The 230686-nt window shown below is 39.9% G+C and carries 197 protein-coding genes, 1 other RNA gene and 6 pseudogenes (2 of these 204 only partly in view); 103 read left to right on the top strand and 101 right to left on the bottom strand.

The window, feature by feature from the left end:
- The 4 genes in view from G4Y78_RS09095 to G4Y78_RS09080 are tightly spaced (at most 43 nt apart) and all read left to right on the top strand, a layout consistent with a single transcriptional unit that may run on beyond the window.
- Positions 1–36, top strand: the final stretch of a protein-coding gene (locus tag G4Y78_RS09095) for a methylated-DNA--[protein]-cysteine S-methyltransferase (RefSeq protein WP_163832723.1). Its footprint begins 474 nt before the window's first position; 36 of the gene's 510 nt are visible here — the last part of the coding sequence; its start codon lies off the left edge, out of view; the stop codon is at positions 34–36.
- Between the two features lie 43 nt (positions 37–79).
- A complete protein-coding gene (locus G4Y78_RS09090) occupies positions 80–640 on the top strand; it encodes a hypothetical protein (protein ID WP_163832722.1) in 561 nt (186 codons plus the stop codon).
- A gap of 2 nt (positions 641–642) precedes the next feature.
- Positions 643–1107, top strand: a complete 465-nt coding sequence (locus tag G4Y78_RS09085) for an OsmC family protein (protein WP_163832721.1) — start codon at positions 643–645, stop codon at positions 1105–1107.
- Between the two features lie 31 nt (positions 1108–1138).
- Complete coding sequence (locus tag G4Y78_RS09080) at positions 1139–1873, top strand: ABC transporter permease (protein ID WP_163832720.1); 735 nt, start codon at positions 1139–1141, stop codon at positions 1871–1873.
- Positions 1874–1910: 37 nt separating this feature from the next.
- On the opposite strand, the gene G4Y78_RS09075 is transcribed toward G4Y78_RS09080, so the two are convergent.
- The 3 genes from G4Y78_RS09075 to G4Y78_RS09065 all read right to left on the bottom strand — a co-directional run bounded on the left by G4Y78_RS09075 (position 1911) and on the right by G4Y78_RS09065 (position 5628).
- Positions 1911–2753 (bottom strand): FHA domain-containing protein, encoded by an 843-nt coding sequence (locus G4Y78_RS09075; protein WP_163832719.1) that lies wholly within the window; start codon positions 2751–2753, stop codon positions 1911–1913.
- 362 nt (positions 2754–3115) lie between these two features.
- Positions 3116–4198, bottom strand: a complete 1083-nt coding sequence (locus G4Y78_RS09070) for a hypothetical protein (RefSeq protein ID WP_163832718.1) — start codon at positions 4196–4198, stop codon at positions 3116–3118.
- A 578-nt stretch (positions 4199–4776) separates the two neighbouring features.
- Complete coding sequence (locus G4Y78_RS09065; protein WP_163832717.1) at positions 4777–5628, bottom strand: coiled-coil domain-containing protein; 852 nt, start codon at positions 5626–5628, stop codon at positions 4777–4779.
- A 243-nt stretch (positions 5629–5871) separates the two neighbouring features.
- Between G4Y78_RS09065 and G4Y78_RS09060 the strand changes: the two genes are divergently transcribed.
- Together G4Y78_RS09060 and sodB are read left to right on the top strand one after the other, a co-directional pair.
- Positions 5872–6996, top strand: coding sequence for a saccharopine dehydrogenase family protein (locus tag G4Y78_RS09060; RefSeq protein ID WP_163832716.1), 1125 nt, complete (start codon positions 5872–5874; stop codon positions 6994–6996).
- A 293-nt stretch (positions 6997–7289) separates the two neighbouring features.
- Positions 7290–7871 carry a superoxide dismutase [Fe] gene (gene sodB / locus G4Y78_RS09055; protein ID WP_163832715.1) on the top strand — a complete coding sequence of 194 codons (582 nt, stop codon included), beginning with the start codon at positions 7290–7292 and terminating at the stop codon, positions 7869–7871.
- Between the two features lie 76 nt (positions 7872–7947).
- Here sodB and G4Y78_RS09050 read toward each other — a convergent pair whose 3' ends face one another.
- From G4Y78_RS09050 to G4Y78_RS09040, 3 genes are all read right to left on the bottom strand, one after another.
- Positions 7948–9054, bottom strand: a complete 1107-nt coding sequence (locus G4Y78_RS09050) for a YcjF family protein (RefSeq protein WP_163832714.1) — start codon at positions 9052–9054, stop codon at positions 7948–7950.
- A complete protein-coding gene (locus G4Y78_RS09045) occupies positions 9051–10448 on the bottom strand; it encodes a YcjX family GTP-binding protein (protein ID WP_163832713.1) in 1398 nt (465 codons plus the stop codon). The genes G4Y78_RS09050 and G4Y78_RS09045 overlap by 4 nt, the downstream gene beginning before the upstream one ends.
- Before the next feature lie 177 nt (positions 10449–10625).
- Positions 10626–11015 (bottom strand): hypothetical protein, encoded by a 390-nt coding sequence (locus G4Y78_RS09040; RefSeq protein ID WP_163832712.1) that lies wholly within the window; start codon positions 11013–11015, stop codon positions 10626–10628.
- 620 nt (positions 11016–11635) lie between these two features.
- Between G4Y78_RS09040 and G4Y78_RS09035 the strand changes: the two genes are divergently transcribed.
- The 8 genes from G4Y78_RS09035 (at position 11636) to G4Y78_RS09000 (ending at position 23612) form a co-directional block, all read left to right on the top strand.
- A complete protein-coding gene (locus tag G4Y78_RS09035; RefSeq protein WP_163832711.1) occupies positions 11636–11833 on the top strand; it encodes a DUF6316 family protein in 198 nt (65 codons plus the stop codon).
- A gap of 220 nt (positions 11834–12053) precedes the next feature.
- On the top strand, positions 12054–12293 hold the full coding sequence (locus tag G4Y78_RS09030) for a type 2 periplasmic-binding domain-containing protein (protein WP_408022082.1): 240 nt from the start codon (positions 12054–12056) through the stop codon (positions 12291–12293).
- Positions 12294–12567: 274 nt separating this feature from the next.
- Positions 12568–16617 carry a DUF4347 domain-containing protein gene (locus G4Y78_RS09025; protein WP_163832709.1) on the top strand — a complete coding sequence of 1350 codons (4050 nt, stop codon included), beginning with the start codon at positions 12568–12570 and terminating at the stop codon, positions 16615–16617.
- 77 nt (positions 16618–16694) lie between these two features.
- Entirely contained in the window at positions 16695–18188 is a 1494-nt protein-coding gene (locus G4Y78_RS09020) for a TolC family protein (RefSeq protein ID WP_163832708.1), read from the top strand.
- A 148-nt stretch (positions 18189–18336) separates the two neighbouring features.
- Positions 18337–19080 (top strand): efflux RND transporter periplasmic adaptor subunit, encoded by a 744-nt coding sequence (locus G4Y78_RS09015; RefSeq protein WP_163832707.1) that lies wholly within the window; start codon positions 18337–18339, stop codon positions 19078–19080.
- Positions 19077–20432 (top strand): efflux RND transporter periplasmic adaptor subunit, encoded by a 1356-nt coding sequence (locus tag G4Y78_RS09010; protein WP_163832706.1) that lies wholly within the window; start codon positions 19077–19079, stop codon positions 20430–20432. Before G4Y78_RS09015 ends, G4Y78_RS09010 begins: the two co-directional genes overlap by 4 nt.
- A 2-nt stretch (positions 20433–20434) precedes the next feature.
- The gene (locus G4Y78_RS09005; RefSeq protein WP_163832705.1) at positions 20435–22507 is read left to right on the top strand and encodes a hypothetical protein; all 2073 of its coding nucleotides are present in this window, start codon (positions 20435–20437) and stop codon (positions 22505–22507) included.
- 157 nt (positions 22508–22664) lie between these two features.
- Entirely contained in the window at positions 22665–23612 is a 948-nt protein-coding gene (locus G4Y78_RS09000) for an inverse autotransporter beta domain-containing protein (RefSeq protein ID WP_163832704.1), read from the top strand.
- Between the two features lie 140 nt (positions 23613–23752).
- On the opposite strand, the gene G4Y78_RS08995 is transcribed toward G4Y78_RS09000, so the two are convergent.
- The 3 genes from G4Y78_RS08995 to G4Y78_RS08985 form a co-directional block, all read right to left on the bottom strand.
- A complete protein-coding gene (locus G4Y78_RS08995) occupies positions 23753–24043 on the bottom strand; it encodes a MarR family winged helix-turn-helix transcriptional regulator (RefSeq protein WP_163832703.1) in 291 nt (96 codons plus the stop codon).
- 125 nt (positions 24044–24168) lie between these two features.
- Positions 24169–25359 carry a nicotinate phosphoribosyltransferase gene (pncB, locus tag G4Y78_RS08990; RefSeq protein ID WP_163832702.1) on the bottom strand — a complete coding sequence of 397 codons (1191 nt, stop codon included), beginning with the start codon at positions 25357–25359 and terminating at the stop codon, positions 24169–24171.
- A gap of 10 nt (positions 25360–25369) precedes the next feature.
- A complete protein-coding gene (locus tag G4Y78_RS08985) occupies positions 25370–26104 on the bottom strand; it encodes an isochorismatase family protein (protein ID WP_230425720.1) in 735 nt (244 codons plus the stop codon).
- Positions 26105–26455: 351 nt separating this feature from the next.
- Between G4Y78_RS08985 and G4Y78_RS08980 the strand changes: the two genes are divergently transcribed.
- On the top strand, positions 26456–27193 hold the full coding sequence (locus G4Y78_RS08980; RefSeq protein WP_163832701.1) for an NUDIX hydrolase: 738 nt from the start codon (positions 26456–26458) through the stop codon (positions 27191–27193).
- A 643-nt stretch (positions 27194–27836) separates the two neighbouring features.
- Entirely contained in the window at positions 27837–28244 is a 408-nt protein-coding gene (locus G4Y78_RS08975) for a DUF5329 family protein (protein WP_163832700.1), read from the top strand.
- Positions 28245–28338: 94 nt separating this feature from the next.
- On the opposite strand, the gene G4Y78_RS08970 is transcribed toward G4Y78_RS08975, so the two are convergent.
- The gene (locus G4Y78_RS08970; RefSeq protein ID WP_163832699.1) at positions 28339–30375 is read right to left on the bottom strand and encodes a neutral/alkaline ceramidase; all 2037 of its coding nucleotides are present in this window, start codon (positions 30373–30375) and stop codon (positions 28339–28341) included.
- A gap of 336 nt (positions 30376–30711) precedes the next feature.
- Between G4Y78_RS08970 and G4Y78_RS08965 the strand changes: the two genes are divergently transcribed.
- From G4Y78_RS08965 to G4Y78_RS08950, 4 genes are all read left to right on the top strand, one after another.
- A complete protein-coding gene (locus tag G4Y78_RS08965) occupies positions 30712–31437 on the top strand; it encodes a leucine-rich repeat domain-containing protein (RefSeq protein WP_163832698.1) in 726 nt (241 codons plus the stop codon).
- A gap of 95 nt (positions 31438–31532) precedes the next feature.
- Positions 31533–31889 carry a GFA family protein gene (locus G4Y78_RS08960; protein WP_163832697.1) on the top strand — a complete coding sequence of 119 codons (357 nt, stop codon included), beginning with the start codon at positions 31533–31535 and terminating at the stop codon, positions 31887–31889.
- Positions 31890–32132: 243 nt separating this feature from the next.
- On the top strand, positions 32133–33833 hold the full coding sequence (locus tag G4Y78_RS08955; protein WP_163832696.1) for a DUF885 family protein: 1701 nt from the start codon (positions 32133–32135) through the stop codon (positions 33831–33833).
- Between the two features lie 69 nt (positions 33834–33902).
- Complete coding sequence (locus G4Y78_RS08950) at positions 33903–34685, top strand: substrate-binding periplasmic protein (RefSeq protein WP_163832695.1); 783 nt, start codon at positions 33903–33905, stop codon at positions 34683–34685.
- Positions 34686–34690: 5 nt separating this feature from the next.
- Here the strand turns inward: G4Y78_RS08950 and moaA are convergent, their stop codons facing one another.
- The 6 genes from moaA to G4Y78_RS08920 form a co-directional block, all read right to left on the bottom strand.
- A complete protein-coding gene (gene moaA / locus G4Y78_RS08945; RefSeq protein WP_163832694.1) occupies positions 34691–35683 on the bottom strand; it encodes a GTP 3',8-cyclase MoaA in 993 nt (330 codons plus the stop codon).
- A 186-nt stretch (positions 35684–35869) separates the two neighbouring features.
- Positions 35870–37093, bottom strand: coding sequence for a molybdopterin molybdotransferase MoeA (locus G4Y78_RS08940; RefSeq protein WP_163832693.1), 1224 nt, complete (start codon positions 37091–37093; stop codon positions 35870–35872).
- A 113-nt stretch (positions 37094–37206) separates the two neighbouring features.
- On the bottom strand, positions 37207–37719 hold the full coding sequence (gene moaB / locus G4Y78_RS08935; protein ID WP_163832692.1) for a molybdenum cofactor biosynthesis protein B: 513 nt from the start codon (positions 37717–37719) through the stop codon (positions 37207–37209).
- A gap of 275 nt (positions 37720–37994) precedes the next feature.
- On the bottom strand, positions 37995–38603 hold the full coding sequence (locus G4Y78_RS08930; RefSeq protein ID WP_163832691.1) for a MarC family protein: 609 nt from the start codon (positions 38601–38603) through the stop codon (positions 37995–37997).
- A gap of 28 nt (positions 38604–38631) precedes the next feature.
- Complete coding sequence (locus G4Y78_RS08925; protein ID WP_163832690.1) at positions 38632–38967, bottom strand: phage holin family protein; 336 nt, start codon at positions 38965–38967, stop codon at positions 38632–38634.
- A 118-nt stretch (positions 38968–39085) separates the two neighbouring features.
- Positions 39086–40018 carry a helix-turn-helix domain-containing protein gene (locus G4Y78_RS08920; protein WP_163832689.1) on the bottom strand — a complete coding sequence of 311 codons (933 nt, stop codon included), beginning with the start codon at positions 40016–40018 and terminating at the stop codon, positions 39086–39088.
- A 141-nt stretch (positions 40019–40159) separates the two neighbouring features.
- Here G4Y78_RS08920 and G4Y78_RS08915 point away from each other — a divergent pair, with 141 nt between their 5' ends.
- A complete protein-coding gene (locus G4Y78_RS08915) occupies positions 40160–40567 on the top strand; it encodes a rhodanese-like domain-containing protein (RefSeq protein WP_163832688.1) in 408 nt (135 codons plus the stop codon).
- A 43-nt stretch (positions 40568–40610) separates the two neighbouring features.
- On the opposite strand, the gene G4Y78_RS08910 is transcribed toward G4Y78_RS08915, so the two are convergent.
- Positions 40611–41057, bottom strand: coding sequence for a cytochrome b (locus G4Y78_RS08910; protein WP_163832687.1), 447 nt, complete (start codon positions 41055–41057; stop codon positions 40611–40613).
- Between the two features lie 326 nt (positions 41058–41383).
- On the opposite strand from G4Y78_RS08910, the gene G4Y78_RS08905 reads away from it, so the two are divergent.
- Together G4Y78_RS08905 and G4Y78_RS08900 are read left to right on the top strand one after the other, a co-directional pair.
- Complete coding sequence (locus tag G4Y78_RS08905; RefSeq protein ID WP_163832686.1) at positions 41384–41848, top strand: GNAT family N-acetyltransferase; 465 nt, start codon at positions 41384–41386, stop codon at positions 41846–41848.
- Between the two features lie 91 nt (positions 41849–41939).
- Positions 41940–42578 carry a hypothetical protein gene (locus tag G4Y78_RS08900; RefSeq protein ID WP_163832685.1) on the top strand — a complete coding sequence of 213 codons (639 nt, stop codon included), beginning with the start codon at positions 41940–41942 and terminating at the stop codon, positions 42576–42578.
- Between the two features lie 54 nt (positions 42579–42632).
- Here the strand turns inward: G4Y78_RS08900 and G4Y78_RS08895 are convergent, their stop codons facing one another.
- Positions 42633–43274: a DUF2799 domain-containing protein gene (locus tag G4Y78_RS08895; protein WP_163832684.1), complete on the bottom strand. Its 642-nt coding sequence runs from the start codon at positions 43272–43274 to the stop codon at positions 42633–42635.
- A 255-nt stretch (positions 43275–43529) separates the two neighbouring features.
- The gene (locus tag G4Y78_RS08890) at positions 43530–45557 is read right to left on the bottom strand and encodes a methyl-accepting chemotaxis protein (RefSeq protein WP_163832683.1); all 2028 of its coding nucleotides are present in this window, start codon (positions 45555–45557) and stop codon (positions 43530–43532) included.
- 399 nt (positions 45558–45956) lie between these two features.
- Here G4Y78_RS08890 and G4Y78_RS08885 point away from each other — a divergent pair, with 399 nt between their 5' ends.
- From G4Y78_RS08885 to G4Y78_RS08870, 4 genes are all read left to right on the top strand, one after another.
- Positions 45957–46538 (top strand): acyloxyacyl hydrolase, encoded by a 582-nt coding sequence (locus G4Y78_RS08885; protein ID WP_222937670.1) that lies wholly within the window; start codon positions 45957–45959, stop codon positions 46536–46538.
- Positions 46539–46819: 281 nt separating this feature from the next.
- Positions 46820–47566: a hypothetical protein gene (locus tag G4Y78_RS08880; protein ID WP_163832682.1), complete on the top strand. Its 747-nt coding sequence runs from the start codon at positions 46820–46822 to the stop codon at positions 47564–47566.
- A gap of 93 nt (positions 47567–47659) precedes the next feature.
- Positions 47660–49114, top strand: a complete 1455-nt coding sequence (locus tag G4Y78_RS08875) for a S8 family peptidase (RefSeq protein WP_163832681.1) — start codon at positions 47660–47662, stop codon at positions 49112–49114.
- Positions 49115–49161: 47 nt separating this feature from the next.
- A complete protein-coding gene (locus tag G4Y78_RS08870; protein WP_163832680.1) occupies positions 49162–50688 on the top strand; it encodes a S8/S53 family peptidase in 1527 nt (508 codons plus the stop codon).
- A 146-nt stretch (positions 50689–50834) separates the two neighbouring features.
- On the opposite strand, the gene G4Y78_RS08865 is transcribed toward G4Y78_RS08870, so the two are convergent.
- The 4 genes from G4Y78_RS08865 to G4Y78_RS31335 all read right to left on the bottom strand — a co-directional run bounded on the left by G4Y78_RS08865 (position 50835) and on the right by G4Y78_RS31335 (position 54288).
- Positions 50835–52190, bottom strand: a complete 1356-nt coding sequence (locus tag G4Y78_RS08865; RefSeq protein WP_163832679.1) for a sensor histidine kinase — start codon at positions 52188–52190, stop codon at positions 50835–50837.
- A complete protein-coding gene (locus G4Y78_RS08860) occupies positions 52133–52792 on the bottom strand; it encodes a response regulator (protein WP_163832678.1) in 660 nt (219 codons plus the stop codon). The genes G4Y78_RS08865 and G4Y78_RS08860 overlap by 58 nt, the downstream gene beginning before the upstream one ends.
- Before the next feature lie 438 nt (positions 52793–53230).
- Complete coding sequence (locus G4Y78_RS31340; RefSeq protein WP_163836355.1) at positions 53231–53743, bottom strand: IS630 family transposase; 513 nt, start codon at positions 53741–53743, stop codon at positions 53231–53233.
- 38 nt (positions 53744–53781) lie between these two features.
- Complete coding sequence (locus tag G4Y78_RS31335) at positions 53782–54288, bottom strand: IS630 family transposase (RefSeq protein ID WP_163832145.1); 507 nt, start codon at positions 54286–54288, stop codon at positions 53782–53784.
- A 190-nt stretch (positions 54289–54478) separates the two neighbouring features.
- Between G4Y78_RS31335 and G4Y78_RS08845 the strand changes: the two genes are divergently transcribed.
- Entirely contained in the window at positions 54479–55345 is an 867-nt protein-coding gene (locus G4Y78_RS08845; protein ID WP_163832677.1) for an amidohydrolase family protein, read from the top strand.
- 78 nt (positions 55346–55423) lie between these two features.
- Here G4Y78_RS08845 and G4Y78_RS08840 read toward each other — a convergent pair whose 3' ends face one another.
- The 6 genes and pseudogenes from G4Y78_RS08840 to G4Y78_RS08820 all read right to left on the bottom strand — a co-directional run bounded on the left by G4Y78_RS08840 (position 55424) and on the right by G4Y78_RS08820 (position 62402).
- Positions 55424–55759, bottom strand: a complete 336-nt coding sequence (locus G4Y78_RS08840; RefSeq protein WP_163832676.1) for a VOC family protein — start codon at positions 55757–55759, stop codon at positions 55424–55426.
- Between the two features lie 21 nt (positions 55760–55780).
- Positions 55781–56110: pseudogene (locus G4Y78_RS30790) on the bottom strand (tRNA(His) guanylyltransferase Thg1 family protein); the annotation flags it as partial.
- A gap of 12 nt (positions 56111–56122) precedes the next feature.
- Positions 56123–56410 (bottom strand): annotated as a pseudogene (locus tag G4Y78_RS30785) (tRNA(His) guanylyltransferase Thg1 family protein); the annotation flags it as partial.
- A gap of 629 nt (positions 56411–57039) precedes the next feature.
- A complete protein-coding gene (locus G4Y78_RS08830; protein ID WP_163832675.1) occupies positions 57040–58185 on the bottom strand; it encodes an IS4 family transposase in 1146 nt (381 codons plus the stop codon).
- A gap of 593 nt (positions 58186–58778) precedes the next feature.
- Positions 58779–59954: a cation:proton antiporter gene (locus G4Y78_RS08825; protein WP_222937668.1), complete on the bottom strand. Its 1176-nt coding sequence runs from the start codon at positions 59952–59954 to the stop codon at positions 58779–58781.
- Positions 59955–59957: 3 nt separating this feature from the next.
- Entirely contained in the window at positions 59958–62402 is a 2445-nt protein-coding gene (locus G4Y78_RS08820; RefSeq protein ID WP_163832674.1) for a phosphoketolase family protein, read from the bottom strand.
- 201 nt (positions 62403–62603) lie between these two features.
- On the opposite strand from G4Y78_RS08820, the gene G4Y78_RS08815 reads away from it, so the two are divergent.
- The 6 genes from G4Y78_RS08815 (at position 62604) to G4Y78_RS08790 (ending at position 67871) form a co-directional block, all read left to right on the top strand.
- Complete coding sequence (locus G4Y78_RS08815) at positions 62604–63803, top strand: NnrS family protein (protein WP_163832673.1); 1200 nt, start codon at positions 62604–62606, stop codon at positions 63801–63803.
- Complete coding sequence (locus G4Y78_RS08810) at positions 63796–64065, top strand: hypothetical protein (RefSeq protein WP_230425718.1); 270 nt, start codon at positions 63796–63798, stop codon at positions 64063–64065. The genes G4Y78_RS08815 and G4Y78_RS08810 overlap by 8 nt, the downstream gene beginning before the upstream one ends.
- 155 nt (positions 64066–64220) lie before the next feature.
- Positions 64221–64457: a FeoA family protein gene (locus G4Y78_RS08805; RefSeq protein ID WP_163832672.1), complete on the top strand. Its 237-nt coding sequence runs from the start codon at positions 64221–64223 to the stop codon at positions 64455–64457.
- Positions 64457–66772 (top strand): Fe(2+) transporter permease subunit FeoB, encoded by a 2316-nt coding sequence (gene feoB, locus G4Y78_RS08800; RefSeq protein ID WP_163832671.1) that lies wholly within the window; start codon positions 64457–64459, stop codon positions 66770–66772. Before G4Y78_RS08805 ends, feoB begins: the two co-directional genes overlap by 1 nt.
- A gap of 3 nt (positions 66773–66775) precedes the next feature.
- A complete protein-coding gene (locus tag G4Y78_RS08795; protein ID WP_163832670.1) occupies positions 66776–66988 on the top strand; it encodes a FeoC-like transcriptional regulator in 213 nt (70 codons plus the stop codon).
- An 82-nt stretch (positions 66989–67070) separates the two neighbouring features.
- Positions 67071–67871, top strand: coding sequence for a substrate-binding periplasmic protein (locus tag G4Y78_RS08790; protein WP_163832669.1), 801 nt, complete (start codon positions 67071–67073; stop codon positions 67869–67871).
- Positions 67872–68029: 158 nt separating this feature from the next.
- On the opposite strand, the gene G4Y78_RS08785 is transcribed toward G4Y78_RS08790, so the two are convergent.
- A complete protein-coding gene (locus G4Y78_RS08785) occupies positions 68030–68821 on the bottom strand; it encodes an IS5 family transposase (protein WP_163832668.1) in 792 nt (263 codons plus the stop codon).
- Between the two features lie 209 nt (positions 68822–69030).
- On the opposite strand from G4Y78_RS08785, the gene G4Y78_RS08780 reads away from it, so the two are divergent.
- The 5 genes from G4Y78_RS08780 (at position 69031) to G4Y78_RS08760 (ending at position 74395) form a co-directional block, all read left to right on the top strand.
- The gene (locus G4Y78_RS08780; RefSeq protein WP_163832667.1) at positions 69031–69315 is read left to right on the top strand and encodes a hypothetical protein; all 285 of its coding nucleotides are present in this window, start codon (positions 69031–69033) and stop codon (positions 69313–69315) included.
- A 475-nt stretch (positions 69316–69790) separates the two neighbouring features.
- Positions 69791–69967 carry a hypothetical protein gene (locus tag G4Y78_RS08775; protein WP_163832666.1) on the top strand — a complete coding sequence of 59 codons (177 nt, stop codon included), beginning with the start codon at positions 69791–69793 and terminating at the stop codon, positions 69965–69967.
- Positions 69968–70048: 81 nt separating this feature from the next.
- A complete protein-coding gene (locus G4Y78_RS08770; protein WP_163832665.1) occupies positions 70049–72190 on the top strand; it encodes a peptidase domain-containing ABC transporter in 2142 nt (713 codons plus the stop codon).
- Entirely contained in the window at positions 72187–73119 is a 933-nt protein-coding gene (locus tag G4Y78_RS08765; RefSeq protein WP_163832664.1) for an LpxL/LpxP family acyltransferase, read from the top strand. Before G4Y78_RS08770 ends, G4Y78_RS08765 begins: the two co-directional genes overlap by 4 nt.
- A 16-nt stretch (positions 73120–73135) precedes the next feature.
- Complete coding sequence (locus G4Y78_RS08760) at positions 73136–74395, top strand: HlyD family secretion protein (protein ID WP_163832663.1); 1260 nt, start codon at positions 73136–73138, stop codon at positions 74393–74395.
- Between the two features lie 55 nt (positions 74396–74450).
- Here the strand turns inward: G4Y78_RS08760 and G4Y78_RS08755 are convergent, their stop codons facing one another.
- On the bottom strand, positions 74451–76244 hold the full coding sequence (locus G4Y78_RS08755) for a hypothetical protein (protein WP_163832662.1): 1794 nt from the start codon (positions 76242–76244) through the stop codon (positions 74451–74453).
- 307 nt (positions 76245–76551) lie between these two features.
- Here G4Y78_RS08755 and G4Y78_RS08750 point away from each other — a divergent pair, with 307 nt between their 5' ends.
- The 4 genes from G4Y78_RS08750 (at position 76552) to G4Y78_RS08735 (ending at position 80093) form a co-directional block, all read left to right on the top strand.
- Positions 76552–78267 (top strand): ribonucleoside triphosphate reductase, encoded by a 1716-nt coding sequence (locus tag G4Y78_RS08750; protein WP_163832661.1) that lies wholly within the window; start codon positions 76552–76554, stop codon positions 78265–78267.
- A gap of 13 nt (positions 78268–78280) precedes the next feature.
- Positions 78281–78448: an anaerobic ribonucleoside-triphosphate reductase gene (gene nrdD / locus G4Y78_RS31330; protein WP_163832660.1), complete on the top strand. Its 168-nt coding sequence runs from the start codon at positions 78281–78283 to the stop codon at positions 78446–78448.
- 7 nt (positions 78449–78455) lie between these two features.
- The gene (locus G4Y78_RS08740; RefSeq protein WP_163832659.1) at positions 78456–79148 is read left to right on the top strand and encodes an anaerobic ribonucleoside-triphosphate reductase activating protein; all 693 of its coding nucleotides are present in this window, start codon (positions 78456–78458) and stop codon (positions 79146–79148) included.
- Between the two features lie 216 nt (positions 79149–79364).
- Positions 79365–80093 (top strand): substrate-binding periplasmic protein, encoded by a 729-nt coding sequence (locus G4Y78_RS08735; RefSeq protein WP_163832658.1) that lies wholly within the window; start codon positions 79365–79367, stop codon positions 80091–80093.
- Here G4Y78_RS08735 and narL read toward each other — a convergent pair whose 3' ends face one another.
- Both narL and G4Y78_RS08725 read right to left on the bottom strand, forming a co-directional pair.
- On the bottom strand, positions 80094–80744 hold the full coding sequence (narL, locus tag G4Y78_RS08730) for a two-component system response regulator NarL (protein WP_163832657.1): 651 nt from the start codon (positions 80742–80744) through the stop codon (positions 80094–80096).
- Between the two features lie 3 nt (positions 80745–80747).
- Positions 80748–82592, bottom strand: a complete 1845-nt coding sequence (locus G4Y78_RS08725; protein WP_163832656.1) for a histidine kinase — start codon at positions 82590–82592, stop codon at positions 80748–80750.
- 347 nt (positions 82593–82939) lie between these two features.
- On the opposite strand from G4Y78_RS08725, the gene G4Y78_RS08720 reads away from it, so the two are divergent.
- The 7 genes from G4Y78_RS08720 to G4Y78_RS08690 all read left to right on the top strand — a co-directional run bounded on the left by G4Y78_RS08720 (position 82940) and on the right by G4Y78_RS08690 (position 93761).
- Positions 82940–84205: an MFS transporter gene (locus G4Y78_RS08720; protein WP_163832655.1), complete on the top strand. Its 1266-nt coding sequence runs from the start codon at positions 82940–82942 to the stop codon at positions 84203–84205.
- 12 nt (positions 84206–84217) lie between these two features.
- Positions 84218–85885, top strand: a complete 1668-nt coding sequence (locus tag G4Y78_RS08715) for an MFS transporter (protein ID WP_163832654.1) — start codon at positions 84218–84220, stop codon at positions 85883–85885.
- A gap of 293 nt (positions 85886–86178) precedes the next feature.
- Positions 86179–89940: a nitrate reductase subunit alpha gene (locus G4Y78_RS08710; RefSeq protein WP_163832653.1), complete on the top strand. Its 3762-nt coding sequence runs from the start codon at positions 86179–86181 to the stop codon at positions 89938–89940.
- A gap of 39 nt (positions 89941–89979) precedes the next feature.
- Positions 89980–91515, top strand: a complete 1536-nt coding sequence (narH, locus tag G4Y78_RS08705) for a nitrate reductase subunit beta (protein WP_163832652.1) — start codon at positions 89980–89982, stop codon at positions 91513–91515.
- A 3-nt stretch (positions 91516–91518) separates the two neighbouring features.
- A complete protein-coding gene (narJ, locus tag G4Y78_RS08700) occupies positions 91519–92256 on the top strand; it encodes a nitrate reductase molybdenum cofactor assembly chaperone (RefSeq protein WP_163832651.1) in 738 nt (245 codons plus the stop codon).
- Entirely contained in the window at positions 92253–92930 is a 678-nt protein-coding gene (narI, locus tag G4Y78_RS08695) for a respiratory nitrate reductase subunit gamma (RefSeq protein WP_163832650.1), read from the top strand. The genes narJ and narI overlap by 4 nt, the downstream gene beginning before the upstream one ends.
- 6 nt (positions 92931–92936) lie before the next feature.
- Positions 92937–93761, top strand: a complete 825-nt coding sequence (locus G4Y78_RS08690; RefSeq protein ID WP_163832649.1) for a peptidylprolyl isomerase — start codon at positions 92937–92939, stop codon at positions 93759–93761.
- A 66-nt stretch (positions 93762–93827) separates the two neighbouring features.
- Here G4Y78_RS08690 and G4Y78_RS08685 read toward each other — a convergent pair whose 3' ends face one another.
- Positions 93828–94226 (bottom strand): DUF2845 domain-containing protein, encoded by a 399-nt coding sequence (locus tag G4Y78_RS08685; protein ID WP_163832648.1) that lies wholly within the window; start codon positions 94224–94226, stop codon positions 93828–93830.
- A 366-nt stretch (positions 94227–94592) separates the two neighbouring features.
- Between G4Y78_RS08685 and G4Y78_RS08680 the strand changes: the two genes are divergently transcribed.
- The 3 genes from G4Y78_RS08680 to G4Y78_RS08670 all read left to right on the top strand — a co-directional run bounded on the left by G4Y78_RS08680 (position 94593) and on the right by G4Y78_RS08670 (position 97900).
- On the top strand, positions 94593–95057 hold the full coding sequence (locus G4Y78_RS08680) for a MarR family winged helix-turn-helix transcriptional regulator (protein WP_163832647.1): 465 nt from the start codon (positions 94593–94595) through the stop codon (positions 95055–95057).
- An 862-nt stretch (positions 95058–95919) separates the two neighbouring features.
- On the top strand, positions 95920–96684 hold the full coding sequence (locus G4Y78_RS08675) for an outer membrane beta-barrel protein (RefSeq protein ID WP_163832646.1): 765 nt from the start codon (positions 95920–95922) through the stop codon (positions 96682–96684).
- Positions 96685–96793: 109 nt separating this feature from the next.
- Positions 96794–97900, top strand: coding sequence for an FG-GAP repeat domain-containing protein (locus tag G4Y78_RS08670; protein WP_163832645.1), 1107 nt, complete (start codon positions 96794–96796; stop codon positions 97898–97900).
- A gap of 383 nt (positions 97901–98283) precedes the next feature.
- On the opposite strand, the gene blaOXA is transcribed toward G4Y78_RS08670, so the two are convergent.
- On the bottom strand, positions 98284–99066 hold the full coding sequence (gene blaOXA, locus G4Y78_RS08665) for a class D beta-lactamase (protein ID WP_163832644.1): 783 nt from the start codon (positions 99064–99066) through the stop codon (positions 98284–98286).
- Between the two features lie 281 nt (positions 99067–99347).
- The gene (locus G4Y78_RS08660; RefSeq protein ID WP_163832643.1) at positions 99348–99560 is read right to left on the bottom strand and encodes a YbjQ family protein; all 213 of its coding nucleotides are present in this window, start codon (positions 99558–99560) and stop codon (positions 99348–99350) included.
- Positions 99561–99821: 261 nt separating this feature from the next.
- On the opposite strand from G4Y78_RS08660, the gene G4Y78_RS08655 reads away from it, so the two are divergent.
- Both G4Y78_RS08655 and G4Y78_RS08650 read left to right on the top strand, forming a co-directional pair.
- Positions 99822–100319 carry a hypothetical protein gene (locus tag G4Y78_RS08655; protein WP_163832642.1) on the top strand — a complete coding sequence of 166 codons (498 nt, stop codon included), beginning with the start codon at positions 99822–99824 and terminating at the stop codon, positions 100317–100319.
- 300 nt (positions 100320–100619) lie between these two features.
- Positions 100620–101234 (top strand): PEP-CTERM sorting domain-containing protein, encoded by a 615-nt coding sequence (locus tag G4Y78_RS08650; protein ID WP_163832641.1) that lies wholly within the window; start codon positions 100620–100622, stop codon positions 101232–101234.
- A 79-nt stretch (positions 101235–101313) separates the two neighbouring features.
- On the opposite strand, the gene G4Y78_RS08645 is transcribed toward G4Y78_RS08650, so the two are convergent.
- The 4 genes from G4Y78_RS08645 to G4Y78_RS08630 form a co-directional block, all read right to left on the bottom strand.
- Positions 101314–102213: a MalM family protein gene (locus tag G4Y78_RS08645; protein WP_163832640.1), complete on the bottom strand. Its 900-nt coding sequence runs from the start codon at positions 102211–102213 to the stop codon at positions 101314–101316.
- 3 nt (positions 102214–102216) lie between these two features.
- Positions 102217–103512 carry a maltoporin gene (locus G4Y78_RS08640; RefSeq protein ID WP_163832639.1) on the bottom strand — a complete coding sequence of 432 codons (1296 nt, stop codon included), beginning with the start codon at positions 103510–103512 and terminating at the stop codon, positions 102217–102219.
- A gap of 196 nt (positions 103513–103708) precedes the next feature.
- On the bottom strand, positions 103709–104209 hold the full coding sequence (locus G4Y78_RS08635; RefSeq protein ID WP_163832638.1) for an RNA methyltransferase: 501 nt from the start codon (positions 104207–104209) through the stop codon (positions 103709–103711).
- 10 nt (positions 104210–104219) lie between these two features.
- Complete coding sequence (locus tag G4Y78_RS08630; RefSeq protein WP_163832637.1) at positions 104220–104675, bottom strand: Lrp/AsnC family transcriptional regulator; 456 nt, start codon at positions 104673–104675, stop codon at positions 104220–104222.
- A gap of 167 nt (positions 104676–104842) precedes the next feature.
- Here G4Y78_RS08630 and G4Y78_RS08625 point away from each other — a divergent pair, with 167 nt between their 5' ends.
- The 4 genes from G4Y78_RS08625 (at position 104843) to G4Y78_RS08610 (ending at position 108470) form a co-directional block, all read left to right on the top strand.
- Entirely contained in the window at positions 104843–106513 is a 1671-nt protein-coding gene (locus G4Y78_RS08625) for an aminotransferase class V-fold PLP-dependent enzyme (RefSeq protein ID WP_163832636.1), read from the top strand.
- A 9-nt stretch (positions 106514–106522) separates the two neighbouring features.
- Positions 106523–107296 (top strand): sulfite exporter TauE/SafE family protein, encoded by a 774-nt coding sequence (locus G4Y78_RS08620; protein ID WP_163832635.1) that lies wholly within the window; start codon positions 106523–106525, stop codon positions 107294–107296.
- Positions 107297–107313: 17 nt separating this feature from the next.
- Positions 107314–108006 carry an MBL fold metallo-hydrolase gene (locus tag G4Y78_RS08615; RefSeq protein ID WP_163832634.1) on the top strand — a complete coding sequence of 231 codons (693 nt, stop codon included), beginning with the start codon at positions 107314–107316 and terminating at the stop codon, positions 108004–108006.
- A gap of 254 nt (positions 108007–108260) precedes the next feature.
- Positions 108261–108470, top strand: coding sequence for a cold-shock protein (locus tag G4Y78_RS08610; protein WP_163832633.1), 210 nt, complete (start codon positions 108261–108263; stop codon positions 108468–108470).
- A 197-nt stretch (positions 108471–108667) separates the two neighbouring features.
- Here G4Y78_RS08610 and G4Y78_RS31525 read toward each other — a convergent pair whose 3' ends face one another.
- The 4 genes from G4Y78_RS31525 to bioA all read right to left on the bottom strand — a co-directional run bounded on the left by G4Y78_RS31525 (position 108668) and on the right by bioA (position 117681).
- On the bottom strand, positions 108668–111946 hold the full coding sequence (locus G4Y78_RS31525) for a glycosyl hydrolase family 18 protein (protein ID WP_163832632.1): 3279 nt from the start codon (positions 111944–111946) through the stop codon (positions 108668–108670).
- Positions 111947–112572: 626 nt separating this feature from the next.
- The gene (locus G4Y78_RS08600; RefSeq protein ID WP_163832631.1) at positions 112573–114552 is read right to left on the bottom strand and encodes a hypothetical protein; all 1980 of its coding nucleotides are present in this window, start codon (positions 114550–114552) and stop codon (positions 112573–112575) included.
- A 334-nt stretch (positions 114553–114886) separates the two neighbouring features.
- Positions 114887–116212 (bottom strand): Xaa-Pro dipeptidase, encoded by a 1326-nt coding sequence (gene pepQ / locus G4Y78_RS08595; RefSeq protein ID WP_163832630.1) that lies wholly within the window; start codon positions 116210–116212, stop codon positions 114887–114889.
- 179 nt (positions 116213–116391) lie between these two features.
- Positions 116392–117681 carry an adenosylmethionine--8-amino-7-oxononanoate transaminase gene (bioA, locus tag G4Y78_RS08590; RefSeq protein WP_163832629.1) on the bottom strand — a complete coding sequence of 430 codons (1290 nt, stop codon included), beginning with the start codon at positions 117679–117681 and terminating at the stop codon, positions 116392–116394.
- 162 nt (positions 117682–117843) lie between these two features.
- Between bioA and G4Y78_RS08585 the strand changes: the two genes are divergently transcribed.
- From G4Y78_RS08585 to G4Y78_RS08555, 7 genes are all read left to right on the top strand, one after another.
- The gene (locus G4Y78_RS08585; protein ID WP_163832628.1) at positions 117844–118695 is read left to right on the top strand and encodes a 6-pyruvoyl trahydropterin synthase family protein; all 852 of its coding nucleotides are present in this window, start codon (positions 117844–117846) and stop codon (positions 118693–118695) included.
- A gap of 230 nt (positions 118696–118925) precedes the next feature.
- A complete protein-coding gene (locus tag G4Y78_RS08580; protein ID WP_163832627.1) occupies positions 118926–120965 on the top strand; it encodes a putative bifunctional diguanylate cyclase/phosphodiesterase in 2040 nt (679 codons plus the stop codon).
- A 367-nt stretch (positions 120966–121332) separates the two neighbouring features.
- Positions 121333–122652, top strand: a complete 1320-nt coding sequence (locus G4Y78_RS08575) for an imelysin family protein (protein ID WP_163832626.1) — start codon at positions 121333–121335, stop codon at positions 122650–122652.
- 304 nt (positions 122653–122956) lie between these two features.
- Positions 122957–124381, top strand: coding sequence for a di-heme oxidoreductase family protein (locus tag G4Y78_RS08570; RefSeq protein WP_230425717.1), 1425 nt, complete (start codon positions 122957–122959; stop codon positions 124379–124381).
- 16 nt (positions 124382–124397) lie between these two features.
- A complete protein-coding gene (locus G4Y78_RS08565; protein ID WP_163832625.1) occupies positions 124398–125471 on the top strand; it encodes an imelysin family protein in 1074 nt (357 codons plus the stop codon).
- Positions 125458–126588: a DUF1513 domain-containing protein gene (locus G4Y78_RS08560; protein WP_222937667.1), complete on the top strand. Its 1131-nt coding sequence runs from the start codon at positions 125458–125460 to the stop codon at positions 126586–126588. Before G4Y78_RS08565 ends, G4Y78_RS08560 begins: the two co-directional genes overlap by 14 nt.
- A 105-nt stretch (positions 126589–126693) precedes the next feature.
- Positions 126694–128319, top strand: coding sequence for a methyl-accepting chemotaxis protein (locus G4Y78_RS08555; RefSeq protein ID WP_163832623.1), 1626 nt, complete (start codon positions 126694–126696; stop codon positions 128317–128319).
- 95 nt (positions 128320–128414) lie between these two features.
- On the opposite strand, the gene groL is transcribed toward G4Y78_RS08555, so the two are convergent.
- From groL to G4Y78_RS08535, 4 genes are all read right to left on the bottom strand, one after another.
- Positions 128415–130052 (bottom strand): chaperonin GroEL, encoded by a 1638-nt coding sequence (gene groL / locus G4Y78_RS08550; protein ID WP_163832622.1) that lies wholly within the window; start codon positions 130050–130052, stop codon positions 128415–128417.
- A 64-nt stretch (positions 130053–130116) separates the two neighbouring features.
- A complete protein-coding gene (locus tag G4Y78_RS08545; RefSeq protein WP_163832621.1) occupies positions 130117–130410 on the bottom strand; it encodes a co-chaperone GroES in 294 nt (97 codons plus the stop codon).
- Between the two features lie 408 nt (positions 130411–130818).
- Positions 130819–131286 (bottom strand): FxsA family protein, encoded by a 468-nt coding sequence (locus tag G4Y78_RS08540; protein WP_163832620.1) that lies wholly within the window; start codon positions 131284–131286, stop codon positions 130819–130821.
- Positions 131287–131463: 177 nt separating this feature from the next.
- The gene (locus G4Y78_RS08535) at positions 131464–132165 is read right to left on the bottom strand and encodes a HugZ family pyridoxamine 5'-phosphate oxidase (RefSeq protein ID WP_163832619.1); all 702 of its coding nucleotides are present in this window, start codon (positions 132163–132165) and stop codon (positions 131464–131466) included.
- A 109-nt stretch (positions 132166–132274) separates the two neighbouring features.
- On the opposite strand from G4Y78_RS08535, the gene G4Y78_RS08530 reads away from it, so the two are divergent.
- On the top strand, positions 132275–133036 hold the full coding sequence (locus tag G4Y78_RS08530) for an SDR family oxidoreductase (protein WP_163832618.1): 762 nt from the start codon (positions 132275–132277) through the stop codon (positions 133034–133036).
- Between the two features lie 294 nt (positions 133037–133330).
- On the opposite strand, the gene G4Y78_RS08525 is transcribed toward G4Y78_RS08530, so the two are convergent.
- Positions 133331–134350: a DUF481 domain-containing protein gene (locus G4Y78_RS08525; protein WP_163832617.1), complete on the bottom strand. Its 1020-nt coding sequence runs from the start codon at positions 134348–134350 to the stop codon at positions 133331–133333.
- Positions 134351–134661: 311 nt separating this feature from the next.
- On the opposite strand from G4Y78_RS08525, the gene G4Y78_RS08520 reads away from it, so the two are divergent.
- Both G4Y78_RS08520 and G4Y78_RS08515 read left to right on the top strand, forming a co-directional pair.
- Complete coding sequence (locus G4Y78_RS08520; RefSeq protein ID WP_163832616.1) at positions 134662–134973, top strand: MGMT family protein; 312 nt, start codon at positions 134662–134664, stop codon at positions 134971–134973.
- A gap of 63 nt (positions 134974–135036) precedes the next feature.
- The gene (locus G4Y78_RS08515) at positions 135037–136494 is read left to right on the top strand and encodes an AmpG family muropeptide MFS transporter (protein ID WP_230425716.1); all 1458 of its coding nucleotides are present in this window, start codon (positions 135037–135039) and stop codon (positions 136492–136494) included.
- Positions 136495–136606: 112 nt separating this feature from the next.
- On the opposite strand, the gene G4Y78_RS08510 is transcribed toward G4Y78_RS08515, so the two are convergent.
- Positions 136607–137089, bottom strand: coding sequence for a YajQ family cyclic di-GMP-binding protein (locus tag G4Y78_RS08510; RefSeq protein ID WP_187697956.1), 483 nt, complete (start codon positions 137087–137089; stop codon positions 136607–136609).
- A 295-nt stretch (positions 137090–137384) separates the two neighbouring features.
- On the opposite strand from G4Y78_RS08510, the gene G4Y78_RS08505 reads away from it, so the two are divergent.
- From G4Y78_RS08505 to G4Y78_RS08495, 3 genes are all read left to right on the top strand, one after another.
- Positions 137385–138386, top strand: coding sequence for a response regulator (locus G4Y78_RS08505; RefSeq protein ID WP_163832614.1), 1002 nt, complete (start codon positions 137385–137387; stop codon positions 138384–138386).
- A gap of 129 nt (positions 138387–138515) precedes the next feature.
- Positions 138516–139436, top strand: a complete 921-nt coding sequence (locus G4Y78_RS08500) for a ketopantoate reductase family protein (RefSeq protein ID WP_163832613.1) — start codon at positions 138516–138518, stop codon at positions 139434–139436.
- Between the two features lie 42 nt (positions 139437–139478).
- Positions 139479–141524, top strand: coding sequence for a sensor histidine kinase (locus G4Y78_RS08495; protein WP_163832612.1), 2046 nt, complete (start codon positions 139479–139481; stop codon positions 141522–141524).
- Here G4Y78_RS08495 and G4Y78_RS08490 read toward each other — a convergent pair whose 3' ends face one another.
- A complete protein-coding gene (locus tag G4Y78_RS08490; protein WP_163832611.1) occupies positions 141525–142421 on the bottom strand; it encodes a hypothetical protein in 897 nt (298 codons plus the stop codon).
- A gap of 237 nt (positions 142422–142658) precedes the next feature.
- Positions 142659–144998 (bottom strand): DUF1631 domain-containing protein, encoded by a 2340-nt coding sequence (locus G4Y78_RS08485; RefSeq protein WP_163832610.1) that lies wholly within the window; start codon positions 144996–144998, stop codon positions 142659–142661.
- A 513-nt stretch (positions 144999–145511) separates the two neighbouring features.
- On the opposite strand from G4Y78_RS08485, the gene G4Y78_RS08480 reads away from it, so the two are divergent.
- The 6 genes and pseudogenes from G4Y78_RS08480 to G4Y78_RS08455 form a co-directional block, all read left to right on the top strand.
- A complete protein-coding gene (locus tag G4Y78_RS08480; RefSeq protein WP_163832609.1) occupies positions 145512–146072 on the top strand; it encodes a retropepsin-like aspartic protease family protein in 561 nt (186 codons plus the stop codon).
- A gap of 54 nt (positions 146073–146126) precedes the next feature.
- The gene (gene nadC / locus G4Y78_RS08475; RefSeq protein ID WP_163832608.1) at positions 146127–146975 is read left to right on the top strand and encodes a carboxylating nicotinate-nucleotide diphosphorylase; all 849 of its coding nucleotides are present in this window, start codon (positions 146127–146129) and stop codon (positions 146973–146975) included.
- A 38-nt stretch (positions 146976–147013) separates the two neighbouring features.
- On the top strand, positions 147014–148036 hold the full coding sequence (gene galE, locus G4Y78_RS08470) for a UDP-glucose 4-epimerase GalE (protein WP_163832607.1): 1023 nt from the start codon (positions 147014–147016) through the stop codon (positions 148034–148036).
- Positions 148037–148213: 177 nt separating this feature from the next.
- A complete protein-coding gene (locus tag G4Y78_RS08465; RefSeq protein ID WP_329604955.1) occupies positions 148214–151123 on the top strand; it encodes a fused MFS/spermidine synthase in 2910 nt (969 codons plus the stop codon).
- A 191-nt stretch (positions 151124–151314) separates the two neighbouring features.
- Positions 151315–151518: pseudogene (locus G4Y78_RS08460) on the top strand (transposase); the annotation flags it as partial.
- Between the two features lie 204 nt (positions 151519–151722).
- Positions 151723–152099, top strand: a pseudogene (locus G4Y78_RS08455) (integrase core domain-containing protein); the annotation flags it as partial.
- An 892-nt stretch (positions 152100–152991) separates the two neighbouring features.
- On the opposite strand, the gene G4Y78_RS31520 reads toward G4Y78_RS08455, so the two are convergent.
- A complete protein-coding gene (locus G4Y78_RS31520) occupies positions 152992–153495 on the bottom strand; it encodes a pilin (RefSeq protein WP_329604954.1) in 504 nt (167 codons plus the stop codon).
- 269 nt (positions 153496–153764) lie between these two features.
- Here G4Y78_RS31520 and pilB point away from each other — a divergent pair, with 269 nt between their 5' ends.
- The 5 genes from pilB (at position 153765) to yacG (ending at position 158683) form a co-directional block, all read left to right on the top strand.
- Positions 153765–155459, top strand: coding sequence for a type IV-A pilus assembly ATPase PilB (gene pilB / locus G4Y78_RS08445; RefSeq protein ID WP_163832605.1), 1695 nt, complete (start codon positions 153765–153767; stop codon positions 155457–155459).
- Positions 155460–155704: 245 nt separating this feature from the next.
- On the top strand, positions 155705–156922 hold the full coding sequence (locus tag G4Y78_RS08440; RefSeq protein WP_163832604.1) for a type II secretion system F family protein: 1218 nt from the start codon (positions 155705–155707) through the stop codon (positions 156920–156922).
- 85 nt (positions 156923–157007) lie between these two features.
- Positions 157008–157889 (top strand): prepilin peptidase, encoded by an 882-nt coding sequence (locus G4Y78_RS08435; protein ID WP_163832603.1) that lies wholly within the window; start codon positions 157008–157010, stop codon positions 157887–157889.
- Positions 157879–158484 (top strand): dephospho-CoA kinase, encoded by a 606-nt coding sequence (gene coaE, locus G4Y78_RS08430; RefSeq protein WP_163832602.1) that lies wholly within the window; start codon positions 157879–157881, stop codon positions 158482–158484. Before G4Y78_RS08435 ends, coaE begins: the two co-directional genes overlap by 11 nt.
- A complete protein-coding gene (gene yacG, locus G4Y78_RS08425) occupies positions 158477–158683 on the top strand; it encodes a DNA gyrase inhibitor YacG (protein WP_222937666.1) in 207 nt (68 codons plus the stop codon). Before coaE ends, yacG begins: the two co-directional genes overlap by 8 nt.
- A 29-nt stretch (positions 158684–158712) precedes the next feature.
- On the opposite strand, the gene G4Y78_RS08420 is transcribed toward yacG, so the two are convergent.
- From G4Y78_RS08420 to rsmI, 22 genes are all read right to left on the bottom strand, one after another.
- Positions 158713–159678, bottom strand: coding sequence for a Nudix family hydrolase (locus G4Y78_RS08420; protein ID WP_163832601.1), 966 nt, complete (start codon positions 159676–159678; stop codon positions 158713–158715).
- A 17-nt stretch (positions 159679–159695) separates the two neighbouring features.
- On the bottom strand, positions 159696–160910 hold the full coding sequence (argJ, locus tag G4Y78_RS08415) for a bifunctional glutamate N-acetyltransferase/amino-acid acetyltransferase ArgJ (protein WP_163832600.1): 1215 nt from the start codon (positions 160908–160910) through the stop codon (positions 159696–159698).
- 91 nt (positions 160911–161001) lie between these two features.
- Positions 161002–163716, bottom strand: coding sequence for a preprotein translocase subunit SecA (gene secA / locus G4Y78_RS08410; RefSeq protein WP_163832599.1), 2715 nt, complete (start codon positions 163714–163716; stop codon positions 161002–161004).
- Positions 163717–163885: 169 nt separating this feature from the next.
- Positions 163886–164818, bottom strand: coding sequence for a M23 family metallopeptidase (locus G4Y78_RS08405; protein ID WP_163832598.1), 933 nt, complete (start codon positions 164816–164818; stop codon positions 163886–163888).
- Between the two features lie 788 nt (positions 164819–165606).
- A complete protein-coding gene (lpxC, locus tag G4Y78_RS08400; RefSeq protein ID WP_163832597.1) occupies positions 165607–166521 on the bottom strand; it encodes a UDP-3-O-acyl-N-acetylglucosamine deacetylase in 915 nt (304 codons plus the stop codon).
- A 107-nt stretch (positions 166522–166628) separates the two neighbouring features.
- Positions 166629–167792: a cell division protein FtsZ gene (ftsZ, locus tag G4Y78_RS08395; protein WP_163832596.1), complete on the bottom strand. Its 1164-nt coding sequence runs from the start codon at positions 167790–167792 to the stop codon at positions 166629–166631.
- Positions 167793–167860: 68 nt separating this feature from the next.
- Positions 167861–169099, bottom strand: a complete 1239-nt coding sequence (gene ftsA / locus G4Y78_RS08390) for a cell division protein FtsA (protein ID WP_163832595.1) — start codon at positions 169097–169099, stop codon at positions 167861–167863.
- Between the two features lie 176 nt (positions 169100–169275).
- Positions 169276–170091, bottom strand: a complete 816-nt coding sequence (locus G4Y78_RS08385) for a cell division protein FtsQ/DivIB (RefSeq protein ID WP_163832594.1) — start codon at positions 170089–170091, stop codon at positions 169276–169278.
- A gap of 14 nt (positions 170092–170105) precedes the next feature.
- Entirely contained in the window at positions 170106–171017 is a 912-nt protein-coding gene (locus tag G4Y78_RS08380; RefSeq protein ID WP_163832593.1) for a D-alanine--D-alanine ligase, read from the bottom strand.
- Entirely contained in the window at positions 171014–172489 is a 1476-nt protein-coding gene (gene murC / locus G4Y78_RS08375; protein ID WP_163832592.1) for a UDP-N-acetylmuramate--L-alanine ligase, read from the bottom strand. Before murC ends, G4Y78_RS08380 begins: the two co-directional genes overlap by 4 nt.
- Complete coding sequence (gene murG / locus G4Y78_RS08370) at positions 172482–173570, bottom strand: undecaprenyldiphospho-muramoylpentapeptide beta-N-acetylglucosaminyltransferase (protein WP_222937665.1); 1089 nt, start codon at positions 173568–173570, stop codon at positions 172482–172484. The genes murC and murG overlap by 8 nt, the downstream gene beginning before the upstream one ends.
- Entirely contained in the window at positions 173570–174730 is a 1161-nt protein-coding gene (gene ftsW / locus G4Y78_RS08365; protein ID WP_163832591.1) for a putative lipid II flippase FtsW, read from the bottom strand. The genes murG and ftsW overlap by 1 nt, the downstream gene beginning before the upstream one ends.
- Positions 174720–176084 (bottom strand): UDP-N-acetylmuramoyl-L-alanine--D-glutamate ligase, encoded by a 1365-nt coding sequence (gene murD, locus G4Y78_RS08360; protein WP_230425715.1) that lies wholly within the window; start codon positions 176082–176084, stop codon positions 174720–174722. Before murD ends, ftsW begins: the two co-directional genes overlap by 11 nt.
- A 244-nt stretch (positions 176085–176328) precedes the next feature.
- Entirely contained in the window at positions 176329–177408 is a 1080-nt protein-coding gene (mraY, locus tag G4Y78_RS08355; protein ID WP_163832590.1) for a phospho-N-acetylmuramoyl-pentapeptide-transferase, read from the bottom strand.
- Positions 177408–178793, bottom strand: coding sequence for a UDP-N-acetylmuramoyl-tripeptide--D-alanyl-D-alanine ligase (locus G4Y78_RS08350; RefSeq protein WP_163832589.1), 1386 nt, complete (start codon positions 178791–178793; stop codon positions 177408–177410). Before G4Y78_RS08350 ends, mraY begins: the two co-directional genes overlap by 1 nt.
- The gene (locus G4Y78_RS08345) at positions 178786–180312 is read right to left on the bottom strand and encodes a UDP-N-acetylmuramoyl-L-alanyl-D-glutamate--2,6-diaminopimelate ligase (RefSeq protein ID WP_163832588.1); all 1527 of its coding nucleotides are present in this window, start codon (positions 180310–180312) and stop codon (positions 178786–178788) included. Before G4Y78_RS08345 ends, G4Y78_RS08350 begins: the two co-directional genes overlap by 8 nt.
- Positions 180309–182021 carry a peptidoglycan D,D-transpeptidase FtsI family protein gene (locus G4Y78_RS08340; RefSeq protein WP_163832587.1) on the bottom strand — a complete coding sequence of 571 codons (1713 nt, stop codon included), beginning with the start codon at positions 182019–182021 and terminating at the stop codon, positions 180309–180311. Before G4Y78_RS08340 ends, G4Y78_RS08345 begins: the two co-directional genes overlap by 4 nt.
- Positions 182018–182299: a cell division protein FtsL gene (ftsL, locus tag G4Y78_RS08335; RefSeq protein ID WP_163832586.1), complete on the bottom strand. Its 282-nt coding sequence runs from the start codon at positions 182297–182299 to the stop codon at positions 182018–182020. Before ftsL ends, G4Y78_RS08340 begins: the two co-directional genes overlap by 4 nt.
- Before the next feature lie 35 nt (positions 182300–182334).
- A complete protein-coding gene (gene rsmH, locus G4Y78_RS08330; protein WP_163832585.1) occupies positions 182335–183270 on the bottom strand; it encodes a 16S rRNA (cytosine(1402)-N(4))-methyltransferase RsmH in 936 nt (311 codons plus the stop codon).
- A gap of 2 nt (positions 183271–183272) precedes the next feature.
- Complete coding sequence (gene mraZ, locus G4Y78_RS08325) at positions 183273–183728, bottom strand: division/cell wall cluster transcriptional repressor MraZ (protein WP_163832584.1); 456 nt, start codon at positions 183726–183728, stop codon at positions 183273–183275.
- A 358-nt stretch (positions 183729–184086) separates the two neighbouring features.
- Positions 184087–184482: RNase P RNA component class A (gene rnpB / locus G4Y78_RS08320), an RNA gene on the bottom strand.
- An 11-nt stretch (positions 184483–184493) separates the two neighbouring features.
- A complete protein-coding gene (gene rsmI, locus G4Y78_RS08315) occupies positions 184494–185366 on the bottom strand; it encodes a 16S rRNA (cytidine(1402)-2'-O)-methyltransferase (protein WP_163832583.1) in 873 nt (290 codons plus the stop codon).
- 478 nt (positions 185367–185844) lie between these two features.
- Here rsmI and G4Y78_RS08310 point away from each other — a divergent pair, with 478 nt between their 5' ends.
- The 4 genes from G4Y78_RS08310 to G4Y78_RS08295 all read left to right on the top strand — a co-directional run bounded on the left by G4Y78_RS08310 (position 185845) and on the right by G4Y78_RS08295 (position 189386).
- Positions 185845–187734 (top strand): penicillin-binding protein activator, encoded by a 1890-nt coding sequence (locus G4Y78_RS08310; protein WP_163832582.1) that lies wholly within the window; start codon positions 185845–185847, stop codon positions 187732–187734.
- Complete coding sequence (locus tag G4Y78_RS08305; RefSeq protein ID WP_163832581.1) at positions 187715–188092, top strand: YraN family protein; 378 nt, start codon at positions 187715–187717, stop codon at positions 188090–188092. The genes G4Y78_RS08310 and G4Y78_RS08305 overlap by 20 nt, the downstream gene beginning before the upstream one ends.
- 125 nt (positions 188093–188217) lie before the next feature.
- On the top strand, positions 188218–188811 hold the full coding sequence (locus G4Y78_RS08300; protein ID WP_163832580.1) for a phosphoheptose isomerase: 594 nt from the start codon (positions 188218–188220) through the stop codon (positions 188809–188811).
- On the top strand, positions 188808–189386 hold the full coding sequence (locus G4Y78_RS08295) for a BON domain-containing protein (RefSeq protein WP_163832579.1): 579 nt from the start codon (positions 188808–188810) through the stop codon (positions 189384–189386). The genes G4Y78_RS08300 and G4Y78_RS08295 overlap by 4 nt, the downstream gene beginning before the upstream one ends.
- Before the next feature lie 101 nt (positions 189387–189487).
- Here G4Y78_RS08295 and G4Y78_RS08290 read toward each other — a convergent pair whose 3' ends face one another.
- The 7 genes from G4Y78_RS08290 to rplM all read right to left on the bottom strand — a co-directional run bounded on the left by G4Y78_RS08290 (position 189488) and on the right by rplM (position 194597).
- Positions 189488–189901, bottom strand: a complete 414-nt coding sequence (locus tag G4Y78_RS08290) for a ClpXP protease specificity-enhancing factor (protein ID WP_329604953.1) — start codon at positions 189899–189901, stop codon at positions 189488–189490.
- A 108-nt stretch (positions 189902–190009) separates the two neighbouring features.
- Complete coding sequence (locus G4Y78_RS08285) at positions 190010–190642, bottom strand: glutathione S-transferase N-terminal domain-containing protein (protein WP_163836412.1); 633 nt, start codon at positions 190640–190642, stop codon at positions 190010–190012.
- 97 nt (positions 190643–190739) lie between these two features.
- Complete coding sequence (locus G4Y78_RS08280) at positions 190740–191513, bottom strand: cytochrome c1 (RefSeq protein ID WP_163832578.1); 774 nt, start codon at positions 191511–191513, stop codon at positions 190740–190742.
- The gene (locus G4Y78_RS08275; protein WP_163832577.1) at positions 191513–192724 is read right to left on the bottom strand and encodes a cytochrome b; all 1212 of its coding nucleotides are present in this window, start codon (positions 192722–192724) and stop codon (positions 191513–191515) included. Before G4Y78_RS08275 ends, G4Y78_RS08280 begins: the two co-directional genes overlap by 1 nt.
- Positions 192724–193320 carry a ubiquinol-cytochrome c reductase iron-sulfur subunit gene (petA, locus tag G4Y78_RS08270; protein ID WP_163832576.1) on the bottom strand — a complete coding sequence of 199 codons (597 nt, stop codon included), beginning with the start codon at positions 193318–193320 and terminating at the stop codon, positions 192724–192726. Before petA ends, G4Y78_RS08275 begins: the two co-directional genes overlap by 1 nt.
- A 440-nt stretch (positions 193321–193760) precedes the next feature.
- Positions 193761–194153 carry a 30S ribosomal protein S9 gene (gene rpsI / locus G4Y78_RS08265; protein WP_163832575.1) on the bottom strand — a complete coding sequence of 131 codons (393 nt, stop codon included), beginning with the start codon at positions 194151–194153 and terminating at the stop codon, positions 193761–193763.
- A 15-nt stretch (positions 194154–194168) separates the two neighbouring features.
- Positions 194169–194597 carry a 50S ribosomal protein L13 gene (gene rplM / locus G4Y78_RS08260; protein WP_163832574.1) on the bottom strand — a complete coding sequence of 143 codons (429 nt, stop codon included), beginning with the start codon at positions 194595–194597 and terminating at the stop codon, positions 194169–194171.
- 309 nt (positions 194598–194906) lie between these two features.
- Here rplM and G4Y78_RS08255 point away from each other — a divergent pair, with 309 nt between their 5' ends.
- Complete coding sequence (locus tag G4Y78_RS08255; protein WP_163832573.1) at positions 194907–195944, top strand: NADP(H)-dependent aldo-keto reductase; 1038 nt, start codon at positions 194907–194909, stop codon at positions 195942–195944.
- 103 nt (positions 195945–196047) lie between these two features.
- Here the strand turns inward: G4Y78_RS08255 and zapE are convergent, their stop codons facing one another.
- Positions 196048–197154: a cell division protein ZapE gene (zapE, locus tag G4Y78_RS08250; protein ID WP_163832572.1), complete on the bottom strand. Its 1107-nt coding sequence runs from the start codon at positions 197152–197154 to the stop codon at positions 196048–196050.
- 490 nt (positions 197155–197644) lie between these two features.
- Here zapE and G4Y78_RS08245 point away from each other — a divergent pair, with 490 nt between their 5' ends.
- On the top strand, positions 197645–198106 hold the full coding sequence (locus tag G4Y78_RS08245; protein ID WP_163832571.1) for a YhcB family protein: 462 nt from the start codon (positions 197645–197647) through the stop codon (positions 198104–198106).
- 112 nt (positions 198107–198218) lie between these two features.
- Here the strand turns inward: G4Y78_RS08245 and G4Y78_RS08240 are convergent, their stop codons facing one another.
- A complete protein-coding gene (locus G4Y78_RS08240) occupies positions 198219–198992 on the bottom strand; it encodes a substrate-binding periplasmic protein (protein ID WP_163832570.1) in 774 nt (257 codons plus the stop codon).
- Between the two features lie 137 nt (positions 198993–199129).
- Entirely contained in the window at positions 199130–200086 is a 957-nt protein-coding gene (gene trxB / locus G4Y78_RS08235; RefSeq protein ID WP_163832569.1) for a thioredoxin-disulfide reductase, read from the bottom strand.
- Positions 200087–200393: 307 nt separating this feature from the next.
- On the opposite strand from trxB, the gene cysZ reads away from it, so the two are divergent.
- The 4 genes from cysZ to G4Y78_RS08215 all read left to right on the top strand — a co-directional run bounded on the left by cysZ (position 200394) and on the right by G4Y78_RS08215 (position 204218).
- Positions 200394–201113 (top strand): sulfate transporter CysZ, encoded by a 720-nt coding sequence (gene cysZ / locus G4Y78_RS08230; protein ID WP_163832568.1) that lies wholly within the window; start codon positions 200394–200396, stop codon positions 201111–201113.
- Positions 201114–201270: 157 nt separating this feature from the next.
- On the top strand, positions 201271–201768 hold the full coding sequence (locus G4Y78_RS08225; RefSeq protein ID WP_163832567.1) for a hypothetical protein: 498 nt from the start codon (positions 201271–201273) through the stop codon (positions 201766–201768).
- An 89-nt stretch (positions 201769–201857) separates the two neighbouring features.
- The gene (locus G4Y78_RS08220; RefSeq protein ID WP_163830705.1) at positions 201858–202793 is read left to right on the top strand and encodes an IS1595 family transposase; all 936 of its coding nucleotides are present in this window, start codon (positions 201858–201860) and stop codon (positions 202791–202793) included.
- Between the two features lie 123 nt (positions 202794–202916).
- Positions 202917–204218, top strand: coding sequence for an IS701 family transposase (locus G4Y78_RS08215; protein WP_163831647.1), 1302 nt, complete (start codon positions 202917–202919; stop codon positions 204216–204218).
- A gap of 476 nt (positions 204219–204694) precedes the next feature.
- On the opposite strand, the gene G4Y78_RS08210 is transcribed toward G4Y78_RS08215, so the two are convergent.
- From G4Y78_RS08210 to G4Y78_RS08200, 3 genes are all read right to left on the bottom strand, one after another.
- Entirely contained in the window at positions 204695–205303 is a 609-nt protein-coding gene (locus G4Y78_RS08210; protein ID WP_222937664.1) for a Yip1 family protein, read from the bottom strand.
- Between the two features lie 111 nt (positions 205304–205414).
- Positions 205415–207913 (bottom strand): ABC transporter permease, encoded by a 2499-nt coding sequence (locus G4Y78_RS08205; RefSeq protein WP_163832566.1) that lies wholly within the window; start codon positions 207911–207913, stop codon positions 205415–205417.
- Positions 207906–208622, bottom strand: coding sequence for an ABC transporter ATP-binding protein (locus tag G4Y78_RS08200; protein WP_163832565.1), 717 nt, complete (start codon positions 208620–208622; stop codon positions 207906–207908). The genes G4Y78_RS08205 and G4Y78_RS08200 overlap by 8 nt, the downstream gene beginning before the upstream one ends.
- Between G4Y78_RS08200 and G4Y78_RS08195 the strand changes: the two genes are divergently transcribed.
- Complete coding sequence (locus G4Y78_RS08195) at positions 208621–209298, top strand: arylesterase (RefSeq protein ID WP_163832564.1); 678 nt, start codon at positions 208621–208623, stop codon at positions 209296–209298. The two genes, G4Y78_RS08200 and G4Y78_RS08195, sit on opposite strands and share 2 nt — an antisense overlap.
- A gap of 12 nt (positions 209299–209310) precedes the next feature.
- Here the strand turns inward: G4Y78_RS08195 and G4Y78_RS08190 are convergent, their stop codons facing one another.
- From G4Y78_RS08190 to G4Y78_RS08175, 4 genes and pseudogenes are all read right to left on the bottom strand, one after another.
- Positions 209311–209766 carry a response regulator gene (locus tag G4Y78_RS08190; protein ID WP_163832563.1) on the bottom strand — a complete coding sequence of 152 codons (456 nt, stop codon included), beginning with the start codon at positions 209764–209766 and terminating at the stop codon, positions 209311–209313.
- Positions 209711–210112 (bottom strand): sensor histidine kinase, encoded by a 402-nt coding sequence (locus G4Y78_RS08185; RefSeq protein WP_163832562.1) that lies wholly within the window; start codon positions 210110–210112, stop codon positions 209711–209713. Before G4Y78_RS08185 ends, G4Y78_RS08190 begins: the two co-directional genes overlap by 56 nt.
- Complete coding sequence (locus tag G4Y78_RS08180; protein WP_163832561.1) at positions 210113–212179, bottom strand: CHASE domain-containing protein; 2067 nt, start codon at positions 212177–212179, stop codon at positions 210113–210115. It lies immediately after the preceding gene.
- 80 nt (positions 212180–212259) lie between these two features.
- Positions 212260–213222: pseudogene (locus G4Y78_RS08175) on the bottom strand (IS630 family transposase); the annotation flags it as partial.
- A 43-nt stretch (positions 213223–213265) separates the two neighbouring features.
- On the opposite strand from G4Y78_RS08175, the gene G4Y78_RS08170 reads away from it, so the two are divergent.
- Positions 213266–214041 (top strand): IS5 family transposase gene (locus G4Y78_RS08170; RefSeq protein WP_163832560.1). Its coding sequence is split into 2 segments (ribosomal slippage): positions 213266–213581 and positions 213581–214041, totalling 777 coding nucleotides; the frame shifts between segments, so codons are not numbered across the junction.
- Between the two features lie 62 nt (positions 214042–214103).
- Here G4Y78_RS08170 and G4Y78_RS08165 read toward each other — a convergent pair.
- From G4Y78_RS08165 to G4Y78_RS08150, 5 genes and pseudogenes are all read right to left on the bottom strand, one after another.
- Positions 214104–214310 (bottom strand): hypothetical protein, encoded by a 207-nt coding sequence (locus tag G4Y78_RS08165; RefSeq protein ID WP_163832559.1) that lies wholly within the window; start codon positions 214308–214310, stop codon positions 214104–214106.
- 348 nt (positions 214311–214658) lie between these two features.
- Entirely contained in the window at positions 214659–215267 is a 609-nt protein-coding gene (locus G4Y78_RS08160) for a CheR family methyltransferase (RefSeq protein ID WP_222937663.1), read from the bottom strand.
- A gap of 99 nt (positions 215268–215366) precedes the next feature.
- Positions 215367–215456: pseudogene (locus tag G4Y78_RS31655) on the bottom strand (hypothetical protein); the annotation flags it as partial.
- Positions 215457–215596: 140 nt separating this feature from the next.
- Positions 215597–215746: a response regulator gene (locus G4Y78_RS08155; RefSeq protein WP_268935092.1), complete on the bottom strand. Its 150-nt coding sequence runs from the start codon at positions 215744–215746 to the stop codon at positions 215597–215599.
- A 42-nt stretch (positions 215747–215788) separates the two neighbouring features.
- On the bottom strand, positions 215789–216724 hold the full coding sequence (locus tag G4Y78_RS08150) for an IS1595 family transposase (RefSeq protein WP_163830705.1): 936 nt from the start codon (positions 216722–216724) through the stop codon (positions 215789–215791).
- A gap of 183 nt (positions 216725–216907) precedes the next feature.
- Here G4Y78_RS08150 and G4Y78_RS08145 point away from each other — a divergent pair, with 183 nt between their 5' ends.
- Both G4Y78_RS08145 and G4Y78_RS08140 read left to right on the top strand, forming a co-directional pair.
- The gene (locus G4Y78_RS08145; RefSeq protein WP_163832556.1) at positions 216908–217657 is read left to right on the top strand and encodes a sensor histidine kinase; all 750 of its coding nucleotides are present in this window, start codon (positions 216908–216910) and stop codon (positions 217655–217657) included.
- A gap of 28 nt (positions 217658–217685) precedes the next feature.
- Complete coding sequence (locus G4Y78_RS08140) at positions 217686–219482, top strand: two-component system response regulator (RefSeq protein ID WP_163832555.1); 1797 nt, start codon at positions 217686–217688, stop codon at positions 219480–219482.
- Between the two features lie 53 nt (positions 219483–219535).
- Here G4Y78_RS08140 and G4Y78_RS08135 read toward each other — a convergent pair whose 3' ends face one another.
- Entirely contained in the window at positions 219536–219997 is a 462-nt protein-coding gene (locus G4Y78_RS08135; protein WP_163832554.1) for an FKBP-type peptidyl-prolyl cis-trans isomerase, read from the bottom strand.
- Positions 219998–220787: 790 nt separating this feature from the next.
- Between G4Y78_RS08135 and G4Y78_RS08130 the strand changes: the two genes are divergently transcribed.
- A complete protein-coding gene (locus G4Y78_RS08130; RefSeq protein WP_163832553.1) occupies positions 220788–221114 on the top strand; it encodes a M23 family metallopeptidase in 327 nt (108 codons plus the stop codon).
- 109 nt (positions 221115–221223) lie between these two features.
- Here G4Y78_RS08130 and G4Y78_RS08125 read toward each other — a convergent pair whose 3' ends face one another.
- From G4Y78_RS08125 to G4Y78_RS08115, 3 genes are all read right to left on the bottom strand, one after another.
- A complete protein-coding gene (locus G4Y78_RS08125) occupies positions 221224–221865 on the bottom strand; it encodes a site-2 protease family protein (RefSeq protein WP_163832552.1) in 642 nt (213 codons plus the stop codon).
- A gap of 311 nt (positions 221866–222176) precedes the next feature.
- Entirely contained in the window at positions 222177–223022 is an 846-nt protein-coding gene (locus tag G4Y78_RS08120; protein WP_163832551.1) for a hypothetical protein, read from the bottom strand.
- Positions 223023–223108: 86 nt separating this feature from the next.
- Positions 223109–224377, bottom strand: coding sequence for a hypothetical protein (locus G4Y78_RS08115; protein ID WP_163832550.1), 1269 nt, complete (start codon positions 224375–224377; stop codon positions 223109–223111).
- A 554-nt stretch (positions 224378–224931) separates the two neighbouring features.
- Here G4Y78_RS08115 and G4Y78_RS08110 point away from each other — a divergent pair.
- From G4Y78_RS08110 to pta, 5 genes are all read left to right on the top strand, one after another.
- Positions 224932–226491, top strand: coding sequence for a hypothetical protein (locus G4Y78_RS08110; RefSeq protein WP_163832549.1), 1560 nt, complete (start codon positions 224932–224934; stop codon positions 226489–226491).
- Positions 226492–226841: 350 nt separating this feature from the next.
- Positions 226842–227834 carry a YHYH protein gene (locus G4Y78_RS08105; RefSeq protein WP_163832548.1) on the top strand — a complete coding sequence of 331 codons (993 nt, stop codon included), beginning with the start codon at positions 226842–226844 and terminating at the stop codon, positions 227832–227834.
- A 46-nt stretch (positions 227835–227880) separates the two neighbouring features.
- Positions 227881–228414, top strand: a complete 534-nt coding sequence (locus tag G4Y78_RS08100) for a DUF6702 family protein (RefSeq protein WP_163832547.1) — start codon at positions 227881–227883, stop codon at positions 228412–228414.
- A 357-nt stretch (positions 228415–228771) separates the two neighbouring features.
- Positions 228772–229986, top strand: a complete 1215-nt coding sequence (locus tag G4Y78_RS08095) for an acetate/propionate family kinase (protein WP_163832546.1) — start codon at positions 228772–228774, stop codon at positions 229984–229986.
- Positions 229987–229994: 8 nt separating this feature from the next.
- A protein-coding gene (pta, locus tag G4Y78_RS08090; RefSeq protein ID WP_163832545.1) for a phosphate acetyltransferase crosses the window boundary here: on the top strand, positions 229995–230686 show its 5' portion. The gene runs 1417 nt beyond the window's last position; 692 of the gene's 2109 nt are visible here — the first part of the coding sequence; its start codon is at positions 229995–229997; its stop codon lies off the right edge, out of view.

The following is a 230686-nucleotide window of genomic DNA, read 5'->3' as shown; positions in this document are numbered from 1 at the left end:
CAAAAACTATTATCCATAGAACAGCAGTGCAGTTAGTTCATATCAATCAGTCATTTTTTAGTGAAAATAGCGAAAGCATATGAGTATCACTCTCTACAATGATTTTGAGAATATAATACATACTTATATTCAAGCTAAAGATAAAAACCAGCCTTCCTTAATGAAGCAAGTCTTTTCCAGAGATGCCGTTCTGGAAATAAAAAACAAATCAGCTCATATTGAACTCCCTGCTATAACAACAGGCTTAAGTGCTATCACCGACACCTTGGTGACTAACTTCAACCAATCCTACGAAAATGTTTACACCTACTGTCTACTCAACTCATTTCAAAACGGGCAAAGTGATCTATCATGTCAATGGTTAGTAATCATGAGAGAAAAAGCCAGTAAAAAGCTTCGTGTAGGCTGTGGACGTTACGATTGGATAATTAACGATCACTTCTACACTCTAGCCAATAAACTAATCATCACTATTGAACACATGATTGTACTGCCAACAACTGAATCAACAACAATAACAAAATGGCAAGGTAATTTAGATTATCCTTTTACGGAGCCTAGTAGACTTCTAGAGAAAATGTCTGAATTAGAAGCACTTAGGAATATTAGCCAACCAACTGCCTGCTCAATAGGAGCCTGAAAATGTCTGAATATACAGCAACCATAAGATGGCAAAAAGCTGACGACGAAGACTACTTAGCTAATCAATATAGTCGTGCCCACACTTGGTCATTTGACGGAGGCCTCACCATACCTGCCTCCTCATCTCCCCATATTGTCCCATTGCCATACTCTGAGGAAGCAAATGTTGATCCTGAAGAAGCATTTGTCGCATCCTTATCAAGCTGCCACATGTTATTTTTCTTAGCTATAGCAGCTAAACGAAAGTTTATTATTAATGAATACGTAGATAATGCCATAGGTACGCTGGAAAAAGACACTGATGGCAGGATGGCAATGACAACAGTCATCTTACACCCCAAAATTAGCTTTGATGGTAGCAAGCCAACCCGACAAGAGTTAGAAGAAATACATCACTTATCACATGAAAAATGTTTTATTGCTAACTCAGTTAAAACAAAAGTGATAACTACAATTATTGAGTAATAGTATATTTAAAGACCACAAGTACAAACTAATGAAAGAGTCAATACAAATAATACCCTTTTCCAACCTAGCATTAGCGTTTATTCCTGTGGCGGCCGTCATTATAATTATTTGGAAATGGCAATTAAATTACAAAAATACTATATACGCCATTTGCCGCATGCTAACTCAGCTATTATTTATTGGTTACATTTTAACGTATATTTTTGCCAGCGATAGTGCTTTAATTGTTGGTTTGGTTCTCTTCGTAATGATAGCAGCTTCAAGCTGGATTGCTTTACGCACTCTATCAATTCCTCGCCAAACATTATATTTAATGTCCTTTATCTCAATTACCTTGGGTGGAGGAATAATCTTATTTTTTATCACTCAATTTATTTTGATACTACAACCTTGGTATTTACCTAATTATTTAATTCCTCTAGCAGGAATGGTGTTTGCTAATGCTATGAACAGCGTTAGCCTGGCAGGAGAAAGAATAGAAGCCGAGCTGAATAGAGGGTTATCCTATGAGGAGGCGCGCATTATCGCCTTTAAAACATCTTTGATTCCTATTACAAATTCATTGTTTGCAGTTGGACTAGTCTCTTTGCCTGGAATGATGACAGGGCAGATTCTATCAGGGGTTTCCCCCTTAATTGCAGTGCGTTATCAAATTATGGTGATGTGTATGCTGTTTGGTTCATCTGGTTTTACATCAGCGTTATTTCTTACCCTAATTAAGAACAAGCTAGCCACAATAACTGATACTGACACTAAACCATAAAAAATTACAAAATGGTGTATCAATTCGCAACACAGCACTAGTTAATCAAATTAAACCACCACAACAGTGTCATCAGAATAAGCAGTAAAGCCCCCCACCCCCAAAGCTTGAAACTAGTTGTATTGGATTTACTTGCATTGACCAACTCTTGTTGTTGCAAGTCATAATTCAACTGGTTAAGGGGCAAATAACCTGTATTAGTTTTATGGTAGTTCTGGGTGGTCATTGCCTCTGACTTTGCTCTCACTCGGGTTTTACTTTGATCCTCTGGTGGACCAATAACCACAAAGCTGAACTGATCAAATGTTATTAAGTCACCGGTACGAAGCCGACCTTCTGTAATTTGTTGATCATTTATAAAAGAGCCGTTAGCTGAAATCAGGTCTTTCACGAAAAGTAAGCCATCAACCAAATACAATTCCGCATGACGTCGGGATATATGCGGAGAGGGTAAACATAAATCACAGTCAGTAGCTCGCCCTACCAGCAACTGGTCAGTCACAGCAATCGTATTTTGAGCTAAATCATGATTAACAGGCTTAAGATACCAGCCCGTTACCTTTTTTACAGGATTATGTACAGGCGCCCTTACCTGCTTTGGATCAGAAATCAATAGTTCAGTAGCGCCTATGCGAATAGTATCACCCGCTTGTAATAAACGGTTTTTCAAGACAGGTTCATTATTAACGTAAGTATTTATCCCTCCCGTTAAATCGATTAATGTAGCCTGGTCCCCTTGAATAAAAATACTAATATGCTCGTCTGCAATAGTAGGATCTTTTACAATAAAGTCACAATCAACTCCATTCCCTACCACTACTTTATTGCCTACTAACCATATAGCTCCTTTTGCGCTGTGTTTATAGCCCAACTTCAGCATGTACAGTGTTTCCTGAAATGCAAATAATAAATATTCGCGTCACATTAATAGATAATCTGAGTATTTCCATTATGTTAGATATACATTTGTTTATTTATAGATAAAACCAAGGTTGAGCTTATCCCCATTAAAACGATTTTTTTCAAGGATATCTTACAAAATGTAGACTGGCTCTAAAAAAATTTATACCCTTCACTTTTACAATAATACCAACAAATGTAGAAACGCGAGCAAAAAAGTACACAACGGTATTGTCGCATATCTTTTTACAAAGCCACTAATAAGTCTGCCTAAATCCCAAAAAAATTAAATAACAGATAACGAAAGTTTATACAGACATCACAAACAAACCCCACTATTGTCTATTTAACAAGCAGCTTTAGGGTGTTTTTGCAAAATTCACTGGCCACCTTGTCAGTGTATTCCATTATTTGTTCGCGCTGTTTAAGTGTAGGCTTAACACTATTTTTTAGCGCATCCAGGGCTTCCAGCTGTAATAGTTTCACTTCACAGTAGGCACTGTTTTTAGTCAACTTACCTTCCAGTTGCTGGCTTGCAGAATCTACCAATACAAAGTCTACACGACTAGAAACCAAGTGAGGGCTAATATCAGCTTCCCTCTGCACAGCCGTTGCTGTGGTTAACGTTTTAGAGTGGTTAGCAAACTTCATATGCACTACCGCAGGTGATTCAACCAACGGTTGATCAGGAATAATCATGTAACCAACTTTAGGCAAGTGTTCATTTAACAGCCGGTTGATATAAGATAAATTATATGGGCTGTTATCCTCCAACAAATTCAAGTTATTTGACAATACCCAGCTTTTCATGACGCAGCCTGTCATGCCATGCTGCTCACGATTTGGGCATTTACTTTCAACACTCGTCACAAAGCGTACATGATATTTAAGGCTATTTTTAAGAGAAAGCAGTTTAAATTGTTGCTTCTCTTTCAACCAATTATGTAACAGTGTTGTTTGCTCTATGTCTGGAATGATTTCATTGGCTGAAGTCAACTTGAGAGCTGGTGTCAGTAGTCCTTTTTGTTGCCTGAAAGCGTTTAATAAACGAGGTTTAACGCTTTTTGGGATATGAAAATGTGCTTGAATGACCGGTTTTTGTAATAAGTTGCTGGCAACATTTTGTTTAATCTTCGCCCAGTCCGTGGCTGTTAATGGCAAGTCTGCCTGATTAGGTTGATAGAAGTTAAATAAATCATAGCTGTTACTAGTATCCAGCCACTTATTGGCCTGCTGGTAACGTTGATCATAAGCACCTAGCAGCTTATTGTAATCAGTTCCCTGGTAATCATAAGTTGCAGATAGTGTACTAAAAGAAGATTGTTGTTTTACACCTGGTTTTAGCGGCGAATTACTTGTACAAGCTGTTAACAACAGCACACTTAACAGTGGTACATGCAACAATAAAGGACAATTTAACTGCATAATGATAACTACTCTAGTTACACCCACTTAGGCAGGTACTTTGTATTTTTATATAAAGCTCGTTTTAGGTTAGCTGATAGGCTATTGTAAAATGTTTACTGCTATATTAAATGCTTACTAGATTAGTTAAAGCATCACTAAACAAGTTAATACATGAATTAATAATCAAATAACCTATTCTCAAGACTTACCCTGCTAATAATTTGTCTCAATTCAATGGATTATAGCTTTGTCATTTGCTTTTGGCGTGAACTAAACCAATTTATTACTATTGAACTATTAACAATATTGCCCAATATATAAAATAGTAGACACAATAAATGATAACCAGGTATCTATTATATATAACAAGATGGGGTACAAAAAAGAAAAGTGAAGGATAAAAAAAGCCCGGCGCTAGCAGGGCTTTTATACTTTTCGCGAATGATTTCTATACCATTGCTCTTCACCCCAGTCATTTAGTTTACTAAATGACTGGGGCTTCATCTCTCCATGACCTCGCTTAAATTATCCTTCGCTGTGAGTATATATCGTTTTATTTTTACACCTAAAAATGATTCATGATGGGTATATATTGATTACTTAAGCTTTTTCTTAATTTCAATTAGCTGGCTATTAACTTGTCGTCTAAATGCATCAATGGCTTTTAGTGTTTCTGCATGGGCTGCTACTTGTTTGACTAAGTCTGCCTGCTGGGCTTGATCCTGTTTGCCAACTAATTTCTGCTGGGCTGAAAGCGTTTCAACCGTTTGCTCTAACTGATTTAGCTGTTCTGTCAATACAGAGATTGCTGCTTCATTTGCTGGGTTCGGCTTTGACTGGTTACTAAGCTGTTTGGTCAGCTTGCTATTTGCTTTCTTTAACTGAGCTAACTCTGCCGCCAGTTTAGTTATTTGTGACTGGCTCGATTTATAATCCTTAGCAAGCTGCGTCACAGTACTCTCTTTGCCACCAAGTGATTTGGTTAGCTTGGCAATTGCCAGGGCATTTTTTTCAGTCGCTTGTTGGCTTGCCTCAATACTCGACTTGTTCCGTTTGTTCGCTAAATCCCACAACTTACGAATTTCGCTATGAGCCAGTGCCAGCTCCTTTTTCATTTTGACGCGCTCAGCTTCTCGTTTAGAGGCAGTCTTGGCTAAGTCTGCACCAGTTGCCGAAAGCTTACCTGTCACTTCATTTAAAATCGTCAGTGTTTTTTGCTGCGACTTCTTCAGGCTGGCATTTTCCTTCCTGAGCTTATCAATGGTTAAATAACCAAACCCTCCCATTGCCACAACTGTAATCACTAGCAGAAAAACCATAAATGCAAGTAATGGGCTAGACTTCTTCACAATAGTTTTTGGCCTACCATAGTGCCTGCTATCTATGTCATCATCTGCAATCGATACACTGGGTAAGTCATCGTAGTCATCGTATCGGTTATCAGTCATCGCAATACTTCTCGCCCTTTTTCATTGCCAGCCATTGTAGAATATTGACTACTATTCACCAATACCCTTTTATTATTTAAATTTCACCTGATTGCAGTTTAGCTATTTCACAAATTCCTTGATTAAGTTACTACAGCCGAATAGCCTACCACTTCCGAATCATACGCTATTGATAGATTCATGCAGGTTATTCACTAGCAGTATGCCAACTCTTTACCATGCCCGCTACGGGAGCCACTATGTATGCTTGAAAGCCAGACAGGAACAGTAAAAACCCAACTCTCTCCTAAATGGCTTATTTATGGTGCCAATGGCTATACTGGTCGGCTAATTGCCAAAGAAGCCGTGAAACAAGGGCTCGAGCCCATACTTGGGGGACGTAACGATCAAGAAATTGCCCCTTTAGCTATTGAATTAGGCCTATCTTACCGTATTTTTGACCTAACTGATCAGCAAATTGTGAACCAATCACTATCAGACATTGATCTTGTTGTACTTTGTGCTGGTCCATTTTCCACTACTAGCAGGCCAATTGTTTCTGCTTGCTTAAGCCAGGGTACCCATTACCTTGATATTACTGGTGAAATATCAGTATTTACAGCTATTTTTGAACAACACCAAGCCGCCAAGGAAGCTAATGTTGTACTATGTCCTGGTGTAGGATTTGATGTCATACCAACAGACTGCATCGCAGCCACCCTGAAAAATGCCTTGCCAGATGCGAACTACCTGGCCCTTGGTTTTGATAGCAATAGTCAATTAAGCCCCGGCACCATGAAAACAGCAATTGAAGGATTAAGGTCAGGCTGTAAAATTCGTGAAAATGGCATTATTAAAACTGTACCGCTCGGCTACCGACAACGCCAAATTGACTTTGGCAATGGCTTAAAACAAGCTGTAATAATCCCTTGGGGAGATGTCGCAACCGCTTACTTTTCAACCCATATTCCTAACATTGAGGTTTACATTCCTCTATCACCCCCTGGTATTCATCGACTACGTCGATTACGCTGGTATCGTCCTTTATTATCACTACCATTAGTACAGCGACTCTTAAAATATCAAGCTTCACGTAAATATCGAGGGCCATCAGAACAAGAGCGACTGCAAAGCAAAGTATCTGTTTGGGGAGAAGTGAAAAATGATCGCGGGGATATTAAGCATGCCTTTCTTACCACCCCCAATGGCTACCTATTGACAGTAGCCGGCACCTTATTAGCAGTACAACACCTGTTGCACTACCGTGGAGAAGGAGGTTACTTTACCCCATCCCAACTAATGGGCAGAAACACCATCGAAAGCTTGCCTGGCACTTCTAGAATCAAAGTCACTAGTGGTACATTCGAGATAAATGCACGAGCCTTATAAGCCCAATATTTCCTACGTTTGCTTTCCCCTATTAACCCTACTTTTTATACCATAGAAAAGGCATCACTTGAGTGCTATGATTTGCCTACTTCTGAAACCTGTAGGGTTAAATTCAAAGCAAGGCATGAGTAATATGCAACAGATTGGTCATACATATTTTTTACAGCAGACAACCGATGTAAAAATAAGCATGTAAAAGCGATGTCATAACATTGCCTTAGTTGAACTTATTGTCTATATAAGACATACCCTATTATTAAGCCTGATGAATAATATAAATGGAGTAACCTACAATGGCTATTGAATTGCCTGCTCTTCCTTATGAACGTGATGCCCTTGAGCCTCATATCTCAAAAGAAACCTTGGATTACCATTATGGTAAACACCATAATACTTATGTTGTGAAATTAAACGGCCTGATTGAAGGTACTGACTTTGCTGGCAAAGACTTAGAGTACATCGTTAAAAACTCTGAAGGTGGTGTTTTTAATAATGCAGCTCAAGTTTGGAATCACACTTTTTACTGGAACTGCTTAAGCCCCAATGGTGGTGGTGAGCCTACTGGTGAACTGGCTAATGCCATCATTGAAGCATTTGGCTCTTTTGCAGACTTCCAAGCACAACTGACTGATAAAGCCGTAAACAACTTCGGCTCTGGCTGGACCTGGTTAGTTAAAAACCAAGACGGTAGTTTGGAAATTGTTAACACCAACAACGCTGGCACGCCTTTAACAGGTAACCAAAAACCTTTATTAACTGTTGATGTATGGGAACATGCTTATTACATTGACTATCGCAATGTTCGCCCAGACTATTTAAAAGCCTTTTGGCAATTGGTCAACTGGGAGTTTGTGGCAGGCAACTTTGCAGGCTAAGCCAGTTCTCTCTAAAACAAAATGCTGGGGGCTTAATGCCTCCAACATTAAACCTTCTTTGCTAAAAACCATTTATTTATTCAGTATCTTGGTTAGCCCCTCTCATTTCATCATTTTTCTTACTTAATGACTGCTTATTGCCTGGCTTAACACTTGCCAGCAAGTTATCCATAAACTGCTGTTTTAAGTAAATCATTAACTGTCCATAAATACTTTTTAATCGAGGCTTTTGCTTAACGGAAAAAGGAATGGGTCGACACAAATTGATTGCCTGATAACCTAGTCTGGCGGTTAATAAGCCAGCTCCCATTCCCTGAGTGAATCGAGTTGAAACCCGACCTGCTAGTTCTGCTCCTAATAAATCCATACCAATATCCGCAATAAGTTCAGTGGCACCGGTATAAACCATGTTGCGAAATACCGTACGAATCAGAGAAATACGGCTCCAATAGCCTAGTTTAACGCCATAAACCTCACACAACTTATCGATCATTTTGATATTACGCCACCCCAAAATCAGCATATCAGTAATGGCCAGTGGGCTAATTGCCACTAATAATGCTGCTTCTGATGACCAGCGATATACCACCTGCTCAGCTTGGCTATCCAATGGCTTCAACACCATTTGGCTATATAGTGCAATTACCTCTGCATCATTGTGACTACTATTTACAGTACTAACCCACTGCTGATACCCATCAGTTGCCTGGTAACCACTCTGCTGACTTAGCCTTTTAGCAAAACGTATAGCTTCCCCCTGCTGTTCGCTTTGTTGTAAACGATTCGCCTTTCGCTGCCACTGTTGCAGTTTTTTTAGCTTGGATAAACTACGCAATTCACCAAATATCACCTTGCCAAAACAAGTCACTAATAGTACCAAACCTGCTGTATAGGTGACTGCTATCAAACGGCTCTGCTGCCACTGCTCAACTAAAAACCATGTCAATTCTGCTAAGGCACCAGCGCCTACCAACCCAGCAGCAATTAATAACCAACGTCCGGTCGGTGACTTTGTTGATCGAGGTGCCACCGGTAAAGCTTGCTCAATTGGCTGTTCTAGCTTCGGAGTAAACTGGTCAGCTGTAAAGTCCAAGCGTTGCTCGACTTTCTCGGATTGTTGTTGCTCAGCCAGTGGTTTGTCAAAATGAATAGCTTGATTTAATTGTTCATCTTGTTTGCTCATTGCAGTTTATCCCCCAATAAAAAATCCAATGCTTGATCCATCCTAATATGAGGGAGCGGTTGATTTAGTTGCTTGGCTGGAGGAAAAAACTCCACAAAACGAAACGGCTTTTTCTCCCAATAATCAGTTTTTGGCGGCGAGCTGGGTACTTCACCAGGAAACAATGTCAGTAAGCTTCGATCAGTTAATTGATGTCCTTCAATTGCCGGTATCTGCTTACCTTGATAATCACAGAAGCCAGCCTGCGTTGCTCTAATGGAAGCCAATGCCATTGATTCCACGGTAATACCATCAAACCGTACATGACGTTTAATACCCTGGACCAGCTCGGTTAATAAAGCCACCATATGTCCATGTTGATCAGGCGTCACATGGTCCGCCTTGGTTGCAACAAATAACAGCCGGTCTATTTTCGGTGAAAATAACCGAGTGAGAAAATTGCTTTTACCATAGTTAAAACTTTCAGCAATTTGTTCCAATGCCAGCTGTAAGTCATTAAAACTACCAGAGCCTGCATTTAATGGTTGTAAACAATCGGCCAATACAATCTGTCGGTCAACCTGAGCAAAGTGCTCTTTATAAAAACGTTTCACTACCTGATCACAATAGCTGTTATAACGACGGGTTAATTCTGCTAATAAGCATTCATTACTCACCTTATCTTGTGAAGTAACAGGAACTGGGAAAAAGTTTAATATAGGCGCACCTTTCATTTCACCAGGCAATAAAAAACGACCTGGCTGCAAAAAATGGAGTCCTAACTCTGTTCGGAACCGTTGAATAAGTGTTGTATATTGTTCAGCAAGCTCTCTAATAATGTGATCATCAGCAGCTTCAGTAAAACCCAATGCAGCTACACGGCCTAACCAATCACTGGCAAGTGCCTGTCTTGGTGACTGATTAAGTAATGCCCACTGTTGCTCACTCCAGCTAAGAAAACTTTGCTCTAGCATCGGCAAGTCCAACAACCACTCACCAGGATAGTCAATAATGTCTAATAGCAGAGTTACTGGTTCAGACAACCAACTGGATATCCCTGTAGCGGGTAAAAAACGCAGTGCTAGCCGTATTTCACTTAACCCTTTGGTTGGCTCAGGCCATTCTGGCGCCTCACCCGATAACGACTGTAACGCCAAGTCATAACGAAAACTGGCCACTTCCGGATGCGGCTGCTGGGCACGCCGTACGCCTAATAACCGGTCATCTTGAACAACCTCAAAAAAAGGCAACTGCTGACTATAACTCCCTTCTAAAAGCTGATTGACTAATGATGTAATAAAAGCAGTTTTGCCACTGCGGCTTAGCCCTGTTACCGCCAGGCGGAGGTGTCGATCTAAAGTACGCTTTAAAAGCTGCTGCCCTTGTTGTTGAATTCGCTGCCAATATCCAACCATAGATTACTGTTACCTGTTGTCTGCTACATTGTATAGCCTACCCTGGCAACACAGGAACGCAATGTTTATTATGAAATTAAATTAGAAAATCAAAGCTATTAACAACACAGTTGACGTCAAGGCCAGCTGTGTTGTTAAGCTTATTAGATATGGGAAGGGGTCACAGTAAACCTGGACTTATTGAATTTCAACCTTAAATACACTAACTTTCTTTCCAGGGGTATGAACTACTGCTTTCACTGGACAACGACCACGATTAGTATAGTTAAAATACCACTCCGTCATACGGTCGTCACCGCTCTTACCTACAGTTACTGCCTTATACCCAGGATTAGAACAACCTATTGACTTGTGAGGCCCCCAATTTACAAAACAGCCTCCATCAGTCACATAGCCTTGTTGATAAGCAGTGGTTCTACCACAAGTATCTGAAGTTTCACACGACAGCTTCCAGGTACCATAACAAGTTCTAGCCGAGCTTTCTGTTTCATCCAAAAAATCTGATGCATAAACAGTGGTTGCTGAAGCAAGCGCAACAACTGAGGATAATAGCATGTTTTTTAACATAACCTCTCCTTAGGTCTAGTCTTCTGCGAATAGCTTTTAAGCATAGCTGTTGAGCAGTTTTTTTCTTAAAAAAAGTCCTTCGCTTGAGTCTAGATTTTTTTATTTATTGATTTTTAAAAGACTCGCAATAACTTAGCTTATTAATACAATTTCATATAAACCAGGCTAAGTATTTTAAATATAAAGCACTAACAACTGCTTTCTCAGCAGCTCCTCAGAAAACTATCAAAAAAATCCATAGCCGTCTACTCGACTTATGTATTAAATATAAAAACGATCCACCCAGAAAGTAGGTGCTTACAAATTTTTGTTTATCTATATAAATACCAACCTAATTGTTAATTAAATTTCAGATATCACTTCTTTAACATCTAAACCAACGGCAATATTAAGTTTTACCTCCTAATCATTAAAAAGTAATCTTTTTCTCATATACAAATATTTTAAACAGAATAATTTACACTCTCTATTAAGCCAGACCTTGTTTACATTAAATATCAATCACTTAGTGATACTAGCCCAGATATTGCACCAAATAGCAAAGATTTTGGGCATTCTGACTAAATACTTTACTATGTGAAAGATTTTTAAAATAAAAGCAAGTTGAAAGAGGTGGTACTGTGCCATTATTTCGAAAAAATGAGGCTGACAATTTATTTGTTAAACACCACGGTCGATATTTACAAACACAAGATGGCTGGTATTTCTATACAAGAGAGGGTAAAACATTAGGTCCCTATGACTCTAAAGATCTGGCTATCGAGGGCTTAAATCAATACCTTGAATTTTTACCACAGGCCCATCCAGTTAATAGCTAGTGTGAAACTATTTTTTAGCAGAAGATACTTAGTCAAAGTCACTTTCTTGTATATCGGAGGGATAGTATTCATTATTTCAGCAATATCTAGTGAAATCAGCAAATACTCCCTTGCTACCATGATGGGACATACTCACTTTTTTCCATTCAAAACGCAGGAATTAACGACAATAGAAAGCGGGATCACAATGCTCGCGAATGGTAGAATTGATGGATACATTATGGAGCAAGACGCAGTAGATAGCTATATTCGAAAAAGTAGAATGACCAATATTCGCAGAGAGCTTTATTATCAATGGGAATCATCAGTTGTAATCCCAAAGGGAGACAAACAAAAAGAAATTGACAGTATTATTTCAAATGCATTGCGTAAACTCAAAGCAAATGGAACATTGCAAGCAATAACCCAAAAAATTCACCACCCGTATATAGAATGGCAGCCCAACGAAATAAGTTGGTAAATAGATGCATAGACATCTAATAACAGACTAACCCGACCAAGTAATGGATTATGAGGATTTAACACTCAGTTTGTCATAATTACTATTATTACCATAGCAGTTTTCGTTCATGCAGACTAATATATACATCGAGTATAGGGTTCCAAACCTTACAATCATCAAGTCTTATCAAAAATAAAACAAACTGTTTAGTCTACGTGGTTATAGTCTTTAATATCCGATGAACTATTCAGACTAGATGTAGTATAAATAGAAGTAGTATTTTGTATATTTTATGAAAAAAACTAATAAAAAAATTACAAATCAACTCCCTACATTTGATTTCAACCCATACATTGAGTTATTGGAACCCCGGCTGCTTTTTGATAGTGCAATGGCTGTTGAATTTGAGATTGCTAACGAAACTAATACAGAAGTTGAACCTAATGCCTTTCATCAAGAAGTAGAGCATCAAGCACTACTAGCTGCTCTGGAGCAAGTAAATCCAGAATTATCCACAACTGTTGCATTTGTAGATTTAAACCTGCAAAACGCCCAGGATATTATTAACTCATTAGACAACAATATCAGTGTTTACCCAATCCCCGCTAATCAAGATGGTCTAGAAACTATTAATACAGCACTATCCAATCACCATACTATAGAGGCTATTCATATTTTCAGTCATGGCAAACCCGGTGAATTAATCTTAGGTAATAGCACTGTAAATCAATTAACGATTAATCAGCTTTATACCGATCAATTTAAGTTGTTAGCCACCAAACTCAATGATACAGCAGATATATTCATTTATGGTTGCAATGTAGCAAGCTCCATTGTAGGGCAAAATACCATCGCTTTATTAGCCAAACTCACTGGCGCAGACATTGCTGCCTCTACAGATATTACTGGTGCTGCTACAAAAGGTGGCAACTGGCATCTGGAATATCAACTGGGTGAAATTAATCAACACCCATCCATTCTTCCCGCGCAATTTCGTCAACATTATGCACATACACTTGCTGCACCAGGCAATGTTGATGGGGGCAGCCTGACTACCTGGCTAAAAGCAGATGCAGGTGTTACTGAAGCTGGCAGCCTGGTGTCTGCATGGCAGGACCAAAGTGTTAATGGTGGTGATAATACGGTTGTTCAAGCCTTGGATGCTCAAAAGCCTACTTTGCTAAATAGTAATGATGCAAATGCAGCCAATTTTAATCCCGTTTTATTTTTTGATTCATCAGGGGCATCTGATGATTATTTAACAAAAACCATGGTCACCGGCACTGACCTGATCAGCGCTGCTAATAATACTATTTTTGCTGTAGTAAACGTTACATCAGTAGGTGTTGTCATACAGTGGGAGCAAATCAATGGTCTGTTTGGGGATAACCGAATAAGTATTGAATATGAAGCCCCTAACAACCCTCGTTTGGACTTTCCAACCGATGCAGTGACCAATAAAATTGTTAGTAATACTGTTTCAACTAATTACCATATTATCACAGGCGTTACGTCAGCTGCTTTAAATAGTTTATTTGTGGATGGTTTAGAAAAAGGTACCACTATTCCTACAGCAACAGCAGATCCAACACAATCTGGTACTTTAGCTGTAGGTACCTTTCCAGAGCTAATAGGTTTAGTGACCCCCACCATGAACCTGGCTGAAATTATTATTTACAATACCAACTTATCACTTGCTAATAAACAACAGGTAGAGTCGTATCTTGCTATTAAATACGGTACAACGCTTGATACAACGGATAGTGATGGCTCCATAATAGAAGGAGATTATAAATCTTCTGATGGTACAATCGTTTGGAATGCTATAAATAATGCAACATTTCATAATGATGTCGCCGGCCTAGGTCAAGATGACAATTCCGCCCTTGATCAAACCCAGTCACAATCAATTAATTCAGATAGCATCCTTACTGCTAGTGGCGCCTCTTCACAAGATAATGGTGACTTTTTTATTTGGGGTAATAATAATGGATCACTCACTGAAACCACTACTGATAAGCCGCTAGGCGTTAATCAACGAATTACCAGGGAATGGAAAGTACAGGAAACGGGTGATATTGGCACAGTTGACTTTTCTTTTGATCTAAGCACTATTGCTACTACCGGTACAGTAACTAGTGATTTTGGCTTATTAGTTGATACAGATGGGGATGGGGATTTTACTACAGGCACCGTCAACACTATTGCAGCAACTAGTTATGATGGCACTAATCTGACATTCGATAACCTCAACATAGCTAATGGTGATGTTTTTACAATTGCTTCGTCTCTCAATCAAGGCCCATCCATCAATAACATAGGAGGTGATAGCCAAACCTATAACCGCGAGGATGGCGCCCAACTCATTGATCAAGGTAATAATGCTAATATCGTGGATGTCGATAACGCAAATTTTAATGGCGGCAGTTTAACAGTACAATTTACCGCTGGTAATGACAATGCGGAAGATCAATTAGCCATTCGGTCCCAAGGTAATGGGGTTGGACAAATTGGTGTGGCAGGCAACACTGTCAGTTTTGGTGGTACTGCAATTGGCACCCTTTCAGGTGGCACAGGAGGGACTCCCCTGCAAATTAACTTCAATGCTAATGCCACACCTGCAGCCACCTCAGCCTTAGTCAAACAAATCAGTTACGAAAATATCGATACCAGCAACCCTACCGCCGGTAATCGCACGATTCAATATACGCTAAATGATGGCAATGGCGGCATTAGCCTCCCAGTACAAGCCTCTGTTAATGTCAATGGTACGCCAGTAATTAGTAGCCTTAATGGTGATAGCTTTACTTATAATCGCGGTGATGGTACCCAATTAATTGACCAAGGTAATAATGCTAATGTCGTGGATATCGATAATGCAAATTTTAATAGCGGCAATTTAACAGTACAATTTACCGCTGGTAATGACAATGCGGAAGATCAATTAGTCATTCGGTCCCAAGGCAATGGGATTGGACAAATTAGTGTGGCAGGCAACACTGTCAGTTTTGGTGGTACTGCTATTGGCACCCTTTCAGGTGGCACAGGAGGGATTCCCCTGCAAATTAACTTCAATGCTAATGCCACTCCTGCAGCCACCTCAGCCTTAGTCAAACAAATCAGTTACGAAAATACCGATACCAGCAACCCTACCGCCGGTAATCGCACGATTCAATATACACTGAATGATGGCAATGGTAGCAATAGTGTTCCAGCCCAAACCACAGTTAATGTCAATGGTACACCAATAATCAAGAATTTAAGTGGCGATAGTCAAATCTACTTAAAAGGCTCAGGTCTTCTTCCCATCGACACAAGGCAAAATGCTATTGTTGTAGACCCTGATAATGCTAATTTTTCAGGCGGTCGATTAACCGTACAACTATTAACAGGCAGCGATAAGCAAAATGACCAGCTAGTTATTCGTTCGACAGGCAATGATCTCAATCAAATCAAGATTTCAGGTAGTTCAATCAACTTTTCTGGGGTCACCATTGGCACTTTCATTGGTGGTAGCAAAAACATTCCTCTGACAATTAACTTAAATAATCAGGCTACACCAGCAGCTCTTTCCGCTTTAGTGCAAAATATTGCTTTTTCTAATAATGAAACTTTACCTTTACCAGGAAATCGTACTATTCAGTTTCAGTTAACCGATGGTAAGGGGGGATTCAGCCCCAGTATTAATGCTAATATTGAAGTCGCTAAAACAACTGCCCCCGCATTAGTCATTTCGACCCAAACGAAGCTGGACATTGATATTTTACCAGAAGAGCCTTTGAAAGAAGTAGATGAAGAATTAACAACTACTTCTACTGATGAGCAACAGCTACTGAACATTACCACTATCGTTAATCAACCTTTGATGCCAATAAACATAGTGAATGCAACCAAAGACTATCATTCCATTGGCCACCAAAATCCGGATACTACCCGCACAGCTAACAGTTTATTTAACAAAAGTCCAACCTCTGACCAGGAAATAATCCAACGCCCGGTTATCGTTGAGCTTGAAAAGTCTACTTTAAAAGCATCCGAATTTTTGATTGTTAGCTCTAAGGCTGACAGCAGAGGATTATTTGGCTCTTTGGAACATTCCAACCAATTGAAAGGCCAACAAGTGGTAGGTTACAATGCTCAACTAATAGATGGATCTGCTTTGCCCGTTTGGTTTCACTTTGATAATAATAAAGGTACATTTAACGGGTCACCACCTGCAGACGTAGATCAAATTTCATTAAAAATAAATGTTAAGCTAGCCAATGGTGATATTGTATTGCGAGAGGTCACTATTAATACTCATACTGGTGAAGTTCACTATCAGCAACAATCAGCGCAATAACAGCGCAAAATTTTTTCATTTAAATGCTATACTACAGTAGTAGATTAGATGTATTCATTATTGCTTGCTGCTATGAAATGAATAAAACTATTGCTGTATTTGTTATAGTGTTAATATTAAGTGGCTGTAGTATCCACCCTATCCCCATCACCCTCAAACAACACCAGCAGCGTTTAAGTCAAGACCAGTCAGCATTACAGGCGAATCAACAACCGTTAACTGCCCCCCTTGCTTTATCAGATGCAATGGCTAGAGCGATTCGTTACAACCTTAATCACCGCATTAATTTGTTACATGGGGCCCTTTCTGCTCAAGAGCTAACTACCGCCCGACTTGAGCTACTGCCAAAACTTACCGCACAAGCGGGTTATAACTATCGATCGAATATAAATGCGTCATCCAGTGAGTCAATCGAAACCGGAACTGAAACCCTAGAACCATCGACATCCACTGATCAAGAGATCACTGAAGCCAGCTTATCCTTCACCTGGAGTGTATTAGACTTTGGTTTATCTTATGTACGTGCTAAACAGCAAGCTGATCGTTATTTAATGGCCAAAGAGCACATTCGTAAAATTGCTCATCAAATTATGCTGGATGTGCGCTCTGCTTACTGGCGGACTGTCGCCCAACAGCGTCTTATGAAGTATATCGACAAGATTATGACTCAGGCGGAAAACGCTCTGAAAGACAGCGAAGTTATTCGTAAAAAAAGACTACAGTCACCTTATACTGCCCTGAGCTATCAACGAGATATTTTATTAATTATTCGTGAGCTGCATATTTTACGAAAAAACGTACTTCCAGCAAAAGCTGAGTTGGCTAAACTAATTAATGTACTACCAAGCAGTAATATTCAAGTGATAGAGCCTGCAGCGAATGCTATGTGGCTACCAGACCCGCCGATGACACTTAACGAATTTGAGCAATATGCATTGTTGCATCGACCAGAATTAATCAATGAAGTATACAAAGAGCGAATTACAGCTGCTGAAACCAAAGCTGCAATGTTGCAACTACTCCCCCATTTAAAATTACAAGCAGCTGGCCACTATAACAGTAATGATTTTTTAGTTAACCAACATTGGGGAGATATTGGATTTGATATCAGTTATAACCTATTAGGCACTTTCTCCCAGCTTAGTCGCCTAAAAACTGCAAAAGAAAAACAAAATATTATTCAACTTAACCGACTGGCCATGCACATGGCTGTATTATCCCAAGTACATATTTCCTGGCAGGCATACTATCAAGCTATTGATGAATTTAAAGCATCCAGTCATTTCAGTGAGATTGAGCAAAAAATTGTCCACCATGTTAGAGTCAATGCTAAAAAAAATCGACTGGGTAAAAATGAGTTATTAAGAGCTGAACTTAACCATTTACTTGGAAAATTAAGGCGAGATCTCAGTTATGCTGACGTACACAATACCTTTGGCCAATTATTAGTTGCTTCTGGTATTGACGTTTTACCTAAAACCGTTACAGATAATACCTTAGATGGTTGGGCTAGTAGTATAGAGCAAAAAATGCAAACCCTCGGCGACATATCCTTCGTAAACAACTTTTAGGATTTGTTGTTCGATGGTTTCCCCTAAAAAACCCTACGCTTAAGGTATAACATAATCACTGCGAACCCAATTAATTGAAAGCCAAATGTATATATTATTAACCTTCTCCATTGCAATGCTTATAACTGCAACAGGCCCCCAAATAAACATGCCACCCAACCCGGCTTTATCTACCACGACTGAAAACCTGGATTATCAGCAAAAATTACCCGACATAAATACACCTTTAGCACAACATTCCTTAATTAGAGGTATTATCAAATCTCAGCATCAAGTAGTGCTTTCTTCACAGATTGGTGGACAAATTATGCAGCTGCCGCTGAGTATCGGTAAAACTTTTCAGCAAGGTGATTTATTAATGACCCTGGATTGCCGCCATTATCAAGCAGAATATCAAGCAGCTAAGGCAAAATACCGAGCTAAATTAAAACATTATCAAAACAGCCAATCACTGCTGAAGCATAATGCCATTGGACAATTGGAAGTTGCCCTTGCCCAAGCAGAAGTGGACATTGCTAATACAAATATTACCAAAGCGAATATCAGCGTACAGGGCTGTGCCATAAAAGCGCCTTTTTCTGGCAAAGTAGCTCGCTTGCTAGCCCAACCTTATCAAAGCATTAAAGCTGGTGATGCTATTATAGAAGTAATCGATCATCAACATTTATCTGTGGAGTTGATTATTCCTGACAGTTTTTATTTTCAAGTCAAACCTTCCACATTACTTATTTTTCAGATTGATGATAGCCACCAGCAAATTCTCATCAGTATCACTCAAATTAGCCCCACAATTGATCCCGTTAGCCAGACTTATCGTGCATTTGCTCAGATTCGTAAGTACAACAACAAACAACTTGTTGTCGGTATGAGTGGAACTGCATTAATAAAATGAGTGATTTAAATATTGGCATTAAACAACCAAACACAAAATATATAACTAGTTTAACTCGACTAGTTAAACTTGAAAATCAGGTTCGCCAAGTAAAATCTATTAAAGCCCTACAATTTCTTATCGTTAACCATACCAATCAACTATTACTTTATGATCAAGCCTTCTTGGTTTTTTACCAACATTGCCAATGGAGGTTAGTAAGTATAGCTAATGCATCTGTTGTAGATGTTCATAGCCCCTTGGCTTGTACAATAAAAACCATCACTCACAATCATCCCAACTTTTTTAAAAAAACTGAACTTAACCCAAACATCAAACAACTTTTAAATACTAACAATATTAACAGTCAAAACTTAATAGTACCTCATGTACTTTATCAACCTATTTATTTACCAACGGGCAAGTTGGTTGGGGGATTATGGCTTGGCAGGACTAAAATAAAGTGGCAACCTTCTGAACAAAGGTTATTAAGTCATCTCACCACTATTTATGGACATGGTCTCCAAGCATTAGGTATCAAAGACAAACAGCTACTTTGGATAACCCCCAAAAAGGTAATTGTTTGTTGTATAATGTTGCTTCTTCTGTTTTGCTACCCTGTCAGCCTAACCATTACGGCACCTGCAGAAATTATTTCGCGAGCCCCCACAGTAATAAGCGCACCTATTAGTGGTGTAATTAAACAGCTATGGGTTACCCCTAATCAAACGGTAGTCACTCAACAAAAATTGTTTAGCTTCGAAACAACAGATCTTGCGAATCAATTTGCTATTAGCCAACAACAATTAAACCTAGCTTATACCCGTTATCATCAAGCTCTACAGGTGTCTTTAAAGCAGTCACTAACTGAAAATAATATTGCTCTTTATCAAGCTGAAGCGAAATTACGTTTAGCTGAATCAACATTTACCCAAGCTCAACTGGCTGAAGCAGAGGTAACAGCTACTCAGACAGGCATCGTACAATTTTCCTCCGTAAATGATTGGCAAGGTCGTCCTGTTGCAGTTGGCCAACAAGTGATGACGATTAGTGATCCCCATGATTTAATAGTTCATATCCATGTACCCGTAAAAGACTATACATTACTTCCAGATAACAGCAAAATTAAACTGTTCTTAGATGCAGCGCCACTCCAGCCATTACAAGCAACTTTACAGAAAGTCAGCTTTTCAGCCTCGCCTCACCCTATCGCAGGATTAAGCTACCAGCTTACCGCATCATTAAATGATTACCAAGGGATAGCCCAGATTGGCTTAAAAGGTACAGCCAAAGTGTACAGCACGTCAGTCTCATTATTTTACTATTTATTCAGGCGCCCCATTACAGCTATAAGACAGTTTCTGGGAGTATAGCTTTGCAACCAACCCGCTTGCGTCAAGATCTGCAGTTTTTCAACGGCCCAGTGGATATAAATGGCGCACCAACTTGGTCACTTTATGATCCAGCTAAAAACCAATATTTTCGCATTAGCTGGCGTATGTATAAAATTATCCAACACCTATCTAAACAAGTCTCATCGACTGCAATAACCTCTATTCTAAAAAACCTTAACGTTTCCACAACTGAAATTAACCAGGTAAAATCTTTTTTAATCAAACATCAACTTGTTACTCCTGTTAACGAGACATTTTCTCTTAGTAATAACAAGCCGTTCACTCAATTCTTCAAACATTATCTATGCTGGAAAATACCGCTTTGGCAGCCGGACCAGTTCATTCAAGCATTATTACCATTAGTAAAAAAGTGCCTATCCCCCTATTTATTTTATTGTTGGCTGATAATAACCATCATTGGAAGCTTCTGGATTTATAGGCAATGGGATGTTTTTATTAATAGTTTCTCTTATTTAAATCAACCTATTGGTGTACTTTTATTGATTGTTTGCTTACTATTTACCAAGCTCGCTCATGAGCTAGGTCATGCTTTTGCTGCTGCATACTATAAGTGCAGGACTAACTGTATCGGTATTGCCTTTATTTTATTATGGCCACGTTTTTACACAGATAGCAGTCACAGTTGGCGCTTGGTTAATCGCAATCAGCAAATTATTATCGATGGAGCTGGGGTATTAACTGAAGTTATGCTTGCTGGTTTAATGTTGTTTTTATGGCATTTTCTACCCGCAGGCCCTTTACAAAACTGTGCAGCCTTTATCGCAACTAGCGGGCTATTATTAACATTAATTATTAATTTAAACCCTTTTATGCGCTTTGATGGTTATTATATACTCTCTGACTGGTTAGCCATTGACAACTTGCAAACCAAAACCTTTATTTGCGGCAAATGGTATCTACGTAAACTCTGTTTAGGCTTAACCAAGCCTTGCCCCATTCAAGCTCCAATTACTACTATTCGATTACTGGTGGTATATGCCTGGTTAACTTGGCTTTTTCGATTAGTCGTGTTTTTTAGTATTGCTCTGCTAGTTTATGCATTTTTCTTTAAAACTTTAGGTATCGCACTATTTTTAGCAGAAGTTTACTGGTTAATTTTACGCCCCATTCTGCTTGAATTAAAACAGTGGTGGCAATTAAAGCAATTTATCCAAAAGCCGAACCAATGCTTGTTACCTATTGCTATTTTCTGTGCCTTATTAGTTTTACTCGGTTATCCTTTTAGTTGGTCTGAGCTTATTCCAGCACTCTATCTGCCACAACAAAATCAGCAGTTGTATGCATTTACTGCAGGAAGAGTCACTGCGATACATGCCAATCATCAACAACAGGTTACTTTAGGTGATCCGATACTCACTCTAGAAAACCCATTATTAAAACATCAAATCAATATTAGTCGATTAAAGATTAGCCATATAAAAGAGCAATTGCGCCAAACGACTAGCAATAGTCAGCAGTTGTATAACCGAGCCCTGATTTTAGAACAACTGACTCAAGCTAAACAACAGTTACAAGGCTTACTGCAAAAACAAGATTTATTAGTTTTAAAAGCCCCCTATACAGGAACACTCTACTGGCATTATCCTACCCCCAACATGGGTCAATGGGTAAACTCTGAATATGCTTTAGGTCAACTCATTACACCGAAACGTTCCTATTTGACTGGTTATAGTACAGCAACAATACGTAATCAGTTGAGTGAAACTAAGTCAGGGATATTTTACCCAGAAATACCTGAGCTACCACCAATAATGGTTAAACTAAATCAGGTAAGTACTATTAACTCACCTTTACTTGAGCAAACTTTTTTTCAGTCAATATTTGGTGGGTCCATCGCCGTACGAATAAATCAAAATAATCAAGCTATACCAGAGCAACCAATTTATCAGGTTACTTTTCAAGTGATTGATTATCCTCATTACCCTCCTCAAATGATTGCAGGTTCAGTAAAAATTGTGGGCAAAGCACAAAGTTTAATCACTCGGATTTATAATAGAGTGTTTGCTGTTTTAATTAGGGAATCTGGCCTGTGATACTGTCCGTTATTTGACCAAAAGCTTGTTTTTGACTAATGGTTTTATATTGTGTAGATTACGACAGTTTTTTAAATGGATGATTTAAATACTATAGTCTTCACTTCAACAAAATAAGTAGTGAGTAGGCTCAGAAGTAACCAAGCAGTTGGTAAATATGATTAAACAAAAAGCATTAATTGTCTTTAGTGTTAGTACTACTTTACTTTGTACTAATAGCTTTGCAGAGGAAGCAACTAATAAATGGGATGGCTGGTTATCAGGTGAGGGAGCCTATACCGACGATAGCTCATTTGGTGACTTCAATTCCTTTATTCCTGTAGTTCAAGATGACTCAAGCGTTTCATATTTAAATATTTTGGCGAAGGCCAAAGATGACTTCTCTGAAGCACAAGCAGGTTATGGTTACCGAGAAATCATTAATGAAGACTGGGCTGTTGGTGGCTACGGTTTTCTTGGCAATAAACGCACCGAACATAACAATGACTTTTATCAACTCAACTTTGGTGCTGAAGTCATTTCCTTCGACTGGGATTTTAGGTTTAATTTTTATATTCCCATAGGTGATAAAGAAAAAGAAGTCAGCAGAAATACAGCTACCAATCAAATTCGCAAGGAATTTGCTTATCATGGTGCAGATGTTGAGGTGGGTTATCGACTCCCCATTTGGGATGAGACTGACGATAACCAAATGCGCGTTTATGGTGGCAGCTATTATTTTGATGCAAATGGTGCCGAGCATATTGCTGGCGGTCGGGTCAGGCTGGAATACGATATCGCCAATATTGTCAGCAGTATCCCTGGTAGCAGCGTTACCTTAGGGGCGGAATACCAACACGACAATGTCAATAAAGAAACCAACGTTTTGACTGCTGCTTTTACAGTGCCGTTTGATTTTTTCAGAAGCAACAAACAAAGCCAATATAATCACTTAACCCCGCTGGAAAAACGTATGAGCAGAATTAGACCACAGCGAGTGGATGTGATTACCCATGTGGAAACGGCTCCGCTCACCACTTCTGCACCAGTGCCTGTTGAGCCTGAACCAGAACCATTACCAGATTTTCCAGAGCCTGAACCAGACCCATTACCAGAACTCCCATAGCCATTATCTGATGGAGAGGGCTGTGGTAGTGATGAGCTTCCCTAACCTATACCTATATTGAACAATGAATTAATCAGTAAATAATTAAAGCCCCATCATTAACGGGGCTTTTTTATCTGGCCTGAAGATTTCTACAGGCTCTACAGTTTTTTCAGAATGTTACGGCCTTTTGCTGTCAGATAAATAAGTTTAAACCTTTTATCTTTAGCATTTTGCTTTACGCGAATCAGCTGCTCGTCAGGGTTTCCTGCTCTACCCTCTTCTAATCGCCGAATCGTGGTGGCTACATTTTTTTCACCAACCTCCATTCGTTGAGCAATTTCAGAAACTGAGCTGCCTTCATTGTCACCAATAGCAGCTAAGGTAGCGAGGGTACGCACGGTAATGCGAGGGTATTTTAGTGACAGATTGATTACTTTTTTAGTGTTCATAATTGGCACTTCTATTACGAGTATAAGTACCAATAAGCATGGCATGAAATTGTACAATATCAAGATTTACAACCTAACTATTCAGTGCTGCCGTTTACACTGTTACTGATTCATTCTGCACTAGTTTAAACGGTAGGTCCGTTATAATGAAAAACCTGCTTTAAATACTCCACGTAGGTTGCATCTTGGCACATAATTTTGCCAGTACTGTCCGATAATTTCGCTACTGGCTGACCATTGCACTCAACCATTTTAATCACGATGTTTAGGCTTGGACAGCCTAAATCATTCGTTAAATTAGTCCCAATACCAAAACTGACATTTATTCTATTGGCAAAGTGCTGGTATATTTCAAGTGCTCGTGGAATGTCTAAACTATCACTGAAAATTAAGGTTTTACTTTTTGGGTTAATACCTAACCGCTCATAATGGGCGATTGCTTTTTCACCCCAGGTAATCGGATCTCCAGAATCCTGGCGAATCCCATCAAACAGTTTGGCAAAATACATGTCAAAGTCATGTAAAAATGCATCCATGCTAATCACATCTGTTAGCGCGACACCCAAGTCACCCCGATATTCTTTTACCCAAGCATCCAAAGCAGCCTTTTGACTATCGATTAGTCTCACCCCTAGTGCCTGATGGGCCTGTAGCCACTCATGAGCCATGGTCCCAATTGGCGACAATTCAAGCTCACGGGCAAAATCTACATTACTGGTACCCACTAAATATTCACCCAGCTCGTGCTTTAAAATATCAACAACCTCAAACTGCCATTCTCTGGAAAAACGACGGCGGGTACCAAACTCAGCCAAACTAAAACCTGACAAATCAACTTTCGTTGCAGCCTGCTTAATCATTTTTATTTTTTCATAAAGACGACGACGCCCTTCGTTATAGTCCACATCAGGATACTTATTACGTGCTACCACCTCACTGATGATAGCTAAAATATAAATTTCAAAATGGGTAATATGAACCCATGGCCCATGAATGGTAATCGCCAACTGGCCATCTTCAATAAATACTCTTACATGCTTAGGATTTAACCGGAATAAGCGCAAATAATCGACATAATCTTTTTTTATATACCGCAGTTGTTTTAAATAGCGCAGCTCATCTTCACGGAAATAGAGTTCAGATAAAGCCTCTACTTCATCCCGTATTTCATGAAGGTATGGCCTTAAGTCAAAGTCACTACGACATTTAAAGCACACAACAGCATCTGCCTCTGGATACTGATGCAGCATGGCCTGCTGCATAGTAAATTTGTATAAATCGGTATCCAAAGGGGTTTTAATAATTGATCGGGACATGGGCTATTCCTTACTGACTGATCTTAACTTGTGCCGCTGACTTTATAAGTAAAATGCCCGCTTTATGCATGTCATTAAGCGCTTCATTAATACTGTTTTCTGCAATTCCCCGACAAGCCGCCAGGTTAACAATCACCTGAAACTTAGCTTTGGCCAGCTGTAACGCAGTTGTTTTAACACAGTAATCCAAAGCTAACCCACCCACCAGCACAGTTCTGACCTTATGCACCAATAGGTATTCAATGACACCCGTGCTTTTAGTGTCGGTCAAATCGTGATAGCAAGCACCATAAGGATGCATATCTGGCTCAATTCCTTTCCAAACAAAAAAATCGTAGGCAGTTATTTCAGGCAGCCCTTCAATAAGTGTAAACCCTTTTGTCCCAGGTACGGCATGTAGGGGCCAATACACATCAACATTCTTGCCCTTTAACGGACTTAACGGTGGATGATTTTGATCAGCAACCCAAACTGCCTGAGGAGAGTGGGCATCTTTAGACCCTAAACGATATTGGGCTAATTCTGCCTGTTGGTTCAATTCTGCCACTATGTCAGTACCTTCTGGTACAGGCAGCTCATTAGGACAAACTGGTGTAAAGCAATTTTGTGCATCTACATCAAATGAAGCCACCGTATGCTTAGGGCCGACACTGATTACAGCGGTTGTCACAACGTTAGCATTGGCTTTAGTGGCAACCTGTTTCGCTTCTTTAGTGTCATTTTTAATCATGTCATATTCTACCATGACCCACCTTCTTAAAGAACCTAATTCATTAACATAGTGAATTAGGTTCCTTTTCAAGTCAAGCAACTTGTTACTTTTTGATCAAATTAAGCCCGATTGGTTTTAAAGGGTTAGGGCCTGTTAACACACAAATAACAAAAAGCGGCCATTATAATGAAATTAATCGCTGATGGCGTAAATTTGTGGCTATCGTAATGTTCAAGCCCCCATCAGCTTACGCATAGACCTTAAACAATTACTAGAGATGCTCTTTAACTTGCAGTAATCAAAATTGATGGTATAAACACAGCAGTATTGGTATTTCCATACTGAAACAGGTAGCAACATTGACAATAAGCCGTTTTAGACACGATGGTTGATCACTCTCAAGTTACAGAAGCCGAATATCTTGCTCAATACAATGTTCAAGATTTTGATGTGCCATTATGCACAGTGGATATAGTACCGTTTCGGTTTCACAACCACCGACTCCAAGTCTTAACCTGTTTACGCCACCAGCATCCAGAAAAGGAACAGTGGGCATTACCAGGTGGGTTTATTGATATCAGCAAAGATAATGACTTGGATGCAGCAGCTCAACGCAAATTGGTTGCAAAGATAGGTACAACCGCCCCTTACTTAGAGCAAGTACAAACAGTCGGTAATCAGCAACGAGACCCCCGAGGTTGGTCTATTACGGTGATGTACTATGCATTGTTTCCAGGTAGTGCAGTGAATCAGTCTCTGCTTCCTGATACTCGCTGGTTAAACTTACAAGGTAACACTATTGGGCATCCCTTGGCCTTTGACCATAACCAACTGATTTCTCTGGCATTAGAGCGTTTGCAAAATAAAGTGCAATATACTTCTTTACCTGTTTATTTATTGCCCGAGTGTTTCACTCTAGCAGATATCAGTGATGTATTTCTGGCTATTCTTGGCAAAACCCCCCCCATGCGATCAATTCGCAACCGTTTTTTAAATGAAGATTTATTAGAAGATACTGGTGAAAAACGCTATGGCAGTAACCGACCTGCTACCCTGTATCGGTTGAAAAAAACTGCTGTAGCACAGTTTTATAATAGGCTGTATCACACTACTCAGCCCTGAAGGAAATAAAACGAAAACTACCTAATTAAAAATGAAGCATCAATTTATTCAGTGTAAAAAACCAATCAATATACTGAATATGTAGCCTGTATATTAATAAATTAACATGGATAAAGCATTACAATAAAATAAAAAACGAAAGTACCAAAATTCATACACATCAGTTACTAACTCAACGTAACAGTTACCAAATAATAACCAAGTGCTTATCACAGAATAAACAACTCTTCCAGTTAAAGCTGTTTTAGGTTAATAACTGCACACAAATAACCTGTTTACTCTGGCATAATAAAAGCTAAGAAATACAGCAAAATTATTGTTTGAAGCTCATCTAATTCACACTGATAATAAGTTCATAGTCTATTCACTACGACTCGTCGTTATGGATAGAAATAGAAAAAACAATGTCAGTAAACACAAACATACAGATTAGCGATTGAAATATTTATCTCTAGGGTTGCAACAGCTATTTTTTTGTTAGTCATTTAAGTTTAATTTTATTTTTTAGTGGATCAATTCACAGAATCGCATAACTACTTATTTGATCTTTTCTAAACTAAAGGTGAAAATCAGCAACCTTTATAAACTGTGAATTAGGTTTAGTTGTGAGTATTAAATACACTGAATAGAGGGTGATCACATTATGTTCAACTTAGTCAATAAGCTATTACTCATGATAACTATGTTTAGCTTGACTATCCCAACGTTCAGCAATAGCCAGGCAGAGATGCCTAAGAATCAAGACCAGGCTTTAGGCTTGGAACAAAAACAAGAAGTGAAACACTTGCTTGAGTTTGTTAGAAACTCTGCCTGCACTATGATGCGTAATGGTGCTAGACATAGCTCTCTTGAAGCAGCGCAACATATTCAAAACAAATTTGACTATTTCAAAGAAGACATTCAAACCACAGAGCGCTTTATCCAACTAGCTGCTAGCCGAAGTACACTCACAGGTAAAGATTATCATGTGCTGTGTAAAGACCACCCCCCAATGTCCAGTAGGGAATGGCTAATGACTGAACTGCAAAGCTTCCGTAGCAATCAGCTCTAGTTCACTAGCTTCCTTTTCAGTTTTCTACTTTCAATTACCAGGGACCTAAAATTACCGCCCCTGGTTACATTTTAACTTCCCTTGCGTTGCCTTATTACTTCACCTTTCTTGTAAGTTTATTTGCAACCACTGCAAACTCACTTGAAGTACCTTGATAATCCAACAACTGATAAGTCCAATTCTTTTTGTATGTACCTTCGTGTCGGATACGATAACGTCCTGGTTGCTGATCAATAGGAATTTGCCAACTAATTGTTACTACTGAAGTCCCCCATAATGGATCTTTTCTCTGCCAATGATAACGGGTGCTCCAATCATTATCAGTAAAAACAGGCTGCCAAATTTGCTTATCATTTACCTGAACTAGTTGCTCCACAAATAAATAACTGCTTCCAGTTTTCAAATTATTTTTTGGATGACCGGCCCAAAAACTCACCTCTACTGTTTCACCGGATTGATATTGAGTTTTAACGTCTGTTACCCGATCCCCTATATGTTTAAAGAGTGGAGGCTGATCATAAACAACACCAGTTTGAAAGTTGAGTTGATGCGCAGCCAAATCTCTTGGTAATGGCTCATTTTCATGAGTAATATCTGAGCCCTCAACTAAAGATTGTGCCAGGCCAGCAAAGGCTTGGCGGTAAGCAGCTAGCGTCCAGGGACCAAAATGAGTAGACCCCCCTTCATAGTGCTGCTTATTATATTCTTCTTGGGTGGTTAAATAGCCTGCATAGGCATTGGCATAACCTGCTACTACCAGGTGTGAAAATAAGCTTTGTGCTTGTACACTAACTGTCGTTTTTAAGCGTCGTCCAGCCATAACTGTTACTTCGGCAGGCAAGCCTAATAAACCCAGCTGACCGATTCGCAATAAACTGACAGGTAAAACTTCCGGACTCCATGGAAACGGCTTAAAATTTCCCTGAGCTAGTAAAATAGGTTTAGGCGCCTGACAGCGCTTCAGTGCTGCAGATGGTTGGGTAAGCATCCAGGTAATTGCTTTCCAGAAAGGGTTTTCCTTTAATGCCCCTTCTTTAAATGAAAACGGTCCACGCCCATCTTCAGTCCCAGCCGCAAATGCATAGCCCAGTGCAGCAGTACAAGTTTCGCGTTGCTTACCATCAGTAAATTCAGGCAACACTTGTTGGTTAGCCATATTTACATAGCGATGACGAAACTCAACAGGCCCAGTTAACTGGATAGCAGCCGTTTTATAAAGAGACCACGCTTTGTTAAATTGTCGCTCCCCAATAATACGTGTATTAGCAAAAGCGTCTTTGGTTGGCCCTGTACCATCTAGTGCTAAATTAGGTGACATATCAGCAGCATTAGACTGGGCAAATGCTGCCACAAAGTCAACATCACCCACCTGCTGTTGTATTCTCTGCTCAAACAAATAAGCCGCATAACCTTTATTATCACCAGAAATTAATCTATTGGCATTTGACATGGAAACAGCGTGGGTAGGAAACCAAGATAATAAACCAATCGGCTTTCCTTGCCGTATAAATTTTAAAATAGTCATTTGCTGATCTTCTGCAGGAAAATATTCAGCGTCATGATTATTCAAATAAGCTTCTAAAGAACGATTTTTATTAGCTCCTGTCAATTTACCTTTATTCAACAAAATATAACCCGGTTTAAGTTGTTGGTCTGCTGCTAGAATAGCATCCGTAATACCATCTACCACTACCTGGAAATTTTCTTTAATAAAACCTTTGCTGGAGATGTTATATAACGCATAGTGAGAAAAGCCACCTGGCCCACTGTGAGTATGAGTGGCAGTAATTAGCAAATTCCTGTCGCTATAACGATTACCTAATTTTTGCCGCAGCTGCCGTACTACTGCTTGGGTTATGCCTTGAAAAACCATGCCAGCATCAATAGTCACTAAAGCAACCCTTTGTTGATCAAACCTGTCAGTGACTACAAATGCCCTAGCCCACAACCGTTGATGAATCCCTGCCGCCACTTGATCGGCTTTAGCATATCCTAACATCACCACTTCTGCTGCAGGTCCAGTAATATCTCTCTTGGCCTGCCCTATTAAATAATTATTGGCATACCCCCAGCTGGAAATTGAAATAAAAATTACACTTAGCGCGATACAAATCTGTATTAGTAGCTTCATTTAAACACCTTACTTGTCTTATTTTTGTTATTCCAATTAGTATTAGTAGATAAAGCCCCACTTTACCTACCTGGATTAGACTTATATCGCAAAAAGGAGGTAACTATCGAGCAAAACAATTAACACCCGATGTAATATTCGAGAAAAATTAAATAATAGATAAGAAATAACTGAAGGACTATTAACTGATAACTATCAATTCTTCCCATAATTTATTAATGGAGATGGATGCTTATTGAACTACTCTTGATAAAAGAATCTTGATGAAAGGCAATGCATACCTTATACAAAATATGATATTTACTCTTGGATATATTATACTAAAGGGATACTTTTATGAGCAACAAAATTTTAAAATTAGTTATATTTTTTAGTACCATATTTCTTACTTTATTATTTAAAAATATAAGTTTTGCCAACTCATCACAAAAATCCAACTTAAAATATGTTTCAGATATCAGGTTTAAAGATGAGTACTTTTACCGCTGTTTAGCTAAAAATGAAAAACAAGTTTTGAAAGAAATAGAGTTTATTGACTGTCCTAATATGAAAATCATGTATGCAGATGAAGTAGAGTACCTTCCAAATATTAAGAAAATAAACCTTGCTGAAAACCAAATACAACAACTGAATATTTCAAAGAACCCATTGTTAGAAGAGCTCAACCTTTCGGGAAATCAACTCTCCAAACTTGATCTAAGCAGTAACTCTAACATTAGAATACTGATGCTATCTAACAATAAACTGGATACCCTCAATACTATACATAATACTAAATTAGAAGAAATTACTATAGAAAGTAACATTCTTAAGAAGATTAATTTTTCAAATAATATTAAGCTAAGCCATATAGATATTTCCTCCAATAAAATTAGCGATCTTGATGTATCAAAAAACATCAACTTATCAACACTAAATGCCATAAATAATCGCATTACCACTTTAACGCTTCCTGAAGTTCATAAGTTCATTTTGGTAGAGGTAAATAACAATCCTCTCAATGAGGAAACAGTCAAAAAATTAAAAGGAATCCAGCTTTCTCAAGGGTCTGTTAGATTCTAAATGAGAAATGTTTCTGAAAGCAGGTAAATAGATTATGACATCAATACAAAAGTAGTTTAACTTATCCAAAATAAGTTAATTCTCAGGAGTTTACCATGTATCGTGGTGAGTGCCTTTGCGGTACCGTGATGTATCAAGTCAATACAGCAATATCAACCATAGAGTGTTGCCACTGCCAAACCTGCCGAAAAGCGCACTCATCTGCATTCGCCATAGGCGTAACAATTGACTCATCAAGCTTTGAATTCGTTAATGGAGAGGATTCACTTCAAGCATTTGAGTCATCCAACGGAAAATTCAGAGTATTTTGTAAGAAATGTGGCTCCCATATCTATGCTTATCGACCACAACAGCCAAAAACAATTAGGCTAAGAGCGGCAACTCTAAACACAGATTTAAATCAGTTTACCATTAAACATATTCATACAGAGAATAGGATCAAATTAAACTGACATATACAGCTAGTCTTCTATAAAAATGGCTATACCAAGTCCTGCATATCGGTGAACTTGACCATTATTGAACTCGTCACTTTCAATAATGCCCAGCTTCTATTTAAAAAATATTTAGTAAAACTGTCATACAACGCTCATAACTGGCTAAAATTCCACATTGCAAGTATTATATCCAAACAGCTTAAAATTACTGATAAAAGTATGTAAATAAGCACTTTCATACTCGCTAATGGAAAGTACATGGAACAATACCAAAGATTTGAAACAGATCTTATCAATTTTCTTGCCAGTGATCCTAATGAGTCATTATCGCTTGGTTTAGCTAAAAACCTCAACGATTTACCTGAGCCATCAATTGAAAACTGCTCTGCCAGGGCTAAACAGGCACAAAACTTAATCAACCAAATTAACCAATTAAAACAGACAACAACAGACTTCAATCAACTCACTGACTTACAGCTATCTGAGTTACATCTCAGTAAAATCGTGCATCGCTATCAACGTCGCTTTAATGGCAGGTTAGAAATTGCTCAACACCCAACGGCTGGCAACGACATTAGTGAGGGGATATTTACTTTATTTGTTGATGATCCCAGATCTGCCAGTGACCGCCTAGAAAACATTTCTTCCCGCATTGCGAATATCCCTACTTTTTTACATGGCATGTTAGCTCGCTTAGACACCCCAGTTAAACGCTGGCAATCAATTGATCTGGAAACCGTTGCAGTATTACCTACGCTGTTCAAAGCAATTACTGATTGGGCAACTGAGCAACAGTTTAGTGGTTTAAATGAGCTAAAAAAACACATTGCCCAAGCCGATACAGCTCTTAACCATTACCAGCGACAACTCAGCCAGTTGCCCACTACCGACCACTTTGCATTATCGGTAGGCGATGCCCAACAAGTAGTACATAACCATGGTATAGACTTATCCTTCAATGAATTAAAAACCCTTGCAGCTAACTTTCTTCATCGTACCCAAAAACAAATTGATGAACTCTCCCAAACCTTAATAAAAAAATATCAGTTACCCACTGAGACTACTCCAGAATCACTTCACCAATTTTTAAATAAGCATTATCAGGTTCAACTTACCAATAACGACCTCCATTCTATTATCGATATTTATAAACAAGAAAATCAAAAAATTATTAACTTCATTAACAAGCATGATTTATTTCCTATTTTCGCTGACCAGCAAATGTTAATTGAGCAAACGCCGAAGTTTTTAGAACCAGTCATTCCTGCTGGTGCTATGCGTTCTCCATTACCATTACGAGAAGGCACACGTACCAGTTTAATTCACCTGACTTTACGGGAAGATATAATTGATGAGCATAATATGCTGGGCATTCCTGTAATGATGATTCATGAAGGAATTCCTGGTCACCATTTACAACTAGCAACCAGCACAACCCATAGCAGCAAAATTCGCCGTATCATTTTTGCCCCAGAGCAAGCAGAAGGCTGGACCACTATGCTTGAAGACTATATGTTAGACATAGGATACATGGGTGACTTAACCGATGAAGCACGTTTTATTGCCAAGCGAGAGATCTGCCGAATCGGCGCCCGGGTGGCTATTGACCTGTTTTTCTTAACCGGAAACAAACAGTTTCTTGATGTCGGAATTCCCTTACAGACACCCACCAATGACCCTTTCAGCATAGCAGGTGAGCTCTTACAAAAAGTTACTGGTTTTACTGATGGACGGGTTCAAGCAGAATTAAACTGGTATTCGACTGAACGGGGTTACCCCATGTGTTATTTGGTTGGCAATCAATTGGTTTGGCAGCTAAAACAAGATTTTATAAAAAAACAGCAATCTACTTTGTCCGGCAACGCTTTAGATCGTGCTTTTCACCAGGCATTTTTAGCCACAGGCAATATGCCCGTTTCTATGGTAAGAGAGGTTTTTGCTCAGCAACAGCTGATCTAAAAGAAAGGGCACCCCTAATGCTCTATAATGTAGTGATAGTGGATTTATTACTATTCAGAGTATTCTACAATGTTAGCCTCAATCAAGCGGTTGTTGGTAAAAGGCTTTAGGCAACCGCTAAGTATAATTTTATTTGCAGCCGTTTTAATTACTCCTGCTGTAAGCAAAGAGCTTCGGTTTGCTGCTACAGAATGGCCACCCTATAGTGGTGCTAATTTAAAAGGAAATGGCTTTTCTCCTCAATTAATAAGATTAATCTATAGTCAGTACGATTATGAAATACAAATCATTATTTTACCTTGGGCTAGAGCTTTAAAAGGAACAGTAGAGGGTAGTTATGATGGATTATTAGATGCCTGGTACTCTGCTGAACGGGCTGAAAAAATGTTGTTTAGTAAGCCTTATATGAATAATCGCATTAAGTTTATAAAGCTCCGCAACAATGACATTACGTTTAATCAGCTGTCTGAGTTAAAACCTTACCAAATTGGTATAGTTCAGGATTATGCTTACAACAAGGCATTTGACACATCAACTGAGCTAACTAAAATACCAGAACGTACTTTTGTTATTAATTTTTATAAGTTGCTTCACTATAGAATTGATTTAACCTTGGAAGATGAACTGGTTGCACGCCACGAAATAAAAAAAATATCGCCACTTTTACTTAAAGAGGTTGATTTTTTACCAAAAGCTTTATCAGAAAATAAACTACATATCGCTTTTCCTAAAAAAAATGAGTCTCTGGTTGATATCTTTAACAGCAGCCTAGACGAAATACAACGAAATGGTTCTTTATTAAAACTTATGTTAGAACATGATTTTTTTGTTGAGCCCCACCCAACACTTTAATAGGGTTAACCCCCTGTCATATTCATAAACCTCACAAGCTGTACATCACCAGTAGGATCAAAATAGTGGCGTTCAGGCTTCAAGTCCATCGCCGTTATAATAGTTTCGCGTAATTTATCCTGCTCGCCCGGATAACGTCTAATAATATTTTTTAAATCAGCAGAATGCTCATTACCCAAACACAACAGAAGTTTACCTTCTGCCGTCACTCTTACTCGATTGCAATCACCGCAAAAATTATGGCTATGGGGGGATATAAAACCAATTTTGCTTTGGTAGCCCGGTATTTGCCAATAACGACTAGGTCCATTGGTTTCATAAGTAGAAGGGAATAACTCGTATTGTTGCTGAATAATTGTTCTAACTTCTTCACTGGTACACAATGTCAGTCCTCGGCTGTGCTCTGAAATAGCACCCAGCGGCATTTCTTCTATAAAGCTGATATCTAGGTTATTTGCCAATGCATAAGACAGTAGAGGTAAAACTTGATGCTGATTGCGTCCTTTCATTACGACCACATTCAATTTAATTCCTTCAATACCTGCTTGTTGCGCGGCATCAATTCCTGACAATACTTTTTCAATATTACCAGTACGGGTTAACTGTTTAAATTCAGTGGGATCAAGAGTATCCAAACTAATATTTATCCGTTTGATGCCTGCTTTAGCTAATGCTGTTGCATACTTAACTAGCTGAGAGCCATTAGAGGTAATTAACAGCTCTTCAAGGTTAGATAAAGCAGCTAACCGTTCAATTAACCAGATTACGTTATGGCGAATTAATGGTTCACCGCCAGTTAAACGAATTTTATTCACCCCAAGTGAAACGAATGTTTCCGCCACTTGAAGAATTTCTTCCAAGCCTAGAATCTTTTGTCTGGGTAAAAACGTCATATCTTCCGCCATGCAATATACACAGCGAAAGTCACAGCGGTCAGTTAGAGAAAAGCGTAAATAGGTAATCTTCCGGCCAAAACGATCAACTAATGGAGAATTCATTGTTATTACCTCTTCCACTCCATGATAGTAATGAGCAATCCATCGGTGTATAACTTATTTTTAAACCACGAAACACTCTCACCATCATTTTTTACCTATTTTACTGCATATTAGCAACTGCAATGATCAAGATTGTATGACGGAAGCGACCATCACTTACTTCTTTAATTACAAAGCTTATACTGATTAAATTAGCTCGCCAAATGGCCAATATTCGAGTAGATCACCTTGGTTGACTTCCGTATCAGCAGGCACCAGTGCCAACCCCGTAGCCCAGCTTGCCGACGACAACACCCCCGAACCTTGCTTAGGATAAGGGACAATGGTTAGCTCTCCCGCTTGAGGCTGTAGTTGTACTCTCAAATACTCAGCCCGACGCAGGTTTTTCTTTTTAGCGAAGCCAGCCTTAAATTGATAACTGGCAGGTTTTGTCTCATGTAAGCCTTGCATTTGTTGCAATACTGGACGAGCAACCATCAGGTAAGTGACTAATGAGGATATTGGGTTTCCAGGCAGGCCAAACACAGGCTTCTTATCTAATTGCCCATATAATAGCGGCTTACCAGGTTTGATTGCCAAACGCCATAAATGCACTGTACCGCACTCTTGAATAACGCCCTGAACATAGTCTTCCTCTCCTACAGAGACACCACCCGTCGTAATTATGGCGTCGGCTTGATGGCTTGCCTTTAATAAGGCCTGTTTAGTTGCATCATGCTGATCAGGGAGAATACCGCCATCCATCACCTTAAAGCCTGTTTGCTGTAATAGGCCTAACAAAGTGTAGCGGTTTGAGTTATAAATCTTACCCTCTGGTAATGGCTGGCCTGGTTCAATTAGCTCATCGCCCGTAGTAAACAGCGCGACTGTTAGCGGCTTATAAACCGGCACTTGCATCACCCCAACCGAAGCTAATAATCCTAGTTCCTGAGGCCTTAAGCGTTTGCCAGCAGCCACCACTTGCTGCCCTTCAGCAATATCTTCACCAGTATTACGAATATGTTGGCCAATTTGCCAGCCCGGCTGTACTTCAACATGGTCACCAGTTACTTTCACTTGCTCTTGGGGAATCACCAAGTCAACATTTTCCGGAATAAAAGCCCCAGTAAAAATTCTTGCTGCCATGCCCGAAGGCAGGATGCCCGGTTGATCTCCAGCAGCTACTCTCAAACCAACAGGAAGCCGGGTAGATTGATCCGTAGCCAAATCTTTAGCATTAAACCCGTAGCCATCCATCGCACTATTAGCTGCCGGCGGCACATTTAAGGTAGACAATTGATCTGCTGCTAATACTTTGTTTACAGCTTCAGCCAATGACAGCCATTCAACATCTGCCTTATGTTGCAAAGTTTCCTGAATTTGTACAATTGCCTGGCTAACTGTAATAAGATTATGCTCTGAGCAGCTCATTAACTATTTTCTCCACCGATTATGCTTGTTGCTTTTACCGGGCCCCAGAAGTTTTCTTACAGCCAGTGAAATCAAGGCCTCCAGTGTATAACCAATCAACCCAGATACTTACTTCATTTCGGCAACAAATGGCATACAAAGTTGCAAGGACGTGTTGTGCTATCCAGCTGGGGCTTAATAATTTTCTCCCAACCGGTCCTACAAGCTCCCGTTGATCCGGGCAGACAAAAGATAACGGTATGATTGGCTAATCCAGCCAGTGCGCGGGACTGAAGGGTTGAGGTACCAATCTCTTCCCAGGAAACCTGCCTAAACAACTCACCAAAGCCAGTCACTTCCTTATCAAACAATACGGCTACTGCCTCTGGTGTGCTATCACGGCCAGTAAACCCTGTACCACCTGTAATCACTACCACCTGTACTGTTTCATCATAAATCCATTGCGAAATAATGGCACGAACATGATAAATATCGTCTTTGATAATTTGCCTGTGCTTTAATTGATGGCCTGACTCCTGTAAAGCGCTAATCAAATACTGACCAGAAGTATCAGTAGACTCATCCCTGGTATCACTTACAGTAAGCACAGCAATATTGAGTGGAATAAAATCAGTATGTTGATGCACTTTTGTTAATCCTAATCCGAGAATAATTCAGCCTACCATCATAAATATATTTACGTAGGAATCAAAACGAAATGACTATTATCTATTACGACCTGTGTACCTATAACGATCTGTAATTGTCTTACTCTTGATGCGTTATGACTACTTTTTACAAATACCACTCACCTTTGTTTACAATTTCATGGATATCAGCTTACTTTCTCTCTTAGGGAATATATTGACCTTAGTCAATAATTACTCACCTATGAATATACTAGGGACTACCCACAGAGAGCCTATAGCTGAAAGTAAACTTGTACCCCTTCCAACACACTATTGGTTGCTACAGCAGCCAGTATTAGCCCCATTACCCGGCTAATAACACTCGCTCCAGAGGTACCAATAATTTTCTGAATAAAAGGAGCAACTAGCAGTAACAACAATGTTATGAGCATAATAAGTAACACAATACCAGTGGTTATCACTTGGTCGACGATTGAAAAGCGGTGATTATCAGTGAGTAATACCACCGCCATCATAGCACCAGGCGAAGCGATGGAAGGTATTGCCAAAGGAAAAATCGCACTATCAACACCCTTATCAACCATATGTAATTCTTCTTCTGGCTTACTTTCACCAAAAATCATCGACAGCGCAAAAACAAATAAAACGACTCCACCTGCCACCTGAAAAGCAGATAAAGGAATTGACATTGACTCTAGCAGTATTTCACCAGCAACAATAAAAAACAGCAAAACCAAAGAAGCAACGCCTACTGCAACTAAAGCAATTTTTCGGTTATGAGCAGCACTACCACTTGCCGTTACTGCCAAAAAAACAGGTAATGTTCCGATAGGATCAATCACAGCCCAAAGCAATACAAACTGCCGTATTAAATCCTCCAACTGAAACCCTCCTTTTGCTTACTCCTTGTTACATCACCCAGTTAATCAGCAAATTTAATATGGTTAACATAATGCTACCGACAATGGCAGGCAAAAATCCCCTTACCTTAATGCCTGGTACCAGCGCTGCGGTCAACTGTAGCATAAATGCATTAATTACCAGTAAAAATAACCCTAACGTAATAATAGTAATCGGAAAGGCTAAAAAGGAAATAACCGGCTTAATCACCGCATTACAGATACCTAAAACAATAGCACCGAAAAAGGCAGTACCAAAATTGTCAATTTCAACTCCCTTAACAAAATTAGCCACTACCAATAGAAAAATGGCAGTTAATAATAAGTGTACCAATATTGCTAACATTGCATTCTCTCGTTTTTTATACCCTTCACGAATGGCTATATAGATTACCTCCTTTGACTATAGTACTGCTCATAAATAGCCCCAGGAAAGCAATGCCACTCTTATTATAGAGCTACTTTTATAAAAATTGTGCCTGATATTGGCTAGGTGATATCCCTAGGTATTTTCTAAAGTAATGGCGTAAATTCATAGCATTACCAAACCCTACATTAAGCGCGATCTGCTCAATAGAAGCAGTACGTTGCTCTAACTGCTTTTGCGCCAAGGTTAACCGCTGTCGGTTAAGCCATTCTTTTGGGCTCATACCCAAGGCCAATTTGAAATGTCGATCAAAGCTTCGCCGTGACATGTTAGCTTGTTTAGCAAGGTCATTCACGGCTATTGGCAGATGTAAGTGCTCTACAGCCCAGTCCAGCGTGGCAGAAAAATGATTATGATGTTTGATAACAGGTGTTTCCACATACTGCGCTTGACCGCCACTACGATGAGGGGAAACCACCAAACGCCGCGCTACTTGATTAGCAATGTCATGACCAAAATCCTGACGGATCACTTCAATACCCAAATCAATTCCAGCGGCACTACCTGCCGAACAACCAATTTGGCCATCAAATGTATACAAGACATTGTCTTGAAAATGCACTTGCCCATAACGCTGTTGAAATAACTCAGCATAACGCCAATGCGTCGTTGCCCGCCTACCATTCAACAGCCCCAATTCAGCAAGCAAAAATGCTCCTGAACAAAACGATAATATTCGACCACCACTTTTATACTTGTTAGTTATTTGTTGCTTTATTAATGTGGGTACCTCCGTTTGCTGAACTGGCCAACCTGGGATAATCAAGGTGTGATAATCCAATAAACTCGTCACCGGCTTTGCTGTCACTAAAATACCACCAGTCGCAGATACCGGACTACGATCAAAAGTGACCACTTCCGCTTGATACCACTGCTGATATTCTGGCCGGGATAAGGCAAACAGCTCAATGGCGCAACCAAACTCAAAGGTAGCCAACCCCGGATAGGCCAAAATCGCTACTGTACACACTTTTACTTGCCATCAGTTAAATCACTTGGCTTAAAGTTAACGCATATTGTCTTTTAAGCCAATTTAAATTGGGGCTCCCACTGCATAAGATATATACCAAAACCCATGATATAGATTTATCAATTCCCCAGGAGCAATAACATGTCGTCAGTAGTATCTAGAACACCTGCAGCGCCCAGCTATCAAGCATTAGCCCATTTTCAGCATTTGCTACAGTATGAAACTGATTGTTGGGATGTTCACCACGCAATAACCAACCACCAACAAGATTTTGTGTTATTGGATGTGAGAGGTGAAGAAGCATTTAACCAAGGACATATTGCAGGCGCTATTAATCTACCTCATTGGAAAATAAAATCAGAATTAATCAACCAATTTCCTAAAAATACTCTATTTATTGTTTATTGTGCTGGCCCTCATTGTAATGCGACTGAAAAAGCGGCCGTGCGCCTGGCCGAGTTAAAACGCCCAGTTAAGAAAATGATTGGTGGTATTTGTGGTTGGATTGATGAGGGATTCATTTTGACAAGCTACATAAACCAGCTGTAGTAAAATATACTCACTATAGCTGGCATTTCACACATTCCACTTATTATTTATTTACGCCAATCATTCTATACATAGTATTGTCCTTTTTAACCAGCTGATGCCAAAGCGCTCCAACAATATGTATAGCTAAAATTGCAACCATTAAATAGCCGGCAAAGAAGTGGGCCTCTTTGGAAAAACCAGCCCAAAAACTATTCATAGGCCTCTCAGCTGGAGGGACACTTTCAATTAATGAGAATTCAAAGAAAGGCAAACCATAACCACCTGCTGCAGATGCAATAATGCCTGAAATAGGCATCACTATCGTACAAGCTAATAACGTATAGTGCGCTAATTTAGCTAATATAACCTGTATTGACTGGTCATTATTTAAAGGCTTTGGAAATCCTTCTTTTATTCGCCAAATAACCCTTAACACCGCAATAAATAACGCCAATACACCAACTGACTTATGCCAGGAATACCAGCCAAAGTCTTCGAAAGTAGTCATATATACCGGATGACAATAAAAAAATCATCACAGCTGCGACAATCCAATGCAATAAAATAGTGGTTGTTCCCAGCTTGTCAATACGTGGAACTGGTTGATTTGACGTAGGCATAGAGTACAGCTCTCCTCAACAGAGTGATATTGTTATTCAAACTTAGTTGATAGACTAACTTGCATTCCTGATGTTAAGCTGACTTTCTAAAATATTTTATTTTGTTTAAAGTACCTATTTATACTATTTTAGCAAACTAAACTCTTGTTTGAATATCCTTGTTAATGGGATAGACCATTCCAAACCACCTGATAACATATAAGAGAGAAAAATTATGGTTACACTTCGCCCAATGAAACAATATGAATTTACTATATTTTTTGAAAATGAAGTAAAAGAATTTGCTGAGTGGATGACAAAAGCCTACAAGTTACCACCTAAAAGAGCCTTGGATATCGCCAAAGAGCAACTTTCATATAAGTATAAAGATGGCATCAATACAAAAAACCAATATATTTATACAATTGAAGATAAACATCAACAAAAAATAGGGGTTGTCTCTTATTCTATTCAGAAGGATGAGCAATCTGCCTGGCTTGATACTATAGAAATAGATCAACCTCATCGGCAACAAGGTTATGGCAAACAAGTACTGGCTTTAATTGAGAGCAAGATAAAGCAACATCATGTAAACCATATAATACTACACGTTTACAAAAATAATAAAATTGCCCAAACACTTTATAAAAATAGCGGCTATCAGATTGTAAGTCATATAATGACTAAGCAGCTTTCTTGATGACTATAACAAAAAGCCTTTTTACGCTATTCATAAGCCAACAAATTGAATAGACTACGTTAGTTTACTTCATTATAAGTGATGCAATAAAGTGTTAAAAAAATCCTTTCTGACTATTAGTCTTATACTTACTACCACAGCATGTAGTGAGTCAACAAATTCCACTCGTACTATCTGCCTTAATCAAGAACATATTTGCAACCAAGTAGCGATTAAAAAAGAGTGGCCAAAAACCAATGTTAGCCAAGGCTTTCAGTATAAATGGAAAGACCTCCAGCTTGTACTTCCCTCAAGCTTCCAATCTGTACGTCAAATCCATGACTCTATATTACTGGAGTATCCAGTAAATACCTCATTAAAAATAACTCCTCTTATTTTGCTCAAACCACCTCATTCGCCAGAAAATCACCATATCAAATACAATCCAGTGCCACGGAATCAATTTCAAGTAGAATTTCAATTTACACTCAACGATTTACCAGAAACAATTAATAGTTCTATAGAAGAAGCCTCATGGGAAAATGGCTTGTTTGGAAAAATACTAAATGCAGACCAAAACAAATGGTTTTATGCAAAAGATGGCATTCATGCGTACGTTTATCAACATCACAAGCACCATCACATAGTGATTATCACCTATAATAAATACCCTCAGTACGCTTTAGAATTAATTCTAAAAGGAAAATCTGTAGCAGTAGAAAATATAGTTGCCAACATAAACACTAAATAAACACTTATTTTAACATTCCCCACTTATAGTTCATGACTCATCCCAATTGAGCATTTACCAACTATCTCTAAAACGCAGTGAATTATACTGTTGTTTTGACCAGCGCTCATCACTTTCCAGCTGATAGATTTTATGTTGTAACTGTTGCTTGTTATACCGGATATTATTTAAATCTTGCAATATTTCAGCCCGCCGCGCGGATGTCAACCCATCTTTTACCAGCTCACGCTCTTTTTTATTAATCTTTTCATCAAATTCTTCTAATTCAGAGCTTGCACGCCTTAAATCATCTTGAATATTTTTCCACTCTCTTTTCGCCTGATAGATTTGTTTCCCTCGGTTATACCCAGCTAAAAAGTTAGCTTCTAATGGATAAGGGCAAACACCCTTATACCTATTACCTTCAACACCTTCTTGAAAACCATTTGCCTCAGTACAATATCTATCAAGCCCAGAACGATGACCTAAACGATAGTTGTCTAAATCAGGTCTAACCCCATATTCAGCACAGTCTTGTCGATAGTCTCCAATTCTAGATGGAGGCCGCCCATCAGCACCATCTGCATAACCAACTGTATACCAGTCTGCTGTCAAGCACTCTTCTCTAGACATAACACTGCAAGCGGTAAGACTAATAAGCAAAGTGGGTATACCAGCAGCTTTAATAAGCTTTATCAGACACCAATTCATATTCATGTACATCTACTGATTAAGACTCATATATAGATAACTATTGAATCTTATAACATTGAAGACCTTTTTAAAATAAAATAACCATTGTAATAATACGTATAGGGCCGCTATAGTCTGAGTATTACAAAAGCAGCAAATGTAAAAAAAGTAAAGATGATTGACAAGACAGTTATTTTACAAAAATCAACGTATACTCATATAAGCCAGCTGTGCCAGATATAAATTGGCTCAAATGATTTACTGTAATACCACCAATAATCAACCAAACTTAAAGCCAGAAACAATATCTTCAATATTTTTACTGCGGATATGTACAGAATTAGCACTTTCAGCAACACGTTTTGCACTAGATACTAAATTTGATGCCGATTGATTAACTGAGTCTATATGCGAATTAATATCAGCTGCTGTAGATGCTTGAATGTTCGCAGCCTCGGCAACTTTTTGGAATGCTGCAGCCACTTGATTTGTAGCCTCAGTCACCTTTTGTAATGCATCACCTGTATTACGGGTTCTCTCTTCACTGGTCGCGGCATCACTTGATGAAGCCTCCATCACCTTAACCGCATCTTCAGCTATTTGCTGTAAGTTTAAAATAGACTGACTAATTTCATTCGTCGCCTCTTGGGTTCTTGTTGCCAGGGTACGAACCTCTTCAGCGACAACTGCAAAGCCTTGCCCCTGCTCTCCTGCTCTGGCGGCTTCAATCGCGGCATTCAGTGCTAATAAGTTGGTTTGCTCTGCTACCTCTCTAATCACATGTATCACATTACTGATATTGTTAGCACTGTTAGCCAATTGGATAATCTGTTGGGCAGCATCATTAATTTGCTCAGCCAAACGATGACTTACATTAGCTGTTTCAATAGACTGCTGTGAGCTTTCTTCAACAGAGTGATAGACATTTTGAACATGGTGCGATGTTTCATCTGCAAGCTCTAGCATCGACTGTGCCGAATCAGTACTATGCCTAACAAGCTCTACAATATGACTAATCCTCTGCTTTTGGTCATTCCCTGATTGCTGATTAGTATCTGACTCTTGATCAAGTGCCTGAGCCGTTTGGTTTAACACAACAGCTTCATCAGCCAGTGCCTTCACTTTCTGACGTAATAAGTTCATCGCTCGGCCTGTTGCATTAATGGCTTCAGAGAGCTCATCCTGGCCTGTTGCTTCCAATTGAATATTTAGTTGGCCTAACTCTAGTGAGTTTGCAGCATAAAGTAATTTATTTATAGCTAAGCGTGTATTAATTTGATAACAAACTAATAAATATAGTGCAGACAGCATAGTTACACTAAATACAGTAATTACCATATTACGTTTGTTTTGCGTTTCAGCTAAGTGTTGTCTAGCACCTTCCACAAATAGCTCTTCAATTAGGAGGTAAAAATCCATTTGAGCTTTTATTGCGGTAGAACCATTATTAAAAAAATCTTCTACTGCAATTGATGGGCTGTCATTTTTTAGTAGTTCACTTCTGCTGGTTAATATAAAATCGTTCACCACTTTTGATAACTGGTTAGAATAAGGTTCTATGCGTTTTTGATAGCTATCAGAGTAATTCCCTAATGCTGTAATCTGTGCGACAACTTTTTTATAGGTTTCTTCCATAACTTCAGTAAGCCGGGTTACCTCAATAAATAACTCAGGGGTAAATTGGCCTTTAGCAGCAACTAAACTCCCTTTACCACGAAGTTTTCCTGTTGTTTCAAACAATAGAGGTAACTGATATACAAAAATATCCATGGCTAAAAAAGTATTTAATTTAGGGTCAAGAATAAGACCACTATCTGTAGCAATGGTATCGACAATAATAGATATACGATTGATCCAATCTGAATGTTGAGAAAAGGCCTTGTTAGCTGGTACATTCATGGATAAATGATCAACCATCGACTTCCAATCATGAAAAATAGAGCTAAGCTCACGAGAAATTTTTGGATACCCTTTATCATTTGCCACTTTAATTGCATGTTGAAATGCTTGTTCAAGTTTATTTCTAATGTTAGGAAGGTCATCCGCTGCAAGTTCACTACCAGCCAGCCAAGCAACTGTTTTACCCCTATGTTCAGCAGCAATAAGCTGCAAAGGATGCACAGCAGCAATAAGCTGCTGCCCCTGTAACTCAGCCTCCCATACACGGATATCTTGATTATGTGTAGCCACAAGTTGCCAAAAAGCATATACAATAGGAAAAGCTAACAAGCCCAAAATTAACTGAAACTTTTGTGTCAAACGCAGTTTAGCAATGAGTCTTTGGCCAAAATACCAAAAGTTTACCATGAGAACTTCCTTGTTCTTTATATATTCAAGTACTTAAACACAAGAATGAATAGTTCCTTTTTCAATATTCCTGTTATATAGCATTGGTAGCTTATAAAAAAAATCTAGCTAACTTGTTTAGTGTAGTAAAGCTTTAGGAAAGTGTAGTGCATCAAAAATTAAATCCATGCTAAAAGCTGTTTTACATAAAAATAAATTAAACACATGTATTTAAAGTTTTATTAAGAATAATCAAACACAACCAATAACAACCCAACACATTAATAAAAAAATCAGACTAAGATAATATAGATATAAGTCACAACTCATAGTAAAGAAACTGTAAAGCTACTTTATTATCAATAATATATACCTACAATTCCTACTGTATTTTTTCAGAATAAATAAAGGCCATTTCCGATGAGATTTCAGCTTTACTCAACAGCCTTACTTATTACTCACTGTTTAACAAACACAGCTCTCGCTGAGTCTAAAACCAACAATCCAATGTTTGGCGATAAAGAAAATCAAATCATGGTACACGGTGGCATGAGTTTTCGTGGCAAAGGGTTTGAAAAACTTTACTTTGGAGGTATTTCCTATAGTCAACCTGATACATTCTTTCGTTTACCAGCAAGAAATAATCTTGAATTAGGTATATTCCGAGGAAAAAACTCAAAAAATGATCCTACTAATAAAAGTTTTAAAGATAATGTAGACTTAAGTCAGTATGACCTGAACATGTTTGGCATATCGAAAGATGTAGCACTACTTAGCGGAAAAAATACTTACCTCACTGTTGGTTTAGGCGCTTATATTAAAGATAATGACACCAACCGCATAGGTTCTAAATTCACCTTTGGGGAACGGTTAGCGGTAGGCTATCGTTTTGATAGTGGTATTGCACTAGAACTTTACGCAAGACACTTTTCTAATGGTTCACTAACAAAGGAAAACAGTGGACAAAATTTTGCTGGCCTAAGTGTTGGTTATACATTCTAATTCAAACAATAATTTTTCCTATGAAAATCAATCTCTCCAAATAATACCTCTAAGCCCATTTTAAAAATGGGCTTTTTTTTAACATTTCCCCTTTATAACCAGCACTTAGCTCAACCTAACAAATTAGTTTTAAGTTAGCTCACCAACATCACATTAGAATGTAAAGATAAAACTTACAAACCTAAAAATGCAAAATAAACCAACATATTAACTAACCACATAATTAAAATAATTTGCACTAACAAATCATAGAACACCTCTAATAAAATTAAGGATAAAATATGAAACTTAATAAACTAGCTTTTATAGCTACTACCCTTGCTTTTAGTTCACTAAGCCAGGCCAACGGTAATTTTGATAGTGACTCTTGCTATCAATCAGGTAAAGGCTCTTCCAAATGTAGTACTTCAGCTAGCTGGAATAGCTCTAACAAACATTCATCAAAAAAAATCAGTTCAAATAAAACAAACCGCTGGAATAACAAAAATACAAGTAATGATGACTGGTTTGATAATTCATGGTCTACAAATAATTGGCCTAGTAGTAACTGGCCTAAACCTAATTGGCCAACAGATAATAGTTGGCCTACTGATAACAACTGGCCTTCACCTGGCGATGCAAACTCTAAAACTAAATTATGTCAATCTATTCAAAAAATAGATAAGCTCACTAATTGGAAAACCACAGGTACAGCAAAGCTTGCTGAGGCCAAGCCCAGTACTTTATGTGAAGATAAAAATGAGTTTCATTTAACTAACACTTATGCGAGTGGTGGAGAGCTTCAATATCAATTAAAAGAAGATGGTAACTATCAGCTAGAAATGGTAGTCCATGGCGTTAACAACCAAAAAACAACTGTCAACGTATATGCTTGTGGTAGCACCAGCCGCATTACTGTTTCAGGCGGCAATTCAACGGGTAGAGTCAATAGCAGTGTATATAACAGCTGTGGCAATATTCGTATTTTTGCTGATGATCCTGCAAGTACGATTGTTATTGATAAGTTGAAAGTGAGTAAAAATAGTTAATTAATCCAACAACTACATATATGAGAAGTATTGATCATATATCTATAATCAACTTCAATTAAATAATATCCACCCAACCTTAAAGAGCTATTTATGAAGTATTATTTATTATCAAGTTTAAGCCTTGCTATTTTTGTTTCCTGTAATGCCCTAGCAACTGAAAATACAGAAGACTCCAACAAACTCAGTCCCAAAACAATTAATAAAACAAGCTTTAACTCAAACAGCAAATTTAATTACCCTAACATCTCAGGACAGCTTAAACGAAAGCTGGAAACAACCAATAAAAATATAGCGATAAAAATTTCCATCAAGCTTTCAGACAATTTAATAAATAGTGATGATACAAACTTTGAAAATGAAGCAAAAGCTGTTTTAAACAATGCAGGGATACAATATAGTAATTTTAATATGGTTGGAACATCGCCATTATTTACAATAGAAATTACATATGAAGATATCATTAAGCTAAGCAATTCTTCCAAAGATATTTATATAGAAGAGGTTTCACTTAATACAGGAAATTTATCAAAAAAAAATAGAGGATATCGTACTTCTTTTACCCAAAGTGACTATAATGGACATACAAGATTCAAAGACCTTACTGGAAAGGGAATTACTGTAGCTGTTATTGATTCAGGCGTAGCCAATGTCCCGCAGCTGCCTAATGTTTCTCACTATTGCTTTTCTAAGCATATAGATCAGAAGGGGGAGCCGTCCAATTGTCCACAAAACTACCCAAATGAAGGAGGTAGTGCTCGTACCATAGATGGTAAACAAGATACTCATGGTACACATGTAGCAGGCATCATTGCGGCGAAACCTCTCAAGGGAGGTGCTCCTGCTGGAATGGCCTATAATGCTAACATTGTCAACTTACGCTCTTTACATAAAAACGGCAATGGATCAACTTTTGACACTATTGAAGCATTAAATAAAATTACATCAGATATTCCTGATGTGGATATCGTTAATATGAGTTTAGGTAGTAGTAGTTATGCTTCAGAAAATTGTGATGGCATGTTATCAGGACATCTAGCTGATTATAAAAAAGCAATTGATAATCTAGCAAAAAAAGGGGTAAAAATTGTTGTCGCTTCTGGTAATGATTACCAAAAAGGATACGTTGGATTTCCATCTTGTCTTCAAAACGTAATTTCTGTTGGTGCTGTCTACCCAACATCAGGAACAGATGACTATACAAATGAGACCTACAATAGTGGAAATGTGACAGACTATACCAATCTATCTAAGCATGTAACAGTATTAGCTCCAGGCCATAATATCGAATCAACAAATGCAAATTATGATGAAGCTGATCCTAATTCTTTGAAATTAAAGATCTCTGGCACTTCTATGGCAGCTCCTTACGTTTCAGCATGTATTGCCAGAATGCTAGAGAGAAACCCAAAATTATCAACCACTGAAATAAAAGATATTTTTAAATATTCAGTCAAACAAGGAAGCAAGAAGAACGACTACGATATTAGTAGACCTATGCTAAATTGTGATGATGCACTATTACTAACTCCTTCTTCTAGAACTTAGATCCTAAATAATACCATTAATCTTAAGTATACATTCTGGAATATAATATGAAGCCAGCCATAAAACTCAGCACTATTTTTTTTATAGCATTAAACTGCACTCACTTAAAAGCAATTACTGTAGATGAAGTCAAAAAAGAGCTGTCACCAAATTTAAACAAATATGGCAAAACAATAATTAATGATATCGCCCAATCAAGTGATTATAACAATGAGCTTTACAAAGTATGGATTAAAGTTGATTTCAATCTTCCTGATAAAGAAAAAATAGAGCTAATTAAACTAATAAGTAGCAACTATCGAATTGGTTTGAATTATGAAAAACATATAAAGGATTCTATTTATCGTGAGTATATGGCTCTTGACATTGACACACTAAAAAAACTTGCAAATCATCCAAATATATTGAATATAAATGCAAGCCCAGAAGGAAGAAATATAAAAGTAGCTGTTTTTACTACAGGAATACCGAGCAACCGCTCTGAACTAGCGCATGTCAATGAACATTGCTTACTTCCACTTTATGATAGGGAAGGTTTTGACCCAGATTATGATGATGGTTTGTATGAGCCAGAAGATAAAAAATATCAAAAGAAATCTTCATGTCCATCTGGATCAAGTCGTCAATCTGGTAAGGGAGCTGCATATAGCATTGATGATGCTAGCTACATGGGAGCAGAGATAGTGAGCAGTATCGCAGCCAAAAAATACAAATCAGGTAGTAAAAAAGAATCAAACGCTAAAATTGGCAGCGCCTATCTTAGCGATATAAACGTGTATAACGTACACCACACCAATTATAGACCAAATAATTTACATGGAAGTGAATTAGGCTCTGATGGTGGCACTTATGACTGGCTAGGTATTAAAGAAGGTTTATTAGAGTATGTAAATAATCCAAATAAAAAGGTGGACATTATTTATTTACCCAGCTTGTATTATAGGGGTGTTAAGGGTAGTGATTGCTCTGGACATTCTGTGGTTCAAAATAGTGAAAACACCTTCTTTCAAATAAGACAAGCCATTAATGATCTGATAGCCCGTGGTGTGGTAGTCATTACTCCTACTGGTAATAAGGGCTATACAGGGCAAACTGCTTTCCCTGCGTGTTTACCTGAGACAATATCAGTTACGGCCCACTCTCCAGTTGATGTTTCTAGCTCTGTGATAGATAACTTTGACCTTTATGCTTATCCTACAGTAGGAACATGGCTTAATAGTCCTTATACTGAGAATGTACCCATGTATTTTTCCAATATAAGTAAAAGTACAACTATCTCAGCAGAAGGATTTTTTATATCGAGGGAACCTATAACAAATGACCTATATCCAGAGCGAATAATTTCTAGAGGTAGTCATAACTATCAAGCTGTATCAACTCATGTAGCAGCCGCAAAAACTCTCTCTTGCATAGCCAAATTAAAGGAAATAGAACCTTCTCTTAACCAGCAGGCTATCAAAAATTATCTCACTAAAAATAGTAATGGATATACCTATAAGCCAGGTGATACCCTAAATCCTGTACCACTACTTAATTGTGATGCAGCAATCGACGACTTATTAAGTCGTTATTAAAAACTAGCTAATAAAATATATTCATGCCTCCTATTTGAAGGAGGCATTTCTCTTATACCTGTTCCATTCCTCTATAGGAAGTTAGCAAAAACTATATTGACGAAAGGCTCTTTACATTCCTCATATTTTTCTTTACATAAAGATGATCAACTTCCTTGGATTTGAATATTTTTAAATGAAACTGTCACTTTTAATCCTCCTAACAGACTCTTATCAAGAATTATATTTCCTTCATAACGCAATGCAACTTCTTTGACAATACTCAACCCAAGTCCTGCTCCTTCAGAGTTTTTCCCAGGAACCCGATAAAAACGATGTAATAATTTTTCCCGGTACTTTGCCTCAACTCCTGGTCCAGCATCTTCAACAGTTACAGTGACTGTATCACCATGAGCTTCACAAGTTATCATCACTTTTACTTGTTCATTGTCAGGTGAAACCCCATAAAGTAATGCATTTTCAACTAGGTTTTTACACACCATTTCCATTGCCAACGGGTCTGCATAAACAAGCAGAGAGGTTAAACCGTCCATTTGACAGTCACACCGATCATGATCAATTGCCAGATCAACAATCACTTGACGAAACAACTCACAAAGGTCAAATTTTTCACATTGATTAGCTAATGCACCTGCATTATTACTTTTTGCCAAGCTCAGAAACTGATTCGCTACACGAACAACTCGCAATGCGGCAGCACTTACTTTCTGAAAATTAGTATTTATTTCCTTATTTATAAACCCTAAGCTTTGTATTTGGGAAACTAATGCCGTTACAGGTGTTCTTAACTCGTGAGTACAGGTATCCAGAAACTGCCTTTCTTTTAATAACTGAGCATTCATATTACTCATCAATTGATTAATCGCTTGAACTAGTGGTAATAGCTCTTTGCTCATTGTTGTTTCTGAAAAAGGTGTTAACTTATCTACAGACACACTAGAAACTTTCTCTGCTAACGTATTTAATGGTTGCAGTCCTGAACGAACGGCGTAATTCATTGCCCACATAGCTAAGCCGAAAATAATCAATAAAGGTAAAAAAATTAATATGATTAACCCTCGAACGGCATGCTTTCGTTCAGCATCCTTTAACCCCACTAACACACAAGTACCTTTTTTACACAGGGTACTGATCACCCATTTGTTTCCATTTATTTTGGTAACATACGTCTGCTGCTGTGTTGGCTTAGGAAAGGTGACTTCTCCTTGTTGAAAGACTAATTGGTTATCGCGCCACCCTAATAATAACACACAAGACTGGCTAGGCAGTTGTAAATATTTTTCATTTTGCATTAAAACCAGCTCTACCCAGCTACGAGCCATTGATTGAGTTTGATCCTGAAAAAATTCCATGGTTTTATGCCAGGCCAAACTTTTAGCAAAATAAACAGCAATAAACCAAGTAATGGTAAGCACCAGACCAATTCTAATTAATAATCGGTGCTTTACTGTCTTGGTATTAAATAACCGATTCCACGCATTGTCTTGATTAACTTGGGCCATAAGTGTTTTCTCAACTGCGAAACATAAACTTCTATGGTGTTTTCTTCAATATCCTGATCCCAGCGATAAAGAGCATCAATAATCTGCTGCTTGGTTTTCACTCGCCCCTGGGATTCTAATAAATACTGAAGCAACCGAAACTGGCGTAAAGGGATTGTGACCAATTGCTGATTCAGCAAAACCTGCATTTGCCCAGGGTCCAACGTTAGTTGACCATACTCAATAACCGCAGCAGCCCTGCCCATCCTTCGTCTCAATAATGCTCTGATACGAGCAATTAACTCATCCATATCAAAGGGTTTGATCAAATAATCATCAGCACCACTATCTAAACCAACTACCCTATCCCTTGGTTCATCTCTAGCGGTTAATACCAGTACTGGTAATTCCAAACCTTGGTGACGTAGGTCTCGTAATAGCTTTAAGCCATCACCATCAGGTAAACCCAAGTCTAAGACAAGCAAGCCTATTTCTTGATCAGCTAGTGCCAATTTTGCCTTTTCAATAGAGGACACATGTTCCATTTGTAACGCGACTTTACTTACCCCTCGAGCAATTGCATCCGCAATCATTAAATCGTCTTCAACCAACAATATTTTCATTACGTAACCCATTTATACAACGATGAGTTTAAATATTTCATCAAATTACCAAATTCTTACTATTGCCAAATAACGTCAGGGATTTCAGCATCTAACAGACACATTATGATTACTAAAGCTGACGCAATTCTGATTTATGATAGGTTTGTATCCAGTTCAGGTAGTTTTCAGGAACAAATACACTATTGTGAGGACAATAACAATACCAATATCTGCTCAGTTGTTATTCATTTACAAACTCTTTACATTGAGATCGGAAGTAAAATGTACTCTATATTGAGTGTCATAATGACAATCTGATCAGTAAAAGTACTGATCTTTTACCTACCATTATTTTGTTGCGATAACCTATTTTGATCTACCTTTTAACATGGCTTTAGTAATGAAGTTGAAATTGTTGTTTAAGTTTTTATCCATTAGTTATACCAATCCTGTTTATTAGCTTGTTAAAACAGCCCAACATCTGGAGCACAAGCTTTTAATGTTATTTTTCTTATTCACAAATACATTCCATGCCTCACAACAAGACTCAACAATATCATTGAAATTTTTAAAACAACGATTTGCCAGTGAATCTTCTCTCAGTTTTTCCCATATCCGCTCTACCGGGTTAAGCTCTGGGGAAACGGGTGGTAAATTTAATAGCGTGATATTCGCAGGTATTTCTAGGCGATGAGTCGTATGCCATGCCGCTTGATCAACGATAACCAGTCCGTGTCTTCCCTTAGAAATGGCTTTTGAAATTTCTGTTAAGTGCAACCTCATTGCTTCTGTGTTAGCAATAGGTAATACAAGAGCCACTCCTCTATCTTTAGCAGGACACACAGCGCCAAAGAGATAAGCTGACTCAAACTGTTGTTGCTTTACCACTCGTGGACGCGTACCTTTCTCTGCCCAAATACGCGTACAGGTATTTTGCTGACCCACTCTGGCTTCATCTTGAAACCAAATATCAACTTTATCTGGAGAAACGCATGAGGGAAGTACTTTTAAGGCCTCTTTTTCAAAGTTTTTTTAAATGCTTGCTGTTTATCTGGGCGATGATTAGGATGTTTAGATCTTGATGTAATCCAAGAAAGTCCTGCTTTATGCAATACTTCATAAATACTACTTAAGCTGTAGTCTATATTAAATTGTTCCAGCAGCAACTGTTGTATGTCTTTACCCTGAACTCTACCGCCTTGACGATGGTTTTGTAAGGTAATAACCGCTGCTTTAAATTCATTATATTGTGAAGGACAAAGAAACGGTTTTTTTCCTCTACCGGGTTGTTCATAAAGTCCTTCAAGGCCATCTCGTCTAAAACGGTTGAGCCAGTCCTGAATGGTATTGTTTGATTTCCTTAATGCTCGTGCTATTTCAGTTTGAGACCAACCTGCTTGTAAATGAGCCATCGCTAATAAGCGAAGCCGTGTTCTTGGATGTGGTTCTCTGTTCAGTAAGGCATCAAAGTCGTAGTCATACAATTCATCTGGAATAGAAGCAATCCTTGCCATTATTAAATTCCTAGTCAAATTAAGTGAAATACTGTGACCAGGTATTTTACAGATTATTTACCACGATTGGTATTACTTCCTATCCATTAGCCACCAATTAGGTGCTTATGAAGGGCATATTAATGATGCAGAAGTTCACCTTGTCGGTTTTTTTGGCAAATCCCATGGTGTTGAAACACTAATAGGAAGCATGAACAAATCAAACATTGAACAAGCATATGTAATGGGTATGCCTGTTATCAAAAAGTGGGATGCAGCAGAACCGAACAAACCAAGATCAACTTTTAGTGACGATGCCCCCCTTTATTATTATTCGCGTACTGACGAAATCCTTGCAAGAGAAATTGAAACATTACCTAAGGAAGATCAACTACGCTTACACCCCTTCCTTAGTGGGTTTAACCCAACAGACTTACATGCTGCTGAACAGATTGAACAAGAACTAAAATGGCGACCAGGTTTCTGGAAAGGAATTGGTGAGATACTCACTCGGCATGATAGTTTAACAGCATTAACCACTGGAGAAAGAGCTAGAGCCAACCACCCTGCCCTAATGAAAATCTATCAACTAGCAGCACGTTATAAATTACCTGTTATACTTCACTCTAATATAACCTCTACCAAAGAAAAAAAACCTATTTACTTACCAGAGCTTGAAGAAGCTATTAAGTCCAATCCCAAAACCTACTTTATATGGGCCCATGCTGGTGTCAGCACCACATTGGTAGAAAATCAATCAATTGAGTTTGTTTTAACAGAACTACGACGCATGCTAACTGAATACCCTAATCTTTATGTATTAGCTTCCTGGCAGCTTTTAGACTTGATGCTAGAGGACAATAAACCTAATAAACAATGGATAAAATTAATTACGGATTACCCAAGCCATTTTATGATTGGATCTGATGTTGTTAATCAATTTAATATTCAAAATAAAATTTTAAATAGATGGCAACCCATTCTTGATGCACTGCCTAAAAAAGTGGCTAAAGCAGTGGCTGTGACTAACATGCAAACTATAGTAAATAATAAGCGTACTTTCAGTGTAAAAAATTAAGGGTACCCAAATTTATAGTCAACGCCTTTCACCCAGTTCATGCTTGGGTGAGAGGCCTAAACCACCACGCCAAATATTTTATATCCCCTCTTCAGCAATTGAACGATCAACTTGCAAAAACTCGATAGGCGCGCCATTATCTTCAATAAATGCGACTATTACACCAGGACTAGGGCTATTCGGTTCAATGATCACATTCTTATCCTTAATTGCTTCATAAATATCCTCCACTTCAAAGGCAACATGAGGCAATGTTTTAACAATTTCCGGGTAAGGTGCATCTTCTTCATACCTCACCCATTCAATGCCGTAAGGGTTTTTACCATAACCACTCACATACATTTTTAAATGCTTTAAGTGAATTTCATCTTTTAATGGCTCTTTAGTGGGTATACCCAAGTGGTGGTATTTCATATATTTTCTTTACTTCCTTTTTTATTCTGAATTCTGCACCAACGTACAAACAAAATCACTATACATGTCTTTCATTGGCAATTTATAATCTACTTTCAGTCGCTTTCTAGTTGCTAATACCATCTCTTTTGTTAATGGATTAACCGCTGTTTTTTCATAGGTTTCCCAGTAGATTCCCACACCTCTTTTCTGCCAGCTTGGTAACTCATTAAAATTAATACCTCTTTGAAAGAGAAACTCGTTTTTCTCTGCAACAGACATGTTACAAAAAGTTGCGGCCGCAGTTTTAGGCTTTATTCCTTCTTTTCTTAACAACCAGTAGCAATGAGCGTTCAATGCATTCCGGTGAGCATCTTCGTTACGTCACCTGAAATAGTCAACCACTAGTTGTCTAGCAGGCAATTGACAGATTCGGCAGTCAAATACTCCATGATCACCCAGCAACAAACTAAACTTAGCACTGGCCTCACCTGCCAGTACAGAGTTTAACTTTCGTTCTTTTCTTTGAAAGGTATTTTCATTTAAATCAAACAACAGTGAAATTTCATCACTCTGCGTATAACCATAAATAATTTTAAAGCCACAATCCATTAAATGTTGAACAGTCTCAACCATCCCATCTCGAAAACGAGTGTCGTATGGTGCTTCAAAGCCATGGGTATCCTTTCCAAATTCAACCTTAAATGGGTCTTATAGAACTGCTGAAGAAAAAATGAAGACTTACCAGAAGCCTGCAAACCAATAAAAATGATACCTTCCATATAGCTTTTCTTTCTCTCATATACCCTTTGCTCGCAAAAGTATAGCCAAAAAAAAAGCCCTCTCAATTCATCAACTGGGAGGGCTTTTAGTACGTCTTATGACTGATCAAATCACATACACACCAACCCTCTCAGCACAAATTGAGTGTGAGTGGTGATAATTGTTGATTGAAAGAATAGTTAAATTGATCATCTCGAAATCATATAAAGCTTTTGTTAAACATGTCAATAGGTTCTGTCTATTTAGATAACCGTAGCATAATGTCACGAGTAAGTAATATTAACCATTGATCAACATTCGTTCTATTAGCTCCCCTCTTCACAAGGCCTGTAACCTATTTTGATATAAGCAGTGTCTGCTATAAACTGAGATCACATAAACCAGATGAAATAATGTTTCAATACTAACTTTAACCTATTACATTATCTGCAGTAAGTAGAATGAAGAACAGTTTTTGGCAAACTTAACTGCTTGGGCTTTATATATAATCACTATCAGATATCACTGCTGTCCCACATTTACAGCATCCTCATTTGCTTATGATCATCTGTATTATTCGGTGGTGAGGGTGTAAATAATGCTTTAAGCTCTCTACGCTCAAACAAAGTGAGTTGTATGAGTCGAGCTATTTGAGTGATCGATAGTGTTATTCCATGAGAAAATTTTAGATAAGCGACGAGCAAATAAGCACACATGGCTACCCATATCTGGGTTAACACGGCATTTTTAGAGGTACCGACAAACGATTTTATCTTTAGGTTTTGCTTTATCCACTTAAAAAATAGCTCTATTTTCCAGCGTTCTTTGTAAATAGCTGCAATGGTGCTGGCTGCGAGCTTACTATTATTAGTTAAAAAGTAATATTGGTTGCCAGTCTCTGGGCATTTAAAACCGATACGACGTAAATGACCTTTATAAACAGCCCCTTGTTGGCTAGTCAACTGAATGTGCTGATCAGAAGTGACTGTACTGCTATTGTCGGTAGGCTGGCGCTTTAGTACACGGTATTTGGCTTGCTTTTTTAGTCGGGTTACAAAGAAGATTCCTTGCTCATTTAAAGTATTAAACCAGCGATAATCAGTGTAGCCACGGTCTACAGCAAGAATACTCCCCTTGGGGAGATCAAGGCTGCGTGCTATCTGTATTTCATGACATTTCCCTTCAGTAATACTCATAAATGCAGGCAAGTAGCCATTATGATCAAACCCAACATGTAACTTGATAGCACCTTTACTTTTTCGAAAATCTGCCCAAGGAAACATGGATAAACACAAGTCGATCACTGATGCATCAAGAGAATACAATGGATTTTTAAAACGAAACTTATGCCCTGGCCGATGATGATGACATTTATTTAATAGCTTATAAAACAAGGCTTCATAAAGCGTAGCGGGTTGCTGTTCATTGACACGGGCCAAACTACTTCTGGTGATATTTCCAATACCATGGTGATAGCGTTTATGCTGCTGAATCGATAGGTGATCAATGATGTCACGCAAACTATTGCGACCTGAGAGCTGACCAAATAATAGCGCAACAAACTGCCCCCACCGAGTCATTTTACGTAGCCGTTGACCCGTATGATGCTGATTGGCTAGTGATTCAAACTCATGTCTAGAAAGCAACTGAAGTATTTGGTGCAAGATTGTGTTACGATGAGCCAAGGCTTAAATCCTCTGGTTTTGCAGTGTTTGGTTGCACTCTCATTGTAACAACTTATGGGGACTTAAGCCTTTTTTGTTTCAATCTTATGGGACAGCAGTGATCAGATATAAACTCTACAAAACCTTCAATACTTTTATTCAGCAATTTTTTTCCAGTGACAAGCGACTCATGAATAATACTTGATCGACCTTTATTCCTTTTTTATTAATCAAACTATAGCAGCCTTTTGATAAGTCATCTGTCTTATCACTTATATTGAGCAACATAATACTGAATATTTTTAAGTATAAAATTCAACCGACCAAGCATGATTCAAGATCCTATTTTATCTGGAGTAGCATAAGCCATTAGTATAAAGACTATTCTTTTTCAAATAAGAAACATCATAAAATGTTACGCTTATGCAATATTGCAGTGTAACCAGTAAATATATCTATAAAGTTAATACACGATTAAAATACGTTTAATAAGACAATGACAAAAAACTTAATTCAGGCTTTGACAATCAGATAAATTGTTACCAAATTTCATGGTAGCAATTAAAAAATTATTTCTAAGTCTCTCCACCGATAGTTATACAACTTCAAGGAAATTAATAATCACCTTTATACATTCGGCCAATCCCTATTCGGGTAAAAATCGGCCCGATGATTTCAAACACAATCGTACCTGCAATGGTTAGTTGCAATAAAGACTCACCTATTTCAGGAAAATGTTGTTTGGCTAATAGAGCTAATCCTAATGCTACTCCTGCTTGTGGCAGTAAAGACAAACCGATCCACATCGATTGTTGGGGGATAAAGGCAAAGGGCTTGCCTCCCAGCCAGCTGCCTATTAAACGCCCTAATATCCTTAATATTAAGTAAGCAACTCCAAGTACACCTATATTTGCAAGTTCTGAAACATCAAATGAAGCGCCAGCTAATATGAAAAACAGCACCATAAAAGGCCACTCAATTTCTTCAATAGCATGGAATGGCCTAGTGTGGTGGTGGGCTAGGTTTGCTACTGTTGCTCCCATTACAATAGCAGCTAGCAAATAAGACACATTTAACCACTGGGCAATACCACCACATAAAAACACCATACCTAATGCTTCTATTAAAGTAGGTTCCCCAGATTTTATCCTCCCAGTTAAAAAAGCCATAGGAATGCCTAATAGAGCACCTATGACAAATGCTCCACCTAAATCCCAAAGGGCATGCATTACAATATCAAGTATCTGCGGATTACCTGAAACTGACTGACATAACACTAAAATAAAACTAAAGAGTAATAATCCCCAAGCATCATCAATCGCTACAACGCCAAGTAATACTTGAATTATTTTGCCCTTAGCTTTTGCTTCTTTAACTACCTCACTCACTGCAGCAGGATCTGTCGCAGTTGCAACACCTGCGACTAATAAAGCAAAAATTAATCCTGAATTTAACAGCCACATACCAATGAATACAATTATTGCCGTAATCAAAGTGACAACTGAAGATATAATCAGTACTTCCCTACCATTTTCCTTTAAAAACCGGCCTGCTAATTTTTCTCCCAATAAAAATCCTACCATTAACAATGCAATATTCGTTACTAATGGAAACCAGTCTTGCGTAAAGGGAGGTAACAATGCCAGTCCAGAAGGCCCTACCAGCAACCCAAATACTAATAATAAAGTTACTCGAGGCAGGTGAGTTTTACGGCCAATAACGTCAGTTATTAGCCCAAGTAAAAACAGAATACCTAATACCGCTAAATGGTTATCAAGTATGGACATCATATGTTACTGATAAGGTTTATCAATAATTGCATAAGGGTCACCCCCCCCTGTTACCGCTTGAATTTCCTTTTCTGACAAAATATCCAACGGGTTTAGTGATGCAGTCTTAGCAGTCTGGTATAAAATATGTGCCCAAGTTGTTTTATTGGCATAAAGCATCCCGCCTAGATCCAAAGTACCACCTTGGTTGATATAGCCTACAGCAGCTGTCTGTTTAGGCCCTAAATCCAGTTGCCGCATAATACCAAGATAGACTTCTGGTCGACCATGGCAAACAAACACTCTTGTCTTAATAGTATCTGGAAACAAATTATCCATCACCTCTTCAACTACTAACTGCTCAGCTTCAGCCTTATCTCTTGCTACTCTAAATCGACCTGGCTCAATAATATAAATAAGTGAATGGGGTATCTCTCGCTCTTTTAATCGGTCACTGGCTTTTAATGCCTCAGCCAACTGATAAGCACCCACCGCGACTAATTGAATTGATGCCTCTGTAGCTCCTCTTACTAATATTGCACCATCTTCAAGCAGTTTTATCGATTGATCTTTAGGTAATAAAATAGGTACCGGTAATTTAGGTAATGTCGCCAACCAAATTTGTCCATAGCTCGCATAGGTTGATTGCATTGTGGCTAAAGCACTATTCCAGTCACAAGGGAACAACACCCTTACCATATCAGTCATTTCACCCATCAACGCTTCAGATAAAGTTGGATCTTGATGGGACTGTTCATTTTTACCATTTTCCCAAACATGGGAAGTGAGTAAAACAGGCACACTTAACCAATTCGCAGGTTGGTGCGCCTCTTTTTGATGTCTCGCAAAAATAATTGCTTGACGAAGAGCACCCAACATTTTCACTGCAAAAGCTTCATAAGACACTACCAAATTAATCCCTTGTTGGTTTGCTAATACGGCACTTACCACAGCTTCTTCATTAAGCGCCGTAATCACCTTTCCATCCACTGCTTCAGCAACACCTCGCTCAGGTTGGGTCACACGATGCTTAAGCCAGTCCAGGGTTTGATTCATTTGGTTACTTCTTAACTCATCTGGGTTACCTACCCTCACGCGCAAATGGGGATTCTCTTTTACTAATAGCGTAAAGCCTTCATCCCACCCAGCCATAGGAGAACAATTATTATACAGTTCTTGTTTCCAATTAAGTGGCGGGCAGTTTACCCTGCTTTTTTCTGCAGATTGTTTTACCCTATTTTCTTTAGGACGACCTGCCTGGTTATGATTATTAACCAATTTAACCGCGCTTTTCAGAGCATCAGTAGACACCCACAGTTTTTTTGCACCTTGGTTAAATGCTATTAACGCTTCTGCTGACTTAGCAGGATTTTCTTGTAAAGGCGTACCATGCGCAGCATTCGTACCTGCACCTGGAAAACCATAACCTTTGATTGTCTCTGCAATCACATACGGCAGTTTTATCGGGTAATGCTGTTTACCTTGCTTTACGGCTTCCGCCCGTGCTTGTAAACGATTTTCCATTTCAAAGATTGCCCACACAAAGGCAGCAGGGTCAGTGCCATCAATCACCACAGGATCAAAATAATTTAAAGCTAAGTGCTGTTTAAACCATTCAGAACCACCAGATTGACTCATCGTGGTACGCTGATCTATACGACGACCGTTGGCAATCATAATCGGTGTAACCAAGCCAGTATCCTCAGCTCGCCACCACCTAGGCGCCCAATCACTCCCCCGTTGTTCTTCAAATGCACCATCACTTAAAAAAGCCACTAAACGCTCATCAGGCATTGGTTGATGAACATAATACAAGCCTGCAAAGCCTAAATAGCCTCCTTCAATGGTTGCACCAGCTGTATGTACATTAACGTGACTACCCAATGGTGAAACGGGCTTTCCCTGTTGATTAACTAGATAACTGTAAAAATCCCTTACAAAGCGGGTTAATCCTTGCTCAGACCAATTATAACGTTCTTTGTGGACATCAGTTGTATTTTCTAATAGCAAATTCACCGCATCAATTGCTGCTACACAGTGGCCTTGTCCCATTAGCCATTGCCGAGTAATACCTGTTAATGCATTTACCCCCATATAGCCCATATAACCAGGCACCATATTGAGTGATCCCCCAGTATGGCCTTGAGGTTGCCGTTTAAAATCCGCAGCGGTTAACTCTCTACCATCTAAGAAGACATTTTTGGTATATGTCATGTGGACAACTAACCACATTGCTGCACAGGTCAATTTATCCAACGCAGCTAATTGTTGATAGGCCTCAGCTTTATTGGTAATGATTCCTTCTGTTACCAATAGACAAACCAATTCATAAATTCGTAATTGCGTTTGAGCACTATGCATAATGACACCATAACCTGCCGCCCAATTAGCAAAGTCTTCATCATTACTGCGAATAATTGAAGCACGCTGTTCAATAAGGATTTCATCTTGTACCGTTGTAACTGTCATAAAAACGCTATTCCCAATATAATTTGTGCACCTAACTACAAAAAACTTTATTTAAAACAAGCATATAAACTGAATACTTCGCTAATACTGATGTGAATCAATGAACCTTGTTAATTTATCCTCTATGCCAATCATAGATTATTGTTATTAATGTTTAAGTTAGTAACAATAAAGTGCTCAACAAGGAAAGACTGTATTCGTATGGCTTTAGCTACACTAAATAGTCAGCAATCGAACCAACCTCGCTTTGCCTTATTCAACTTGGGCTTTCGTCCTTTCTTTCTGGGGGCTGCCATTTATGCTGTTACCTCCATTACCATATGGCTAGGGACTTATGGATTGGGTTGGTCACTCACCTCTTCTACTATTAGCCCAATGGTCTGGCATGCCCATGAAATGATTTTTGGTTACAGCTTAGCTGTTATTGCAGGCTTTTTATTAACCGCCGTAAAAAATTGGACAAATACTCAAACTGTCTATGGCGTTAAACTAGCACTATTATTTAGTTGTTGGGTGGTTCCACGTATTGCTATTTTATTTGAGCAAGGATTATTAATTGCTGCAATAATGGATACCCTATTCATACTGTTATTAATTCTCTGTGTAATAGCGCCTGTTGTTAAAGCAAAACAATGGAAACAAACAGGGATTATGGCCAAACTTTTATTAATGGGTGTTGCAAATACACTCTTTTATCTCGGTGTGTTTGGCATTCTAGAATCAGGTATTCACTGGGGAAATTATACTGGCTTATACCTTATCATTGGTTTGATATTGACTATGGGCCGTAGAGTTATCCCTTTTTTCATTGAACGTGGGGTTTGCTATCCAGTCACTTTAAAAAATCACCTTTGGCTTGATATTAGTTCATTGGTAATTTTTTTATTATTTTTTATTACCACCGTTTTCACTCACTACACAATTATCGCTGCCTGGTTGGCTGCAATATTGTTTGTTATTCATTTAGCTCGAATTACTGGCTGGTATACCAAGGGAATATGGCGTAAACCCTTATTATGGAGTTTATACTTGGCTTATGCGTTCATTATTGTTGGCTTTTTATTGTTTTCACTTAGTGGCTATCATTATGTGTCATTTTTTCTAGCCATTCATAGTATGGCCTTTGGCGGCATTGGTCTGGTTACACTGAGTATGATGAGTCGTGTTTCCCTTGGTCATACAGGTAGAAATGTTCAACAGCCACCTAAACTGGTAGGAGCTGCCTGCATTATCTTAGCAATTGGTGGTGTAATCAGGGTATTTTTACCCATCTTGGATATGAGCCACTATTTAAATTGGATTGTATTATCACAGTTATGTTGGATCACCGCTTTCGTCATCTTTCTTATTATTTACACGCCAATATTAGTTAAACCCAGGGTTGATCATCAGTTTGGTTAAGAAGCAGTCCACACCTGTCGCTATGCAAAACTTGGTCAACCAGATCAGATCAGCTGTCCCCTTTGATACTCCTGAGTCAGTATTATGTACCGGCACTTGTCATGGTTGCGCTAAAAAACTCCTGGAATTTCTTGCCTGTGAACTGGATGACTGGGAATCACGCTTACAATCTGGGCAAATCCCTACCCTTGGAGAAATAGATCGCCTGGCAAAAACTAGCAAAAAAATCTACCGGGCATTACAAAAAAATAACTTGGTATGAGCCACTGCTTAGCCAATAACTGTTATTGTAACTTATCTCAGCATTTTCAACCCATAAGAAAAATAAGAATCAGTTGCATTTACAATGACTTGAATCAATACAGACCATTCATCTCAACGATAAGCTGTTGAAAACTAAACTAATCCCCTAACGCTATGCAAGATACACTTAAAAACTTACAGGTCGGTGAAAGTGGGCATGTCACAACGATTAGTAATACTAACCCAGGTTACCGCCGCCAATTATTAACCATGGGAATCACCCCAGGCACTACTATTACCGTTGCTCGAATAGCACCTTTAGGCGACCCTATTGAAATTACTGTACGCGGTTACAAACTAAGCCTTCGTCGAAATGAAGCTGATGTAGTACAGGTGGAGAAGTTATCCTGATGTCTTTATCAACAGTCTGTTTAGTCGGTAATCCTAATTGTGGTAAAACCTCATTATTTAATTCTTTAACAGGCTCAAAACAAAAGATAGGTAACTGGCCAGGAGTAACAGTTGAAAAAAAGACAGGGTATTTTCAACATAACCAACAAACCATCCAAGTAGTGGATTTACCCGGCCTCTACTCTTTAGATAATGTCGAAAATACAGCAATTGATGAACAAGTCACCCTGGACTATTTATTAACTGATTCCTCTTCACTCATCATCAATATTATCGATGCAGTCCATTTACAACACAGTTTATATTTAACCTTGCAGTTACTTGAACTAGGCAAACCCATGATCATTGTCCTCAATATGATGGACAAACTTACAGCGACTAAGCAAACAATCGCAGTCAAGCAATTAGCACAACGATTAAAATGCCCAGTGGTGCCAATCGTGGCAAAACAGGCAAAAGGGCTACCCAAGCTGAGAGAACTAGTAGCCAAAACTCTACAAAAACCTGCCATCCCTCTACCTCCACAGCCTTATAACAGTTTAATTCGCCAGGCACTTTTACAACTAAGTGAAGACAGTCAAACCTCTATTTCACAATGGCAAGCTATTAATTTACTTGAAAAAGATGAAAACAGCCTCCTTTTTTCAGCATATAAAAACCCCCACCTTGCTTGGATAACCTCATTACAACAATGGGCTAAAGAACAAGCGACCAACATAACTCAGCAAATGGGCGAAGACTTAGATATTCTTATTGCCAATGATCGGTATCAGTTTATCAGTCAAATTACTCAACATGTAGTGTCTAGTGAAGCCTGTAGCTTCACTCCGTTAACTGAAAAAATTGATAATATTGTTCTTAACCGCCTACTAGGAATACCGATATTTTTAGCCATCATGTATTTAATGTTTATGTTTAGCATTAATATCGGCAGTGCTTTTATTGAATTTTTTGATATTACGGCAGGAGCCCTCTTTATTGATACTCCTGCTTATTGGCTTGCACAAATTAACGCACCAAACTGGCTCATTACTCTAGTAGCCAATGGCATCGGTAGTGGTATTCAAACAGTTGCCACCTTTATTCCCATTATCGGTTGTTTATTTTTATTTTTAGCCTTATTGGAAGACTCTGGTTACATGGCCAGAGTTGCCTTTATTATGGATAAAGTCATGGGATGGGTTGGCTTACCAGGCAAATCATTTGTTCCTATGTTGATTGGCTTTGGTTGTAATGTACCTGCTGTAATGGCAACCCGAACATTAGAAAGCCAACGAGACCGATTATTAACCATTTGCATGACCCCTTTTATGTCTTGTGGTGCCCGGTTACCTGTCTACGCATTGTTTGCCGTTGCCTTTTTTCCTGATAATGGCCAAAACATTGTATTTATTTTATATCTTACTGGTATTTTGCTTGCCATTATCACAGGCATAATAATGAAGCATACTCTGCTACCAGGGAAATCCAGCCCCTTTATTTTAGAGTTGCCCGATTATCATCTCCCCACTTTAAAAGCGATTCTTATTCATACCTGGAGTCGTCTGAAAGGGTTTATTGCCAGAGCAGGCAAGGTGATTATCGTGATGGTAGCGTTATTAAGTATTCTAAATAGCTTGGGAACCAATGCAACCTTTAATAACGAAAATACCGAACAATCATTACTCTCTATAACGGGTAAAGCATTAACCCCTTTGTTTACCCCGATGGGAATTACCCAAGAAAACTGGCCAGCCACAGTAGGAATTTTCACCGGCGTATTTGCCAAAGAAGCGGTAGTTGGAACCCTCGACACCATGTACAGTCAGTTAAATACCGTTGCTCCCCAGACTAACCAGCAAGCGCTCGAGTTTTGGAAAACTATTTATTTAGCTATATCCACTATTCCTGCCAACTTGGCAGAATTAGCTGATGGCTGGCAAGACCCTTTCGGTATGAGTATTGACGAAATCAATAATCAACAAACGGTTGCCACAGAACACACATTTTCAACCATTTACCAGTTATTTGGCTCATCACATGCTGCATTTGCCTATGTATTGTTTATCTTACTTTATACTCCCTGCCTGGCTACTTTAGGAGCTATTTTTCGTGAAGCCAATGCTTGCTGGATGTGGTTAGTCGCTAGCTGGACCTTGGCTATTGCCTATACCACTGCTACTGTATATTACCAACTAGCGACTTTATCCAAGCACCCTGGTTATTCAATCAGCTGGGTTATCACTTTGCTTGGGTTATGGATTATTGTGCTTATTTTGTTAAGGCGACGAGCCAACAAACAGCCCTTTATTAACCATAAAATTGCGAGTGCTTAAGCCATGTTATTAGAACTACGTGATTTTATTAAAACTCAACAGTCTGTTTCCCTCACGACGCTAACCAGGCACTTCAACACCCCAGCACAGGTTATTGAAGCGATGCTAGTCCACTGGGAACGTAAAAATGTGATCATCAAGCAAAACCCCAAACAGTGCAATAAACGCTGCAATGGCTGTAATATTCAAGTTGACACTATTTATTGCTATTGCTGATGGATAAGAGCTAAACAACCACTATACACCAAGCCTTTTGCTAATCTTAAAGCAAGACTTTTTCAGTAAATAGGCTACTCCTTTGAAAGCAAAGCTTTACCTTATAGCACTAGTACTTATAACAAGTGCTACGTATAGTAAATTATGGGCTTGTAAAACTCTACGCTTAGCGACTGGGGAGTGGCCACCTTATGTATCTCAAGATTTGAAACACTATGGCTTTATTAGCTTGGTTGTAGCTGAGGCCTTCAAGTTAGCCAGTAATGACTTGATAACCGTCGAGTTTCAATTTTTCCCCTGGCAACGTGGGCTCATGCTGGCCAAACAAGGAAAGTTTCATGGCGCTTCTTTCTGGGGGAAAAGTGCTGAAAGAGAGCAGTCTTTTTACTACTCTAACTCCCTATTCACTGCACCATATGTATTCTGGCACCTGAAGTCATTCAAATTTAATTGGCAGCAGGTAGATGATTTAAAACCTTATAAAATAGGTGGGTTGATTGGAGCTAATTATGGTGATGCATTCCAGCAAGCTGAGTCTGCAGGGCAATTGATTGTTGAACGAACTCCAACAGAACCACCCAACTTTATGAAATTACTTCAAGGCCGTATCCAACTTTATCCCTTGGATAGAGAAGTGGGCTATTCCATTTTAAGCAAGCTTTATCAGCCAGAACAGGCTAGAAAAATTGTATACCATCCCACGCCTCTCATTAACCCAAGCTATTACTTATTGATTAATAAAAAAACAAAAAAAGCCAAAAAAATAATAACTGCATTTAATATTGGATTAGCCCAATTAAAACAAAGTGGACGCTATGAAGAGTTATTTAAGCTATCAAGACAAGGATATTTTAATTTATCCTCTAATAAACTTTCAAAATAAAACTCTATCATCACTGGTATTTATAAAAAAATAATCAGCATCTATATCAAACTGTGCTCTTATCCTATTCATGTGTAAAAATGTGTAAATATTCAGGATTCACGTTGAGTTTATTCAGCCTCCATATTATTGTTCAGAAGGTGTTTTAAAATAAAAGCTTAAGCGATTCTCCTGACTAAAATATGTAACATGGCGATCTGTATCATTGCTTCACTATTTTTTGTTAGAACCTCATAGTCTTTAGCATGTCGTCTATAGTTAATTAGCCAAGAAAAAGTACGCTCAACCACCCAGCGCTGTTTAATAACATTGAATCCTTTACCTGCCCTTTCAACCACCTCTAGAATAATTTCTCGAGTAGCTTGATGAAAGTCTTTAACCCAATCAATAATAGGCGTGCCAGAATAACCGCTATCCAGCCAAATTTTGAGTAAACTCGTCATGCCTTTTGCAACATAGCCCTTAAGTAGCTGTTTTAATCCCTCTCGCTCACCAACGGCAGCTGAAGTCACTACAACACAGATAATAATACCAAGCGTATCAACTAAAATATGACGTTTGCGACCTTTTACTTTTTTACCACCATCAAAACCAACATGAATACCTTGCGTATGAGTTTTAATACTTTGACTATCAATACAACCTGCACTGGGATCGGCTTTTCTTCCTACTTTTTCACGATAGCATTTCCTGAAGGTATCCATAATGGTTTCCCAAACCCCCTGCTGGCTCCAGGAATTAAAATAACCGTATACTGTCTGCCAACAGCCAAAGTCTTTAGGCACCATTCGCCACTGACAGCCAGTTGTTAGGACATAAAGCAAGCCATTCATGATTAGGCGTCTATTAACGGGTGGTCTGCCTCTATTGCCAGGTTGCCATTTGGATGCAGGTAATACAGGGCTCAGTATTTCCCATTGTGTATCAGTTAAATCTGTTGGATAATCCATTTAGGCTCTTTTTATTGTTTATCTTTGATTTTTGCGAAACCAATAATAAACAGTAAGGGAGCCTATTCCTATAGGCCCGCCGTACGAGTAACCCCTTGGTAGTTATCTCTTACAATACAACTTTGTATGCATTCACTCTTTTTAAAACACCTTCTCAGCCATTCAATATCATGTAAGCCTTTACTAGCATAGAGTGCAGATTATAAAAGATGAGTAAGCGATTTTTTGAAGTGATTGGTTTTGTAATACTGTTCAATATATTGCTTGGACTAATAATTGGATTAGTCACATTAACCATCAGCTCTAACATTATTGGAATAGTTCTCACTGCTGCAGGTGTAGCAGCCTTACTATATTTAATAGTCAACTATGAATCATTGCTAAAAAATCTGATCAAAGAGCAATTTTCCAAGCTGATAGCACGCCAACAGATTATCTCAAAATCGTTTAATAACTTTGATACTAATAAAACTGACGCACTCTCATTTCAATAACACAGATTACCGCCACATACTACACCTTTATTAAACCTTTACTGCAATCACTCCAACAATTTATATAATTAAAAAATAAGGGCGCCTCTTATATACCTCTTTAATTATTATTTCGTTCGCTCTATTTCTTGTTACGTCTTTATTCGCATTCTTCAATAGTTAACATTCAACATTAAGAAAAACCTTGTAAAAATTCACTTCAGCCTTGATTAGTTGTTCAATATATTTGTATCAGCTAATAAATAGCCGTCAAAATAATTAACAAAAACACATTGATTGAGTTTGCATAACTTTGTAAACAAAATCACTGTTTGTTCTGCTCAACCTGATATTCTTGATGAGCGTCATAGATGTTTTTTCCAAAAAGCAATATTTGACGCATATCACCTTTAATATTAGCAGTTAATAAAAATAAGGGCTTCATCTAGTTAAAAATTTTAGTTATATGTAAGCCCACTACATATGGAGATTGTCCATGCAAAAAAATACTACTAAAAAAGAAACACTTTCTTTAGAAGAAACTAAAAATATCCGTGGCGGCGTTGATCTTGGCCCTGTTACTCAAGTCGCTACTAGTATTTTAACTGGCATTGGTGGCGCATTCGCTGCAATTGAAAACGCGGTCATTAGTGCTTCTAAAGTTAAGTCATAACTTCAAAAGCACTTATATCTGCCTCTCATATGTGATAGGCAGATATATCAAAGACCACTACTTGCTACTTTTTGAATCATAATGCAGTCTCAAAAAATAAACCGACAGCGTAAAATTCCAGTCATTCTGCAGGAAGAAATCACTGAATGTGGGCTGGCCTGCATGGCGATGATTACCAGTGGTTTTGGTCAAAAAACGTCGTTACGCTATTTACGCAAACACTACCCTCCTTCCGCCGAATCCGGCCATAGTATATACAATTTAGTGCAAGTGGCTGGTGAGCTAAGCTTAAGAGCTTTCCCTATACGATTTGATATTAATGCAGTAGATACCCTTAACCTGCCCTGTATATTACACTGGGGGCAAAACCACTTCGTGGTTTTAGAAAAAGTCAGTAGTGATGCTATTACAATCATTGACCCAGCACTGGGACGCCGTACCCTTTACCGGGAAGATTATCTCGACTACCTTAGCGGCTATGCTATAGAGTTAATTCCAGATGTAAACTTTGGTCAACAGACACTATTTGAAGAACGCGGTTTACTGTTAAGCGATTTTTTTAAGTATATCAAAGGCATTCCCGCTTCATTTTTTATTATTTTTGCCACCGGCATAACCTTACAGGCACTCGGGTTATTAACCCCCTTTTATATCCAGCTCACCGTTGATGAAGCCATCAGTAAGGCAGATACGGATGTCGTTTACCTACTTTCCATAGTTTTTGGTTTGATCTTTCTATATGAAGTGGTATTTAAGTACCTAAATGCTAATTTAATCAGTTACTTCTCCAATAGCCTAAACAGAAAAGTTAAAGGCAATATTGTTGCTTACTTACTGCGTCTGCCTATTGACTATTTCTCTGTCAGAACTTCAGGCGACATCATTTCCCGAGTCAATTCTGCAGAGCAAGTCACTAATTACATTGCTGGCAGTTTAGCGACTTCTGTGGCTTTAATAATCGGTGCTGTAATCAGTTTAGTGTTGATGCTCTATTACAGCCCAATGCTTTCTGGGCTGATTTTTATTGCCATGACAATCTTTGCTTGTTCTCGTTACTTCTTTCATAAACCTTTGAAACAGGCTGCAGCAGAAGCTATTAACAAAAAAGCCAGTTCCGATGCTTATCTGATAGAAAATTTAAGTAATATCCATTCAATTAAATTTGGCGCCGGTGAAATTGAAAGAACCACTCTTTGGAAAAACAACTTTCTCAATTATATTATTGCTAACCGCCAACAAGAGAAAGTCAAGATTGTCTTTGATGTGCTCAGTAAGTTCTGCCTAAATATTGAACAAATGACAATTATTCTTGTTGGCAGCCTATTAGTGATTAAAGGCAAGCTGACTGTTGGGGAACTTTACGCTTTTATTCAGTTTAAGTTTGTTTTTGCAGAAAATACCTTCAAGGTATTGGATGTTATTCTAGACAAAGAAGTGATGAAAGTTCACTTGGAGCGTATTTACGATATTGTTTCTCAACCCAATGAAAACCAACGCTTGGATAATAAGCCCAAAGTTTACATTGAAAAGCCAAATACCATTGAAATTCGTAATTTAAGCTATGCTCCCAAAGGTGAAGAAGAGCCTATCTTAAAAAATGTCAGCCTGAATATAAGTGCCGGTGAAATTATTGGCATTGTTGGGCAAACAGGTAGTGGCAAAACAACACTGCTGAATATTATTGCCAGCTTATACAAGCCGTCAGCCAATAGTGTCTTTATTAATCAGGCTGATATGACCCAGTTGAATATCAATGAATATCGTCAACGCATCGGAATTGTCACCCAACATGATCAACTGTTTCGTGGCACTATTATTGATAATATCTGTGCTTTTGCTGGTGAAGTGGATGATCAACGTTTAGAGTGGTGTGCCAAAGTTGCAGAAGTACATAATGATATTATGCAGTTTGCCTTTGGTTATCGCACCGTAATTGGCGAAAATGCAGGCTTTTTATCAGCCGGTCAGAAACAACGGCTATTGATTGCCAGAATGCTATACAAAAACCCCGATATTTTGCTGTTAGATGAATTTACTTCCCATTTAGACCGGGTAACGGCCGCAAAAGTATTTAATAATATCAAGCAGCTAAAACGCACCACGATCATCGTCACTCATGACTTCAAGTTATTACCAGGGGTAGACCGTATTTTCCTCATGCGCAAAGGTCACCTTTTCCATGATGCCATCAAAGATAGCAAGCGAAAGGCAATCAAGCCATGAGAAACTGGTATACCCGATTTGCCTTATTATTACTTTTTATTGCAGCTTATACCTTACCCTATCGCTGGGTAATCGTAGTTGCCGGCTGGTTTGGCAGGCAATCGACGCTATTTGCCAGAGCGGATATCAATAATCAGCACCAAAATTTTCGGTTACTGCTCAAGCAAGAAAGCGATGTTGCTTATGCTCATGCCGTTGGCTTCTTTGAAAACCAATATAAACTGGTTGCTTGCTTTTTCCTCTGTTGCCGCGTTGGATTAAAACGCTGGTTAAATTTTGTTAACAAACGCATTAGCGTCACAAATGTAGAGCCACTGAAAAGGCTATTGGCACAATCACAAAATGCTATCTTATTACCCTTTCATTTCGGCGATTTTATTAGTCTATGTTCAGTGATTTGGCCACTATTACCCCCTGAATATGAACTAATTATTTTACGGGGTGCACATACCACAGGATTAAGCTTTAACTGGATTAATAAACTGATCAATATTCACCAATTAAGCGTCAGTATTCTTTCAGCAACTGATAGCCAAGATTTAAAGCAGCTCCTTAGAAAACTACGGAAACAGCAAGTAGTGGTCATTATTTATGGTGATCTCAGTGGCGCATTTGGCACAGCTCAGGAAACTCGTTTTTTTGGTAAAAAAGCCCGCTTTGCTGTTGGCGCCCTAAAAATTGCATACCAAACCCAATGCCCACTATTACCGATTGAACTCTGGGGGAATGCCTTCGAACTTCACAAGAAACCCTATTTGCAGATTAAACCGCCTTTTTATGTAAGGAAAAAACCAAGTATAGAAGGGCAACAAGTTTATCTTAATGCGATTGTACGAATGCTAGAGCAGTCTATTCGGGCAAGACCTAGCGAATGGATGAACTGGCAACAAGTGGGCACCTATTTTCAACCCACGAAGTTAGCCCAATAAGATCAGTTGTAAGATTATGAAGAAAACAAAAGGAAGATTTGTCACTCACGATAAAACTATCGAGCATGTACTGGATGGCAATATCAGTGTACCTGTGAGTATCAAGCTATTTTCTCTTGTTTGCTTTTCAGTGCTTTTCATTACGATTATTGTTCTGGTTTCCTTTCAATACGCCCCAGGGGAAACAGTAACAGGCTATTTGGAACCAGAAAAAGGCCTGATTAAAGTAAAATCGCCCTATTCAGGACAAGTCGATGACATTTTTATCAAGCTAGGTGATAAAGTGTCTAAAGGAACCCCCCTGTTTTCAATCCTTAATGAAAACATTGATACCAACCAAGTGTCGTTTCAACAACAGAATGTACAGTTGCAAAATCAACAAAAACAAACTCTCACCAAACAAATCAGCCAACTTGATGAAGAAATCATCATTGAAAAGAAAATCAACCAATCCACTAACAGGCGGTTAAAAAATGACAAGTCTTCCTTAGTAACAAAGTTAGCCCTACAAAAACAGCTTATTCATAAATTAACCAAACATGTCACTCGCTTAAAGAAACTAGCCAAAACTAAAATTGTTTCAGAGAAAGTATTGGATGATGCAGAAATTCGCTTATTTCAAGCCAAACAACAACAGTTGGAACTGACTGATAACTTACAGCAAGTTAATCTTGAAATTGAAAACCACCAAGAAGACTTCCAACGTAAAAAAATCCAAATAGAAAAGCAACGAGCAGAATTAAAAATTCAACTGAATAATATTCAACGCCAGGCCAATGACTATAACAGCAACCGGAAAAAAGTTGTTACTGCCCGCACCTCAGGGATTATTCAAAAGATCAATGTTGTACAAGGCTCAACCATTCTACCATCAGAGCAAATTGCTGTCGAAATTCAGCCTGAAAACAGCAAGGGTTTAAAAGCAGTACTTTATATTCCCTCTCCACGAGTAGGTATTGCCCGAGAAGGCCAACCGGTCAGGGTATTAGTTGATGCTTATCCAGTAGAAAAATTCGGTACACTCAAAGGTATTGTTACCCAGCTTTCCAATGTGGCTTCCTATGCAAAAGAGAGTAATATTAAACTCGATGATCGATTAATTTATTATCGGGCAGAAGTGGATATCGATAAGCAATATATGCAACTCCATGACAAACAATATCCACTCCGTCCAGGGCTGACTTTAAGTGCCGATCTGATTCAAGAACAACGCACCCTTATGGAGTGGATATTTGAACCTCTTTATCGGATTAAAAAGCGTCTATTAAGTAGCTAATGGTCTATGCGTAACATTGTTACCCAGCGTTACGCATGCACCACTAGCCTTCGCTTCATTTATATCTATAAACTATCCGACCTGCTCTTTCAGTAAGTCGATTAATACCCCCAGTAATACCTTTTTTATTTGGGCTGGTTTTAAAGTTGCGCACACTCCCTTCCTCTAACCCCAGCTGTTTATCAAGCAACTTTTCTAAAGCCTTGCGCTTCAGCATAACAAAACCAAACCGAATAGCTGATTTATTTTTTAGTTTACGAGAAATCTTTAGTAGCCGGTCTGCTAGTTCAACCCGAAACAATAAAGCATTCTTATCAAGTTGTTGGCTTTTTCCTTCAGTTATTAATAGTTCATTCAGTTTATCAGTCTGTTCATACATAATTTTAATGCTACTGATAATATCGTTTTTGCGATTGTAGTGAATAGTGTGCTGCCAATCGGAAGAACGCGCTACAAACGCCCACCATTTTGCCCTGAATTTCTGAAAGGACAGTTTGACCTTACCTGATTGACTGTCATCGGCAGGCATATAATCACGCCAACTGATCTGACGATTTTCCAGCCGTTCAAGCAGGCTAATGGCTTTACCTGTATCTGAAACTGCTTTATAACCAGTTAATGCCGAGCTTAAATCTTTAACAGTATCGACATATTGACCCAGACGATTTACATAACTCTGATAGTGCATTAATTGCTCTCTAAGCTGCTTTATTCCGTCCTTAGTCGCCAAATGGGTTTGTTGCTGATCTAATGATTCCCGACATTTACTTAGTTCAATTTTTAACGCTTGTAAGTCTCGTATTTTATAATCGACGGGATGATTACGAAAATGGTTATCTGCTTTGGTAGCAATTTGCTGAATTGCCTGCTCAAACAAACCACCTCGGCTAATCGCTGCGACTTGCTTTTGATAAGTTTCCAGGCGTTGAAGTAACTGGCGAAGCAGTAGTGTCTCATGCTCAATCACTTCAGCAGCCCGCTGGGTATTCGCTCGAATTCTTAACTGGCTATGATAAGATTTAGTTGCTGTGGTTTCAGTAAAAGGATTATCGTGTGGTTTAAACAAAACACGGTATTTTTTGGTGGTATTATTTTTTTCTGAGCCGATAACATCTACATACTTGATCAATGTATTAATAACTACCTGATCCCCTTTTAATAGCAGTTTAGTTAGCATAGATTTGTTTGAGTTATGGGATTTTTCTTCCGTAATAGTGTCATACCCCACTAGCCTATTCAAATAATTGGCTAAACCCTGTACAGTGTTAGGGAAAGGTTCTTTTACCTTAATTCTGCCGTCCTCAATAATAAGAGCCCCCTCAGGCATTTGTCCCTGAAGCTTATTAAATACAGCTAAATGTTTTGGAGAAGCCCATTTGCCATTAACAGGCCTTTGTTCATTACCTGTTTTAGCAAAATAACCGACAGGGTCTTTGGGCAAACGTCTTAACTTGGATTTAATCTCCCATTTTCCATAATGTAAAACATAATTATTCAGTACCGTTTCCAGGTGCTGTTTAATTAGCTCTCTTCCCTGCTCATCAATGGCGACGCCATGATCATCTATAATACAACTACTTACTAACTGTTGTGCATCACTTGTGGCAGCCACCAGTTCAGTATTGACTGCATCCAACCCAGTCAGCATATGCTGTTGTGGAGGGTAATGAACTTGCTGTTGAAATAGCCGTTGTGCCGCCGCAGACTCATTCAACTGGATAACATTTTCCTGAGGCGCTTGGTCAACTGGTTGATTGGCAGATGATGAAGGTAACTGCTCCAAACCATCCACACTGGAACCTGAGTCGATAGAACCGTTGCCTAAGTAACTACTGAGAGAATTTGTCATGGTTTACTTCCCATACCAATGGCAGACACCCTTATCATAACCAATAGTGGTGAGTACTAATCTACTAAAAAAGGCTGTTCTATTTTATACCCTCTTATTCCTGCCTTTTTCATATCTTATGACTAATTACTATTCGGCCAGCTTTGCTGAGCCACATGGATAACTTCTATATCAGGTGTAGTACTTCCTTCTTTAAGTAGTAACCCACTAAAGCTTTGACTTAAGTCAAATACAATAAATGGTATAAATATCTATATAACCATACTATATATAGTATACATCACTCATTGTTTAGCAGTTAAAAATCATGTTAAGTACAAATACTGTCGAATCCCTACCACTCTTGGATATACACCACACCTACCAGGAATATTTGACCAAGCAAGACTGGCGGATCAAAGCCAATGCTAACCAAGGTTATTCTTTAGGTGGTCTGATTTTAAACACTTCAGGCAAAATGACTGCCCACTACTGGCTCTACAGCCTTTACCCCGAAGCAGTGAGAAGTGCACATATCAATGCTGACTTTCACATTCACGACCTAGACATGTTGGGTGGTTATTGTGCTGGCTGGTCATTACGCCAACTGTTGTACGAAGGGTTTAATGGAGTCGCGGGTAAAGTGGAGTCAGCACCACCCAAACACATATCAACAGCACTGGGGCAAATTGTTAACTTTTTAGGTACTTTGCAAAACGAATGGGCTGGTGCACAAGCTTTCAGTTCATTTGATACTTATCTAGCGCCATATATTCGTAAAGATCAACTAAATTACCAACAAGTTAAACAGCTGATACAGGAGTTTATTTATAACCTCAATATTCCTTCACGCTGGGGTACCCAAACTCCCTTTACTAATTTAACGTTTGATTGGACCTGTCCTACAGATCTGCAAACACAAATTCCTATTATTGCAGGTGAAGAGCAGCCTTTTAGCTATGGTGAGCTTAGCAACGAAATGGCTATGATCAATCAAGCCTTTATTGAGGTAATGACCGAAGGAGATGATAAAGGTCGAGTGTTTACCTTTCCTATCCCTACTTACAATATTACCCCTGACTTCGACTGGGAATCCGAAAATACTGAGCGCTTATTTGCTATGACCGCTCGATATGGCTTGCCTTATTTTCAAAATTTTTTAAATTCCGACCTAAAACCTCATATGGTACGCTCCATGTGCTGCCGCTTACAACTCGACGTACGAGAGCTGCTAAAAAGAGGCAATGGGTTATTTGGCTCTGCGGAACAAACTGGCTCATTGGGCGTGGTTACTATTAATTGTGCCCGGCTGGGTTATTTACATAAAGGCGACAAACAAGCTTTATTTCAACAGTTAGATTACTTATTAAATACTGCCAAAGAAAGCCTGGAAATTAAACGTCATGTAGTACAACAACTGATGGATGAAGGCTTATACCCTTATACCAAACGCTATTTAGGGACCTTACGGAATCATTTTGCTACTATTGGGGTCAACGGTATAAACGAAATGGTTCGTAATTTTAGTAATGATCAGGAAGATATTACCACCAACCAAGGCCAGCAGTTAGCCTCAGAGTTACTGGCTCATATCAAAACTAAAATTGTTGAATTTCAACAGCAAACAGGGCAACTCTATAACCTGGAAGCCACTCCAGCAGAAGGCACTGCCTATCGCTTTGCCAAAGAAGACCAAAAACGGTTTACCGATATTATTCAGTGTGGGCCTGCCGATGCTCCCTACTATACCAACTCCAGTCAATTACCCGTGGGTTACACCGATGACCCATTTTTAGCCTTGGAGATGCAGGAACCACTTCAACGAGCTTATACCGGCGGGACCGTACTACACCTTTATATGGCCGAGCCTATTTCCAGCAGTATCAGTTGTCGTAAATTGGTTAAAGCTGCGTTAAGCAACTTTAAAGTCCCTTATATTACGATTACCCCTACTTTTTCTATTTGCCCTGTGCATGGTTATTTACCAGGCGAACACGAGTTTTGTCCAAAGTGCGATCAAGCAATTATCGCCAATGATCTTTAATAAGGAGCAATTAATGGCCAAACAAACTTTAAACAATCATCCAAAAAGACAACGCTGCGAAGTCTGGACCCGGGTAATGGGCTACCATCGCCCCACTGTCGCTTTCAACCCAGGTAAATTATCTGAACACAATGACAGATGCTTTTTTATAGAAGACAAAGAAAACATACGCAAAACGTAGGGTAACAATGAAAGCAATTCAAATAGGGGGAATAACCCCCCTTACCACCATTGATTTTCCCGACCATTTGGCAACAGTGCTATATTGCCAAGGTTGTAATTTACGCTGTCAGTATTGTCATAATCCAGAGTTAATTAAAATCTGTTCTGGAGCCTATCAATGGCTGGCTATTCAACATTTTTTAACACGACGAGTGAATTTAGTTGAAGCAATCGTTTTCAGTGGTGGTGAACCATTAATTCAACCAGGGTTAGTCGAGGCTATACAATGGTGCAAACAACAGGGGTTTAAAGTAGGGTTACATACCAGTGGTAGTCTCCCTAAACATTTTAAAGCTATTTTACCGCAACTGGACTGGGTGGGTTTTGACTATAAAGCACCTCCCTCGGTCGCGACAGTTATTACTGGTAACCGAGCTTACTATAAAAAATGCTTAAGTAGTTTAAATAGCCTATTGCAATCGAACATACCTTATGAAATTAGAACCACCATTAATTGCCAGCTATTGTCCCCTGACCAACTACTTTCAATAGCTGTCACTTTAGCCTCATACAAGGTTAAGCACTGGATATTACAGTCCTTTAGACCGGGCAATATTCTCAACACTGAACTTAACCAGAAAAGTCACTATTATCATTTAGAACAGCTATTACCTGACATAAAACAATATGTTGCTAACACACAGATCCGTTATTATTAAATAATGAAATATAATCTGCACTGTATCGAATAGATAAATTTAATAAGGCGATACAAGGTGACTCCCCATCTATAATCGCACATGATAGCGAGTTCAATGGCTATTGGTTCAGTAAACCTGGCATGAATTAAAAGAAATCTGCTGTTGTCTATTCAAATAAAGTTAGCTAATATTTATGTATGGCCTATTTATTCTAAAAGGGTATACATTTTTGCAATGAAATTCTTTGCTTTCTTTATTATTGCCTTGTACCAACCTACATTACTGGCAGAAAGCATTGATATCATTGTAGAAAACTATCCACCCTACGCTTACAAAGAAAATGGGAAATTTACTGGGCTATCGACAGATATAACTCAACATATACTTAAAGATTCTGGTATCAAAGTCAAATCGTGGGCATTTGCCCCTTGGAAACGAGCATTTCTATTAGCCACTGAAAAGCCGGGTACATTACTTTATACGGTCGTTCGAAAGCCGAATCGAGAAAAACTGTTTCATTGGATTGGTCCTATCAGTGATCGAAACATTTACATTTACAAACTCAAGAAAAGGCAAGATATTAAAGCTTCATCACTTGAAGAGATTAAATCGAAAGGCTATACCATTGGAACAGTAATTGGTACAGCAGCAACAGAACAACTAAAAAGTGAGGGGCTAAACGTTACAGAAACTGTCAACTACGAACAAACTGTACATATGATACTGTTAGGTAGAACAGATCTCGTCGTTTTTTTAGAATATTCACTTGCTTTTTTAGCTAAACAAGCTGGTAGCAATTATGCTGAATTTGAGAAAATACTTTTATTAGACGGTTCTAAAAAATACTATATCGTTATCCAAAAAAATACTGATCCCAATATTGTTGAAAGGCTTCAGCAGTCTTTTGATAAACTAAAGAGTAGTGGCACACTCACTGAGATCCAAAGACAATACTTACAATAATCAACTTATCCGGTTCTCCACTAACCACACAGCTGCCTCAACCCGAGACTTCATATTCAGCTTGCTTAATACTCTTTTAACATGCACTTTCACTGTTCCTTCTGATATCTTTAGCTTACGAGCAATCAGTTTATTACTTTGTCCTGCGGCAATTAGTTTTAGTACCTGTTTTTCCCTACTGGTCAAATCATTAATATTGGCTTTATGTATGGTTGACTTATGCCGTATTGCAGAAGCAAGAATATTAGTGAGCTCTGGACTAATCGCCATTTGGCCAGTTAATGCCTGGCGCAACTGCTCAACAATCTGCTCAGGCTCCATATCCTTTAATAGATAACCATCAGCCCCCCATTTAAAAGCCTCAACTACATCTTCCTGAGCATCAGAAACAGTAAACATCAGGATACGTGCATCTATATCTGCTGCCCGTAAAGCCTTTAAGGTATCAATCCCACTGAAGCCAGGCATATTCAAGTCTAATAAAATTAAATCTGGTTCATACTGCTGAGCCAATTCGACAGCTTGTTTTCCATCACCGCATTCCGCTACGGGGTTAAAATCAACTTCTAACTCCAACAACTGAATTAACCCCTTACGTAACATTGGGTGGTCATCAATAATAATGATGTCGCTCACTACCATATCGCTCATATTTTATACTAACTCACCTAATTCTTGTTGGTTTCTAGTTGTCTGTTGTGGAGTAAACTCAACTTTAACTTCTGTACCACCCTCAGTAGAACGCCTTAAAGTTAAAACCCCTTGCAAACTGTTAGCTCGCTCTTGAATAATAATTAGCCCGTAGTGATTAGGCTTTTCTGTGTTCAAATCAATGCCGATCCCATCATCTACAATAGCCAGCTCCACCTGACCATTAGCCGTTTCCGAAAGGTATACAGTCACCCTACTTGCATTGGAATGCCTGATCGCGTTGGATAAGGCTTCTCTCGCAATCTGTAAACAATGAATTTCTTCATGTGCTGTTAAATGACTTTGCTGCAGTTGATAATCCAAGTGCAACGTGATGTGTGTTTGTTGTTGATATTCCTCTATTGTACCTTTCAACGCTTGCTCAAGCCCTGGCGCATCTATTTTTAAACGGAATGTGCTGAGTAGCTCCCGCAAATGACGATAAGCAGAATTTAGCCCTTGCTGTATTTCATTAATTGTCTTTTCCAACACATCAGGATCTGCCTGTGCACTTATTAGTTTCCGTAACCGAGCAACCTGTAATTTTTGGTAGGACAAAGACTGAGCTAGCGAGTCATGTAACTCACGGGCAATCACCGCACGTTCATTCATCATTGCCAGCCTGGCCTTTTGCTCAATAAACTGATTATGGTTACAAGCTGTTGCGACCATATCAGTAAATGCTTGTAACAACTGCAATTGCCAATCAGTAATGGAGGTGTTCACTTCTGTTTCGACTAATAGCTCTCCATAACAATCAACCTTATTTTTTATTGCAAGGCTAATTAATTGAGACTGCTTTAAATCACCTTGTATTTCCCTTCTTTCTTGACATCCTTCACAATCGGGCAACTGACAAAATGGTGGTCGTTTATTTTGGTCAGAAGATAATAATTGATTAAATGGTTCACTTTTAGTTAATTCCAAACAAGTAGATATTCGTTTTAAACCTGTTACCTGTTGTAAACGTTCCAAGCATTTAACCAAACTGGTTTGGATTTCCTGTGGAAAGTCATTCAGCCAACGACTAGTTTCATATAGGGTTTCCAGCACTCGATTGGTTCTTTGTAATGTTGCTGTTTTTTGTTCTACCCGCTGTTCCAGCTCACTATTTAACTGAGTAAGATGATCTAGCATCTGGTTAAAAGTATTGCTGAGTAATCCTAGTTCATCAGCACTTTGATAAGGAGAACGCTGCTCAAAATCACCATCCCTTATCGCACTGGCCGTTTGCACCAGCTCTTTTAAAGGAGCCATTAGTCGTGTATGTAAATTATACATGGCAATAAAAATAACTAATAAAGTTAAGAATAAAGTAACAACTTGAATAGCTCTTAAGGTGTAAATTTTTGTTTCAGAGACAACTTCTAAGTGTTTTACCAGCTCATCAATACCATTAACAAAACTTTCCACCTGCTGAAAATGAATAAATGCTAAATCTGAAGAAAGACTTGTTAGCAATTGTGGCTTTAAGCTTTGCCAACGGTTTACAACCCGTTGATAACTATTATCAACTTGATCATCTAATTGACTGGTAACAACATGTTGTAATATAGGGTTGAATAGGCGCTGCTCAAAATTATTAATCGCTTGCTTAATTGTTGCTGGTGGCTCTTTTCGTTGTAATAAGGTGACAATACGATAACTTTGCATGCGAAGCGATCCTGATAAATTTATTGCAAAGCTGTCTCCTTCAGCTGAATCAGCAATAATGACTGAACTAATCATACTTACCAAACCTAAGGTGACGACTGCGGCAAAAGCCACTCCAACTCGGGTTAATAAGCTATATTGTTTTTTTTCAACCATAGTAATTATCTAATTCAGACTTAAGTGAAATTAACTATATCTCAAATCACCAATTTTTTTATGCCAAACATAATTAATGAGAATCATTTTTATTAATCCAGCCATACTATGTAACCCCGCAAGCATACCTCTAAAGAGACTATACTGCTGCCTTTAGCCCCTTCTATTTCAATAAAAAATAAAAAATTCTTATTTTTCAATATATTATACTAAACTGCTAGCATACCTCTAAATAGGTATTTATTGTTGTTTGACAACTATCCACAAAAACAACTATTGACCGAGATCAACTATAGTTCCATTAACCTCCCCTAACTTCAGGGTATGCAGTCGTAAAGGAGGTTAATATGCTTAGCCATACCCAAAAGCAATGGTCGGTCCTTTCCATGAACACCGTGGCCTTTGCAGCAAATTTTGCTGTATGGACCATGTTCTCTATCATTGGAATAAAAATCAAACAGGAACTGAATTTATCAGATACTGAGTTTGGTATTTTAGTTGCTACCCCTATTCTTACTGGCTCTATTACCCGTTTACCTCTCGGAATAATGACTGATCGCTTTGGTGGCCGGATTGTCTTTTTTATTCACATGTTGTTGGTTGCCATACCAACTTATGGTTTAGCTTTTGCCTCTGAATATTGGCAGTACCTTGTCATTGGTTTATTTGTTGGCTTAGCAGGTGGCTCTTTTGCTATTGGTATCGCTTATACCTCAGCCTGGTTTGAAAAAGACCGACAAGGCACAGCCATGGGGATTTTTGGTGCAGGCAATGCCGGTGCAGCCATTACTAACTTAGTGGCTCCAATGATTGTTGTTGCACTTGGCTGGAGGGCTGTACCTCAGATTTATTCTGTTGCAATGGTCATCATGGCAGTGATTTTTTGGTTTTTTACCTTTAATGATCCCGCCCATGAAGAACGAAAAAAATCAGGCAAACATATCTCATTAGCTGCTCAGCTAGCCCCATTAAAAGAAATTAGGGTTTGGCGGTTTGGTCTTTACTACTACTTTGTTTTTGGTGGGTTTGTCGCCTTAGCACTATGGTTACCAAAATACTATGTTGGTGAATATGAGTTAGACTTAAAAACTGCTTCATTTATTACCATGTTATTTACCTTACCATCAGGTGTTATTCGTGCCTTAGGCGGCTGGTTATCTGATAAATTTGGTGCACGATCAATAAATTGGGCCGTTTTCTGGGTATCACTGGTTTGTTTATTCTTTATATCTTACCCACAAACTACCATGATTATTCACGGTATTGAGGGAGATGTGCACTTTAAAGTGGGCCTTAATATCTGGGTATTTACTGTCTTAGTCTTCCTGATAGGTATCGCCCAAGGTATCGGTAAAGCCTCTGTTTATCGCATTATCCACGATTATTATCCAGCTAATATGGGGTCAGTCGGTGGCATGGTAGGTGTTATTGGCGGCTTAGGCGGCTTTACTTTACCCATTATTTTCGGCATTGCAAATGATTGGATCGGCGTACGCAGTTCTTGTTTTATGGTGTTATTCGGTATTGTCGCCATTTGCATGATTTTAATGAATATTGCCATTCGCAAGCTACGAAAAGCAGAAGGTTTAGAACTAGACGAAAGTGTTTATTAATAGGAGCACGACATGTCAGAGACTATTCATACATCCAACCCTACCCCAGCTGCTGCTTCTAAGAGTGCAGATATTACTAACTGGGATGTTGAAAATACAGAGTTCTGGGAGTCCAAAGGTAAAAAAATTGCTAACCGAAACCTATGGATTTCTATTCCCAGTTTATTATGTGGTTTTGCCGTATGGCTGTACTGGGGAATTATTACCGTTCAAATGCTAAACCTGGGATTTCCATTTGAGAAATCAGAGCTATTTACATTAATGGCTATTGCCGGATTAACAGGTGCTACTTTACGTATTCCTTCCAGCTTTTTTATTCGCCTAGCAGGAGGAAGAAATACTATTTTCTTTACTACTGCCTTATTAATGATTCCTGCCTTTGGTACTGGAATAGCCCTGCAATCAAAGGATACACCACTTTGGGTATTTCAGTTACTTGCCCTATTATCAGGATTTGGCGGCGGCAACTTTGCCTCATCCATGTCAAATATCAGTTACTTTTTCCCAAAAAAAATGCAAGGGTTAGCCCTTGGCCTTAATGCAGGGTTAGGTAATTTTGGCGTTACCACCATGCAAATCCTAGTACCCTTAATGATGACGTTTGGGGTATTTGGAGCATTGGGTGGTGATTCAATGACTCTACAAAACACCTCTGGTACATTAATTGGCAAAATTCCAGCCGGTTCCGAAACTTGGATTCAAAATGCGGGTTTTGTTTGGCTATTATTTTTAATCCCTCTTGCCTTTGCCGGTTGGTTTGGTATGAACAATATCCGGACTCCAGAAGTTTCTCCGGATATAGGCTCACCCTTTAAAGCTTTCTCTATTATCACCTGCATGCTGTTGGTTGGTTTTATTACTGCCATCATAGGCTTATGGTTACTGCTACCAGAAAGAGCTAATGGTTCTGGCTTTAACGTGCCAAAAGAAATTGTATTGGTGATCGTGATTGCATCAACCGTATTTTTACTCAAACTATTTCCAGGTGATATCAAACAGAATCTCACTCGTCAGTACCAAATTTTTGGTCATCAGCATACTTGGGTAATGAGTGTTATCTACACCATGACCTTTGGTTCTTTTATTGGATTTTCTGCAGCCTTTCCATTAGCCATTAAAGTAATTTTTGGTTACTCCCATATAGCAGGGGCAGATGGAGTCTTAACCCATGATACAGTTAACCCTAATGGTCCTTCAGCATTAATGTATGCATGGATGGGTCCATTTATTGGTGCATTAATTCGTCCAGTTGGCGGTTGGATTGCTGATAAAGTCGGTGGCGCATTAGTTACCCAAGTTGTGTCTGTTGTGATGGTATTGAGCGCGTTAGGTGTTGCTTATTATATGAAAGCCGCTTATGCCTCAGCCACACCAGAAGAATATTTTGTACCTTTCTTTCTGCTATTCTTAGTGTTATTTGCCGCTACCGGTATTGGCAATGGCTCCACCTTCCGCACCATTGCAATGGTATTTAATAAAGAACAAGCTGGCCCCGTTTTGGGCTGGACTTCTGCAGTGGCTGCTTATGGTGCATTTTATATTCCTAAGGTATTTGGGGAACAAATTAAAGCAACTACACCAGAGTACGCTTTATATGGGTTCGCGGCTTTTTATGGCTTATGTATTCTGATTAATTGGTGGTTTTATTTAAGGCCCGGAGCTGAACATAAAAACCCATAAGACAGTACATAGATTGTATTTATGGTTAACTCTATGAAAACAGTGAACAGAAGTGGATTAAGTGTCAGATATGGAATAATAGGGTATTTCTCTGCCACTCTTGAAGGGCCATCCATGCCCTATCAAGGGCTAAAAAGACACCTTTGTCTTACTTAGCTACGAAAGACCCTATCACTCCATATCCATTAACATCTACAAACCCTTCTACAGGTGATAAGAAAAAACTAGAGTTTAACCATAACTGTGAATGCCTGAATAGTAGAAATAAGTTTGGCTACTATGGAGATAATAAAATGAGTCTCTTACTTGATAGACTACAGTTCTTTAAGAAAAAAATCGGTGAGTTTTCTGATGGGCATGGTGAAACCACCAATGAAAGCCGTGCCTGGGAAAACAGTTATCGTCGTCGCTGGCAGCACGATAAAATTGTCCGCTCAACGCATGGTGTTAATTGTACAGGCTCCTGCAGTTGGAAAATTTATGTAAAAGATGGCTTGGTGACCTGGGAAACCCAACAAACTGACTACCCAAGAACCCGCCCAGATTTACCTAATCATGAGCCCCGTGGTTGTCCTCGTGGTGCCAGCTTTAGTTGGTATATTTACAGTGCCAACCGACTTAAATACCCTAAAGTACGTAAGCCATTATTAAAACTATGGCGGGAAGCAAGGAAAACTCTACAGCCGGTTGCTGCCTGGGAATCCATAGTTTCTGCCCCAGAAAAAACCAAACAATATAAAACAAAACGGGGCATGGGTGGGTTTGTTCGCTCATCTTGGGATGAAGTCAACGAAATTATTGCAGCAGCTAATGTCCATACCGCTAAAAAATACGGCCCTGACCGTATTATTGGTTTCTCTCCCATTCCTGCCATGTCAATGGTCTCTTATGCAGCTGGCTCACGCTACCTGTCGTTAATTGGTGGCGTTTGCATGAGCTTTTATGACTGGTACTGTGATTTACCTCCGTCATCACCTATGACTTGGGGTGAACAAACCGACGTACCGGAATCAGCTGATTGGTATAATTCCAATTACATTATTGCCTGGGGTTCCAACGTTCCACAAACTCGTACCCCTGATGCTCACTTTTTTACAGAAGTTCGTTATAAAGGCGCTAAAACCGTTAGCATTACCCCAGATTACTCCGAAGTAGCCAAATTAACCGATATTTGGTTAAATCCAAAACAAGGGACTGATGCAGCATTAGGAATGGCCTTTGGTCATGTTATTTTAAAAGAGTTTCATCTTGATAAACCTAGTGAATACTTTACTGATTATATTCGTCGTTATTCTGATATGCCCATGTTGGTATTATTAGAAGAGTATGAAGGCAAAATCCTAAAACCTACCCGTTTTTTAAGAGCATCTGATCTTGTCGACAATCTAGATCAGGATAATAATCCTGAATGGAAAACCATTGCCTTTGATGAGAATACGAATAAGTTAGTGTCACCACAAGGCAGTATTGGCTATCGCTGGGGAGAACAAGGCAAATGGAATTTAGAAAATAAAGAGGGCAAATCAGGAAAAGAGGCTAAACTGCAACTTTCTCTTATCGATGGAACGAAGAATACCGTTGATGTGGCCTTTCCCCATTTTGCCGCCGATGAAAGCAATGAATATTGGAACTATTGTGAACATGATGAAATTTTAGCCCGTAAATTACCTTATAAAGAAATAAAACTAGCTGATGGCAAAAAAGCCAAGGTAGCAACTGTATTTGATTTAACCATTGCCAATTATGGTATTGACCGTGGCTTGGGTGGTGACAATGTTGCTGCCAGTTATGATGATGACATTCCTTTCACCCCAGCTTGGCAAGAAAAAATCACTGGTGTTTCACGAGAAAAAGTTATTCAAGTGGCCAGGGAATTTGCTGATAACGCCGATAAAACCAAAGGCCGTTCAATGGTCATTGTTGGCGCTGCGATGAACCACTGGTATCACATGGATATGAATTACCGTAGTTTGATTAATATGCTCATTATGTGCGGTTGTGTGGGTCAAACTGGCGGAGGTTGGGCACATTATGTAGGTCAGGAAAAATTACGTCCACAAACTGGCTGGCAACCACTCGCCTTTGGCTTAGATTGGAGTCGTCCTCCTCGCCATATGAACTCCACCTCTTTTTTCTATAATCACAGTTCGCAATGGCGTCACGAAAAAGTTAGCATCCATGAAGTACTCTCACCGTTGGTTGATCATAGCCAATGGCCAGAGCATATGTTGGATTACAACATTAAATCAGAGCGGATGGGTTGGTTACCCAGTGCACCACAATTAAATAAAAACCCACTGGAAATTACCAAAGAGGCAGTAAAAGCAGGTAAAGATCCTAAAGATTATTTAGTGGAGCAGCTTAAATCCGGCAATATTCGTTTTGCAGCAGAACAACCTGATAATCCTAATAACTTCCCTCGCTGTTTATTTGTCTGGCGTTCTAATTTATTGGGATCTTCAGGTAAAGGCCATGAATATATGCTGAAGTATTTATTAGGTACCAAAAATGGCGTATTAAATGAAGACAATGCCACTCGTGATGGCATTATTCCTAAAGAAATTGACTTTGAAAAACAAGGTGTTGAAGGCAAATTAGATTTGGTAACAACTCTTGATTTCAGGATGTCTTCAACTGCCTTATATTCCGATATTGTTTTACCTACCGCTACTTGGTATGAAAAAGACGATTTAAATACCTCCGATATGCACCCCTTTATTCACCCTTTATCAAAAGCTGTGGATCCTGCCTGGGAAGCACGCTCTGATTGGGATATTTATAAAGGCATTGCAAAAGCCTTCTCTCAAGTGGCTGAAGGTGAACTTGGGGTAGAAAAAGATATTGTTACCGTGCCAACATTACATGACACTCCAGGAGAACTTGCTCAGCCATTTGAAGTAAAAGACTGGAAAAAAGGCGAGTGCGATCTAATCCCAGGTAAAACTGCACCCAATATGGTAGTGGTTGAACGGGATTATCCAAATACCTATAAAAAGTTCACATCACTTGGTCCTTTGTTAGAAAAAGCTGGGAATGGTGGTAAAGGTATTAGTTGGAATACTGAGGAAGAAGTCGAATTACTTCGGCAATTAAATTACAGCGTAAACGAAGAAGGTGTCAGCAGAGGCCAGCCACAAATTAATACAGCAGTTGATGCTGCAGAAATTATTTTAAGCTTAGCGCCAGAAACCAATGGTAATGTAGCAGTAAAAGCCTGGGATGCCCTTGGTCAAGTGACAGGACGTAACCATAGACACTTAGCGGAACCCAAGCATGAGGAAAAAATCCGCTTTAGGGATGTACAAGCACAACCCAGAAAAATTATTTCTTCGCCTACCTGGTCTGGCTTGGAATCTGAGCATGTGAGTTATAACGCAGGTTATACTAATGTGCATGAATTAATTCCCTGGCGCACCATTACTGGACGACAACAGTTTTACCAAGACCACCTCTGGATGCAGGCTTTTGGCGAGCAAATGGTTTCTTATCGCCCCCCCATTTGCACCAAAACTGTCGACTTTGTAAAAGGCAAACATACCAATGGTCATAAAGAGATTGTGCTAAATTGGATCACCCCTCACCAAAAATGGGGGATTCACAGTACCTACTCTGACAATTTAATTATGCTTACCTTAAATCGAGGTGGCCCGATTATTTGGCTAAGTGAATTAGATGCTGCAGATGCTGGTATCGAAGACAATGACTGGGTAGAAGTATTTAATGCCAATGGTGCTATTGCTTGTCGAGCGGTGGTATCCCAACGGGTAAAACAAGGCATGGTGATGATGTATCACGCGCAGGAGCGGATTGTGAATGTACCCGGCTCTGAAGTCACAGGCACTCGTGGTGGTCACCATAATTCTGTTACCCGGGTGGTACTTAAACCCACCCATATGATTGGTGGCTACGCCCAACAGTCCTATGGTTTTAATTATTACGGCACCGTCGGCTGTAACCGAGATGAGTTTGTAGTGGTCAGAAAAATGGCAAAAGTAGATTGGCTGGATGGCCCAACAGGGCATGAATTACCGCAACCACTGCCTACAAAAATATGACAATACCAATAGCCTGAAGATGTGTGAGGAGCACCTAAAATGAAAATACGCGCACAAGTTGGTATGGTATTAAATCTGGATAAATGCATTGGCTGCCATACCTGCTCAATTACTTGTAAAAATGTTTGGACTTCTCGAGAAGGCATGGAATATGCCTGGTTCAATAACGTCGAAACTAAGCCAGGAGTGGGCTACCCCAAAGAATGGGAAAATCAGGAAAAATGGAAAGGTGGCTGGACTCGTAAAGCGGATGGCACCATTGAGCCCAAAATTGGTGGTAAATTTCGTATTCTTGCGAATATTTTTGCTAACCCTGATTTACCTGAAATTGATGATTATTACGAACCATTTGATTTTGACTACCAACATTTACACACAGCACCACTAGGTGATCATCAACCCACTGCTCGCCCCCGGTCTTTAATTAGCGGCGAGCGCATGGAAAAGATCGAATGGGGGCCTAACTGGGAAGAAATTCTAGGGACTGAGTTTAGAAAGCGCTCAAAAGATAAAAACTTCGATAATATCCAAAAAGAAATTTATGGGCAGTACGAAAATACCTTTATGATGTATTTGCCCAGACTCTGCGAACATTGCCTTAACCCAGCCTGTGTCGCTTCATGCCCTTCTGGTGCTATATATAAACGGGAAGAAGATGGTATTGTGTTAATAGACCAGGACAAGTGTCGTGGTTGGCGGATGTGTATTTCTGGCTGCCCTTATAAAAAAATCTATTTCAATTGGAAAAGCGGTAAATCAGAAAAATGTATTTTCTGCTACCCCCGGATTGAATCAGGAATGCCTACCGTCTGTTCTGAAACCTGCGTTGGACGAATTCGTTATTTAGGTGTTTTACTTTATGATGCCGATAAAATTAAAGAAGCAGCCAGTGCACCTTTAGAACAAGACCTTTACCAAAAACAGCTGGATATTTTCTTAGATCCATGTGATCCAGAAGTCATTAAACAGGCAAAGCTTGATGGTATTGAAGACTCTGTATTAGAGGCTGCACAGCTATCTCCTGTTTATAAATTAGCGGTTGATTGGAAGCTGGCTCTACCTTTACATCCAGAATATCGTACCTTACCCATGGTTTGGTATGTTCCTCCCTTAAGCCCAATTCAACATGCAGCTGAAGCTGGACATATTGGTATGAATGGAATTATTCCAGATGTTGCTAGCTTAAGAATTCCCGTTCGTTATATATCCAACATGCTTACTGCCGGTGACGACAAACCTGTTTTACTTGCACTAAAACGTTTGCTGGCAATGCGGGCATTCAAACGTAGCCAACTTGTTGATCAACAAGTTGATCAAGCCGTGCTGGATGAAGTTGGTTTAACCGTTGCTCAGGTAGAAGACATGTACCGTTATCTGGCAATTGCTAACTATGAAGACCGTTATGTCATCCCAACAGGCCATCGCGAGTCTGCAGTAGAAGATACTTATGGTTACCGTTCTGGCTGTGGCTTCTCTTTTGGTGATGGCTGTCAAAGTAATTCTGGCGTTAGCCTGTTTGGTGGCAAACAAAATGACCAGCGTAATATCATTCAAACTGTAAAAATTGAGGGGTAACGAATGAAAATATTAAAGGTTATTTCATTACTGCTTGATTATCCTTCAACTGAATTACAACAAGGACGAGGTGAGCTTGCTGAAGCCATTGAGCATGATCAGGAATTAAATCCAAAAAACAAAACTGTTTTGATCGATGTGCTAAATCACCTAACCACCACGGATTTAATGGACCGGCAAGAAGAATATGTTGGTTTATTTGACCGAGGCCGTGCTGTTTCGCTGCTATTATTTGAACATGTTCATGGTGAATCCCGTGACCGTGGTCAAGCGATGGTCGATTTAATGGAGCTTTATAAAGAACAAGGCTTTCATATCAGAGTTCGGGAATTACCCGATTATTTGCCACTTTTTCTTGAATTTTTAACTCATCAAGATCAAACCTCTATACAACAGCAACTAACCAATATTGCGCCAATTTTAGCTGTTTTAAAAGTGCGCCTAGCTCAACGTGAGAGCATTTATTCCCGTTGCTTTGAAGTATTACTTGAGCTTGCAGATGTCAAGGTTGATTTAAGCGACCTGCAAAAACAAGTGGCAAATGAAGAGCCTGATTATACTCCCGAGGCCATTGATAAGGTATGGGAAGAAGAGCAAGTGACCTTTGGTTTAGAAGGCAACAGTTGCAACCTTAGTACTAAACCTAAAAAAGCCAAGGAGGAACTGCCAACTCCCATCCATTTTGTAACCAATCCCTCTTCTCGCAATACCACTAACAGTAATAGGGGAGCAAGATCATGACTATCAATTTATTGTTATTTGGCATCTATCCCTATGTCGCGTTAGCCATTTGCTTGATAGGCAGTTGGGCACGCTTTGATTTATCCCAATATACTTGGAAAGCAGGCTCAAGCCAGATGTTGCGAAAGAAAAATATGCGCCTTGCCAGTAACCTGTTCCATGTAGGCGTTATTTTTATTTTGCTCGGCCATGTGGTTGGTTTGTTAACACCAGAGTCAGTTTATCACCATGTTATTTCTACCCCTGCTAAACAATTATTAGCTATGGTATCTGGTGGTATATTCGGCATCTTATGCTTCGTAGGGTTAACTATGTTAATCCACCGCCGTTTAACTGACTCCAGAATTAAAGCTAATACCAGTAAATCTGATTTATTAGTGTTAGTTGTTTTATGGGTACAGCTAGTATTAGGTTTAATTTCAATTCTGGTGTCCTCTCAGCATATGGATGGTTCAGTGATGGTGTTATTGGCTAACTGGGCACAATATATTATTACTCTGCAACCAGCCGCTGCGGCCGCCTCAATATCACCAGTGAGTATTATTTATAAGCTGCATGTGTTCTTGGGAATGACATTATTTATATTGTTCCCATTCACACGGCTTGTACATATTATCAGTGCCCCCGTGTGGTATATCGGTAGGTGTTATCAGGTAGTCAGGCAAAAAGGATAATTTACTATGAATCAACCAGCCTGCTCTCATGCTTCACAACAAACAGCTCCCATTACAATTAATCCTGTTTTCGTCAATGGAGAAGAAATATCAGAACAGGAAATAGCACAGGAAGTACAATATCATCCAGCAGATAATCCTGAAGAAGCTGTGTATTTAGCAACCCAAGCTTTAGTAATAAAACTATTACTTAATCAACAAATAAAAAAACAGCAACTGCCTATAGAACATCGGACCGAAGAGTCTGAAGAAGAAGCCGCTATACGCACATTATTAGAACAAGAAGTAGATATCCCCACTGCTTCAGAACAAGAGTGCAAACAAATCTATGCTACTAACCCAGAACGGTTTACCAGCCCCCCTGTCATAGCGGTTAAACATATTTTATTAGCAGCACCACCAGAAGATACCCCCGCAAGAATGGAAGCTAAACAACAAGCAGAAAAAATAATTAAAGAACTGACTAAAGAACCCGCTCTTTTCAATGAACTTGCTTTATTCCACTCAGCTTGTCCATCTAAAGAGTCTGGCGGTGACTTAGGACAAATTAGTAAAGGGCAAACTACTCCAGAATTTGAACGCCAAGTATTTAAACTAGCACCAGGGCTATCACCTCGACCTATTGAAACGCGTTATGGATATCATGTAGTTTGGGTAACAGCAAAAGCAGAAGGACAGCAGCTACCTTATGAGCAAGTTGAAGCTAAAATCAAAAGCTATTTGCAAACTAAAGTGAGATTAAGGGCTATTCAGCAATATCTGGCGATATTGATGACTGAGGCAGATATAAAGGGGATTACTATTAAGCTAGAGGACTCTGGTTTACTATAGAAAAGTTACTACAGACAAGAAAAAGAATAAGCTATACCTTTGTAAAAAAGTATAGCTTTAACATGATTAGTTGGCTCGCTCACCCGTTTCTATGGAGTCAATTTTGCCTTCCTTAAAAGTGACTATTCTAAGAAACTTGTTACGGCCTGGGTTATAGGTCCACTTTTCTACATTGATAAGCCGGGTAATTTCTCTACTGGCACCATGAGCATTTACACCATTGTATTGCTGATTATGTCTATAAATATCACTGTTTACTTTCTCAGAAACGGTATAGCTGTGATCTTCTTTCAACATAGGCTCACCGCAAGTCAGCAATACCTTTGCTTTTGAATCCCCAGTAGAAACCAATCGATTTTTACAGCGCATACTATCTGCATAAGTATTTACCGAAACAGAAAGTATTAACACCGAAATTAAAGCGGCAAACGTCTTTAGAAATGTAGTGTTTGCTTTAATAATCATACCTGTTAACCATATAAGTCTTTCTATATCCAGCGCAAAGTTGCTTTTAGAGAAAGCGGTTGAGCGACAGCTAAAACACTCAATATCCAGAGAGTGACTGATACCCAAGCTTAAAACATGGCTTAGGATATAGATTGGTTTATAAACAAATGTAGTTTACCAACCACTATACTGACTTCAACACCACCTGGCAAACTCTAACCACTAGGCCTTTACAGAATCTTTACATTGTAACGTGTCATACAATATCTCATCTGATATAGGCAAGGCTCAAGAGATTGTAAGCAAACAAGCCAATTGCTATTGGCATCCCAACATTAGTCTCACATATAATGGGATAAAGGTTTAATTGACATAGGTAACTATATGCCCACTACCAAGCAACCCTACTCAGCAGATGACAGTATGGGATATTTTATTCATCGCCTTTCAAAAGTGATGCAAAGACGCTTCGAAGTGTTATTAGAAGAATCAGGCTCAGAGATTACTATACAAATGTGGGTAATCTTATCTGCCATTGGCAAACATAATGCTGCTATTCCATCACAAATAGCAGATAAAACAGGTATCGACCGTACAGCAACAGCTCGATCCCTAACCAAAATGGAGAAACTAAAGTTAATATCACGAAAGCCCTCTCAAGAAGATGGCCGTTCATCTCAAGTCCGCTTAACTAAAAAGGGTGAGAATGCTTTAGAAATCGCGGCATATTGCTCACAGAAAACTAATGAGTATTTTTTAGAAAAACTTACTCATCGAGAACATGATTCTCTTAAGAAAATTGTTTCCAAACTTTTATCAGGTGAAAAAGGAGATATCTCTTACAACTAAGAGATAACTTTAAATGTAAATACCTATGAGTTTATAAAATATATCTATACCATTAAGTGCTTTTATGTAAGAAGCCTGAAATATAAAAAATTAAATACTTATCAAAAAAACCTCTTGCTATATCAACTGCCACATAGATAAAACTAAATAGGTATAACAAGAGGACCAAATACCCTTAAAATACTGAACCTGCACAATAGTTTTCATTCAATTCATGTATTCTAGATCAAACAAAAACTAAACGCACCTGATTAAGATGATAAGCATAGTACTCAATATAGTTTACAACGTCAACTATATTCTTATAGTATGCTAAGAAGTTAGCAAATACACTAACACAGAATGGCAGCTATACTCTAAAAAAAACAGTACAACACACAAATACAAGTGCTTTATAGCTCTAGCTTCACAATTAATAAGTAGTTTTCCTTATCTTATCATACATTTGGTTGACATAGTCAATCAAATAAGAGTAAATATCCACACCTATTATCTTAATTCAAAAGAAAAACAGTTGTTTAAAAATTTAGTTTCACTTAAGCATAGCCAACGAAAGATAACAAAACCTTTTTCTATCAAGGTTTAATCTGGATTCCTTTGTCGATAAACATCTATTTAATAACTAATGTGTATACATTAAAAAAATTCCTTCACCTCGACTACTCGGCCGCAAGCAACCGAGTTTACGCCGACATGATTGACCTTCGGTCAAACGGAATTTTTACAGTTACACTCGGGAGCAAGCTCCCGAGATATCTTTCTTTATAAAATAGATCGGTTGTAAAAATAAAAAAGAGGAATCCCAATTAAGCCTTTATATATACAAAAAAGTTGTAAATAGCTGTACTAACATGAGGTAACTATGAAAAAAACGGTTTTAGCTGCCATTATTGCCAGCACGGTAGCAGCACCAGCTTTTGCTGAAGATAGTTTAAATCCATTTGCTGATGAAAAAAGTGGGTTTTATTTAGGAATTGGGGCTGGTAAGTCTAGTTATGACGCTTATGAAGATATAGATAGAAGCACTAAAGAATCACTATCAAATGCAAGTAAACTAATTCACAATGGAGGAGACAATATACAAACACAATATGGAACAAAAAGTTCTAATGAGAGTAATCTAGGAAAAATATTTTTAGGATATCGAGTAAATAAATATTTTGGTGTTGAGTTAGATTACAATAAATTCTCCAATGCTGATTATAAATATAATGGCTCTAGTAAATACAATGGTATAGATGGCGAACTTAATGGGAAAGTAACAAGCAAACTTAAAGGAATAGGTGTTAAAGCTATTGGATTTTATCCTCTTAACAGAAGTATTGATCTTAAAGCAAGTGTAGGAGTGATGAAGTGGAAAATTAATGAAAAAGGCAGCACAAACTATTCTGGAGTATTAAAAAACGAAATTATTCAAGACCAGTTTGATTTACCAGATGCTAACGGTCACAGTGAAAACAAAAGCGGTAATAGTCTAACCCTAGGCTTAGGTGTAAACTACAATATTACTAACAACGTCACCTTTGGTCTACAATGGGAGCGCATCAAGGATGTTGGCCATAAAGACTTGGCTTTTGGTGAAACAGATATTGATACTTATACATTATCTGCTCAATATAATTTTTAATACCTATAACTACTAACTCACTTCATAACTAACTACTACCCCCGTGGCTTGGCCTCTTTTGGGGCCCTTTTTATTACTATTAGATCAACTATATTTATAGAAGATATAAATGAAAAATAAACTCACTCAAGCTATTCGAACTTCTATTTTAGCCAGTATATGTACTGTTAGTGCTGTTTCATTTGCATCTGAAGATAATATAAACATAGATGCAAAAAAATTGTTTACTGAAGTAGGTACTTTCACTGCCCCAAAAAGCGAATATAGCTATTATTATCGTGACCTGGATGGTGATGGGGCAATAGAACAGCTAGAAATTAATCATTGGAAAGGTTCATTTGGTACTAATGGAATTAGTAACTTAGGTTTTGGTTACGCCGGAAGTGATGATGCTCTTACATATGTTATATTACAAGATATCAATAACGATGGATTAACAGATATTGTAGGTATAGGCAATAAAGGCGTTACCTCTATTTTAAACCATGGCTCAAATTTTATTGGCAATAACACTGTATTAACAAAGTTTAAAGGAAACTTAAAAAACAGCGCAGACTACTTAAAATTAGCCGATATCGATAATGATGGCAGTGACGACATTATCTTCTTCTATAAAGATAATATTTATTTAATTGAAGGAGATAATGGCTCTTTTAGTACTAAGTGGAAGAAGATATCAGGAAAATTTAACATCTCAAAATACAAGCACATTGAAATAGCCGATGTAAATTATGATGGATATCCTGACCTGGTGGGTTTGAATAACAAAACGGTTGATGTAGCAATAAACTCCCAGTCTAATGGTTTCCAGGCAGTAGCTTCATGGTTACATAGCAAAGCACCTAATAAAGAGCCTTTCAGTATAAAAGTTGTCGATATCAACCAAGATGGCTATGCTGACCTAATTACCTTTCATCAAGTTGGGATTGTTAACGTTGCTGAAAATATGAGTGGATATAGCTTTAATCTGTACAAACAGATTGCAACAAAGTTTTATGGATACAGGCAGCAATCAGTTGCTGACGTAAACAATGATGGCAAATCCGACATTGTAGGTTTAGCTACTAATAAAGAAGGAAAAAGTATATTAATGGTAGCATTAAATTCAGCGAAAGGATTTGGTAATACACAATTTTATTATGCTCCAATTAAAGATTTTGCAGAGTATGATTTAAAATTAAAGCAATATCCATTAAGAACCTCTAAAAATAAATAATTTTTATACAGGCACAAGGATTGTGCGCTTTTTAATTTACTCTCTTCATGCTAACCAAAGTTATTGCAAACAAGCATACCCTGCGTGAATAATCTTTAGGATCTGTTGTCGTCACAGAGGACCATGGGTAATGGGAATATAGCTTATGCGATGGTATGGGCACCACTAATCAGAGCAATGCCGGAACTGAGAAGTATTAAACTATCTGTTTCCCAAACATTTATAAAGCACATAAGTTCCTGGCAAGTCTGCTGTACTGGGCTCATCGCGTGATGGCCCTAGCACTTTTTATTTCAGTGAATGCTGCTATCGCTGGCTTCACAGTAGTAAGCTAAACCTCCTGAAAACCATTCACCTTACCTATAGAGTTAAAAATAAAATAACTAAAATATTATCTTTTTCCCCAACAATACCTCTTTGGTTATTGATTTTCTTATTGAGGCCTGTTTCATTTCAGTCATTTCAATATTCATAGCAAAAAACCAAGGACCAGACTTTGTTTCAACAAACCCTATAAACCAGCCTACTTGTTGTATAGAGTTATTTGCCCAGCCAGTTTTACCATAAAGGGTATAATTAGGCTTTTTCTCTACCACCATTATATTCTTGAGCGTTTCTATATCCTGTTTAGGATAAGGTAGTTTTTCGTCATAAATTCTTTTCACTAAATCAATTTGCTGTTGGGCTGTAACTCGTAATTCGCCATCCAACCAAAATCGTTGAACATTAGGACCTGTTTTTTTGTTACCATAATTTACTTTATTAAAGTGTTCTAAATATGTTTTGTTACCCACTTGTTTAGCAATTTGCTGATAACACCAAACACAGGAGTATGACAGAGCAGACTTCAATGTTTGATCTTTATTCCACATATCCCATCCCTTGTCTTTACTATCCCATTTAAAGACAGTATTTTTAGTAATAACACCTTCTTTTAGACCAATTAGTGTATTGAGCAACTTAAAAGTAGAAGCTGGCAAGAACTCTTGCTCACTACGTTTTTGATTGTAAATATACTGCTGAGAACCATCATAAGAAGAAATGATCATCGTCCCTTTTGCAGAATACTTATCAAAAGTTTCTTTAATAAGCTCATCATCTTTTGCATGGGAAAATAGTGATGTAAACACCAGTGTAGCAGACAGTAATGCAGATATTTTTTTCATATACCACCTATAATATTATAAAAAACGAATACATCTCCTAAGGCTACCGTTAGCCCACTAAAAAAATAGAAAACCCTTCATTTATAATGAATAGCGTATAAATAAGAGATCCTCTAAGGAGCAGTGAAAATCTTACGCTGTATAATGCAATGAGTAAATAAACCAAAAATGGTCAATTATGGCAAAATATGACTTAAAGAACTTACCAAACACTGCACGTCATAAGTAATTATACCTACACAAATCGATAACAGACTAGCGTATAAAAATAGTATCTAACGTTAGTGCCAATATCCTTTCACCTGCGAAAAATCAATACTAAATGGTTCAATTACCTTTACTGCTTTTCCTGAACCATGAGGTGCAGCCCAAGACCATCCTGAAGGTTGATACCATATCCTCACGTCTACAACAGCATTTGCACCTAGATCTCTCGCTGCATCAGCAAAAGACTGAAATACTTTACGGGAAGAGCCATACCATGCTTTGCCCACTTCAACTTGAGCTATTACTTCATATTGTGTACCAACAGGTAAGCTTTCTTTTGTAATAAATATTTTTTTATTATGCGATTGATACTTTTAGTGAAATCTTTACGTTTCCTCAGCATGAAACTAGTTGTCTAGACCTATTAAGCTTATATAATATTATTTCCCAATTTATATACCATTTTATGACTGATTATACAGTGAAACCACCTCATGTTTGACTGTCCTTTCGTAATCTAACTTATATAATCTTTGGCACGGAAAAATATGAAAATTTATATTAAAACAGGGAGTCAGTTTGCACTGACAACCAAACATAATAATAACAAGCTATCTAAGCTAGAGCTGCTTCATCCTGTCAATAACCTCTTTGAAAAAACATTGAAAAAATCAATTTTTCATCGCCGCTCTCCTGAGCTAAGCCTGGTTTGTCTGGCTTTAAAACGATATAAAATGGCAAGGAATGCTATTTATTATAGTAGTAATAGCGTTGGTTTAGTTAATACCTCAAAATCAAAAAGTACACACCTATATGCGAACACTACTACAGACAATAAGCTTATAAAAAGCCTGCAATTAAAAAAAGACCTTGAGCCTATTGTTGAGTTAACCCGATTACAGGCTGCTCTTGATATCTGGCAACAGACACAACCCAAAGAAGTAAAACAGCGTGGTTGTTTACTGAATGAAATGCCAAAAGAAATCCAAATCCATTTCAGTAATCATTTAGAAAAAAGGTTACTAATCAACCAACTAACAATGTAGATAAACAGGCTAACATAAGCGTTAAAAACGAATGTTATTTATTTTTACACGCCTTCTTACTTATGAATAAGTTAACTAAATCACATTTATTAATTTATATTTAACCACATCACATAATAAGCCAAATGCAGCTCACATTAAACAAGATGAAATAAAAATCTTCTACTTTATGAGGGTTTACACTACAGCTTGAGTTTATTATTTAAAGTGTACAACAGTAGCAGGTTATGTAACATTGGCACGTTTCGTGTATAGGGCAAGTGACTCTTTAATATCCATAAAATGTAGTAGGTCTCTTCCATGAAGTCCATGAAAAAAGCGCTTAGTGTACTAGCTCTATCTCTTGCTAGTGCTACTTCTGCTACTGCAGGTTTACTTTCTATCGAAGGTGGCCAGGTTGGAACCTTACCAGGTAATCACAACCCAAGTGGCGGTATTACTCAACCTGGTTTACAGGTTACTTATGGCGGCAACCTAAAAGCTAATAGCAATGTTAATCTTACTTACGAGTTTCTAGGGTCTGAAGCATCCTTTGAAAACATATTCCTAACAATCAATGGACAAAGCTTTAACAACAAACAGTCTCAAGCAGGACAACAGATCATTGACTCAATGCTGCAAGGAAACTGGTTAAACTTTAGCTTTAAAACACCTCATGCAACTGTAGCTAACGGCAATAACAACGGTAGAAATAATCTCAAAGGAGATTTGCTAAAACCTTCTTTCTTCTTAGCTGCAGCTGGAGAGAATAGCTTTTATATTGGTTTAAACGATGATGGTGGCGCAATAGACTATGATTTCGATGATATGGTCTTAAAAGTAACAGCTACCAAAACACCTACACCTGTACCAGTGCCTGGTACAGTAGCCCTAATTGGTCTAGGTTTACTTGCATTATGTAAACGCCGCAGCTAAACCGCTCTTTATATAAACTTGTACCCACTGTATTTTTTAGCCCACTTTTTCGTGGGCTTTTTTTGTTTGTTAAGCATTTTTATTGTTTTGGTACAACTCGCTCAATAAAGTACTGCCTTATATCTTTAAGACCAAGTCGTTCGGCTTCCTCCACTAAACTTAATGCTTTGCCTACCTCACCTTGATTTAGTGCGTTTTTGACAGCCTCTTTAAAATATTGGTGGGTCTGTGGCAACACCTCCTGCTTAGTTTCTAATTGATCAACAGCTTGATTAGCTTGCCGAAAACTAAAGGCTGGTATATAAGACCGCTTTTCGTAAAAGCTACGCTCCTCTTCTTCGACTGACAACTCAAGATTTCCCACTGGTGAGTGCCAGGCTATTGGATCTGGTATCTCTGGAGGTTGGTTATAGTGGGCTTTTGCAAATGCTTTTGCTGGATGCACTAAAGTTGTTTTACCCTGCATTTGAGCTAAGGTAGAGAAAATCACTAAATAAGTTTCATTGTTAGGGTTACCAGGCTGACTTCGATCTACCCGAAACATGCCGTCAATACTATCTGGCTTAAACCCCCAAGCTGGGCGATAAATAAAATCATCTGTTGAGAGAATTCGTGTTATACGAAACTCACTGTCTAACAACATCACTGAGGGTTCAAATACCGTTTGATTAGCTTTACTAAATAACTTTATTTGCAGTGACCGCTGGGTATCTGGCAATTTAAATGCAGCTATATAGCTTTTCCCTGAATTAAATTCAAATACTACTGAGTGACTGTTGATTATGACTTCAGTTGTTTGATTTACCAACAACGGCTTAATAGGCAAACTTGCAAAGGTAGTACAACAGGATTTTTGGGCCTTCAATTCTGCAATAGCATTAGACACCTGCTGCAGGGTTATATTATCAGAGGCTTTTCCAGCATAACTTAACAATAATGCTAACAAACCGGCTGTGACTGTAAGCCATTTATTAATCATTAATTACCACCAAACCTCTACTTGAAACCCAACTGTTGTTCCATCATCGTCACCATCATCAATTGACTCACTAGCAGCATTGTACTTATCACCATCCCATTTGGCATAAGTAAAAAAAGCACGTAAAACTGGCCGTGCCCAAAAGCTACTACCAGCTGACCATTGCTGAGCCAGGGTAATTTTCGTTAGATCAACTGTATCCAAGCTGCTATCTTCTGGCTTGACTCGATCATAACCCAGCTCAACTGCCGTACTCATAATTTCGGTCCATTTATAAGCCGGTCGAACCCCCAATGACAACCAGGTTTGCCCCCTGTCACCTGCTAGGTCTTTCTTTTCTATTAGAGCAACATACATCCCTTCTATATTCTGGGAAAAATTCACAACCCCTTGGTTCACTAGCCGATACATTTTGCCATTATCCGCTCGGCTACCATTGTGACCACTGCCTACCATCCCATCAGTCGCATATTGGATTGCCAGTTTATTAAACCCTCCAAACCAGTCTGACTGGGTATGTTGAGCCGTAAATAAATAGCCTTTTTGATTATCAAAATTTAAATCTTGCTGGCGATCAGTTAAATTGGCTTGCCCATAATCTACTCCTAACTCAAGCGAACCACCTTCATTCACTTTTAACCCGGCCAAACGTATATCAAAAGTATCATTGGCTACATTTGTGCCCGACTGTGCCCCTTCTGAAACATAGTCTTCATCAGTATTCCGTACCCAAGCCAGAGATAATTTACCAATACCGACATCCACACCTTCTATACCCACGCCAGGCCCAGACACATCCCAATAATAATAATCATTAATATGAATATCATGGCGCTGATAATAACGTTTGCCTGCCCAGATATTAGCACCAGGCAATGAATCAATCAGATTTTCACCAATCACATACATCTGTCGTATTGATGACTCACCATCTCCTACATCATCACTACCATCTAGCACTTCATAGTCATTAGCTTGCTGTGACACATAAGCAAGCATGGTATCGACATAAAAACGTTTTTCACCTTCCTTGTATAATTCCTGCCCTAACCCAATTTCTACGTAAGTTTCGCACTCATTACCTAATCGATATTTAGCTGGGGCACTTCTTGCTTTAAAACAAGCTTGATCACCACCACCTAAGGTTGTACCAATTCCTGAACGAATATACCCATGAAAATCAACCGCTATAGCATCTCCAGTCACTAAGACAAGCATTGATGAAATAAGCCAAGGAGAGTAAGAAAAAAATGACTTAAACTGAGTAATAAAAAAAGTATGTTGTTTTTTGCTTAACATGAAAGAGGCACCTTAACAGCATCCTGCCGAATAATAAGCACCCACTACAAATAAAGAGAGCTATTGTCGGTCACATATTTGCTTTGCAATATCCGTATTTTTTATTTCACCTAACAACACAAGTAGTGTATTAAGATTTTCGGATTAAGTCACCATAATATCTTCATAACCCAAAGAACTGAAAACATTTGAGAATTTAAGCCAGTGTTTGAAACTCATCATTTTCAATTACCACAGGTGACTGCCCCCGCTTCAGCTCATACATAGCAATAGATGCCGATACAGCCACATTTAAACTCCCTACTGGGCCATACTGAGGGATTGTCACAGTACTACGGCACTGAATGATAAAATCAGCTGGTAATCCATCAGCCTCATTACCCAGAATTAATGCAGTTTTTTCTGGAAACGTAAACTGATTTAATAATGATGCACCTTCAGCAATTTCTATAGCGACAGGTGTATAATTTCTAGTTTCAAGCCATGCAAACAAGTCATTAGGATCTGGCACATGAACAATTTCTGCTTGCTTCTCTAATTTTCTGGAAAAGGATTGACTACCTTTTTTAAATTGCCAGGGTAATTCATGACCAATAAATACAACCTCTTTCCCGTCATGCGCTACGTGGCTACGAATTATCATCCCTACATTTTGCGGGCTTTTTAATGAATGTAAAACAGTACAAAACTCAAACATCTTTAAAAGTCTACAGATAATCCAATGGTAACTTAGTAGTATGCTTCATGGTTTCCATTACAAAGCTGGCACTTACATCATATAAGTCTGCCTTAATCAAAGCTTTATATAGCTGATCATAACCAGCCATATCAGTAATTACTGCTTTAATTAAATAATCTAAATCACCACTAGTACGATATACCTCTAATACTTCGGGGAGGCTGTTCACTACTTTGCGAAATTGATCAGACCACTTTTCGTTGTGCTTATTAGTTCGTACTGCAATGTATGCAGTTAAAGGTAAATTGACTTGCTCTTGGCTCAATAAAGCAACCCGGCTACGAATGACACCATCTTGCTCAAGCTTTTGGATTCTTCGCCAACACGCGGTTTTAGATAGTGCTACCCGCTCCGCTATTTCCCCAACTGGTAACGTGGCATCTTGCTGTAATATTTCTAATATGGCCTTATCAAACTTATCCATTGTTCACAAATCAAACACACAAAAAGAACATAGTTTCATTAAAACAGTTATACGTGAAACTTTATCCTACCAAAGCCGAAAATGTATAGCAATTTAGCAACAATATTCAGGCCATTCAGAACTATAATTTATATACTAAGAAGATAAAGGAATGAAAGGGTAGTCTTATGCAGCAACTGATCGACAACATCCGCCAAAGTGTCATTGGTGAACACCACCCCATTGAAACTCCATTTGGACAAAAGCCATTGGTTTATGCTGATTATACTGCTTCAGGCCGGGCTTTGGGCATGATCGAACAGTTTATCCAACATCAAGTACTCCCCTTTTATGCCAATACTCATACCGAAACCTCATTCACTGGCCGTCAAACCACTGCCTTAAGGGAACAAGCCAAACAAATTATCCGTCAGTCAGTTAATGGCCAGGAAGAAGATCAAATTATTTTTTGTGGCTCCGGTGCTACTGCAGCTATCCATAAGTTGATTGATATCCTTAACTTACGCTTACCCGCCAATTTAGATGAGCAATATCAATTGCTAGAACAAATTCCACCCAATGAACGTCCAGTGGTGTTTATTGGCCCCTATGAGCATCACTCTAATGAGCTGCCCTGGCGAGAAAGCATTGCTGAGCTGGTTTCCATCCCCCTTGATAAAAACGGTCAGATTGACCTGGATGCATTAGTCAGCGAATTGGAGAAATATTCTGCTCGTCCACTGAAAATCGGTAGTTTTTCCGCAGCCTCCAATGTCACTGGAATTAAAACCAATGTAGATACCATCTCCCGCCTATTACATAAATACGGTGCCTACAGCCTCTGGGATTACGCTGCTGCTGCACCTTATGTCGCGATTGATATGACAGGTGAGAAAACTAATGAAGGCGACAGCAGCAAAGACGCCGTATTTATTTCACCCCATAAATTTATTGGAGGCCCAGGCACCCCTGGTATTCTCATCGTCAAAAAACACTTGTTAACTAATCGGGTACCAGCAGTTCCTGGAGGTGGCACCGTTGTGTATGTTACCCCTGAAGATCACCGTTTTATTGACAACCCTGAGCGACGAGAAGAAGGTGGTACCCCTGCGATAGTGGAATCAATTCGTGCAGGTTTGGTCTTCAAACTACAACAAACCGTTGGCACGAAAGAAATAGAAACACGCGAACATCATTTTATAGAACAAGCCATTCAACGCTGGCAGCAACATGAATCCATTGAAATTTTGGGTAATCCTGATGCTCCTCGGTTATCGATAGTTTCTTTACAAATTAAGTGGCAAGAAAAATATTTACATTACGGCTTTGTTGTTGCCTTGTTAAATGATTTATTTGGCATTCAAGCCCGCGGTGGTTGTTCCTGTGCTGGACCTTATGGACACTCCTTACTTGGTATGGACATGTCGTATAGCAAAGCCTTAGAAGCAGAACTTGTAAATGGCCAAATGATTTTAAGGCCAGGTTGGGTAAGACTGAATTTCAACTACTTTATCGACCAAGCAACTTTTGATTATATTGTTCGTGCAGTAGAGTTAATTGCCAGTCATGGTTGGCGCCTGCTGTCTTATTATCAGTTTGACGGTAAGTCAGGGGTATGGCTATACCAAGGCCAAAAGCCACATCTATTAGTGACTTTAGATGACATTGACTTTAGTGTGTCAAAGCCACATCCCAAACAACCTACTTGTCCAGTTAAACTAACAGATTGTTTGAGCATAGCCGAAGTAGCGCTCACTATACCTCATCAAGCTGCTGAGCAATACACCCTCGAATTACCAGCGAGTGCCGAAAAGTTACGCTGGTTTGCGCTGCCTCAAGATGCAACTCAACAACGTTAAGGGCTACCTGTGACACTAGCCATTATTGTCGGTATTTTAGTAGGATTCATGCTAGGTCTAACAGGTGCAGGCGGCTCCATTTTTGCTGTGCCGCTATTTATTTTAGTGCTTAGCTTATCCCCTAATGATGCCATGGGGATTGCCTTAGGTGCAGTGAGTATCAGTGCAATTGTTGGTATTTTAGCGAAGCTAAACAAGAGACAAATTGCATGGAAGCCCGCCACCATTCTTATCACTACTGGTATGACATTAGCTCCCCTTGGTCGCTGGCTTGGTAGCTTAATAGATCAGCGTTTACTATTAACAGGTTTCATATTACTGGCTAGTTATATTGCTATTCGCATGTGGCAGCTACCCAAAGAAGATTCCAGCCAAGCGCCAGGCACTCACCTAAAATTAACCAATAAGTCAGCTAACAAACAATCATTACTACTATTATTGGCAGGTGCGGGAGCCGGCTTTTTATCTGGGTTATTTGGAGTCGGGGGCGGTTTTCTGAATGTACCTATTCTCAACGTGCTTACTGGCTTAAGTATGCGACGCGCCATTGATACATCGTTGATAGTAATTGCTCTCGTGAGCGCTACAGGCTTTATATTCCATGTTAACTGGATTGCCAAAGTACCTACTGAATTACTGATGATAGTTACAGGTGGCAGTGTTATTGGCATTTTTATTGGCACCGTATTAACTCAGCGTATTGCTACCCAGCAGCTACAAAGATTTTTCGCTGTATCAGTTCTTGGGCTGATGGCGCTTTCAGTGCCAAAGATTTTAAGTTAAGTGAAAGGGGCAAACTTATGTTATTTCGTCAACTCTTCGATGAAGCAACCTGGACTTATTCTTACCTGCTAGCTGAATCAGAAGGCGGCAAAGCACTATTAATCGACCCAGTAAGAGAAAAGGTTCCACAGTATCAACAGCTTGTCAGTGAATTAGAATTACAGCTGGTTTATGCTATTGATACACACGTTCATGCAGATCATATAACAGCACTGGGTAAACTTCGCGAGCTATATCAATGTGAGACTACTTTTGGCGATCAAGCGCCAGTCCAATGTGCAAGTCGTAGAGTTAAAGATGGAGAGATTATTGCTCTAGGCCACCTTCAGTTAAAAGCTATTTATACCCCAGGCCATACAGACGACTCCTATTGTTTTTTATTAACTAGCGAAAAACCACAGATGTTGTTTACGGGTGATACCTTATTAATCAGAGGAACTGGCCGAACCGACTTTCAACAAGGCGATGCTCGCCAGCAATATGATAGCTTATTTAATAAATTACTTAAGCTACCTGCAGATACGTTGGTTTATCCTGGCCATGATTACAAAGGCATGACAGTGAGTACCATCGGAGAAGAAAAGCGCTTTAACCCACGCCTACAAGTCAATAGTGCTGAGGAGTATTGTCGAATTATGGATAATTTGAACTTGCCCAATCCAAAGCTAATGGATGTGGCAGTACCTGCTAATTTAGGCTGTGGATTATAGAGTCTGTTGATCTTTATAATTAATCTTGCGATGAAATAAATAAAAAACATTGACTTGTCAATAGGGTTGTTTATAATTCATTCAGCTTGAAAGTACGGCGTTAATTTATGTTCAATGTTCACGATGTTCCTTTTGTAGTGCCTCGTTAGTTTGTCATAAGTCACACCTAAATTTCTCTGCTACACCGTCTTATGCTCACTCCCCTGGATTGTGTATAAGAATTTAGTTTAATTGTTTAAAGAAAGATCCAAATTATGTCTGATAGAAAAAACGGCACTGTAAAATGGTTTAACGAATCAAAAGGTTTTGGTTTTTTAGAGCAACAATCTGGTCCTGACGTTTTTGTACACTACAGTGCAATTCAAACACCAGGTTTTAAAGTGCTGGCTGAAGGCCAACAAGTTGAGTTCACTGTAACTCAAGGTCCTAAAGGCCCACAGGCTGAGAACGTAGTTCCTTTATAAGCTACAGCTTATAACTGATACTGCTTTCAGGGTAGTGCACCAGCACTACCCTACAGACCCCGTCTATCTTTTTATCCCACTACTCGTAATCCAAGCTAGCCAACCACGGCTTTCTTCTCCTAAATCACTTTTCTTGACAACACCATAAAAAAGCCAGCAACCATGGTGCTGACTTTTTAAATATAAGCGAATAGTATTTAGTGACTACTAACGTTACCGCTATTCAATCCCTGATGTAATGACTGCAGCAAGGTCCCTTGTTGATCATCCTGACCTAAGTGCCAAAACATCACCCCTGCTAGTTTCTCCTGCCTGATGTAGTTAGTTTTATATTTCATTGACTCCTGATCATCATAAGTTACAAACAGGTTATGTTTGACATTATGCAGCCAAGGGGCTTTCGCTTCAGAATGAAAGTGCCGCTTATAGCCATAGTCGCCTGCTAACATTTTTTTAATATCAGCATAAGTGGCTATCCGTGGCTCATTACGTTCAACACACTTATCACACCCTACTAACCATGTTGGGTCACCTCTGTATGGATCACCTTTTTGGGTATTAAAGGTTTGATACAACCCATAATTATCTGTTCCCGTTTTTCTAAAGGCTCGACCATAAAAAGGCACCCCCATAACTACCTTATTACGTGGCACTTTCATGATTAAGTGCTGCTTCACTGCCGCATCCGCAGTTAAAGCAAAAGGGCTGGGAAATAGTTTCTTTATTTCTTCCCAAGATTTGGGTGGATTAAACTGTACTTCACGTAATGCATTGTAAAACTTAGGCTCACCTTTGCTACCATATAAATGGGCATGAAAGTTGGTTTTGGTCACCCCCTGCCAAGGTCCGTTAAAGTCATAGGTCATTAGATTGATATAATCTAACGGCTCTACCACTTTATCTAGCAAGTGGTAGTAACGAGACATAAAAAAGGCACCACCTGCTCCAGCAATGGTTAGCTGATAATCAGCTGCCTGGCTAGTTTGTTCTACCTGATCAATCTGTTTGCGAAACTCTTTCAATAAAGCAACAAAGTTATTTGCATCTTGCTTTCTTGGATATTCCCAGTCTAAATCGATACCATCAAACCCATGTTTTTTCATGAATGCAATACAGGATTTGGCTAACTTCGTTCTGGCTGCCGGGGTACTCGCTGCATCTCTAAACCGATTCGATGTAGGACTGGCATCATTGGAAAATGCCCAGCCACCCACTGAAAACATCAATTTTAAATTGGCATTGTATTGCTTGAGATTAGTCAACAACTGAAATACTTCTGCTGACTTCTGCTCATTGGCTCCCTGTAATAAATCACACTGGCCTTGTTCATTAATACCAATAAACGCATAGTTGATATGAGTAAGCATTTTAGCCTTTTCTGGTGAAATATTACTCACAGGAAAGTCTACCGCTGGATATTTATTAATTTCATCAGGCTCTAACATGTAGTAACCAATTACAGCGTATTTACCACTATTATTAGGCGAGCCATCATCAGGATTAGGCTTGTCTGGATCTGGTTTATCCGGATCAGGTTTGTCAGGATCTGGATTGGGTTTGTCTCCATCAACCCGTTTCCAAGGTCCCCATTGATCTTTACCTGGCTCATCCCCTTTGGTCCACCATTTTGCCTCATAGATAACATGGTTATATTTGACTTGGCTCCCTTTTACATAGATAGCTGTCGGATTCCAGTCTTTGACGTCACCAGTATCGGGTTTATCAGGAATTGGGTTGGGATGATCATTGTCGTCAGGCTTATCATTATCATTTGGGTTTGGTTTAGGATTAGGTGTTGGCTTGTCGTCACCAGGCTTACTACCGAGTAATTTCCAAGGTCCCCACTGACCTTTACCTGGCTCATTGCCTTCGGTCCACCATTTCGCCTGATAGGTTTTGCCCTGATAACGAACCTTATCACCTGCCCAATAAGCTGTCTCTGCATCCCATTCTGCTATGGCATCACCATCTGGATCAGGCGTAGGCGGTTTGGGCTTGTCATTATCACCTGGATCGGGGGCTGGGTTTGGTTTGTCGTCATCTCCAGGGTCTGGTGTCGGGGTAGGTGGCTCAGGGTTATCAGGATTTGGTTTGGGGGGCTCGGGTGGCTGACCATCAGAATTTAACCCCGCATGCATAGCATCGAGAATCTGACCATTATCCGCATCAATTTCCCAGGCAAATAACCCTTTTAATTGTTTACTTAAGGCATAAGCCCCTTTGGCTTTAACTGAGCGCGGATTGTCATAAGTAATTAAAGTACCATTTTCAGCATTCCATACATAAGGGGCTTGGGCTTTTTCATCATAGTAATATTTAAAGCCATTAGTTCCTTGACCATTTACACCACCCAAGTAGTATTTCTCAATTCCTTTATAATCAATAACACCATTTTCCCAGGTGCCTTGCTGTGTATTTTGAGGTAATGGTCCACCACCTTTACCTGTAAATGGGTTATCGGGAAGCCCACCGGCAATGCCTTTCCAGCCCCTGCCATACATGGCTACGCCCATTACAAGTTTATTGGCAGGAAAGCCCGCTTTGATAATATTATTGATGGCATCATGAGCATTGTATTGCGGTATTTTTTCATGATCTGCTGCATAAATACCAGCATGATGTCCCAAGGTATTATCCCAGCCCCCATAAAAGTCATAGGTCATGGTAAATACATAATCCATATACTGAGACACTTGGGAGTAGTCTATGCTAGCAATTTTTTTAGGGCCTGATGAGACGGCAGCTGTTAACAAATATTTTCGCCCGGTTTGCTGGCCTAACTTATCCAAGGCCATTCGCAACTCCTGCATTAACATAGTAAACCCCTGTTTGTCTTCTGGTTTACCTAAGTCAGGGTTGGCTCCTGGCTGACCAGGAAATTCCCAGTCGATATCCAAACCATCAAAAAAATCATATTGTTTGATAAAGTCGATTGCTGACTGAACAAACTTAGCACGCTTTTGTGAGTCGTTAGCTAAATAATAAAAAGGGTCAGATAACGTCCACCCACCAAGTGAAGGTAAAATTTTAATATGCGGATTAGCCGCTTTCATTTTAGCCAGCTGGTTAAAGTTACCTTTGACTGGTTGATCCCATTTATCACCTGGATAACTTTTTTCCAACGCAGCAAAACGATCATGAATGGTAACCGTATAGTCTTCTTGATCACTACACTCTCTTTGTAGTGCACTAAAACCTTGGGGATTCGCTTTTTTTAATGACTCATTAGGGCCACAAACAGCAATAAAACCATATAATATATGGGTCAGCTTTTCTGCAGGTATATCCTTAACATGGAAGTTTCGGCCATAAATTCCCCATTCAGCAAAATAGGCCGCTATTACTTTGTCATCTGCAACATTATTCTCTGTAATAGGGGTGGCAAAAGATGTATCAGCCAAAGACATACCTAAACCAAGGGTAATACCTAAGCTCAGCGTCTTTGGCAACAAATGCCGGAAAGACAGGCTATTCATTGATGCCTCCGTCAACTTAACTGTTAAATAAAAAAATGTTTAGGCTTTGGAATGCAGCTAAAAAAATACTATTTTGGTAATACCAATTAAGGGAGCAACTCAAAAGCAACTCCAAAAATATTCATAGATAAAATGAATTCAAAAAATAATAGAATACAGTTCTAGTTAATCCTAAAACCACTCAGTTAAAAGAATACCGTTCATATATCCTTCGTGAATGAGCTTTTGGGTTTGTTGTCATCACCCTTGACCACCATGGACGGTGGATATCAGCTAGTACTTTTATTTCAGTTAGCGCGGCTATCACTAGCTCCACAGTAGTAAGCTAGCTCCTTACCAACCCTTCGCTTTGAATATAATTCAATATTCATTCAAATTCGGTTAGGCTTATACTTTACAATTTACTTAAGTAAGAATTAAAAAAATACTAAAATAAACCCTTAAAAAAACAACGAATTACTTACCGTAATTTAATACAGTTTATGTAAAGCATAGTCCTGATTTAAGCGTAGCAAAAGAAACTAATCTTCCATCGATATAGTTCACATATTTCCGTGAATAATAAACGACAAAAGAAGTAAATATTTAAAAAGGAGAACTCTAACAATACCAATTAAAAGCCAAATTTAATCAACATCACTAGTAATTGAATTAATGATCAACTCAACCTTACGGCTTTTAGGCAAAGCGTCAGACAAAGGAGTCAACATCAGTTGTAATGGAAAATCAGCTTCATTATGTAAAGCAGCTGATAAAAATTTTCGTGATAGGGTTATAGATCCTTTTTGATTATGGCCTTTTTTGGTTTCAAATAAAACGCCATTTGGAGTCCAATTAATAGCATGGGTTAATCGACTGGCTTGCCAGTTATATAAGCTTTGCTTGCCTTTTAATGCTGATTTTTGCTGTAGCCAATAACGGGTAACGACACCATCTGTTGTATCTTGGCAACTATTAGCGCAACTCATAGTAAAACCAAAACCTCTGGTTTTATCCTTATTTTGGAGGCCAATGGAAAATTGGCTGTTGGCCAACAGATTACTAATTTGAGTAGTTGTTTTAATTTGTAGCTGACCAGACTCAAAGTCGTCAACTGACTCAACGCCACCGGCTTGCCACTTCCCATTTTGATAATTTAATACCAAATGTAATCTACCACGTTGATCGACAAAAACATTTTCCGGCGCCCAACGCCCATCTTTTGATGAGTCTTGCAACGGCCCTTGTTTAATCTGCCACTCTCGACCAGCAAAAAACAGTTTATTATTATCTGTATATTCAATATTAATTCTAGCGGACTGATGATGATTAAGCTCCAATTTGGCAGATGAGAGAGTAGCTCGATAAATTTTACCTTGATAGAGATAGTCACTGGCCGTAAGCCAATAATTACCCGGTGCAATGTTGGTTAAACTATCCTGGCCAACCGATAACTTCCGCGTTACAGGCTCCCCACCAGAGATAGGATTTAAAATAAGTGTCGCTTTCGCCCCAATAGGTAACCCTGCCACCTCAGTAGCAACAGCAAGCTCACCTGTTGGCTCGGAGGACTGTTGAAAAGTTAACACAAACTGCTGAACACCATCTTTACCAGCGGTAAATTCAAATGGCTTTTCTCTGCTAGCGCTGGGTTCATACTGATAAGGCCAGTGCTTAATAGGGTTAAACCATAACCGGTAACGGTGTCCAACCACTAAGTTGTTCAGTTGTTGGCTTTTTCCCCACTGTAACACCAGCTGCCTGGGGTGCTCACCATGAGTAACATCTTGAATATAAGCAACCAGAGGCTCTTCATCACCCGCTACTTCAGCAGGTGTAACCAGTTGCATTACTGTTGTATAAACAGGCTCATCATAGTGAATTTTTACTACAGTAGCTGACTTTCTATTGGTTAAACGAATGGTTTGCTTAGCCATACCAGGGAAGTCACCTACCTGCTCAGTATGAATGGTATATTCACCATAGGGTAACTGATCCAGGATAAACTTCTGTCCCCAGTCAACCGCCACTCGTTTTTCAAAGTCGCCAGCACCTTTTACAGTCACTACCGCAGGTAACTGCTTAACTTCAGGGGCTGGTGCTTTAGGTGCTCTAAAGATCAGTTGGCCATGTTGATAGCTGGTCTGCTGATCTTTGTCTGACAAAAAAATGATAGCTTTTGCTGATGACTGGCCTAGCTTAGCTTGCGACTCAAACTTTAGTATCAAAGACAAGGTGGAGCCAGGATGTAATTCTGTATTCAGCTTTTGGTTTTCACTAAATGCCAACACCAGTTGGTTTTTGTACTGCCCGCCCATTCGCTCAGAAACCAACACCCGACGATCAGGCATAGAAATAGGAAAAAAGCTCCCGGTAACCTCAATGACCCGATAAGGTGTGGCAAACTCAACTAAGGCATTGGTTAAATCAACTGTTTGTTTAGAATGGTTAGTAATCAATAAACGACCGGTCGCCTGCTCATCTTCATGGTGCTGAATTGAAATCACCGAAGCATATAGGCCAGAAGCAACTGTACCAGGCTTTTCTGCAACTGTTGCTGCCAGCACAGATACTGCACTTAGCGAAATAGCAGTTGTTGTTAAGCTTAGCCAAGCCCCAGTGTTCAATGATTATCCCCCACATGTTTTAAGTCGCTCGATTACGAGTCACTATGTTATACTCACACGAAAGAATACGACGACAATAAAGTCAAAAAATCTTTCACGAAGAGCAGGCAAGTTTTTGATTGTTAAGGATTCTACTACAATTGCCTACTAAGAAACACGGCTTACTTCGAGAAATGCATTTTTTAACATGAACGTTTTTTTGACGTTTTCAACTGGTTTATTCGAATTTAATGTTTTTTCCACTAATTTCAAAAAATACAACATTTACTTTTTGATAACCAAGACCATTTAAACGCCTATTTCTTAACTAGGGCCTGTTAACAGGCCCTAGCTCTCACTCGATTGCCGCAAATGCTTGTCGGGTAATATTATTAACGCCTTGCTGCTTAACAATAACTGTATCTTCTATTCTCACCCCGCCATACGGCTTAAGTTCATTAACAACAGACCAGTTGATCATTTTTTGTTGAACAGGCGATAGCTGCCCCAATAGTAAGTCGATAAAATAGATACCAGGCTCAATGGTGAACGCCATATTTTCTGCAATAGGTCTTTGCAGTCTTAAAAAAGGATAGTCAGGATGTGGATTGAGCTGAGTACCCTGTTCATCCTGCTGCCAACCACCGACATCATGGGTTTGAATCCCGATTAAGTGCCCTAAACCATGAGGGAAAAAGGTACGGGTTAACTGCTGTTCATAACAGGAGTCAGCTGTTGTATTAACAATTTCCAACTCAGTTAAAATAACTGCAATTTGTTGATGCATTTGATCATGCAAGGCTGCATAGTCCAACCCGGTTTTTATTTGCTGGATAATCCATTGCTGAGCTTGGTCAAGTTGTTTAATTAATTGGTTAAATTTCCCTGACTGAACTGCACTCGTTGTACGGGTAATATCAGCAATATAACCTGAAAAACAAGCACCTGCGTCCACTAATAAAGACAAATATTGTGCAGGTCGTGTCGACTGGTAATGGTCATAATGCAGAATTGCACCATGTTCATTTAAGGCCACAATATTATTATAAGGTGCATGCGACTCTTGATGGCCACAGGCAGACAAAAATGCTAAATGAATATCAAGTTCTGGCTGCTGTTGCTGAAAAGCAGTAATAGCTGCCTGATGGCCTTTTGCAGCAATTTGATTAGCCTGCGCTAAGCATTGTTGCTCATACGCCGTTTTATAAGCTCTGTGATAGCTAAGGTAGTTTACCAACTTCTCTGGATTAGTCTGTCCTATCCCCCATTTGTCGGCTAACTGGGTTTCTTCACCAATAAAAGCAAACTTTTCGAGATTATTGGGTAAAACACTTTTAATGACTTCAACCGCATCAATCACTGTTATATTAAAGCTATCCACCCAATAACCAGTAGGCGCTTCGGGAGTAACATGCCAGAAGTCTTGAGGCATAAAGTAAATAAGCTGTGGTTTTTCTCCTGGTTGAAACACCACAGCAGAATGGGGTTGAGTCAATAATGGCACCCACCATTTAAAGAATGGATTTGCCTTAAATGGATAGTACGTATCATCCAGGAATGCGCGTTTAGGTGCTCCCGAAAAAATGATTACGCCATCAACAAGAGATAATGCCATTGCTTTTTCAAAAAACTGGCTCACCTGTTCAATATGATTCTCATAAAGCTGTTGCCAATCAGTCATTTTGTCACTCACTATATTGGAGGCTGTCGCAAAACTACTGTGCTTGCAAATATTGCGTTAAAAAATAGGCTCAAAATGCTCATTTATTAAGTATAAACTCTGCTTTTTCACCGATTTTTATCTTGTCCTTGCTTCGCTCATATCCTTTTGCAACACCCTCAGTGTTTTTATTTTTACGTTTACACTTTATTAAGTTTGCTAACTACCTGATAAATTGCCTTACACAACAACTGACAATCTTCTTGCTCCATTATATAAGGGGGCATAATATAAACCAGCTTGCCAAAAGGCCGTACCCAAACTCCAGCCTCTACAAATAACGGTTGAATAACTTTCATATCAACAGGCTGGGCAAGCTCTACTACCCCAATAGCGCCTAAAACCCGTACATCGACCACATTGGCAAACGCTCGGCAAGGAGCGAGGGAAGCTTCCATGGTAGCGGCTAATTGCACCACTTGTGCTTGCCAGTGTCCTAGCTGCAATAACTGCAAGCTTGCCGAGGCGACTGAGCAAGCCAGTGGATTCGCCATAAAAGTCGGCCCATGCATTAATACACCATGACTGGAAATGGTATGAGCCACCTGTTGAGTACATAAAGTGGCAGCTAAAGTCATGTAACCACCCGTTAATGCTTTACCAACACACATAATGTCAGGACTAGTATCAGCATACTCACAGGCGAATAATTTACCCGATCGACCAAACCCAGTGGCAATCTCATCCAAAATTAACAGTACCTGATATTCATCACACAGCTCTCTGACGCGTTTTAAATAGGCTGGCGAATAAAAGCGCATACCCCCTGCATTTTGTACAATCGGCTCTAAAATCACCGCAGCAATGGCCTGGTGATGCTGTTCCAGCGTCGCTTTAAACTCTGCAATGTAATCTTCTTGCCAATTTTCATGAAAACCACATTGTGGTGCTTCAACAAAGTAGTTATCCAGTAACATCCCTGCAAAATGTTCATGCATACCCTCAGGGTCACAAACAGACATTGGGGCAAAAGTATCGCCGTGATAGCCTTTTTTAACAGTCAATAAACGCTTTTTCTTTGGCTGACCAGCCGCTACCCAATACTGGATGGCCATCTTAATCGCCACTTCTACCGACACCGAGCCAGAATCCGCAAAAAAGACTTGCTGTAAAGGCTCTGGAGTCATATCTATCAACTGTTTAGCTAGCTGAATAGCTGGTTGATGAGTAATCCCACCAAACATCACATGAGCCATCTTTTCTAGCTGCTGTTGCAACGCGTGATTCAACACAGGGTGGTTATAGCCATGAATAGCCGACCACCAGGAAGCCATACCATCAATCAACTGACGCCCGTCAGCCAAGGTTAAACGAACCCCATCAGCCCTGGTAACAGGATACATTTCATAGCAGTTGGTCATTGACGTGTACGGATGCCAGATATGTTGGCGATCAAAGTCCAGGTCTTCAGCTGTCAGGGTATCAACCATAAAACACACTCGAGATTAATCAATGCTTATAAAATCAAAGCTCATGCCAGATTGTTCACCACTTTATGAAATATTCGAGAGTGCAACAACCTCCAAAATGGCGATGTCGACATTACGACAGTACAATACACACAATGATGTGTTCCCTAAGAAGGAAGTAAAATGCCTGCTTTATTTGTTAAGCAACTAACCGTTATCGACTTTTCCTACTACTGCCCTACTAGAGGTTTAGTTGGTGAAAGCTGGCTGGTAGATGTCATCCTTGATGGCCAGTTGAATGAAGAAGGAATGGTGTTTGATTTTGGCCAGGTAAAAAAGACAATTAAACAAACAATTGATGACTTTGTTGACCATAAATTACTAGTACCCGGTACCCACCCAGCTATTAATATTGCAGCTGAACACGGACGCATGAATGTTACTTTGTCCACAGAAAGCCGCGGTAAAATTACTTGCGATGCCCCCAGTAGTGCAATTATTACCATTGATACCCATGAAATTTCACCCATCAGTGTCACGCCTGTAATAGAGCAACATTTAAAACAAGTCTTACCTGATAATGTTGATAATATTACTTTGAAATTATATCCAGAGACTATTGATGGCCCCTTTTACCATTACAGTCATGGTTTGAAAAAGCATAAAGGCTGCTGCCAGCGCATCGCGCATGGCCACCGCTCAGCGATTCAAATTTATCGAAATAACAAACCAGATTCACGCCTTGAGGAAGACTACGCTAACCAATTTCGCGATATATATATTGGTACTAAAGAAGATATTACAGGCGAGTTTATCGATAATGACATAGCTTATTTTAAGTTTGCTTATACCGCTCAACAAGGTTATTTTGAGCTCATTATTAGCCAACCTCACTGTTATCTTATCGATACCGATAGTACTGTTGAACTGATTGCCCAACATATTGCATCCACTATTAAAACAGCCTATCCAAACGATAAAATTACTGTTCATGCCTTTGAAGGATTTAAAAAAGGCGCTATAGCAGAGTTTTAAAATTCTGCAACTTAAATAGCCATTATTATGGCTATTTAACAAAATTTTATTGATAATTGCAGCTTCCAGCCAACGTTAATAAAAGCTAATATTCACTGTATTTATTAGATCGAAGAAAAAAACTTATTTATTTCTAAGCCGAATAAAAAACATTTTTGACGAATATTAAAACTTTTCTCATACTGGTAGGGTAAAAGCACTCATAGACCTTATAACCTGGGGAAGTCAATTTGGCTATAGCTAAACAGAACAGGTTATCAGTCAAACTGTTGCGGGTCGTTTTACTCTCCGCATGCTTGGTTGGACTTGTATTAAGTTTTGCTCAAATTGTATATGACGCCTATAGCGCCGATGAAGCCATCGATACCTCTGCCTATGCAATGCTCGCTATGGTTAGAGATCCCGCTATCCAGGCGGTGTACAGCTTAGACAAGGAAATGGCTTCTCAAGTGGTTGAGGGATTATTTGAGAACAACTCTATTCGCTATGCAGCCATTGGCCACCCCGATGAACCAATGCTAGCGGAAAAAAGTCGCCCATTGATCGACACTCCCTACCGCTGGCTTACCGATAAAATTTTTAACAAAGAGCGTACATACAAAGTTAACTTATTTGGTCGGCTACCTTACAGTGAGTATTACGGCGATTTGATTATTACCATCGATACAGCACGAAGCGGCTCCGAATTTGTCAATCGTTCTATCATCATCTTTACTTCAGGGTTATTGCGGGCCATTGCAATGGCCACAGTGCTCTATCTCATTTATACCTGGCTACTAACTAAGCCCTTAACTCGAATCATTGATAACTTATCCAGAATCAACCCAGATCAGCCCGGCCAAAAACAGATCCCTATGTTGCCAGGCAATGAAAGTAATGAGTTAGGCCTATGGATTCGAACAGCCAACCAATTGCTAGACTCTATTGACCGTAATAACACCAAGAGGCAAAAGGCAGAAGCCCATGTATTGCGGTTGGCCCAATATGACTTTTTGACCGGATTACCTAACCGAGTCATGTTACAAAAAGAGTTACAACAAATTCTGCAAGAAGCCAGCGCCCGCAATAAGTCAGTAGCAGTGCTTTGTTGTGGCATTGATGATTTCAAAGGGGTTAACGAGCAATTTACCTATAAAGTCGGTGACCATATTTTGATGGCGCTTGCTGATCGCCTACGAAATCAGCACCACAAAGTTAAAGCAGTGGGACGACTGGGCGGGGATCAATTTGCCATCATTCAGGATGATATCGACCAACCCTATGAGGCCGCTGAACTCGCTCAACAAATCCTCAATGACCTTGAAGAACCCTTTGTCATTAACAACATTCCTATCTCAATCCGTTCAACCATGGGGATTACCCTCTACCCTGAAGATGGCAATAATCCTGAAAAATTACTACAAAAAGCTGAACAAACCATGACTTTAGCCAAAGCTCGCAGCCAGAATCGCTTCCAGTTTTATATTGCGAGTGTTGATACTGAAATGCGGGTACGCCGTCAGTTAGAAAAAGACCTACAAAAAGCCTTGGAAAACGAAGAGCTACACCTCGTCTTCCAACCCCAAGTGTCTTACCTAACTGGACGAGTTGCAGGTGCTGAGGCATTAATTAGATGGATACACCCAGATAAAGGATTTATTTCACCTGACCTGTTTATTCCCTTAGCCGAAAAAAGCAATACCATTATTGATATTGGTGAATGGGTATTAAACCAGGCTTGCCAACAGCTAAGTAACTGGCATCAACAGGGGTTTGAAGATTTCCGGATAGCCGTTAACCTATCCGCCGTGCAACTTCGCCATGAAAAAATCGAGACCCTAATTGCAGATACTATCCAAAAAAATAATATCCCGCCCCACTGTTTGGAATTAGAAGTGACTGAAACCGGCATTATGGAAGACCTTTCCATGGCTGCAGCTAAACTCAACAGCATCAAACGTTCAGGAGTGATGATTGCCATTGATGACTTTGGAACTGGCTATTCATCACTAAGTTACCTGAAAAAACTTCCCTTCGACAAAATCAAAATCGATAAAAGCTTTGTTCAGGATGTCTTAGAAGACGAAGAAAATGCCACGATTGTTCGAGCCATTATTCAACTAAGCAAGAGCTTAAATCTCAGTGTTATTGCAGAGGGTGTTGAAACTGTTGAGCAGGAAGCCTACATCATTGAGCAAGGCTGTCAGGAAGGTCAAGGTTATTATTACAGTAAACCCGTATCTGAAGAACAGTTTCAACAGTTCATAAAAAAAAACTACAAAGCAGCTTAACCCACATTGAGGCCAGCCCTCAGTAGCCATTTTGACTAGCTAATAGTAATTATTTGTAATAAGCCCACTATTATTTATTACCCGTTAATATAGTATTCTGTCACTCGTCAGGATATTTGGTATCCGATGAAATATTCTGGTAGCACCATCCCTTCACTTTTAACTGATAAGTATTATCATTATAATCAGCAATCTTATTCAACTTACCGTAAAGATCGCAACACGCAAGTTGGATAAATGAACACAAATTTAAGTCATTACTATTTTTAGTCATGGCTGGTTATGGCCATCAAATGTTGCAATGCAAATAACATCAGCAGGCCCTAACACTAAATACGCAAAGTCCATACGTTAGGAGTAAAAGTAAATGCAGTCAGCAGGTTTTGCCCGTCATCTATTAGCTTGCGCTTTAGCCAGTGTTACCCTGGTTTCTTATGCAAACGCCAATCAACCTCAAGCAACTACTGCCGTATCAACAGCCTCTATTTCAACTAAAGTGCAAGCTACACCAGCAGCTGTGGTTAAACACTATGCTGATATTGCCTATGCAAACTATTTTGACAGCTTGACTACAGCTAAAGCATTACAACAAGCCATTGATGCATTTCTTAACTCACCTTCTGAAGTTAATTTAACTAAAGCCAAGCAAGCCTGGCTTGCCGCACGTGTTCCTTACCAGCAAACTGAAGTATTTCGTTTTGGCAATGCCATTGTTGATGACTGGGAAGGTCAAGTAAATGCCTGGCCTTTAGATGAAGGTTTAGTTGATTATGTTGATAGCAGCTATGAGCATGAATTAGGCAATGAAGGCGCCAAAGCCAATATCATCGCCAACACCACTTTAAAAATCGGCAATAACTCACTAGATGTAAGCAAGTTGACGCCTAAATTATTAGCTGACTTAAACGAGTTAGGTGGTTCAGAAGCCAACGTGGCTAGCGGCTACCACGCCATTGAATTTCTGTTATGGGGTCAGGATTTAAATGGCACCAATGCCGGTGCGGGTAAACGCCCTGCTACTGACTATGCCAAAGGAAAACCGTGTACTAACGGTAATTGTGAGCGTCGTGGCCAATACCTAAAAGTCGCCGCTCAACTCTTAGTCGATGATCTGGAAACCATGGTCAAACAATGGGCTCCGGATGCCGCCAATAATTATCGTCAACAATTACTAAGTAACAAACCAGAAGATGGTTTGCGTAAAATGTTTTTTGGTATGGGTAGTTTAGCCTTAGGTGAATTAGCTGGTGAGCGAATCAAAGTGGCTTTAGAAGCTAATTCTCCAGAAGATGAGCATGACTGTTTCAGTGATAACACTCATAATTCCCACTATTACAATGGACTCGGCGTAAAAAATATTTATTTTGGTGAATACAAGCGAGTTGATGGCTCAGTATTAACAGGCCCAAGCTTAGCTGACCTGGTTAAACAAAAAGATACTAATAAAGCAAAAGCAATCGCCAGTGCATTTAGTAAAACAGAGCAAGCACTCCAAGCAATGGTCGATTCTGCTAATAATGGTGTAGCTTTTGACCAGTTAATTGCAGCCAACAACAAAGAAGGCAACAAAATCCCACAAAATGCCATTAAAGCCTTGGTTGCAGAAACATCAGCTATTGAAATGGCAGCCAACTTAGTAGGAATCAGCAACTTGAGCCCTGATACAGCGGATCATGAGTTTAAATAATTGTTAATTAGCTACAGAGTATCCTGCTAGATCATCTCGAAAGGTTGTTAAAAATAAGTCTAGGAATAACAGGCTATTCATCGCCTGTTATTTCATATTTGCTAACTTTGCAACAACCTTAACTTTTTAGTTAGGAAGCTCTGATACATCTACAAGCAAAGCAATGGCTAAAAATTTAATCTTAAAAACAACTACTCATTGACCGCCTGAAAAAATATAATCCCTCAAACATAGAGCTAAAACGCACTCATAGGCGTTGTTACAACATATTCCATTATTTTGTTTTATTTTTAGGAAGTTTTTGATGATTAAGCCTATGGGAAAACTACTCAAAACATTAGTCGCCTGCTTTTTTGTGTTGCCTGCATTTGCCGATGATAGTGAGAAAGTAGCAGCGCAAAAAAACAAAGCCCTATCCGGTGGTACTGCCACAGTATTTAATACGACACATAACGCATTCTCCCTTCCCTCTGCCAATATGCCGCTGAGCCGCAAGTTGGATTTTAGTGTCGGTAATAGTTTTTTTCGCAACCCTTGGGTGATTGCCCCATCAACCACTACCGCACGCGATGGTTTAGGTCCTGTTTTTAACACCAATGGTTGTCAAAACTGCCATATTAAAGATGGTCGAGGTCATCCTCCTGCTAACCTAGAAGATGTTGCCGTGTCCTTACTCGTCAGGCTCAGCGTTCCAGCCAAAACTACAGAAGAAAAACAACAACTAAAATATTCGGGAGTAATCCCTGAGCCAACCTACGGTGGTCAACTCCAAGATTTTGGGGTGCCGGGAGTACCCGAAGAAGGTAAGGTGAATATTGAGTATACACCTGTCACCGTCAAGTTTGCTGATGGAGAAACCGTCACTTTACGCAAGCCTAACTTAACAATTACAGGGCTTAACTACGGCCCCATGCAAAAAGACACATTATTCTCTGCCCGGGTAGCCCCTCCAATGATTGGCTTAGGTTTATTAGAAGCTATTTCAGCCGCTGATATTCTGGCCAATGCAGACCCCGAGGATAGTAACAATGACGGTATTTCCGGCAAAGCCAATCAGGTCTGGGACAAAGCCAAAGAAAAAACTGTCTTAGGCCGGTTTGGCTGGAAAGCAGGACAACCATCACTGATGCAACAAAATGCTGCCGCATTTAATGGTGACATTGGTATTACTTCTAAGCTTTTTCCAGCCACTGACTGCACTGCAAAACAAACCACCTGTCAAAAAGCGGCAACGGGCGGCAACCCGGAAGTGGAAGATAAAATTTTGAAGTTTGTTGAGTTTTACTCACAAAACTTAGCAGTACCTGCTCGCCGTAACCTAAATGACCCTATGGTAAAAAAAGGTGAAAGGTTATTCGAGCAAGCTCAGTGCAGCAGTTGCCATATTACTCAGTTTAAAACGCCTGAACTGAAAAACCAACCAGAGCAGTCTAACCAAGTTATTCATCCATACGCTGACTTATTACTTCATGATATGGGGGAAGGGTTGGCTGATCATCGCCCAGAGTTTTTAGCCAGTGGCAAAGAATGGCGTACACCACCCTTGTGGGGTATTGGCTTGACCCAAGCCGTAAATGGCCATACCCAGTTTTTACATGATGGTCGAGCCCGTAACCTGCTGGAAGCCATTCTCTGGCACGGTGGCGAAGCTGAGCCGGCTAAGCAGCAGGTACTCAAAATGGCCAAACAAGATCGACAAGCATTAATCGCATTTCTCAATTCACTGTAATTTTTAAGATACCGATATGAACTTTACACAACGTTCTTCTGTCTTAACAAAAACCTACCTCCTAACAACATTGCTCATTGCCTCTAGTAACAGCTATTGGCTGAGCAATGTGGCCTCAGCCGAATCCCCTCCACCGCCAACAACCAACAGTTTGCATCAACAGGTATCCGGGCTTTACCAGCAACTTGCTAATGCAGCTAATTATTTCGAGCAATCAACACAACAGTTGTGCCAGTCACCTTCAACAGCAAAGTTAGCAACAGCTCAGAGGCATTGGCGACAATTGATGAATAGCTGGATGGCTGCTGAAGTGATTAATTTTGGCCCAGTCCAGCAAGATAATATGGCTTGGCGGTTCCAATTTTGGCCAGACAAAAAAAACCTGATCAAGCGTAAAGTGGAAGGTTTTTTAACTGCTCATCCACAGCCTAAAACTATTACTCCTACAGCGATCAAAGAGTCTAGTGTGTTAGTGCAAGGGTTAAGCGCTGGTGAATACTTATTGTTTGACCCACAACTGACATCTAACCAACAAGTCACCCAGAGTCTTCAACACTGTCAGATGCTAACGAGTATTAGCGCCAATTTACTCGCTAATAGCAAACTACTTGAACAACGCTGGCAAGTTGAAACAATAACCACTAAGCAATCCACAGAAGATAATATCAGTCAATTACTGAATGGTATTGCCACACTCATTGAGCGCAGTCATAAAAAGTTGGTTATGCCGTTGGGCAAACAAAAAGCTAATCCTTATTTTGCAGAGTCTTGGCGTAGTCAGCATTCAATCGAAAACATCAAAAGCAACCTGGTTAGCATTGAACAACTCTACCAGGTCCAACTAAAACCACTGCTGTTGAAAAAAGACCAAGGACAAGTGTTAGCACAGCAAATCGATCAGCAGTTCAGTCTTACCTTTAAGCAGCTTGATCAATTTAAACAACCGCTTTTTATGTTACTAAAACAGCAGCAGTTAAACCTACCGACTCAACTAGCTAAAGATCTAAAGCAGCTACAACAACTGCTCGGCCAACAATTACCCGACAAGTTAGGGGTAATCATTAGCTTTAATGCTAATGATGGAGATTAACTTTATGAACCGGCGACAGTTTCTGATAAATATAATTGCAGGCAGTACCGGTTTAGCCACAAACCAGTTCAGCTGGGCTAACAGCACACCTCCGCTTTTGGTCAGTGCTTATAAAGACCGCACCAATCACTATGGAGTAGCAGGCTTTTTACCAACATCAAACCAGCCGCTATGGCAATTACCACTGCCCGCCAGAGCCCATGCCATCAGCAGCCATTCAGTCAAACCTTTGATTGCTGTTTTTGACCGCCGTCCTGGCCAACGGGTGCATATTGTTGATTGGCAACAAGGCAAGCTCATTGCCACTATCAAAGCAACTGCCAACCGCCATTTTTATGGCCATGGTGTCTTTAGCCAGGATGGTAAGCAGCTATTTTGTTCGGAGAATAATTGGCAGCAAGGTACTGGTGTTATTGGCATTTATGACACCCAACGATTTACCCGCTTAGGTGAAATGGCCAGCGGTGGTATTGGCCCCCATGAGCTTGTGCTTCACCCTAATGGAAATACCCTAGTGGTAGCGAATGGTGGGATTCTTACCCGTCCAGAAAGTGGCAGAAAAAAACTAAACTTGGATGCTATGGCCCCCAATTTAAGCCATATCAATATCAAAACCGGTGAGTTAGTTGACCAGCAAACCTTTGTCCACCATCAGTTGAGCATTCGCCACCTGGCTATTTCTCAGCGTGGACAAGTCGTTGCCGGTATGCAGTATCAAGGCGACCAGTCTGACATAGAGCCTTTGGTCGCCTCCCAAATAGCTCAAGGCTCTCCTCTGAAATCAATGGCAAGTGATGAGCTGGCCTGGCTACAAATGAATCAATATACCGCCAGTGTCTGCATTCTTGATCATGCTGATACTGTAATAGTTACCTGCCCACGAGCAAACCGAGTAATTAGTTGGCAACTCAGTACCAGAAAATTAAAGAGCAGCCTTAATGTCTCAGATGCGGCTGGGGTTGTCGCAACAGCTCTGGATCAATGCGCGATCACAACAGGGCTAGGTCAATTACACATCATGCAATGCCAACAAGGCTCACTGTCCCCCCTATCCTTACAGCGCTTTTCTCACCTTGCATGGGATAATCATCTAGCGACTGCCAAAGCCCAGACTTAACTTGAGAGCACCAGTGAGGCCTCGTGCTTCACTGATTTTTAGTCACTTAATTGTAATTTCATCTACACTTAAACCAGTTAGCAACTCAGCTGTTGAGGTGACGTAATGGAGTGGCTAAAACAAAGTTTAGCGGTAAAAATCTTTTCATTATTTGTTGTTGGTTTAGTTTTAATTTTTGCTGTTTCTGAGTGGGGCTTTATCAGATATAACTCTGCTGTTAACCAACACCAAACGTTACTTAATCAAGATTTTAATAATGCACTTACTATCACCCAAATTAACCTTGAATTTAAAAAGCAAGTTCAGGAATGGAAAAATGTTTTAATTCGCGGTAGTGACTCAAACCAACTTAATAAATATTGGGGAAGCTTTGAAGCTCAGGAGAAAAAAATAACCGCAATGCTTGAAGGCCTTAAGCAAAGTGTTAAGGATACAGAAACCCTTACTGCGCTTGAAAACTTCAGTACTAAATACCAGGAAATGTCCCAAAAATACCGACAAGGAAAAGACACCTTTACCCAATCTAATTTTGATATCAATAAAGGGGACAAAAGTGTTAGTGGTGTTGACCGGGCACCTTCCCAACTGCTAGGAGAGGCAGCCACTCGTTTAACCGCGTTGGCAACAGAAGAAGCTGTTAAAGCAAAAGCAAACAGCGACAAAATCAGTATCACTGCCACCTTGTCTATGGTTTCTATTTTAATTTTGGTTGGAGTAGCACTAGGCTTTATGCTCCACCACTTTCTGGTGAAGCCCACCCGACAAATCATCAACCACATCAGCAATGTCAGCCAGGGTGAATTATCTGCAGAACTTGAGTTATATCGAGAAGATGAGCTGGGGAAATTAGCCACAGCCGCCAACCAATTACAGGCATCACTCAAAGCTACAGTCACTAATTTAAAAAATGCCTTAAGCAGCCTGTCTTTATCTTCCTCTGAACTGGTCCAGATTTCATCAGGAATTAACAAAGGCATCCAGGAACAGCACTCAAGAACCGACCAAGTAGCAACGGCAATGAATCAGATGACTGCTACTGCTAATGAAGTTGCCCAACATGCTCAAGGAGCAGCAACAGCTGCCAGTCAAGCAGACGAGTCTGCACAAGAAAGTATGACCGTTATGGAAGGTACCATTAAAACCATTGAAAGCATGTCCCAAGAAATAGCCAATGCTTCTGAAGTTATCCAAAAACTCGAAGAAGACACCAAAAGTATTGGTACTGTTTTAGATGTTATTCGTGGTATAGCTGAGCAAACCAATTTGCTGGCACTTAATGCTGCTATTGAAGCAGCTCGAGCGGGTGATCAAGGACGGGGATTTGCCGTAGTAGCAGATGAGGTTCGTACCCTGGCACAACGTACCCAGCAATCAACCGCGGAAATACAAGGCATTATTGAAAATGTTCAGGTAGGTGCCCATCATGCCGTAGAAGCCATCGAACGTGGTAGAACCCAGACCGACTTAGGGGTTGAAAGGGTAGCTCAGGCTGGAGATGCATTAAAAAACATCACTCATGCAGTGGAAGAAATACGCGATATGAACCACCAGATTGCAACCGCAGCAGAAGAGCAAACCTCAGTTGCTGAAGATATAACTCAGAATATTCACGAAATAACTACTATTGCCTCTTCAAATAGTGATCAAGCAGAAAAAACCGCACAAACCAGTGCAGCACTAGAAGACTTGGCTAATGAGCTAGAGAAAATTGTTAGCACATTAGGTCAGTAAACGTTTTTTCCTTGTTTCACCCATAAAAAAACCCCTCAGTTGAGGGGTTTTTTAGCATTAAATGCTTAGAGTATAGCTTGGCTGGATAGCCGGCATTACATCATGCCGCCCATTCCACCCATGCCACCGCCCATGCCGCCCATATCAGGAGCAGCTTTTTCTTCTGGGATTTCAGCAACCATTGCTTCAGTCGTAATCATCAGACCAGCAACAGAAGCAGCCGCTTGTAAAGCAGCACGAGTGACTTTAGCAGGGTCAAGGATACCCATATCGATCATATCACCGTACTCACTAGTCGCAGCGTTATAACCATAGTTACCTTCACCTTGCTTCACTTTGTCTACAACCACTGAGCCTTCATCACCAGCGTTTTCCGCGATTTGGCGAATTGGAGACTCTAAAGCACGCAGAGCTAAGGCGATACCTTGGTTTTGGTCTTCATTGTCACCTTTCACAGAAATGCCTTGTAGGGCACGAATCAATGCAACACCACCACCCGCAACAACACCTTCTTCTACTGCAGCACGAGTAGCGTGTAACGCATCTTCAACACGTGCTTTCTTCTCTTTCATTTCTATTTCAGTTGCAGCACCTACTTTAATGACAGCAACACCACCAGCAAGCTTAGCTACGCGTTCTTGCAGTTTTTCTTTGTCATAATCAGAAGTAGATTGCTCGATCTCTGCACGAATTTGCTCAACACGCGCTTGAATATCAGCAGCAGCACCAGCACCATCAACAACAGTCGTATCTTCTTTAGTAATAGTGATACGCTTAGCTTGACCTAAGTCGTCCAACGTAGCGCCTTCTAAAGACAGGCCTACTTCTTCAGAAATAACCGTACCACCAGTCAAAATAGCGATATCTTGCAACATAGCTTTACGACGATCACCGAAACCTGGTGCTTTAACCGCAGCTACTTTAACAATACCACGCATATTGTTAACCACTAATGTTGCTAATGCTTCACCTTCAACATCTTCGGCAACAATTAATAATGGCTTAGAGGCTTTAGCAACCGCTTCTAACACTGGTAGAAGATCACGGATGTTAGAAATTTTCTTGTCAACCAATAAAATGTATGGGCTTTCAAGCTCAGCACTCATGCCTTCTTGGTTGTTAATGAAGTAAGGTGATAGGTAACCGCGATCGAACTGCATACCTTCAACAACATCCAGTTCGTTTTCTAAACCACTGCCTTCTTCTACAGTAATTACACCTTCTTTACCTACTTTTTCCATTGCTTGAGCAATGATTTCACCTACTTGCTCATCAGCGTTAGCAGAAATAGTACCTACTTGAGCAATAGATTTTGATGTTTCACAAGGAATAGAAGCAGCTTGTAGCTTTTCAACAACAGCTGTTACTGCTTTATCAATTCCACGCTTCAGGTCCATCGGGTTCATGCCTGCAGCAACAGACTTCAAACCTTCGTTAACAATAGACTGAGCCAATACAGTTGCAGTGGTAGTACCGTCACCAGCTCTGTCATTTGCCTGGGACGCTACCTCTTTGACCATTTGCGCGCCCATGTTTTCGAACTTGTCTTTCAGATCAATTTCTTTAGCAACGGAAACACCATCTTTAGTAATGGTTGGCGCACCGAAAGACTTTTCGATAATTACATTACGACCTTTTGGCCCTAAAGTAGCTTTAACCGCATCGGCTAATTTGTTAACACCTTGCAACATGCGCTGACGGGCGTCATCACTGAAAACGACTTCTTTTGCCATGTTAATATCCTTACTTTGAACTCAATTATCTGTTTAAGAAAGCGGGTAGTAATTTAAAAAAGGCTTAGCCTTCTAACACACCATAAATTTCGCTTTCATTCATGATGATCAGCTCTTCGCCGTCAATTTTTACTGTGTTGCTTCCAGCGTACTGACCAAAAACGACCTTGTCGCCAACCTTAACACTTAAAGGACGCACTTCGCCGTTATCTAAAACTCTACCCTCACCAATAGCAACAACTTCGCCTTGGTTAGGCTTTTCAGCAGCAGTACCTGGTAACACAATGCCGCCAGAAGTAGTAGTTTCTTCTTCTTGACGACGTACGACAACGCGATCGTGTAATGGACGGATTTTCATTGATCACTCTCCAATGTTTTTCAATTCGCCGAGTGTTGCTCAACTATCGTATAAATCTGCACAGCATAATCAGCTTATTGCTATGCGGCTTTCCCAAAGAAAGCAGCTAAAATGACTCAGTCATTTGTAGAATGCGCCTTACCTTTTGAAAGCAGGCCATACTATGACTGACATCAAACTTTCGTGTGAAGGAAGATGGGGTTGCACCAAAAATTTTTCAACACCCCTTAGCAAAATTTTTTTAGTTTTTTTCTACTTGGCCTTTATTAATCGGCATTCACTTTGGCTAGATAAAAACCAAGGCAACGTTTGATTAAAAAACGATAAGGAAAATAAAACAGGAATGGTCTGAGTGAAGGGGCATACCTCGAATACTGTATTAAGCAGTATTCGAGTGAAATGGCGAGGTTATTTATTCAGCTTATGCCAATCATCTTCTCGCTTAAATTCTCCGTCAATAATATCAGGGTCATTATTAGACGACATACCAGCAGAAAAATGTACAGAAGCATTCAGGTTATGGGCTTTCAAGCCCTTTTTAATCGCTTGTTTTATCAGCCACTGACGAGGCCATGGCAACAAACAGCAAAAACCAAAAGCATCGGTAACAAACCCAGGTGTTAACAGCAAAGCACCACCCATTGCTAACACTAAACCTTCAAGCATTTCTTGTGCAGGCATTTGGCCAACCTGCATTTTTTGTTGGGCATGCCTTAACGTTGACAAGCCTTGCTGCCGCAATAATTGCAAACCAATCACTGCTGTTAACAGTACCAGCCCTATTGTTGGCCATGCGCCGATCACTTCTCCTACCTTTATCAGCACATACATTTCCACTATGGGGACAACAACAAAAATCAACAATAGGGGGCGCATCAATTTATCTCCTTCAGGAAAATCAACAGCAACCTGAAAAATAGCATTAGCTATTAGACTCTCCTGGCAAGTTTACATTCGCACATTCAGTTAATTACTGATAACAAGATGAAGGCAAATCCGACAAATTTCAACCCCTTACATGTAATAATTCTGTAAGTTAATTAAATACCACCATCAGTGTGCCAGTGCCACCAACTGTTGCCTAACTTGCTGAGGTGTATCCACTGTTTCAGCAAAAGGAATCCGTACAATTTTATCTGTAATTCTTAAATTAAAACCTTCACTATCAATACCCGCCATTTGTGGTGTAATACCTTCTGGCAACTTAATATCGGCTTTTTGGCAATAAGTTTCCATAGCTTTCGTGTGATCCTGGTTCATATGCTGCACCATGCCCTGCTCTACTTCTCCAAAAAAAGGATTCGACTTAATAAGCAGCTCTGGCTCCAACCAGTAAATTTCACCAAATCCACCAATAAAACGGGCTCGAACCAGCTCTATCACATAAAAATCAAAGTCATGGGTTTGGTGATATCCTCTCGCTTGCGGAAAGAATGCATAGTAACGCTCAGCCAGTAATGGATCATTTACCTGATAGGCATCACCCACCCAGGTTAATCGCGCACCTGTTTGAATATCATCAATATCTGCTTCCGTCACTGTCAACGAAACTTTATTATCAGCCTCTATATTTTTGGTATGCTGAGCAATACGACTAATCAACATTACTAAATGCCCCTTACCATCCAAACAATAGGGCACGACCGAGCCAAAGGGATAGCCAGGCAACGACAGTGACTGGGTAGCCAATACCCCATGATATTGGTTGAGTAACAGTTGCCTTGCGGCTTTAGCGGCTTGTTCTTTTTTACTCATTTTGCAAAACCAGTTGTATAACCAAAAACTATTATAATCAATTAAAGAATAATAATCATTCTCACCTAAAGAAGCTACTCATGCTTCCTACTAAGCTAGGAGTTAATAAATGGAAATTACTAATAAAGTCATCATTATTACTGGGGCCGCTCAAGGGTTGGGACGTGCTATGGCTGAACGCTTTGCCAAACACCAAGCTCAATTGGCTTTGGTAGACCTCAACGAAGATAAATTAACCGAGACTGTAGCCCATTGCCAGGCTTTTGGTGCTAAAGCCAGTTCATTTATCGCAAACGTTGCTGATGAAACCTCAGTTGAAGACTTATTTGAGCAAATCAGCCATCATTTCGGGGGGATCGACGCTCTGATTAATAATGCAGGTATTTTACGTGACCGAATGTTAGTAAAAGTTAAAGATGGCAAAATTGTCAATAAAATGAGCTTAGCTGAATGGCAAAGTGTTATTGATGTAAACCTGACTGGGTTATTTTTATGTGGCCGTGAATGTGCTACGAAGATGATTGAAAAGCAGCGGCCTGGAGTCATTATCAATATTTCAAGCATTGCTCGGGCAGGCAATATTGGTCAAACCAACTATGCAGCAGCCAAAGCTGGAGCGGTTTCTCTAACTGTGACCTGGGCAAAAGAGCTGGCTCGTTATGGCATTCGCTGTGCGGCAATTGCCCCTGGCTTTATAGGTACAGAAATGACCGCTAGTATGAAGCCCGAAGCACTAGAGCGTATGACCTCACAAATCCCATTAGGACGGATGGGCACTCCTGATGAAATTGCTCAAGCAGCAGAATTTATTCTACAGAATGATTATTTTTCGGGGAGAGTGGTAGAAGTAGACGGCGCCTTCCGCCTTTAGTCCTCTTCTTGAATAGCTGTTAGGCTATGTTGTTTTCACTCTTCACCCCAGTCACTTATTACAATAAGCTCCTGGGGCTTCATCGCTCAACGCCTTGCCTAACAACTCTTCAATTTGAGGATAAGCATTATAATAAAATATATGAGGGGGATTTAATGAAGAGCTACTCAAAACAACTTCAAGCAGTCTACCCAAATGTTAGCAGATATGGAGTAACAGACTATTCTGTCGCTCCATATCAAACACTAGAGTTATTTTTAACTCCTTTTTTGACAGTCTCTAGGAAGGCTGTCACTACCACTTATACCCTACCCCAAAGGAGAAGGTGCTGTCTTTCTTATGCTTACCTTCTGCTGGGTAGTTATCGTAGTCGTACTCATATTGCAGTACTGTTGAGATGTTATAAGGCAGGCTGTATTCAAAGCCTGTTTCACTCTCAAAGCGAAAGTTTTTGCTGGACTCTTTAGGGATAAACATTTCGTGATTATGGAAAAACGACAGTTTGTCAAAAAACACCATTTCTTTGCTGTAGTCGAGAGCCCAACGGAACACCTCAAACTCTTTTACTCCTTCATCCCGGTACTTTTCACGAATATGGTTAATACCACCTTCAACAGAAAGGTGGTGTAATGGTGTATTAAAAAACTCATAACCCAAACCAATACCAGCTGAGAGACGCTCATTCAGCTCCTTGATACCGTCTTCTTCATACCCCAGGTTGGTAGTAAAGTACCAGTGCTGATTGTAAAAGTAGTCATAGCTGTAGTCAGCTTGCAGCTTGTCTTCTACTACATGCTCCTTTTTAGTCGTGCGGTCTGTTTCCAGCCCTACATTATGACGATGAACACCATGAACAAAGCTTAAGTCAGCATCAAAGTTCAGTTCTTCTGACTCCGTATTACCATCTTTTAACTCAAGAAACGCGTAGGTTTTTCCAGAAAAACGCCAAGGCTTTTCTTTATCCTCTTTAGGGTAAAACTGGCTAATTCCGTTTAAAGCAGCAAACTCAATTACTTCGCCGTCATCCTGCTTAACATGATAAAGCGCACCTTCACTGGCAAGTTTGCCATGAACCACATCACCGGAACGCGTTACAATCGTCATTGGTTTTTTGGTTTTGATGGCTTTTACCTTAGTCCAGTCCAACTGAATACTGGCATAGGGCGTTTTAATAACTAATACCTCCTGGTCGAGATACTTAATTTTTCCAGAGATTTTGTCACCATTGGACAATGTCAGCGTATCTGCAGCAGCAGGCAAGCAGAGAAACATAAGGCAGGTGTAGACTATTTGTTTTATTAACCTTGACATCATACGATCACAGGAACTTCTTACAAAAGGCCAACAGATGCTGGCAAGTTAATAACTACGGGTTTAAATATGCTTGGCTTGAATAATTAATACTTACTTAAAGAAAATGAGTACGGTTAGATGCATGCATAGGTGAATAATTCAATTTGAAAAAAAGTTTGTCGTCGCTATGATGACAGCTATTTGAGGTTAACAACTATTTATTTGCTTCAACTAATTTATTTCAACCTGAGCAAATAACCATTTTAGTCATCAGTTAGTATCAACCCCTATTAACCACCACAACTTAAGTTATAACCACAATAGAAGCAGCAATGGATCCAACAAAAAATGCCCGAATTTGGCAAGTTATCAGCTTAATACCTAAAGGCCGTGTTGCTACTTATGGCCAGGTTGCCAGAATGGCTGGCTTACCCAATCATGCACGCATGGTAGGTAGTGTATTAAAGCAACTCCCCAATGGTTCTGGACTACCTTGGCACCGGGTAATTAATAGCAAAGGCTGCTTATCATTTCCGCGAGATAGTAAACAGTTCTCAATACAAAAAGAAAAACTTGAGGCCGAAGGAGTTACTTTCGATAACCAAAAAGTATCACTACAAAAGTTTCAATGGCAGGGTGAATGATATCAAGTTATACCACTCTAACAAGCATTCACAAACTAAATGCTATTGGTGTCATACTCACCAATGCAAAACTTAACGCTGAGAAAAAAATACATGCAGGCCACTCTATCCAAACTTCTGGCAACCTTAGCTATCTACAGCCAGCGTCGGGTAATTACGATGCTATTTTTAGGCTTTTCAGCCGGGCTTCCTTTTATGTTGATTTTCTCTTCCCTATCTTTTTGGTTACGGGAAGCAGGCATTGATCGCGCCTCTATTACGCTGCTAAGTCTGACTGGACTAGCATTTGCCTTTAAGTTTCTGTGGTCTCCCCTTGTTGATAAATTAGCCATTCCCACATTAGGCAAAATATGCGGCCAACGTCGTAGCTGGTTATTATTAAGCCAATTCACCATTCTGTCGTGCTTCCTGTTAATGGCCTTACAAGATCCCTTAACCAACTCAGAAGACACGTTAAAGCTAATGGCACTACTGGCCGTTATTGCTGCATTTAGTGCAGCCACCCAAGATATTGTGATTGATGCGTATCGAATAGAAATGGCTGAGCCTGAGCTACAAGGAGCAATGGCAGCCATGTATATTGGCGGTTACCGAGTAGCCATCATTACAGGTGGTGCTGGAGCTCTCTGGCTGGCGACCTGGTTTTCAGGTGATCAAACTGGCTATCAGCTTACTGCATGGCAAAGTACTTACTTTGTAATGGGAAGCCTGATGCTAGTGGGCGTACTAACCACATTATTGATGCCAGAGCCCAAGCGGCTGATTAGCCAGGCTACCTTAGATATGGAGCATAAAGGAGCAGCTGTTATCGCTAAAAACTTTCCTGAGCACCATATAATTAGCCGTTTAGTGACCTTTATATATGTGGGAATAGTTTGCCCCATCTGGGACTTTATTAAACGCTATCGCTGGCAAGCGGTAGTGATTTTATTACTAATCGGCAGCTATCGTATAGCTGATATTGTTATGGGTGTGATCGCTAATGTTTTTTATGTGGACATGGGATTCACCAAGTCTGAAGTCGCGACTATCTCAAAAGTCTACGGCGTAATTATGACTCTAGTGGGGGCAGCTTTAGGTGGTTTTATCACGAAATACATTGGGGTAATTAAAGTGCTATTTATCGGCGCTTTTATGTCAGCCATAACCAACTTATTGTTCGCTGCTTTAGCCCATATTGGCCATGACACAACCTTCTTGATCTTTACTATTAGCTTGGACAACTTAAGTAGCGGTCTTGCCCAGGTTGCTTTTATTGCTTATTTATCCAGCTTGACCAATGTGTCTTATTCTGCCACTCAATATGCCCTGTTTAGCTCATTAATGCTGTTATTTCCGAAGCTAATTGGAGGGGGCTCTGGCTGGATAGTCAACCAAATTGGCTACTCACACTTCTTTATTTTTACTGCCATTTTAGGTATTCCAGTGCTGGTGTTAATTATTATTGCTGGAAGAGTTATTCCACCAAAGAACAGCAATGATCAGCAAGTAGACTCAAAAAACTCCTTGCCCATACCCTAGCGATCGGCAATTTCTCTCGTCAGTTTGGTGTTTTCATGAGAGGTAGTTACAGTAACTACCTTCTCTTCATAAAGTGCTACTGACTAGTTGATATAGACCCGCTGAGTTTATACTAGTCTCTAAAATTATTGTACTGTAGTGGCATATCCAAGTCTGCTTCTTTTAATAAGCCTATAGCCTCTTGCAAGTCATCACGCTTCTTACCTGTAACCCTGACTTTATCCCCCTGTACTGAAGGTTGTACTTTCAGTTTCGCATCTTTAATGAGCTTAACGACTTTCTTAGCAAGTTCTTTATCTAGCCCTTCTTGCACATTGGCTTCCTGTTTGACAAGCTTGCCTGACCCATAAAAGTCGTTCACTTCCAGACACTTAACATCAATACCCCGCTTGATCAGCTTACTTTTTAGCATCTCCAGCATTTGCTGCAACTGAAAGTCAGCTTCTGCTGTCAGTTGGATTTGTTTTTCCGTTAAACTAAAACTTGCCTCTACTCCACGAAAGTCATAACGGCTTTCCAGCTCACGGTTGGCTTGGTCAACCGCATTTGTTAACTCATGACGATCCACTTCAGAAACAATGTCAAAAGAAGGCATAAACTCTCCCAGCACTATAATAAAATTAAAGGAATCTTAGAAACGGCTAGTGTAGTGTCTTTTGATACGACGGGTGAAGAGGGCTAAGCACATTTAAGTAGCGATGCAGCTGTTTTTGTCAAGCCCCTTTAAGCCAGAATTTTGATTAAGTTCTAAATCGTCGCTTCAGACAACACATTACACTAACAACTTGTTGTATATTTGACAGATATTGCCAGCAGTTATTATAACTTAATTTTAGGTTAGTCTGTTTTATACTAGCCACTCACTTAATAAACAATACTACAGGACCATAATGGCGAATCTTAATGTACCAATAATGGTTGTTGATGATGCTAAGTTCAGTAGCGTAATGATTGGCCGCACCTTAAAAGGCGCAGGCTTTCGGGACATCCGATTCGCTAGTAGTGCAAATGAAGCTCTGGTTCAACTACAAAAACGTCCTGCCAGCATTTTAGTGGCTGACTGGCTAATGCCTGAAATGGATGGTTTACAGCTTACACAGCAGGTTCGAGAATTAGACAAACGTTTGCATCACTTCACTTACGTTATTTTATTAACCGCGAAAGAAGGAGTGAAAGCGCTAGCAGAAGCATTTGACCGAGGAGTTGATGATTTTATTAATAAATCGGTAATGAATGATCAGCTTTTACCAAGAATATTTGCAGCTGATCGAACAGCACATATGCAAAATAAGTTGCTGGAAGAAAATAAACTCTTAGTTGATAACCTCCAGCAACTCGAAAAACATAGCCTTACCGATCACTTAACAGGCATTGGCAACTTGCGTTTTTGTCTACAGCACCTAGGGGAAGCTATTCGTCATGTGGAGTCGCGGGACGCTTCTGCTTGCTTACTGATAGTTGCTTTGCAAAATGCCAAGCAAATTGAGCAACAACGGGGATTGGCTATTTATAATGAAGTGGCCAAAGGTGTTGCTCGACGCTTACAGCAGTTAATCAGACCACTGGATATTATTACGCGCACTGGCGATGATCAGTTTTCAATTATTACTACCCATTTGCATGATGAGCAGTACACCCCCAAAAGTTTTCGCCGTATCTACGAAGGGCTTAACCTAAAAGCGTTTAAATCATCAGTTGGCTATATTTCCATTAAAGCGGCAATGAGTATGTGCATACTAACAAACACACCACCACTCCCCACTGCAGAGCAATTGTTAGTGGTTACTCGAAAAATGCTGGCTAAATCGTTTGAAACAGGCTTAATTACTGCTACTCAGTGGAGTCCTGGCATGTTAAAGAAAAAACCACCCCAAAGTGAGCCAACCTCCTAGTCTAAACCGTTCATTAAACAACAAATGTTTTTTATCTAAGGCTATGAATTCATGGCCTTCAACATTTTATCTCCGTTATAATTTGCATTGTTTATTTTTTGTTGTTGCTAACCATATAACGATAAAAAGATGACTCATCCCCTCAATGAACACCCCTGGTATATCCTTGGCGCAGGTGCCATTGGTTGTTTACTGGCTAGTCAGCTGGCTAAAAATAATTGTCCAACCCAGTTGATTGTCAAACAGGCAACGGTTAAAACAGCTACCATCCATTATCAGCAGCTTGATACTCAATTTACTTGTCATATTCCTACTATTGATTGCCGCTCGCTCACCAATAATATTCACAAATTAATTGTTACCACTAAGGCTTACGATGCACTACCTGCAGTTCAAACCATTGCTCACTTATTAGCACCCCATGCGCAGATTATTTTGTTGCAAAATGGTTTAGGTTCCCAACAAGCCATTGCTCAATCCTTACCCCACCTGCAGGTTGCCGTTGGCTCAGTGACTCATGGCTGCTTCTTGACTGCGCCATTTCAGCTGGTGCATGCCGGTATTGGCCAGATTGTCATCGGGGAACTTAGCCCTCAACTAAATAACCGACAACCTTTCAGTCAATTTCATCAGTTAACTGAACTGCCCCTAAATATTCACTGGACAACCAACCCACTCACTACAATTTGGGAAAAAGTAGCCATTAATAGTGCCATTAATGGCCTGACAGCACTTTATCAATGTAAAAATGGTGAATTATGGCGCCAAACTGAAATACGCCAGCAAGTTATCAACCTATGTTTAGAAACGGCGATCTTATTAAAGCAGCTAAAAGTTCCATTATCCGATAAACTGGAAAACTTAGTAAAAAAAGTTATTTTACAAACAGCTAATAATAATTCATCTACATTACAGGACGTAAGGGCAGGGAAAACCACTGAGTTAAGCTACATTAATGGTTATATTATTGAAAAAGCCCAGTCAATGGGAATTAATTTACTCCATCACCAGCAGCTTATTCGCACCTTAAAGGAAAAAGGCTACATTTAATAATAAACCTTCTACGCAAGGTATTTGTTAAATTATCAACATATGACAGCTTCAGTATCAGGATATCTCTCCAGCCTGCCAATTAGCCGCAAGCTATTGCTGCTGCTGCTAAGTGTTATCATCTCTATTGCCTTTGTGGCCAGTATTACACTAGTGTTAACCACTTATTTAATATCAAGAGATTATATTGTTCCCCATAATGTCACGACCACTAGCAAACTGCTGACTAACCCCTTATTAATTTCCCAAATTCAACGTGAGCCGGACTTAGCTCGTCATTTATTACAACATTTAAGTCAATTTGATTATATTGAGTCAATCAGCTTCTACGATGAAAGTGGTAAGTTATTAATCTCATTTCCCGATGAACAACACAAATCAGAAGACAGTATTACCTCTATTACTCTTGAACCTTCTTCTTACATTGAAAAAATTCACCTAGACAGCGGTCAGCAACTTACCTTGGAAATAAAAGCAAATCATTCTTTGCCTGAAATGTTATTCCTGGCTATGAAAGTAGCCATTTTGATCATTATGATTTTTGCTGTATTGATTATGTTGTTTGTGACTGGGGTTATCCGTCAGGTGATTACCAAGCCAGTACTTCACCTGATTAAGCTGGCCCATACCGTATCCATTGAAGAAAATTACTCAGTACGTGCCACCAAGTTTCATAATGATGAGCTGGGTATTTTGGCTACTGCCTTTAATACTATGCTCAACCGTATAGAAGCTCGTGACCAGCTACTACGCAAAGCGCGCGATGAGGCTGAGCAAGCGAGTATGAAAGCACAATCAATGGCCTTGGAAACCCAGCGCACCAATAAAAAACTGGAGCTTGAAGTACAAGTACGTACTCACATTGAACAAAAGCTGACGGCTTTACAGAAATACCTCAATAATATTATTAACTCAATGCCTTCGGCGTTGATCGCCATTAACACCAACAAACAAATTCAACAATGGAATGAAGAAGCTGCTGCATTGTTTAATATAAAAGGAAATCAGGCACTACAGCGACCTATTCAAGAACTGTCGAGTATTTTGGCTGAGCACGAACCTGAAATCGATAAAGCCTTAAGCCACCAAACCGTAGAAACAGTCGAACGGGTTCCCCTAACCCATCATAATGAGGAAAACTATTTTGATCTGGTGATTTACCCTTTGTGTGGTGAAGAGCACCAAGGGGCTGTGATTCGACTGGATAATATAACCCAGCGTATTCAGTTAGAAGACACAATGGTTCAAACTGAAAAAATGCTCTCTGTGGGTGGCCTAGCTGCTGGCATGGCCCATGAAATTAACAATCCTCTAGGTGGTATTATTCAAGGTGTGCAGAATATTTTACGGCGCATATCCCCTACCCTTGCCAAAAATAAAGAAGAAGCAGAAAAATTACAATTGGATATCCAACAATTGTATACCTACATGGAGCAACGGGGCATTATTCGCTTTTTGGGGAACATTAAAGATGCAGGTACCCGAGCCTCCAAGATTGTTCAGAATATGCTGCAGTTCAGCCGACGTAGTTCCAGAACCTTATCTCCTACCGATCTAAGCGAACTCATTAACCGCACCATCGAAATTGCCCACAGTGATTTAGATATTAAACATGGGCTTGAGTTAGAGCAGATTCATATTATTACCAACTTGGATGATACCCTGGTTAGCGTGCCCTGTATTGCTAATGAGCTTGAGCAAGTGCTACTCAACCTAATTAAAAATGCAGCCCAGGCAGTTAATCAACGGGAAGAGACAAAGTGGAATGGCAAAATAATTATCACCAGTAAAAAAACTGCCACTCATGCGGTCATAAAAGTTGAAGATAATGGCATTGGAATGGATAACGCTACGCGCAAACGAATCTTTGAACCATTTTTTACTACCAAAGAGGTAGGCATTGGCACAGGACTAGGATTATCAGTGTCGTACTTTATTATCACCAATAATCATAAAGGGCAGCTTCATGTGAAGTCTGCTGCCGGGATAGGTACAGAGTTTATTATCAGCTTACCTTTAAAGCCCAACCTGATCCCCCCACCAGCAACAAATAAGTCAAAAGCTGTGGAAGCCACCCTACGGGATTAGCTAGGTAAGCAAGGTCACTAATGCAATAGTAGCCCCCCAGATAACCACCGTCCGGTTTAACAAACCTCGCACTGCCATTAGCTCGTCTGCAGCCATTTGCTGCTGCTCAGCTGTATCAGTGGTTTGTTTAAATTCCTCCATATCTAACGGAATAGCTAGTGCTTGTAAGCCGGTACGAACTACAATTTCTCCAGTTGGTTCCGCCCATTGCCGCCAGCTATGCTGGCACTCATGATAAGCTTTGGTGAAGTTTCCAGCCAAAGTAAATGACCAGGCCAATACCCGAGCAGGGAACCACTCAATGATATACTTTAAATCCCAGGCGACATGAGCTGATGCCAACTTAGAGCCATCATGCTGCTGCCGATATACCAGATAAAGCTCATTTAAACGGTAAATAAGAGCCGCGACAGGCCCCAGCACGATAAACCAAAACACAACTGTAAACAGCTGCTCCATTACTTGATAAAACACTAGTTGTCTAATTTGTTGATATTGGTGACTCCATTCATCTCGTAAATCTTTACTTAACTTAGGAAACAGCTCTTGTGCACGAATAAAAACAGTCTCAGCATTGGCAACCTTTAATGAAGCAACATAAAGGTCAAGGCTATTTAAATATCCTTCTCGGCCCAACGAGTAAACGAGCAAAATGACACTAACAAATAACATCGGAAAGCCCAGCCAAGCTTCATCCGCTTCACTGACTAACCAGGCAACAATAGCAGTAGGGATTAATAGTGTAATAATCCAAATCCATTCAGCCCCTAACTTGTGTTGTAATTTAGTTTCAATGAATTCCACCAGCTTGTTGAACCAATTATCATGCTGAATTAATTTACGACTATCAGCCATGAAGAAAATAGCAACACCTACACATAAAGAAATGAATAACATAGTTAATCACCAGGGTTATTGTGATTAGGCTCAAGAATAGAGAGCAGCTAGGTACTAAAAGCAGAGTATATATGATCCAGCCTGAAGATTTCACTGGATATCAAAGATTACAGATATTATGGCTGGTTTACTTTATCGAAAAGGAGTGGTCTACAAAATAGCCGGAATTATACAATAGTATCGAGAAGTATTGTTCAAAATTAACTAACGAGGTCCAACAGGAAAGGTCGGCAGTTATTAGTTTTTCTTCATTTGTCTCAGGTTGCCAATCACTGACTCTAATGCCCGATCAAACAGCAAATTATCATCAAGCAAGTTAACATTACCATGGTCAATATCTAACGCCAGTTCTAATCGGGTTTTCTCCGCCACTTTCATTCCAGTGCGGTTAACAAAAATGTACTTATCAGCCGGCTTGATAAACGCAGCTAGTTTGGCACGGAATTTATTATCCTCATTAAGACCAAACTCAACCCAATTACCTACCTTTAAGCTAGCCACTGTACTTAAGCTTGCTTCACTAACCGCTGGTTCATTATCAGTGGTTGCCTGCTCAGTAATATTATTCTCATCAGTTGCAGCTTTCACCTCTACTTGTTGAGGCTGCGTATCAACTAACTCTGCTTGGTTATTTAATTGAGGCTTTAGTTCAACCTCTGCAGGAGTATGGGGTTCTTCTGGTACAGGTTCTACTACTGGCTGCTCAGTGATTACAACTTCAGCGGAAGTAGGTTTAGCTTCTGGTTTAACCTGTCTTAAACTTTGCACATGTAGGTTTTGTAACTGTTTAAAGAGTTGTCTCTGCTTGTAAGGATCAAATGAAATTTCGATTAAACAATCCCTTAACTGTCGCATTAAGGGTGGAACCATTTGTAATAGTTTCTTTCTATCTTCGATATCTGTATGGGGCTGCACACTCCAAATTAAATCATCCATTGTAGCAATGGCATTTTGCCAGGCTTGAGACTGCTCCCCTTCTTTCAAATAGGCAATAAAAAGTACATTAGTCCAGCCTTCTTGTAACAACTCAATCACTACCTCTGGTAACTGTTGATTTGCCAATCGATTTTGGATTTCTTGCGTAGCCAGCTGCTTAGCCTGATCAGTTTTTGCCTTGCCTTCTTCAGCATCCTTAATTCGCTGTTCAACTAACAATGCTCGACGCTGCTCTTTTTGCACAAAAGCAGTAAAGTCTGACAAGGATTCATCAAACAGCTCTATGTTAACTTCAAAATCGTGCAATAGCTTTTGTACGACCTCTTCTATTTTGTCGAATAGTTTTTGCTGGGCAGCATTATCTTTCTCATCACAGCCCAGTGCAGCAGAAGCCATTTCATTCAACAGACGACGGGCTGGGTGAGAGGCTTTACAAAATAAAGCCTTATCAAGAATAGCAACTTTCAATAATGGAATCTGTAAACGGCTGATAACAGCTTTGTATTGATTGGGTAGGTTACGATCATCCAAAATAAACTCAAACAGCATTGATACCAAGTTAATGACATCCTGGTCGACCTGACCAATAGTTTTATTTTGATCATAACTTTTTAACAGATTTTCCAGTGCTGTTCTTATATCGACCTGTGTGGCTGGCTGACTGGGACCTGGTAACTGCCCAATTGCCGGCTGATGCTGAATTTGAGAGAGCATCCCCATTAAATCCGGCTGACTCACTGCAGGCAGATTACTTCCCGCTCCTTGACCGAATTGTGGCATTGATAATTGAGCAGCTGATAATAAATCTTGAAGGGCTGAAAAGGCTTCCTGTGCTGCTTGAGTCTCCGCTGCTGTTTGCTCCCTACTCACTGCACCTTGATTTAAATTGTCTTGGCTTTCACCTGACTTTCTATAAATGGGTGCTCGGCGGTTTTGTGCAGGAGGACGACTTGTCAACTGAGGCATTACCCCAGCCTCCTTGAGCAGCTGATTAGCCTCACCATAGACTTTATCAACAGCCCCTAATACATATTTCTCAAATAAACGAAAAACAATTAGCTTAACTTTTATATCTATATCTAGCTGTTTAGTTGCTTGAACAAATGCTTTACAAAGCTTTTCAGGGCCAACAGGATTGGCTTTATCATTGATATTTTGAGGTAATAAGCTATCAATTCGTGTAGTTAAGTGCATTAGCTGCATGCCATGATCGCGATTAACCACCTTTGATACCATCGTATCAATGGCAACCGTTTCTTCGAGGTCCTCATTGTTTACTATCGACAGAGCATCAAAAGAGAGTTCATCTAACTCAACATGGCTGGTTTGTTTTGGGGAAGCTACTAGCTCATTAAAGTTTTGCTTATAGGCTTCAAAAAAGGAAGCTTCTAGTGCCTTGCGCTTCAGTCGTACTTCGCGCATGGCTTCAAAGTAAATATTCTGTTCGGTGTTAGAGGCGGCACGATCGGCCATTTCAAACAGAGTATCATCTGCATTTTCAAACAGATTACGAATGCAAGATCGAAGATGATGAAGGCAGTGTTCACAGACTTTGATTAACGGTGCTGAAAGGCGAGTGGCTGGTTTCACGGAATTTGTATTTTTCGATGATAAGCGAACAACCTTCGAATCTTCCTGCATTAGCTATTTCTCCGCATTTGCCCGACTCTACTTACTTTACTGTCATTCAGTCGAGATGACTATCCTGCTTAAATAACAGATAGCTGGAACTATCATACAACTGTATGAGAAATAGTGCCATTAATTTAGTGAAAGCTATCAAGGTTATTATAGTAATTTCAACACAATAAATAGTTATTAAAAGCAGCAATATGAGATTAGTGTCACAGTATTTTACAGCTATCAAAAATACCTTTAGTACCAGTCTTCGTGGGGTACAGATAAGAGGTTACAGGTGGGTGAAGTGGTATAATTCTCCACTAATATAAGAAGAATTATTTCAATTACTTATTTTGCAAACGCATAACTATTCCAAAATTGTCTATTTATAGCCAAAGCGAATAGTTTTTAGCGGCAACAACAAACCCAAAAAGTTACTTGCGAAGCGTATATGCCGTTGGCTCTATTACTCACGGTTTGTTTGCCAATAATGTTAGTATTACTAGTGCTATTAGATATTTAAGTAACGCTAATATGAGTAACCCTCAAGAATCCCAAAACCATCAAGAGGCAGAGGCAGTTTCCACCTCAACCATCGGGCGCAGTATGTTAATTGCGGCCTGGGTTACGGCTCTACTGCTGTTAACTTTTTATTTTGGTAACTGGGAAAAACAACAGCATAACCCTAACCAAATACCTGTTACCCAAATCAATCAAGATGGTAGTCAAGAAGTCAGGTTGACCCGAAACCGTTATGGCCACTACGTAACAAATGGCTTTATAAATGACAGTGAAGTCCAGTTTTTCTTAGATACTGGTGCAACCAATGTGGTTATTCCTGAGACAATTGCCAATAACCTTAACTTACCCAAATTGGCTAGCCATAAAGCAGAAACTGCCAATGGCACAGTAAATGTGTTTGTTACCCGATTAGCTAGTCTTACAATTGGCAACATTCGCTTCTTTGATGTAGAAGCTAGTATCAACCCCCACATGGAAGGTGATGAGATCCTGCTGGGAATGAGTGCATTACGCCAGTTAGACTTCAGCCAACAAGGAAACCAGTTGATCCTTAAGCTCCCCGAGAAAAATTAGATATACTTGGCACCAACCTTGGCAAACCTTAACCCTAGAGTATTGAAGGCAAGAATGATTGACCCAGTCACCCTAAAACAAGCTGTTGAATATAATGTCAAACAAGCACTTACTGAAGATGTTGGTAGTGGAGATATCACAGCACAACTGATTCCAACAACAACCCAAGCCACCGCTTATGTTATCTCCCGTGAAACTGCTGTCATATGTGGCCAAGCATGGGTAAATGAAGTGTTTAAACAAGTAAACCCAAGTTTACTTATTGATTGGTTGGTTGATGAAGGCCAACATGTTACTGCTAATCAAAAGCTATTTAGCATCACCGGTTGTGCTCAAACCATTCTGACCGCAGAGCGCACCGCTCTAAACTTTTTACAAACCCTGTCAGGCACAGCCACCCTTTGCCATGAATATGCTAAGCAAGTTAAGCACACGCAAGTTAAATTATTAGACACTCGCAAAACTATACCAGGCCTGCGCATTGCTCAAAAATATGCAGTAACCCAAGGTGGCTGTTATAACCATCGTATTGGCTTATATGATGCCTATCTAATTAAAGAAAACCATATTAATGCCTGCGGCTCCATTACCAATGCAGTCAGCCAGGCTAAACAACTTAACCCCAATAAACCTGTCGAAGTGGAAGTGGAAAACTTTGCAGAGTTAGAAGAAGCGCTAGCTGCAGGAACTGATATCATCATGCTAGATAACTTCTCTCTTGAGCAACTCACCCAAGCAGTTGAGTTTGTCAAAGGAAGAGCTAAGCTAGAAGCTTCTGGTAGTATCAACAAAGAAACTTTAGTAGAAGTAGCCAGCACTGGTGTTGACTATATTTCTATAGGAGCACTCACCAAAGATTGCCGGGCTATCGATTTATCTATGCGATTTGAAAACACACTCTAATGATTAAGCTTACTAAATAATTTTTATTGGATGTAAATATGCAGAAAATTTTAGTAACAGGTGGAGCAGGCTACATAGGTAGTCATACCTGTGTTGAATTATTAAATAAAGGCTATGAAGTTGTTGTTGTAGATAACTTATCCAATAGCCACCCAGAGTCATTAGAGCGAGTTCAGAAAATATGCAACAAACCACTGATTTTTCATAAAATCGATATTCTTGATACTGAAGCCTTAGAACAAGTATTCAAACAACATCAGTTTTATGCAGTCATCCATTTTGCAGGGCTAAAATCTGTTGGTGAATCTTCTGAAATCCCATTGTTTTACTATGAAAACAATGTGACAGGCACCATAAAACTATGTCAAATGATGCAAGCCCATCAAGTCAAAAACTTAGTATTCAGCTCATCCGCTACCGTATACGGCAACCCAGCCAGCTTACCTATTTCTGAAGACTTCCCATTATCAGCCACCAACCCCTATGGCCGCTCTAAATTAATGGTTGAAGATATTTTAAGAGACCATCATCAAGCTGATAATCGCTGGAATATCGCCCTGCTCCGCTATTTTAATCCAGTAGGCGCTCATGAATCCGGTTTAATTGGTGAAGATCCCAATGGCATCCCCAATAACCTAATGCCATATATCTCACAAGTCGCTATTGGAAAGCGCAAACAGCTCAACGTATTTGGTAATGACTACAATACCCCCGACGGCACTGGCGTAAGAGACTACATTCATGTAGTAGACCTGGCTAAAGGCCATGTTAAAGCCATCGAAAAAATGGCTGATAAGCCAGGCTGCCAAGCCTATAACCTGGGAGTAGGCAACGGATACAGTGTATTAGAAATGGTAGAAGCCTTCGCCAAAATTAGCGGTAAACCCATCCCCTACAAAATTACCGATCGCCGCCCCGGCGACATAGACGCTTGTTACGCCAACCCAACATTCGCCAAGCACGAACTTAAATGGGAAGCCACAAAAACACTTGAAGACATGATCAACGACACATGGCGCTGGCAAAAGAAGAACCCGGAGGGGTACTCAAGCAAAAAGTGATATTAAGTTGTAGTAGGACACTACGCTTAAACTAACAATTATTTACCAAAAAATGACAATAAAAGCTTCATAAAAATAATATAAGAGAAGCCCTTCAAGGAACCAAAAGAAACCTAACACTTCTCTTATATCTCCTCTATGGTTAAAGGTGCCGTCTAATAAAAAGCTGAGACCGGGATGAGCACCTTAGCAATCAATCAACGTATTATTTTTAGTGAAACCACAAATAGAAATACACTAATATTTGTTTTTTTTCTATCCGGTTTTGCAGGCCTGATCTATGAATCCATCTGGACTCAGTATTTAAAGCTATTTTTAGGTCATGCAGCTTATGCACAAACTTTAGTTTTAATTATTTTTATGGGAGGCATGGCACTTGGTGCTTGGCTAACCAGTAAATACCTACATAAATTCAAAAACTTATTTTTAGCATATGCAATTATTGAAGCAATTGTCGGTATTTTTGCATTAGTATTTCATAATATTTATGTAGCCAGCACTGATTTTGCTTACAATACTGTCATGCCTTTCTTAGGAAGCAGTGGACCAATTGAAGCCTTCAAATGGAGCTTAGCCACTCTATTAATCCTTCCTCAAACTATTTTATTAGGCAGCACATTCCCTTTAATGAGTGCTGGTTTTATCCACTACTTTCCAGAAAAGAAAGGCCATTCTCTATCTATCTTATACTTTTCCAATAGTTTTGGTGCAGCTATTGGTGTTTTAGTTGCCGGGTTTTATTTAGTCCGCACTGTTGGCCTACCCGGTACATTGTTAACAGCAGGGCTGATTAATTTTGCTGTAGCACTTGTCTCCTGGATAACCAGCAAACAATTTGCAGATGAAAATATTCAACTTACCCATCTAGCCAAACAAGAAATAGTTACTCATAAAACACTTAAAATTTTACTTATCGTCGCAGCCGTCACTGGCGCCGCTTCTTTTATGTATGAAGTCGCCTGGATTCGGATGCTAAGTATGGTGTTAGGCAGTTCAGTTCACTCATTTGAACTAATGTTGAGTGCTTTTATATTGGGATTAGCCATCGGTGGTTTTTGGATTAGAAATAAAATCAGCAAAATAGCCAATCCAATTCAATGGCTAGGCTATATCCAAATAATCATGGGAATATTAGCCGCCCTAACAATCACTTTCTATAACTACACTTTCGATTTTATGGCCTTTACCATGCAGGCCTTACAACGTACCGAGCCCGGTTACATTTATTTTAACCTAATCAGTCATTTTATTTGCTTAGTAATGATGCTACCTGCCACTATCTGTGCAGGAATGACTCTTCCACTGATTACCTATATTTTACTAGATAAAGGCTATAACGAACGTGCAATTGGTTGGGTATATGCGACCAATACTGTTGGCTCTATAGTAGGCGTAACTCTAGCAGTACAACTTATTATGCCTTTATTAGGTCTAAAAAACCTAATCATCTCTGGTAGTATACTCGATATTTTTATAGGACTAGTATTATTAAGCTTATTAACTAAAACAGCTATTTATAAAAAAGCATTGATTATTATTTTACCACTTTCACTTTCAGCACTCAATTTTGATCAATTAAAAATGGCTTCTGGTGTATTTAGGACAGGAAAACTATATCAGCAAGAAAAGTCGAACGTAGTTTTTCACAGAGATGGTAAAACAGCCACTATATCTGTCATTGAACAAATTAATGAGCACATTGAAAAGAAAGTTATAACAACCAATGGAAAGCCAGACGCAGCTATAGATGGCCAGACAAAACAAGCGTCTACTGATGAGTACACAATGATCCTTGCTGCAGCCATTCCTATGGCATTAGTTAAAAACCCAAAAAAAGTGGCTGTTATTGGTATGGGGTCAGGTTTAACATCTCATGTTTTCTTATCTAATAGCTCCATTGAAAAAGTTGAGACGATTGAAATTGAGCCTACCATGATCGAAGGCGCTAAAGAGTTTTATGAAAGGAACCATTTAGTCTATGACGATCCACGAAGTAAAATATATATTGATGATGCAAAAACATTCTTTACTACAAGACAAAAAAAATATGACATCATCATGTCAGAACCATCAAACCCATGGGTCAGCGGTGTTGCAAGCTTATTTACAGAAGAATATTACCAGCTTATCACTGAGTTTCTATCTAAAAAAGGTATTTTTGCTCAGTGGCTACAAGCTTATGAAATTAATTCAGAGCTAACTTATAGCATTCTATCTGCTATCGACAAAACCTTTAAAGACTATACTATTTACTCAACCAACCTAGGAGATATTTTAATTATTGCTCATCACAATTCAATGGCCCACCAATATTATACAGACATCTATAGTGAGGTTAATGTAGCTAAAGAGTTAAGCCGAATTAACCATACTTCACTTGAGGACATAAAAATCCACTTAGTATCTAATAAAAAGATAATGCACAGTATTATTCAGACAAACAAGATAAAACCAAACTCTGATTTCTTTCCAATTATTCAAGAGTCTGCTGACAAGCACAGATTTTTAGGATACTCGTCAATACCATTAATAAGATCAACCTTGAGCCATATTTTCCAGGATGTGTTAAACAACAAAATTAATATCAAAAAAATAAACAAAAAAAGTAAGTTTTTTATAACCATAGAAGCAAAGAAAGTTGAAGACCTATTAACATCACACCCCCTAGAACCACTCAATATAATTAATAAAACAAAAGCCTGTAATAATCAAGAAGTAAATTCAGTGTGGAATACCCAAGTATTGACAGCTTTCAATAAAATATCATGGGCACCCAACGAAAATATACAAGAAATAAACAACAACACTTTCAAACTACCATGCCCCAGAAAAAAAACTGACAACATAAACAATTATATTGAAAGCATAATTTTAAAAAAACACCATAAAACAATAAAAGAAGTAGAACGGTTTACAAAATTAAATAAAAAAATTTCACTACCAATGCGAATCTCTTATTTAAATGCACTAATTAGAACAAAACAATACCAAGGTGCTTTAATTGAGATTGATGCAATAAAGGCCAAAAGCACAAATAACATCCAGATAGACTACTTAGACTCCTTATTAAAATTAAGTAATCTATAGTGAATCAAATCTAGGGTTTAGTCAGATATCAATCACTTAATAGTCGGCTAAAATCGTTATTTCTATATAATACACCAAATGCCGTGTTACCAAAAAGCAACCTCCTGTGATTTCAGTAATGGCAATCTAGTAAAGATAGGAAAAAGCCGAATTATTCAACAGAATTTAAAGTTGATTCAGCAAACCTGTTCATTTACCAAGGTTACAGTACCAAAGAAACCGCAGAAGCAGTGGGTATCAGTGAGTCAGCCATTCGCAAATGGGTAAATAAACTCCAACAAGAAAAGCAGGGCATTACACCAAAAGTAAAAGCGCTAACGTCTGAACAGCAATATATTCAGGCTTTAGAAACAAAGATTAAACGTCTGGAACGGGAAAAAGATATACTAAAAAAAGCTACCGCTCTCTCAATGTCGGACTTATCATGGATTTATTTTCTCGGCGAATTGTTGGCTGGTATATAGCTAGTAGTCTAACAATAAAGTTTTTTCACCTTGACTTATGCTGTATCTCTAAGAAAGAGCCTGTATATCAAAGCAGACAGGCATCACCTGTTGCCTTGAGTAGTGAAAGAACTTTTTGGTTGAAGCACTAGCTGTATGAATACAGACTTAATTTGCAAAGCGATGACTAAAGCCATTTATTTACGACAGCCGAAGGTCGGCTTAGTGTTTCATAGTGATAGAGGATCACAGTATACAAGTCAGCCATTTCAACATTTATTAAAAAAGCACCGGATACGATCTTCAATGGAAGACGTGGTGCTTGTTGGGATAATGCAGTAGTAAAGCGATTTTTTGGTAGTTTAAAGCACGACTGGATTTTGAAAACAGAGCAACCTACTCGCCAGCATATAAGACAAGATGTTACTGCATATATGAAATATTATAATCTGGAACGTTTGCATACGGCTAATGAAAAAATGTCTCCAGTCAACTTTGAACAGTCTCAGAGAAAAGTGTTCGGTTTAGTTTGACCAGAACAATCTACATATGGTAGTGCTTTTAGGACAGCTCCAAATAATCAAATACCTCATTATCAGCACTAAGTTCATTGAAATTAGAAGGTCAGCAGTTAAGAGGCAATGATAAAGCGGTTATTTTAATTACCACCTGAAAACGTAAAAAATTTAGTCAATATTTAATGGAAAAACTTTTGCTGAGTTAAGGATGAGCGTAATTATAGAGCTATTACTACTTAAAAGTGTCTACAGTATTACCCAAGGAAGATCAGTGCAACTAACCTCCCCCACCAAGACTCATTTAGGTAGAAATTGATTTGAACGATACTGGTTAGCTAGTGGTATATCTAAAAAGCAATTTTAAGTATTTAGTGCAAGACTATGTTACGATGAGCCAAGACTTAAATTCTCTGGTTTTGCAGTGTTTGGTTGCACCTTTATTGTAATAACTTATGTGGATTTAATATTTTTTCAATCTTATGCAACAGTAGCAATTTACAGTATTTCCCAACATTTAAAGATCCGGCTAACTTAATAAAGTTAACGGAATTTTAGTGAAAATAAAGATCCCCGGGGCAAGCCCTTTCGCTTACGCTCAACTTCGCTCTGCGAAGCGGGGTATTTTGGTTAGATGAATACCGTCCTCCCTTTTACGCCGCAAGCGGCGGGGAATAGAACCCGAAGAGATTTAAAAAAACACCAAAAAAATTTTAAGCTTGTTTAGTTTGTATAAATAGTTACAGGCAAAATAGTTAGCAAATTAATTACAACTTATTAAGTTTCTGGTTAACTATATTTTATCAGTGCCTGTGCATCCAGAGCCCTACCCTATAGACAAGTTAAATTTAATAAAAAATTAAGGAAGCTTTAAAATAAAGCTTCCTTAAGTAAGGTTTTTGTATAAATTTTATGGCCGACAATTAGAAGGTCTATATTTGGCTTCTAAATCACCGCCTGTACAAGTCCAGGTCACAGCACCAGCAGGTGGAGTACCTGCTGCAAGAGCAGCACCATTAGACTTTGGCTCTAAAATTATAGTCTTACCAGCACCACCAGCTGCGGCAGTATATGTAATTGTAATTGTTCCATTGGTTGCATCGACAGCCAAACCAGTCACATTGTCAGTTGCAGCAGGTGCTGTCCAACCAGCTGATAAGCTTTTATTCGCTGATGCTGCATTTTCCGCTACAGCCAACTTTGCTGAAGAAGCAAGCGATAGGCCTTCTGTAACCCTTGATCTAACTGTATAGTCTTGATAAGCAGGTATCGCTACTGCTGCCAATATTCCTATGATTGCAACCACAATCATTAACTCAATAAGGGTAAAACCCTGCTGTTGTTGTTTAATGTGTTTCATGTGACCTAACTCCGTTGTGTTTAAGGTATGTAAAATTAAATAGTCACTTTCCATGCCAACTCTTTAGTTATGCTTAATGCCTAAGCATTTGTAAGCCCTAAAACTAATTTATAGCATCAATTTAATTTTTTGCTTGATAAGTTATTTGATTAAACCACACCCAATTAATGGTCACTAACTGACCTTTTTGGTCAGCTGTTGCTATATAACTTTTTTGCTACCTTATTCTTTCAGTAGGAAAAGCTGGTGGTTTCACTCTATACTTGGTTCGATCTAACCGATATATTTTCGATAGTTGTAGCCTAAGTAAGCGATTATAAAAGATGATTCTAACGGGACTAGCTAAACGTTTAGTTGATGATAACCTGCTCAGTCATGATCAGGCGAGCCAGGCATTTCAAGAAGCTTCTAAACAAAAAATTCCTTTTGTTACCCATTTGGTTCAGGCTGATCTTGTTCAGTCAAAGGATATTGCCCGGCTTGCTGCGGAAGAGTTTGGCTCCCCTTTAATGGATATAGATTGCTTTGATTTTGAGCAAGCCCCTAAAGAGCTCGTCAATGAAAAACTGATTAGAAAACACCATACCCTCCCCTTGTTGAAACGGGGCAATCGCCTATTTGTTGCTGTTTCTGACCCAACTAACCTCAATGCATTAGATGAAATCCGTTTTAATACAGGGTTAAATATTGATGCAGTATTAGTTCAAGAGGACAAGCTCTCAGCTGCAATTGAGCGTTTTTTAGAAAGCGCTGATGACGCTTTAAGTGATTTATCCGATGAAGATTTAGATGCACTAGAAATATCAGCTGGTGACGAAGAACAAGAGACCGCGGGCGGTGATGAAGCTGATGATGCACCTGTTGTCCGATTTGTTAATAAGATGCTGTTAAGCGCCATTAAAGGTGGCTCTTCAGACCTACACTTTGAGCCCTATGAAAAAAGCTATCGCGTTCGCTTTAGGACAGATGGTGTACTACATGAAACCGCGAGACCCCCCATTACTTTAGCCCCTCGTATTTCTTCCCGCTTAAAAATTATGTCTGCTATGGATATCTCTGAGCGGCGTAAGCCACAGGACGGCCGGATTAAAATGAAATTATCTAAAACAAAAGCTATCGACTTTCGGGTGAATACCTGTCCTACCTTATGGGGTGAAAAGATTGTATTACGAATTCTTGACCCAACCAGTGCCCAAATGGGGATTGATAGCCTAGGTTATGAAGAAGAACAAAAAGACATGTATATGGAAGCTTTACATCAACCCCAAGGCATGATTTTAGTTACCGGACCAACAGGAAGTGGTAAAACCGTTTCGCTTTATACTGGGCTTAATATTCTAAATACTGTCGAACGCAATATTTCTACTGCTGAAGACCCTGTCGAAATAAACTTGGAAGGCATCAACCAAGTTAACGTTAACCCCAAGCAAGGAATGGATTTTGCCCAAGCACTGCGAGCATTCTTAAGACAGGACCCTGATATTATCATGGTAGGTGAGATTCGAGACTTAGAGACCGCTAGTATTGCCATCAAAGCAGCTCAAACGGGTCACATGGTAATGTCCACTCTACATACCAATAGTGCTGCTGAAACCCTAACACGCTTATTAAACATGGGAGTACCAGCTTTTAACCTAGCTACTACCGTCAATTTAATTATTGCCCAGCGTTTAGCACGACGACTATGTAGTAACTGCAAGGTTAAAATGGACATTCCTAAAACAGCTCTACTTCATGAAGGCTTCACGGAAGAACAGGCACAAACAGCTCAATTATATGGCCCCAAGCCAAAAGGTTGTGAAAAGTGCAATAATGGCTATAAAGGGAGGTTGGGTATTTATGAAGTAGTGAGAATTACACAAGGACTTTCAAAAATTATTATGGAAGAAGGCAATTCCATTGAAATAGCTGAACAGGCACAAAAGGAAGGCTTCAATAACTTACGTACATCCGGATTGCTAAAGGCATTACAAGGGTTAACTAGCCTGGAAGAAGTGAATCGAGTGACCAAAGATTAGTCGTGCTAGAAGAGTAAAGGTGTTTTATTAAGCAAAAACCTTAATTATTTGAACAAGTTAGCATTATAACTGGTTGTTTCTAACAGATTTAACGTGCATGCGTTACACTTATTCTGTGATACAACTAAAAAGGTACTTTTTGATTTAGATGACCCAACAGTTGTTAAACTGAAAAGTACCTTAGTTATAAACCCATAATGCTCGGTAGCGGGCCTACCCAAGGAATCTGATAGTCAGGTAATCCAATGGCTACAAAAGCAGTTAAACCCAGCGCTTTCGCCTGGGAAGGTAAAGACAAAAAAGGTCGTAAAACCAAAGGGGAGATCCAAGGCGCCAGTATTGCCATGGTCAAGGCAGAGCTGCGTAAGCAGGGGATCAATCCAACCAAGGTTAAGAAAAAAGCCATTAGCCTTGGCGGTAAAGGTAAAAAGATCAAGCCGATGGATATTGCTGTCTTTACCCGTCAGCTTGCCACCATGATGAAAGCAGGTGTACCGCTAATTCAGTCGTTTGAGATTACCGCCGATGGCTGTGAAAATAGCAATATGCGAGACTTGGTTAACGATGTTAAAAATGACGTCGCTGGGGGTAGTAGCTTGGCTGAAGCCTTAAGAAAACGTCCTAAATATTTTGATGATTTATATTGCAGCCTAGTGGCATCTGGTGAGCAATCAGGCGCACTGGAAAACTTACTAGATAGAATTGCTACTTATAAAGAAAAAACGGAATCACTAAAAGCCAAAATCAAAAAAGCCATGACCTATCCAATTGCTGTAGTCGTTGTGGCAGTAGTTGTGACAGCTATTCTATTGATCAAAGTAGTACCTCAATTCCAGGAAGTTTTCTCAGGTTTTGGCGCTGACTTACCAGCCTTTACTATGTTTGTAATTGAGATTTCTGAATTCTTACAAGCCTACTGGCTCTACTTTTTAATTGGTATTGGTGTAATTATTTTTGCTTCTAGCAAAGCACTAGAGAAATCTAAAGGACTACGTGATGGTAGAGACCGGTTTGTGCTAAAAGTTCCGATTGTTGGTGATATTATTGATAAATCGGCTGTTGCCCGTTATGCCAGAACCCTCTCTACAACCTTTGCGGCAGGTGTGCCTTTAGTGGATGCCCTTGACTCTGTAGCAGGTGCTGCAGGTAATATAGTTTATTATGATGCAGCTAGGCAGATTAAAGAAGATATCTCTTCTGGCCAACAATTACAGTTTGCCATGAAAAACACTGGAGTATTCCCTAACTTAGCAGTCCAAATGGTAGGAATTGGCGAAGAATCTGGTGCCCTTGATGAGATGCTAGACAAAGTGGCAAGTCATTATGAAGAGGAGGTGGATAATATGGTTGATAATCTCACCAGTTTAATGGAGCCAATGATTATGTCTGTATTAGGCGTTTTGGTAGGTGGCCTTATTGTGGCTATGTACTTACCTATTTTCCAATTGGGTTCTGTTGTTTAAAAGCCTACTTCTTTTACGTTTATCACTTTTGCTATGATAAGGGCAGTTTAAACACTGCCCTTTTATTATCTGGTATTTTCTTTAAATGAATATAATTGATTACTTAGCCAGTAGTCCTGCTGCTTTTATTATAGTCTCACTTGTTTTTGGTCTGATTGTTGGCAGCTTTTTAAATGTCGTTATTTTACGACTCCCCACCATGATGAAACGGGACTGGCAAACGCAGTGTTGTGAGTTGCTTGAACAAACACCACCTACCTTTGAGCCTACTAAATTTAATTTAATTTTCCCTCACTCCCATTGCCCTAAGTGTCAAACCCCCGTGAAAGCCTGGCATAATATACCCATTTTGAGCTATATCCTGTTAAAGGGAAAATGCGCTAACTGCCAAGCCTCCATATCTATTCGCTACCCCATTATAGAGTTCGTCACTGGTTTGCTAGCTGTGGCTGCTGCTTATTACTATGGCTTTAGCTGGCAAATGATAGCAGTTAGCAGCTTATTTTTTGCCATGGTAGTACTCACCATGATTGACCTGGATGAGCAGTTACTACCTGATAGTATTACCTTACCTTTTTTATGGCTTGGTCTTGCCCTAAATTATTTCAGCTTCTTCACTGATCTTGGTAGCGCACTCTGGGGAGCAATTGCCGGATATTTATCATTATGGAGTGTGTATTGGGCTTTTAAATTACTCACAGGCAAAGAAGGTATGGGGCATGGTGACTTTAAGTTGCTAGCCTGCTTTGGTGCCTGGTTTGGCTGGCAAATGCTACCTGTTATTATCCTCCTTTCTTCTCTTGTGGGGGCTGTTGTAGGTATCATTATGATTGGGCTTGGGTTAAAAGACAGAAGTAGTAAAATCCCTTTTGGTCCTTATTTGGCAATTGCCGGTATCATTGCTTGCTTATGGGGTGAAACCTTGATTAATAATTATCTACAAATAGCAAAGTTTCATGGTGTATAAAGTCGGTATTACGGGTGGTATTGGCAGTGGCAAAACCGCTGCCACAGACTATTTAGCTAATACTAAGCAAATAGTTATTGTTGATGCTGATGTCATTGCCAGACAAGTGGTTGAGCCAGGTACTTCGACATTACTCGCTATTGTTGATCATTTTGGTGAACAAGTATTACTTGAAAATGGCACACTTAATAGACAATACCTACGGCAATTGATTTTTAATTCTCCAGCAGAAAAAAAATGGCTGGAGAGCCTACTCCATCCTCTGATTCGTCAACAAATTATTGCAGAGCTGAAGCAGGCTACATCTGCTTATGCAGTGCTGGTATCCCCTTTATTATTTGAGACTGATCAGCACCTTCTGGTAGATCGCACTTTGTTAATCGATGTACCTGAATCAGTGCAAATAGATAGGGCCTGCCAACGGGATAACATGACCAAAGAGCAAGCACAGCGAATCCTGGCAACCCAAATGTCACAAGAGGAGAAACAGCAGCGAGCAGATGATATAATTAACAATCAAGGCTCACTTCAGCAGCTTTATGCTCAGTTGGATCAGCTTCACCAGCAATATTTAGGATTTGCTCATCATGACTAGTGCTATTGTTAAGTGCCCAACCTGCAAAATAGCAGGTCCTTGGTCACCAAAAAATGAATATCGCCCCTTTTGCTCTAAACGCTGTCAATTAATTGATTTAGGTGCCTGGGCTGATGAGCAACACCGTATCCCAGGTGACCCAGCTTTTCTGCCAGAGGAAGAGCTGGTGGCAGAATACCCTACTGATAAGATTGGCTAAGTTAGCCTGAGCTAAGGAGAGCCTTTTCGTTAGTTACAATTGGGCCAAAACTGGCTAATTCCAGCAACCCCCTGGCCACCAATCTGTCTGGTTTTTTCTATATCATCAACGCTTAGCCCACCCAAACAATAAACGGGACTTTGAGCTAGTTCAATGAGTTGCTGCGCTTTTTCCCAACCCAATGGCTTCTGTAATGGATGACTATTTGTTAGTTGTACTGGAGATAGGTTAATAAAATCCACTCTTAGTTCATTAGCCTTCACTACTTCATCTGCATTATGGCAAGACGCGGCAACTAACCAACCTTGCCCTTGATATCGAGCAATTATTGCTTTATCAGCATTTAATAATTCAGTTGCAGTAAGATGAACACCACTAACTCCAGGCAGTTCAATTGTTTCTTTACAGCAGTTTCTCTGTTTTATTAACAGCTGAACCTGGTTTTGCTCACAATAACCCGCCACGGATTTTATGAAGTTGAACGACACTGACTCTTCTTCAACCCTCAACTGAATCAGCTTAATACCTGAGTCAACTGCTTTTTGGATCCGCTGGAGGCAATCAGCTTGATCGATAAAATCCCCAGTAATTAAATAACGATCCGGTAATAACAGGGCTTGCAAAATAGGACGATTAGCCGGTGGGAATTGATAATCAACTAGCTGAGCCTTCGCTACCCATTGGATCGCTTGGCCTTCATTTCCTACAGGCTCACCACTAAACTCTGTTACTTGCCATACATCAAGCTGCACGATTTTTTCGGGATATTCGTAGGTTATCTGAATCAATGGGTTGGCTGTAACAATCTGGATAGAGAGCTCTTCCTGCAATTCTCGTATCAATGCATCTTGTATCGTTTCACCCAGCTCTACCTTACCACCAGGAAATTCCCACTTCCCCCCCTGATGTTTATCATCCGGTCGTTTAGCAATTAACACTTCACCTGAAGCATTAATAATAGCTGCTGCCGCAACCTGAATTGATTTTTTGTGCATAGAGTAATTCTCAGACATTAGGTCCGGTATTCAGCGTTAATCTTGACATACTCATGGGAAAGATCAGTGGTCCAGATGGTTTCAGCAAATTCCCCACTACCAAGCTCAATATCAATAGAAATAGTTGATTCTGCCATAGCTTGCTGGCCCTGCGCTTCTGTATAGCTGGCTGCTCGACCGCCATTTTCAACAATTAATACATCATTCAGTTTTATTTGTACTTTACTCACATCTAAATCAGCAATCGGTGCTCGGCCCACAGCAGCTAAAATTCTTCCCCAATTAGGATCACTAGCAAATAAGGCCGTTTTAACAAGTGGTGAATGTGCTACTGTATAAGCTATTTCCAGGGCATCTTGAGAGCTTTTTGCCCCACGTACATTGACAGTGACAAATTTAGTGGCACCTTCACCATCACGCACAATCATCTGTGCTAATTGCTGAGCCACATCAATTAAGGTGTTTTTAAATAGCTGAAATAGCCGATCACTAGTACCTGCTATCTTATTATTAGCGGCACCAGTAGCAACCACCATAAAAGCATCATTGGTTGAAGTATCACCATCAATAGTAATTCTGTTAAACGACAAGTTCGCTACATCACTTGTTAGTTGCTGAAGCAAAGCCTGCTCAATAGCCAGATCTGTTGCAATAAAGGCTAACATTGTGGCCATATTAGGCTTAATCATACCAGCGCCTTTAGCAATACCAGTGATAGTATAAGTGCACCCATCCCAGTCAAACTGCTTAGAAATACCTTTTGCCTGAGTATCTGTCGTCATAATGGCTTCCGCCACATGATTCCATGAGTGGCCATCTAATGAGTTGGATAGCTGAGGTAAGGCATCCGCGATTTTACTAACAGGTAATGGCTCACCAATAACTCCTGTCGAGAAAGGCAGTACCTGTTGAGGATTTAGTTTTATATGCTTTGCAACCAGTTCACAGCTGTGAAAAGCATCAGTTAAGCCTTGTTGCCCAGTACCAGCATTAGCATTACCCGCATTAATCAAGATTGCTAATGGCCCATGGGCTAAGTGTTGCCTAGCCAATTGAACTGGGGCTGCACAAAAACGATTTTGGGTGAAAACACCTGCGACAGTTGTTCCTCGTTGAAACTGCAGCAATGCTAAGTCTGTTCGATGGTTTTTCTTGATGCCTGCAGCAACTGCTGAGAGTTTGATGCCAGGTATAGGCAACAGTTGTGTTATTGATTCTATGCCAACAGCCATAATTTGCTTTACCTCACAAAAAAGGCGACTACCGTCGCCCTTTTTTACTTACTGCATATTTAAGCCTTCACCTTAAAAGGTTAGGCATATTTTATACAATTTTACCATGACATTGCTTATACTTTTTCCCTGACCCACAAGGACAAGGCTCATTCCGCCCAACTTTACGTTCCTGGCGAATAAACGGTGCATTAGTAGTTTGTTGCTCTGTATCTTCAGCTGAAGGTGTTTCACCAGTCATACTCGCTGCTTCAGCATGCTGAAACTCCATTTGTCTTGCGAGGGCTTCTCTACGCTGACGTTCAACCTCTTCTGTATTATCGTCTTGCCTTACCTGTACATGAGATAGAATTTTGACAGTTTCATGTTTGATGTCTTCCAATAACTGTTGGAATAACTCAAACGATTCACGTTTATATTCCTGTTTTGGGTTTTTCTGGGCATAACCACGTAAATGAATACCTTGACGCAGGTAATCCATTGTTGCTAAGTGCTCTTTCCATTTATCATCCAGCACTCTTAGCAACATTTGTTTCTCAAACATGCGTAGTACAGTGGCACCTGCCAACTCTTCTTTCTGCTGATAATCATCTAACAGTTGCTGTTTGATTTTTGCTCTCAATGGCTCTTCATAAAGTTTATCATCTTCATCCAGCCACTTTTGAATAGATAAATTAATGGCGAACTCTGATGTTAAATGCTCTTCCAGACCATTTACATCCCACATTTCCTGTAAGCTTTGAGGAGGGATAAACTGGTTTATCGCTTGCTCTAAAACATCATCTCTGAACTCCTGAACCATTTCAGATAAGTCATCTTCACTCATCACTTTATTACGGAAGCTGTAGATATATTTACGCTGTTCATTGGCAACATCATCGTATTCTAATAATGCTTTACGAATATCGTAGTTACGGCCTTCTACTTTACGCTGAGCTTTTTCAATGGCATTGGTTACCATCCGATGCTCAATTGCTTCACCTTTTTCCATACCAAGCCGCTGCATCAAATTACGAATACCATCGGAGGCGAAAATACGCATTAAACTATCTTCAAGGGATAAATAAAAACGACTTGAACCTGGATCACCCTGACGGCCTGAACGTCCTCTCAGCTGGTTATCAATTCGGCGTGACTCATGTCTCTCAGTACCAATAATATGTAAGCCGCCAGCATCCAACACTTGCTGATGTCGTTCTTGCCACTCAGCTTTAATACTATTGATTTGCTCTTCAGTGGGATTCTCTAGTTTGGCAATTTCCGCTTCCCAGTTACCACCCAACACAATATCTGTACCACGACCTGCCATATTAGTAGCAATCGTCACAGCACCTGGTTTGCCAGCCTGAGCAATAATTTCCGCTTCTTTTTCATGGAATTTAGCATTCAATACCTGATGTTCAATACCTGCTTTTTTTAATGCTGCAGACACTCGCTCAGAAGACTCAATGGAAGCAGTACCCACCAAAATAGGGCGATGATTGGCAACATTTTCTTTAATGTCTTCAATGACAGCATCGTATTTTTCTTCAATACTAAGGTAAACCAAGTCATTATAGTCTTTCCGCACCATTGGTTTATGGGTAGGAATAACGATCACATCCAGACCGTAAATTTGTCTTAATTCAACTGCTTCCGTATCTGCTGTTCCAGTCATGCCAGAGAGTTTTTCGTACAGGCGGAAATAGTTTTGAAAAGTGGTTGATGCCAAAGTCTGGCTTTCACTTTGAATTTGTAGGCCTTCTTTCGCTTCCAAAGCCTGGTGCAACCCTTCAGATAGCCTTCTACCAGGCATAGTCCGACCGGTATGTTCATCCACCAGTAATACTTGGCCATTTTGCACAATATAATCGATATTTTTGTGAAAAATTTGGTGAGCTTTTAAGGCAGCATAAACATGATGGAGCAGGTTTAAGTTATTGGGCGCATAGAGGCTTTCACCTTCTGCCAACAAATCTTTTTCTGCAAGTAGCTCTTCAACAAACTGGTGGCCAGACTCATTCAGCTCAACCTGTCGAGTTTTCTCATCAAGGGTAAAATGCCCTTCTACTGTCTCTTCTTGTTTTTGTAATTTAGGGATAAGTTTGTTAATAAGGGTATAAAGCTCTGAGCTATCTTCAGCGGCACCAGAAATAATTAATGGCGTTCTGGCTTCATCAATCAGAATGGAGTCTACTTCATCTACAATGGCATAATTTAATGGGCGCTGAAACTTATCCTCCAGACTAAACGCCATATTATCCCGTAAATAATCAAAGCCAAACTCGTTATTAGTACCGTAGGTAATATCCGCTTGGTAGGCTGCTTTTTTCGACTCTGGGTCCTGGCCTGATGTCACCACCCCAACCGCTAGGCCTAGGAACTCATAAAGTGGACGCATCCAGTTTGCATCACGACTAGCCAAATAGTCATTGACAGTAACAACATGAACACCTTTGCCTGTTAAACCATTAAGGTAGGCAGGCAAAGTTGCCACCAAGGTTTTCCCCTCACCCGTACGCATTTCGGCAATACGCCCCTCATGCAAGGTCATACCACCAATCAGCTGAGCATCAAAGTGACGCATCCCCATAATGCGCTTACCAGCTTCTCGAACTACAGCAAATGCCTCAGGTAATAAACTGTCTAAGGTCTCACCCTTTTGAGCGCGATCACGAAACTCATCAGTTTTGGCCTTTAATTGATCATCTGACAGCTTGCTCAATGACTCCTCTAGAGCATTCACTGCTTTTACTACTTTACGCATCCGGCGTAACTGGCGGTCATTTTTACTACCAAAGACTTTTCGAACTAAAGGCGCTAACATAATCGTTTACTTATAGTGTCCACAAAATTAATGCCAGACAGCATTTTAGGTTGCTTGGCTGATTTTAAAAACAAAAATAGAAAAAGTAGCTGGATTGTAACGCTAATTCCTTTATACAAGAAAGCATTACCACAGCTTTTAAGAGAAACTACTCAAAGTGCCTATTGATTTAACCATTAGCACGGGAAATGTACTTGGCGGGGTTAACAACATTACCGTCTCTATACACTTCAAAATGAACATGTGGTCCTGTTGCACGCCCACTGCTGCCCATTAAAGCAATTTTTTGCCCTTTTTTAACTAAGTCACCTACTTTAACCAATATTTTACTGTTATGTGCATAACGGGTAACAAATCCATTACCATGATTGACTTCAACCATGTTCCCGTAACCTCCTCGCGAACCAGCCCAAGTGATTACACCAGAGCCAACAGAGAAAATACCCGACCCATACTTCCCAGCAAAATCGATCCCTTTATGCCAAGCATAACGTCCATTAATTGGGTCTGTCCGTCGGCCAAACCTTGATGACAACCATCCCTTTTTAATAGGGCTACCGGCTATCAATACATCGTCTTTTATTTTACGAGAAGTAATCAAGTCGCCCAACAATTCCAATTGAGCTTCTCTATTATCTATCTGCTTAATCAATTGATCTATCAAGTCAATAAACTGGGGGGGCTTAAATGTATCATCTATATCAGTGGACTCAGGGCCACCCAACCCAGGAGGCTCACTAAAGTCAAACTCGCCATTATCAAGATCAGCAATTTGGGTTAAACGCTCACCTAATGCATCCAGCCTAACCAACCGGCTTTGTAGCTCAGACACTCTCAGTGCTAATGTATCCAACTCTGCGGTAGCCTGATCTTTAAGTGCACTGAGTTCACGCCGTTGATTAGCAATTTCCCCTTGCCAATGCTGTGCAGCTTGATTATTTGCGGTATGAGTTGAAAGAGGGTTAAGGTAGGTATAAGTTCCCCAAATTGAAAGGCCAATAAGAGCAACGAGTAGGGTAAGCACAAGTAAGGTAAGCCCAAAGGGGCCAATATGAAGTGTTCGTGATCTATCTAGCTTTCGTCGGACAATAATAATATTCATTCACTTGCACTTTTATTTCACGGGGATTGCGCACCTCTAATAACGCCAATTAAAACAAAGGCCATTAAAGCTCATATTGCCTGACTACAAGATAAGTACATCATTATTAAATTGAGTACAAAATAGAGTTGAGCATAACTATCAGCTATTTAAAAGTAATAGCAGCTATTTAAAGTAACACCCTATCAGTGCTTGCAGTCATTAACCCCCACTAGTTACACCTTTATGTATGTTGAACTTATTGTAACACAAGTCTAACACCTATGACTTAAGCAGTAATAGACAATAGCCTTACCACTAAACTGCAAACTTTTGCCGCTATTAGCTAAGCTCTTTTACCCCGTCAATCTTATTTGTTAACAATAAACCTTTTTTTACCTGCACCACTTAATTACCCTAACCAACAGGTGGCATAAGTGACATTAGCTTAAAACGTTTAGTATTAATTTTCTTTAGTGGGTTTAAGTAGCAAAATGTTCACATGCTTATAATACAATAAGTATTTACCCTTATACATCATATATAATACAATATCTTTACCTAGATTACTCAACAACAGGCAAATAGATAAACACTTTGTTAAAACATCAGCATTATCAGCCAACATATTAACTTACTAGATGTGCTATCTACCTGTGTATTATAATGGCTACCACATATCAATGAAGTGGAAAGCCGCCTGCTAAAGGGCGTTTCCCATAAAAGCTCACGCCTATTTGTAACTACTATACAATTCACAACGACTAGAGTTAAAGCCTAACTCATCAACAGTATTAATTCAGCAAAGATTATACTGCAGCAACTGGCCGCATATAGGAGATTGGAGCCTCAGCAGGATTTTCAAAAGTGACTACTTCCCATGCATCTTCTTGTGCCATCAAAGCACGTAATACTTTATTGTTTAAAGCATGCCCAGATTTAACTGCACGATACTCACCAATCAAGCTATTACCCAGCAAATATAAGTCACCAATTGCATCAAGCATTTTGTGTCTAACAAATTCATCATCGTAGCGCAAGCCATCTTCATTAAGAATTCGATAGTCATCAACAACAATTGCATTATCTACACTACCACCTAAGGCAAGGTTTTTAGAGCGTAGATATTCGATGTCACGCATGAAGCCAAAGGTTCTTGCACGGCTGACTTCTTTTACAAAAGAGGTACTGGAAAAATCAACAGAAGCAGTTTGAATATTGCCTTTAAATACTGGGTGGTCAAAGTCAATCGTAAAGGTTACTTTAAAGCCATCAAATGGTAAGAAGGTTGCGATTTTATCACCTTCTTTATAGGTAACTTCTTTTTTAATTCGGATAAACTTCTTCGCTGCATTTTGTTCTTCAATACCTGCAGATTGAATTAAGAAAACAAAAGGCCCAGCACTGCCATCCATGATAGGCACTTCATGAGAACTTACTTCCACATAGGCATTGTCAATGCCAAGGCCTGCCATTGCAGAAAGTAAATGTTCAACAGTGTCTACTCTAATGCCATCATTATTCATTAGTGATGTACATAAAGTAGTATCACCAACAAAGCTTGCTATTGCAGGTATTTCTACAACCGGATCCAAGTCTGTCCGACAAAAAACAATCCCCGTATCCACAGGAGCTGGCTTCAATGTCAAGTAGACTTTTTCTCCTGAATGTAGTCCTACTCCCGTAGCACGGATAATGTTTTTTAAGGTTCTTTGTCTAATCATATATGTACGCCGTCTTGATCAAATCCTGCCAGAAGGCAAACAAGTGACCGGCGATTGTATCAAAAGCTGACCAATACACAAATGGTAAGTCAACTTTATTTAATACTTTAGTCAGCTTGCCTTCTTAAAAATGCAGGTATATCCAAGTAATCCATATTGTCTGTACTACGAGTCCGTTCCGGCTGGACAACTTGGTTGTCAGTTCCGGCGGCAGCTTGCTTTCTCATGACTGTAGGGCGATCCAATTTATTGTAGTCTAAAGTACCATCACTTTTGGTATTATCGACTACTTTAACAGGTGCATCAGTTGCATCATTCGCCCCTAACCCTGTCGCTACCACGGTGACTCGTAACTCATCAGACATGTCAGGGTCAATTACGGTGCCAACCACTACGGTAGCATTTTCTGAGGCAAACTGCTCTACAGTATTACCCACTTCTGAGAACTCGCCCAAAGAAAGATCCAATCCTGCTGTAATATTAACCAATATTCCACGCGCGCCGTGTAAATTTACATCTTCAAGTAGCGGGCTGCGAATCGCAACTTCGGCTGCTTCTACTGCTCGATTAGAACCTGTAGCAGAACCAGTTCCCATCATTGCCATTCCCATCTCAGACATTACTGTGCGCACATCCGCAAAGTCGACGTTAATCATTCCCGGACGAATAATTAAGTCAGCAATACCTTGAACAGCACCAAGCAATACATCATTTGCCGCACTAAAAGCAGACAATAAGCTGGCATCTTTTCCTAATACAGGCAACAATTTTTCATTAGGAATTGTGATTAATGAATCAACATTTTCTGCTAATTCTTTAATCCCTTCATCAGCCACAATCATCCGCTTACGCCCTTCAAAAGGGAACGGCCGGGTCACCACAGCGACGGTTAAAATACCCATTTCTTTGGCAACTTGCGCAACAACTGGTGCTGCACCAGTACCAGTACCACCACCCATACCGGCTGTAATAAATACCATGTCAGCGCCATTTAATACTTCAATCAACCGGTCACGATCTTCCAGCGCTGCTTCACGACCAACATCAGGATTAGCACCTGCACCTAACCCTTTAGTTACTCCGGTACCTAATTGCAGAACCGTTTTTGCCGCCAAGTTTTTTAACGCTTGAGCATCTGTGTTAGCACAGATAAAATCAACGCCCTCGACGTGCTTATTTAACATGTGGTTGACAGCATTGCCACCTCCGCCGCCCACACCGACAACTTTAATGACCGCGTTTTGCGGCACATTATCAACCAACTCAAACATAACCCTCTCCTTTCTCTCAACTATCTACTGCTACTCAATTTAATTTGTATTAATTATCATTACTCCTGTTAAAAGTTTCCCTGAAACCAATGTTTCATCCGGCTAAAGATACTTTCTTTAGCGACAGATCTTACTGGTATGGCAACATTACCTTCTTTTTGATGCTGTAGGCCATAATGCAATAACCCGACACCTGTCGAGAAAATTGGGTTTTTTACCACATCAGAAAGTCCTTTAATATCCGTAGGCATGCCTAACCTGACGGGCATATGAAAAATTTCCTCAGCTAATTCCACAACACCTTCCATTTTTGCTGTACCACCAGTTAGTACAATGCCCGCTGGAATTAGCTCTTCAAACCCACTACGCCTCAGCGCACCTTGCACTAACGTAAACAATTCCTCGTAACGGGGCTCGACTACTTCTGCCAATGCCTGTCGTGACAAATCTCGTGGTGGACGATCACCGACACTGGGAACTTTAATAAGCTCTTCTGCCCGGGCTAACTGAGTAAGTGCACAGGCGTATTTAATTTTAATTTCTTCTGCATGCTGGGTTGGTGTGCGTAGCGCCATCGCAATATCATTAGTTACTTGATCACCAGCAATAGGAATCACTTCTGTGTGACGAATTGAACCACTGGTAAATATGGCAATATCAGTCGTCCCACCACCAATATCAACTAAACAAACACCTAATTCTTTTTCATCTTCGGTTAATACCGAATAACTGGAAGCCAACTGTTCTAAAATGATATCTTCTACTTCTAAATTGCAACGTTTTACGCATTTTTCAATATTTTGTGCCGCATTCACTGCGCAAGTAACCAAGTGCACTTTTGCTTCCAGTCGAACCCCTGACATACCCAAAGGCTCTTTCACTCCTTCCTGTGTATCCACCACATATTCTTGCGGTAAAATATGGAGAATTTTTTGATCAGCAGGAATCGCTACGGCCTGTGCCGCATCAATTACACGATCCACATCCGCAGGGGAAACTTCACGGTCTCGAATAGCCACAATGCCATGAGAATTCAAACTGTTAATATGACTGCCTGCTATCCCTGCATACACAGAATGAATCTGACAGCCAGCCATTAATTCAGCTTCTTCTATTGCTCTCTGAATAGATTGAACTGTAGACTCAATATTAACAACAACGCCTTTTTTCAACCCACGTGACGGATGAGCACCAATGCCTACCACTTTCAACGTGCCATCATCAGCCACCTCACCTACTATAGCGACTACTTTAGATGTACCGATGTCTAGACCGACTATCATTTTTCCGTCTTGAGACGTTGCCATTCGAAAACCTTCCTACCCATTACACTTCAAGTGAAGTTATACCCTCGCGAACACTTAATGTTACGCTCTGGGTATATGAAATTTACACCCCATTCCAATTTGTGCCCTTGCTGCTATTTTCCTTGACGCTACTTTTCTTCGTTGCTGTTTTGCCTTAACGCTAATTCCCATCTGAATTATTCACTGCTGATTTCACTTGTTTTCCAAGTCACTGCCACGCCACTGCTATAACGTACATCAACTGATTTAATTGACTCTTTTTTTATCGCCAGTTGTGTTTTATAAACTTTAACGAAGCGCTGTATTTTCTTAATTACATCATCTCTGCCAACCAGTACTTGAAAGTTATTAGTTACAAATACTAGCGCGCCCCTGGAACTAACACTTAACTCATTAACTGACATCCCTAATGGGCGAATAAGCTGCGCTATTTTATGATATTGAGCCATAACCTGTTGTTCTGTTCCTGTTGGGCCAGTTAACTTTGGTAAGCCTTTTAACCCTGTCAACTTTTCGGGTTTAAAACGACTTCCTTTGTTACTTAACAGCTCATCATCATTCCAGCGCGCCACTGCTATGTGTTCTACTATCTTTGCCTTGATTTGATCTGGCCACACTCGTCGTAAGGCAACAGATTCTACCCAAGGTACTTTTTCTAAATCAGCTTGTAGTCCCGTTAAGTCAATGTTAAAAAAACGGCTGCTTAAATAAGGTTCTACCAGCTGCCGCACTTGTACTTTTTTTAATGCAGCAAACTGGCCTTCCACCTGAACCCGTTTAACAGGCTGATTAAAATAGTCTGTTAGCTTTGGCCAGTACCAAATACTCAAACCAATAAAACAAGCTACTAGAGATAATTTTAGAAAGTTCGCCAGCAACCTGCTCCATTTTATTGACTTTTTTTGTACTCGTTTTTTTTTACTCGCACCTCGACGTTTTGCTTGCTTACGATTTATACCATTATTGTCGCGTAACCGCACAGGGTACATCATTATTGCCTATGAATCTATTGTGTCGTAGCCAGGATTTCTAATACTAATTTTGAAAAACTATAGCCTGCCTCTTTAGCAGCCATTGGCACTAAACTATGGTCAGTCATGCCAGGTATTGTATTGACTTCTAATAACCAAAAGTCACCTGCTTGATCTTGCATCACATCCACACGGCCCCAACCTTCACAACCTAAACTATAAAAAGCTTCTAGTGCCAGCTTTTTTAATTCATGTTGCTTACCTAGCGATAAGTTGCACGGACAAATATATTGAGTATCGTTGGCTATATATTTGGCCTCATAGTCATAAAATGTTCTGTCGGTTTTTAACTCAATTGGCGGAAGTGCCTGCCCATTTAAAATAGCAACGGTAAACTCTGCACCCGTAATCCAAGGCTCTGCCAATACATCATCATCAAACTGCTGAGCGGTTGCTAAAGCTGCAGAAAAATCTTCAGCTGTATTCACTTTAGTAATACCTATGCTTGAGCCTTCTTTCGCAGGCTTTAGCACACAAGGAAATGTGACTTTGGGTGACAACTCAGAGGTTTGCAGACTTTTCTGAAACAACTGAAACATTGGTGTTGGCAACCCCAAACCTTGCCAAAGTAATTTAGAGCGGTATTTATCCATTGCTAACGCTGAAGCTAATACACCACTACCGGTATAAGGAATTTCCAGAAATTCCAATAGTGCCTGCAAAGTACCGTCTTCACCACCTCGGCCATGTAAAGCGATAAATGCAATATCAATCGGCTTGATATCCTGCAACTGTTGGACAACATTTTTACCCACATCAACTAATGAAGCATCAACGCCTACATCGATTAATGCCTGATAAATTTCCCGGCCACTTTTTAGTGATACATCTCTCTCTGCAGATAAACCACCATAAAGCACTGCTACATGCCCAAACTGATTATTCATGCTTCACCTTTTTCTGCTGTATTTTTATCATTGACAAAACAGCATTTAATTTCTGCTAAATGATTGGCCACACCACCAATATCACCCGCGCCCTGAGTGATTAGCAGATCACCTTCCTGAATAATATCTCCCAAAATACTGGCAACATCAGCATCTCGCTTAACATATATAGGCTCCAATTTGCCCCGTTGACGAATACTGCGACACAAGCTTGGACCATCAGCCCCTTTGATAGGCTTTTCTCCCGCCGGGTAAACTTCCATCAACAGCAGCACATCGACTTCAGATAACACGTCAACAAAATCTTCATACAAATCTCGAGTACGACTATAACGATGTGGTTGATAAATCATTACCAGTCTTTTGTCTGGCCAGCCCTGCCTAATAGCATTAATAGTTGCCTCAACTTCTCTTGGATGGTGGCCATAATCGTCCACCAGCATAATCTCACCTACACCGGTCTGAAACTCTCCATAAACTTGAAAGCGACGCCCCACTCCCTGAAAACCAGCCAGTGCAGTAATAATATCTTGATTAACAATACCTTCGTCTTTTGCAATAGCAATCGTTGCCAAAGCATTTAATACATTGTGCGTACCTGGCATGTTAAGGGTAATTTCAAGCGGTTTTTCTTCACCAGCGCAATGTGCAGAAAAAGTCGTTTGGGTAGCTTGTTGTTGAATATTATCTGCCCAATAATCAGCTTCATTGGTTAAGCCATAAGTGACGGTGGGACGTTTAACTTGCGGTAAAATCTCCCTTACCACAGGGTCATCTATACACAATACAGCTAATCCATAAAACGGCAGATGATGTAGAAAATCGATAAAGGTTTGTTTGAGTTTTTCAAAATCACCTTCATAGGTTGCCATATGGTCAGCATCAATATTGGTAACTACTGTAATCATTGGTTGTAAATGCAGAAAAGAGGCATCGCTTTCATCCGCTTCGGCCACTAGGTAACGACTGCCGCCTAATTTAGCATTGGTACCAGCAGAGTTTAATTTACCACCAATGACAAAAGTGGGATCAAAGCCACCCTGAGCCAATACAGAAGCCATCAAACTAGTGGTTGTAGTTTTACCATGAGTACCCGCAATCGCAATTCCATGACGATAACGCATTAATTCTGCCAACATTTCTGCTCGCGGTACGATCGGAATGCGCTGCTTTTGAGCCGCTAATACTTCAGGGTTATCTGCAGCGACAGCAGTAGACACCACCACCACACTGGCATTTGCCACATGCTCAGATTTATGACCAATACAAATTGTTACCCCTAGCGATGCTAAACGGTCTGTTACAGCAGAGGCTTTAATATCAGAGCCACTGATTTCATAACCCTGATTTAACAGCACTTCGGCAATACCACACATGCCAGCACCACCAATTCCAACAAAATGGATTCGGCGTATTCGACGCATTTCAGGCACTTCAAAAACTGTCGACAATTGTTGTGTGTGGTTACCCATAGCTTACCTCTAAACAATGCTGAACAACTTTATTGGTAGCTTCAGGCTCAGCAAGCTGATGGGCATTGTTTGCCATCGCAACAAGTTTTTCTGGAGATTTTGAAAAATCAATTAACATAGCTACCAGTTTTTCAACAGTTAGTGTTGATTGTGGAATTAATACTGCAGCTTCATTACGCACTAAAAATTCTGCATTTTTAGTTTGATGATCATCTACTGCAAATGGAAATGGCACCAATAACGCCGCCACCCCAGCACTAGCCAACTCAGAAACGGTTAATGCACCTGATCGACACAAAACAAGATCAGCCCACTGATAAGCAGCAGCCATATCAGCAATAAATGGCTCTACGTTTATATTGGCAAAACCCTCAGTCTGATAGTTTGCTTCAACTTCAGCAAAATGCTGCTTACCCGTTTGATGCCAAATTTCAATAGCAACCCCTTGGTCAATACAGTTTTTTACCACCACAGGCATAAGGTCATTGATGGCTTTAGCTCCCAAACTCCCTCCCACAACCAATAATTTAAGGGGTTGCTGAGGCTGCTTGGAGGAATTACCACTTACAATTTCTGTACGCACCGGGTTACCTGTACAAAATACTTTTTGCTGATTTTGAAAAGTGCCAGGAAATGCTTCCAATACCCGATTAGCAACTTTTGCAAGCAACTGGTTAGTCAAACCAGGAATGGCATTTTGCTCATGAATCACTAAAGGTACGCCGAGCAATTTTGCTGCGACACCACCAGGACCAGTCACAAACCCACCCATACCTAAGACACAAGTCGGCTTTAGCTGCTTAAATAATTTCATTGCCTGCCATATAGAGCGGATTAAACGAACTGGCGCTTTAACCAAATCACCTACCCCTTTTCCACGAATACCTTTAATAGGGATTAGTGTAATTGGCAGTTCATAATTGGGAATAAGCTCCGCTTCCATACTGTTTTCTGTTCCTAACCAGTGTACCTCATACCCTTTGGCCTTAAATAAGTTCGCGGTAGCTAAAGCGGGAAAAATATGTCCACCTGTGCCTCCCGCCATAATGACAACAGTGCCTTTATATTCCATTTGACTCATTAGTTTGACCTCCCCTTGTTACGTTTTTTTGGGGAAGGCTTTCCTGCAATAAGCCTGGATTCATAGTCAACGCGAAATAAAACAGCAAGCGCAAGACAGTTAACAATTAAGCTACTGCCACCATAACTTAAAAAAGGCAGGGTTAATCCTTTAGTTGGTAATAAACCAGTATTTACACCAATATTAATTAATGATTGCATACCAAATAACAAGCCAATGCCATAAGCTAAATAACCTGAAAAAGTAAGGCCCCGCCGTTGCGCCTGCAAACCAACAAAAAGTGCCCGTAAAGTTAGCCCAACCAACAAACCAGTAACAATTAACGCTCCAACTAATCCTGTTTCTTCTGCTAAAACAGCGAAAACAAAATCGGTATGAGCCTCAGGCAAATAAAATGACTTTTGTATACTATTTCCCAACCCTACTCCAAGCCATTCACCACGGCCAAATGCAATTAGGGCCTGAGTAAGCTGATAACCACTATCAAACTGGTGGCTCCAGGGGTCGATATAAGTGGTTAACCTGGCTAGTCGATAGGGTTGTGAAACAGCGATTGCAGCAACAGCACCTGCACACACTAAAATTAAAATGGAAAATCGCCATAACTTGACCCCAGCCATAAATAACATGCCAATAGCAGTGCTCATTAATACAACCACAGCACCAAAATCGGGCTCCAGCAGCAGCAATAATGTTGCAACGGACAGTAACCCCATGGGTTTAATTAACCCCAGCCAGGTATTTTGCACAGCATCTTGCTGCCTGATGGAATAACCAGCCAAATAAATAATAAAAAATAATTTAGCCAGCTCAGATGCTTGTAAGTTAAATAGCCCTAGACTGATCCAGCGCACACTGCCATTAATTTCCCGGCCAATTAGTAATACTGCAATTAACAGCCCCATTGCAGTAAATAACAAGGCAGGCCCCAGTTTCAGCCAGGTATCCATTGGCACCATAAATACGCAGCCGGCTAACAATAAACTCATTAATAAATAAGTCAATTGCCGGTAAAAATGAAACAGCGGGTCTTTATATTGAGATGCAGCCACTTCAATTGAAGCAGAGGTCACCATCACCAATCCTAATGCTAAAAGCGCAATAGCAATTAATAGCAAAGGCAAGTCAACCGGTGAGTTTTTCAGCGGCTTACTGGGCATCAATAAACCTCATTACTATTTGCTTAAACACCTCACCACGCTGTTCAAAGTTGGTAAACATATCAAAACTGGCACAAGCGGGTGCTAATAACACTAAATCTCCTGGCTTCGCATAATTAACTGCTTGTAATATTGCTTCGCTAAGACCGGTAACAGACTGTTGCTCAGCAGCCCCTGCAACTTCAGCGGCTAAGCGCTCACCATCACAACCAAAGGTCAACAAACATTTTACATATTTTGCGATGGCTGGTTTCAACTCGCTAAAATCAGCGCCTTTACCATCACCACCCGCCAATAAAATAATTTTTCCGGTTAATTGCTCACCTAACCCTTCTATTGAAGCTTTCGCAGCCCCCACATTGGTCGCTTTAGTATCATTAATAAAAGTGACCTGATTATGCTCAGCCACCCACTCACAACGGTGAGGCAACCCTTTAAACTGCTTGATTGCTGTTAGCATGGAAGGCTTTGACCAATGTAACTGATGACCAATCGCTAATGCAGCCAATACATTAGCCTGGTTATGACTGCCTTTAATCAATAGCTGCTGACTGTCCAGCCACTCATCCAGCCCATACGACAGTTGCACAGTGTTGTTTGACTGGCGACAGCCAAAATGTTTCAAATCAGGCTCATTCAACCCAAACGACACCTGAGGTACACTACTTGGAACCAATGGCTGAGTTAAAGCATCTTGGCGATTAAACACCACACTTTGTGCACCTCGGAAAATTCTCTGCTTCGCCTTATGATAAGCAGATAAATCTGCATAGCGATCCATATGGTCTGGACTGATATTTAAAATACAAGCCACTGCTGGTTTTAACGAATAAGTGGTTTCTAACTGAAAACTCGATAGTTCAAGTACATATAAATCCGCTTTTTCAGTTAACAACTCCAGTACAGGCCTACCAATATTACCGCCAACGGCTACTTTAATACCTGCAACAGCAGCCATTTCCCCGACTAAGGTGGTGACTGTACTCTTACCATTGGAGCCAGTAATCGCAATCACCGGTGTATCCTCTAACGCTCGGGCAAACAACTCAATATCCCCGACTACTGGCACACCTGCAGCTATCGCATCAGCAATAGCAGGCTCAGTCAATGCAATACCTGGGCTGACAATTAACTCTGAAGCTTGCTTTAACAGATTACTATCAAATACACCCAGTTTGATGGGCAATTCTGGGAAATCCTGTTGCAATTGTGGCAAGTAAGGCGGCGACTGTCGTGAGTCTACCACCATTACCCGGTGCCCTTGTTCAACCAGAAAACGAGCGCAAGAATAGCCAGTTTTACCTAAACCGATGACTACCCTTAGCTGGTCTGATGTAATCATTTCAGTATTCAATTACTACACTCTTCCCGAATAGCTTTTAGGGTTTGTTGCCATCGCTAAACACCACGGATGGTGTAAATGCAGTTTATGCAGGAGCAATAAACTGTCTTCACCCTAGTTACCCATTATTTATAGGCTCATGAGGCTTCATCGCTTGCCGGCCTCTTCTCTAAAAACCATTCGAATTGACGATTTCTCATTTACCTTTAAGCACCTTTGAAACTGCATTTTTAAAGATGCTACCCGTTTTATCTTATTAACGTACTTTTAAGGTGGCCAAACCAACTAAAACCAGCATTAAGGTAATTATCCAAAAACGCACAATTACTCGTGGTTCAGGCCAACCTTTTAATTCAAAATGATGGTGCAAAGGGGCCATGCGGAAAATCCGGCGTCCTGTTAATTTGTAAGAACCGACCTGCAAAATCACAGAAACGGTTTCCATTACAAATACTCCCCCCATGATAAACAGAACAATTTCCTGCCTTACGATTACCGCAATGACCCCCAGCGCCGCCCCCAAGGAGAGTGCACCTACGTCTCCCATAAAAACCTGTGCTGGATAAGTGTTAAACCATAAAAAGCCAAGCCCTGCGCCCACCATGGCCGCGCATATCACCACTAACTCACCACTGCCTTTGATATAGGGAATATGCAAATACTCAGCAAATCCCACGTGACCAGTTAAATAGGCAAACACTCCTAAGGCTCCAGCGACCATTACCGTTGGCATAATAGCTAAACCATCCAAACCATCGGTTAAATTGACTGCATTACTGCTTCCTACGATTACGAAATAAGCCAATACCACAAAAAACAAGCCCAAATTAATCGCTACTTCTTTAAACACCGGTACAATCAATTGCAACTGATCAGGCGTAGAGGTTTGATATAAAAAAATCGCAGCCCCTAATCCAGCAACCGATTGCCAAAAATATTTCCATCGAGCAGGTAAACCTCGAGAATTTTTTTCGATGACTTTTCGATAATCATCAACCCAACCTACCGCTCCAAAAATAAAGGTGACAGCTAATACCACCCACACATAGCGATTGGATAAATCCGCCCATAATAAGGTGCTTATACCAATTGCTACGATAATTAATGCACCTCCCATTGTTGGAGTGCCCGCTTTACTTAAATGGGTTTGCGGTCCATCGTCACGTACCGCCTGACCAATTTGGCGGCTGGTTAAATGCCTGATAATCTTCGGACCAAGCCATAAAGACATTCCTAATGCCGTTAACACGCCAAAAATAGCGCGCAGAGTTAAATACTGAAAAACACTAAAACTGCTTACGTAATTTGCTAACAGCTCAGCTAGCCATAACAACATCAGCTATTACCCCCTGTCGTTCGACAAGCAGTAACCACTGTTTCCATTTTGGCACTACGAGAACCTTTAATTAAAACCACTAACGACTCACTTAATTGTTTATCTAAAAACTCAACCAATTCGGCTTTACTGTTAAAGTGTTGTGCACCTTCACCAAACCCAATCACACTCTGTTCAGTGAGTGGCCCTACTGCATACAAACCATCCAAGCCCTGTTGCTTGGCAAACTGGCCCACTTCAAAATGCAGCGCTTCAGCTTGTTCACCTAATTCCCCCATATCTCCCAGTACCAGCAGGCGCCTGCCAGGGTATTGAGCTAATAGTTGAATGGCTGCTTTTACTGAGCCAGGGTTAGCATTATAGGTATCATCAATCAGCCGACACCCCTTTTTGCCTGACAGTTGTACACCACGCCCTGCAACGGGCTGTATTTCACCAAGACCTGCAGCAATTGCTTGCGGACTACTCCCTGCAGCAAAAGCAGTCGCTGCCGCTGCCAGCGCATTGGCGATATTATGCCGTCCTGGTAAAGGAAGCGTTACGTCAAAACAGTGATCCAGTAGATGTATTTTGAACTGAAATCCCTGATCAATAAGCTCAACATGAGTTGCATATACTTGAGCTTCAGTATTTAAAACACTGAAACTTAATAACTGCTGATTTTCTGGCAACAAGGTTTTCCAATAACCAAAAAATTGATCATCAGCATTAAATACTGCCGTACCACCGTCCACTAAACCTTGAGTAATTTCTCCTTTAGCTTTCGCGGTATTTTCTAATGAGCCAAAACCTGCTAAATGAGCGGCCATCACATTATTAATTAAACACACCGTAGGTCTGCTAAGCTGACTCGTATAGGCTATTTCACCTATTGCATTAGCGCCCAGTTCAATCACTGCATACTGATGTTCTGCGGTTAAACGACTTAAAGTTAATGGTGCCCCTAAATCATTATTTAAATTACCAACCGTTGATAATGTTGGACCTTGCTGCTGAAAAATTGCCGCCAACATTTCTTTAACAGTGGTTTTGCCACTGCTACCAGTTAATGCAACTAAAGGCCCCGAAAAGTCTTCACGATTAATTTGACCAATCAGCCCCAAGGCTATTCGGCTATCCTCAACGATTAGCTGAGTGATTGGCATATCAGCTGTCTTTTCAGCCTCAATTGGCTTTTCAACAACCGCTGCAACTGCCCCTTGCTGCTTAGCTATTGCAATATAATCATGCCCATCAAAATTAGGACCTTTTAGAGCAATAAATAACTCACCTGGTTGAATAGTGCGGGTATCAATACTTAATCCAGAAAAGGTTTGATCACTACCTAATAATTGACTGTTGGGTATTAGACGACTAATCGTGCTCAGTTGATTACGCTTAATCATGGCTACTCCAATTTAATAATGCTTGTGCAGCCTGTTCGAAGTCGCTAAAGGGTAATCGCTTGCCCATTATTTCTTGGTAGTTTTCATGCCCTTTACCAGCAATAACAACAATATCGTCAGTTTTAGCCTGTTGAATGGCTTGTTGAATAGCCAGACTTCTATCTTCAATAACATCGACGGGAAATTCAGGGGAAGCTGGTAGCCCTTGACGAATATCATCTAAAATTTCTTGAGGATCTTCCGTACGAGGATTATCTGATGTAATAACCAAATGATCAGCATGATGATAAGCAGCTTGTGCCATTTCCGAACGCTTACCTTTATCTCGGTCGCCACCACAACCAAACACACAAATAATCCTCTGATTGCTATGTAAACGCACAGCTTTGAGTAATTGAATTAACGCATCCGGTGTATGGGCATAGTCTACGACAACAGTTGGCTGTTTTTTACCTCTGTTTTCTCTAACCGTTTGCAACCGGCCAGTAACAGGCTTAAGTGCTTTTACAGCCTCTAGTAAACGATTAAAGTTAACTCCATTCGCCGCTAGCCCAGTAATGACTGCTAATACATTGGCTAAATTAAAATGTCCCAATAAGGGGATGTGTATTTCACCCTTACCCCAAGGACTTTCAATAACTGCAGCAATGCCATCAGTTAAATAACGAATTTGGCTTGCGACAACATCTGCACTTGTGTTCTGCAAACTATATTGCCAACGCTGACAAGCAGGATGACAAGCAGCCAACATTAATTCTGCATAAGGATCGTCCTGATTAATCACCGCATGTTGTAACGCAATATTGGTGAATAACTGTGCCTTTGCCGCTGCGTAATCCCCCATGGTTTGATGATAATCCAAGTGATCACGAGTTAAATTAGTAAAAATAGCCACATCAAAGTCAATGTTTTCAACCCGACCTTGAGCAAGCCCATGGGAGGAAACTTCCATTGCTAAATAAGGCACTTGCTGATTAACCAGCTGATAAATAAATTGATGCAACTGTAATGCATCAGGCGTAGTATTTAATAATGGTGTTAATAAATCAGTTGTACCATAGCCCAACGTTCCTACTACACCACAACTGATGTTTAAATGATTAAGCAGTTGCCGAGCAAATTGGCTACAAGAGGTTTTGCCATTGGTACCTGTTATACCCAAAATATTTATTTGGTTAGATGCATAACCAAAATATTCATTTAACAGTTTTCCCAGTTGTTTTTTCAGTTGAGGCACTTCAAATACAGAGGGTTGCCCCGACATTGGTCGACCGGTTTGTTCAGTTAAAGCAGCTACAGCTCCCTGACCAAATGCATCAGTAATAAAACGCCGTCCATCCACCTGATAGCCAGGCATCGCAATAAACAAATCACCAGGTTTTACTTGTCGACTGTCAATAGCCACTCCTGAAATAATTGGATCAAACCCAGTTTGACGCTGCCCAATTGCAGCCAATAACCGAGAGAGAGGCATTACTGGCGATTTCGGCATTGACTGGTCATCCTGCTTTGCTGTCATGTGTTATTTCCACTCCTGTCACGACCATGCTTGGCTAAAGCCGCCGAATTATCCGGTGATACTCCTAATAACTGTAAGGAACCAGCTACCACTTTTGAAAAAACAGGTGCAGCAACCTCACCACCGTAATACTTTTTATTTTTTGGGTTATCAATCATCACAACAGCTGCAACCCTTGGATGATCAACTGGAGCTAAACCACTAAACACAGAATGGTGTTTTTTTTCTGAGTATCCTCCTGCTTCAGCAATACGAGCTGTACCCGTTTTACCCGCCACCTGATAAGCATCAATGGCCCCTCGCGTGCCTGTCCCGCCTTTTTCAACTACACTGGTCAACATTTTTACAACATCACGGGCTACTTTACTGGGAATCACTTGTGAGGGATCAGGCTGATCATCCAACCTTAATAAAGTGGTAGGCATTTTTTTCCCTTTATTCGCCAGCACCCCATAGGCTTGAGTGAGCTGGATAGCAGTAACTGCCATACCATAGCCATAGGATAAGGTCGCCTCTTCCGTTGCCCGCCACTTACTACGTAAAGGCAATAAACCAGTACTTTCACCTGGGAACCCTGTGCCAGTATCGGAGCCAAACCCCATCCGATGTAATAACGAAGCGACTGTAGGTGCAGTCACTTGCTGAATAATTTTGGTCATGCCAATGTTGCTGGACTTTTTCAATACTGTAGTGATATCGATAACACCATAGTTACGATGATCTTTAATGGTTTTACGCCCTACCATCATGTAACCAGGGCTGGTATCAATAAGGGAAGACGGAGTAAATTCTCCAGTTTCCAGCGCAGCTGCAATAGTAAATGGCTTAAGCGTCGAGCCAGGCTCAAAAATATCAGTCATAGCACGGTTACGAATAGCGCCTGCCCGTACCCGACTACGGTTATTGGGGTTGTACACAGGCTGATTAACCATCGCCAATATTTCCCCAGTTTGCACATCCAACATCACCAGGGTTCCTCCTGAGGCATTATGCAGCTTGACAGCTTTTGCCAACTCTCGATAAGCGAGGTTTTGCACTCTCAAATCAATGCTTAAATACAACTCCTTTCCTGGCTGAGCACTTTTAATCAGTTCAGCACTCCGCACCAGCCGCCCTTTTCTATCTTTATACAGACGCACCTGACCGGGCTTGCCGGTAAGCCAATGATCATAGGCCAACTCAATACCTTCCTGACCTTTACCATCTATATTGGTAAAGCCAACAATATGAGCAGCCACTCTGCCCGCTGGGTAATAGCGCTTAAACTCATCAATACCATAAATACCACTGATTTTTTCTTTCAACAGCGGTTTAGCCTGATCAGGACGCATATGCCGTTTAAGATAAATAAACTCTCGAGTGCGATTATCATTAACCTTCTTAGCCAAGTAGCTTGGGCTGACTCCTAAGTATTTAGCGATAGCTGGCCACTGTGGCTGAACATTGATCAATTCTTTGGGGTTACCCCAGATAGTCACTACTGGAGTACTCACTGCAAGCGGCTCACCATTTCGGTCAAAAATAATGCCCCGGGTGGCTGCCACCTCTGAATGGCGCACCACCCGCTTATCACCTTCATTTTGCAGAAAGTGACGATCGATCACCTGCAGATCAATAATTCGCCAGCCCACCAGTGCAGCTGCAAGCATCAACACAGTGATAACAAATCGGAAGCGCCAGATGGGCACATCAGTTTTTAGCTGGCTCATGGTTTAACGATCATCATTTCATCACTTGAAGGGATATGCATAGCTAATTTGCCTGTTGCAATTTTGTCTAACCGGCTAGGAGTGGTCAGCGTGCTATGCTGCAACAACAACTGGCCCCACTTCACCTGGGCTTTTGACTGTGCTGTCAACTCAGCCTGCAACAGATTAAATTGCTGGCGGTTTAAGTGGGAGACATACACCACTGCCAAGGCCGACATCACCACCAAAATAAATAGCAGCGCTATGCCTACCACAGGCTTTGAAGCTGTTAATTTCATAGGAGCATCACTCCAACATTTACCAGCACAATTAATTACTTAAGTTTCTCTGCAACCCGCATAATGGAACTACGGGAGCGCACATTACCATCCACCTCCTGATCTGATGGTTTTCTCGCTTTTCCCACCGCTTTTAAACGCTGATTCAACTGATCAGCTGTCACTGGTAAGCCTGGTGGAAGCTCATCCCCTTTTACATGCTTTTTGATAAAACGCTTAACGATCCGGTCTTCCAATGAGTGAAAGCTAATCACTACCAGCCTCCCTCCTGGTTTAAGTACCTCCAGCGCAGCATCAAGAGCTGCTTCTAAATCTCCCAACTCATTGTTGATATGAATGCGAATCGCTTGAAATGCCCGAGTCGCTGGATGCTTGTGTTTCTCCCAGGCAGGATTTGCTTCCGCAATAACCTTGGCCAACTCAGTTGTCGTCGTAATTGAAAACTGCTGCCGTGTTGTAACAATGGCCTTGGCCATCCGACGTGAAAAACGTTCCTCACCATAAGTCCACAACACATCAGCAATTTCTTTTTCTTCAGCACTGGCTATCCAGTCAGCGGCTGACATCCCAATGGTTGGGTTCATCCGCATGTCTAAAGGCCCTTCCTGCAAGAAGCTAAAGCCTCTTTCTGGGTTATCCAACTGTGGGGAAGAGACCCCTAGGTCAAGTAACACTCCCGCAACTGTAGGTGGACTTCGCCACTGCTGAGCAAACTCAGCTAGCTCGGCAAATGAGCCATGGCCAACTTGAAATCGTGGGTCTTCACTGGCAATTTGCTCAGCTACTGCAATGGCATCTGGGTCTTTATCAATACCCAACAAATGGCCGTCACTGGTTAACCGACTAAGAATTTGTCGACTATGACCACCCCGGCCAAAAGTACCATCAATATAATTTCCCGCTGGATCTACCACCAAGGCTTCAACTGCCTCATCCAGCAATACGGTCTGATGCTGATACATCGCTGTCATCGCTATAAAGAGAGTGACTCCAACTCAGCCGGCATACTGTCACCACCACTGGCTTCTGCCAGATATTGGTCACGTCGCTCAGCCCACTGTTGTTCACTCCAAAGTTCAAACTTCTTCCCCTGGCCCAACAGAATGGTTTTTTTCTCTAGGCTGGCATAATCCCGCAACAAAGGGGGGATCAATATTCGGCCACTACCATCTATTTCCAGGTCGGTTGCATGTCCAATGAGCAAGCGCTGAATTCGCCTGGCCACTGGGTTAAAGCTAGGAAGCGCTTCAATTTTGGCTTGAATGCTTTCCCACTCATCAATGGGATAAATCAGTAAGCAGGGTTCTTCAGTATCAATAGTTGCCACTAGCTGCCCGTCACACCGACTTAATAACTTATCCCGGTGCTTAGTTGGTATAGCCAGACGCCCTTTGGCATCCATGTTGATTGAGCTGACACCACGAAACAAATTGAGAAACCCTCAACCTGAGATACCCCAGGTTCCACCAATAACCCAATATTTTCCACAAAAACCCACTTTCTTCCACTTTGAGACACTATAGGAACGCTCTTGTTCTTCGTCAAGCAGTCACTCGCGTTCCTTAAACCAAAAAAGCCATAAAAATCAGGCAAATAGCTAAACAAGTAAACCCTACGCGAGCCTATAAACTAATAAATCACCATAAGGAACAATGGTTTAGCCTACAAAGCTACTGACAAATCTGAATAATGAGATTATTTGGCTCTAACAATACAAGTGACTGGAGAATAAAAGCATAAGAAAGGTAGGTAAAAAGAAAGATAGAGGAAGCAAATACGCTATAGAGTGAGAGAGTTGGCCTGTAAGCCGGGTTCTGTTGAAGACAACCATTCATCTGGGATGCATATCACTATACACCTCAAGCAACCTACCCGAATTCAGTGCGGGCCGCACTTATGAATTCCTATTTGGTCTTGCTCCAAGCGGGGTTTACCATGCCATGACGTGTTACCACGCATGCGGTGCGCTCTTACCGCACCCTTTCACCCTTACCGGCAACTAGCTTTTACAAGCCAATTGCTTAGGCGGTCTACTCTCTGCTGCACTTTCCGTAGGTTCACACCCCCCAGGCGTTACCTGGCGCTTTGCCCTATGGAGCCCGGACTTTCCTCCCTTCAAACCCATAAATAAAGTGTTCACACACTCTATTATATCGTTGAACAGCGGTTGCCCAGCCAACTCTCGGCGCTAAATCTACCCCTGTTTCCGAGCCAGTGCAAGCTCATAGAGCTGTTTCTTTTTATAGCCCGTGATTTTGGAAGCCAACTGGCTTGCTTGCTTGACCGATAGCTCTGCTAAAAGAATATCCAGCACCTTGAGTACATCTTCAGGTAGTTCTTCAGGTTTAGGTTTAGTCGCCCCCTCAATTAGCAACACAAACTCGCCTTTCTGCTGATTGTGGTCAGCTGTCAGCCAAGCCAGTAACTCTTCAGCAGTGTCTTTTTTGATAGTCTCAAATGTTTTAGTTAATTCTCGAGCAATAGTGATTTGTCGGCTATTGTCAGCCAGCGCAACTAAGTCTTCAACACAAGCAACTATTCGATGACAAGACTCATAACAAACCACTGTTGCCGAATATTTTAATAATTCTTCCAGCCGTTGCTGCCGGGCTTGCTTTTTGTGGGGTAAAAAACCTTCAAACCAAAACCGATCAGAAGGCAAACCTGCCGCACTCAGTGCCGCAATCATGGCAGTCACCCCAGGCACTGGAACAACTTTTATCGACTTATCCTGCGCCGCCTTCACCAACTGATACCCTGGGTCTGACACCAATGGAGTACCCGCATCAGAAATTAACGCCACTTGCTGTCCATGCAGCAACTTATCTATAAGCTGCTCTGTTCGAGCTCGCTCGTTATGATCATGATAGGAAACCAATGGTGTACTGATCATGAAATGCTTCAGGAGCTGCCCACTGTGACGAGTATCCTCAGCAGCAATTAAATCCACTGTCTGTAATACATTAACTGCTCTAGGTGTCATATCATCCATATTACCGATAGGGGTTGCTACCACATATAAGACACCTTGTGCTAGCTTGTTTTGACTCTTTATCTCACTGCTCATTAGAAGTAGAAAACCCCACTATGGCTTGAAGATGCAGCAAAACCACTGCACTTGCAGATATACCGTTAATACTAACTCAAGTATTTTACCAGAAATCAAATACGTAGGGCATACTGGTTTAAGTCTCTGGTATAAAATAACCTCTAAACAATTTGCTTTTTTTGCCGATAAGTCTTGGATACAAATTAAAACAAGGTTACAAACTTCGAAGACGTTAGTTACACTGGGCAGGTTGTATATCAAATTTTTACGATCTGGTGAAATATCCGGGCTAGGCTAAGGTTAACTATTATGAAGGGCTTTCTGGTAAGCTGGCATATTAAGCCTGATATTTCAGCACTATAAATTTTTCATGAGACTGACATCATCGCTATAAGTATTTAAGAGTTTCATATAGCAACTCTTAAATACTTCAAATAAATGATGCCGAAGATCATCAGTTCAACATTAACAACGCTTGTTAGAAGTAAGTTCAGGTATGAAGCAATCGGTTCGTAATATTATTAGTTTCGCGCTCGCCTCCACACTCATTGCTGGTTGTGGTGGTGTTAAACAAGTTCGTACCCATGGCAGTGTTGCTCCGCTACCGGCACAAAGCCTGGCTGAAGTTCAGCGACTTCTTGCCAAGGCTGAAAGAGCCCCCTCTCCAGAGAAAGAGTCATTAAAAATTTCCGCGGCTAATTTACTACTGCAAACCAATACGACAGATAATTCACAAGAAGCCGCCAGTATTGTTAATGGGTTAAACCCCCAAGGACTCCCACTCAACTCACAGGCCGAATACGCTTTAGTGCAAGCACAACTAGCACTATCTAGAAATAATACGGGTAAAGCCTTTGAGTGGGTGGACAACCCTAATGTAATAAATACCAGCAATCCCAAGTTGACTAAGCAATCTTACCAAGTACGTGCCAGAGCTTATGAACGTAACAAAGAATACCGTGCAGCATTAGATGAGTGGCTATTAGCACTTCCTTTACTCAGTGCAGATGAAAAGCACATTGCTCATCAAGCAATTTGGCGTAACCTGCTTAACCTAGACTCAAACACGCTGAGTTATTTAACGACCCATACTGGTGACCAAAAAACCTTGGGCTGGGTGAGTTTAGCCGCCATCATGAAAAAGCCCGAAGATGTTGATAGCCAAATTCAAGCATTTCAACAATGGCAACAACAGTGGCCGAACCATCCTGGAAATCAGCAAATTCCTCAAGCCATGAGAGCCCTGGAGCAAATTGCGGCTCACCGCCCCAACAAAATTGCGTTGCTGCTGCCAATGACGGGCTCACTGGGTTATGCAGGGAAAGCCATTCGCGATGGTTTTTTAGCTGCTTATTATCATGCTTTACAAAACGGCCATGTGGTACCTGAAATTAAAGTCATTAACACCAATAAACACGCGTCTATCAATGATGCTGTAGCAGAAGCTACTGCTCAAGGCGCTGAAATGATTGTTGGACCACTGAAAAAGGCACGGGTTAAAAAACTACAACAATTGGCACCTACCACTCCCACCTTAACCTTAAACTACGGTGATCGTACTGCCTCTTCCCCTGCCAACTTTTATCAGTTTGGGCTAGCTGCAGAGGATGAAGCGAAACAAGCTGCCCAACAAGCCTGGCATGATGGCTTCCGAGCGCCTGTCATTATTGCCCCTGCTTCAAGCTGGGGTAATCGTATAGTCAGCGCTTTTAGCAATGAGTGGCAGTCATTAGGTGGCACTATCCGTGGTGATGCACGATTTACCGGAGAAAGTGACTACAATCAGGTGATTGGCGCCTTACTTAATCCCCGTGCCAGCACCCTGAGAGCCCACGAAGTGGAACAGGTGATTGGCAAGCAAATTCGCCACAATCCTAACCGCCGTGGCGATGTTGACATGGTATTTTTGGCTGCCAACGCCAAACAAGGCCGACAAGTGAAGCCTACCCTTGCTTATCACTATGGCGGTGACTTACCCGTTTATGCGACGGGCACTATTTTTACTGGCAAAGCCAACCCAACAAAAGACGGCGATTTAGATGGCATTATGTTTCCTTCGATGCCCTGGTTGAGTGATGTTTTTGATGATCCATTAAAATCTAAAATCATTGATACCTGGGACCGCTCCAATACCTTATATGGTCCCTTATTTGCGCTAGGTATTGATGCCTATCGTCTCTATCCTAGACTACCTCAATTGAAGACAGTTGAAGGGACTCGTTTATTTGGTGCTTCAGGCTCCCTCACTTTAAATCCTCACCAACAGGTAGAGCGGACCCAGCCTTGGTTTTTCTTCAAAGGTGGAACTCCGCAACCCATGCCCGTTAACGCCTACCAGCAATATAACAACGCACCCGCTGTACATTATGGTATGGGGCAAGAATAAACCAACTGAAACAGGACTGCGCTATGAGCAAGTAGCGCAGCGTCACCTAGAAGCACAAGGACTAAAAACCATTCAGCGTAACTTCCGTTGTAAAGTAGGTGAGCTGGATTTAATCATGCAAGATGGCGAAAGTTTGGTGTTTGTGGAAGTAAGATTCCGTAAAAATCAAGCTTTTGGCTCGCCAGCCAGTACTATCACCCCACATAAGCAGCATAAAATCATAAAAGCCGCTCAATATTTTTTAATGACCAAAAAACTTGATATGCCCTGCCGATTTGATGTGGTTGCCATTGCTAAAGATAACCAGCAACAGCTGTATATTGACTGGATACCTAACGCTTTTACAACCGACAGCTAGTGAATTCAATCAAGAGAATTGATACTATTACAAGCTTCGTTGTCTACACCTTCTGCAGCACCCGTAATTAAGCCAATAACTGAATCTGGAAATGGCTGATATCAGTTATTGCAAGAGACCCTCTGATGGAAATAATTGATCACATTACCAATCATTTTTCGGAGAATATTGATGTCACTATTAAGTGCGCAGAGTCACTCCCACCATTGATTGCCCACACTAGTGAGCTATTAGTTAACACACTGCTCCACGACGGGAAAATTCTCGCCTGTGGCAATGGTGGCTCTGCAGCAGAAGCACAGCACTTTGTTGCCAGTCTGTTAAACCGTTTTGAGCGAGAAAGGCCTTCCCTGCCTGCTATTGCTCTAACAGCAGACACCATCACGCTAACAGCAGTTGCTAGTGACTATAGTTATAATGAAGTCTTTTCAAAACAGGTAAGGGCTCTCGGCCAGCCTGGAGATATTTTACTTGCTCTATCTGCCAACGGTTATTCGGCAAATGTTGTACAAGCAATTCAAGCGGCACATGATCGTGAAATGATTGTTGTGGCTTTAACAGGAAAAGAAGGCGGTGATATGGCTGCCTTACTTCATGGTGATGATATCGAAATTCGTATCCCATCACAGGCTACAGCAAGAGTTCACGAACTACACCGCTTTGTAATCCACTGTTTATGTGACCTAATTGATGAACATTTATTTGGAGGAAGCTTATGAAAGCAAGCCATGTAATCTGTTTAATCGGCCTCCTGACCTTTGTAAGTGGCTGCACTCCTATATTAACGGCGACCCATGAAGGTCCTATTACTCAAAATCAGGGTAAGCGCACTTTGGGTAGTATCGTTGATGACGAAACTATTGAAACCCTTGCCCAGGTCAATCTAGAAAAAACAAACCCCGAATTTAAAAACCATCATGTTGTGGTCACTAGCTTTAATGGCATTGTCCTACTAACTGGACAAGTAGCAACTGAAGAACTGAAAAACCAGGCAGGCGGAGAAGTTAAAAAGCTGCAAAAAGTAAAACAAGTATACAATGAATTAGAAACATCCAGTCCCATTTCTTATTTGGCTCGCAGCAACGACAGCTGGTTAACCTCAAAAATTAAAACCAAAATGCTTGCCAACGAAAAAGTGCCGGCATCACGCGTTAAAGTCGTCACTGAAAATGGCGTAGTCTTTTTAATGGGTTTAGTCACCCAACAAGAAGCAAACGAAGCGGTGAATGTAGTACGCACATCTTATGGCGTACAAAAGATTGTCAAGGTTTTTGAGTATATTGATCAGGAGTAACGGTTTAGAGTTACCGCTCTCCAGCTAGCACTTTTTAGTAATTAAGTGCTAGCCTTGCTTCACAGCACCTTAAGGCAAAGAAAAAGGAATTAAAATAGTAATTATTTAACAACCTTCAGGCTAGGTCGTCCTGATGGTTTTCCTGATTTAGTTGCTGGCTCTGGTGAAATAGGGGTAGGGTCCGGTGTTGGCTCGGGCGTTTCTTCTGTATCAAACACCATTCCTTGACCATTTTCTCTGGCATAAATAGCCATCACTGCATAAGTTGGCACATGTAAATGCCTAGCGATGCCACCAAACCGGCCATTAAAGTCAATGGCATCATTACTAATAAGCAAGTCGCGCACAGCTGTTGGTGAAATATTCAGGACTATTTGGCCATCTTTAACATACTCTTGAGGCACCTCAACTGTTTCCACCTCTGCATTTACTAATATATAAGGTGTACAGTCATTATCGACAATCCATTCATACAGTGCTCTGATAATATAAGGTCGACTACTACTCATCGACATAGATAACTCTCCAAATAATCCTGGTAATTCAAAATACCCAATATCTAGGTTATAGATACAAAAAGAGGCACAAAAGTGCCCCTTTCAGCAAACAAACAGCAATTTCCTTTAAAGGGCTCGCATTTCTTTTTCTGCCTCGGACAGACTTTCCTTGAAAGCTTCTCTAGCGAATATCCGTTCAGCATACTTTAATAATGGCTCAGCCTGTTTTGGCAACTCAATACCTAACACCTGTAATCGCCATAAAATAGGAGCAACACTACAATCGACTAAAGTAAATTCATCACTCATAAAGAAAGGCTTTTCAGTAAAAATTGCTGCAGTACTGGTTAAACTTTCCTTTAGCTCTTTTCTTGCACGATTAGCTGCTGTTTCTTTGGTTTTTGGATTTTGGATCTGGTCTACTAATGCACACCAGTCTTTTTGAATCCGATAAACATAGAGTCGGCTTTGTGCACGCGCCACTGGATAAACAGGCAGTAATGGCGGGTGCGGAAAGCGCTCATCTAGGTACTCCATCATCACATTGGGCTCATAAAGCACCAAGTCACGATCAAGCAAAGTTGGTAAGCTGTTATAAGGATTCAGATCAGCTAGCTCAGCTGGCTTATTATCTGGATCGACATCCTGAATATCAACAGCTACTCCCTTTTCTGCCAGAACAATTCTTACACGATGGCAATAATGATCTAAAGGGTCAGAAAAAAAAGTCATTGAGGAACGTTTGGCAACCACGCCCATTTTCACCCCCATATAGAGATCAACTCAAAATGAAATGCGCGTGCTAAATTTTTAGCAACGCGCACCCTACAAAAAAACACCTTTACTGTTTTACAGTCTAATGAACGTCTTTCCAAAATTCACGTTTCAATAGATAAGCAAAGACAAAAAACACAGCAAGAAATAACAATACATAAACCCCAATTCGCTCTCTATCAAGGCGGGCTGGCTCACCAGCATAAGCTAAAAAGCTAACTAGATTTCTTACTGTTTGGTCATACTCTTCTGGTGTCTGCTCATGCTTTACATCAGACTTCAAGGTAAGCTCACATAAAGGTTTACCCGTTTGGGTATCAACTTCATGTGATTGCTGCCCATAACAGCTATCGTGTTGCATACCCTGCAATTCCAGTAGCACATGAGGCATCGCTACATCTGGAAATACCTTATTGTTCACTCCCCATGGGCGAGAATTATCCTCATAGAAAGTTTTTAAATAAGAGTACAACCAGTTAACACCTCTCACCCGAGCCACTAAAGTAAGATCTGGTGGCGCTGCACCAAACCATGTCTTAGCGTCCTCAGTCTGCATAGCGTTTTCCATCAGATTACCGATTTTAACATCATTAAATACCACATTATCCATCATCAGCTCATGAGAAATACCAAGGTCATCAGCAACACGCTCATAACGTTGATACTGGGTGCTATGACAACCCATACAATAGTTCATGTAGGTATTTAAGCCTTGTTGCAGTGCGGCTTTATCTGTTAAATCAACCTCAAACCCATTCTTCTTCGCATAGCCATCTACATCGAAGCCTGAGCCCCCAGCCGCCCAACTGGCAACTGGTAATAACATCATTACAAAAGCTACCAATAGTTTTTTCATTACCCTGTCACCCTTTCTGGAACTGGTTTAGTTTTTTCAGCCCAGGTATACCAAGGCATCAAAATAAAGAATAAGAAGTAAAACACAGTCCATATCTGCGACCAAAGAGTTCGAAGATCAGTAGCAGGTTTGGCTCCAAGGTAACCTAAGCAAACAAAGCTAATAGCAAACAAGCCAATAGCAACTTTACTGAGAATGCCCTTATAACGAATAGACTTCACTGGGCTACGATCCAACCAGGGTAATACAAACAACACCGCAATTGCCGCACCCATTGCAATGACACCACCTAATTTATCTGGTACTGCCCGCAAAATGGCATAGAAGGGTGTAAAGTACCAAACAGGCGCAATATGCTCAGGTGTTTTCAAACTGTTAGCTGGCTCGAAGTTTGGTGGTTCAAGGAAAAAGCCGCCCATTTCAGGGAAAAAGAATACGACAATACAGAAGACAAATAAAAATACCACCACACCCACAATATCTTTAACGGTGTAGTATGGGTGGAAAGGAATGCCATCTAACGGAATACCATTAGCGTCTTTCTTTTTCTTAATTTCAACCCCATCAGGGTTGTTAGAGCCCACTTCATGTAAAGCAATTATGTGCAATACCACTAACCCTAATATAACAATGGGTAAAGCAATAACATGCAGGGCAAAGAAGCGGTTCAAGGTAATACCTGAAATCAAGAAGTCACCGCGAATCCACTGCTGCAAATCAGCACCAATGACAGGAATTGCGCCAAATAGTGAAATAATTACCTGGGCTCCCCAGTAAGACATTTGTCCCCAAGGCAACAAATACCCCATAAAAGCTTCTGCCATTAAGCACAGGTAGATGGTCATTCCAAAGATCCATACCAACTCCCGTGGAGCTTTATAGGAGCCATATAACAACCCCCTGAACATGTGTAGGTAGACCACCACAAAAAAAGCTGATGCCCCAGTAGAGTGTAAATAGCGCAGAATCCAGCCATACTCCACATCGCGCATGATGTATTCGACAGAAGCAAAAGCCTCTTCAGCAGAAGGAACATAGCTCATGGTCAGCCAAATACCCGTCAGGATCTGATTAACCAGTACTAATAAAGCAAGCGAACCGAAAAAATACCAAAAGTTAAAATTCTTCGGTGCATAATATTTACTCAGATGCTCTTCCCACATTTTAGTGGCGGGGAAGCGTGCATCCACCCATTCCATAAAGCCTTTCATTATGCGTTCTCCTCATCAACACCGACAATCAAAGTATTATCATCGATAAATGAATAAGGCGGCACTTGTAGATTAATAGGTGCCGGTACACTCTTGAAAACTCTTCCCGCTAAGTCAAACTTAGAGCCATGACAAGGACAGTGATAACCACCCTTCCATTCCTGGTCAAACTCCATGGGTTTTACTTCTGGGAAAAATTTAGGTGAACAACCCAGGTGGGTACAAAGGCCAACCAAAACTAAAATTTCTGGTTTAATAGAACGGAACTCATTTTTTGCATAGCTCGGTTGTTGGGACTCTTCTGTCGACTCTGGATCAGCCACCCGATCATTTAATTGTTTTATATTATCCAGAATTTCTTGGGTGCGTCGCACCACAAATACAGGCTTACCTCGCCACTCAGCAATAATTTGTTGGCCTGGCTCAATTTTAGCCAGGTTGACTTTTACCGGGGCACCCGCAGCCTTAGCTTTTGCACTTGGGTTCCAGGAAGCAATAAATGGGACTGCAGCGCCTACTGCACCAGCAGCACCAACCACCGAGGTTGCTGCTACCAAAAAGCGTCGTCGGCCTTTATTTACGCCGTCATTTGTCATTAAACTTATCTCCCCATCAGAGCGAATTCGATGACCGTCTGAAAAAACAGGTAACACGCGAACAAGTGCTGCATGCTATAAACAAGGTTGCCTTGTAGCTAATCACTTATCATTTAGCAGTACACTAAATGTCACTTATTTATAAGATGCAGCACTGGCCAGGTTTTGCAACAGACTCAAAATGTGCGAATGGTAAAAAAATTATCAGCCGCTAGCAAGTTAGGCAACAACTGACAACAAGGCTTAGCGACCTGATTATCCTCAAAATACTGCAATATTATATCCAATTTAGTTTGCTAGGATAATCAATTTATTTATACCCGATGTATCGGGTATATCTGGACCGACTATTATTTTTACGAAGGCCCATCTTTTATTATCAAAAAAAAGCCCGGGAGGGGTGTCCCAGGCTTTTTGACCACAAAAGCGATAAGCAATAATTAACGCTTTGAGTACTGTGGACGCTTACGCGCTTTGCGTAGACCCACTTTTTTACGTTCAACTTCACGTGCATCACGAGTTACATAACCCGCTTTACGTAAAGGCGAACGAAAATCTTCGCTGTACTCAATTAAAGCCCGGGTAATACCATGACGAATTGCTCCAGCTTGGCCGGAACCACCACCACCTTTAACCGTTACTTTAATATCAAAGTTTTCCAGCATCTCAACTACTTCAAGTGGCTGGCGAACAACCATACGAGCAGTTTTACGACCGAAGTATTCATCTAATGGACGACCATTAACTTCGATAGCACCGCTTCCAGATTTCAGGAAAACACGAGCAGTCGAAGATTTGCGACGACCAGTTCCGTAGTATTGAGCCGTAGACATATTCAGACCTTCCCGTTAAATTTCCAGAACTTGAGGTTGTTGAGCTGCATGCTTGTGCTCTGCACCGGCATAAACTTTCAGCTTGCTGTGCATAGCTCGGCCTAATGGGCCTTTTGGTAACATGCCTTTAACAGCCTTCTCGATGATACGCTCTGGCGCATGATCAATCAGTTTTTCAAAGTTCATGGTACGCAAGCCGCCAGGATAGCCTGTATGACGATGATACAGTTTAGCCTTAGCTTTATTACCAGTGACATGCACCTTTTCAGCGTTAACAACAACAATGTAGTCACCTGTATCCACATGAGGAGTGTACTCAGGCTTATGCTTACCACGAAGACGTAGCGCAATCTCAGTTGCTAGACGACCCAGAGTTTTCCCTGAAGCGTCTACCACGTACCAGTCACGCTTTACAGTTTCTGGTTTTGCAGTATAAGTTTTCATATTACTTTATGCCTCGTAAGTCGATTCAACATCGACAAAATGTTACAAACTGAGCTTTTGGCAATCCTAAAACCGCCAAAAGGGTTTCAGTGTTGCACACGGGCATCTCAATTCGCGGGAAACGAAGGCGGCGATTATAGCGCTAAGCGCTTGGATAAAAAAGCCCCTAATAACATTTTATAAACCCCAAGCGTAGTTTATTTTTCGGCCAGTTTCATTATCAGCTTGGTTATAGATATGACATTTTTTGGGTCACATTATTAAATAATAATACAGGCCATGACACTTAACAGACTGTAGGACAACACTATGCAATATCGCCAGTTGGGCAACAGCCCTCTTAACGTCAGTACATTGTGTTTAGGAACGATGACTTGGGGAGAACAAAACACCCAACAGCAAGCCTTTGAGCAACTGGATTATGCACTAGACCAGGGCATTAACTTTATTGATACTGCTGAGCTTTACCCAGTTCCTCCCAAAGCAGAAACTTATTCCAAAACCGAAAGCATTATTGGTGACTGGATAAAACAGCGAAATAACCGGGACAAATTTATCTTAGCCACTAAAGTCACTGGGCCTGGTGATTGGGTCAATTATATGCGGCAAGGGCCAAGACTAGATAGAGAGAATATCTTAGCGGCGGCTGACGCATCCCTCTCTCGCTTAAACACCGATTATATTGATTTATATCAAGTTCACTGGCCTGAGCGACAAACTAATTTCTTTGGCCAGCTTAATTACCCCCCCCCTTCAGAGGAACAAGCAGTTTCCATAGAAGAAACCCTAGCTGCACTTAATGAACTAGTTGAAAGTGGTAAAGTCCGGCATATCGGGATATCTAACGAAACCCCCTGGGGAGCTATGCGATATTTGCAACTAGCTGAAAAACGAGGCATGGCTAAAGCAGTTTCTATCCAAAACCCCTATAACCTGTTAAACCGAACCTTTGAGATAGGCCTGGCAGAGTTTGCTCATCGCGAGAATTTAGGCTTATTAGCATACTCTCCCATGGCATTTGGAGCTTTAAGTGGCAAGTATTTACATGGAGCTAAGCCTGCTAATGCCCGGCTGACACTCTTCAGTCGATTTGCCCGTTACTCCAACCCACAAGCAATCAAAGCCACTGAAAAGTATGTTGAGATCGCCCAGCGCCATAAACTGGACCCTGCCCAAATGGCGCTGGCGTTCGTCAGTAGTCGCCCTTTTGTTGCCAGCAACATTATTGGTGCCACTAGTATGGATCAGCTAAAAGCCAATATTAATAGTATTAACTTAGCGCTGGCGGATGCAGTATTGGAAGAAATAGAATCGGTTCATACCGAGCAACCGAATCCAGCACCTTAATTTAGTACTTATCAGACTATCGCGAAAATATACCAAACTAAGTTCCTTTCCCCTGCAGGAAAGATTAAGGGGAGGGAACTAAAAGTTCTACCCCCCGTCACTACTAAGCCTTGTGCGGTCGCCCTAAATACTCATGAGACTGCATTTCTAACATCCTACTGGTGGTTCGCTCATAAACAAACGTCAGCTTGGTTCCTTGGTAAATATCAGGAATTGCTACCTCCGCTGACATAATCACCTTAACGTTACGATCATAAAATTCATCAATTAAATTAACGAAACGCCTTGCCTGGTCATCCTTATCTGCTGTCAACTGTGGTATATCACTCAGTAAAACTGTATGAAAAACCTTCGCTAATTCAATGTAATCATTTTGACTACGGGGGCCATCACAAAGCTCTGTAAAACTAAACCAAGCCAAATCATCACAACATTTTAATGCCCTTATAGGACGACCTTCAATAATCAGTGCTTCATTTTCAGTAGTATGAGCTTTATCTGGCACTAGCCGGTTAAAGCTGTCTTCTAAACTGGTTTGAGCAGCAGAATTAAGGGGGTAATGATAAATCTCCGCTTGCTCCAATACCCGCAACCGATAATCAATACCACTATCCACATTAACTACTTCAGTATATTTTTCTACCAATTCAATTGCTGGTAAAAACCGTTGGCGCTGCAAGCCATCTTTATACAGCTCATTAGGTACAATATTTGATGTCGCAACCAAGGTCACTCCATTAGCAAACAACTGCTCAAATAACCCCCCTAAAATCATTGCATCAGTAATATCTGACACAAAAAACTCATCAAAACAAATCACACAGGCTTCATCACTCAGCCGTTTGGCGACAATAGTTAAAGGGTTTTTTTCACCTTTCAGGGTTTTTAGTTCCTGATGCACACGCTGCATAAAACGATGAAAGTGTGTACGAATCTTATTTTCAAATGGCAGGCTGTCAAAAAAGGTATCAACTAAATAGGTTTTGCCGCGGCCAACTCCTCCCCAAAAGTAAAGCCCCTGGCAAGGTTCAAGTGAATGTTGCTTACTAAACCATTTTAGCCAGCCAGTGACTGGTTTAGAGTACTCCTGCTGAGCAACAATTAAATCCTCATACAGCCGTTGCAAGTGTTTTACTGCCTTTTCCTGCTCAGGATCATAACTAAAGTCATCTCGAAGCAAATCTTGCTGGTAGCGCTCCCAAGGTGTCATAACAACTGAACCCAACCCCATTACCTGTTGATTTTGTGGACGCCACTTTAACCAGCTTAAAAGCTTTGTGCAATCAGTGATAAGCGTAGTTATAAGCGCTAAATTTCCTGACACAAGGCAGATTACAAACACTTAGCCACTACATTAGAGGTTACTGCATAGCTTTTCAGCATGATTTTTTTTGCACTGCATTCCTTTACCACGACACTTCCCAGGCCCAGGGCACGGTTTTCGGAGGGTGTGAATAAAAATCACCTGTTAAGGGTATACATCAAATAAAAAAATAGCTAATTTAGGGGCATAAGCTAAAGCAATAAAGCACCTTAGCTTAAGGCTGCCAAAGGGCTAAAGCGAGCTATACAACAAATCTATAATAACACGCCCAGTTTCGCGAACATTTCGACAGCTCTTGGCAAGTATGTTGCTGACAATAACCCATAAAAACTCAGCAACATGATAGATAGGAACGACAAAGTTAGAGGCATTAGTTGTGGAAACAGTAAATCTCATTTGGTTTATTTTAGGAATGGTGGTGGGTGCCTCACTGCTGTATATGTATAACTTAATGACAAACAACAGTAACCGCAGCAACAAGTTGGAAAACCAGTTACAGCAAACTCAGAACGAACTAAACAGTTACCATGAAAGTGTGAATGAACACTTCAATCAAACCCGTGAACTGGTTAACAAACTAACGGAAACCTATAAGGACCTCAACCAGCACATAGCTAGCTCTGCAGCTCAGCTATGCGATGTTGAAACTCAGCAAGGTGCCAATGATACATTATTAGCGACAGAAGCACTGGTTTCTGGCAAGAAGGCAGAGGTCAGTGACTCCAAGGATGCAATAGAACCACCTAAAGACTACGCACCCAAAAAACACCCTAAAGAAAAAGGCACACTTTCAGAAGACTTTGGGGTGATAAGACGAGAAAATCCATCATTAAGCTAAGTTTGTATATTTGCTTAACAACTGATAAGGCTCACTCCCCACTAATAAAAAGGAATGAGCCTTTAAACAACATTTGGCGCATAAGCGCTAAACAAATAAACAATATTCTTATCTACTTCCAGTCAGTGAGACCATACTTAGCCATAATTGTTTTTAAATCCCCTGAATCCCTGAGTTGTTGAATTCCTTCATCCGCTATCTCAACAAGCTGTTTGGAGCTTTCTTTGGCTGGTGAACAAGCAAAGTAAATATTATTTGCCTCACCATAAGTACCAGCTAATAGCGCATTTCCTTTTTTATCCATGGATTCTAATTTAGCTTCCGCCACTGCCACGCTTTCAATCAATGTATTAACACGTCCACCTAAAAGCTTTTTGATATTATTCTCTAACGCATTATTGCCACTAACAGATTTGAACACATCTTTTCTGCTTGCAATCAACTTGTCTAGCTCATCATCATAGGAGTAGCCACCAATCACAGCAACCTTACGGGTTAGTAACGAATTTAAATCACTGAATCGCCAGCTGTCACCAGCGATCACATAAATACCTGTTACATCTTGCCCCCAATTTTCTTTGGGAAAAACAAAGTCAGGCGCATCACTAGGGTAAGCACCCACTACGCAATCATAAGTACCATCTCGTACTGAACTCAAAGCTCGTTCCCAGGGCATAAGGCGATAGTCTACTTTAATGTTTTTAGCCCCAAACACTTTCTGAGCAATTTCTATCATGAAACCAGGCTTATCAGAGGCAGGATCCCCATTCATTGGATACCATTCATCAGCACGAATACTGATCGACTCCTCCGCAAAACCTAAGCCTTGCAATAAAAAAGAGGCAAAAAACAACAATCCAACGAAACTTTTGGCAGGTGTGTTCATAGGAAATACCCCTGTTATCGGCTGTATATTCCAGAGGGTAAAGCAGCAAGATTAATGACATTAGCTTACAGCATAGCTGTAACAAAAAGAGAGTGCCAGGCAGACAGCATGCCCTGTCCACCTAGATCAGAAAGGTATTATTTTTTCAAACTATCCAAAAACTTCTCAGCATCCAAAGCTGCCATACAACCAGTACCCGCTGAAGTGATCGCCTGACGATAGACATGATCCATCACATCCCCTGAAGCATAAACACCAGGAATACTAGTTTGTGTAGCGTTACCTTCTATGCCACTTTGGACTTTAATGTAGCCATTCTTCATTTCCAACTGCCCTTCAAACAGGCTGGTATTAGGGGTATGACCAATAGCAATAAACACACCTGCGACGGGAATTTCTGTCGTTTCCTTAGTATGTTTATTACGCACTCTTATACCTGTTACCCCAGCAGCATCACCCAACACCTCGTCTAGCGTGCTATCAAGCACCAGCTCAATATTGCCATTTTTGACCTTATCCATCAGTTTATCTTGAAGAATTTTCTCTGCCCTGAACTCGTCACGACGATGCACCAGGGTCACCTTGTTAGCGATATTTGCCAAGTACAGCGCTTCTTCAACTGCAGTATTACCACCACCAACAACCGCCACATTCTGCTTTTTGTAGAAGAAGCCATCACAAGTCGCACAGGCAGAAACCCCTTTACCTTTAAACGCTTCTTCACTTTCAAGGCCCAAGTACTGAGCACTCGCGCCTGTAGCAATAATTAAGGCATCACAGGTGTATTCACCATTATCACCCTTCAAACGAAACGGACGCTGTTGCAAGTCTGCTGATTGGATATGATCAAAAATAATCTCGGTATTAAAGCGCTCCGCATGCTGTCGCATCCGCTCCATTAGGGCTGGGCCTTGCAAACCCTCAACATCACCAGGCCAGTTATCAACATCAGTCGTAGTGGTTAACTGTCCACCCATCTGGATACCTGTTACTAACACAGGGTTCAAGTTAGCACGTGCTGCATATACAGCAGCCGTATAGCCAGCAGGACCAGAGCCTAAAATCAGCAGCTGGGCGTGTTTGACTTCTGACATTTAATTTTCTCCTTTAAACCACATCTGAGCCTGTTCTGCCAGGCAGAATGGCATCGTATTATGACGCTTATCTTCGCTGGATGAAACACTCGTGATCCATGTGCAAAATAAAGGTAACCACTTTACGCATAGACCAGTAAACACGGCACCCAAGATGGGCCTATTAGAGGTGCCCTAAACTCAATATCATCAATTAATGTATGGGCTAGCATCCAAGCTTGATATTAAATATTATCAATTAAGTTTATAGTAAAATTCTATAGTCAAAACGATAGGTATTGACTGCAACTCAAAGGCACATTCATTTATGCAAGGCACACAGCACTTTTTTCAAGGGTTAAAATTAATCAGCCAGCCAGGGTTAAGAAAATTTGTCGCAATCCCACTTTTATTAAATATCAGTGTATTTACTACTGCACTTATCTTATTGTTTAGTCAGTTTGGTGCATTAATTAGCTGGCTAATAGGTGATCTACCCAGTTGGCTGAGCTGGCTAGAGTATCTACTATGGCCTTTTTTTGCGATTACCGCATTACTCCTGGTATTTTTTACCTTTAGTATTATTGGCAATATTATCGCCTCCCCTTTTCATGGATTCCTAGCAGAAGCCGTTGAAAAACAAATTACAGAACATAGCACCGAAGAAGTATTTAGCTGGCAACAGTTGGTCACTGTTATTCCCAAAGCCATAGGCCGAGAACTACGTAAACTGTTGTATTATCTACCCTGGCTGGTATTGCTGATAATAATTACCGTTATCCCTATCATTAATATCATTGCGCCATTTGCTTGGTTTGCTTATAGCACCTGGATGCTGTCAGTACAGTATGTAGATTACGCAGCAGATAATAACGGAGTCAGCTTTAAAGAAATGATAGAGCAATTAAAACAAAACCGAGCCAATGCTCTAGCCTTTGGCGGTACCGTGTATCTATTGATGTTTATCCCGTTTGTTAACTTCTTAGTAATACCTGCTGCCGTGGCAGGTGGAACAGTGATGTGGATGGAGTTAAATCGGAAAAAATAACTCAAATTCACATAAGAAGATAAAAATCAAGAGAGTAGTCTTTTTATATACTTGCTTATTTTCCTAAATATCAGATCAAGCAATTCACTGAATCTTCCTTGAATTGCCTGATCAAGAAGCATCGATCCAAAGGCTATTTATACAAGAGGAATAGCTAATGAAGTTAACACTAAGAATCATAGGATTAATTGGTGCATGCTTTTTCACCCTAGTTTTATGGCTTACTTTTTCTATACCAGGATTCGTTGAGGATGTTGGCAGAGAGTTTATCAAATCTAAGATCAAAGAAGAAACAGGCTATAAGATTGAAGAAATAAGTGTTGAGCATAAAGATTCTAAACTATTTAAGCTAGCCCAAAACATCTACGATAAAAATTCAGATAAAATTGACGAATACAAAGAAAAGTTGAGAACAAAAGTCCATAAAAAAATTGCCATTGTTATTGCTGAAATGCAGAACTTGGACTGCGAGTGCCGGAAAAAACATGAGAAGTTAATCAAAGAGAGTTATCAGTCTAGAGTTTTTCCTCTAACCAATGCAAATGAAAAACTCCTTGAATTCATGAAAACTAAGTATATGGAGGTCTCAATCAAACTTAAACAAGATTTTCGTATATTTACGGTAGTTAACTTACTAGCATTTACACTTACCTAATTATCACTATACCTAATTATCACTATACCTAAGCCATTAACTGCTGTATATTTGAACAGCATGGAAACTTAATTGAGAAGGTATAAATAATGGCTATCAACAAAGTTCAATTTCAAAAAGGCCTGAGTTTAAACGAGTTTCTCAAACAATATGGTACAGAAGAACAATGCTTTAATACCTTATACAAATTGCGATGGCCAGAAGGTTTTCAGTGCCCCAATTGTGGATACGACAAATGCTGTCAACTCACTACTAGAAAGCTTCAGCAGTGCTATAAATGTCACCAGCAAACATCTGTAACTGCAGGTACTATCTTTGAATCAACCAAATTACCATTAAAGACTTGGTTCCAAGGGATGTATTTGATCTCCCAAGACAAAAAAGGTATATCAGCCATAGAATTACATCGCCATTTAGGTATTTCCTATCAAGCTGCCTGGAGAATGAAACATAAGCTCATGAAAGTGATGCAAGAAAGAGAAGGCACCAAGCAATTGTCGGGTTTTATTGAAATTGATGATGCCTATCTTGGTGGTGAGCGTACAGGTTGCAAAAGAGGTAGGGGAGCAGATGGGAAAATACCTTTTGTAGCAGCCGTAGAAACAACAAAACAAGGTCAACCGACACGAATTAAACTGAGCATTTTAAAAGGGTTTAATAAAGAAGAGATAACGGCTTGGAGTAGGCAGAATTTGGCCAAGGGCAGTACCGTAATCTCCGATGGACTGGCCTGTTTTAATGGTGTCATAGAAGCAGGTTGTCTTCATGATAAAATTGTATGCGGTGGTGGTCGTGCATCAGTAGAGGAACCTGAATTTTATTGGGTTAACACCATCCTTGGAAACTTAAAAAGTGCTTTACGTAGTACTTATCATGCTATTCGCGCTAAATATGCACAACGTTATCTTGCTGAATTTCAGTATCGATTTAATCGAAGATTTAGCTTAGTAGAATTTATTCCTAGGCTAGCATTTGTAGCACTGAGAACACCTCCACTACCAGGTAAGCTACTAAATATAGCTTAGGTATGATGATAATTAGGTACACTTATATTGCTTATCTGAAGTTTCACCATTCCAGTAACAAAAAAGCCCCTTTTTTGATATGTTAGTTTTCGCCAAAAAACAACACCCAAAAAAGAGGCTTCAGTGCAAAGTTTAATCGATCTTCTTAAGGAATTGCAAACTCAAATTAAGCAAAATGGAGAAAGAAAGGCACTATTTGTTTATACTTTGATCGCCATTATGCTACCAGTAATAGGTTCCAGAGCTTCACATATCTACCGAGCAATAACAAAGCTCTTTAAATATAACGTCACCCTCCGTCGATTCTATGGATTTATGGCTTCTCCTAAGTTAGCTTGGGATAAATTATGGCCAATTGTCTGGCAAAAAATATTACCCTTAAATCAGACAGAAGGACCTATTCTGCTTGCCACAGATGATTCTATGTTGCCTAAAACTGGAAGAAACATATTTGCTTGTGGCAAACACTTTGATCATGCAGCTAAACAAAATCAGTCGCGTTATATCTGGGGGCAAAATATTGTCAAACTGAGCTGCTTAAAAAATATTCACGGTCGTTGGGCTAGTTTACCTCTAAACTTTCGTTTTTATCAGCTGAATAAAGATGTCGCTAAAAAAGACTTTCAAACACGGATTGATCAAGCAATTACCATGATATTACGTGTAGTTAAAGTATGTGGCCATCGCTCAGTATTGTTAGTCTGTGATAACTGGTTTGGTAACGGGTCATTATATTTGCCTTTGAAAAAAGCACTTGGCGAACAGTTTCATCTCCTCTCTCGATTGCGTTCGAATAGTGTCTTATATGATCAGCCTACTCAACCCAAGAAAAGAAAAAGAGGAGCGCCTAGAAAGTACGGCAAGCGTCGTGGCAATGTAGCAACTCTGGCAAGGCGACATAAAAGAAATGCAACAACGTATCAGGTTAAGCTCTACGGTAAGACCCGCGCGGTACAGGCTTATACTGAGCTAGTGATGAGTCAATCGTTAAAAACACAGATTAGAGTCGTGTGGATTTATTCCGGACGAGCTTCTTGGGTTGCTCTCTACTCAACAGATACCTCTTTAACGGTGACTCAAATAATTGAATGGTACGGTGCACGCTGGAAGATTGAAGCTGGGTTTAAAGAGTTAAAACAGGAATTAGGGAGCTTATCTTGTCAGGCTAGAACAGAGCATGCCGTGACGAACCATCTCCATTTTTGTATGATGGCTATGTCATTGCTTTGGTTTTATGTGGCACAACAGTCTAGTAAACCTACTCGTCGCCACTCTGTTGCAAACCGGAGCTCTTTCGCTTTTTCTGATATCCGCCGTCTCTTTGCGGAAGAAACTGAACAGGAAAAATTCAGCAAGGGTTTGGGGATATTTACCAAAACCCATAATAATAATTTAATTAGTACTATGCTTCAGTTAGTGGCTTAAATGTTTTGGTGAAACTTTAGTTGCTTATTTCGTTTGTAAAGCCAAAATCAATAATTCATCTTTTTGTACCAGGCATATTAGTATTTTTATCCACTTTGGTTTGTTCCTACTGTTACATATTTGAGCAAAACTGGTTCTTTACGATAATTTATAATGACTATTTAGGATGGAGCTATTTGGCATACTTAACGGTTGTATTTGGTTTCCTGTATGATATTGCACTTAATAAAGCTCGTATTACAACAGAAATGCTCAACGGTATACTTAATGCGATCGGCTCAGCTTCAACGGTAGCTCCATGCTAAATTCACACAACAAAAACAATAAAAAACACGCTTTTAGCTTAATTTTAATTTGTTACTCTGTTCTACTTCAAGCTAAATTGTAACTGGTCAGGACAGCTGGTTCGAATTCTATCACTCGGACCAGCAATTTCTAGCGAAGGTAAACTAAGCAAAAATACCTACAAAGAAGCTTCACCCTATTATTTCAAACCCTGGCCCATACCCCATACCCCAAAATAGCGCTGTAACTACTTTCATGGTGACCAATAACACTAGTCCTACGCAAACAATCGAAGTAGCAAATAAAAACCCCTGCTCTTCAGGTATTTTCATCATTCGGGGGATTCCAACATAAAGTAAATAAACTGTATAAGCAATGGCAATAATTGAGCCGATTAAACTCACTGCAGTATTTGGGTATATACCTACAATGCCAACGATATAAAGTGGTGTTGCTGTATAGGCAGAAAATACAATACATTTTGTACGACTAGGTGAAGAGCCGTAAGTTTTAGCCATCCAATGAATAAATAATCCCATAAATACAATACCGGCAATAATGGCAAAATAAGCCAAAGCAGCCATTATTAATGCACTTTCAGGGGTAAGCTTAATTTGCTCCAGCGAACCAATTGACCAACCGGTTTGGGTCGCTCCGTAATAGGAGCTGATTGAGGGGATTGCTGCCAATATTAATACATGGGCTAAGTACAGTTTTTTATTGGCGAGGGTTTCCTTACGAATTAAATCGTACTCTTCCCGTGGATGAGCAAACAAGCCCCATAAATGATTCAAGATCATAACTGTCTCCTGATTAAATTCCTTTTTAACTTTCCACTAAGACAGACGCTAAATTGTAACAATTATAATTAGTATAGCTTTCCTTAGCTTAAAGACTGCACCAAAAATGGGTCAACTCTCCCTTAACACTACCATTGGGCTTTCCGTAATTACCCGGCGACTTGACCATAGCCCAATCACAGCAATAACGCTACTGCCCAGCACCGGTAAGCCAAGCCATAGCCAAACATTTGTTTGGTATGTTAAATCAAACCTCTCGCTATACAACAGTCGACAGACTATCTCAGTTCCCAATGCTGCTAACAAGCCGGCTACACCTCCCAGTGCAGCAAACTCAATAAACTGACACTGGCGAATCTGTTGCCGACTAGCACCCAAAGCACGCATCACTCCCCCTTCTTGAATACGATCCGCCAACGTGCCTTTGATAGCTGCATAAAGCACCGCCAAACCTGCAGCAAAGACAAACAACAGCACATACTCAATTGCCGAGGTCACTTGAGTTAGAATTAACCGCACTTGATTCAGCATAGCGGCAACATCCAACAACGTGATAGCTGGAAATTCTTTCACCAGTTCAGCTAGCAATCGTTGCTTATCAGCTGGCAAGTGGAAGCTGGTGAGATAAGTAGCAGCAAATGGCTCCAGTACAGGCTTAGGAAAAATCATATAAAAGTTAGGCTGGAAAGATTCCCAATTAACCTCACGCAAACTCGTTACTGTTGCTTCTAAGTTTTGCCCAGCAATAGTAAAAGTGAGTTGATCACCTAGTTTTATATTCAGCCGTTTGGCAAGTTCATGCTCTATAGACACCTCTTGACTGACTTTATCTTTAGCCCACCACAGACCATCCACCAGCTCATTTCGAGGTGGCAATTCATCCCGCCAGGTTAAATTCAACTCTCTATTTAAAGCGTTATCTGTCTGTTGCTCTTTGGATACTGCCTGCTTCACAGGTTTGCTATTAATAGCTGTTAACCTGCCTCGAATAATGGGATACAACTGCGTTATTTCTACTTGATGCCCTTCAAACCAGTCAGCCACTAGTTGCTGATCAGCCAGAGGAATATTAATCGCAAAATAATTAGGCGTTTTAGGTGGTAACTCTCGCTGCCACTGAGTAAGTAAATCAGTTCTAACGACCAAGATCACCGTCATTGCTAATAAGGTTAACCCAAATGCCAGTAACTGAGTGGCAGTCAGCCCTGCCTGTCGTTGTAAGTGATTCAAACTTAACCGCACAGCTAGTGGCCATTGCAAAAGTTGAATACGGGCAAAAACGGTTTTTACCCCCCATTGCAAGCCAAACCAAACCACCAAACCAACCCCTGCTACAGCAATCAATAAACCCAAGGTCATCCACCATTCCCCGGTAAATTGCCAAAGCAATACCGACAGTGCAGTAAAAGCAACGCCATAAATAAGATAGGAAGACAATGGCGGCGGCACTAGCTCCCGCCGAAAAACCCGTAAAGCACTCACCTGCTGCAAAGAAATAATTGGTGGCAAAGCAAACCCAAGAATTGCCACAACTCCAGTTAATAGTCCCAAATACGCAGGCCAAAGCCCAGGTAAAGGCAAGTTTGCTGGTAATAGCTCAGCCATCAAAATGACAAACAACCAATGGAGAATAAAGCCAGCCACACAGCCAACCACGCTGACAATTAACGCCAGTACCAGCAACTGGCCAAGATAAAGCTTCCCTATTAACGGGCTTTGTCCACCTAAGCAACGCATAATAGCCACTTGATCAAAGTGCCTGGTCGCAAAGTGTTTGGCACCAATTGCAATTGCAACCCCCGCCAGTAATACAGCCATTAAAGTAGCCAAACCAAGGTAACGTTGGGCCCGGTTAATTGCTTTATGTAACGCAGGACGGCCTTCTTTTAAAGTCGTTAATCTGTCAGTTGCAGCCAGCCTAGGTTGTAACCACTTCAGCAGCTGATTGACTTGAATATCATCTCCAGAGACTAACCATTTATAGCGTACGCGGCTGCCAGGTTGGATAATTTCCGCAGCTGCTAAGTCACCCTTATTCATGAGTGCTCTAGGTGCCAGAGTATAAAAATCCCCTCCCCGGTCTGACTCATATAGCAGCACCCGGGTTACCTTAAGCTCAGTTGCCCCCAGTTCAATAGTATCGCCCAACTGTAACTTCAACTGATGAAATAAACGGCGTTCTAGCCAAACCTCGCCAGGCTCCGGCGAAAATTTCACTTTAGTCCCTTCAGTTTCCCCAAATGAAGCGCCAGTTGTTAGCCAACCTACCAATGGATAAGGAGATTCAACGGCCTTAACCGCAGTCAATACCATTTGCTCCTTAAAAACGACTACACTGGGAAACTCAATCATTTCAGTTTGAGCAAGGTTGAGCTGCTCAGCTTGATTAACCCATTTACTAGGCGCTGAAGAAGAGCGCCGTATCAATAGATCCCCTCCTAACAATTCAGCAGATTGCCGGTACATGGTTCTTTCCAGCCTATCTACAAAAAATCCAATGGCAGTTGTAGCTGTGACTGCCACCAGTAAAGCCAACATAATTACCCGTAACTCACCAGAACGCCACTCACGGCCTAACAACCGCCACACCAACGAAATTAAACTAGCCATGTGTAGCAGAACCTCTCTTCTCATTAGTAAGAGGTTGCTCATGGAGTTGTCCAGCATCTAAGTGCAACTGACGCAGGCAACGACCTGCTAATTGGGTATCATGGGTAACTAAAATTAAAGTGGTTTGATGTTGTTGATTTAACTCAAACAACAGCTCAATAATGGTGGCACCCGTTGTTTGGTCCAAATTACCCGTTGGCTCATCAGCAAATAACACCTTAGGCTCCGTAACAAAAGCCCTAGCAATGGCAACCCGCTGTTGTTCCCCACCCGACAATTGCTTGGGGTAATGATCTAGCCTGGCCTGCAAGCCCACTTTAGTCAGCCAGTTAGTCGCCGGTGTTTTTGCATCACTGACGCCAGTTAACTCTAAAGGTAACATCACATTTTCTAAAGCAGTGAGCCCCGGCAACAATTGAAACGACTGAAAAACAAAGCCAACCGTTTTTGCTCTTACAGCTGCCCGACCATCTTCATCCAGATGACTGATAGCTTTACCTGCCAGCACCACCTCACCACTAGTGGGCTGGTCCAATCCCGCCAGAATACTCAACAAGGTTGATTTCCCAGCCCCTGAAGCACCTACAATAGCCACACTTTCACCGGCCTTGATAGCTAGCTGCAAATCTTTCAAAATAGTTAACTGGGTATTACCTGTGGTAACTTTTTTCACTAAATCCACTGCAGAAATCACGACAGGTGTCGGCATGCTTTCCTCGCTTATTATTCATTTTCGAAAACCATTACTCCTACTTGTGCTTATCAGCTTACCCCAATTGGTCAAGGCAGACACCCTCTTAATATTTGGCGACAGTTTAAGTGCAGGGTATGGACTAAAAGAGCAAGAAGGCTGGGCTCACTTACTAAAACAACGCATGGCACAAGACTACCCAACCTACCAAGTAGTAAACGCCAGCATTTCTGGCGAAACCACCACCGGTGGCCTGGCTCGCTTAACCAAAGCATTAAACGAGTTCAACCCAAACATTGTGTTACTGGAATTAGGTGCCAATGATGGCTTACGAGGGTTACCCATCAAGCAGATGCAGCATAATCTGCAAACCATGATTCAACAGATCAAAAAGTCAGGAAGCAAAGTCATATTAATGGAAATGCGAATACCACCTAACTATGGCAAACGTTATACAGAATTATTCCAAAAAAGCTTTAGTAAAATTGCTAAGCAAGAACAAATACCCTTAATGCCCTTTTTTCTGCAAGAGGTTGCGGGTCAACAGCAGTACTTGCAACGTGACAATTTACACCCCAATGCCAAAGCCCAGCCAATTCTATTGGAAACAATTTGGCAGTTTATTCAGCCACTATTACCAAACACAGCTACGACCCAACTGCCCTCTGTTACAAACCAACTAACTGACTCATAAATTCAAAAAATATTATTTGGGAGGTAATACCACTACTGTAAACCAATACATATTTAAATGGCTGATAATGGTTTGAAATTTATCGAAATCCACCGGTTTGGTAATATAGGAGCTACACCGCAGTTTATACATAGCTAAAACATCTTGATCAGACTCTGATGTCGTCAATATTACTACAGGTAAATGTTGTAAGTTTTCATCTTTAACAATTTGCCTGAGCACTTCATGACCACTCATCACGGGCATATTTAAATCCAGCAAAACTAAATCAGGCATTGGCATATCTGCATATTTGCCCTCTTTACGCAAAAATGCCATACACTCTTTACCATTTTCAACATGATGCAGCTTTACCGCGAATTTAGCTATATTAAAGCTTTCACGAGTTAACAATACATCATCTTCATTGTCTTCAACTAACAGTATCTCTGCTGGCCGACTCCTGGCTACCCGTTCTGTCATGTTCATTTAAACTCCTCACGGGAATAGAAAAATAAAAAGAGCTACCCTTCCCAATAGCAGACTCCACCCAAATGCGCCCTCTATGCCTTTGCGCAATACGACGACAAATGGCTAACCCTATACCAGTACCAGGGTAATCCCTTTGGTTATGTAAGCGACTGAAAATTTCAAATATTTTTTCATATTGGCTGACATCAATACCAATACCATTATCTTTTACAGCAATAATCCACTCATCGTCTTTTTTTTCTGCTGATACATGTATTTGAGTTGGTAAATCACCATGATATTTAATCCCATTGCTAATTAAATTACCCAACAACTGTGCTAGTTGCGCTTTATCTCCTTTCACTTAGGGTAATTCATCACGGGTTACTGACGCATTAGCATCCTCAATTGAAGCACTTAACAAAGCAATTGCATCATCAAAGACATCATTTAATGATACAACCTGAAAAGGACACGACCTGGACTCCACTCTGGAATAAGCTAATAAATCATTAATTAAGGTTTGCATCCGATGAGTGCCATCTACGATGCGATCAATGTAATTATCCGCTGTCTCATCAAGTTTCCCGTGATAGCGCTTCTGTAAAAATTGTGCAAACCCAGAAATACCTCTGAGTGGCGCTTGAAGGTCATGAGAGGCAACATAGGCAAACTGTTGTAGTTCAATATTACTTTGTGCTAATGCTTCATTAGAAGACACTAGCTTCTGGTTTAAACGCTTCTGATCTTCTGTATACTTCCTGCGAGCCGTAATATCCACGACAGAAGCAATAACAAAAACCCCTTCAGGTGTTTTAACCGGGTTAAGACCAATCTCTACAGAGAACTGGCTACCATTTTTACGGACTGCAGCTAAATCTCGTCCTTGTCCCATTAATCGAGTCGCTGGCTGCCTGAAAAAACTATCGCGTAATTTAGGATGGGCAGCGCGTAACGGTTCAGGTAATAAAATTTCAAGGGGCTGATTGATTAACTCGTTACGCCCATAACCAAACAACTTTTCCATTGCAGAATTCACCATAACAACTCTGCCAGTTTTATCAACCATGATCAGTCCACTAGGCACTGCTTCAAACACTTTATTCAAGCGGTCAATACTTTGTTCGAAAGCTTTGTTAGAGGCAATCAACTCCACATTAAGTCGTTTTTGTGAATCTTCTAGTTTTTTACGCCAGGTAATATCAACCACCGAGGCTAAAACAAACATGCCCTCACTTGTTTCAACTGGACTTAAGTTAATTTCAACTGGAAACTGCCCACCATTTTTACAAACAGCCATCAAGTCACGTCCTCCCCCCATAGCCCGAGCTACAGGCAGACGAAAATAACTATCACGTAACTGAGGGTGATCTTTTCGTAAAGGTTCAGGCAAGAGAATTTCAACCGGTTGGCCAGCTATTTCATCCTGCTGATAACCAAATAAACTTTCCATCATTGAGTTAATAAATAAAATCTTGCCTGCTTCACTGACCATTACTAGTCCACTGGGTACTGCTTCAAACACTCTATTAAGTCGTTCATTGGTTCTACTCAGCTCCATGGTACGCTGTTGAACAATTTCTTCAGTTGCTTTAACTTGTCCTGTTAAAGCATAAAGTACTGCCCCAATAACTATAGTCAGTACACCACCGACAACTAAAATCAGCCAAGATTGCCAACCACTAATCGCCTCAACATAATTATGTGTAGCAAAAAAACGAAATTCCCATTCACGTCCACCAATTGAGTACGATAGAGTACGCGAATAATCTGAAAATTCCGAAGTTGTATTAGACATTTCATACATTACTTTATCATTATGTTTAACAGTTACATCAACAATATCCAGTAATATATGATTAAATGCTAGTTTCTCTAAAGTAGACTTAACAATATCACTTATGCGAAATACTCCTACTACAAACCCTCTCAGTTGTGTTCGGCGTTGCTGCACAGTATCAACATTTACATTTATTTCATTATTTTTAAAAACAGGCACTAAAGTTAAATAGCCCACTTGTTTCTTATTTCCATCATCCAAGATCATACGCGCAGTACTTTGAAGCTTTCCAGAGTCACGAGCTTCATTTAATATCTTACTACGATAAGGGCTAGAGGCTAGGTCTACTCCCATAATTATTTTATTCGAGTTAAACGGCTGAAGATAATAAACAGGAAAATATTCTTCAGACCATGACTCATCTGTTGCCATCCAACTGCCATCAGGCTGCCATTTTTTAAATTTAAAGTTAGTCAGCCCATCAGCTTGAGCAGATTTTTCATAGGCTAATCTCTCATGAGCAGGTACTCGAGGAACCCATTCTAGTGCCTGAATATTGTTAAATTCTTCTATGCTTCTTTTAACAAAATAATCAAACTGATTACGTGAAATATGACTATTAATAGCATAAAGGCTAGCTAAAGTTTTCACTATTTCTTGATAAAATAGAAAGTTATCAGCCAAACCATTAAATATGTTGCGAGTTTGCTCTTGAAAGATAATATTACTACCTAGGCGGCAGCAAACAATACATGCTTTTCCTGAAAGAACGACTTAATTAGCTTTTTATTTCTCTTAATACCTTCTAAGTCCAGAGTGGCTCGGTTTATAAGCTGCTCACCTTTTTTTAGTGGCTTTTTGCTTGTGCCCATTTTCTTCATATAGCTCCAAACCAATTCATCTGGATTTAAATCGGGTGAATACGGCGGTAAAAATACTATTTCTAATTCACCATTTAGTGAATCTATAAAGCGCTTTACTTTTTTTGATTTATGGACTGGGTGCCCATCGACTATAACAACTATACGCCTTTTTCGGTTCTTTAAGAATCGCTTAAAACAGTCTATACATTTATCTGCTGTAAACTTTCCCTGATAGAGGTGATACCAAAACCCACCTGTATTTGACAAGGCTGAAATTGCATTGATTGATTGCCTTTGGCCGCTGGTTCGTACAGTAGGGGGCTTACCTTTTTCACCCCAGGTTCTTTGTAAGGGATCATCTGATCTAATGCTTGCTTCATCTAACCAAAATAGCTCTGCATTTCGCTTCTTTGCATAGGCTTTTACTCTTGGATATACCTCTAAAATCCATTGTTTTACCGCTTGTTCATCTCTTTCATAAGAGCGGCGCAATGGCTTTTGAGGGGTTAAACCCAAGCGATGAAGTAACTCGCCTGTGCTTGTCACACTTAGCTCAATACCAAACCTGTCTTTAATTAAATTAGAGACAACTTGGCGTGTCCACAACCCAAAATCAAAACCATATTGACGTGGGTCTCCTCCCACTATCCAGCGTTTAACTTCTTGCTCTTCTTGTGAGGAAAGTTTTCTATTCCTGCCACTTCTTGCTTTTGGTGCTAAACCGTCAAGTCCTTTTTCTTTAGCAACCTTTAACCAGGTATAGATTGATTTCTTCCCTAAACCTAAGCTAACGGTTACGTCGGCTACACGCTCCCCATCCCAAACTCGTTGTACTGCTAGGGCCTGTTAACACTAATGTTGTTACAATAGGCTCATGGAGATTACAACACAACAATTTAAAATGATCGAACACTTGCTGCCTGTTCAGCGCGGCAATGTAAAACTATCGAATATACAAGTACTCAACGCCGTTCTCTATGTTGCCGAGCATGGGTGTAAGTGGCGAGGGTTACCGAAATATTTTGGCAACTGGCACAGCATTTATACACGCGTTAATCGATGGGCCAAAAAAGGTGTTTTAGATGATGTTTTTTCTGTATTACAAGAAGCTGATGTCATCAATATCCAGGTTGATCTTGTGTCGCTCGATAGCACAATCATACAAGTTCATCCTGATGGTACAGGCGCGTTAAAAAAAACGGTCCACAAGCGATTGGTAAATCAAGAGGAGGATGGTCAACTAAAATTCACCTGGTAGCAGCAGATGATCAAACGGCGGTCACTTTTTCATTATCTCCAGGTCAAGCAGGTGATGCACCGGAAGGTAGAAAGCTATTAAAGAGGCTTGAAAACTGTGGCTGGGAAGGTGCGCACGTCATTATGGATAAAGCCTACGAAGGTGACGAAACCAGGCAACTCGTATTTGATTTAAATATGGAGCCTGTGGTTCCGCCAAAAAGTAATCGGTTATCACCTTGGAAGTATGATCGTGAAATGTACAAGAAACGTAATGAAGTTGAACGCTTATTTCGTAGGCTAAAAGGCTTTAGACGTATATTCTCTCGATTTGAAAAATTAGACACTGTTTTTCGCTTTTTTATTCACTTTGCACTTATCGTCGACAAACTAATTAGTGTTAACAGGCCCTAGCTTACGGATTAAGTGTTGTTCTTCTGTACTCAATTTTCTTGCGTCGTATTTCATGGAAGCGATTATAACACAAGAGTATTCATTATTTCCGATCCGTTAGTAACTCTTTCCTTATCAACATTACGTTCATAACTAAATAATAATAATGTAGCTAATAATAGGGCCAACACTGGAATACCTACTGCAATAAAACGTTGCTGTGCCGCCCACTGTAATAAGCTGCTGTTTTGTTGTTGTCCTTGCAGTGCAGCTGTCAGGTTTTCCTTCACCTGGTTTGCTCCGTTTTATTGGCACGCTGATCTTATTTACGTGTCACTATTATTTATATGATACTTCATACATAAAAGAAAAATTTCACATAAACTGAAAAGGTTCAACTGCCGTTGGCAGTTTAGTTAAACCAGATCAATACCGAATGATTTGTTGAGCTATTTCAATGTAGCTGTCAACAGCAGCAGGTCTAATAATGTAACAATTGGCATGCTTTTGATATGATTCCAGCATATTTTTTTGCCGTTCGCCCCCAAGTGGTATAACTATCAAGTAAATGATATACTACAGAAGTATTATTTTTGTTTAACTCTACAGAGCTCATAAGCTATAACAACATTCACAAACTAACCTGTCTTGCCCAACATTTTTTTTCGGTAAATACGCTGTTTACTGTCAACTACTTCAAACTGATCTTCTAATACCGAAAAATGCAAACTTTCCCCTTTTCCCAAGCAGAGAAAACCACCATAACGCAAACTATTAAAAAATAATGAAAACACCTGGTTTTGTAATTCACGATCAAAATAAATAAACACATTGCGACAAAAAATCACATTCATTTCACCAAACACACCATCTTGCACCAAATTATGATGAGAAAAAGTAATATTTTGTGACAGTAAGTCACTAATTTTCCCATGGTTATATGAGGTATAAAAATAATTATCAAGATTAATTTCTTTAGAAATTTTCTCAAAATTTTTCTCAGCTTTCTTTATTTTTTTTACAGAATAAATACCTAACCGAGCCTGCTCCAACGCTTCATTATTAATATCAGTTCCATAAATAATGGAACGCTCAAATAAGTTGTGTTCATTTAACAAAATAGCCATGGAGTACACTTCTTCACCAGTAGCACACCCAGCATGCCAAAGTTTGATATAAGGAAAGGTGGAAAGCATTGGTAGTACATTATTAACAAAACTGGCAAAGAAATCAGCATCACGAAACATTTCAGTGACGCCTATTGACAGTTTTGCCAAAAAGCAGTTAAAAAAATTAGCATCCCAAAGTATTTTAGGGATCATTTCAGAAAGATGAATAATTTTCCTCCCTTCTGCCAAATCTTGTAACCGCCGATGTAATGAATCTTTAGAGTAGTGGGTAAAATCATAACCATAACGATGCTTAACAGCTTCCAGTAACAGCTTAACTTCCAGTAATACCGTATCACTTTCGGATGAAAAATATTTTTTTCTCTGTCAGACAGTGCTGTTTCACTATTATCCACTGTTGTTAATTGCATAAATTTTTATTAATTCCATACTAATAGACAGTTTATTTATGCCGCCACTTTGTTATCAAACAGCAGTACTCGTATTAATGTCAGTAAAACATCAATATCCACTGGCTTAGCTAAATAATCATTGGCACCTGCTTGTAAACATTTATCTCTCTCATCTGGCATGGTTCGGGCAGTTAAAGCTATAATGGGTATGGCTTTATATATAGGATTTCCTAATTATCATCATACCTAAGCTATATTTAGTAGCTTACCTGGTAGTGGAGGTGTTCTCAGTGCTACAAATGCTAGCCTAGGAATAAATTCTACTAAGCTAAATCTTCGATTAAATCGATACTGAAATTCAGCAAGATAACGTTGTGCATATTTAGCGCGAATAGCATGATAAGTACTACGTAAAGCACTTTTTAAGTTTCCAAGGATGGTGTTAACCCAATAAAATTCAGGTTCCTCTACTGATGCACGACCACCACCGCATACAATTTTATCATGAAGACAACCTGCTTCTATGACACCATTAAAACAGGCCAGTCCATCGGAGATTACGGTACTGCCCTTGGCCAAATTCTGCCTACTCCAAGCCGTTATCTCTTCTTTATTAAACCCTTTTAAAATGCTCAGTTTAATTCGTGTCGGTTGACCTTGTTTTGTTGTTTCTACGGCTGCTACAAAAGGTATTTTCCCATCTGCTCCCCTACCTCTTTTGCAACCTGTACGCTCACCACCAAGATAGGCATCATCAATTTCAATAAAACCCGACAATTGCTTGGTGCCTTCTCTTTCTTGCATCACTTTCATGAGCTTATGTTTCATTCTCCAGGCAGCTTGATAGGAAATACCTAAATGGCGATGTAATTCTATGGCTGATATACCTTTTTTGTCTTGGGAGATCAAATACATCCCTTGGAACCAAGTCTTTAATGGTAATTTGGTTGATTCAAAGATAGTACCTGCAGTTACAGATGTTTGCTGGTGACATTTATAGCACTGCTGAAGCTTTCTAGTAGTGAGTTGACAGCATTTGTCGTATCCACAATTGGGGCACTGAAAACCTTCTGGCCATCGCAATTTGTATAAGGTATTAAAGCATTGTTCTTCTGTACCATATTGTTTGAGAAACTCGTTTAAACTCAGGCCTTTTTGAAATTGAACTTTGTTGATAGCCATTATTTATACCTTCTCAATTAAGTTTCCATGCTGTTCAAATATACAGCAGTTAATGGCTTAGGTATAGTGATAATTAGGATAATTTATAAAGTAAGAAAGCCAAGGAAAGATTATCACTCCTGTCTAACAAAATAAAATTTACATAAAAATTAATGCAATATTGAAGTCTGAAGAGACTATGCAATGAATGAATCAACAGCCACGTTGACAACCAACACAAAGAACTCACCTAGCGAGGCTTCTACGAACTTAGACAGTGAATATATGAGCGTAATATACGCCATTACTCATGATCTTAGAGCACCATTACGGGGGTTAGAAGGTTTTTCTAAGTTATTGTTACAAACATACGGCAATGAGTTGGATGATCAAGGATTACAATGGTTATCTCTAATTGCAAAGAATGCAGCTAAAACTCAAGCAATGTTTGATGATTTATTAATATATTCCAGAATTTGGTCTACATCACACGAATACGAAAAAATTGATTTAAATACTGTTACCAATGATGTTATTAATGAAGATATAAAACATAGTAACTTCCAAGCCCCAATTATCGAAATTGCTACTTTACCGAAAATTAAAGGGGTTAAACACTTATGGAAGCTGCTATTAAGAAATTTATTAATCAACTCATTAACATTTCAGCCTGAAAAACAACAACCAAAAGTAGTAATTAAACCATCAACTATTGATGGACAGTGGTCCCTACAAGTTGAAGATAATGGTATTGGTGTTAAAAAGAAAGATTATCATAAAATAACTCAAGTTTTTTCTCGGTTGAATAGTGAAAAGCAATTCCAAGGAAAAGGAATGGGACTAGCGTATTGTCGACAAATCGTTAAGCTCCATGAAGGCAGCTTAATCTTTGGCCAGTCGACTCTCGGCGGGTTAGCTGTTATATGCGCTTTTCCCAGTTATATACTTGTTTAACTCAACTATTTAAAAGTGCGGGTAAACAATGAAAGAGTTTATTTTACAAAGTTATGAGCCTGGTAGCACACTGTTAATGGTTGAGGATAACCCAAGTGATGCTTTGTTGTTTAAGACAATGATTGAAAGAGTATCTTGCAATTATATTTCAATTGAGCTGGCAGATAACTTTACCAAAGCACTTTCTCAACTAAAGCAACAAAATTACACGGCTTTATTGCTTGATTTAAACTTACCTGATATTGATGATGCAGGACAAGCTATTCAACAAATTCAACAGATAAACTCTCGGCTTCCCATTGTTATTTTAACCAGCTCTGATGACCCGGCCCTACCTTTAAAGTTACTACGTCTGGGTGCTCAAGACTATATGTGTAAAAATGAAGTAACACCCTCAATTTTATTGAGGTCATTACGATATGCAAAAGAGCGAAAAAATATCGAACTAGAACTAAAAAGAGCGTTAAAAAAACAGGCTAATCAAAATGAGTTACTAAAGTCTATTGTTCGAAAAGACTCCCTAACAGGCTTACCTAATCGCTTATATTTTTTCGATTTTTGTAAGCGATCCCTGAATTTAGCCAAACGCCATAATACTGTAATGGCCGTTTTATACTTTGATATTAATGGTTTTAAATACATTAATGACACCTACGGACACACCACGGGGGATCTACTACTTAAAGAAATTGGCAATAAGGTTAGCAGCGCACTAAGAAAAGAAGATATGCTATTTCGACTAAGTGGTGATGAGTTTGCCATTATTGCTGAACAGTTGCATGCTGAAGTACAGGCATACCCTATTGCTAAACGTATTAATAATGCCATTTCTATTTCGCCAATTAAAATTGGCCAATATAATATTGATGTAAGCATTAGTATCGGTATAGCCGTTTATCCAGATAGTCAAACCGTCCAGGAGTTGGTTAAACATGCTGATATTGCTATGTATGAAGCAAAATATAATAGTGATCACTTTGCCTGTTTTTACAGTAAACGACTGGATTCGCTCAATAACAGACAAGTAGAAATCGCCAACTTGTTGCCTACCGGCATTCGCCGAAAAGAGTTTTCAGTGGTATACCAACCCGTTATCAATTGTTTAACCAGCGACTGCTCAGGGGTTGAAGCACAAATTCGCTGGAATAATAAAGAGTTGGGTAATGTACCACCTGATGAATTCATTGGTATTGCAGAAAATTCAACCTATGGAAGCGCGCTTTGCTGTTATGTAATACGCGAATCAGCTAAGTTAATTAAAAGACTAAATGGTAAATATCAACCACACATTGGAGTTTCTATTAATGTAGCTGCTCGACAACTGACTAATCCCACTTTTTTCAATAACTTGCTCAATACGATCGCAGAAGTCAACCTACCACCAGAAATGCTATGTATTGAAATTACTGAGCGACAAATAATTCAAAATTTAAAACTATGCGAAGCAACTCTTAACAAAATAAAACAGTATGGCGTACAAATTGCCTTAGATAATTATGGTACAGGTTTTTCCTCAATAACCCATTTGAAAAACCTGCCTTTTGATAAAATTAAAATAGATAAAAGCCTTATTAGTCACCTTGATACCGATGGCAAAAATTTCGCGTTAACAGATGCCATTATTGCGATGGCAAGGCATTTGGATTTGACAGTGATTGCAGAAGGGGTTGAACGCAGGGAAGAACTCGATTTACTCGTTAAAATTGGCTGTGATGAAGTGCAGGGTTATTACCTTAGCAGACCAATTGCACCTGCCAGTATGCAAGAGCTACTTGGCAACATGTCTACTGGACAAAGCAATTTTAAGAGTTCTAGCGCTATTTAATTGGCAACCAACATCACAAGGGCCCATGCAGGCCCCATCTGCAGCTTCACTACTTAGTGAGCGTGGCCGTGTTGCAACTCTTCTTCTGTTGCATCACGTACATCAACGACTTTCCCTTCAAAATGTAAGGTCAAACCGGCTAACGGGTGGTTCGCGTCAACGGTTACTTCATCGTCTTGTATATCAGCAATAACAACTGGAATGTCACCTTGTTCCGTCTGTGCAGTAAAACGCATGCCTGCTTGCAAATTATCAGGGTCAGGAAAGGTAGCCAAAGGTACTTTTTGGATTAGTTGTTCTTGATGTTCCCCATAAGCATCTTCTGGATTAACACTTACCTGAAAACTATCACCTGCCACTTTGCCTACTAGCTCTTGCTCTAAGCCAGGAATAATGTTTCCAAAGCCATGCAGGTAAGCAAGTGGTTGACCTGCTTCAGACTGGTCAATTACCGTACCGTCATCATCCTTTAACGTATAATCAATGCTCACTACACACTTGTCACCAATTAACATAGCTGTTCCTCAAATCAGTCATTATATGCAATTCAACTCAGCCCTAAGCTGCTCATATACCTATTAGCTTCAAGGCATAATGAAGGGGCTCGCCGGATGAGGTCGAGGATTTATGAAAACAGAAGAAAATCAAGGAGGACCAGTGAGTTACTTGTGAAGCCATAAAAGCCTTTCCGCTCAAAGGCTAGTCTAACAGATATATAATAATTCTCAATTTCAGTATGCTATAAACAAAACTACCTTAGTTGCTAGGTAGCAATTTATGCTTTTTGCTTACAAAAGCCCAATCCACTTGAATGGAGCATATTTGAACAACGCTAACTAGCCTCTAGCTAAATAATCAGTCAACTGCTTATAAACAACAATTTTATAAATATCAGTGCTCAGGATATATTGAATAATAACTAAATAAAACCAAGCGTACTTCACTTATTCATTCCCTTTTTTATTAAAGATCAGTCATTTCAAAATAATTATTTTACAATCACTCTATCAGAAAAAGCTTTTAACATTTAATAAATTTTATTAAATAAATTGAACAACTGCATAGTACTCATTATGTTCTGGTACAATATTCCCCATCGCATTAACGCTAACAATTATTAATAAAATCTCACAACAGCAAATTAGCTATAGCCAAAGTCAACATTATGTGTACTTTCATTTAGTATTTTATGTATTAGTAGTACAGCAATTAAACCATTATATGTAAATAATAACGAATCAAATGAAGCAACAACCTTTGCCAATAATTTTGAATCCACACACTTAATTTCTGCCAAATTTATAGGTGGTATCTGCCGCTCCAGGCAGAGCCGTAGGACATTCTTCTTGCCCCTTAGAAATTATTCATGAAGGAGGCTGGTCCACCACTTATTATCATTTAAGTAATATTCGAACACAGACAGGTCAAACTGTTTCCCGCAATCAGGCAATAGCCAATTATGCAGGCAATATATCCCAAGCACTTTGTAATGGTGGCCACTCTACTGGTCCTCATCAACACTTTTCATTGAAGCGTCATGGTTCAGCCTTTCACTTAAACGGAGTGATGTTTTCTGGCTATAAAGTAAACACAGGGCGAAATAGTTACGATTCTAACTGTAACTACTTTTGAAAGGTATCACGACTATCCCTTCAACCAAAACGAAAAAGCCTCTCTAAATAGAGAGGCTTTTCATAGAAAAATTAAGCAGTCATAAGCAAAGGGACAGCCAAATACTCAATTAAACAAACGTAATGTAGGGTAAAATTGTTGAGCCTAGATTAATCACAAAGCTGAAAATAGGCACCCCCATAACACTTAACGCTACCAAGATCAATAACGCACCTGCTCCATAGCGACTGTTAAGCTCTTGATACTTAACAGCCAAATGTCTAGGCAGCAAATAAGGCAAAATATAGTGACCATCTAATGGCCCTAAGGGGATCAAATTAAAAATCATTAGCACGAGGTTAATGATAGACAAATAGGTAAAGAAAAACTTCGGCCCATCTCCAATAAAAAGCGACCAGCCTTGCTCCAGGCCAAATACATAAAGGTTATATGTAAAAATAGCAAGCAACAGGTTCATACCAGGTCCTGCTGCAGCAACTACCATGCTTGCCCAACGAGACGTAAAGTTCCGAGGATTGGTAATAACAGGTTTGGCATAACCAAAACCAATGATTGCCACCATTAACAATCCCATCGGATCAATGTGGGACATAGGGTTTAAGTTAAGCCGCCCCATCCGCTCTGCCGTATCATCCCCATACAGCTTAGCCGTCACGGCATGACCAAACTCATGAAAAGTAAGTGCTATCACTATAGCGATCAACAATAGAATAAAAACGGCTATCTGGCCTTGTAAGAGAAGCTGCAACATGCTTTTACTGACTCCTGCGAAGAGCGACAACTCTGGAACAATACAATTTCCAAATCAGCCAAGCTTACCGCCAGTTAGTAGCTTTAGCAAATGGTTACATTCTAGAAGTAAGGATACATGGAGCCAGTGGCACTGAGATCATCATCCATATAGTTAGTTAGTAGTGAAATGAGCAATACCATTACGATGAGGAAACCTTACAGCATCTTCAAAGCGGTTTTCACAAGCAGGCAGTAATAAAGGTTGTTTTTTCATAATAAACCACCAAATTTATATTTGGTGGCAAAACAGTAAAACTTAAATATTAAAGTCTAGTGCCGGATTTTAATATTTTGTTTAAGGTAATGTGTCTTCAACATAATATCTCTGTGAATACACGTCATTTGGTTATTTTCATCAAATAAGTCTATAAATGTCTGCCACCCAATATAAGGGTCTTCAGAGACAAACAGTGATGAGTGGGTTTGAGCTAGTTTTGCACTTTGATAAAAAAATTGGTATTTATCATCAGTACAAAACCCTTGATGCGGCCTTGAATAGGATAAAACTTTTTCAAATGATAGATTTTCAATAATTGGTTGAGTAGATAATGGTGGCAAATTTTTAAAGCTAACAGGTATATTCATATTCACTTTAAGTACAGCATGGGTAGCTAAAAAACGAAATACAGCAGACTCATCCTCAGGTAAATAAAAGACCATGACTTCACATAGATAAGGATAGTTACCAGGTAATAATTTAGGTTGATACTCTTCTGGCAATTCACTAAAAAATGAAATTAACTCAGACTCCAGCTTACATCCTTGTTGTCCTGGTGGAATCAAATTAACCTTTGCATCCTGAATATCATGTTCTTCAACAAATGAATAGTATTTATTTTGCTCATGTGGTTTAGGGTATAAAGATACCACTACTTTTTTAAAGTCAAAAACTTTAGTTGGTTTTGAAACGACTTTACTATATTTTGTATACCAAATAGGTCCTCGCTGGATATCTTTAATAGGCACAAATACCATATTATCTTGCTCAATAATACGGCTCCAATCCAATGTATTAATGTCTATAGGGTTAGCGACCGTATAACTTGTTATGACTAAAGAAAGTACTGCAAAAAGCCAATAACCAAACCAGCATAGTATACGATTTATTACGTCCATTTTTTTAGTTCCCGAAATGCAAAAAGCACTACATGCTAGAAAGCATGTAGTGCAATATAATTATGATAATACTTTGTTTACAATCACTACTGTCCAATCAGCGCTCTACAGCCTGGATCATCCATATTCCAAACAATACGACTCATTGGTGGTTGCTTCATACAACTGAAGTTAAGTGTGGTGTTGTAATGGCGCATAACACCTGGAGTATAGTAGTACATAAACTCCTCACCCCCCTTCATTAACTTGTCGTAGTTTGACTTCATGGTATAAATTGGATCCCATTGTTGCTGCTGTTGCCCTGGGTTAGGAGAAGGTTGTTGCTGTTGCTGGAATGCTGCAACCTCATTAAACAACTCGCCTTGTAACTTATCTCTTAATGCACCAACAGCCTGCTGATAGCGATCATCATCAGGTGACACAGGACCAAAAGATCCATCATTTTGCTGGAATTGTACTACCGCACCACACTGTGATACGTCTTGACACTGGGCCTGTTGCTGGAAGAACTGCTGAACTTCTTGTTCCTGATTAGCATTTTGATTTTGACTGGTAAATTGGCTGGCTTGTTTAAATAACTCAGGCCAATCAACTTTTACTTTTACTACATGATATTTCTCATCAGTTTTTATTTTCCAGTCAATACGAGCTGTTAACAGGTTATCCCATTGACCTCCTGTCATAAGAATATTATTAATTTGTTGATCCCAGCCAGGTGTTGTTACAGCTTGGAATGGTAAGTCTTGATTAACTACAGTTTGACTTGGCACCATCATGGATCTGAACCGATACATGACGTTAGTACTTAAATCATATTCACCACTTTCATCATTTAACATGGTACATTTAGGCACATCTATTTGTCGTTGCTGCCCACCTTGACCAATCGTCAGCTTCTCATTTGAGCAAGCAATATCTAAACGACCATTATCAATTTGATTACCAGTTGCTAAGAAAGTGGTTTGTGCTTCAGTGGCAGGTGCAGGAAAAGCTTTTAACCCATGGCGGTTGGCTTCATCTAATAAGTCTTGAAGTGCGTCATAATCCCCTAATGTAGAAAATGAGCCACCCATATAACTTAATGTTTCACCTGCAAAAAAGCCGGAAGTTTGCATTTTGTGGAATACGTTAAAACGAGGCACAGGCATAGAACTGGTAGCAGCTTGTATAGCAACATTACCACGCTTAGGAATGTAGTAGATTTTGCTAGAGTCATAGCCATCTTTCAGCAAATAGAAGTTATCATAAATTCTTGCTGAAAATTGCACATCTGGACTCTCATCAATTGGAGCAGCAGCCGCTTGCTGAACCATAGCAGCAACTGCAACTGCCATAAGGGTTTTGCCTAATTTCATTATGACTATCCTTGTATAGAAAAAATGGATAATATTTATACTAACGTTAATGACTAAAACTGAAGAACCTAACTTATTATTGAATTTTAAAAAATATAAATGGAACTATCCCTTGTTACTAAGCTCAAATACACCGACAAGCCAGGCGCCAGTGATGCTATTTGTTAGACATAAGCTCTGTAAATTAGACTTTTGTCTAAGACAAAACCCATAACAAGTTTCTTTCTAACTACTTATTTACACCTAATTTCATTAGTTTAGCTGCGTATATTTTGAGGAAAGACTTACACAGTCAAAAAAACCATTTGTTGATGAAAATCAATAATAATTTTTTGATGAAACATATAAAGTATACGCCAACAGGTTTATGTAAATCATTACTATATAAAAGATGAATTTTTTTCATAAGCTTAACCTGAGCACTTCAATAAATACCAAATATTTTGGCCACTCCCTGCTACCAAAAAATAAAAGCACCAGTATAATACAAAGAGACATTCAACTAAAAAATATAAGACCTTATTGGTATTACAACGATTTCACAAGGAAGTTTTATGAAAGTAAGACTGTTTCTCTTCTTGTTACTGTTCACTCCACTATCCTGCTTAGCTGTTAATTTCTCAGCTGAAATTATCAACCAGTTTCACTTGATCACTGACCCTAATGATAATCGACAATTATTTTATATCTCTCGCTACGGTGGAGTTGAAAGAATAGCACCTACTCCTGCAACCAATGTAAGCAATAGAAACCCTAGCACAAATGAAATTTTACCCAATTTTTATGCAGTAACTTTGTATGGCTTAGCCCAACCATTTACTGATAAAGAAATGGTTGGCTTTGGTGGTACTTTTTCTACCATCGAAAACCATACCCTCGTTAAACAGCTAAAAACTGAAGCTAAGCAGCTTGGGTATACATCAGTACAACCAGCAAAACATCAATTTGCTCAGCTTAATTTTATTGCGACTGCATTCGATGTAACAAATGGCCAGCTAGCACTAGAGTGCAAAATAGAGAAAATACCTGTTGAGCACTCCAGCGAATCCCATGTCACCATGCCACTATGTAAAATAAAAGGCACTGATCAGGTTTATGATATTAATATTAATCTACTTTATAGCCTTGAAACTCAGTTACATGAACGGGGTAGCACCAGTACCAAAATTCCATTTGACGCAATTACGTTGCCAGGCTGGAAACCTCATTTACAAGATTTATTAAATAAAGGAAATACATGGAACCACTTATTAACTGGAGTTGTTGACTGGACCATTAGCGATAAACCCTTAAACATTATCAAACTTAATGTCGACTGGATAAAACTTTATAACTTTACTTTTAGAGAGCTAAAGTCTGGGATGAACCCTCTGCTAAGCCGAGAAGATGTTCGTACCAAAATGGAAGAGTTACTTAAATGTAATGATATCAGCCAATGTGGTATTCAATTTGCAGGCTCTCTCAGCCCAGGAAAAGTTAGAGAGTTAGGCGAAACCCTATCACTTCAAGATACGCTTAGCACAACTTTGTTCACTGAAACTCACTTAACACTTAGACGCAGAGATCCATCAGCAGCTAGCCCCCTTAACCTAGCAAACAATATTGATAACACAGATGAGGTAAAAACTAACTTTATTCCTAAAGTGAACTTTTACCAAGTACTACAGTTGCAAAATGCCAAACTTGAAATGTTAGCCCCTAATAATAATATTAAACAATATCGAACAGTATTAGATATCAACTGTATTAAAGGGGCAATTGATGGTGATATCAGTTTAACTAATAACCATGCAGGATGTATAACAAGTGCCGACCGTTATGCAAACTATCAATGGAGCCGTTGGAAAAGTAAACATCGGGCTAACTCGATTGGCGACCTGGAAATGCCTGCAGGTTGTTACAACCCTGTTCGAGTTAAAGCTCGCTCAAAAACTGGCCAGACATATCTTAGTTTAAAAGAGCGGCTACTCCTCTCGCCTAGAAAAGGTTTATTTTGTTGGAATAAACATCAAGCCGATGGCAAATGCGCTGACTATGAAGTGAGTTGGCTATGTGAGGCAGGCTCCTCAGAACCTCCCATTATTATTTGGCCTGAGCGCCCCATTACTTTATAAAAACCAACTAGAGGTTGAACGACAGTATCTATTTTTTTATTACAAATTTATTGAGAGATTGTTTCATTATTCACAGTCTCTCTTATTTTCTTGTTTGCTTACTTCATTTATTTCGTTGCTTAACTTCTCCTTGTCCTAACCTTTGTAAACCAGTGTAAAGTTATTTGCCCCTTACCAACTGTATTGCTACTAATTAGTACTTATACCCTTCGCGAATAACTTTTAGGGGGCTAACCTTGTAGTAGCAGGTTAGCCCCCTAAAAGTCATTCGCTTTGGCTATATTTCCAGTGTTTTATTTTATACCACGTAGTTTTCTGTATTTAAGAAATATAACAATAAGGATACAGTTATGCCTTACTATAAACTGTGTTTTGGCGCTATTCCCTTACTAGCCTTAGCGATACCACAATTATCAGCCAATGTGAATATTAAAGAGTTCCCCCCTCATAGAACTGTTCTAAACCCAGCTTATTATAATAACGAACATTTTTTAGAGGATATTTCTCTTGTACAGTGTACCCTTGAGAATAAGCAACAATCTCTTTGCTTTCAGTTAAAAGTTAAAAGTAATGCCATAGAGGATGGTCCTTACTGCCCAGAAACAGTCAACGACGTAGGTGGTATATACCCCTATGACGGCAAAACCAATCCTGGCCTTCGAGTACTTAACAAAGACTTATTCGAAGATATGGAAAAAGACGGTTATGACATTATTGATGATAAAGGCAATATTCGAGTTGCTATTTTTGACCCCAGTCAACCAGATAATCGTGATCCAGAGCTTGCTTACTGTATTGAAGTAGAGCCTGACTATCGACTGAAATTGACTTATTTAATTCCTGCTTCACCCCGTTTTGCTGAAGAACCAACGCCTATGGCAACTGCCGCTAATATTGTTGGATTATCACTGGTTGGCGTTCCAATTAATGGTCTCCCACCCTCTGTAACAGATAGTTTTCCTGGCACCAGTCCCGGAAATTTACCTGCTTTAGATCCCTGTGGCGGGCATATCAATGAAGGTTTTTATCATTCGCATATGTTTCCTGAAACGATTAATAAAAAACTACATAAAAATGGTATTACTGAAGTGCAATGTACCAATATTTATCAAAAGGAACCGACAGCATTAATCGGTTATGCAATGGATGGTTTCCCTATTTATGCCAGCCTTGAATTACCTGGCTCCCCTGCTAGGGACTTAGATAAATGTAATGGTCATTTTGGTCCTACTCTGCACTACCCCTGGGGTGAATATCATTACCATGCTATTCATGATGAAAATGTCGATATTCCACGCTGTTTAAAGGGTGTCTTAGCCAAAGACCAACTCATTGTTGAATAAAAAACTTTCTTTACTAAAAGTATATTAAAGATATGGAATATGTGAAATGAATGGTAATCAGCATAAAATAAATAACCTTCTTACTCTATTATTTAGCTTCCTGTTAATTCTATTACCGGGTGCTTCCCATGCTCATAGTGGCAACATGTCGTTTTTTAGATTAACTCAGCAAAAATCCACTTGGCATTTAACCGCTATTTTAGCCCAGGCAACGGTACAGTCTTATCTACCTGTTACCAACAGTCCACCTCTTACGAAAAAGTCAGCAAAAGAAGAGCTAGAGCAACAATTGGTTGATTATCTTAAAAATAATATTGCTTTTACTATAAATGGAAATAAGACTAATTTAAATCTTAATAAGGTTAGGTTAGGCAATCATGAAACGAAAGTCTCATTTACCTTGAATAAACCTATCAAACAACTGAATAACTTGGATATTTCGATAAAAGCGTTTTCCCATGGTAAAAACCATCATAATATTCTCTTGGTTTCAACCACAAATACCCAACATAAAGTAATTTTATCAGTTAGAAACAACTTCACCTCAACATTAAAAATAGATCCCTCTACGCAACAGTAATGAACCTTTAACTAACAATGCAGTTATCTATCAGATAGCCAGCTGGTAACTGCATTCAACTCCTCTTCCGCTATAGACAAGACAAAGCCCTAACCTGTCTAAATAACAGCCAAACCTCTAATCAACTCTTTCGTAGCTTTACGTATTTTATTTGTACGTCAGTCAGTTAGACTGTGGTGGTTAATATTCTATTTTGTTTTCATTGTGTGTTATAGGCTAACCACTTGAGATGGCACTACAATGATAAGTGCTATTGCATATAGCCTTCAGTGAATCGCTTGTAGTGACTAACATAAGCACTAGCAACCATTCGCAAAGGCTATAACACGTTAATTTCTTAACAAAAGACAGTTTGCAGTGAATACTACACCCTCCAACATTCTCGTTATCAACTGTGGCAGCTCATCAATCAAGTTTGCTGTCATCAATCCCACTACTGAACAAGCACTTATTACCGGAATTGCCGAACGACTAGGCGAAACCGGCTCGCAAATCGTGTGGAAAGACAGCCAACAAAAACACACAATTGCACTAACAACAGCTGACCATGATTTAGCCATGCAGTCGATTTTAAAGCTGTTAGCAGAACAACAGCTCATTGATTCTCTTGCTGCAATTGGCCATCGGGTAGTGCATGGTGGCGAAGAATTTACCCATTCCACGCTAATCAATGAAAAAGTCAAAAAAGCCATTGCTGATTGTCAGCCCTTAGCCCCTTTGCATAATCCGGCCAACTTATTGGGCATTACCATCACTGAAAAATACTTTGAGAAGATGCCACAAGTTGCCGTATTTGATACTGCTTTTCATCAAACCATGCCAGCTCAAGCTTATTTGTACGCTATTCCCTATCGGTTTTACAAAGAAAAAAGTGTCCGTCGTTATGGTTTTCATGGCACCAGTTACCGTTATGTAACCACAGCCGCTTGCCAGCAATTAGGTATTGACCAGCAGCACAGCCAATTATTATGTGCTCATTTAGGCAACGGTTGTAGTGCGGCCGCGATAAGTAATGGCCAAGCTATAGACACCACGATGGGACTTACTCCATTGGAAGGCCTAGTGATGGGTACCCGCAGTGGTAATCTAGACCCAAATCTATTTTCATTTTTAGCCGCTGAATATGGCTATAGCCTAGACGACATCAGCCACATACTGAATAAAGAAAGTGGTTTGTTGGGCATTTCCGAGCTGAGTAATGACATGCGTACACTTGAAGAAGCTGCCAACCAGGGTAACCAACAAGCTCAATTGGCCATTGCCGTTTTTTGTTATCAGCTAGCGAAGACTTTAGGCGGATTAGCCACGGCATTAACAAAAATTGATGGATTAGTATTCACTGGTGGTATTGGGGAAAATTCATCTTATGTTAGACAGCAAGTCATCAAACAACTGGCTATTCTTGGTTTTAAATTAGACGAGCAGGCAAACCTGCAAAATGGCAATGAGCAGGGTGTCATTACCCAACCAAACTCTACTTGTGCTTTAGTTGTAAAAACCAATGAAGAGTTAATGATTGCCAGAGATACCGCCAGCTTAATTAATCAAACCACAGCAACCGGTAACGACTAAGGTGAACAATGCATACATTTTACATTGCCCCAACTAGCTTTGGTGTTGGACTCACTTCAGTTGCCCTTGGTTTGGTACGCGCCTTGGATAACGTCGGCTTAAGAGTTAGCTTTTGTAAGCCTATTGCGCAACAACATGCATCAGATCAAGGGCCAGAACGCTCTACCCAAATGATACAACAAGTGATGGGCTTTACTCCTCCTCCACCTATTTCATTAGAGCGAGTAGAAGATCTATTAGGCGACAATAAGCGTGATATGCTGATGGAAGAAATAGTTGAGCAATTTGATCGCGCCGCTATTGATGCCGATGTTGTCGTGGTAGAAGGCTTAGTACCCACGCGTGCAGCGCCTTATGTTACTGGATTAAATGGTGAAATCGCCAAAACCCTGGATGCTGATGTTATTCTGGTGGCTTCTGGTCAGGAAGACAGTCTGTCAGAAGTAGCTGATAAGCTGGAAATAACCGCTGATAATTTTGGAGGCATCCAGCATCGAAAAGTCATTGGCTATATCATTAACAAGTTACCCATCGAGCTACTCCAGCAAATAGAAGACAGTAGTGCCGACGCATTTGATAAACTACCTGAGTTTCGCCGTAAGCAATTTCACCCTATTGGTTACATCTCCTGGAATGAGGATATGTCCTCCCCCCGTACCAAAGAAATTGCCGACCTACTAAAAACTCAAGTGCTTCATAA

It is taken from the genome of Spartinivicinus ruber (genome assembly GCF_011009015.1).
Taxonomy (GTDB): Bacteria; Pseudomonadota; Gammaproteobacteria; order Pseudomonadales; family Zooshikellaceae; genus Spartinivicinus; species Spartinivicinus ruber.
The sequence above is the reverse complement of the archived record's forward strand: the minus strand, read 5'-3'. Positions and strand labels throughout refer to the sequence as shown.

Bases quoted from the DNA above. Each gene is read 5' to 3' on its own strand.
- G4Y78_RS09090 (WP_163832722.1), top strand. From the start codon at position 80: ATGAGTATCACTCTCTACAATGATTTTGAGAATATAATACATACTTAT.
- G4Y78_RS09085 (WP_163832721.1), top strand. From the start codon at position 643: ATGTCTGAATATACAGCAACCATAAGATGGCAAAAAGCTGACGACGAA.
- G4Y78_RS09080 (WP_163832720.1), top strand. From the start codon at position 1,139: ATGAAAGAGTCAATACAAATAATACCCTTTTCCAACCTAGCATTAGCG.
- G4Y78_RS09075 (WP_163832719.1), bottom strand. From the start codon at position 2,753: ATGCTGAAGTTGGGCTATAAACACAGCGCAAAAGGAGCTATATGGTTA.
- G4Y78_RS09070 (WP_163832718.1), bottom strand. From the start codon at position 4,198: ATGCAGTTAAATTGTCCTTTATTGTTGCATGTACCACTGTTAAGTGTG.
- G4Y78_RS09065 (WP_163832717.1), bottom strand. From the start codon at position 5,628: ATGACTGATAACCGATACGATGACTACGATGACTTACCCAGTGTATCG.
- G4Y78_RS09060 (WP_163832716.1), top strand. From the start codon at position 5,872: ATGCTTGAAAGCCAGACAGGAACAGTAAAAACCCAACTCTCTCCTAAA.
- sodB (WP_163832715.1), top strand. From the start codon at position 7,290: ATGGCTATTGAATTGCCTGCTCTTCCTTATGAACGTGATGCCCTTGAG.
- G4Y78_RS09050 (WP_163832714.1), bottom strand. From the start codon at position 9,054: ATGAGCAAACAAGATGAACAATTAAATCAAGCTATTCATTTTGACAAA.
- G4Y78_RS09045 (WP_163832713.1), bottom strand. From the start codon at position 10,448: ATGGTTGGATATTGGCAGCGAATTCAACAACAAGGGCAGCAGCTTTTA.
- G4Y78_RS09040 (WP_163832712.1), bottom strand. From the start codon at position 11,015: ATGTTAAAAAACATGCTATTATCCTCAGTTGTTGCGCTTGCTTCAGCA.
- G4Y78_RS09030 (WP_408022082.1), top strand. From the start codon at position 12,054: ATGGAGCAAGACGCAGTAGATAGCTATATTCGAAAAAGTAGAATGACC.
- G4Y78_RS09025 (WP_163832709.1), top strand. From the start codon at position 12,568: ATGAAAAAAACTAATAAAAAAATTACAAATCAACTCCCTACATTTGAT.
- G4Y78_RS09020 (WP_163832708.1), top strand. From the start codon at position 16,695: ATGAATAAAACTATTGCTGTATTTGTTATAGTGTTAATATTAAGTGGC.
- G4Y78_RS09015 (WP_163832707.1), top strand. From the start codon at position 18,337: ATGCCACCCAACCCGGCTTTATCTACCACGACTGAAAACCTGGATTAT.
- G4Y78_RS09010 (WP_163832706.1), top strand. From the start codon at position 19,077: ATGAGTGATTTAAATATTGGCATTAAACAACCAAACACAAAATATATA.
- G4Y78_RS09000 (WP_163832704.1), top strand. From the start codon at position 22,665: ATGATTAAACAAAAAGCATTAATTGTCTTTAGTGTTAGTACTACTTTA.
- G4Y78_RS08995 (WP_163832703.1), bottom strand. From the start codon at position 24,043: ATGAACACTAAAAAAGTAATCAATCTGTCACTAAAATACCCTCGCATT.
- pncB (WP_163832702.1), bottom strand. From the start codon at position 25,359: ATGTCCCGATCAATTATTAAAACCCCTTTGGATACCGATTTATACAAA.
- G4Y78_RS08985 (WP_230425720.1), bottom strand. From the start codon at position 26,104: ATGGTAGAATATGACATGATTAAAAATGACACTAAAGAAGCGAAACAG.
- G4Y78_RS08980 (WP_163832701.1), top strand. From the start codon at position 26,456: ATGGTTGATCACTCTCAAGTTACAGAAGCCGAATATCTTGCTCAATAC.
- G4Y78_RS08975 (WP_163832700.1), top strand. From the start codon at position 27,837: ATGTTCAACTTAGTCAATAAGCTATTACTCATGATAACTATGTTTAGC.
- G4Y78_RS08970 (WP_163832699.1), bottom strand. From the start codon at position 30,375: ATGAAGCTACTAATACAGATTTGTATCGCGCTAAGTGTAATTTTTATT.
- G4Y78_RS08965 (WP_163832698.1), top strand. From the start codon at position 30,712: ATGAGCAACAAAATTTTAAAATTAGTTATATTTTTTAGTACCATATTT.
- G4Y78_RS08960 (WP_163832697.1), top strand. From the start codon at position 31,533: ATGTATCGTGGTGAGTGCCTTTGCGGTACCGTGATGTATCAAGTCAAT.
- G4Y78_RS08955 (WP_163832696.1), top strand. From the start codon at position 32,133: ATGGAACAATACCAAAGATTTGAAACAGATCTTATCAATTTTCTTGCC.
- G4Y78_RS08950 (WP_163832695.1), top strand. From the start codon at position 33,903: ATGTTAGCCTCAATCAAGCGGTTGTTGGTAAAAGGCTTTAGGCAACCG.
- moaA (WP_163832694.1), bottom strand. From the start codon at position 35,683: ATGAATTCTCCATTAGTTGATCGTTTTGGCCGGAAGATTACCTATTTA.
- G4Y78_RS08940 (WP_163832693.1), bottom strand. From the start codon at position 37,093: ATGAGCTGCTCAGAGCATAATCTTATTACAGTTAGCCAGGCAATTGTA.
- G4Y78_RS08925 (WP_163832690.1), bottom strand. From the start codon at position 38,967: ATGTTAGCAATATTGGTACACTTATTATTAACTGCCATTTTTCTATTG.
- G4Y78_RS08915 (WP_163832688.1), top strand. From the start codon at position 40,160: ATGTCGTCAGTAGTATCTAGAACACCTGCAGCGCCCAGCTATCAAGCA.
- G4Y78_RS08910 (WP_163832687.1), bottom strand. From the start codon at position 41,057: ATGACTACTTTCGAAGACTTTGGCTGGTATTCCTGGCATAAGTCAGTT.
- G4Y78_RS08905 (WP_163832686.1), top strand. From the start codon at position 41,384: ATGGTTACACTTCGCCCAATGAAACAATATGAATTTACTATATTTTTT.
- G4Y78_RS08895 (WP_163832684.1), bottom strand. From the start codon at position 43,274: ATGAATATGAATTGGTGTCTGATAAAGCTTATTAAAGCTGCTGGTATA.
- G4Y78_RS08890 (WP_163832683.1), bottom strand. From the start codon at position 45,557: ATGGTAAACTTTTGGTATTTTGGCCAAAGACTCATTGCTAAACTGCGT.
- G4Y78_RS08885 (WP_222937670.1), top strand. From the start codon at position 45,957: ATGAGATTTCAGCTTTACTCAACAGCCTTACTTATTACTCACTGTTTA.
- G4Y78_RS08880 (WP_163832682.1), top strand. From the start codon at position 46,820: ATGAAACTTAATAAACTAGCTTTTATAGCTACTACCCTTGCTTTTAGT.
- G4Y78_RS08875 (WP_163832681.1), top strand. From the start codon at position 47,660: ATGAAGTATTATTTATTATCAAGTTTAAGCCTTGCTATTTTTGTTTCC.
- G4Y78_RS08870 (WP_163832680.1), top strand. From the start codon at position 49,162: ATGAAGCCAGCCATAAAACTCAGCACTATTTTTTTTATAGCATTAAAC.
- G4Y78_RS08865 (WP_163832679.1), bottom strand. From the start codon at position 52,190: ATGGCCCAAGTTAATCAAGACAATGCGTGGAATCGGTTATTTAATACC.
- G4Y78_RS08860 (WP_163832678.1), bottom strand. From the start codon at position 52,792: ATGAAAATATTGTTGGTTGAAGACGATTTAATGATTGCGGATGCAATT.
- G4Y78_RS31335 (WP_163832145.1), bottom strand. From the start codon at position 54,288: ATGGCAAGGATTGCTTCTATTCCAGATGAATTGTATGACTACGACTTT.
- G4Y78_RS08845 (WP_163832677.1), top strand. From the start codon at position 54,479: ATGAACAAATCAAACATTGAACAAGCATATGTAATGGGTATGCCTGTT.
- G4Y78_RS08840 (WP_163832676.1), bottom strand. From the start codon at position 55,759: ATGAAATACCACCACTTGGGTATACCCACTAAAGAGCCATTAAAAGAT.
- G4Y78_RS08825 (WP_222937668.1), bottom strand. From the start codon at position 59,954: ATGATGTCCATACTTGATAACCATTTAGCGGTATTAGGTATTCTGTTT.
- G4Y78_RS08820 (WP_163832674.1), bottom strand. From the start codon at position 62,402: ATGACAGTTACAACGGTACAAGATGAAATCCTTATTGAACAGCGTGCT.
- G4Y78_RS08815 (WP_163832673.1), top strand. From the start codon at position 62,604: ATGGCTTTAGCTACACTAAATAGTCAGCAATCGAACCAACCTCGCTTT.
- G4Y78_RS08805 (WP_163832672.1), top strand. From the start codon at position 64,221: ATGCAAGATACACTTAAAAACTTACAGGTCGGTGAAAGTGGGCATGTC.
- feoB (WP_163832671.1), top strand. From the start codon at position 64,457: ATGTCTTTATCAACAGTCTGTTTAGTCGGTAATCCTAATTGTGGTAAA.
- G4Y78_RS08795 (WP_163832670.1), top strand. From the start codon at position 66,776: ATGTTATTAGAACTACGTGATTTTATTAAAACTCAACAGTCTGTTTCC.
- G4Y78_RS08785 (WP_163832668.1), bottom strand. From the start codon at position 68,821: ATGGATTATCCAACAGATTTAACTGATACACAATGGGAAATACTGAGC.
- G4Y78_RS08780 (WP_163832667.1), top strand. From the start codon at position 69,031: ATGAGTAAGCGATTTTTTGAAGTGATTGGTTTTGTAATACTGTTCAAT.
- G4Y78_RS08775 (WP_163832666.1), top strand. From the start codon at position 69,791: ATGCAAAAAAATACTACTAAAAAAGAAACACTTTCTTTAGAAGAAACT.
- G4Y78_RS08770 (WP_163832665.1), top strand. From the start codon at position 70,049: ATGCAGTCTCAAAAAATAAACCGACAGCGTAAAATTCCAGTCATTCTG.
- G4Y78_RS08765 (WP_163832664.1), top strand. From the start codon at position 72,187: ATGAGAAACTGGTATACCCGATTTGCCTTATTATTACTTTTTATTGCA.
- G4Y78_RS08760 (WP_163832663.1), top strand. From the start codon at position 73,136: ATGAAGAAAACAAAAGGAAGATTTGTCACTCACGATAAAACTATCGAG.
- G4Y78_RS08755 (WP_163832662.1), bottom strand. From the start codon at position 76,244: ATGACAAATTCTCTCAGTAGTTACTTAGGCAACGGTTCTATCGACTCA.
- G4Y78_RS08750 (WP_163832661.1), top strand. From the start codon at position 76,552: ATGTTAAGTACAAATACTGTCGAATCCCTACCACTCTTGGATATACAC.
- nrdD (WP_163832660.1), top strand. From the start codon at position 78,281: ATGGCCAAACAAACTTTAAACAATCATCCAAAAAGACAACGCTGCGAA.
- G4Y78_RS08740 (WP_163832659.1), top strand. From the start codon at position 78,456: ATGAAAGCAATTCAAATAGGGGGAATAACCCCCCTTACCACCATTGAT.
- G4Y78_RS08735 (WP_163832658.1), top strand. From the start codon at position 79,365: ATGAAATTCTTTGCTTTCTTTATTATTGCCTTGTACCAACCTACATTA.
- narL (WP_163832657.1), bottom strand. From the start codon at position 80,744: ATGAGCGATATGGTAGTGAGCGACATCATTATTATTGATGACCACCCA.
- G4Y78_RS08725 (WP_163832656.1), bottom strand. From the start codon at position 82,592: ATGGTTGAAAAAAAACAATATAGCTTATTAACCCGAGTTGGAGTGGCT.
- G4Y78_RS08720 (WP_163832655.1), top strand. From the start codon at position 82,940: ATGCTTAGCCATACCCAAAAGCAATGGTCGGTCCTTTCCATGAACACC.
- G4Y78_RS08715 (WP_163832654.1), top strand. From the start codon at position 84,218: ATGTCAGAGACTATTCATACATCCAACCCTACCCCAGCTGCTGCTTCT.
- G4Y78_RS08710 (WP_163832653.1), top strand. From the start codon at position 86,179: ATGAGTCTCTTACTTGATAGACTACAGTTCTTTAAGAAAAAAATCGGT.
- narH (WP_163832652.1), top strand. From the start codon at position 89,980: ATGAAAATACGCGCACAAGTTGGTATGGTATTAAATCTGGATAAATGC.
- narJ (WP_163832651.1), top strand. From the start codon at position 91,519: ATGAAAATATTAAAGGTTATTTCATTACTGCTTGATTATCCTTCAACT.
- narI (WP_163832650.1), top strand. From the start codon at position 92,253: ATGACTATCAATTTATTGTTATTTGGCATCTATCCCTATGTCGCGTTA.
- G4Y78_RS08690 (WP_163832649.1), top strand. From the start codon at position 92,937: ATGAATCAACCAGCCTGCTCTCATGCTTCACAACAAACAGCTCCCATT.
- G4Y78_RS08685 (WP_163832648.1), bottom strand. From the start codon at position 94,226: ATGATTATTAAAGCAAACACTACATTTCTAAAGACGTTTGCCGCTTTA.
- G4Y78_RS08680 (WP_163832647.1), top strand. From the start codon at position 94,593: ATGCCCACTACCAAGCAACCCTACTCAGCAGATGACAGTATGGGATAT.
- G4Y78_RS08675 (WP_163832646.1), top strand. From the start codon at position 95,920: ATGAAAAAAACGGTTTTAGCTGCCATTATTGCCAGCACGGTAGCAGCA.
- G4Y78_RS08670 (WP_163832645.1), top strand. From the start codon at position 96,794: ATGAAAAATAAACTCACTCAAGCTATTCGAACTTCTATTTTAGCCAGT.
- blaOXA (WP_163832644.1), bottom strand. From the start codon at position 99,066: ATGAAAAAAATATCTGCATTACTGTCTGCTACACTGGTGTTTACATCA.
- G4Y78_RS08655 (WP_163832642.1), top strand. From the start codon at position 99,822: ATGAAAATTTATATTAAAACAGGGAGTCAGTTTGCACTGACAACCAAA.
- G4Y78_RS08650 (WP_163832641.1), top strand. From the start codon at position 100,620: ATGAAGTCCATGAAAAAAGCGCTTAGTGTACTAGCTCTATCTCTTGCT.
- G4Y78_RS08645 (WP_163832640.1), bottom strand. From the start codon at position 102,213: ATGATTAATAAATGGCTTACAGTCACAGCCGGTTTGTTAGCATTATTG.
- G4Y78_RS08640 (WP_163832639.1), bottom strand. From the start codon at position 103,512: ATGTTAAGCAAAAAACAACATACTTTTTTTATTACTCAGTTTAAGTCA.
- G4Y78_RS08635 (WP_163832638.1), bottom strand. From the start codon at position 104,209: ATGTTTGAGTTTTGTACTGTTTTACATTCATTAAAAAGCCCGCAAAAT.
- G4Y78_RS08630 (WP_163832637.1), bottom strand. From the start codon at position 104,675: ATGGATAAGTTTGATAAGGCCATATTAGAAATATTACAGCAAGATGCC.
- G4Y78_RS08625 (WP_163832636.1), top strand. From the start codon at position 104,843: ATGCAGCAACTGATCGACAACATCCGCCAAAGTGTCATTGGTGAACAC.
- G4Y78_RS08615 (WP_163832634.1), top strand. From the start codon at position 107,314: ATGTTATTTCGTCAACTCTTCGATGAAGCAACCTGGACTTATTCTTAC.
- G4Y78_RS08610 (WP_163832633.1), top strand. From the start codon at position 108,261: ATGTCTGATAGAAAAAACGGCACTGTAAAATGGTTTAACGAATCAAAA.
- G4Y78_RS31525 (WP_163832632.1), bottom strand. From the start codon at position 111,946: ATGAATAGCCTGTCTTTCCGGCATTTGTTGCCAAAGACGCTGAGCTTA.
- pepQ (WP_163832630.1), bottom strand. From the start codon at position 116,212: ATGACTGATTGGCAACAGCTTTATGAGAATCATATTGAACAGGTGAGC.
- bioA (WP_163832629.1), bottom strand. From the start codon at position 117,681: ATGGTTGATACCCTGACAGCTGAAGACCTGGACTTTGATCGCCAACAT.
- G4Y78_RS08585 (WP_163832628.1), top strand. From the start codon at position 117,844: ATGCCTGCTTTATTTGTTAAGCAACTAACCGTTATCGACTTTTCCTAC.
- G4Y78_RS08575 (WP_163832626.1), top strand. From the start codon at position 121,333: ATGCAGTCAGCAGGTTTTGCCCGTCATCTATTAGCTTGCGCTTTAGCC.
- G4Y78_RS08570 (WP_230425717.1), top strand. From the start codon at position 122,957: ATGATTAAGCCTATGGGAAAACTACTCAAAACATTAGTCGCCTGCTTT.
- G4Y78_RS08565 (WP_163832625.1), top strand. From the start codon at position 124,398: ATGAACTTTACACAACGTTCTTCTGTCTTAACAAAAACCTACCTCCTA.
- G4Y78_RS08560 (WP_222937667.1), top strand. From the start codon at position 125,458: ATGATGGAGATTAACTTTATGAACCGGCGACAGTTTCTGATAAATATA.
- G4Y78_RS08555 (WP_163832623.1), top strand. From the start codon at position 126,694: ATGGAGTGGCTAAAACAAAGTTTAGCGGTAAAAATCTTTTCATTATTT.
- groL (WP_163832622.1), bottom strand. From the start codon at position 130,052: ATGGCAAAAGAAGTCGTTTTCAGTGATGACGCCCGTCAGCGCATGTTG.
- G4Y78_RS08545 (WP_163832621.1), bottom strand. From the start codon at position 130,410: ATGAAAATCCGTCCATTACACGATCGCGTTGTCGTACGTCGTCAAGAA.
- G4Y78_RS08540 (WP_163832620.1), bottom strand. From the start codon at position 131,286: ATGCGCCCCCTATTGTTGATTTTTGTTGTTGTCCCCATAGTGGAAATG.
- G4Y78_RS08535 (WP_163832619.1), bottom strand. From the start codon at position 132,165: ATGAGTAAAAAAGAACAAGCCGCTAAAGCCGCAAGGCAACTGTTACTC.
- G4Y78_RS08530 (WP_163832618.1), top strand. From the start codon at position 132,275: ATGGAAATTACTAATAAAGTCATCATTATTACTGGGGCCGCTCAAGGG.
- G4Y78_RS08525 (WP_163832617.1), bottom strand. From the start codon at position 134,350: ATGATGTCAAGGTTAATAAAACAAATAGTCTACACCTGCCTTATGTTT.
- G4Y78_RS08520 (WP_163832616.1), top strand. From the start codon at position 134,662: ATGGATCCAACAAAAAATGCCCGAATTTGGCAAGTTATCAGCTTAATA.
- G4Y78_RS08515 (WP_230425716.1), top strand. From the start codon at position 135,037: ATGCAAAACTTAACGCTGAGAAAAAAATACATGCAGGCCACTCTATCC.
- G4Y78_RS08510 (WP_187697956.1), bottom strand. From the start codon at position 137,089: ATGCCTTCTTTTGACATTGTTTCTGAAGTGGATCGTCATGAGTTAACA.
- G4Y78_RS08505 (WP_163832614.1), top strand. From the start codon at position 137,385: ATGGCGAATCTTAATGTACCAATAATGGTTGTTGATGATGCTAAGTTC.
- G4Y78_RS08500 (WP_163832613.1), top strand. From the start codon at position 138,516: ATGACTCATCCCCTCAATGAACACCCCTGGTATATCCTTGGCGCAGGT.
- G4Y78_RS08495 (WP_163832612.1), top strand. From the start codon at position 139,479: ATGACAGCTTCAGTATCAGGATATCTCTCCAGCCTGCCAATTAGCCGC.
- G4Y78_RS08490 (WP_163832611.1), bottom strand. From the start codon at position 142,421: ATGTTATTCATTTCTTTATGTGTAGGTGTTGCTATTTTCTTCATGGCT.
- G4Y78_RS08485 (WP_163832610.1), bottom strand. From the start codon at position 144,998: ATGCAGGAAGATTCGAAGGTTGTTCGCTTATCATCGAAAAATACAAAT.
- G4Y78_RS08480 (WP_163832609.1), top strand. From the start codon at position 145,512: ATGAGTAACCCTCAAGAATCCCAAAACCATCAAGAGGCAGAGGCAGTT.
- nadC (WP_163832608.1), top strand. From the start codon at position 146,127: ATGATTGACCCAGTCACCCTAAAACAAGCTGTTGAATATAATGTCAAA.
- galE (WP_163832607.1), top strand. From the start codon at position 147,014: ATGCAGAAAATTTTAGTAACAGGTGGAGCAGGCTACATAGGTAGTCAT.
- G4Y78_RS08465 (WP_329604955.1), top strand. From the start codon at position 148,214: ATGAGCACCTTAGCAATCAATCAACGTATTATTTTTAGTGAAACCACA.
- G4Y78_RS31520 (WP_329604954.1), bottom strand. From the start codon at position 153,495: ATGGAAAGTGACTATTTAATTTTACATACCTTAAACACAACGGAGTTA.
- pilB (WP_163832605.1), top strand. From the start codon at position 153,765: ATGATTCTAACGGGACTAGCTAAACGTTTAGTTGATGATAACCTGCTC.
- G4Y78_RS08440 (WP_163832604.1), top strand. From the start codon at position 155,705: ATGGCTACAAAAGCAGTTAAACCCAGCGCTTTCGCCTGGGAAGGTAAA.
- G4Y78_RS08435 (WP_163832603.1), top strand. From the start codon at position 157,008: ATGAATATAATTGATTACTTAGCCAGTAGTCCTGCTGCTTTTATTATA.
- coaE (WP_163832602.1), top strand. From the start codon at position 157,879: ATGGTGTATAAAGTCGGTATTACGGGTGGTATTGGCAGTGGCAAAACC.
- yacG (WP_222937666.1), top strand. From the start codon at position 158,477: ATGACTAGTGCTATTGTTAAGTGCCCAACCTGCAAAATAGCAGGTCCT.
- G4Y78_RS08420 (WP_163832601.1), bottom strand. From the start codon at position 159,678: ATGCACAAAAAATCAATTCAGGTTGCGGCAGCAGCTATTATTAATGCT.
- argJ (WP_163832600.1), bottom strand. From the start codon at position 160,910: ATGGCTGTTGGCATAGAATCAATAACACAACTGTTGCCTATACCTGGC.
- secA (WP_163832599.1), bottom strand. From the start codon at position 163,716: ATGTTAGCGCCTTTAGTTCGAAAAGTCTTTGGTAGTAAAAATGACCGC.
- G4Y78_RS08405 (WP_163832598.1), bottom strand. From the start codon at position 164,818: ATGAATATTATTATTGTCCGACGAAAGCTAGATAGATCACGAACACTT.
- lpxC (WP_163832597.1), bottom strand. From the start codon at position 166,521: ATGATTAGACAAAGAACCTTAAAAAACATTATCCGTGCTACGGGAGTA.
- ftsZ (WP_163832596.1), bottom strand. From the start codon at position 167,792: ATGTTTGAGTTGGTTGATAATGTGCCGCAAAACGCGGTCATTAAAGTT.
- ftsA (WP_163832595.1), bottom strand. From the start codon at position 169,099: ATGGCAACGTCTCAAGACGGAAAAATGATAGTCGGTCTAGACATCGGT.
- G4Y78_RS08385 (WP_163832594.1), bottom strand. From the start codon at position 170,091: ATGATGTACCCTGTGCGGTTACGCGACAATAATGGTATAAATCGTAAG.
- G4Y78_RS08380 (WP_163832593.1), bottom strand. From the start codon at position 171,017: ATGAATAATCAGTTTGGGCATGTAGCAGTGCTTTATGGTGGTTTATCT.
- murC (WP_163832592.1), bottom strand. From the start codon at position 172,489: ATGGGTAACCACACACAACAATTGTCGACAGTTTTTGAAGTGCCTGAA.
- murG (WP_222937665.1), bottom strand. From the start codon at position 173,570: ATGAGTCAAATGGAATATAAAGGCACTGTTGTCATTATGGCGGGAGGC.
- ftsW (WP_163832591.1), bottom strand. From the start codon at position 174,730: ATGCCCAGTAAGCCGCTGAAAAACTCACCGGTTGACTTGCCTTTGCTA.
- mraY (WP_163832590.1), bottom strand. From the start codon at position 177,408: ATGTTGTTATGGCTAGCTGAGCTGTTAGCAAATTACGTAAGCAGTTTT.
- G4Y78_RS08350 (WP_163832589.1), bottom strand. From the start codon at position 178,793: ATGATTAAGCGTAATCAACTGAGCACGATTAGTCGTCTAATACCCAAC.
- G4Y78_RS08345 (WP_163832588.1), bottom strand. From the start codon at position 180,312: ATGACAGCAAAGCAGGATGACCAGTCAATGCCGAAATCGCCAGTAATG.
- G4Y78_RS08340 (WP_163832587.1), bottom strand. From the start codon at position 182,021: ATGAGCCAGCTAAAAACTGATGTGCCCATCTGGCGCTTCCGATTTGTT.
- ftsL (WP_163832586.1), bottom strand. From the start codon at position 182,299: ATGAAATTAACAGCTTCAAAGCCTGTGGTAGGCATAGCGCTGCTATTT.
- rsmH (WP_163832585.1), bottom strand. From the start codon at position 183,270: ATGACAGCGATGTATCAGCATCAGACCGTATTGCTGGATGAGGCAGTT.
- rsmI (WP_163832583.1), bottom strand. From the start codon at position 185,366: ATGAGCAGTGAGATAAAGAGTCAAAACAAGCTAGCACAAGGTGTCTTA.
- G4Y78_RS08310 (WP_163832582.1), top strand. From the start codon at position 185,845: ATGAAGCAATCGGTTCGTAATATTATTAGTTTCGCGCTCGCCTCCACA.
- G4Y78_RS08305 (WP_163832581.1), top strand. From the start codon at position 187,715: ATGGTATGGGGCAAGAATAAACCAACTGAAACAGGACTGCGCTATGAG.
- G4Y78_RS08300 (WP_163832580.1), top strand. From the start codon at position 188,218: ATGGAAATAATTGATCACATTACCAATCATTTTTCGGAGAATATTGAT.
- G4Y78_RS08295 (WP_163832579.1), top strand. From the start codon at position 188,808: ATGAAAGCAAGCCATGTAATCTGTTTAATCGGCCTCCTGACCTTTGTA.
- G4Y78_RS08290 (WP_329604953.1), bottom strand. From the start codon at position 189,901: ATGTCGATGAGTAGTAGTCGACCTTATATTATCAGAGCACTGTATGAA.
- G4Y78_RS08285 (WP_163836412.1), bottom strand. From the start codon at position 190,642: ATGGGCGTGGTTGCCAAACGTTCCTCAATGACTTTTTTTTCTGACCCT.
- G4Y78_RS08280 (WP_163832578.1), bottom strand. From the start codon at position 191,513: ATGAAAAAACTATTGGTAGCTTTTGTAATGATGTTATTACCAGTTGCC.
- G4Y78_RS08275 (WP_163832577.1), bottom strand. From the start codon at position 192,724: ATGAAAGGCTTTATGGAATGGGTGGATGCACGCTTCCCCGCCACTAAA.
- petA (WP_163832576.1), bottom strand. From the start codon at position 193,320: ATGACAAATGACGGCGTAAATAAAGGCCGACGACGCTTTTTGGTAGCA.
- rpsI (WP_163832575.1), bottom strand. From the start codon at position 194,153: ATGTCTACGGCTCAATACTACGGAACTGGTCGTCGCAAATCTTCGACT.
- rplM (WP_163832574.1), bottom strand. From the start codon at position 194,597: ATGAAAACTTATACTGCAAAACCAGAAACTGTAAAGCGTGACTGGTAC.
- G4Y78_RS08255 (WP_163832573.1), top strand. From the start codon at position 194,907: ATGCAATATCGCCAGTTGGGCAACAGCCCTCTTAACGTCAGTACATTG.
- zapE (WP_163832572.1), bottom strand. From the start codon at position 197,154: ATGACACCTTGGGAGCGCTACCAGCAAGATTTGCTTCGAGATGACTTT.
- G4Y78_RS08240 (WP_163832570.1), bottom strand. From the start codon at position 198,992: ATGAACACACCTGCCAAAAGTTTCGTTGGATTGTTGTTTTTTGCCTCT.
- trxB (WP_163832569.1), bottom strand. From the start codon at position 200,086: ATGTCAGAAGTCAAACACGCCCAGCTGCTGATTTTAGGCTCTGGTCCT.
- cysZ (WP_163832568.1), top strand. From the start codon at position 200,394: ATGCAAGGCACACAGCACTTTTTTCAAGGGTTAAAATTAATCAGCCAG.
- G4Y78_RS08225 (WP_163832567.1), top strand. From the start codon at position 201,271: ATGAAGTTAACACTAAGAATCATAGGATTAATTGGTGCATGCTTTTTC.
- G4Y78_RS08220 (WP_163830705.1), top strand. From the start codon at position 201,858: ATGGCTATCAACAAAGTTCAATTTCAAAAAGGCCTGAGTTTAAACGAG.
- G4Y78_RS08210 (WP_222937664.1), bottom strand. From the start codon at position 205,303: ATGATCTTGAATCATTTATGGGGCTTGTTTGCTCATCCACGGGAAGAG.
- G4Y78_RS08205 (WP_163832566.1), bottom strand. From the start codon at position 207,913: ATGGCTAGTTTAATTTCGTTGGTGTGGCGGTTGTTAGGCCGTGAGTGG.
- G4Y78_RS08195 (WP_163832564.1), top strand. From the start codon at position 208,621: ATGCTTTCCTCGCTTATTATTCATTTTCGAAAACCATTACTCCTACTT.
- G4Y78_RS08200 (WP_163832565.1), bottom strand. From the start codon at position 208,622: ATGCCGACACCTGTCGTGATTTCTGCAGTGGATTTAGTGAAAAAAGTT.
- G4Y78_RS08190 (WP_163832563.1), bottom strand. From the start codon at position 209,766: ATGAACATGACAGAACGGGTAGCCAGGAGTCGGCCAGCAGAGATACTG.
- G4Y78_RS08160 (WP_222937663.1), bottom strand. From the start codon at position 215,267: ATGTTTCGTGATGCTGATTTCTTTGCCAGTTTTGTTAATAATGTACTA.
- G4Y78_RS08150 (WP_163830705.1), bottom strand. From the start codon at position 216,724: ATGGCTATCAACAAAGTTCAATTTCAAAAAGGCCTGAGTTTAAACGAG.
- G4Y78_RS08145 (WP_163832556.1), top strand. From the start codon at position 216,908: ATGAATGAATCAACAGCCACGTTGACAACCAACACAAAGAACTCACCT.
- G4Y78_RS08140 (WP_163832555.1), top strand. From the start codon at position 217,686: ATGAAAGAGTTTATTTTACAAAGTTATGAGCCTGGTAGCACACTGTTA.
- G4Y78_RS08135 (WP_163832554.1), bottom strand. From the start codon at position 219,997: ATGTTAATTGGTGACAAGTGTGTAGTGAGCATTGATTATACGTTAAAG.
- G4Y78_RS08125 (WP_163832552.1), bottom strand. From the start codon at position 221,865: ATGTTGCAGCTTCTCTTACAAGGCCAGATAGCCGTTTTTATTCTATTG.
- G4Y78_RS08120 (WP_163832551.1), bottom strand. From the start codon at position 223,022: ATGGACGTAATAAATCGTATACTATGCTGGTTTGGTTATTGGCTTTTT.
- G4Y78_RS08115 (WP_163832550.1), bottom strand. From the start codon at position 224,377: ATGAAATTAGGCAAAACCCTTATGGCAGTTGCAGTTGCTGCTATGGTT.
- G4Y78_RS08110 (WP_163832549.1), top strand. From the start codon at position 224,932: ATGAAAGTAAGACTGTTTCTCTTCTTGTTACTGTTCACTCCACTATCC.
- G4Y78_RS08105 (WP_163832548.1), top strand. From the start codon at position 226,842: ATGCCTTACTATAAACTGTGTTTTGGCGCTATTCCCTTACTAGCCTTA.
- G4Y78_RS08100 (WP_163832547.1), top strand. From the start codon at position 227,881: ATGAATGGTAATCAGCATAAAATAAATAACCTTCTTACTCTATTATTT.